The sequence below is a fragment of the Candidatus Arsenophonus phytopathogenicus genome, from assembly GCF_056113345.1.
Map to the genome: position 1 here is coordinate 115,344 of NZ_JBUIOB010000017.1, position 230,686 is coordinate 346,029.

The window sequence follows — 230,686 nt, forward strand, 5'->3', positions numbered from 1 at the left end:
CCTTCAATTGCTTCACGATCTAGTGAGCGATTAAATTTCATGCGCCCTACAGCGGAAAGATCATAACGTTCTTCAGAAAAGAATAAGTTCTCGAACAGATTTTCTGCCGCTTCGCGAGTAGGTGGCTCGCCTGGACGCATCATACGGTAAATTTCAACTAATGCACTTAAACGATCATTTGTTGGATCAGTACGCAATGTTTCTGAAATATATGCACCATGATCTAAGTCATTAGTAAATAAGGTCCCAATGGTTTTATGACCGCCTTGACTTAGACGTGCCAACATATCCAGAGAAAGCTCTGTATTAGCTATACAGATTAATTCGCCGGTACTTTCATCAATGTAATCTTTAGCTACCACTTTACCGGCAATATACTCAACAGGTACTTCAATACTGCTGATTTGGTCTTTTTCTAGCTGACGAATGTGACGTGCAGTAATACGGCGGCCCTTTTCAATATAGACTTTACCGTTGGCTTCAATATCAAAAGAAGCCGTTTCACCACGCAAACGTTCAGGTATTAACGTCATCAACAGTTTATTATCACTGATTTGAAAAATCGTTTTCTCAAAAAAGAGATTGAGGATTTCTTCGGTACCATAATCCATCGCACGTAGAATAATGGTCGCCGGTAATTTACGACGGCGATCAATACGAACGAAAAGATTATCTTTAGGATCAAATTCAAAATCTAACCATGAACCACGGTAAGGAATAATGCGTGCATTATATAATACCTTACCTGAAGAATGGGTTTTACCTTTATCACTATCAAAAAATACACCAGGGCTACGATGTAATTGAGAGACAATAACACGCTCTGTACCATTGATAATAAAAGTACCATTATCCGTCATGAGTGGGATTTCACCCATGTAAACTTCTTGCTCTTTTATATCCTTTACTGTGCCTTCTGGTGCTTCACGCTCGTAAATAACAAGGCGTAGTTTAACCCGTAAGGGAGCAGAATAAGTGACACCACGGATCTGACATTCTTTAACATCAAATACAGGTTCACCAAGACGATAGCTAACATATTGCAATTCAGCATTGCCACTGTAGCTTTGAATTGGAAATACAGAACGGAATGCTGCTTCCAGCCCATTCTTACCTTCTAAATCTTGCACGATAAATTTAGCGAACGAGTCAAGTTGGATAGATAAAAGATAAGGAACATCCAAAACTTGCGGACGTTTGCCAAAATCCTTACGAATACGTTTTTTCTCGGTATAGGAGTAAACCATAGGGTTCCTCAGCTTGCTGATCAGTGGCCCACTCTGTCCGTCCTAAAGGACAGCATCTGCAACACTATTTTTAGGAACGGAAACAGATTATTTTCCATAATACTTATTGCTATTACCCTTAAATCATTTCATTGCATTGTATAACTACCAAGCTTTAATTGTCAGAGTCATAAACGCAGTATATTAAGTTGTCAATAGCAAAAAGCATTGAAAGGATCACTCAGTAACTAAACAGTGTGAAATATTACTGATACCCTAATACACTTTATATCGCAAAAAGGCTGGTGACTAAAAAATCACCAGCCGTCAGCCTATAAAATTAGGCTGCCAACTTAAAGCAAAGCTTATTTAACTTCAACAGAAGCACCCACGTCTTCCAGCGATTTCTTCAATGTTTCAGATTCGTCTTTGCTTACTGCTTCTTTAATTGTTGCTGGCGCTGATTCTACCATTTCTTTGGCTTCTTTTAGTCCTAAGCCAGTTGCTGTACGAACAGCTTTAATAACCGCAACTTTGTTAGCACCAATAGCAGACAAGATAACATCAAATTCAGTTTTTTCTTCAACTGCTTCAGCTGCACCAGGTGCAGCAACCGCGACTGCTGCCGCAGCAGAAACGCCAAACTTCTCTTCCATCATAGTGATCAGTGCAACAACGTCCATTATAGACATCTCTGCAACTGCATCAAGAATTTGTTCTTTAGTTATTACAGACATAACAAGGGTTCCTAAAATTCAGAAATATTTTATACGTTAAAAAGCAACAACGGAAATAGCTTTAAGCAGCTTCTTTCTGATCGCGTAGTGCCGCCAGAGTTCGAACCAATTTACCTGCAGAGGCTTCTTTCATGGTTGACATCAGAAGCGCAATTGCTTCTTCGTAAGTTGGAAGAGTTGCCAAACGATCGATTTGATTCGCTGGCATAAACTCTCCTTCAAAGGCTGCGGCTTTAATCTCGAATGCTGGATTCGCTTTCGCGAATTCTTTAAACAAACGAGCTGCTGCGCCCGGATGTTCATTAGAAAAAGCAATCAAGGTTGGACCAATAAACGCTTCTTTAAGGCACTCATAAGCAGTACCTTCAACAACACGGCGCATCAACGTATTACGAACAACACGCAGATAAACACCAGCTTCGCGACCTGCTTTACGCAGTTCAGTCATTTTATCTACAGCTACACCACGAGAATCCGCGACAACTGCAGACAGCGCACCTTTGGCTACTTCGCTGACTTCAGCAACAATCGCTTGTTTGTCTTGAAGATTTAGTGCCATTAGCTTCTTGCTCCTGGATTAACCGGGTTACCCCGGGACTCACATCACTCAAAACATCCCATATGTTTGAGCGTTAAATACGGTGAGCAGAATCCAGAAATTAATCTTAGTGGCTCTGTCACCGTCTACGTAGGATATTAAGTAATCACTTACACCTACGGTCTTGGACGGGGCCTGGATAAGGCCAGGCACCAACCTAAATTCAGCGTTTGCTATTTTCTGTTTAAAATAGAAATAGCAAACATAAGGCGCCAAATTCTATACAAATTTAACACAAAAGTAAAGCTAAAAATGATACTCAAAAATTATGCTGGCGCAGATAATCCTGCTTGATCAACAGCAATTCCTGCTCCCATCGTGGTAGATAGGCTAATTTTCTTAATATAAACACCTTTAGCAGAAGAGGGTTTTGCTTTTTTCAACGCAACCAATAGTGCTTCAAGGTTTTCTTTTAATTTACTATCGTCAAAATCAACTTTACCAATAGTGGTATGAATGATACCGTTTTTATCATTACGATAACAGATCTGACCCGCTTTGGCATTTTGAACCGCTTCAGCGATATTAGGCGTTACTGTACCAACTTTAGGATTTGGCATTAAGCCACGAGGTCCTAAAATCTGACCTAACTGGCCAACAATGCGCATTGCATCTGGCGAAGCAATAACAACATCAAAGTCCATTTCACCCTTTTTAATTTTATCAGCCAGTTCTTCCATACCAACTAATTCAGCTCCAGCAGCTGTTGCCGCTTCAGCATTCGCTCCTTGAGTAAATACCGCAACACGAACAGAACGACCGGTACCATGCGGCAAAACAGTTGCCCCACGAACATTTTGATCAGATTTACGTGCATCAATACCAAGATTAACTGCAACGTCAACGCTTTCTACAAATTTAGCCGTCGCTAATTCTTTCAAGAGTGTAATTGCTTCAGTAATATCATATTGTTTAGTTGCATCAATCTTTTCACGGATATTGCGCATACGCTTGGTTAGTTTAGCCATTGATTAACCCTCCACCACCAAGCCCATGGAACGAGCAGTACCTTCAATTGAACGCATCATCGCTTCAATATCAGCCCCTGTCATATCCGCAGCTTTAGTTTCAGCAATTTCACGAATTTGTGCGCTGGTTACTTTACCAACTTTCTCTTTATTTGGTGTACCTGAACCTGATTTAACACCCGCTGCTTTTTTCAGTAATACCTCGGCAGGTGGTGTCTTGGTTATAAATGTAAATGAACGGTCTGAATAGACAGTAATTACAACTGGAATTGGCAAGCCTTTTTCTAAGCTATCTGTCTTAGCATTAAACGCTTTACAAAATTCGATGATATTCACACCTTGCTGACCCAAAGCTGGACCAACAGGAGGACTAGGATTAGCCATGCCTGCTGCAACTTGCAGCTTAACATAGGCTTGTACTTTCTTAGCCATGCATATTTCCTCTAATTGGGTAATGTCGCTTCAATTATGAAGCTCCCCTGTGTATATAATGACCTGTGCAATTTTCAGACCATAAAAAATAAAAGCGCGAAATTGTAGCTAAATTTCCCACCTTTAGCAAGTTGTCAAGTGTATTACACTTTTTCTACTTGACTAAAATCTAATTCTACCGGTGTTGCGCGACCGAAAATAGAAACCGATACTTTAAGACGGCTCTTTTCATAATCAACTTCTTCAACCACACCGTTGAAATCTGCAAATGGACCATCACTAACACGAACCATTTCTCCTGGCTCAAACAGTGTTTTGGGTTGCGGCTTATCCCCTACTTGCTGCAAGCGATTCATAATCGCATCAACTTCTTTATCGCTAATAGGAGCTGGGCGATCTGGTGTACCACCAATAAAACCCATAACACGTGGTACACTGCGCACTAAATGCCAGCTAGCATCATCCATAGTCATTTGAACTAAAACATATCCTGGAAAGAATTTTCGTTCACTTTTACGACGTTGGCCACTTCGAATTTCCATAACTTCTTCAGTTGGCACCATCACTTCACCAAACTTATCTTCCATATCATGCAACTTGATATGTTCACGCAATGACTGGGCAACTCTAGCTTCAAAACCAGAAAATGCTTGAATAACATACCAGCGTTTTTTAGGGGATTCAGACATCTTAGAACCTCAGGCCTGTAATAAATGAAACTAAACGCACCAGTATACCATCTAATCCCCAAAGAATTAGTGCCATAACGGCAGTAACTGCCGCAACAATTAATGTTGTCTGTAATGTTTCCTGGCGCGTTGGCCAAATGACTTTACGCATTTCAATACGAGCTTCGCGAGCAAATGCTAAAGTTGCTTTTCCTTTTGCTGTCCACAATGCAATGCCACCAGCAAGCGCGGCAATAGCAACAACTGCTATGACACGTAATGCAAGATTGTATTGTCGGAAATAATAATTACCAACAATAGCAATAACTAAAAGAATCGCGACTAATACCCATTTTACTACATCAAAACTACGTCCGCTTTCTTTAGCATCGCTATTCACACTCATAAATCAACCCGTTACTATGATATAATAAAAAGTCAATTTGCCTCGTAAAACAATTCAAATTTGACCGAAATAAAACATACCACTATTGTATCTCACTTTACGCCATAAACCAGTATGACATTCAACCATTGAGAGACATCCAATAATTCCTTAATCAGAGCCTATCTCACCAATAATTAAACTACCATATAAACTATTGATGAGATAGGTTCTTAAATTATCCAAGCTAGTATAAAAAAGGCACCAGATGATGCCCTTTTCACAATTATTGCTCTAAAGATTAAGCAATAATTTTAGCAACGACACCGGCACCGACTGTACGGCCACCTTCACGAATCGCAAAACGCAATCCTTCATCCATCGCGATTGGCGCTATCAACGTCACTTTCATGTTGATATTATCACCTGGCATTACCATCTCTACGCCTTCTGGCAACTCGATTGTGCCCGTTACATCCGTCGTTCTAAAATAAAACTGTGGACGGTAACCTTTAAAGAATGGCGTGTGGCGACCGCCCTCATCTTTGCTCAAAATATATACTTCTGATTCAAATTGAGTATGCGGATTGATTGAACCTGGTTTTGCTAATACTTGACCACGCTCTACATCTTCACGCTTGGTACCACGTAATAATACACCTACGTTCTCACCTGCACGACCTTCGTCCAGCAGTTTGCGGAACATTTCTACGCCCGTACACGTCGTTTTGGCCGTCTCTTTAATTCCAACGATTTCAACTTCTTCACCAACCTTAACTACACCACGCTCTACACGGCCTGTTACTACGGTTCCACGGCCTGAGATTGAAAATACGTCTTCGATTGGCAACAAGAACGGTTTATCTATCGCACGTTCTGGCGCTGGAATGTAGTCATCTAATACTTTCGCTAACTCTAGAATTTTCTCTTCCCACTCAGCAACGCCTTCCAGCGCCTTCAACGCTGAACCTTTGATTACCGGCGTGTCGTCTCCTGGGAAATCATACTGAGAAAGAAGCTCACGCACTTCCATTTCAACCAGTTCCAGCAACTCTTCATCATCAACCATATCACACTTGTTCAGGAAAACGATGATGTAAGGAACACCTACCTGGCGACCTAATAGGATATGTTCACGTGTTTGTGGCATTGGACCATCGGTTGCCGCAACCACTAAAATTGCGCCGTCCATTTGTGCCGCACCGGTGATCATGTTTTTTACATAATCTGCGTGGCCTGGACAATCAACGTGGGCATAATGGCGGATTGGCGTATCATATTCTACGTGAGAGGTAGAAATTGTGATACCGCGCGCTTTTTCTTCCGGTGCATTATCAATTTGATCAAATGCACGTGCACTACCGCCATAAGTTTTCGCTAATACGGTGGTGATTGCTGCAGTTAAAGTTGTTTTACCATGGTCAACGTGGCCGATTGTACCAACGTTAACGTGCGGGTTTTTACGTTCAAATTTTTCTTTAGACACGACTCTATTCCTTATAGAGTTCTCTCAAACAATAGGAGAGAACCAGATTAAATAGTTAAACCGAAAGCCAATTACTTAGCTTTACGAGCTTCAATAATTGCTTGAGCAACATTGGTTGGTGCTTCATTGTACTTCAAAAATTCCATTGAGTAAGAAGCACGACCTTGAGTTTGTGAACGCAGATCTGTGGCATAACCAAACATTTCTGATAATGGTGCTTGAGCACGAACTGTCTTACCAGTTGCTGTATCTTCCATACCTTCAATCATACCACGACGACGGTTCAGGTCACCAATTACGTCACCCATATAAGTCTTCAGGCGTTTCAACTTCAACTTTCATGATTGGCTCCAGTAAAACTGGACCTGCTTTCATGAAACCTTCTTTGAAAGCCATAGAACCTGCAATTTTGAATGCCATTTCCGAGGAATCAACCTCATGATAGGAACCATCATACAATGCCACTTTGACATCAACAATGGGGTAGCCCGCCAGAACACCATTTTTCATCTGTTCTTGAACGCCTTTATCCACCGCAGGTATGTACTCTTTAGGTACAACGCCACCAACGATTTCGTTGTGGAATTCATAACCAATTTCATGGCCTGCTTCCAAAGGTTCAACGCGTATCCATACATGACCAAATTGACCACGACCACCAGACTGACGAACAAACTTACCTTCCTGCTCAACAGGCTTACGAATAGTCTCACGGTATGCTACTTGTGGTTTACCAACGTTCGCTTCAACTTTAAATTCACGACGCATACGGTCAACCAATACTTCCAGATGCAACTCACCCATACCAGCAATAATTGTCTGACCAGATTCTTCATCTGTTGACACGCGGAAGGATGGATCTTCTTGAGCCAAACGACCTAAAGCAATACCCATTTTTTCTTGGTCGGCTTTAGTTTTAGGTTCAATAGCAACCGAGATAACAGGCTGTGGAAATTCCATACGCTCCAAAATAATCGGCGCATCCATAGCACATAGCGTATCACCGGTAGTCACATCTTTGAGGCCGATAGCGGCAGCAATGTCACCCGCTCGGACTTCTTTAATTTCTTCACGTTTATTAGCATGCATCTGAACGATACGGCCAAAACGCTCTTTTTTATCTTTAACTGGGTTAAGAACGGTATCCCCTGAATTAACTACACCAGAGTAAACCCGGAAGAAAGTCAAATTACCAACAAATGGATCAGTTGCAATTTTGAATGCCAATGCTGAAAAAGGCTCATCATCACTTGCATGGCGTTCTGCTGGTGTATTTTTACCATCGGTTAAAACACCATTAATTGCCGGAATATCAGTCGGTTCGGGTAAATATTCAATAACCGCATCCAACATTGCTTGCACACCTTTATTTTTAAAGGCTGAACCGCACGTAACCAAAATAATTTCATTATTCAATACGCGCTTACGCAATGCTTGTTTGATCTCTTCTTCAGACAGCTCTTCGCCACCAAAATATTTTTCCATCAATTCATCTGATGCTTCAGCCGCAGCTTCAATCAGCTTACCATGCCACTCTTCAGCTTGAGCTTGTAAGTTTGCTGGAATATCTTCATAAACGAAAGTGACGCCTTGATCACTATCATTCCACTGGATTGCTTTCATTTTAACTAAATCGATGACACCAGTGAATGACTCTTCAGCGCCAATAGGTAACTGAAGTGGAACTGGTATTGCTGCCAGACGTGACTCAATCTGTTCAACAACACGCAAGAAATTTGCACCCATACGATCCATTTTATTAACAAATGCGATACGGGGTACTTGATACTTATTTGCCTGACGCCAAACTGTTTCAGATTGTGGTTGAACACCACCAACTGCACAATAAACCATTACCGCACCATCAAGAACACGCATAGAACGTTCTACTTCAATAGTGAAGTCAACGTGTCCTGGGGTGTCAATGATGTTGATACGGTGTTCGTCAAACTGTTTACCCATACCAGACCAGAAAGCAGTAGTTGCAGCTGAAGTGATAGTAATACCACGCTCTTGCTCCTGCTCCATCCAGTCCATCGTTGCTGCGCCATCATGAACTTCACCAATTTTATGGCTCACGCCAGTATAAAATAGGATACGTTCAGTTGTTGTGGTCTTACCAGCATCAATATGGGCACTAATACCAATGTTGCGATAACGCGTAATGGGAGTTTTACGAGCCATTTTTTCCTCTCTCGTGACCGTTCAGTTCGTACAAGGGTAACACCATGCTACCCTTACGAAACATAACTAGCGAATGCTACCAACGATAGTGTGCAAACGCCTTGTTAGCTTCTGCCATACGATGAACATCTTCACGTTTTTTAACAGCAGTGCCTTTATTTTCAGCCGCATCAGATAATTCGTTTGCTAAGCGCAAAGCCATCGATTTATCACCGCGTTTACGAGCAGCTTCAACAATCCAACGCATTGCTAATGCATTACGACGGACAGGACGAACTTCAACAGGAACCTGGTAAGTTGAACCACCAACACGGCGTGATTTAACTTCCACTGTTGGACGAACATTGTCCAGAGCTATTTCAAAGGCTTCTAAATGATCTTTTCCAGCACGTTGAGCCAGGGCCTCAAGCGCACTATATACAATTGCTTCTGCAGTAGATTTTTTACCATCTACCATCAAAATATTAATAAATTTAGCCAATAATTCTGATCCAAACTTTGGATCTGGTAGAATTTTACGTTGACCAATTACACGACGACGTGGCATGGATATACTCCGTTTTTAAATTCAGGGTTGTCCAAAACTCTATGAGTTTATTTTGACATTAAAAAAATTAAATGTTTGGCCTTACTTAACGGAGAACCATTAAGCCTTCGGCCTCTTAGCGCCGTATTTAGAACGACCTTGTTTACGATCTTTTACACCAGAACAGTCCAGTGCACCGCGGACAGTGTGATAACGCACACCTGGTAAGTCTTTAACACGACCACCACGAATCAAGATTACTGAGTGTTCCTGCAAGTTATGGCCTTCACCACCAATGTAAGAAGACACTTCATAACCATTAGTTAAACGAACACGGCATACTTTACGCAATGCTGAGTTAGGTTTTTTAGGGGTAGTAGTATATACGCGAGTACATACACCACGTTTTTGCGGGCAAGCTTCCAGTGCAGGAACGTTGCTTTTCACAACTTTCGAGCTACGTGGTTTGCGAACCAGCTGATTAATTGTTGCCATTAAAAAAGCTCCTGGTTTTTGCTTCGTAAACACGGATATTTTCCTCGCTTATCGCCATGATAAAACACGAGGACGCGAAATTCTATTGCTGACAGAGGCAGGTGTCAAGAAATATACAAAGGATCATCCATTACCAAGCAAAATATTGTGGATGTTTTACCGTTAATTGCACAAAATCAACATAAGATATCTGACGGACATAAGATGACATATATGGCATTAATCCTCTTGCTTCTACATCATTTTGTAAAGCAAAAACTTGAATCCCTTTATCTTTTAATTGCATTAAAAAATTATTATCTTTATTACCCGATGAGATTTTATGTCCCAGCAAAACCCCATCCTGTAATAATAATACCTCATCCTGCTCCGTTAATAAGCTAATGAGTGAATCAAAGTCACTATAATAAGGGGAAGTAGAAATGGTATATAGCATGTTAGTCTTCTGTTTAACTAGAAAGTCAGAATTACATCATAATCTGCTAAGTTACGTCTAAGCCTGTCAGCAGGAATAACTGTTGCCGGTAGGATAAAGCTACTGTCAGCAGAGAATCCCCTTGCTTCAAGATCTTCCTGACAAATATAACAAGCATTAATATCATATAATGGCAGTAATTTATAGGCTGAAATGTAATCACGCGCCAGGAGTTTACTGGGATTTTGTTTGGCCAGTAATTGGCAAACACCATCAGAAATAAAGAAAACACCAATCTTTTCAGTTAATGCAGAAGTGGCGAGCAAAGCATCTAATCCTTCACGACCACTTGAAGTTCCATGAGGTATTTTCATAAATACAAATGCTATTTTTTTCATATTTATCTCAAAATTGAACTGTGCGATCACAGACAAGCACCGCCTCAGCCAAACTACCTAACCCGATCAATACAAAATCTTCATCCAGATTAGCACCGGGTAAGTGACTATTTTTGGCTTCAGTTTCATCAATAATACCCCGTCGCAATGCAGCAGCAACGCAGACATTCAATTGACATCCTGTCTGCTGTGCTAATGTTTTCCATCCTATAAGTAAATTAAATTCATCACTAGCTGGTGAAATTAATTGATTACCATTATAAACACCTTCTTGATAGAAAAAAACGGTTTTTAGTATATGTCCTTCCATAACCAAAGCATTCGCGAATTGCCAAGCATTAGTGGACTGCTGAGTTCCATAAGCAGGCTCTGTCACTAATAGGCAATAAGTCAAAGGCTTATTTAAAGTAAAAGCCCCCATTTATTTACTCACCACTTTTAAACTGCCGTATATAAAGATAAACAGTGTGCTTAGAAATATTCAAACGATCAGCAACCTGATTAATCGCATCTTTAATATCAAAAATCCCTTTTTCATATAAATTGAGCACGACTTGTCTGTTTTTCATATTATTTGGCACATTGCGATCAGCATTAACTTCTTCTATGGTAAATTCCAATGCCTGAGCAACAAGATCATCAACACAAGAGGCAAAATTAACGTTGGAAGCAACCTCATGGTTTTTTTCCGGCACAAATGTTTTGACTATCTCAGAAAATGGCATATCTAAATTCATATTAATACAGAGTAAACCAATAACTCGCCGTTTGGGATTACGGATAGCAATAGTGACTGATTTCATTAAAGCGCCACTTTTTGCGCGCGTAAAATAAGCTTTCGATACACTGGAATCAATATCGGTCATATCATGTAGCATACGTAAAGCTAAATCGGTAATTGGTGAACCAATCTTACGACCTGTATGTTCACCATTAGCTATTCTGACCGCTGAACATTTTAAATCTTCAAGTGAATGAAGAACAATTTCACAATGCCCACCAATTAACATAGCCAAACCGTCAACCATCGATTCATAAGATGTCAAAATCGCGTAATCAACACCATCAAACGGTTGATCATCCAGTAAATCATTATCACAGCTATCATTAGAATATAATAGGTTAGACATTCAGACTCCATCTTCTACATATTGACGAAACTTTATTAAACGATTATGTGAGTAAACACCGATCTTATTATTAATGTGCAATTTATTTAGCAATCATCAATACGCTAAACTTACGGTAAAAGAATCTAAGACGTTAAAACCACAAAGACCGATCGTCAAGGGATCTCGTGTCAGACCTTTGGCCTGCCTCACAGGACATAAACAAAAAAGTAACTTAATCATTAATTTAGACAAAAATCACAAAAAACCTGCTAATAATACTTTCAGCAAATTGAATAATATTAACATTTATAAAAATACTTTAAATTATATTCGATGTATTTATTGATAATGCGCAATTTCTATTACCGCATTTATATTGCCACTCATCATAAATTAATATAAATAAATCTCGACTATCCTTGATATATAAGAAAGTCAAAGGCAAAGTTTAACTCTGCCTCTTTTGCCTCTCAATTATTTCTTAACCGGTTTGATATCTAATAACTCAACATTAAAGATCAAAGTTGAATTTGCTGGAATTGCCGCTGCTGCAGATTTTCCGTAACATAATTCTGGTGGAATAATCAGTTGAATTTTGCCGCCTTTTTTCAATTGTTGCAAACCTTCGGTCCAACCAGGGATCACTGAATCAAGCGCAATTGTTAACGGTTCATTACGCTTATAAGAACTGTCAAATACTGAGCCATCAATTAAACGACCTTCGTAATTTACCACTACAGTATCTTTACCTGTTGGTTTTGCTCCTTGGCCTGGTTTTTCAATTTTATAAATTAATCCACTTTTTGTTTTTACTGCACTTTTCTCTTCTTTAAGATATTTAGCTCGATAATCATCACCCAATTTACCATTCTTTTTACTCTCTTCCTCCATTTTTAGCTGGGCTGCAGTTTGTATTTTTTTTTCAAGTGCTTTTAAGGTTGTTTCTATTTCTTTATCACCAAGTTTACTTTTATTAATAAACGCATCCTGTACGCCAGCTAAAAGCTGTTGCCTATCAAGATTAATACCGATAGATTTTTGCTGCATTAAAGAATTATCCATGTAACGACCCAGCGAAGCCCCTAATGCATAAGCGCTACGCTGATCTTCATTATCAAATTTCTTATTTGCATCAGCAGCGAATACTTGCGAGGTATTTAGCAACATAGACAAAGACGTAACTAAAAGAGTTGTTTTAAATAATGATTTCATTCAATTCTCCAATTATGTTTATTATTCCTAATCAGTCATAGTAAAGTGTGTTAGCTAATCAACTGCGAGATAATACAATAAGTTAAGGGGTTAAATATAGTTAAACCAGGCCAATAAAAAGAAATTACCAGGTAAATCATAATAGAAAAAACTTCTCTAAGGCTTTATCAGTAGGCATTATATCGAATATCCAATCTATGTATTTCACTCCCGACAGGAGGTTCAAGTGGATTTACTTAAAAAATATGAAGAAAGATTAGAAGACTTGGAAAGTAAATTATCTTTTCAAGAGATCAGCCATTGAAGCGCTTAATCAAGTGGTTGTCGAACAACAACTTGAAATTGTTAAATTAAAAGAACATATGCAACTGGTTACTGAACGATTAAAAGCCACACAATCATCACCATTAGCGCCAATTAATGAAGAAACTCCACCACCACACTATTAAGCAATCAAAAAATCAGCGAGCCTATTATTTCTCGCTGATTTATTTCAATCTAGGTGATTATTATGCCAACTTAATGACAACCACAACCACCATGTCCATGAGAACACCCTTTATCACCATTACAGCAACCACCCTCGTGACCATCCTCACTATGAACATGGCCGTGCGCTAATTCTTCTTCAGTAGCTTCCCGGATAGCGATAATTTTAACATTAAACTTTAAATTCTGACCAGCTAACATGTGATTACCATCAACGATAACCTCATCACCTTCAATACCGGTAATTTCTACCGGTACTGAGCCCATATCGGTATCAGCTAAGAAACGCATACCAACTTGTAACTCATCAACACCAACAAAAACATCTTTTGGTACACGTTGAACTAAATTCTCATCATATTGACCATAAGCGTCATCAGCTTGGATCTCAATATCGAAATGTTCACCAACACTGCGTCCTTCGAGTGCCTTTTCTAAACCTGAAATCAAAGAACCACGACCATGCAAATAATCAAGTGGCGCAGTGTCCAACGACTCATCAACTAATACATCATCTTCTTTTCTCACTTTATAAGCCAGGCTCACCACTAAATCTTTCGCTACTTTTTCCATTACATCTCCTACAACGTCGTGGATAAAAAATTTTCCGATTGTACAAAAAAAAAAGTACAGCTGTATTAAAACTTATAAAAAACATTATTTTTATTTCAAAGTAAAAATTTCTATTTGCAAATTTTTATCTTTGATATGACTATCAAATCCATCTACTGTCTGAGATTGCCTATAGTGACACTTTTTACATTCAAGGTAATCAAATGCATTTTTTTGCCAAAGCATCAGCGTATCTTGAGATTGGCACTTAGGACAAACAGCGCCAGCAATGAATCTTTTACGTATTACAGACATTCACTTTCTCGTTAATTAATCTTATGTTAATCCCAACTTTTTGGTTGTCCACGCTCTTGCGTTATTTCTATTTCAAACAATTCTTCAAGCTCTCTACGCGCTTCTTTGATTCGAGTCGCTTGGCCAATCTCACCCTCACCGGCTTTAGGCGAATTTTCTTTAAATATTTTAACATCTAGTCGACGAAAATGCTGTTTTGCTCGATGAGCCTGATGAGGATGTACACCTAGATTTATCAATGTCCTTTCACCCATCTCAAGCGCACTGACAAATGTCTCTCGACAAAAATCGGTCACACCATTTTCTCGTAATTGATGCGCTTCAAAACGTCCTCGTGCTCTTGCTATGATATGAAGATTGGGAAAATTAGCCTGACATAAATGAACTATCCCCATCACTTCTTCCGGATTATCGCTGGTAATAACAATCACGCTGGCTTTCGCCGCTCCGGCCGATCGCAGTAATTGCAAATCTTGCGCATCGCCATAATAAACTTTATAGCCATAGCGTCGCATCGTATAAATTGTACTGACATTTTGTTCTAATACCGTAATACGAATTTTATTGGCCATTAATAAACGACCAACAACTTGGCCAACACGTCCAAACCCTACCAAAATAACTTGTGGATCGGTATCCTCAACAAAAGGTTTTTCAATCGGCTCATTACGCACATTGTACCAATGAGTCAGTAATTTGCTGATTAGCTGCATCGTCGGTGGCGTTGTCATCATAGATAAAGTAACGATAACTAATAACAGCGACATTTGCTCGTTACTCATTACTTTCACATTAATAGCGGTCGAAAAGATAATAAATGCAAATTCACCAGCCTGACTCAATACGCCAGCAAACAGTAGGCGTGAAGAACGACGCACCCGCGCTAGCCAACCTAAAATATAGAGAATAGCAAATTTTAATATTACCAGGATCACAACACCGAAGACTATTTCTAATAAATGTGACCAAAGGATGGCTAAATTAAGCGACATGCCAACAGAAATAAAAAATAAACCGAGTAGCAAACCTTTAAAAGGTTCTATCGTGATCTCCAGCTCATGACGAAATTCAGTATCAGCCAGTAGTACACCCGCCATAAATGTGCCCAACGCCATAGAAAAGCCGAGTTTTTCCATAAAAAAAGCCGCACCTAATACGACAAGCAACGAAGCGGCAGTAAATATTTCATGAATACCGGACTTAGCAACCAGATGAAATAATGGCCGTAATAAATAGCGCCCTCCTACCCATAAACCAACAAAGGCAACCACTTTTAGTCCAATTCGATACCAATCGCTATCAGCCGTTCCACTGGCAAGAAATGGAATAAGTGCCAATATCGGGATCACTGCCATATCTTGAAAAAGTAAGACAGAAAAACCCAATCGCCCACTTTCTGTATTACTCATGTTCCTTTCATGCATAATCTGTAAGGCAATTGCCGTTGATGACATCGCTAAACCTAGCCCACCAACTAGTGCTGCTTGCCAAGAAAAATGAATAATAATCAGTAAACCGGTAAATAGTGCGGCTGTTATGATCACCTGAGCGGTGCCAACAACAAAAATTGAACGCCTTAATGTCCATAATTTAACTGGATTAAGTCCCAGTCCAATTAAAAACATCAAAAAAACCACACCTAATTCAGCGAAATGCATAATTTCATCAACATTTCGGATAAACCCCAGCACAAATGGCCCAATGACAATACCAGTTAATAAATATCCTAATACCGCCCCTAGCCGAATTTTTTGGGCAATAGGTACCATAATGACACCTGCCAGCAGGAATATCATAATAGAACGGAATGAACTAAATTCTTCCATAATTATAAACCTCCATGCTCCATGGGTGATTTTAGCCAATCACGATAGGCTTTTGCACACTCCTGCATGTCTTCAAGCGACTGCCTTCTTGCCATATAAATAATCACCGGTGATAACCATTGCATTTCACACATTAAAGCAATAAGTTCAAAAGGACGTAACAATTCAGTTAACGGAAAACGGTTATAACCACCATATTGATAAGCTTCCTGAGGCTCTCCGGTAGTAATAACCGAACGCCAATATTTGCCTTTAAGTTGTTTACTTTGTTCACAAACAAAATTTCGCGTTAGTACTCTATCAAACCACTCTTTCAAAAGAAATGGACAACTATAGGTATAAAACGGATGCTGAAAAATGATAATTTCATGCTGACAAAGCAACTTCCGTTCATAACTGGCATTAATAAAATAGTCCGGATAAGTGCCATATAAATCATGGATCACAACATTGTCTAAATCCTGAACATATTCAATGAGCATCTTATTCGCCACAGATTCAGTAGGTTCAGGATGTGCATAGATAATGAGAATCTTGGGTGGTAGCGACATAATTAGCTCCTCAAAAGTGTGCCAGAAGCACAATTTTTAGTTAACATACACACCAAAGGCCATTTATATTCTTTAAAATTATAAATGATTTAATATATTATCAAGATACGGTTTATATGATTGTATTTTCATAGCTACAAATGCGCTGTGGTATTCGGGTTTTACTAAATAGTGCGACAGCTTCTATCACACCAGGTAAAAAAGTGAGCTTAATTGGCAAAAATGGCTGTGGAAAATCGACCCTATTTTCGTTAATCAAAGGTGACATGCAACCTGAAGCAGGAAGCATTACTTTTCCAACAACTTGGGCTCTCGCTTGGGTCAATCAAGAAACACCTGCACTAAAAAAATCTGCCATTGAATATGTGATTGATAGCGATCACGAATACCGCAAATTAGAAAAACCACTACAACTAGCAAATGACAAAAATGATGGCCATGCTATTGCATTAATACATGGTCAACTGGATGCTATCAATGCTTGGAGTATTCGTGCTCGTGCTGCTAGTTTATTACATGGTTTAGGTTTTTCACCATTACAAATAGATGAACCTGTCAGCGCCTTTTCGGGCGGATGGCGGATGGCGGATGGCGGATGCGATTAAATCTGGCACAAGCTTTAATTTGTCGTTCTGATCTATTATTTCGATGAACCAACTAACCATTTAGATTTAGACGCGGTTATTTGGTTAGAAAAATAGCTTAAAAAATTATACTGGCACTCTGATCCTGATTTCCCATGATAGAGATTTTCTCGATCCTATCATTGACAAAGTGCTGCATATCGAACAAGAAAATTTATTCGAAGATACCGGTAATTATACTTCCTTTGAGCAACAAAGAGCGACTAAAACTGGCGCAACAACAAGCACTTTACGAAAACCAACAAGAAAAAGTTAACCATTTAAAAAAATATATTGATCGTTTTCGTTATAAAGCAACAAAAGCTAAACAGGCACAGAGCCGGATCAAAATGTTATAGCGTATGGAACTGGTTGCCTCTGCCCACATTGATAACCCATTTCACTTTTCGTTTCGAGCACCAGATTGTTTACCTAATCCCCTGCTTAAAATGGAAAAAGTTAGCCCTGGCTACGGCGATAAAGTCATCTTAAAATCAATTAAACTCAATCTGGTTCCCGGCTCAAGAATTGGTTTACTCGGCCGTAACGGAGCAGGTAAGTCAACCTTAATCAAGTTACTTGCTGGTGACCTATTACCCCAACAGGGGGAAATTTCCTTAGCGAAAGGCATTAAACTCGGTTATTTCGCACAACATCAATTAGATTATCTGCGCATGGATGAGTCGCCATTACAACATCTTTTCCGCCTTGCTACGCAAGAAACTGAACAACATTTGCGCGACTATCTTGGTGGCTTTAGCTTTAAAGGCGACAAAGTAAATGAGCCATGCATGCATTTTTCCGGCGGGGAAAAGCGAGGTTAGTATTAGCCTTGATTGTCTGACAACGACCCAATCTTCTGCTGCTCGATGAGCCAACTAACCATCTAGATTTGGATATGCGACAGGCATTAACAGAAGCATTGATTGTACTTGATGGCGCCTTAATTGTTGTGTCCCATGATCGCCATTTACTGCGCTCAACAACAGATGAATTTTATCGCATTCATCAAGGTCAGGTTGAACCTTTTGCGGGTGATCTGGACGACGATCAAAAATGGTTAACCGAACAGAATAAACAACAGCACCAACAAATTCGTCAGGAACAGTTACAAGATAAAATGCTATCAGCTAACTTAACTGCCCAAGATCGTAAAGAACAAAAACGACGTTAGGCAGAATTCCGCCAACGCACGCAGCCAATTAGAAAACAGTTATCAATGTTAGAACAAAAGATCACAAATCTATCTAATCAATTAGCTCAAATTGAACAAAAACTGGCTGATAGTGATATTTATAGCCACAATCGTAAATCTGAACTCAATAATTACCTAAAACAGCAAACTGAAACAAAATCGACATTAAAGGAAACCGAAACTGAGTGGCTAGCACAGCAAGAAACACTGGAAAATATGATAAAAGAGTTCGAATGTCAGCATAATTAGATTCAAGACAGATTTTTTTAACAATATAATAAAACTTAACTAAGCGAAGCTGGCATTAATGAGGCTACGCTTAGCCTCATCGTGCCGTCAGCCACTATTCATCTAATTTGTTGATCATTAAACGGGCATTTATGATTAATGAACGGGCTTTTACCTCCCGTTTTTGTAATAGCTCCAAGAATAACAAATCGGTCAACGTATTTTGGGCGGCACGAGAAGAAATTGACGAACTTCGCCATTCATTTTCACCAGCAATACTTTCCAATACATAATCAGCTAACTGCACTAATGGTGTCTGTTGTTTATTACCAACAATGGCAATCACTTTCGCTCCCTGCTACTTAGCTATTGCTGCCGCTTCACAAATATTTTTTCGCTTTCCACTAAATGAAATAGCAATCTGAATATCTTTTGCAGTAAGGGTTAGCGCTGTTGTTATTTGAACGTGGTGGTCTAAATCAACAAGAGTAGTAATACCTATTTTTTGCAATTTATAATAGAGATCTTTTGCCACTAATCCTGACCCACCAATGCCAACAATTTGTACTCTTTGGGCATGATTGACCAATGTGGCAACTTTGTTAAAAATCTGATAATTAATTCGCCGAGTTGTTTCGGTAACCGAATCAATTTTTTCTTGCGCCAATTTCTGTGCAATAACCATCAAACTATCGTTACTGGCAATCTGACTATGAATAACTTTATGTTATTGCTCAGTAAGTACTTGCTTACGTCCTAACTCTTCACTAATAGCCTGTTTTGAAGCCGGAAATCCCTTGACCCCAACTTTCTGGCTAAATTTAACAATTGCTGATTGACTGACACCTATTTGTTCCGCTATTTGTTGTGATGAAAGCAGTAATACCGCTTGTGGTTGTTCAAAAATAAAGGTTGCGATTTTCTGCTGATTTAACGCTAACTGAGGTAACAACCATAAAATAAGAATAGATCGCTTTGTGATCAATAACACATATAAAGAATAAATAATTCCTTAATATCTCCCCAAAATGACATATAGGAAACATTCGATGATATTAGATCTTAATAAAATGATAACAGAAAGCCGTAACCCAGCTAGTAACATTATCAACCTTAGAAATGTTGAAAATCATTAACCAGGAAGATAAAAAAGTGCCGATTGCTGTTGAGCAGACACTAACTGAAATTGCGCTTGTTATTGAAAAAGTTGCCTATGCTTTTCAACATAATGGTAGATTGTTTTACAGCGGTGCTGACACTTCAGGCCGTTTAGGCACTTTAGATGCAAGTGAGTGTCCACCAACATATGGCAGCCCTCGTGACATGGTAATCGGCCTAATTGCTGGTGGACACCAAGCAATTCTTCAAGCGGTAGAAAACGCTAAAGATAATCCGCAGTTTGGGGCTGATGATCTTAAAGCTTTTAATTTCAATCAAAAAGATGTTTTAGTTGGTATCGCCGCAAGTGGCCACACACCTTATGTAGTGGGCGCGATGAACTATGCTAAAACGACAGGCGCAACCGTTGCCTGCATTACTTGTAATCCTAACAGTGAAATGGTCAACATAGCAGATATCGCAATAATACCGATTGTCGGCCCTGAAGTAATTACTGGCTCCTCACGAATGAAAGCCGGCACGGCACAAAAATTAGTCCTTAATATGATCACTACAGGTGCTATGATACGGATTGGAAAAGTATACGGTAACCTGATGGTAGATGTAGAAGCAACCAATGCTAAACTTATTGAACGTCAAAAGCATATTGTCATGGCTGCGACAGAGTGTGATCGAACAACAGCAGAACAAGCCCTTATTGCATGTAATAACCATTGTAAAACTGCTATCGTTATGATCCTTATCGGCTTAAATGCCCAACAAGCTAAACAAACACTAGCTGACAATGATGGTTTTATTCGAGCCGCCTTAAAACAGCAAACTGGCTATCAATAATCGTTTTACAGGAAAAGTACCATGGCAAAAATAACTAATGAAATGTTAAGTCAGATACTGGTGGCTATTGGCGGCGCTAAAAATATTATTCAGCACGGCAACTGTATGACACGCTTACGCATAACGTTGCATGACATACAATTAGTTGACAAAAATCGTCTCAAACAAATTCCCGGTGTGTTAGGAATTATCGACAGTGATAAACAACTACAAATTGTATTAGGCCCAGGTAATACTCAAACTGCTAGCGACATGATGAAACAATTATTAGCAGACAGCTCTAAGACAGAAACAATATTACCCACTAATAATGATTTGCAAGAAATTGCCGCCGACAACAAAAAACAATTAAAAACGAAACAAACTAGTGGCGTTCATAAATTTTTATCCACTTTTGCCACTATCTTTACCCCACTCATACCGGGTTTTATTGCCGTTGGTTTATTACTTGGCTTTACAACATTGGTCAAACAAATATACTATCCAGCCGATCTGCCAACTGAGGCAACGCAACAGACTTTTCTTGTTCATTTAATACTTTATATCTCTGTCTTTAGCAAAGGCCTTTATGCTTTTCTAGGGATCTTGATTGGTTACAATACGCAAAAAGTTTTTGGTGGTTCAGGGATTAATGGTGCCATTATTGCGTCACTGTTTATTCTGGGCTACGATCCACACGCCACAACAGGCTTCTTCTCCAATATGAGTGCCTTTTTCAATTACACCATTGATCCTCAAGGTAATATTATTGGTATTCTACTTGCTTGTATTTGTGGTGCCTGGATTGAACGACAAATCAGAAAAATTATTCCCGCCAATTTAGATATGATACTGACTTCAGCAATCACATTGCTAATTGTTGGCGCCATTACTTACACGATTATTATGCCAATAGGTAGCTATTTATTTATTGGTATGTCTTGGCTATTTATTCACTTAAATGGCAATCCATTTGCTACCGCTATATTAGCTGATCTATTTTTGATCGCTGTTGTTTTTGGTGTACATCAAGGTTTTATTCCGGTTTATTTCGCTTTAATGGAAACACAAGGGTTTAATCCTCTTTTCCCGATCCTGGCTATGGCTGGTGGTGGTCAAATTGGTGCAACATTAGCGCTCTATATCAAAGCAGCCAAGAATTCTGGCTTACGTAATCAGATACGGGGGGCAATTATCCCGGGTTTATTAGGTATTGCTGAACCTTTAATCTATGGGGTAACTTTACCGCGCATTAAACCTTTTATAACCGCTTGTCTTGGCGGAGCCGCTGGTGGTTTTTTTATCGGATTAGTTGCCTGGTTGGGTCAACCAATTGGCCTCAACTCGGTTTTCGGCCCATCCGGATTAATTGCTATTCCACTGATGACATCTACAACCGGGATTCTTAGCGGTATACTTATCTATATTGCTGGCTTACTGATTTCCTATTTATTCGGTTTTATTTTTACCTATTTGTTCGCTAGTAAAAATGTCGATTTAAGTTAATGCAACCAAATAAAAGGGATACAAGCGAGTGTAAAAATACTCATTGTAATATTAAAAATAAACCAAGCATTACGCCCACGAAGCAGAATGCCGATTAAAGAACCAAAACCAACCCAGGCAAAACCTCCGATTAAATTGACAATCAACATAACAAAACTTATGATCAAAATCGAGTTAGCGTAGTTATCAGCAACACTATAACTACTAACCGCACCTAAGCCCATTATCCATGCTTTGGGATTCAGGAATTGTAATAAACTCCCTTGATACCATTTAATTGATTTAGCATTGGACTCTGTATTAAGTTGCATATGGTGGGATGTAGCGAGTTTCCAAGCAAGCCATAATAAATATAAAGTCCCAACGATTTTCATTATAATTTGTAGCACCGGCGAAAGCAGTAAAAGAACAGCAAGCCCAGCAGCAGAAATAAATAGAATACTCTGGATACCTAATATTACGCCGAACATTAAAGGTATTGAACGCCGCAAACCATACTGAGCACCTGATGACGTAAATAATAAATTATTTGGCCCAGGAGTAATCGCCACAATGAATAAAAAAGTAAATAACGCAAAAATCAGCCCATAACTCATTTAAGATCCTTTGATTAACTATTATTAATCTTTTTTTCATATTAAAAATAACAATATATTATCAGAATATATGTAGAATTAATTATTTAGATTTACAATTATGAGTAAAAATTTTCAACCAATAAATTGGGCTAAAAATCCTCATTTACAAACACTACTACCGCGTATTGTGAGGAAAAAGCCACAAATCAAACCGTTATGGCAACGCCTAGAATTACCTGATGGCGATTTTATTGATCTGGCTTGGAGTGAAGATCCTCAATCTGCGAAGCATAAACCTCGACTGGTCATTTTTCATGGCTTAGAAGGCAGTTTTAGAAGCCCATATGCTCATGGCATGTTAGAAGCGACTAAAAGACGAGGATGGCTTGGTGTAATTATGCATTTTCGTGGCTGTAGTGGAGAACCGAATCGACAAAAACGCATTTATCATTCCGGTGAAATTACCGATGCCCGCTACTTCCTCAAATGGCAGAAAACGATTTACGGTCAAGTACCAATTGCCGCGGTTGGCTACTCACTTGGTGGTAATATGTTAGCTTGCTATTTAGCAGAAACCGGACAATATGCTGATGTTAATGCAGCAGTCATTGTTTCCGCCCCTTTAATGTTAGAGCCTTGTTCAATTCGTTTAGAAAAAGGGATTTCACAATTCTATGAGCGTTATTTACTAAACGGCCTTAAACGTAATACAACACGCAAACTCATTCGCTACCCAGGTTCATTACCGCTTAATTTGCTACAACTAAAAAAGCTAAAACGGCTGCGTGATTTTGATAATGTCATCACGGCTATAATACACGGTTTTAAAGATGCAGCGGATTATTATCATCAATGTAGTGCTCTACCTCGGTTACCGAATATCCGTGTGCCAACACTAATTATTCATGCAAAAGATGATCCTTTTATGGCGCCTGAAGTTGTACCGGATATCAACCAATTACCAGCTAATATTGAGTATCAAATGACAGAACATGGTGGTCACGTTGGGTTTGTTAGTGGCACATTAAAACAGCCTAAAATGTGGCTTGAGCAACGCATACCTGATTGGTTAACCCCACATCTGGAGCCGTAATTTATGATCATTCGATGGCAACAGCTAGCAGCAGATACTTTAAATAATTTGATTGAAAGCTTTGTGTTACGAGAAGGAACGGATTATGGTAAAGATGAGAAAACGCTGGAAGAAAAAGTTGAGGATATTAAGCAACAATTACGATTAGGAAGTGTTGTGCTTGTCTGGTCTGGTCTGGTCTGGTCTGGTCTGGTCTGGTCTGGTCTGGTCTGGTCTGGTCTGGTCTGGTCTGGTCTGGTCTGAATTACATGAAACGATAAATATTTTGCCAAAAACACAATTACATTCTTAAATAACTGTATACATCGCTATATAAAAATAAATTTTACGTTATTGTAATTAATTTGTTAAAATATTGTGTTATCTGAATGCGTAATGGAAGCCACTTATTATGTCAGCTAATCATCCGATCATTCCAGTAACAGGCGCCAGCACCACCAGCCTTACATTTCAAAAAACCTTTACTCAGTTAAAGCTTTCGGCAGCAACCATTGAAGGTGATAGCTTTCATCGTTATACTCGCCCTGAAATGGATGTTGCTATTCTTAAAGCTAAAGAACAGAATCGTCATATTAGTTATTTTGGACCTGAATCCAATGATTTTGGTCTGCTTGAACAAAGTTTGATCGAGTATGGAGAAAAGGGATAGGAAAACGCCGGCGCTATTTGCACACCTACGATGAAGCCGTCCCTTACAATCTTCAACCTGGGACTTTTACACCATGGGAAGCATTACCTAAAAATACCAATATACTATTTTATGAAAGGTTACATGGTGGGGTTGTAACATCAAAATATAATGTGGCTAAACATGTAGATTTGTTAGTCGGTGTCGTGCCTATTGTTAATCTTGAATGAATCCAGAAACTAATTCGTGATACATAAGAACGGGGTCATTCAAGAGAAGCTGTGATGGATTCAGTTATCCGCTCAATGGGAGATTACATTAAATATATCACCCCACAATTTTCTCGCACCCATATCAACTTTCAACGTGTTCCAACCGTTGATACCTCTAACCCCTTTGCCGCTAAAGCGATTCCTTCACCAGATGAAAGTTTTATAGTGATCCGATTTAATGGTCTGACCCGGATCGATTTTCCCTATCTTTTATCCATGCTACACAATTCATTTATTTCTTCAATGAACACATTGGTTATTCCAGGTGGCAAACTAGGTTTAGCATTGGAGTTAATTATGACCCCATTAGTAAAAAAGCTTGTCACTAATAAAAAAATTATCCATAAAATAAGCTAACAACACAGCATTATATTTTTACTTATATCAATTTTTTATTCTTATAACCATTTTAAAGTTCAAACTATGCATAAAATTATCTTTTCCGTATATCATAATAATCGCGGTAATATTTTCTGGTAAATTATTTAATAACGTAATTATATTATAATGTTAATATTTATTTTTGCTATAATTTGATAACTTATGAAATAATATATTATTATTTCGGTTTAATTTTCAAATGTAATATTTACTTTGTCATACTTATTAATAAACACAATAAAACTAATCAACTTATTGCTAAAATATGGATTATTTGGTCTATACAACATGACTGAATCGAGACAGTAGAGACAGGATGCTTTTATTATGCTACAAAGCAAAAGCACATTTATAGTATGGTTAAGATCAATACCAAAAATTCCGAATCAATATACCCTATAGTTAATATTAACTTTTCCAAACTAAACAAGTTAGTATGCTATGTTAGAATTTTATAAGATAAGCCAGCCTTATCAAGATTGGTATTTTCATATTTAGGCTGCAATAACATTAGAGGATTAAGCGAATGGTTTTCGGCAAACCACACACAAACCCGACTCTTGAATGGTTTTTGTCACACTGCCATATTCACAAATATCCATCCAAAAGCACTCTTATTCATCAGGGCGAAAAAGCAGAAACACTTTATTATATTGTAAAAGGTTCTGTTGCTGTTTTGATTAAAGATGAAGAAGGAAAAGAGATGATCCTTTCCTATCTGAATCAGGGGGACTTTATTGGTGAACTTGGATTATTTGAGGAAGGGCAAGAGCGAACAGCTTGGGTTAGAGCTAAAAGCGCCTGTGAAGTCGCTGAAATCTCTTATAAAAAATTTCGCCAATTAATACAGATAAATCCAGATATTTTGATGCGATTATCAGCACAAATGGCTAAACGCTTACAAACAACTTCTGAAAAAGTCGGTAATCTAGCTTTTTTGGATGTTACAGGCCGTATTGCGCAAACATTATTAAATTTAGCAAAACAACCTGACGCGATGACGCATCCAGATGGAATGCAAATTAAAATAACTCGCCAAGAGATAGGTCAAATAGTAGGATGCTCACGTGAAACAGTGGGACGTATCCTAAAAATGCTAGAAGATCAAAATCTGATTTCTGCTCACGGTAAAACCATTGTCGTTTACGGTACACGTTAATATTCTATAAACCAGTACCTACTTTTATGTAGTGTATTGGTTTTACAAACTTATTTATTGTTATTAATATACAATTAAATTATGAATATATAATTACAATAGTAATAAAAAATCGAATAGCTGAATAATGATACAACTTTAATATGATATTTGAAATTAAAAATAACCGAACTATCTATCATAAAATTTACTAGATAGTCAGAGTATAATAATCAAACCTTATTAAGTTTATTTTCCAAAAACGATTTTAATACTACCGCATTATTATGATCTTCGTCTTTGTTAGAAAAAAGAAGTATCAAACAGTCCCATTTTACTTTAAGCAATAAATGTTGCCAACTATCAGGGATTATTTTCTAATTCTTCAAAATAAAGTCGCTTAAATTGAGTAAAATTTGCTGGATATTTATGAAACCATTTTCTTAAATCATTTGATGGAGCAACATTTTTATTCCATTCATCATAGCGAAGATCTTGTTTTTTTAATACCTCTTGGCCATATCCTATCAACCAATACCCGATAGCCATCATTACCGGTTTTATCCGCATAAATGCGTTTACAAATTATCATCTTTGTACCATTTTTTGATAATAAAAAATTTAACAAAAATTTCTTTTATTATGTTTAATAGTAGTCCTGTATCGATGATAAATACAAAAAACATATTTACTTTCTATATACTGCTTTTCACCTATTGAGATTTACATTTCAAGCAAAATAAAACTATTTTTCCAACGTTGATAGTTATACTTATCATTGAAATAAATAGCCAGACATGATCTAATTTGTAATAAATTAATACTTTAGAAAATTATTTAATAACTCATGTCCTTGCTCACTCAAGATGCTTTCTGGATGGAATTGGACGCCCTCAATAGGTAGTGTTTTATGCCGAATACCCATAATTTCATCAATATTTCCATCATGTAGCGTCCAGGCAGTAACTTCAAAGGTAGCGGGTAAAGTTCCAGCAACAATCACCAAAGAATGGTAACGAGTAACCTGTAATGGACGATTTAATCCTTTAAAAATACCTTGCTGGTTATGATGAATTGCAGATACCTTGCCATGCATTACTTCTCTCGCTTTGACAATTGAAGCACCAAAAGCCTGACCAATCGCCTGGTGACCAAGGCAAACCCCCAAAATTGGGATCTTACCGGCAAAATATGAAATTGTATTTAGTGAAACACCCGCCTCATTAGGTGTACATGGACCCGGTGAAATAACTAAATGTGTCGGCGCTAATGTTTCTATCTCCGAGATAGTTATTGCATCATTACGTTTAACTACAACATCAACTCCTAACTCACACAGATATTGATAAAGGTTATAGGTAAACGAATCATAGTTATCAATTATCAAAAGCATAACTAGCTATCCAAATGATTTTTATAGTAATAATTCCTTAATTATGAACTTTATTATTAAGGCAAATTGTACTGATTATTATACCATAACAATAACGTGAGCTATCATACCATAACCGTAGAAAAAAATGGCTTACAAAAATCAATCAAAATGTTTCGTTTTAATAAATAAACACAATAATTATAAATGAGAATAATGATAAAGGATTACTATAAACTATTATAAACTTCGTGATAATATTGACCATAAGGTTTTAAATTATTTGATGTTATTTCGATAAATTTCACCAATATATTTAGTTGCTTCATCAAATTTGTTATCAATAAGATAATTATCATAGACTTCATTATAACATTCTATATTTCTTGGATTTGCCATAATTCCAATATCCACTGCCATGTGATTAATAATTTCTCGTTGGATCTCAATATTTTTAATCGTCTCAGCACCTTCACTGGCTAAAAAATGAGAAACAAAATTTGATTTAGATTTTATATTTGGCTTTGCTGCATAAAAAATATGCCCAATTTCATGGGATAACGCTTGAATAGTCAAATTAGGATGATTCAATACTCGATTTGAAATAAATACAGTTTTCCGTCGTAAATCGGTAGCGGTTCCTTGCTCCCGTTGCGCTACAACTAATTTCCAACCATCAATTTCTAATGTTTCCAATGCCCGACTCAATGTAAGTGAACTTATAATAAGCGCTTGTGTTTTTTCAGAAAATCGAACCATTTTGCCCGGAATATATTCAATTTTCTCATCCAAAAAATAAGTAGACATAGGCGCCATATTCTGTAAGTCTGAAAATTGATTATTTTTATATTCTATTTTCGGCTCAACAATATTTTCTATTAATTTCTGACAACTAGGTAATAGCTTACTCAAACAATAATTCCTCATTAACAACAAGATAACGATATAAATTAATAAATTGATTGATGGAAATTTTGTTTTATTATAAAGTAAAGTCCTGCCATTAATAGCAAGATAAAGACAGGTAAATTATTTTAGTTTTCTTATTGTAATTAAATATCGGTAGGTATGTTAAATTTAATAGCAGAAAAATATTTCCTGCTATTAGATAACTTATTCAATACTGGCAGAAATAATTTTTATTTCTTGAGTTGGCACATTTTGGTAAGGACCAATATCTTTTGTTTTTACTTTCGAAATTTTGTCAACAACATCCATTCCTTTAATCACTTTACCAAAAACAGCATAACCAAAATCACGTTGGCCATGATCTAAGAATGCATTATCTGCTATGTTGATAAAAAATTGGCTAGTAGCACTATCCTTAGCTGTTGTACGCGCCATTGCAATGGTTCCACGTAAATTACGTAACCCATTATCAGCTTCATTTTTGATTGACGAGCGAATATTTAATTGAGGTTGCAAATCACTAATAAAACCACCACCTTGAATCATAAAACCTGGGATCACACGATGGAAAATAGTATTTTGATAGTAACCTGCTTTTACATACTGAATGAAATTCTCCGTTGTTATAGGAGCTGCTTTATTATTTAATTCAAATTCGATCTCACCTTCCGAAGTCACTAATTTAACGATAGTATCTCCTACTACAACAGCAAATGAAGAAATACTAACCATATACGCTACCAGTAGCGGCACAAAAAAACGTTTTAACATTCAAGTTCCTTTTAATTATATTTTAGATGAAAATGTAAGCTAAAATTTAGTACCGTCAGGTCATTATACTAAGTAAAAATACATAACTGGCCTAAATTGACCTAATTAAATAATAGGATCTATTCTGTCACATTCCATATTTTTTTTCTTATGTAAAAAATGTTATTTTTAATAAAATTCATTAACACATAATAATCTATCTTTCATGTAGCTATCACTATCTTAATTTATCCTCTTAAAGGTATAATTTCTCTAATTTAAGCCGAAATCAGCGAGAAACAATGATGACAAACAAAAATTATAATTATCACCAGACAAAATTTGTCACAAGCGCACCTGATATTCGCCATTTACCAAACGATCATGGTATAGAAATTGCCTTCGCTGGACGTTCTAACGCCGGTAAATCCAGTGCATTAAATGCACTTACCCAACAAAAAAATCTAGCCCGTACCAGTAAAACACCTGGCAGAACACAGCTAATCAATTTGTTCGAAGTTGCAGAGGGTATTAGGCTGGTTGATTTACCTGGCTACGGCTATGCAGAAGTCCCTAAATCGTTTAAACGCCAATGGCAACAAGCATTAAGTGAATATTTACAAAAAAGAACATGTTTAAAAGGATTGATAATATTAATGGACATTCGTCATCCATTAAAAGATATGGATATACAAATGATTGAATGGTCTGTAGCAATGAATATCCCGATATTGGTATTGCTAACCAAAGCAGACAAACTAGTACCCAATAAACAAAAAGCTCAAATCATAGCAGTACGTAATAGATTAAAAACAGTGGCGGGTAATATACAAGTTGAAACCTTTTCTTCATTGAAAAAAATAGGTATCGATAAATTACAACTTAAATTAGATGAATGGTTAATGGTTCAATGAGCACCATTCTGAGCATAATTAGTCTACATGATGGATAATTAGAGGGCTTTATCTATCACTACTGTCACATTTTCTTAAAAACAAATAAAAAAATGCTCCAGTCAATTATTTGACTAGAGCAGCTTAATAATTAGCTTATCTTATTACATAAAGTAATAGATTTTAAAAATAGAACATCTTACCTCTGTACCCTACGTCAATTACTTTACTTTATTTCGCGAATAAAAAAAGTTTTTTGTTATTTTTTTCGATTGAATTTAAGTCATAAAATAACTTTATGTAATAAAAACTAATTGCTTGATAACTTTGGCACATAATTAGCAAAAACTATATATTTTTAGTGATAAAGACTGCCTAGTTTACTAAAACAGTTTGGTCGATCATCCTAACAAAAGTAAGTTATTATCTACTACGTCATTTTGTCTCGAGTAAAATAAGTTAGTTTACTTAAAATTCTTATCGACAATTAGCATAAATGCCGCTTTTTCTTTTTAATGTGCTTCATCCCAATTATCACCAATACCAATATCAACTTTTAGTGGAACGGTTAATTGCATACTGTATTCCATTAACTGACGGATTTTTTGTTGTGACCGCTCAACAGCAGACGCTTTTACTTCAAAAACTAATTCATCGTGTACTTGCATCAACATATAGAGATCAGGCTTTACCGTTTCAATCCATTTATCTAATGTGATCATCGCTTTTTTTATAATATCTGCTGCCGTTCCTTGCATTGGTGCATTAATGGCTTCACGTTCAGATGCTTTACGTCGCATTGCATTGCGGGAATTAATATCGGGCAAATAGAGTCGGCGTCCTGCTAGCGTTTCGACATAATCATGCTCCGCAGCTTGCTTGCGGGTACGTTCCATATAACTTAAAACACCAGGATAGCGCTCAAAATAACGATCCATATAATGCTGTGCCTGGCCACGAGTAATTCCTAACTGACGGGACAGCCCAAAAGCGCTCATACCATAAATTAAACCAAAATTAATTGCTTTTGCGCTACGGCGCTGCTCACTATTCACATCGGTCAACAATACCCCAAAAACCTCTGCCGCTGTTGCTCTATGAATATCTTGTCCTTCGGCAAAAGCATCAAGCAATCCTTTATCCTGCGAAAGATGGGCCATAATACGCAATTCAATTTGCGAATAATCTGCGGCTACAATTTTATAACCTTCGCGAGCGATAAACGCTTGACGGATCCTTCGCCCTTCCTCAGTCCTAACTGGAATATTTTGTAAATTAGGATCACGGGAAGAGAGTCTACCAGTCGCTGTTACTGCCTGATGATAGGAAGTATGTACCCGTTTCGTTTTTGGATGGATCATCATGGGTAGTTTATCGGTATAAGTCGATTTCAATTTTGATAAGCTACGGTGTTGCAGAATAATTTTTGGTAGCTCATGACTAAAGGCCAGCTCTTCTAGAACTTCCTCATTAGTGGAAGGTGCCCCACTAGGGGTTTTCTTCACCACTGGCAGTTGAAGTTTTTCAAACAAAATAGCTTGTAATTGTTTAGGTGATGCCAAATTAAATTCTTGTTCAGCGATAGCATAAGCTTCTTTTTCAATTTCCATTAATCGGCTTGCTATCTCCTGAGATTGCTTAGCCAGCTTATTTGCATCGATAAGCACCCCAACCCGCTCCATACGGGCTAAAACCGGTACTAACGGCATTTCTATCTGTTGAAAAACTTCTTTTAATTTAGGCTCTGCCTCAAGTTGAGGCCAAAGCGTTTGGTGTAATAATAATGTGACGTCGGCATCTTCGGCTGCATAAGTTGACGCTTGCTCAAGTGCGATTTGATTGAATGTTAACTGATTTTTTCCTTTGCCGGCAATCTCTTCAAAAGTTATGGTTTTATGATTGAGATGCCGTTGCGCCAAACTATCCATATCATGACGACCAAGTCCGGCAACACTATTTAATATATAAGATTCCAGCATTGTATCAAAGGCCATATTCTTTAATTCAATATCATAATTGGCCATCACGCTGTAATCGAATTTTAAATTCTGACCAATCTTTTGAATATTTTGGTCAATTAATACCGGTTTTATCGCCGCTAACACCTCATCTAAAGGTAATTGTTGTGGCGCATCAAGATAATCATGCCCCAGCGGAAGATAAGCAGCTTTACCTTCTTCAATGGCAAAAGAGAGCCCAACCAAATTTATCGATAGTATATCAAGGCTGTCAGTTTCAGTATCAAAGGCAAAACGCTTTGCCGATTGCAATTTTTCAACCCATTGCATCAAATCAGCTTTGGTCAATATCGTTTGATAATGCTCTGTTGATAGTACGGCTGCAGGCTCTTTAGCTAAAGAAATATCGCTATTGTTATCTGAAATAGAGGTTGCAGATTTAGCTGTTTTTTTCGTTAGCCAACTACCATTTTGTAAATCAGCTAACCAACGCTTAAATTCGTAATGACTAAAAAGCGCATGTAACTTTTCAATATCAGGCGCCTGCATAACCAGTTCATCATAATCTGTAGTTAAATCAACATTAGTCTTAATTGTGGCTAATTTATAAGATAAAAAAGCAATGTCTTTATGTTGTGCCATTTTTTCTGCTAATGTTTTCGAGCCACGAAACCCTAACGGAGTAATTGCAGACAAATCATTATAAATCGTTGCCAGATCGCCAATTCCTTGCAATAAAGCTAATGCCGTTTTTTCTCCTACACCTGGTACACCAGGAATATTATCGGATGAATCTCCCATCAACGCGAGAAAATCAATCATCAACTCAGGTGGCACACCATATTTATCAACAACCTCTGTTGGCCCTAAGATAGTGTTTGTCATGGTATTAATGAGTGTTATATCAGCGGTCACTAATTGAGCCATGTCTTTATCTCCTGTACTGATTAGTACAGGCAATCCTTTCTTACTAGCCTGTAAAGCTAATGTCCCTATTACATCATCTGCTTCGACACCAGCAACAACCAATAAAGGAAGCCCCATGGCAGCAACCATTTCATGTAGCGGCGCTATCTGTTCACGCAAATCATCGGGCATTGGTGGTCGTTGAGATTTATATTGCTCAAATAATTCATCCCGAAAATTTTTTCCTTTAGCATCAAATACTACCGCAATATGACTCGGCTGATATTGCATAATTAAACTACGCAACATGTTAAGAACACCATACATAGCACCGGTTGGCTCCCCTGCACTGTTGGTTAATGGGGGAAAAGCATGATATGCACGGTAAAGGCAAAAGGAGCCATCAACTAGGATAAATGGGTTTTCTGCAATTTGAGCCATAGTCTTTTTCATCATCAAAATAATTAATAGTGATAGAATGCCACACTCATGCGAGAGAGACGAATTTTGCCTGAATTTATTTTCAATTTGTCACTTTTCCACCGCTTATAGCACTAGAACATCCTGTGGATAAACTTGTGTGTAAATCTTCTTATTATACTATATTCAATAGTTCAACAGATTTAGCTTAGAAAACAATATTAAATGATAATCAAGACGTTACGGATAAAAATAATATCGCGCGGCTATTTCTGTCGGTTAACATTTTTTTGTGGATATTACAGAATAATATGTCAAAAAATAGGAAAAATCCGCTGTTGTACCAATATGTTAAACCGTTGGTACAACATGGCGCTATTTAAAAAAAAAGTGGAAAAAAGGCTTACTTATTTACTAATTAAAAAGTTTACAACATCAGAATAAGCTTTAGCATAATTATTGACATCTTCAATCGTGATGCCATTGTTACGTATCATATATCTACCATTAACAAAAATAGCCGGCACACCACGTAATTGAAACTCTTCCACTGCTTGCTGTTGTTTTACAACCAACGATTTAACGACAAAACTATTTAGCGCTGCATCATATTCTTCACTTTTGACACCAGCTTTAATGAACACAGCTTTAATATCAGCAGGGGTATTTATCGATTCTGTCTTTTGGATCCCTTCAAACAACAATGGTGACACTTTATCTTCAACCTTCAACACCATTGCTACCGTCCAAGCTTTTGTTAATTCAGCGCCTAATGGCCCCAAAAAATCAACATGGTAGCGTTCCATTTTAATGTCTTTAGGTAAATTTTTTGCTACGGTTTGGGATACATGATAGATGGATTCAAATTGATAACAATGTGGACAGTAAAAAGAAAAAAACTCTACGACGCGAGGCGCATTTTGTACCGCTTTTTCTATTTTGATAAATTCAGTACCCTCCGCGTAATTAGCGGCAGAAACACCATAAGACAGTACTAACCCTATTAAAGCTAACCAAAATTTATTCATATTACTCATTCTCCAAAAATATTTTCCATTTATTAATATATTAAACCGGGTTGCAAAGGCTGCTCATTTAGCGCATTGATCTGTTCAGAAAAAAGTAACTGCTGTTTACGCCAAAAATCATATTCAATCATCCAAGGAAAAGCTCGCGGAAAAGCCGGATCTTCCCAACGCCGAACAATCCATGATAAATAATGAATCATTCTCATTGCTCGTAAAGGCTCAATCAGTGCAAACTGTTCATTATCAAAATGCGTATGCTCAGTATAAGCTTCTAATAATATTTCAAGTTGAATTCGTTGTTCCCGACGTTCGCCGTTTAAAAGCATCCATAAATCTTGTACTGCTGGGCCATTACGAGCATCATCAAAGTCGACAATAAAAGGGCCATCTCGCCACAAAATATTACCAGGATAACAATCACCCTGTAAGCGAAGATAACTATGCGGTTGCGACCAACGCTTTTTTACTTCAACAATAAGCTCATCAAGGACAAATAGAAAATTTTGTTTTAATTTACCGGGTAGTAAAGGAGTATTCGCTAAAATGTTACGAGGAGTAATTAAATATTCATCAATTCCAATAGTTGGCCTGGTAGAAAAATGGTGCTGATGTCCTATTTGATGAATGCGCCCAATTAATCGACCTACCTCTTCCAACTGTAACAAGTTATCAGTCTCATATTGCCGTCCCCCAACACTCGGAAAAACTACGTACAAAAAACCTCGATACTCCAATACAGTTTGCCCGGCGAAAAATAGAGGAGCAATAACCGATAAACCAGCTTCATACAAAGACAACATAAAATCGTGTTCTTCTTGGATCTGAGTCCGATTCCAACGCGTTGGTCGATAAAATTTCACAACGTAACGTTTATGCTGCTCATCTAGAAACTGGTAAACTCGATTTTCATAACTATTCAACTCGATTATCCCTGAATCAGGGTATAATCCAACTTCTATTAACGCATCATGAATTAAATCGGGGGTAATCGTTTTGAAATGAAAAGCACTTTGCTGTGTCACTTTATTATCTCTATCAGGTTAATCTTTAATGATGCCACGAGCGCGTAAAAGCGCTGTTTTGAAATCGTCTTCGTGATCTTTTTGCAAACCAGGTATCGCGGCTTCCGTTGGAGAGTTACGCATTTTTAAATGATAGATCAAAGTATCGTCAGTCAAATCGCATAAATTCCCTTTAAAACCAGCTTCATCAGCTAATTTTTGCAATAATTGCCCAAATTTAATTCTCGATATTCCTGCCATAAGGGTTGCAGCAGTTCAATAACTTCGTTTAACCGATGATATTTCATTTTTCAATACCTTACTAACAAATTATTTATACAAATTACCAAGGATTATCTACTAGAGAAAGCATTACTTTGTCAGTTAACATAAAAATTATTTTTTTATTAGTTACTATTATGTATTGAGTTAAAATATCAACTATCTAATAGATAAACATATTTATAATAAATCAACTTAACAAATTTAATTTTGATCATATCGCATTAGCAATAATGAATAAAAATCACGGTTTTAACATACATTATCTATATATAAAATAATTAACTCATTGTGATGTATTTTCTACACAATTTAGATATAACTAATTTTTAAATTCACATATTTGTTCTACTAATTAACACTCGCTCAAGAAGCCGTTTTTAATTCCTTTCATCACATTTTTATAAAGGTGGTTACCCATGATGCAACAGCATTTAAATGAAGCAACTTCAGATCGCAATAATGAAGGTATTCGCATTATTCTCTGTACAGCACCCGATGAAGCAACGGCAAAAAACATTACTAAGCAATTGCTTGCCGAAAAACTCGCTGCTTGCGTTACGATATTACCAAAAGCTATCTCATTTTATTGCGGGCAAGATGAGCTAGAACAACAAACTGAAATACAAATGTTCATCAAAACACATGTCACTTTACAAGAAAAAGTTTTTTCACACATTAAAACTCATCACCCTTATCAAGTTCCCGAGTTGTTAGCAATAGCAGTAACCGATGGCGATAGCAATTATTTGTCATGACTTAAAAAGTCTTTAAATTAAATAAATATCACCAAATTTTTAGCACAATATACTGATGAGAACGCATTAACTATCTATTGTGTTAAAAATAACCTATTTTGAGAAAATAAACCTTTTGTTACCAAAAAAACGCTAATAATAATTATCAGCGTTTTTCTTTAGTGCAACAAATATGATAAATCTATCATTAACGATATTACATACGAGAATTAAATATAAATTCTTTAATTAACTGTTGTTTCGTGTAAGACAATTGGGTTCGGTTCAAGTAATATTTACGTCAGGAAATTCTAACAAACGAGGTTTTACCTCCTGCAAATCTATACCCAACTGATAATTGTCACTTTAAAATGAGGGATCAAAAATGTTTGTTAGTTTTATGCATATTTGGCGTTTCATCAACGTTAGTAATAAGTTACAAAAGAACAGTGCGAGCCCTTCAGATATTTCCTCAAAATTTAAAATAAATTCACAAACATTATCAAATACCTCTATTCAATCATATTCAAAAAATAAACAAATTATTACTGAACAATTTAGCATTCATCCCTTTAAAATGTGGCCAAATTACTATTTAAATATGTCCTTCCGTAATCTTATTGTAAAAAAATTAACGCTGCGCCCTGCGCCACTAAATTTAATAAAAACTTAAAAATCAAAGCAAAAGATATTATTTTTTCATAAAAAAGGTTTCGCCATTTAAAAATAAAAAGGTTACTCCAATGGGAAAAACTATATCAAGCAAAGAGTTAGGTAGCTTGCACTCATTTTTAAAACATGAGAAAGATCCCTGGGGAATTAAAGACTTAAACTCAAGATATGTTTATGTTAATAACTTTAGTCATTTAGGGATAAAGCTCGATTTTAACATATAAGGTATGGCCAAAATTGTAGTCACTGGCATAATATTAGCAGGTGGGCAAGCTCGTCGAATGAATGGGTGCGATAAAGGGCTGATCCACATTGCAGGCAAATCACTTTACCAATATGCAATTGCAAAACTGTTGCCACAAGTTGATTATCTATTCATTAATGCCAATCGAAATATCACAAAATATCACAAAATATCACAAAATATCACAAAATATCACAAAATATCAACAAGCAGGATATCCTGTTATTGTTGATACCATAGTCGATTTTGCTGGCCCCCTAGCCGGCATGTTAGCAGTTCTTTATGCCGCTCAAACATCTTGGGTTGTCTTTGTACCTTGTGATGTGCCATTTCCCGATGACCTAGTGATGAAACTTTGGCAAGGTCGCAAAGAAAATGTCGGCAGTTATGTCGCACGCTGGCTTTAACCATCCAACTTTTGCATTACTTCATCGTTCTGTTATCCCAACACTAGAAGAAAATTTAATTAAGAAACAGCACAAATTGCTGTATTTTATGGAAAAAATTAACTCTTCAGCAGTAAATTTTGCCAGTTATGACAAAAATTTTGTTAATCTGAATACGTTGGCAGATTGCTATCAATGGGAGCAACAGCAAATAAATGACAAATAAAATGTTATTCCACTACTTGGAATAACAGCTTATAGTGGCACGGGAAAGACAACGCTATTAAAGAAAGTTATTCCTCTACTAACTAAAAAAATATTCAAGTCGGAATTATCAAACATACCCATCATGACATGGACATTGATAAGCCTAATAAAGATAGCTATCAATTACGCCAAGCAGGCGCTAAGCAAACATTAATTGCCTGTCAACAACGTTGGCGTTAATGACAGAGACATCAAATAATACCGCTCTTGATTTAGCTTATTTAGCCAATCAATTTGATCCCCAACAGACCGATTTAATTTTAGTTGAAGGATTTAAAGAAGAAAGTATCCCTAAAATTGCGCTATATCGAGCGACTTCCAATCGCCCTTTCTTGGATATCATGGTTCAACACGTGATAGCAGTCGCAAGTGATGACAAACAAGCTACCCAACTTCTGCAATTGGATATTAACTCTCCTGAACAGATAGCCGATTATATCGCTAATTGGTTAACAGACAAATGATAAAAATAAATAATAAAACAGACTATTTTATTAATAATAGATTTTTATTGTAAGTTCTGGATGAATTAAATAGGTACTATTGCGATAGGCAAGTAACAGTACCATCAATAAATTCAGCTATATTCTCAATCATCGAATAGCGTTAGTTTTCCGCCGATAATCCTTAACCAATAATCTAATCCACGGGTTAAAAATCTATCAATCAAAATAACCACTGACAAGACAGTGATTATTTCATAGTAACAAATTCTTCTGCCGCCGTTGGATGAATAGCCACGGTATTATCAAAATCTTGTTTAGTAGCTCCCATTTTTAATGCAACAGCAAAACCTTGCAAGATTTCATCCATACCAAAACCGATACCGTGAATACCGACAATTTTCTCTTCTTCACCAACACAAACCAACTTCATACAGCAGGGTTGACGATAAGCGGTTACCGCTGTGTACATTGAAACAAAAGACGATTGATATACTTTAATCTTATCACTGCCAAATTTTTCTTTTGCTTGTGGTTCAGTCAAACCAACGCTGCCTATTGGCGGATGACTAAATACTATTGTAGGTATATTGCTATAATCCAAATGCTCATCAGGTTTATTATTAAACAGACGTTCTGATAATCGACGGCCAGCCGCTACAGCAACTGGGGTCAATTCGACCGCTCCGGTGTTATCACCGACTGCATACACTCTTTCTATATTAGTGTTCTGGAATTTATCAACTTTAATATAACCTTTGCTATCCCGTTCTATACCAGCCAGATCAAGAGCTAAATTGTCTGTCATTGGCTCACGACCAATTGCCCATATTAATGTATCAACAGTTTGAGCTTGGCCATTTTCTAACTGTAAAGTTAAACTACCATCAAAGTTTTTAATCACAGCTTTAGGGATAGATTCAGTATGCAATGTTATACCTTCATTTTTCATGATCACTAGCAATGATTTAACCACCATAGGATCAAAATGACGCAAAGGAGCATGTTGGCGAACAAACAAATGGGTCCCACTACCCAAAGCATTCAATACGCCAGCCAATTCAACAGCGATGTAACCAGCACCAACAACTGCGACTCGTTTAGGTAAAGATGTTAATTGAAAAAAACCATCTGAATCGATCCCATATTCCGCGCCAGGAATATTAGGCCAAGCAGGTCTGCCACCGGTGGCAATTAGAATATGATCTGCGGTTAGCCTGCTGCCATTAACCTCAATGATATGAGCATCAATAAAACGCGCAACGCCATTAATTACCTTAACTTTGTTAGTGCTCAAACCAAGTTCATAAGACTGATGGATACGATTAATATAGCTTTGTCGGTTAGTGATCAGTTTCTGCCAATCAAATTGATTAATACTCGTATTAAAACCATAATCAGGCCCATAAGCTTGAATCGCTTCTGCAATTTGTGCGGCATACCACATAACCTTTTTGGGTACACAACCAACATTAACACAAGTTCCACCTAATGCTTTTGCTTCAATAAGCGCACATTTCTGACCATAAATAGCAGCACGATTTATTGAAGCAATTCCACCGCTACCACCACCAATAGCAATATAATTATAATGCTCATTCATCGTTAATTTATTCCATTTTATTAATTAAATTACAGTTTAACTAACATTCTTAGGGCTATTTATTAATAACCCGTTAAAAACCACCAAACTACAATGAGGAATAAAAAATCTATTCCGGCACAATCCACTCTACGCAGGTATGACCTATTCCTTCGGGCACTAAAACCTTATGTAACCATGGTAACAACGTACGCATCTGTTGTTCTAATTTCCAAGGTGGATTAATGATTATCATGCCCGAAGCCGTCATTCCTCGCTGATCGCTATCTGGACGTACTGCTAACTCAATCTTTAGTATTTTACGGATCCCACTATTTTGCAGTCCGTGCATCATTCGCTTAACTTGCTGTCGTAAAACTACCGGATACCAAATAGCGTAAATTCCAGTAGCAAACCGCTTATAACCTTCTAAAACAGCGTTAACCGCTGATTGATAATCTGATTTTAATTCGTATGGTGGATCAATCAAAATAATGCCTCGACGGCTTGATGGCGGGAGCTTAGATTTTAATTGTTGAAAACCATCTTGCCGTAAAACTTGTGCTCGTTTATCTTTGGCAAATTCTGATCTTAGTATGGAATAATCACTAGGGTGTAACTCCGTCAATAGCAGTTTATCCTGCTCGCGTAACAAAAACTTAGCCAATAATGGCGATCCTGGATAATAGTGAAGATCACCTTTGGCATTCAGTTTAGTCATTACTGTTAGGTAAGCAGCTAACTCTGTAGGCAAATCATCTCGTTGCCATAAACGCGCAATTTCCTCAAGATATTCTTCCGTCTTACCAGCATGCTTACCTGTTAGTTGATAGCGACCAGCTCCAGCATGAGTATCAAGATACAGAAAAGGCGTTTCTTTTTCCTTGAGAGACTCAATAATCAAACTTTGTACAATATGCTTTAATACATCTGCGTGATTACCAGCATGAAAACTGTGACGATAACTTAACATAAATTTATTACCATTTAATGTAAAAAACTGTTTTTGCGGGGGCTAAATATAGCCACTATTATACTTATATTACCGCACATTTTATCATAGTAATATTAAACTCTGATAATGACATAACATATTTATAGCATTATGCTAAATAGACTATTAACAATAAAAGGTGAATAGACGATGAGAAAAATATCATTATCCATATATTGTATTGCATTTATGCTTGGTAGTAACCTGGTATTTGCTAACCAACATATAAATTTGTGTGAAATAAAAAAAACAAACATTACAGACCCAAATCGAATATGCTAAAAAAGATAATAATCAAGATAAAATTGATGCGTTAAAAACGGCTTTAAAAAATTTAGAGAATAATTGTAGCTCTGAGTTTATATATCAAAAAAATAAAAATGAAGTTGAGAAAAAACGCTTAAAAGTTAGGGAACGTGAAGTTGACTTGCAAGAGGCACAAGCAAAAGGAGATAAGAATAAAATTAGTAAGCAGCAACAAAAACTGCAACAAGCCAAAATTGAACTGCACAAAGCAGAGGAAATATTAAAAGCAAGCAAGTAAATAAATCATCAGTAAATTAAACGGATTTAAATAAAAATAGGTCATGCTTAAAAATAATTTTGAGCAAATGATAGCCATGCAGCCTAAGGAGAGCAAAAAGGTGAAAAACACATTGAGCAAAAGCGTTGTTAGTGGTAAAAAAGCATTAACCTATTCAAAGAAGTGGGTTGATGTTATCTGTAATATTCCATTTATTGCCCATTTGATCCGCGCGGCAGAACGTTTTAATGACCGTATGGGCAACCAATTTGGGGCCGCTATTACCTATTTTTCTTTTCTCTCTTTGATCCCTGTCCTTATGTTTTCCTTTGCTGCAACTGGCTTTATATTAGCCTCCAATCCCGATTTACTGGAAAAATTGATCCGTGACATATCAAAAAGCATTAGTGATCCAACATTAGCCCAAACGCTGGAAAGAAGTATCGATACTGCTATTCGCCAACGTACAGCCGTCGGTTTGACCGGTTTAGCGATTGCACTTTATTCTGGTGTTAATTGGGTTAATAACCTTCGTCAAGCTATTTTGGCGCAATCTCGTGATATTTGGGAAAGAAACGAAGATGAGAAAGAATCCATTTTTTTTCGCTATCTTCGTGATTTTCTTTTTCTTATCGGCTTATTAATTGCCTTAGTTATCACCATTACATTAACTTCTATTGCCGGCTCGGCACAAGCAACACTGGTTAGTCTATTGCATCTTGATGCTATTGAATGGTTACGTCCAATTTGGACAATAGTTGGCTTAACCATCTCAATTATGGCAAATTATCTATTGTTCCTGTGGATTTTTTGGATCTTACCTCATCAACAATTTTGCCGTATTTCGTTACTGAAAGGAACATTAATTGCCGCTATTGGCTTTGAAATACTCAAATCTATTATGACTTGGGTATTGCCTAACCTAGCGAGCTCACCATCAGGTGCAGCATTTGGTTCAGTTATTAGTCTTATGGCTTTTTTCTACTTTTTTGCCCGTTTGACCCTTTTCTGTGCTGCCTGGATAGCCACAGATAAACCAGCGTAATAATAAAACTATTACTTAGTAATAGAAAGTTAGCAATGAAATCCAACAATTCTGCTATATAAATATTGCTGAAAAAAATAATCATCAGTAACTATTTGCTGCGTAACCCTATTTATTTAAGATGATAGGCTACCTGTTCATGATATCCAAATATCTTTATTACCATTGAGTTATGATTTTTTATCATGATTAATTAAAGCTGGTAACAGGTGAGCTGTCATTTACTTCCTGTTCCGTTGCGGACGCAGCCACTGCTGACCAAAGAGCCTGTTTAAACTTATTTCTAAGCTGTTCAATATCTAATCGCCTTTTATCCACTGGTTGAGATAAAATAAAGGTAGGCTCTTGCGCAACCAACCGTTTAGCATCTTCAGTCATTACAGCTAATGTTAATTTTGCCAGGAAAGCTTGCCTTAAACGTTGAAACTGTTCCGGGGCAATATCTATGACACCATTTTGTTGTGAAATCAGCCGCTGATTAATTAATATATCAGTACTTACTCTGGCATAAGCCGCAAACAGCTGATCTAATTGCTGCTGTTTTTCTTGTACTATTTGCTCAAATATGGCCTGAGAAATACCTTTATTGTTAATAGCAGATAACTCTGCTAACAAGCTTTCGGTTACACTCTTCACTTTTTCAGGCGCAGCCGATACTAATAATGCACAGCTCGCTCGCTGATATTGAATACGGCAATCCATATTCAATCCAACAAGTTTGCCATATTTTTTGTCAAAAGACTGTTTAATTGAACGAAAAATAGCCTCTCTGGCTAAATCATCAAGCCAATAACGCTTTAACATTTCAGAATCGTTAATCGTTCGCCAACCAAAATCCCAAGTCAACGATAAAAAATCTTTTGCTGGATCCAAGCTGGTTAAATTAATTATTTGTGGTGGAAGAACTGGTAGCGCCGACACAGTAACCGGCATAGAACGTTTTCCACTAAGTGCTGAAAAAATCTGATTAATATTTTCGGTCAATGAACGGTTATCAACATGGCCAGCGACATAAAGCGTCATTATGTCAGGTGTATACCATTGTTGAGCAAATTTGTTAATTTCTTCTAACTTAACCGGTGTAACTGGCATCACTCCCGGTTCATGACCAATTAAGGTTGATCCTTTTATTCTCGCTCGCCATAAAGGATCTTTTACATTAGCTGGATGTGTTACTACCATACGCTTTGGTAACGACGTTACCATCATTAATGATTTTTTATCAAATTGGCTACCCGCTGCCGAGCCTGCCAACCATTGCAGTGCCTCTTTCAGTAACTCAGGTCGATTGTTAGGTAAGCTTAGGTTATAAAGAGTTACGTCATAAGAGACAATCGCCGGAGGGATCGGTGCTGCTGGATCAATCGCATTGTGCCATAACTGTTGTAATTGCGAACTGCTTAAGGTTTTGCTGTGAAACAGTGCCATTTTGGGAATCAAATAGGTAAACCCTCTCTGACTTGCTGTTTCTACCATTGAACCCGTTTTGACAACTAACCGCAATTGGATCCTATCATTCGGCCGCTGTGGAGTTTGCAATAGTTGCCAGGAAAAACCATTATCTAATTTGCCCTGCTGCCAGGCAGGATCAGGTTGCAAAGTTTCTGCCGGCAGTTGGCTGGACAAAGCCATTAGTGCGCCACCAATAAAATACCGAATTTTTATGCCCTGCATGCAAACCTCTTGTTGTTAATTGTTGGATTTAACCGTCAAATGCCACATTTATTTTTAACGGAAAGTACCACCTCAGGGCTTAGACAGCCAATCTCTGGTTAAATCTCATAATATTTGGGATTGTTTTTAGATCTCTAAGATTACCATGTTAAGCTTAAAGTTCACCACTACGTTTTTTGACAGATTATTTGATATCTATCGAATTTTATTAACTACATTATGGTCAAAAATAGTTGTTTAATACAGATTACTGATATTATCACTTTAAATAATATAAAACATATTAATAATTAACTACGATTACAATCAATAAAGTTGTTAATTATTTTATTATATTACAAAAATAAATTTCAACAACAAAAACTGTCCATCAAATTTTCACTTTAGATATTAAGAAAATTTCAATTAGTTTAACAGTTAAGTTTATCATTCATCCCGTTAATTGCTAAATAAAAAAATAGCGCCTATCTTTAGTTGGCGCTATTACTAATAAATTATTTATTGGTAAACAACTAATTTATTTTTTTATTTACATCTTTCAATTAAAGTCAACTTTATTACTATTAATAAATTTTCAGGTTTCAACACGATTAAAGTTGAGTAATTCCCGCTACACGAATAACAGGTTTAATATTTTTATTTTCATCAATAATGCTAGGCTTTTAATTGCTGAGTATCAATTTTTAAACCCTGATTAGCAGCTATGCTACTTCTATATGTATCAGGTACTCCATTAAATCCTATCGTTACTACTCCATTTTTATCAATAGTATTATATATTAGTTTTTTTGCTTTCTGTATCACTCCACAATTACTCAAAAATTATCCCAGAACGTCTAATGAATGCATCAATAGGCAGTAAGCAGGTGAGCAATACTACCATCAGCAACAACATTGTTATTCTTTCTCCAGTAGATAGAATTAGCAAGGTAAATAAAACCACCTATTTCTGAAAATTTCTCATTATCTGGAAAAGTGAGTTTATTTACAAAGTGGTCAGTACTGATAATAACATTAGAATCTTTAAACCTTATCTCACTATTAACACTGTTAAATTTATCAACAACAAGCGTCATATCAGCGTTATTTACATTCAAAGATGCATCATCAAAGGCTAATTCTCTTGCCTTGAAATTCGATTGACTTAACTCCTCATTTTGCCAACAAGGTTAAATTCAGCACCTGGATAATTTAAAAAATCTTCTTTCACATCTATATTCACACTATTGGCATTTAATTTGCCTTAGTTAAAAACATTACCAGTAATATTCAGATTTAATTGATCAAAATTGAGTACTACATTGTTATAGATAGATAAATAATCACTATTTATAGTCACCTTCTTAGCTAGAATCGCTTTATTATCCCCATATTGCCCATTATGATCGCCTATATCTACGCTATAAGCATCTAATGTGATTGGCCCATACATATTCATTGGCTGGGTAGCATTTTTAATTTCAATCCGATCATCCAAATAATCATCTCTATAAATACGATCCGTTGCTGCTCCCCTACCCACTAGATCCGCTTTATTTCTTGATTGCAGAGTGAATTCAGATGCATTAGTAACTGAACAACCATCACATACAATACCGTATGGATTTACCAACATTAAATGTTCAACACCACCCATAACGAATAAATTCCCCTTAAGCAAACTTGGATTTGGAGAAGTAACTTCATTAATAATGATTTTGGCGTGTTGCTCACCTATGCCGATAGAAAGCGTAATATTTTTGTCTCGGAAATTGATTTTAACTTCAGAAATGTGTCCTTTGACAGGATCTATGTTATTTATTATTATCCCTTCTTCAGCAACATTAAATTTTTCAAAATAATTATGGGAAATACCTTTTTCATTCGGTTTTTCAATATCAATATATTCACCACCATATTTTTGTCCAACCTTTAAATCGGTTTTTCGCTGATTATCAACAATTATATTTTCACTGGCAGTAACATGGAAAGAAGAAAGGATGCAAGCGATACTTAAAGGGATAAAACTCAATTTTTTTTCATATAATACTTCCCTGTAATTAATAAATTAACACTTAGACTAAAGCGTTTTCATCTTAAATAAAAATTTAATTATTCGTCAAGCAAAATTACAATATAATCATCTATTATGATACATTTAATTACATTATTATATAATATCATGTTATTAAAAAAATAAAATTCGACAATAAAAATGCCACTATATTTTTTAATTTATATATTCAGCAATAGCTTAATAATGCCAAAGATAGTTATCTTCATATTAATTCTGGTAAATTAGATAATCACGGTGTTATTAATAGTAGTGGAATTATGAATATTTCTAGTATAAATGGCAATATTTTTAACCAAAAGGAATTAATTGCAAATAACCAAAATTACACATTTATTAACACTAATTTTGCAAATTTTGGCGTAATTAAAAGTAAAGGGTCTTTAGCCATCAATGGCCAAGATTCCGTAATTATCAATAAAGACAAGATAGTCGCTAACAATCAAGATTACCACTTATTATATTCACGCCTCATAAATAATAAAACTACTCAAGGTGATGACTCTGTTAAAATAACCGCACTAGATACAGCTATTGAAAATAATGATCAATTGATCGCTAAAAACCAAAAAATATCAGTTGGTAAATAGCCAATTTAAAAATAATGAGGAGGGAACGATAACTGCATATGATAGCAACAATATTGATAACTCTAATCGCGATGCTGCGGCTAAATTAGATATCTCTTTAATTAATAAAGCTAGCTTTGTTGATGAGGGACAAATCGCTATTGGCGCTCAAGAAAATGATAAGCCAACAGTTTTCCCAATTGGTAAGGCAACACGCTATTAATATGGTACTTTAAATATCATTAAAGACAACACAAGCCAACTTCCTGCTGCTTGGGAACAAGTTTTCACCGCACAATAAATTGCACCAAATCAGTAATCATAGCAAGTATGGTTACTGGTGATTACCTACAATAACAGGTCCCAATATAGATAATAGCAGAAATAAAAATAATTAATTATAAATAAAATCCCTTGAAGATTAATTCAAGGGATTTTTAATCGCTGAATAGATTATTGCAATAAAGAGATATCAGCTACCTGTAAAAATAAATCACGCAACTGACTTAGCAAGGTCAGACGATTGATCCTGACTATTTGATCGCTATCCATCACCATTACATTATCAAAGAAAGCATCGATAACCTCACGCAGTGAAGCTAATTCAGTTAATGCGCTTTGATATTGTCCGTCAGCCAATAATGGTGCCAGTTTATCTTGTAAAACAACCAGATGAGCCGCTAGGGTGACCTCTTCGGGCGCTTTTAACACTGTTGCGGCAACATTGTCATTCAATTTTTCATCTGACTTATTCAGAATATTGGCAACCCGTTTATTAGCCGCCGCCAATGCTTCTGCCGCTGGCAAAATCCGAAAATGGGTAACGGCTTTCACACGAGCATCAAAATCTGCCGGTTTAGTTGGCCGACGAGCTAAAACAGCCTGGATAGTATCAATGCGGTAACCTTGCTCTTGATACCAGACACGAAAACGCCCCAGCATAAACTCAACAACATCATCGACAACATTTTTATTGGTTAGCTTATTAGCATACAACTGGGCCGTCTGCTGTGTTAATGCTAATAAATCCAGATCGTAACCCTTTTCAACAATAATACGTAACACACCAAGGGCCGCACGACGTAAGGCAAAGGGATCTTTATCGCCCTTAGGCGGTTGGCCAATACCAAAAATACCTACCAGAGTGTCCATTTTATCGGCCAGCGCCAACGCAACCGCGATATGATTAGAAGGTAACTGATCACCAGCAAAACGGGGTTGATACTGCTCCTTGATTGCCACCGCCACATCTTCCGCTTCACCATCTCGACGGGCGTAATACATCCCCATAACACCTTGTGTGTCGGTAAATTCGAACACCATATTGGTCATCAAATCACATTTGGATAACAGACCGGCACGAGTAGCATGATTAACATCGGCACCAATTTTAGCTGCGATCCAACCGGCTAACACTTCTAAACGATCGGTTTTATCACGCAATGTACCAAGCTGTTTTTGGAATAAAACTGTTTCCAGTCGGGGTAAATATTCTTCTAAACGCTTTTTACAATCGGTTTTAAAGAAAAATTCAGCATCTGCCAAACGTGGACGGATCACCTTTTCATTACCAGCAATGATTTGCTGTGGCTCAGAAGATTCAATATTGGCAACAAAAATAAAATTAGCCATCAAATTACCAATCTGATCATAAACCGGGAAGTATTTTTGATCGCCTTTCATGGTATGAACTAACGCTTCCGCTGGTACAGACAAAAATTTCTGCTCAAATTTTGCGGTTAATACTACCGGCCACTCAACCAATGATGTTACTTCTTCGAGTAAACTATCGGACAATTCAACAGTACCGCCTAATTGCTGTGCTACCTTATTCGCCTCATGCTTGATTAAGGACTTACGCTCTTCATAATCAGCAATAACTTTACCACGTTCACGTAAGATCGCAGGGTATTGTTCCGCTGAGTCAATAGTTAGTTCAGCTTCTCCCATAAATCGATGGCCACGGATCACGCGATCGCTCTGAATACCCAATACTTCACCTTCGAGCAGCTGATCACCCAATAACATGATTAAGGTATGAACAGGCCGGACAAATTGTGTTGCCTTGTCTCCCCAGCGCATCAGTTTTGGGATCGGTAACTGATTCAATGCATTCGCTACCATATCAACAAGCAACTCTTTTGCGGCACGGCCTTTACTGATCGCACGATAAAATAACCACTCCCCCTTATCGGTGACCAAACGTCCTGTCTGCTCAACGGTGATGCCACAGCCACGAGCCCAACCTTCAGCGGCCTTCGTCGCTTTACCTGTCGCATCAAAAGCCTGACTAATTGCCGGGCCGCGCTTCTCAATTTCACGATCAGACTGATGTGCGGCCAAATCGGTGATTTTTAATGCTAAACGACGGGGAGAGGCATACCAAAGCACTTCACCATATTGCAGTTCAGCCTGTTCTAATTGACGTTTAAAATTTGCCGCAAATGATCCAGCTAATGAACGAAGAGCCTTCGGCGGTAACTCTTCTGTGCCGATTTCCACCAGGAAAGTCTGTTGCATAATGACAGCCTCTTAATTCTTATTTTTACAGATTGGAAAACCTAATTCTTCACGAGCAGCATAATAAGCTGCTGCAACCCCTTTGGTTAAGGTACGAATACGTAAAATATAACGCTGCCGTTCAGTGACTGAAATAGCTTTACATGCATCCAATAAATTAAAAGTATGGGCAGCTTTTAAAATTCGTTCATAAGCGGGTAAAGGCAGTGGCGTTTCTAGTGACAATAAATATTGTGCTTCTTTTTCATATTCTTCAAAACATTTGAAGAGAAAATCAACATTAGCATACTCAAAATTATAAGCCGACTGCTCAACTTCATTTTGATGATAAATATCACCATAGGTTGTTTTGCCTAACGGACCATCAGACCAGACTAGCTCATACACACTGTCAACCGCTTGAATATACATAGCCAAGCGCTCAAGGCCGTAGGTGATCTCGCCGGTAACCGGTTTACACTCCAAGCCTCCGAGTTGCTGAAAATAGGTAAACTGGGTGACTTCCATCCCATTTAGCCAAACCTCCCAACCAAGTCCCCAGGCTCCCAAAGTTGGATTTTCCCAGTTATCTTCAACAAAACGGATATCATGAACAGTGGGATCTACCCCTAAGGCTTTTAATGAACCAAGATATAACTCTTGAATATTATCCGGTGAAGGCTTAATAATGACTTGAAATTGATAATAGTGCTGAAGACGATTAGGATTTTCACCATAACGTCCATCAGTTGGCCGACGAGATGGTTGCACATAAGCAACAGCGATTGGCTCCGGGCCTAGTGCCCGCAAGCAAGTCATCGGATGGGACGTCCCTGCACCAACCTCCATATCCAATGGTTGAACAATGGTGCAGCCTTGACGCGCCCAGTAATCCTGTAATGTCAGGATCAATCCCTGAAAGGTTTTGGTATCAAACTTTTGCATGTTAGATTCGCGCGATAGATAGATTGTGATTTAAAAAAGTGGTTCAGTATACCCTTTGGCGAACAGATATGAAGCACTGATTACACATTGATGTTATTTTACATGAAAACAGCCTAATAAATCTTTAGTAATTTTAAGTTAGCTGATTGATTAGCCCCATCACTAGTTAATAACTAACATTGAAAATTAATTCAAAGGTTATCAGCAAAAAAGATATTTTCAATTTGGCTTACTGCAATACTTTTTCTGCCATATTCATATGACAGCGCAAGGTTATTTATAAAATAAAATCATGTCATGTCCGCTACAATTTCATTGCAATTTTAATAACAAAATTTGGCTCTAAATCATTAGTATTGATACAAATATAATAAAAATAGTCTTTACTACTATAAGATATGACGGTTTCACCAGGGAACACGGTGAAATTTCCCACAAAATGCATAAAATTTGTATCATTGCCGGCAATTTTATGACTGGCATTATTCAGACGTTAATTGATTAAGTTCATCATAACGTCCAAAACGAATAAACTATTTCACCATTTTTAAACTGTAAACAAAGGTTATTATTCGCTATTGTAGAATATAATATCTGTTGACTTACTTCATAGGATCATAAAATTGTTTAGCATTTCTTATATCCTCATTCCCGCTTTTATTAGAATCAAGCAGAGCCATTTCCTTATTGATAATATTGTGAAGTTTTTTTAGTTAGATAATTTTTAATCATGAAAAACTCTAATACATATCAACAAGATAATGTAATAAGATTGATATTAATATAAGAAACACTGTTTTTAAGTAAAAAATTAATTTTATCAGTTGGTTAATTTGAAAATCACATCCAAATTACAGCTTTGCAACTTTTAATACTTACTGCATGGAATAATAAAAACCGCCAATATAGCCAATTATTATACTCTGGCTGAGTCGTTAATTATTTAGTATTTCCTGGCATCGAAAGGAGCCTAAAAGTTAATGTTTATTTGGCTTTATTGCTAATAAATTCACACTATGTCTTATTGTTATTAATACTCAATAATGGCTCGTTCAGCTTAACTAACTCATTTTTCAAAAAACACTCACTTTCAAATATTATCATAATAAGATATGATATTTACTCATTTATTTTCTATTAAAATAATCAATATAACTTTTTGATATAACAAATTTTTGTTCATTAGCGTCGAATAAAATATTGCAGTAAAACGATTCAATATGAAACAATCCGTTAAATTAAAGTTGCAAAAACAGATGTAATTAACATGAAAATATTATTTTTAATGCTGACATTATTAACTCTAACCAGCTGCACTTCACAGCCACAATCAACATTGATTCAGCTTGACAAAAAAAATCGTGAGTTTAACCATTCAGCCCTGTTAAACATTAGTCATATTCAGCAGCTCAAGGCGTCTTCTAATAGTAGCCAGAAATGGCAATATTCGACATTTTTTCCTACCACAGCTGAACAAGCATCTCCTGTTTATTATTATGCACTCGCCAACGCCCATAAAATTATTATTTATACCGACAATGCTAATTTTTGGCTTACTGTTAAAAATAAACTGCAAGCACAAGGAGCAATGGCAGTTATTGAATGGCAATTTAAAAAAATGTTTTTAGCAAAACAGGCTCAAATTACGTTTATTAAAAACTAAAATAGCTAAAAATAAATTAAATAATCTTGATTAAAAATCATTGATTAATAATTCCCAAAGTAATATATTTTTATAACCTTTTGTTAATAAATTAAATTTATTGATTTCTTATATTAAAATATGTCTTTATGAAAAAGATAACTAACTAATTCAAGATTAACTTTAACACTCAAGTTACAAAAACAATTCTCTTTTAATAACGAATAAAATAAAAATAATCATAATAAAAAGGCATTAATAGACTCGTTTGAATAATTTATTGCCAAATTTATAAAACCTAGCATAAATTATAATTTTCCTCTTTTTTTTTAATTAATTAAAGTATCTTTTTTTAGCAATCAAAATGCATTGCCTATTTAATATTAGCGTCTATTTTGAAGAAAATTTATCGATATTATTGTCCTGGCAAGTAATAGCAATACTGATTAAAATCCCTATCATCAATTTATTAATATCCGATAATAGACCGATAGCTCACAATAGGAGTAATGAAAAAATGACGCCACGACGTTGCCATTGGGTCACTAGCGATGAGGAATATATTGCCTATCATGATCAAGAGTGGGGAAAAGCAGAAAAAAATAGTCAGAAATTATTCGAAATGCTTTGTCTTGAAGGTCAACAAGCCGGTCTCTCTTGGTATACTATTTTGAAAAAACGTGTTAGCTATCGTGGCTGTTTCTACCATTTTAATCCAACTAAAATTGCCAAAATGACGCAACAAGATGTTGATCGTTTAATGCAAGAACCCCGTATTGCGCGTAATCGCCTGAAAATTAATGCTATCATTACCAATGCTCAAGCTTACTTAGCCATGATCCAATCAGGTGAAGATTTTAGCCAATTTCTCTGGCAATTTGTCGATGGAAAAACACAAATCAACCATTGGCAACATCAGAGTGAAATACCTACTCATACCAATATTTCTGATCATCTTTCGGTTGCTTTAAAAAAAGTGGCTTTAAATTTGTTGGTAGCACCATCTGTTACGCCTTTATGCAAGCAATCGGTATGGTAAATGACCATTTGAGCGATTGTATTTGTCGACAGAAAAAAACGAGTAATAAAAATATCATTATGATAAATTTATAATCACAAAAATATAAAAGAATTATAATATCGTCTAACTAATTTGCTAATCCAGCCATTATTCTAGCGATAATAGCAGAATATTGTTGCCATTTATTTAATAGTCACCTGCAAAGCTGATAAAGAAAAATATGATACATTCACAATTTGGTAAAAAATTTTCCAGTTCATCCAATATCTCTCTGTTAATGAAAGATCTAAATGAAGGTTTACGCAAACCTGACGTTATTATGCTCGGTGGCGGTAATCCAGCACACATTCCTGAAATGGATCAATATTTTCAGCAATTATTGATAGAAATGGCTAAAAATGGTCAGCTCAATGAAGCATTATGCAACTACGATGGCCCACAAGGAAAAGATGCCTTACTGGAAGCATTAGCATATACGTTAAATGAGCAAGTAGGCTGGAATATTAGTGCTAAAAATATCGCATTGACTAATGGCAGTCAGAGCGCTTTTTTTTATCTATTTAATATCCTCGCAAGCTGTTGTGAACAAGGAATAAAACGTAAAGTTCTTTTTCCTTTAACACCAGAATATGTTGGTTATGCCGATACTGGGCTTGATGACGATATTTTTGTTGCTAATAAACCGCAAATTGACATCTTGCCTAATGGTCAATTTAAATATCGGATTAATTTTGAATCGTTAAAAATAACCGATGATATCGGTGTAATTTGCGTTTCCAGACCCACCAATCCGACTGGAAATGTCATTACCAATTAAGAAATTATGCAATTAGATGCTTTAGCCAAACAGCATGCTATTCCGCTTTTGATTGACAGTGTTTATGGTATTCCCTTTCCAGGTATTATTTTTTAATCAAGCAACACCTATCTGGAATGAAAATATTATTCTTATCTATGAGCCTATCCAAATTAGGATTACCTGGCTATCGCTGCGGTATTATTATTGCCAACGAATCGATTATCAACGCGATCAGTAACATGAATGGCATCATTAGCTTATCCCCAGATAGTATAGGCCCAACATTAATGTTAGCGATCCTTAAACGTAATGATCTATTCAAACTTTCACAAACAGTAATAAAACCTTTTTATCAACAACGCGTTACTGAAACGGTAAAAAATTATTCGCCGTTATATACCAGAAAGCGGCTGCCTGATCCATAAACCAGAAGGCGCGATATTTCTATGGCTTTAGTTTAAAGATTTACCAATTGACAGTCAAACACTTTACACACGTCTTAAAAAACGCGGTGTATTAATGGTGCCCGGCGATTATTTTTTCCCGGGACTTAATGAACACTGACCTCATTCGCATCAATGTATGCGAATGAACTATATTCTACCACTAGAAAAAATTGGACAAGGGATTGCGATTTTAGCTGATGAAATTGAAATTGCCTATCAATAGCATAAATTCAATAAACTTTATTAAATATATTGAGTAATAAAATTCTATATACATAAAAAAACCTCTTATCATATACAAGATAAGAGGTGATAAAATAATAACGAGGACTTTGAATTGTAAAATTAACGGGATCATATTCAAACATATTGCTAATGAAATGATCTATATCCCGAGCTCTTTAACACCGCAATTATTACAACATATTAAGTATTCTTTTAATTAAGCAATAAAGCGATATTTTCACCACTATACCAAACTATTGCTTGTTAATTTAATGAAAACTATAAAACCTAATCACTTTACGAATAATACAGCTATAACAATTGACAGAATAAAAGGTATTAAAGTTGACTATTGACTTGATACGGTTGCTATCTCATGTTCAAACCTGGAGAAATGCTTTAAAAAAGAGGTTGAACTAACCCCGTAGAAATAAAGAAATCGTTAATCAATAATTCTATTTAAACAAATAGCTCATTCCAACAGTAAATAAGAATTTTATGCGACCAATTTTCCATTAATTGTGCCATATTTAGGACATACGACAGAAAATAATTGTTAAAAAATTTTATTTCTATTAATAGACTGGTATTTTTAACATTAATGTTTATCATTAAAATTCATACTCGCTTGGAGAAGCTAGGCTTATACCCTTAATGAAACGATTAATCCTCGTTATTTGTAGCATTAGTTTAAATATGGTTGGCTGCCTGATATTGTTATGTGGCTGTTCAAGTATTATGACCCATGTCGGTCCCCATCAAAGTTACTATTCAGGCCCAAAGCTGATACCCGAATACTAAAAGATAGCGATACCGGCTGGGTGATAAAACCCCTTGCCATGATTGACTTACCTTTTTCTGCACTGCTCGACACTGTTTTACTACCCTATGATTATTTCCAGGCAGATATGATATTGCATCGCAACCGTCGCCCAAAAAACGTGTTCAAGATTGGAAAAACTATCAAACTACAGATATCACTTATCAAACCACCAGCAAATAAGCCACCTGAATAACATCATTTGCCGTCTATTTTTCAATCAATTCGGTGATTAATTGCAGTAATGCTTTGATATTGTTTATAAATATATGATATCGATTATTGTATTCAATAATCATAACTCAAATTTATTTTATTAAATTAATTATATTAAAAAAATATCATTATATTACTGTCAATTTTTCTGCTTATTTTCATAATTCATCTAATATATAAATTATGCCTACCATATAAATACAATCTTTTTAATTTTATTAATATTAGAGAAATAAAGTATGAGAAAAACACTATTAGTATTATTAACTACCAGTTTAATTCCTTCAACGTTGTTAGCAAATGAAAGCAAATCTGGTATGTACGTAACAGGTAAAATGGGGGCATCGATTATGCAAATGTCTGGACAATTTTACCCATTTAGCAGTTTCGCGACTAAAATTAGGGATAGAATAGAAGGAGAAACTCATAGAACTGCAGTATTTGGTATCGGCCTTGCTTTAGGTTATGATTTTTATGACAACTTTAATCTTCCGATCAGAACCGAACTAGATTTTACTAGTCGAAAAAACACTAAATATAGTTATTCAAAAGTTGATAGAAGCTCTCCTAATTCCACTAAAATTACAATTAACAATCAAATAGATTTAAATACATTAATGTTTAACGCTTATTATGACTTTAAAAATTCATCTGATTTAACTCCCTATCTCTCTGCCGGTCTGGGTTATGCTTATATAAGTCAAAAAACATCCCCACACATTCGACTCAAGACGATACAAGGTATCTTGTGGAAACGCTCTCATGCCACCAACAACTTCGCCTGAAGTGCTGGCGCAGGGATTAAGTACAGGGTTAATCAGATTTTTCATTTGATCTTAGTTACAAATATCTAGATGCCGGCCAGGCTGAAGTGTATAGTAATACCTCAAATTCTGGTATACAAAATTACTCAAAGACCAAGGTTAAAACCCATGATATTATGTTAAGCGCAACTTATCATTTTTGATATGAATAACGTTGGATGGTATTGGGGTATAATATAAAACTATAATCTTTATAGCAAATAAAGAAATTACCTGCTTTGATCAGCATTTGTGTTTATTGACAAACACTCTCAATATATCAGCCAGCAGACTAAAAATTAAGAAAGCGGGATACCCCAATCCAATGCACTATTTTGCTATAAAACGAATCGGTCATTAAACAGTAAAATATTATTCAATTGAAACTTAAAATTGCATCTATATAAATCAAACAATCCCAGTCGCCACAATAAAAATTTGCTGATAGCCAGCAATATTACGCAGATAAGCAACATAGCTGTCATCCGGGGAAATAACCACTGCATCACCTAATGGCGGCAAATCACTGCGATCAGTCAAACGAATCAGTTTGCCGCAAGGAATTTCACATAACATCACGCTATTATCACAAATAAACGCCACATACCGACCTTGGCTATCCCAGCTAAACGCTGACTGAATATGCCATGCAGACTTGCTAATTTGTTGCATTACCCCACGAACCGGAGAAACTAACCAAAACTGAACAATCCCCTTATCATCTTTCATTAAAAAACCAATTTTACTGCCATCAGGCGAAGATCGCAGCCAATGGCGCGGTTGATTAACCACCCCCGGGTATTTGCGTTCATGGGTATAGGTTAAGCGGCGTTGTTTAATCCCTTTTGGTGGTGAGGGCATAGCGGTTTCCGTACCCTGTATTGGATTAACTCCTGCAATGGCATACTTTTCAGCAGCTTCGGGCAAATCGACAATAAAAATTTCGGCCACTATTTTTCCATCTAGGGAACAGGTATCACCTATAAATGCAATCGCCCAACGTTGCTTTTCACCATTCGCTCTCTCATACCCATTTCGACCTATCCAACCCTCTTCATAAGCACGGCTGATTTCATTACTACCTGGTGTTGGTACAAGCGTTGTTTCACTAATCACAACACAATAATAATGGCCATTATATTCACGGTGATGTTTTTTCTGACCCGAAATGCCTACATTAATAACATGATAAGGGATGGCAATTGCAACATTACGCAAATCAAGCGCCGGATCACACTCATGCATCACGTGATCATTATAGGTAAAACTCAGCCTGCTATTATCTGAACTAAAAACATGGACATGCGTGCCTCCTCTCAATGCACCTGCTAAAAAAGCCGGCATAATACACATGGCCTCAATATTTTCTGCAATATTAGGGGCCATATCGTTGACAATCTCACCTCGACGATGATGAAAATCGTAATGCCAATTTTTATCGGGATTTTCCGGGCCATGAATAAAAGCATATCTGGGTGGATTTTCACTACTTACCGTAACAACACCAACATACGCGCCATTTTTCGCACCATAGATCTGTTTTTGTTGTTGCGTTTTAATATTAATTTTTTCTATCGTTAACCCAGCAAAAGAGGCACTATTTGGCCGTACATCAAAAACTAGTTGGCCGTACATCAAAAACTAGCCACTGGCTATCTGATGTCCATACGTTTATATTAGTCAATTGATGATTACGTTTACCCAAAGTAATCTGCTGTTCTTGATAAAACATTTTATTATCCGCACTCTTTTATGGTGAACGATAAAAAATAATATAATTCTGTGAGCATGACAAAAATATTAGTCAATACTTTATTTTTATAATACAACTTTAAACCTTAAGGGTTATCGTATCTAAAAATCATTATGTTACTTAGCATACTTTATATCATTGGTATTACAGCTGAAGCTATGACAAGTGCTTTAACTGCAGGTCGTCGTAAGATGGATGTTTTCGGTGTCATTATTATTGCATCAGCAACCGCAATTGGCGGCGGTTCTGTACGCGATATTTTATTAAGACACTATCCTCTTGGTTGGGTTAAACATCCTGAATATATTGTCATTGTTGCTTGTGCTGCAGTTATTACTATCTGGCTGGCGCCAATGATAAAACATTTACGACGTTTATTTTTAATTTTGGATGCGATTGGTCTTATTGTCTTTTCCATTATTGGCGCTCAAATAGCGCTCGATATGAATTACAGTTATATTATTGCCGCTATTGCAGCCGTCGTCACGGATGTTTTCGGTGGCGTGCTGTGCGATATGTTATGTAATACAATTCCGCTGGTTTTCCAAAAAGAGATATACGCTGGCATCTCCTTTGCTGCGGCATGGCTTTATATCGGATTAATACTACATACTCCACTACCTAAAGATATGGTTATTATCATCACCTTAATCGCTGGTTTAACCGCACGTCTACTTGCCATTCGTTATCGATTAGGATTACCAGTATTCAATTATGAACATAATGATTAAGATCTCCATATGTCTAATTAAATCAGTAACTTTTTACTTAAACTGATTATCATTGGTAAATCCATTTATATTAATTTGGCGCAAAATTTTTACCAGCTGTTTAACATCTTTATGCTCAATAAACTGCGCTAACTTTTTTTGTTGTTTACGAGATAAAATATCACTATTTATCTCTTTAGATGATAAATCATCCCAACAGGTTATTTTGCTAAAAATCTTTTCTGGTAGAGGAACTCCAAGCCCTTTTAACCAATTAGAAAAAGGCTGTTTTTGAGCTGATAAAAATTGTTGATAAATAGATTTTCCTTTAATGGCGTTAAACATTGCCACTTCATTGATTTGCTCCAGGGTTAAAGTAGCCCAATCTATTAAATTGGTTATTTTTACAGCTCTTATTAATACTAACCAGCCTTTCTCATTGATCCCTTGCATCTTAAGCTGTTTTGCCAACCAAACTAAGCGAGCAACAAATTGACTTTCGCATCTCATTGAATAATAGAAGCAGCTTAATGGATGATAATTTTTTGCTCTGGTACGGACAGCATTTTCTGCTGTTTAATTCGCCAAACAATTTTGTCAAATTTCGGGATCCCATGACCAGATAATGAAATTTATAACGTATCTCCAGGCAAAATTTTCATCCCTTGCCAACGGTTTAATGACCCCATACTAATATGCCGGATTTGTTTTCCATCAATTTCCACGGGTAAAACAACAATGACAGGATTAATTTTTCCGGTTCTGCTTATATTAAATTTAACGGTTTTAACTTGAGCAGCCTTATGTGGTGTCGGATATTTCCAGGCAACAGACCAGTTATTTATGCCCACTTGCCAATATTGGCCTAAAGTATAGGGGAGTTGTTTTAATACAATACCATCTGTTGCAAAAAGCATTGGTTGATTGTAATAATAGCGTTGCCATTGTGTAATTTGATCAACACTACTAACCAAATGAGAATAGCGTTTCGTTAACGGAAAACCCCAACTTTCTAATTGTTCAAATTGTGTTTGCATGTTCGATGGCCCATTAGGCCAACTCCAAATAAATATTCCAATTTGTTCCTCTTGTTCAACCAATAAATTCTTTCGCATTAACCAGCCAGCAACTTTATTGCGGGAATTGGTGCCACCCATAATGGCTTGTTGGTGACCAGGCTGATACCAAAACAGTTCACCTTGTAATATTAATTGAGAGGCATGATTTGGGATCTTTTTGGGAATTGCTGGCAGAAAATCAGCTTTTTTAGACCAATCAATCCCTTCGACACCATTACCCCGACTAATTAATGCAGCCAATTTACCCTTTCGATAAACCAATGTAACAGCCACACCATCGACTTTAGGTTGTAACCAAACTTCATGACGACCCGCTATCCATCTAGCGGCTTCATCAACGGTTATCTTTTTTAAGCCAGTATGAGCAACTGGACGAACTTTTCTTCCTTTAACGGGTAAAGAAAGCGAATGAGTTTTATCTATCGGCTGATGAAGGCAATTTGACCAATGTTTCCATAACGCATAAATTTGATCGTAAGTTTCATCATTAGCCAAGCTTTGGCCATTAATATAATATGCTTTATTCCATCTTTTTAATTTTGAATTAACTGCTTTAATTTCCCTGTTTAAAATTAATTTAGGCCAATCAGGACATTTCATGCTTTCCGCTATTGATGAGTTTATATTTAGCAAAATCAATAATAAAAAAAAGCTCTGACGACAGTAGACTGAAATTAAAATAAAAGATTCTCATAATAAACAGCATCCATGCATAATTTTAATCATCTATTTATTTCATTCACGAAAAATACTTTCAATATACAATTCCCATTATTGGGAAGTCGTAAATAGAAAATAATTATGAAGATATTTATTAATCATTTTTTCTCAAAGTACTTCGCAAAAATGGTAATTATTTTCAAAAATAATTCAGATCTTTCATTAAAAATGTTACTAAAGCTGTATGTTACTGATTGCATGTATATACTATTAAAGAGCTTTTGTACTTTTTAAAAAATTTTTATTAATTAATTAGCCTATTAATCAAGAAATCATCATGATCCAAGGAACGTTATATATCGTGTCTGCCCCAAGTGGTGCAGGCAAATCGAGTCTTATTCAGGCTTTATTAAAAGCTCAGCCTTTATATGACACACAAGTTTCTATTTCGCATACCACTAGAGCGATACGCCCTGGTGAAAAAAACGGTGAACATTACTATTTCATTACTGAAAGCAAATTTCAGCAAATGATTGAGCATAATGATTTTCTTGAATATGCCTGCGTTTTCGGCAATTATTATGGAACTTCCCGGGCAGTTATTGAAGAAATTATTAATAATGGTGTCGATGTATTTTTAGATATTGATTGGCAAGGCGCACAGCAAATTCGCCAAAAAATGCCTTCCGCTCGCACTATTTTTATCTTACCGCCTTCTAAAAATGAGTTACTACGCCGTTTACGTGGTCGCGGGCAAGATAGCGAAGAAACGATTAACCAGCGGATGGCACAAGCGGTCGCTGAAATAAAACATTATAACGAATATGATTACATTATTGTTAATGATGATTTCAATGCTGCATTGGGAGATTTACAATCTATTATTCGATCTAAGCGTCTACGTTTAGAACGTCAAATTCAGCGACATAATACTTTAATTAATAAATTATTGGCAGACTGAGTAAAGGTTCAGTATTATATCCGGTCATTTCTTTATCTTTGGAGTCATATTATGGCACGTGTAACAGTTCAAGATGCAGTAGAAAAAATTGGTAATCGTTTCGACTTGGTTTTAGTGGCGGCGCGTCGTGCGCGTCAATTACAAATTAATGGTAAAAATCCTTTAGTTAAAGAAGAAAACGATAAGGTCACTGTTATTTCACTGCGCGAAATAGAATCAGGGTTGATTAATGCTCAAATTCTTGATGTCCGCGAACGTCAAGAACAGCAGGAACAAGAGGCGGCAGAAATGCAAGCAGTGTCCGCTATTGCTGAAGGTCGTCGTTAACTGAAAAGGTAGGCCTACCTTGTACCTGTTTGAAAGCCTCAATCAAATCGTTCAGGACTATCTGCCAAAAGAGCATATATCGTTACTGAAACAAGCTTATCTTGTCGCCCGGGATGCACATAAAGGCCAAACCCGTTCAAGTGGTGAACCTTATATTACCCATCCAGTCGCGGTGGCATGCATTTTAGCGGAAATGCGTTTAGATCATGAAACATTAATGGCCGCATTATTACACGACATTATCGAGGATACCCCGACAACTTTTCAGGATATAAAACAGCTTTTTGGTAAAACCGTTGCTGGCCTGGTTGAAGGGGTATCAAAACTCGACAAACTCAATTTTCGTGACAAAAAAGAAGCTCAAGCAGAAAATTTTCGCAAAATGATTATGGCCATGGTGCAAGATATCCGTGTCATTTTAATCAAACTCGCCGATCGAACGCACAATATGCGTACTTTAGGTTCCCTTCGTGCTGATAAGCGCCGCCGGATCGCGAGAGAAACATTAGAAATTTATAGCCCGCTGGCACATCGTCTTGGTATTCATCATCTCAAAACTGAATTGGAAGAACTAGGCTTTGAAGCGCTCTATCCCAATCGCTATCGAGTTATTAAAGAGGTTGTAAAAGCCGCTCGTGGTAACCGAAAAGAGATGATACAAAAAATCTTGGCAGAAATTGAAGGTCGATTATTGGAAGCCAAGATCCCTTGCCGAGTATGTGGTCGAGAAAAACATCTCTATTCAATATATCGCAAAATGCACCTGAAAGAGCAACGCTTCCACTCAATTATGGATATTTATGCCTTTCGGATTATTGTTAAAAAGGTTGATACATGTTATCGCGTTCTTGGGCAAGTACATAGTTTATATAATCCTCGGCCAGGGCGAGTGAAAGATTATATTGCGATCCCAAAAGCAAATGGCTATCAATCTTTACATACATCAATGATTGGCCCACATGGCGTACCTATTGAAGTACAAATTCGTACCGAAGATATGGATCAAATGGCAGAAATGGGTGTCGCTGCTCACTGGGCATATAAAGAACAAGGAGAATCTAGCACAACCGCTCAAATTAGAGCACAACGCTGGATGCAAAGCCTATTAGAACTTCAACAAAGTGCAGGTAATTCTTTTGAATTCATCGAAAGTGTAAAATCAGATCTTTTTCCTGACGAAATCTATGTTTTTACCCCCGAAGGTAGAATTATCGAATTGCCTACTGGCGCAACCCCGGTTGATTTCGCCTATGCTGTTCATACCGATATAGGTCATGCTTGTGTTGGAGCCCGCGTAGATCGCCAACCTTATCCTTTGTCTCAATCGTTAAATACCGGGCAGACCATAGAAATTATTACCGCACCTGGCGCAAGGCCAAACGCAGCTTGGTTGAATTTCGTTGTTAGCTCCAAAGCCAGAGCAAAAATACGCCAATTACTTAAAAACCTTAAACGAGAAGATTCAATTAGTTTAGGCCGCCGTTTACTAAACCACGCTTTAGGCAATGGCAACAAATTGGGCGATATTCCGCAAGAGAATATCAATAAAGAATTAGTAAGAATGAAACTTCACTCAATTGATGATTTGCTCGCTGAAGTTGGCCTTGGCAATACCATGAGTGTCGTTGTAGCGCATAATTTGTTAGGTAATGCTAGTATAAATAACGTTATCACAGATAATAGTGATAGCCGTAGTAAACTACCAATCAAAGGAGCAGAAGGGGTATTAATTACCTTTGCTAAATGTTGTCGCCCTATCCCCGGTGATCCGATTGTTGCTCATATTAGCCCTGGTAAAGGTTTAGTCATACACCATGAGTCTTGCCGTAATATTCGAGGCTATCAAAAAGAGCCTGAGAAATTTATGCAAGTAGAGTGGGATGAGGGCGTTAATAACAACTTCATTGCTGAAATTAAAGTCGATATGATCAATCACCAAGGGGCATTAGCTAATTTAACAGCAGCAATTAATAGTGCAAATTCTAGTATTCAAAGTATGAATATCGAAGAGAAAGACGGGCGTGTCTACTGCGCATTTATTCGCTTAACCGCTAAGGATTGTATTCAATTAGCTAATATTATGAAAAAAATCCGTATCATGCCTGATGTCTTACGCATCAGCCGTAACCGAAACTAAGTTATGAATTCAAAACGTTATGCTCGCATTCGTCAAGTGATCGCCATGCGCCAACCTGATCTGACGGTTTGTCTTGAAAATGTCCATAAACCACATAATATTTCTGCCGTGATCCGTACCGCTGATGCGGTTGGAATACCACAAATTCATGCAATCTGGTGTAAAAATAGCAGCAAAAGCTTATCCGCAGCAGCAGCCGGCAGTAATCATTGGGTAAAAATAAAGACTCATGCCACTATTGAAAATGCAATATCTACCTGCAAAGCTGTGGGCATGCAAATCTTAGCCGCTTATCTTAACAACCAAGCGATCGATTTTCGTCAAATAGATTATACTCAACCTACTTGTATCATCTTGGGACAAGAGCGAGCGAGCATTTCCAAACAAGCTCTCGCACTGGCTGATCATAATATTCATATTCCGATGATGGGTATGGTACAGTCATTAAATGTCTCTGTGGCTTCTGCTTTAATTCTTTACGAAGCGCAACGGCAAAGACAAGATGCCAGTATGTATGACAGCCTTTTTAGTCAGCTACCAGAAGAAGAGCAACAGGAGTGGCTTTTTGAGGGCGGTTATCCGGTATTAGCCGCCGTTTCAAAACATAAAGGACTTCCCCGACCACTAATTAACGAACATGGCGAAATTGTTGCCAGTGATGCATGGTGGGCAGCTATGCAATCATCTAAAGTACCAGGTAAAAAACGCACTCTGGAGAACTAACCGTATGAGGGGGAAATTACTTGATGCTATCCCATTAACATCATTAAACGGTGTTGGTGAAACGCAAGCAGAAAAGCTCAATAAAATGGGACTTCGTACTATCCGAGATCTCCTCTTTCACCTACCTTTGCGTTATGAAGATCAAACTCAGCTTTATGCGATTAGTGAAGTTCAACCGGGCAGCTCTATGACTGTAAGCGGAGAAATATTACAAACTAAAATCGCATTTGGACGTAAGCGAATGATGACCAGCCACATTAGTGATGGATCAGGAGCATTGACCCTGCGGTTTTTTAACTTTTCTACCGCTATGAAGAATAGTCTGGCAGTCGGCAAATACGTCGTCGCTTATGGTGAAATCCGGCGAGGTAATTTAGGACCAGAAATTATTCATCCCGAATATAAAATAAAACCTAATGCCGATCATATTGAGTTACAAAATACATTAACACCCATTTATCCAACAACTGAAGGGATACGTCAGATAACTTTACGCAAACTTATTGCTCAAGCGCTAACGCTACTTGATGCTTGTGCGATCAATGAGTTGATCCCGACGCCATTTAATCAAGGATTGATAAGTTTACCACAAGCTATTCAAACACTTCATCGTCCACCGCCCGATATCCCTCTGGATCTACTGGAAAAGAGCAAGCATCCGGCGCAACGTAGATTAATATTTGAAGAGTTATTAGCCCATCAACTAAGTATGCTAACGGTTCGGAGTGAAACTCAACAATTTTCCGCCCAGCCATTACCAGCAGAAGAAAAATTAAAACATCAATTGCTGGCACGGTTACCTTATTCTCCCACCAAAGCCCAACAACGAGTTGTCAGTGAAATTGAAGCAGATCTGGCTAAAGCAAGCCCTATGATGCGTTTAGTGCAAGGCGATGTTGGTTCAGGTAAAACATTAGTAGCGCTCTTTGCCGCAATTCGTGCTATCGCACATGGTAAACAAGCAGCACTCATGGCACCTACCGAGTTATTAGCAGAACAGCATGCCAATACTTTTCGCCAATGGCTAGAACCACTTGGTATCCAAGTAGGTTGGTTATCAGGAAAACAGAAAGGAAAATCCAGACTGAGTCAACAAAAAGCGATTGCACAGGGCGAAGTCGCAATGATAATTGGTACTCATGCCATTTTTCAACAACAAGTCGAATTCAACGCCTTAGCATTAGTGATCATTGATGAACAACATCGCTTTGGTGTACATCAACGTCTGGCGCTATGGGAAAAAGGTCAGCAACACGGCATTTATCCTCATCAGCTAATCATGACAGCAACGCCAATCCCACGTACGCTCGCGATGACAGCTTATGCGGATCTGGATAATTCAATCATTGATGAACTACCTCCAGGCAGAACTCCTGTCACAACAGTTGCCATTCCTGACACCCGCCGCAATGAGGTTATTCAACGAGTAAAAAAGGCCTGCCAGATAGAAAAGCGACAAATTTATTGGGTATGTACATTAATTGATGACTCTGAAGTGCTTGAAGCACAAGCCGCTCAAGCGACACAAGAAGAACTCACGCGCCTATTGCCTGAATTAAATATTGGTTTAGTTCACGGACGGATGAAATCGGTAGAAAAACAAAAAGTGATGGCAGATTTTACTGCCAATAAACTACAACTATTAGTCGCAACGACAGTTATCGAAGTGGGTGTCGATGTGCCAAACGCCAGTTTGATGATTATTGAAAATCCGGAGCGTTTAGGGCTTGCTCAGTTACATCAATTAAGAGGCCGGGTTGGCAGGGGGAGCGTTGCCTCACATTGTGTTTTACTATATAAAACCCCACTCACTTACGCAACTAAATTACGTTTACAGGTACTTAGAGATAGTAATGATGGTTTTATCATTGCGCAAAAAGACTTGGAAATTCGTGGTCCAGGAGAGTTGTTAGGTACTCGTCAAACAGGAAATGCAGAATTCAAAGTGGCTGATTTAATGCGCGATCAAGACCTATTGCCTGAAATCAGAAATATCGCCCAATATTTGCAGCAACATTATCCCAATCATACCAATGCGCTGATTGAACGTTGGCTACCTGAACGTTCACAATATAGCAACCCTTGAGTTAATTAACGATTACTTGCTAAGGCAAAAACCGCTGAATATCAGCGGCTCAGTTATATTAATTACATTCCTACTATCCATTCATTATTGGCGTTGAAAAAATGGGGAGCCACAGATAAAATTTAATCACTAATGCATTAATAATATCGATAAAGAAAGCACCAACCATCGATACCACAAGAAAAGCCAAATGAGAAGAACCAAACCTTTCTGTTACAGCTTGCATATTAGCAATTGCTGTCGGCGTTGCCCCTAAGCCAAAACCACAATGACCGGCTGCGAGGACTACAGTATCATAATTTTTACCCATAACTGGAAAGGTAACAAAAATAGCATAAAAACCCATCACAATCGCTTGTATTATCAAAATGATGAGCATTGGTATGGCTAACGAAGCAAGTTCCCACAGTTTTAAACTCATTAATGCCATCGCCAAAAAAAGTGACAAACTAACATTACCTAAAACTGAAACTACGCAATCAAATACGCGGTAGAAACCAACCCATGATAAGCTATTACTTAAAATCACTCCGGTAAATAAAACACAAACAAAAGTAGGTAAAGTAAACTGATAACTGTCCAATAGCCATTGCGAAACCAATTTACCCACCACCATACAAATCGCAATCATGGCTAATGTTTCTATTAACACTAAAGAACTTATTACTCGCCATGTTTGTGGCTTTTCAAATGCCACAGGGGTTTCTTTATCATCCTCTGAATTTTGGCTCACTCCTGGTGTTTTCATATTACGAACCAAGAAGCGCGCTATCGGACCGCCAATCAATCCACCAAATACTAAACCAAATGTTGCACAAGCCATCGCAACTTCAGTTGCACTCTGAAAACCATAATATTCGGTAAAAATTTTACCCCAAGCACCACCGGTACCATGGCCTCCAGACAACGTAATGGAACCGGCCAATAATCCCATCAATGGATCGAGACCCAATAATTTTGACAAAGCAATACCAACTGTATTTTGCACCAACAGTAAGCCAACAACCACGAAGATAAAAATAAGTAGCGTTTTGCCACCCGCTTTCAGACTCAGCAAATTAGCATTGAGGCCAATTGTGGCGAAAAAGGCTAACATCATGGGCTCTTGCAAAGATAGGTCAAAACTTACCCCCCAATCTAAAGTTGTTTTCAATAACAGAAGAACTAGTGCAACAAGTAACCCACCGGCAACGGGCTCAGGAATAGTATATCTTTTTAGAATAGCAACCGATTGTACAAGTTTACGTCCAAGTAATAATACTAAGGTGGCAGCAACAAAGGTGCCATAGACATCAATATGATACATTTACGTACCTTATTTTATTGTTAGTTTTTATGAAAGAACAAATAAGATGTTGTGGAATGTTTTGTAACAACACAAAAAGCAGGCTCATTGATTAAAGCTAATTTTTTATTTGAACACAAGTAAAAAACCCAAAAATTTGATAAGACTGACAGTTTTTAAGAGTATTTTGACTTCTAATGCATAATGAAGTTGTTAAATAACATGCTGTTTTTTGTGGAAAGAAAACATCAACCCTAGACCAAGCTCACAAATTGTTATATTTATGGTGAAAATTGACGAAGTGTTCTATATTAAATTTATTCTATGAAATTTTATGAGAAACACTAATCAAAATATCAAATAATCTTGATGAAAACTATATTTTAGTAAAAAATAAGATAAATAATGAAAACAGATTATTTGAAGAAACCGAACATTATAAAAAAACAATTAATAATAGAAAATTAACAGAAATCGATTTAGATGAAAATAGAATTAATATCGATAAAATTTCTTATTTAACAAATAATAGTGTTTATAAAGAAAAGTTAGAGATAGCTCTCTTCTCGAACCAGGCTTTCAATAAGATGCTTTAATTAAATGTTTAAAAAATAATACCACTAATTTAACAGACATAAAAAACACCGCTGTGTATTTAAAATTAAAAAAGACAATCTATCTTCTCCAAGTAAGAGTAGCGGATGATAAAATATTACTTTTCGTATTGAATAATAAAAATGATTTTAATGAATACTAAGCAATTTTTATATATGTAAAATAGATTATATTTTCGGTTATTAAAGAGATTAACATATAATTAATTTTTGCTAAACAGAAAAAATATTGGCAGATATTAAAGTTTTTATGGTTTAAAATAATTTAACTAATGTAGCTTCATTTTGGTATTAAAAAATAAACAACTCTACTTAATTATCATAACGAAGATTATGGTACTGTAACCACTCTTGTGAGTTCTGTTGCATTAACACCAACAACTCTACCTTTGCTGATTTACTGTCTGGTGTTAATGCAACAAAATCCTTTTTTGTTGACAATATCAAAAATTTCATTAGCCAAATAATTTATTTTTATTTTAATATTAAGCCAAATAATTCATTACAGCATAAAGCAAGATTATTACTAAACAATTATGATAAAGAGGACATCCGGATGCGCTGGCTAAAAAACCTGATTCTTACGCTCCTTATACTGATTATATTTATTTATCTGATCATACAAACCCTGTGGGGAGCAAAACAGTTAAGTGACTTACTCAGTAAATATACCCAATATGATGTAAAAATAGGTGTGATAAGTCACCATCTCACTACGCCAGGCAAAATTGTATTGCAAGATGTTGCTATCCATAATAAACAAAATAGCTTTAAGCTAAATACCAAACAAATTACTTTTGAATTGCTCTGGCAAAAAATATTTTCAGGCTCATGGTTACATCGGTTGGTTGTTACTGAAGGTGAGTTAACGCTACCCTCTTCCCGCCAGATTTTTCCTTTTAGCAGCAAAATATTGCAACTTGAAAACATGAACGTTAGCTATCGAATCGGTAATATTGGCTTGCTGGCAAGCAATATAACGGGTGGAATAACCCCCTGGCAACCAACTGCTGATAACCCATTTGGGGAGGGAAATTTTCAATTCACTACCGAACAGTTTGAGATTAATAATATTCATTTAACAAGCCTGCTAGCAAAGGGAAGTTATAAAATCAATTCTCTTTTTATCGATGAGCTTACCGCTTACCTCAATAACGGGGTTATTAATGCCAAAGCTGTTCAATACACCGATCAAGCAATTACTTTAGCAAAACTGATGTTAACCAATACCGGGTGGCAATTTTCTTCATCACTCTCCCAATTGTTCAATAAGCTACGAGATATTAAAACATTGTCCATAAAAGAGCTGAATTTGACTAATACCCACTTCCAAGGAAAAGATTGGGCGATTGCCGGTTTATCAGGTAAAGTGGCTGATATAGTCGTTTCCGCTGGCAATTGGAACAGCCCTAGCAGTCAACTTAGTATAAATGTTGATGAATTAGTATATAAAAATCAACAAATTAATCAATTAATGGCTGATATGACATTTACCAATGATATTTTGCATTTTAACCGTCTTGCTGGTTATTATGACAAAGGCCTTTTTAACATTGAAGCAAACTGGCATACCAAACAGCAATCTATCAATATTATTAATGCTCAATTAGCAGGTATACGTTATCAATTAGCAGATGATTGGTTTAATTTTTTTAAAACACCCGTCGACAATTGTCTGAATTTATTACATATTACTAATTTTAAATTAACTAATTCCTTACTGATGGATATCAACGCCAATTTTCCCTTTGAATTGACTAATGTTAATGGTTACTTAACCAATATGGATTTGATCAAACAAAAAAAATGGGGATTATGGCAAGGAAAAGGCGCCTTTACGGCGAGCAGTGGTACCTTAAATAAAGTTATGTTACGACAACCCTATATACAAATTTCTCCCGATAGCGATCACTCTTTTGCGGTCGAGCTCAATACCAATATCGAAAATGGCTTAGTAAAATTCACCACTAATATTCAGCAGCAGGCCAATGATAATGCTTTTTCATTATCAGCCAATGGAATAAATGTTGATTTAGCAATATTAAATCAATGGGGATGGAAAAATTTACCCATACAGACATTAGCGGATTTCAATTTCACTCTGAAAGGCAACTTGTTGGCCAATCCAATCGCGCAAACATTGACCGGAGAACTATCCTATCAAACACTTAGCGGAGAAAAAAAGGCTTACTCTATGAGCAAAGGCGAAATAACAGCACAAAATGATAGTCAAATACCACTGACTACCGACAACGACAAAAAACCTTAGTTGCATCGATTAGCTGCCAATTTTGGCATCATGGCCAGGCTGTCAGATCATTTCTGTTTTTTGCCATCAGCTAATACCATGTAAGTACCGGTAAATAGTGAGGCGCGAGCGCTTTTATCACTACCAATATCGACATCTAACTCAATTACCGCTTGACATCCTCTAGCCAGTCGATCTAAAGCACCGCGTATATTACAAAGATCGACGACTGCATTTGGACGGCCAACAATCGGTTTATGGTAACGAATATGACCATCAACCAAAATAATATCACCACCCAGGTGTCTTTCCTGTAGTAATAACCATATTAACCCCCCTAGCCGGTTAAAGTGGCTAGTGAAAACTGACTACCAGCAAAAATGCTATGGTGAGGATTTTGATTTCTACCTTCAGACATACTGGTGATAAAACTCTGGCCGGTATACTGCACTATCTTTATTCCCATCTTTTCACTTAACGGAATTTTTTCGTGCCAAATTTTCTGTAATTAATTACACCAATCAGGTCTACGTAAAATTTTATCCAGGGTTTGCACCTTTTTTATCATCAAAAAATGCTTCACCGGTGTAAGAAGCTGGCTTGCAATAGGACCACGATTTTTAAATCCTAAACAACGAAAAAAAGGAACAGCCTCTTCACGGACACTAGAAACAATTCTTTTTACACCTTCCTGCCGTGCAACTGATTCCAATGCCATGGCAATCAGTTTTCCTAATCCTTTGCCTCGCATACTCGGTCGGATGAACAGATAAAAAACGGATAGCACCTTCATCATCTGCATTTATATACAAGCGACCAATGGCAAGTATTTGACCGGCTTCATTCACTATCATCTAATGATGCGCTGTGGAATCATAACCATCTTTTTCAGAGCCGGGTGGTTGATGGAAAGGTTTACGCAACATCTCCCAACGAAACTGATAATAATTTTTAAAATCGGCTTCTGTTTTTGGTACTCGTAGATGGTACATAAAATTCTCTCCTTTTAATAAATAATGGCAGAGTTTATAATTAAATCTGCAAGTAAAATGTTACTGGACCATTATTCGTTAAACTAACTTGCATATCAGCAGCAAACTGTCCTGTTTTTGCTTTTATTCCTCTCAATCGGCACTGCTCAATAAAATAGTGATATAGTCCATTAGCTTTATCGGCAGTTGCACTATTTGAAAAGCTAGGCCTCATTCCTTTTTTAGTATCAGCTGCTAAAGTAAATTGCGAAACAACCAGCAAACTGCCACCTACTTGCTGAATACTCAAATTCATTTTATCCTGCTCATCGTTAAAAATACGATAACCAATTATTTTTTTCACATAACCGTTGAACTTTTTGCTCATTATCCTCTTTTTCAATAGCCAAAAACACTAATAAACCTTCTGCAATTTGGCCAACACATTTTTGTTCAACTATCACATTAGCCTGAATCACACGTTGAATTAAGACAATCATACAAATCCTGTACTAAAAACAAAAATAACATTAAATTAAGTATTATTTCAGTCATATTGATAACTACTGTTTGGCAGGGATGCTGAAATCATAGTTAGCAAAATATTTTGCGACAGTATTTTTATCGCTAACATGCCAGCTTTTAATACCCAACTGTGCGGCAGCAGCAACATTTTCCTCGCTATCATCAAAAAAAATAGCGTTTTCAGCAGCAAATACCTCTGATTGTAAAACATATTTATAGATTGCCAGATCAGGTTTACGCATGCCGAGATCTTGGGATAAGTAGAGAAAATCTGAAGAAGCCGCGATTTCAGGATAATGACTAGGCCAATAATTTTGATGTAAACGATTTGTATTGGACAAAATAACCACACGATGGCCTTGCTCACGTAAACGGGTCATAATTTCGATTACATCATAACGCAATGAAATGAAAATAGCGTTCCATCCCAGTGCAAACTCTTCAAAACTTAATGATAAACCTAATTTTTCACTGGTAAATTCAGCAAATTCAAAATCAGAAATTTTATCACATTCATGTAGTTTCACTGTTTCATCTAGCTCAAAATTTTTCGCCAAACTGGCGGTAGGAATTTTACTTAATTCGCTCCAAACCTGTAGCGCTCGATTAAAGTCGATATTAATAATTACATTACCCATATCGAAAATATACAACATAAATTCTCTCCATAGTGACTGATATACCTTTACTATATCATTATTAAAAGGATCAAACAGAAGAAAATAATTTATTCAAATAAAATATAATTAATGCAATGAAAATAAATTTAAAACCAATCATAAATTATATTAAAAAAATATATATGTATGTTGATTCTCAAATTAGAAGATAATTTTTATTTCTGATAAAAATTAAAATACTTATCACCATTTGTGTTAGATAAATATATGCTAAAAATGACGATTATCAATTTAGTAGTTATTTAAAAACAATACGTTTAATTAATCTGTATAGTGGGGTTATAACGATGCTTTTTTGCTATTTGATTTATTACTCTATAGCCATAATAGCTAGTTTTACGGTTATCCATTATTGATTACATTAGGTATAATGTTATCGATAAAATTATTTTTGTTAACCAAAAAATTAAATCTTTATTTTATATATTATTTAAATGAAAATTTTATTATTGCTTTCGTTATTACTTAAATATTAAAATTGATAATTATATAAAAATTATCAATTGAAAAATTTATTAATTATTAAAGCAGCTAACTAACCAAATAGTTTTATTTAATAACAATTGTAATCGTACCAGATTTGACACCACATGAAGCAGAAATTATGTTATTAAATAAAGACATCGGCTCTGTTAGCGAAAGGCACATCGTCATTCTAAAAATAAATAAATATCTATCATGATACAAAGCACATTATTTAAACCGAAAAATAAAAAGTCTCAATTAAGATACACAACTAGACGAGAAAAAAAGATTAATCTATTCTGCCTTGGTGAGATTAAATAAATCTCATTTCTATTCCAGCCGCCAATTTTTTCTAATAAAAGTAGTATAGCATTTAGAACCGCAATAAAGACAACAAAACGTCGAGTGATTAACTATTTACTCACTTTATTACAAACCCTATGTAAGAAAGTTTCTACCGACATTGACGATAACATAAACTTTTCAAGAATGATTCATTATGGAAGAAATAAATCATTATCATATTCATAAAGTTGAAGATATGAATTTTCATCGAGAGCTAGATACATTTGATTTTACCGAACTGAGTCGGCCTGAAATAACTATCTTTGTTGCTCCTTCAGGGAGTCCTATTTATGATGATAACGGAAAAGAAACAGAAGTTACCTCAAAGCCAGGACATATATTTATCGGTGTTAAAGGTGAAAACCCCATCACTGGTAAATATGAAGCAATAAGCATTGGACTTAGTCCAGGTGAGGATTGGGGGACAACTAATGATAACCTTTCATTTAATGACCATCTTCGTTATAAAGAGACATCTACTCTCTCAATTACATCCGATACCCCAAATTTTCATACTGATGTTAAAAATCTTTTTACTGTTATTAATAATTATAAAACTGGTAAAACATCAATACCTGATTACGGCTTGCTTCGCAATAATTGTGGTCAATTTATTGAAAACTATGTACTAAAGCAAGCTAATATTACAGGAATAAATATACCTTTCACGCCTAATGGCACCAATAATCAGTTATTGCATATTGCCGATGATTACAAAACTCCATTAATTATCGATTTAAATGGTAATGGAGTACAAACGGTCGCTGATAGTTTCGGAGTCAGTTTTGATTTTGAAGGAAAAGGAAATAAAGCTCAAACTGGTTGGGTACATGCTGATGATGGATTATTGGTTTGGGATAAAAATAATGATGGAATTATCAATACAGGAGAAGAGCTATTTGGTGAAGATAGCCTTTTGGCCAATGGTACACAAGCAAAAAATGGTTTTTCAGCTTTATTTCTATTCGATGATAATTTGGATAGATCTATAGATAAAAAAAGACAGTTTATGGTATTAATTAAATTAATGGCAGGATAAAATACCGATGTAATAACTCAAAATAGTGAATTAACCTCATTGGGCTCAATCGAAATCAAGTCAATTGAACTAAATGTCAAACAAACTGATATTTCTGATGTGTTATTTCATCAAAATAACCCGAATAACCATACTAGTGATTTACAGCAAACACTCAATCAAATTATCGATGCGATAGCCAGTTTTTACCTTTCCACCAATAATGGTGCAGAATTAATGAGATTTCAACATCATGAATATAAAAATAGTGTCTTTCTTGTTCCTAATAATTTGGGCTAATAACAATGAAAGTTTTCCGTATATTGATAATGGGAGTGTTGATTATGTGCAATTCAGCATGGGGGCAAAACTACCCTATTATGCCTGTTATAAGAGATAAATTACTAAATGCTAATTATAGCGAATTAGAACTTCGTTATTCTCCTGAATTACCAACGTATTCACTTATCCCAAAACACAAGAAGAGGTGGCTGCTCTCTTTAAAAAGGCAGAAATAGAAAATGATGAATACAGTAATTATACCTTATTTTCTTTATTCTCTATTGGTTGTTTTGATTTACGTAACTCAAATCATACACCTAGTGCCAAGGAAGAATGCCGTTTAGCTAACTTTTTTTTAAAAAGAGCATTAGAAATAAACCCAAATAATGGATTAACACTATATTTTACTGGTTCTAACTATCGGGCCGGTTCTGGTGTTAAGCAAGATATGTCTAAAGCTGTTTATTATTATGAAAAAGCCTACAGTGTTGGTGGAAATAAAATTATTGCTGCTGGCAGTTCACTTGTTATTATTTACTTATATGGGATAAATGGATTCCCGCAAGATTTTAAAAAAACTAAATATTATCTAGAAATGATAGCGAAGGATAATCCAAAGGGCAAAAATCAGTATTACCTTAGGAACTTTGATTCACTTGTTTTTCTAGCAAAGGACTCTAAGAAAATAGATGAATGTAAACAAAAAGATAAAGACAGTTACGTATGGGTAAAAAATGTGTAAACGAATCGGAGAAAAGAATAGCTGAGTACATTGAAAAAAACCAAGCTACTCAATCTCAAAACTGGAAAGAAAACCCATCCAAAGATGCATCTGAGTAATAAGCGGATATATTGTAGTACATATCAAATTCATATCTTTAATATTTGCCCCCCACGGCAGTGGGGAAGGCAGAAATAATGACATTACACAGCCCTAAGAATGATTATATTCAACAACTCAACACTCATATTAAAAATAGTGTCTTTCTTGTTCCTAATAATTTTGGAGTAATAGCCATGAAAATTTTCCATACATTGTACATTGATGATGGGAGTGTTGATTATGTGCAATCCAGCATTGGGGCAAAAATACCCTATTGTGCCTGTTATAAGAAATAAATTATTAAATGCTAATTATAGCAAATTAGAATTTCGTTATTCTCCTAAATTACAACGTATTCAACTTATCCAAAAATACAATAAGAGCTGACTGCTGTTTTAAAAAAGAGAACAATAGAAAATGATGAATATAGTAATTATACCTTATTTTCTTTATTCTATATTGATTATTTTGATTTATGTAGTTCAAAATTTTTTCGACAAACGGGCGATAGGGATCTTACTTAATTCACTCCAAACCCGTAGCGCTCGATTAAAGTCGATATTAATAATTACATTACCCATATCGAAAATATACAGCATACATTCTCTCCATAGTGACTGATATAACTTTACTATATCATTATTAAAAAGATTCAAACAGAAGAAAAAATTATTTATCAAAATAGAAGTTTTTTATAATAAATAAAATTGAGCCCATAGGTAATAACATATTTAACGACTAGCTGTGACAAGTATTACAATTTTAATCTTTTTTTAGCTTGAATAAATTAAAATAATTATCAGCAAAACAAGAATAATATATTGAACAAAATAGATAACATTTTCAGATTATATCGAATTATTTATATCCAATCGGCCAATCTCATTTATCAATAAAATATTTGTTATAGACAAAACTATCTATCATTTAGTTGATTATAAATGGTATTTAATTGGTTTTTTGGTTAAATCTTACACTGCTTTTTATTCGTGACAGAAAAAAAGCATCTCAAATATTCAAACCACCTTAATTTAAAATTATTATTCTAAATTAATTAATTTTAATTAACTCTTATGATACTAAAGTAATAATTTTATTATTTTCAATATGAAATAATATAAATAAAAAACCATTTTAAAATAAAAACAAAACTCACAAAATATATTTTTTATATAAGTAAATTTAATTTAAAAAATAATTGTTTTTATTAAAATTTCATTTTTATTTTATATATATTCTTCAATCAGTTACACAACACTAATTATTTATAATTTTATTTAAGATTTTAAATTATGGAAAATAAAATTGAAGCACTTAATTCTTCATACAGTATTTTTGTTATGTCAGATCCACAAGCTTGGCGTTTAGCATTAGCTGATAATGATCCTAATGATGATAGAAGTAGATGGCATAGTAAATTAAATCCAGTTCGCAATAGTATTGTTTCACTGAATAATTCTCTTCATGTCCCATTTGGAATTATTAATGGTGATCTCACTGAATATGGACGTAGAAGTCAAAGAGAAAGTTATCGTGAATTTTTTTCGCCAAACGCATTAAATTTCGATGTTTACGTTGGATTAGGTAATCATGATTACCAAAACAATGTCGGTAGTTGTAGTGAATCCAGCAATTCTGATTACAGTATGAATGCCTGTGCAAGAGGAATGGTATTCGACATGCATTATCGAATAGAAGAATACCGTCAATTTTTCATACGACAGTAGTGAGTATTCGGGAAGTAAAGCATATTCATGGGATTATGGTGATATTCATTATGTACAGTTACAAAATTATCCAACTTATCACGTAGTGCTAAATCACCGGGCGGCGGTGACCATCAACGTAACCCAATCGATGGATTGGTTAGAATCTGATCTAAAAAGCGCCAAGCAAAGAGGCAAAACTATCGTATTAAATATTCATGATGGCACTGATCATTTTATCCATCAGAGTAGCACTGAAGAAAAAAATAGATTTAGACGTTTTATGAGTGATTATAATGTTAAAGCTGTTTTTGTTGGTCATACTCATCAAGTTGCACAAGAGAATCCTTATGGCAATCATGAACTCTTTGGCAATGTTAAGGTTTATAATAGCGGAGCATTATTTAAAGGTGACTTTCTGGTCGTTGATGTAAACGGGCGCAATTTAAAGGTCAAAGTTTATAATGGCTCATCTGGCACTGCTAAACATATAAAAACATTCTAATTAAATTAACCGTAACTTTATTTTAACATTTACTATTGAACAATTGATCGCAGCTGGTTAGACAAATAGTCTGATAACAGATGCCCAATTTTTACCAATATGTATAGAACAATAGTAGTAGTACTATTATCAGTGAAATAACAAATCACTTATGTTTTACATAAGTAGCTTGACTGACGGTTACTAAGCGATGACGATATTTTATTAGTGATCTACGATTTTAATCAGTATTAGCCAGTATCAATATGAAATATAAATGATACTGCCACACTGCACTGATTGAACATTTAAAGTATTTTCAACAGGTCGCTGACAGTAAATTTTGTCGTTATGCTAAATAATAATTGGATTTGAGCAATCAATAGATAAAAAAATAAAGGCGTTTAATACGCCTTTTATTTATATTAAATCAAACAATTTTTTGTTATTTAAACTTCTTTATTTCGATAGGCACGACGGCGATCGTTTTCGGTCAAATAACGTTTTCTTAAACGAATTGATTGTGGCGTAACTTCCACTAATTCATCATCATCGATAAATTCTAACGCCTGTTCTAATGTTTTTTTAATCGGCGGCGATAAAGTTGTCTCTTCATCTGTCCCTGAAGCACGCACGTTGGTCAATTTTTTACCCGTTAAACAGTTGACAGTTAGATCATTAGAACGAGAATGAACGCCAATAATTTGTCCTTCATACACTTCAGCACCATGACCAAGGAATAATTTACCGCGATCTTGCAAACTATAAAGTGCATAAGCTACCGCTTTACCTTGGCCATTTGAGATCATGACACCATTTTGGCGGCGACCGATTTCACCAGGACGAACATCATCATAGTGACTAAAGGTTGCATACAGCAAACCGGTCCCTGATGTCATGGTCATAAACTCAGTTCGAAAACCAATTAGTCCACGACTTGGAATAATATAATCAAGCCGTACCCGTCCTTTACTATCAGGCAACATATCGCGCAATTCACCTTTACGTTCACCTAATGCCATCATAACATCGCCTTGGTGCCGCTCTTCAATATCGAGTGTAACCTGTTCAAAAGGTTCCTGTTTACCACCTTCAAATTCACGGAAAATAACCTTTGGTCGAGAAACAGCTAATTCAAAACCTTCACGGCGCATGTTTTCAATCAATACCGAAAGGTGCAGCTCACCACGACCTGAAACACGGAAAGCGTCAGAATCTTCAGTCTCTTCCACACGTAATGCAACGTTATGCACTAACTCTTTTTTCAGGCGATCTAAAATTTGACGGGAAGTAACATATTTTCCTTCACGACCACAAAATGGTGAAGTATTAACACAAAAATACATACTTACCGTTGGCTCATCAACAGCCAGTGCTGGCAATGCCTCAATATTATTTGGATCACATAAGGTATCTGAGATATTTAATTCTCCCAGACCCGTTAAGGCAATAATATCACCAGCTTGGGCAATTTCAGAATCGATACGCTCTAATCCTAAATGCGTTAATACCTTACCCACTTTACCACTACGTGTTTTGCCATCACTGTCGATAATAGTGATGGTTTGATTTGGTTTGATTGCGCCACGCTTAATGCGACCAATACCAATAACACCCAAGTAATTGTTGTAATCAAGCTGAGATATTTGCATTTGGAAAGCACCCGCCAGATCAATCTGCGGCGGAGCAACATATTTTACAATTGCTTCATAGAGTGGCGTCATGTCTGCCGCCATATCATTGTAATCGATTCCAGCAATACCATTTAAGGCTGAGGCGTAAATGATAGGAAAATCCAGTTGCTCATCAGTCGCCCCTAAGTTGACAAACAGATCAAAAACCTGATCAACAACCCAATCAGGTCTTGCGCCTGGGCGATCGATTTTATTGACTACCACAATTGGCTTTAAACCATGAGCAAAGGCTTTTTGGGTAACGAAGCGGGTTTGCGGCATCGGACCGTCCATTGCATCAACCAATAGCAGCACACTATCAACCATTGACATAACCCGTTCGACTTCACCACCAAAATCAGCATGCCCTGGTGTATCAACAATATTAATTCGATAATCATGCCATTGGATGGCGGTATTTTTTGCCAAAATCGTGATGCCACGTTCTTTTTCCAAGTCATTGGAATCCATCACACGTTCATCGAGGTTATTACGTTCACCAAAGGTGCCAGATTGTTGTAATAATTTATCGACCAGTGTCGTTTTTCCATGATCGACGTGGGCGATGATGGCGATATTTCTTAAGCTATTGATAATTGATGACATATAATCTTATCTTTATGGTTTTAAAGGAGTAATATGGACATGTTAATGGACACAAATAAAAAATCACTTAATCCTAGCCAGTAATATTTAACCCATTTTATGAATTAACATCCTCCATGCCCTAAAGGACGTGGATTCCTACTACGCCCAGACCGAAGCCTGAATCATTTCGGGGGGTTCCTGCTGCTGACGGCATTACTGCGCCGTTCACTTCACAGGCTAACACGGCATGCCCTGCCGCTAAAATATTACGAGCGCCATTTACATCGGCATTCGCGGTATGTCCACATGCCAGACATTCGAATTTTCTTTGTGACTAGCGGTTTGCTTTTACGGTATGACCGCAGTATGCGCAATGTTGGCTGGTATATGCCGGAGGCACTGCTAATACCTGGCCACCGCGCCAAAGTTGTTTGTACTCCAGCTGACGGCGCATTTCATACCAGCCCTGATCCAGTATCGAGCGATTTAAACCTGACTTGGCTCTGACGTTGCGTCCGTGTTGTTGTTCTGTACCTTTTGCCGATTTAGACATGTTACTAACCTTCAAATCCTCAATGACGATCATTGCATGGTTTTTGCTGATGTTCGTTGTGACTTTATGAAGGTAGTCTTTGCGGATATTGGCAATATCGGAGTGCAGACGCTGGATTTTTCGCTTCTGTTTTTGCCAGTTGGCACTAAATTTGACTTTTCGGCTTAACTGACGCTGAAGTTTAGCCAACTTTTTTTGATTTTTTTTAAAACTGTTTACAGGCTCGAACAGTGTGCCATCTGACAAAGTCGCCAGTTTGGTGATACCGTCATCCAGACCCGCTATCGCGGTTGAATCGTGTTGTGGCTCTGGGGCTTCATATTCAGTCTGGATGCTCACATACCACTTATCGCATGACTGACTCACCGTGACACTCTTTACGATACCAATGACTTCACGACTGTTGCGATAGCGTATCCAACCCAGTTTGGGAAGAAAGATACGATTGTTTTCCTGATCCAACTTCACACCCTGCGGATAGCGGAAAGCATCATGCTGCCCCCGTTTTTTAAATCGCGGGACTTCAGCTCGTTTCTGGAACAAGTTTTTGTAGCCCCGCTCCAGATCTTTAAGAGATTGTTGAAGTGCTTGTGATGGCGCGTCTTTCAGCCAATCCACATCGGCTTTCCATTCAATGAGCCATGAGGTCATTCTGGTATAGGGAGTATACTTGTTTCCTGCCTCATAATTTTCATTCTGAAGTGCCAGTGCACGATTGAAAACAAAACGACAAGCCCCTGCGAAGCGTCGCATATCACGCTCTTGCTGACCATTTGGTCTTAACTGGAATTTAAAGGCTTGAAGTCGTTTCATTCTTACTATTATACTTTGGTCTATGAAAAAAGAAACTGATATTCGCCGTGGTAGACATTGTGTTTTCCTGATACACGTCCACTTGGTATTCGTTGCTAAATACCGCCGAAAAATATTTGATCAAGATGTCATCAAAAAGCTAAGGAGTTATTTTTCCAGCGTATGTAATGATTTTGATGTTGAGTTAGTTGAAATGGAGGGTAAGCGTGATCACGTGCATCTACTGATTAACTATCCGCCAAAATTATCTGTATCAAATTTAGTGAACAGTCTCAAAAGAGTATCCAGTCGGTTGCTTCGCCGTGACCGCCCCGATATTGCGAGTCGTTATTACTACAAAGGAGTGCTGTGGAGTCCGAGCTATTTTGCAGGCAGTTGCGGCGGAGCGCCTCTTTCAATCATCAAACAATATATTGAACAACAGGAGACACCTGACTGATCTTTAAAGCCCTTCGGGCTTTTCGCCTTATATCCCCGCCCTGAACCACGGGGCTTTACGGCATGTTGGGTAAGGATGAACGTACTGTCACTTTACGCTCTTTATCTTCGCTATTAGTGATGATTGAAGATCTATCGCGTTCTACCAACTCGCGAGAATCCATAACAGCACGCCAAAACGTTGCCAGATCAGCACATTGGCTGACATTGATTGCCATGCCAATCACCGCAATGGCTTCCTGGTCCGCTGAGGTTTCGTTTAACGTGGCTTGTTCAGTTACTGTCGATGCGATTGAAGGTGGTGACATAGATTCACCGGCTAAAAAAGAGCTTAGCTCATCAATACTCGCATGCTCAAACAGAGCATTAAGTTTGACAGTACTAGCGCAGGCCTAAATCAATGCTACATGGATTTTTATCAGTCGTAGCGATGTTAAGCCCATAGCAAAAAATTTGGTCTGCCCACTGTTATGCTTTCCACCAAGCTCTTTCACTATTAACTGGCTTAATAAATAGTGCCAGTCTGCTACCGAGCGCTGATTTGTTGCTTGCCGTTTATAATCGGCTGAGCACTAAGATTATCATCTGGCAACGGATACCATGACAGCCCGGCTAAACCAGCCCGGTCGATTTTGCCGCTCGGTGTCGTACTAAGTGCATCTACCACGCGGAATTCCATTTTTAAAGCACCTGCTGGCAAGCACTGCTGCAATCGCTGATATAACTCCGTCGTTGAAACTCGGGTATCTGCCGATTTAAGACGCAAATAGGCTACTAATTTCTCTTGCTGAACCGTCACCGCCACTGAATGGAAATAGCCACTTTCTAGCAGCAGTGTTTCCAACTGCCCGCATTCCACTCGGTAACCATTAATTTTGACTTGATAATCGCGTCTCTCAAGGTAATTAAGACGCCCCTGGTTATCATAATGACCTATGTCTCCGGTCAGATAAGCTAACTGATGTTGTCCGTTCAGTGAGAGCTGACAGAATTTCTGCTGATTAGCGCTGGGATTATTTTGATAGCTGTGCCATACGTGCATTCCAATGATCGCAATCTGCCCGATTTGTTGTTGATCGGCCAGCAGCTGGTTGGTTTCATCAACGATATACACGCCACAATTATCTGCCGGATAACCGACCGGCACAGCTGTTGGCCAGTTATCGTGCTCACCCTGCAAGGTATAGCTAGTGACGACGTGAGTTTCTGAAGTACCATACATATTAATAAGCCGGGAACCCGGTGATTTGCGAAATAGATCCTTAATGGCCTCAGTACAAAAAAGCATCTCTCCAGCACTGACTATTTCACAAAGACAGTCTGGCGCCATTTTCAACGCTTGGGCAGTCTCGGCTAAGGATTGCAAAACAATATCAATATAGGGAATATACAAACGCTCAACACGCTCAGTTTGTATAAATCGCAGTAAAGCCTGATGGTCACGACGAAAAGCGGGTGGACGTAATAACAATGTACCGCCGGTACATAAGCTTGTACAGATCTCCTGATGAGAAATATCAAAGGAGAGAGAGGTAAACTGTAAGGTACGTGCCGGTTTGTCCAGCCCAATACCATTTTGCCACTGAATAATATTCAACATTAGGCTGTGGCGTGCTGCCAATTCTTTAGGCAACCCGGTGGAGCCAGAAGTATATACCTTATACATCAAGGTATCTGCATTAATAGCCTTATCTGGGGGCAACGGCTGCCAATTAGTCACTTGCAGATAACCGTCAATCGGGATTAACGGCAACTCGGGTTGAGCGGTTAATAATGGCGAAGCGGCATTGGCGCGATCAACCATCACGGCATCGATTCCTGCCGTGGTTAAAATATGCGTAATTAGTTTATCTGGGTAGTTCACATCCAAACCGACAAAACAAATACCGCGACTGGCAATCGCTAAAATGGCAATAATTGCATGACGGTCAGCATGAGCGTAAATCGCTACCACGCTGCCATAAGACAATTTCCTCTGTTTACTAAGGAATATAATATTTCCATGCGCGCTACCTGTTCCATTAAGTCGGAATAGGTTAGCGTCATACCATTATTATCAACCAGTGCCAAAGCTTCGGGGGTCAGGTTCCTTTGATGATCGCGCCAGGCTCGCAACGTAGCAAACGGGAGCGTCTGCTGCTGCCCCTGATTAGCAATAACAGAGGGAGCGAATGAAGGGGAAGAGAGAAAATGAGTTGAAAGTGTGTTCATAACAGCTGGATCGCAGGTTAACTTTTGTAACAGACTGATCCACTGGCTGGCAAAAAAATGAGCCTCCTCACGACTGAACAACGCCGTCTGATATTCCAGAATCACTTCTGTTGCCATTCCCAGTGGTGTCAAACAGACCAAAAATGGAAATTTGGCGCTACCGATGTTTGGTACACTGCTTTTCATCTTTAGGCCTGGCAATTCAAGGCAACAAAAATCGGTATTCTCCATAACAAATACTAGGTCGAATAGCGTTTGTCCTGCCGCCTGCATAGTTGAAGCAAGTTCAGTTAAGTCTGCATAGTTCACCGTGTGATGACGGAAAATATTTTTCAGCTCTTGTCCCGAACGATCCAAGAAGCTAGCCAATGTATCATCGGGCAATATCTGCTCATGCCAAACCAGCGTATTAACTAACATACCAATGATGTTTTCACTACCTGGTAAAAAGCGACCGGCGTCAGGGAAACCAATGGTGACAGCACTCTGATTTTGCCATTGTCCCCAACTCCATCCCAACACTCTGAGCAACAATCCGGCAAACGTCATCCCTTGTTTTTTTGCCAGCACTTTAATGGCCTGGTCGTCTGTTGGTCGATCATCAGCTGCTGACGCTCACCAGCCATATCAGCAGCGGGAATTAAAACATAGCGTCGCCGTATCGCCAGTATCTCTGTCAGCCTTGCGCGCCAAAAATTTAGGCTCTTGCTTATAACTATCCTTTTGATAGTAAAAATTTAATGCTGCTGTATGGTGTAACAGTGAGTAATTTAGTGGCACAAACCCTGGTTGCTGGTTGTGCTGTAGCGCCGCATAACAGTGGCTCAGCTCTCGTAGTAAAATATTGATCGACTCACCATCAATCAGTGCATGGTGCATATTTAGCAACAGTACTCGCCGATCACTCTCTATCGTGAGTAAACAAGCACGCAGAGCACACTTTTGACCTATATCGAAAGGCTGTCTGAACCACTGTTTAGCCCAGCGGGACCAAGCAACATCGCTCACTTGTCGATGCTGAAGGCTAAAATCACTTTGCGGAACAACGCGTTGCATTAGCTGTTGCGAATTTATGTCAAACTCAAACAAGGTACGGAAAGCACCATGGCGTTGTACCAATATCCGTAGTGCCTGCTCAAGACTCTGCTCGTCCATCTGACCCTGAAATTCAAATTGAAAAGGCGTCGCATAAGCATAAAGACTGGGATCACGCTGCTGTAGAAACCACATGCGCAATTGTTCACTAGAGGCCAGATGACTAATATCGTTATCAAGCACAATGGTTGCTTGCGCAGCAACTGGCTGTAGCCTGGCTAATACCGCACTGACGGGGTTGGTATAAAGTAATTCAGCAGCTGTCACTGCCACCTGACCTTGTGGCGCCTTGCCAGGCTGATAACATTATCATAGCTGTCAGCGAATCACCGCCATTTTCCATTAAGGAAAGTTGCGGGTAAAAAATTATAGTGGCGCAACAGACATAGCAGTGCCGCCTCAGCATCGTTTTCACTAAACGGTTGTAACTCTTGTGACCGATTTTGCACAGCGTGTGATTGAAATAATGCCTGGCGATCAATTTTGCCATTTGGCGTCAAAGGCGAGCTGGTAGCCTGTGCACTTGATGGGGGATCATCCAGCCGGGCTCTCGTGACTTAAGAAAATCTATCAGTCGATCGACCACTACCACTGACAAATGCGATTAACTCAATGGAAACCTCATTTTCACGCGTCAGCACCGCTGCCGCCTCAACATCCGGTGCCAAGAGAATATGCTGTTCCAGCTCATTGATATCAAAACGAAAACCACGAACTTTTACCTGATTATCGATACGCGCCAACCACTCCTATTGACCCTGCTTATTCCAGCGTACTTTGTCACCGGTGCGATAACAACTAACAGATGGTACAGTAAAATGACCGTCGACAAACTTCTGCTGAGTGGTTTGTTCATCTGCGTAATAGCCTAGTGCCACGCCAGGACCAGAAAGATAAAGCTCACCACTTTCTCCCTCGCTAACGAGTTCCCCCTTCCGGTGTCAAAACCCAGCACTGAGTTTGTCCGATCCCTTGCCCGATCGGTAGCCGGTCACCTATGAAATTCTGCGGAACTGGCCAAGCAGTAGCAAAAGTGCTGCATTCCGTCGGTCCATAAACCTGGATCAGCTGAGGTGGATTTGGCATAAACTGACGGTAAAACTGACGAACCGCTTTCGGTCTTAATGCTTCTCCCCCTACTAATAAGTAGCTTATCGAGGCCAGCAAAGGGGCGGTACCGACGACTAAGGCGTGAAATAGTGCAGAGGTGATAAATAGCACATCGACTGGAGCAGCAGGTTTAAAATCACTGTCTGTTCCCTGATAACAGAGCATATCCGGCGTGATCATTACCGTATATGCCCCATTGGTTAATGCTGCCCAAAAATCGAAACTGAAAGCATCAAAAGCGGGAGTGGAAAGCGAGCCTATCCCTTGGCCAGGGGCAATAGTGACATAATCTGGCTGAAAAGCCATATGCAAGATCCCTTGGTGGCTAATTGCTACTGCTTTCGGTTTCCCGGTGGTGCCCGAGGTATAAAACAGGCAGGCACAAGTCTGCGGTGTTGAATGGTATCCCCAAAATGTAGAGATAGCACTAGCTTCAGGTAACTGACTGTAATCAACACAGCGTGTGGTCTGCGGTAAAGCACAATTTACAACAGTTGTTCTAAACGGGCTTGAGGTGTATCGAATTCAACACAAAGATAACTGGCTCCAAGCTTTACTATCGCCATATCGGCACCTTTTTGCAAATGCAGAACAATAATGTCACCAGGTTTTCCAACTAAAACAGCCAATTTGGCCGCCAATACGCTACTCTTGTCCTCCAGTTCGCGATAGCTCAAGCTTTGCTGTGCATCGACCCAAGCATCGGCTTCAGGCACCGTTTGAAACCAATGGTGAAAAGCAGCAAGTAAATTTTGCGGTTTTTCGGTGTTCATATGCATACTTCCTCAGCCATCTCGTGGCAATGTTCAGCCATGATATTTTCCACCATCGTCGCCACTTTTTGCACGTGAGGTGGATCCATCAACGACCAATGATTACCTGAGGTGGGCAGCGCAACTAATTGGGGCATCGCCCGACGCCATGCTGCGGCGCCACGTTCAATATCAAAAGTGTACTCTTTGTCGCGTACCTGAATTAACCAGGCACGGCCAGAAAAATGGGTAACCTCAGTTATACCAGTAAGTAATAGGCGGTGATGATTGTATAAGCGGTGATAACGATCAATATCTTCTTCACGAATATCTGGAAATATGCCATCAAAACGACATAATTTCTGTTTAAATTCGTCCAATCCCATTTGTGGGATACAGCGCACCATTTCGGGATAAGGCTAGCCTGTATCAAACATAATAATTTTGCTATGGTGAAAACCTCGTTGTTGAAGCTTACGCGCCATTAATAATACCATCAGCCCGCCTAATGACCAACCACATAGTATATGAGGCTGACTAAGCAAATGTTCAATTTGAGTCAGGTAATGGTCTGCCATTGCATCAAAACTGGGTAAAAATGATTCTCCCTCTTTTAAACTTTGCGCCTGAATACCATGTATGCCGAGGTCACGATTGAGAGCATTCGCCAGTTTTAGATAACAATAAGCGGTACCGCCACCAGCATGTATACAGATAAGATGGCGCTTGCCATCACGAAAGGTCATTAAATTGTCTGCCCGTACATTTTGCTGCTGGCTACCTCTGGTGCGTGTCCGTAGTAAAACCGCTAATTGCTCAATAGTAGTTGGATAACAAATTAATTCAGTCAGTGAAAGAATTTGGCCAATCTCTTTTCAACCAGATTTACCAGTCTTAATGCATCCAGCGATGAACCACCAAGTTCAAAAAAGTGGCTATGGGTATCAATCGTTACGTTAAGAAAAAGCTGCGAAAAAAGAGTATACAGCTTCATCTTAATATCATTACGAGGTGCAATAAATTTGTCATTGCGCGGTCGATAAATCACCCGCATAGCCTCTAGTGCCCGCAAATCAAATTTACCGTTCACCGTCAGTGGCATTTTTTCAATTTGCTGCAGATAACGTGGAACCATATATTCTGGCAATTTATCAGCTAGCTCTTTACGCACTTGGCTGCTATCCAACGGATTATTACTAATATAAAAACCATGTAGTTCCCGATGACCGGCTTCTCCAGGCGCTATTACCACCCCAAGAATGACACCCGGTACAGCTTCCAGTGCCAGGCGCACCTCTTTTAATTCAACACGATAGCCCCTGATTTTAACCTGATCATCACGCCGTCCGACAAAAATCAATCCCTCTTCGCTCCAATAACCGTAATCACCACTGCGATAAGATCTAACCTTTCCTTTCTTAGAACCGGGAAGGGTAATTTCAACAAACGCGTTTTCATCTAAATCTGGCCGATTATGGTAACCACGTGCTAATCCCTGACCGACAAAATAGAGTTCACCAATGGCGCCATCAGGAACATGTTGCTGCTGCGAATCAAGAATATAAACCTGCATGTTGTTGGAAACCCAGCCAAGAGGAACCGGGCCGTTGATTTGGCGATGTATCGCATAAGCAAAACTGTAAACACACGTTTCCGCCGGACCATAGATATTAAACAAATTTTTGACCCCAGCCTGCTGGGCAGAACGCACCGCTGTAGGGTTAACAACATCACCACCAAAAATCACCGTATCAACCGTTGAAAAAAGCGCGGCCTTAACAGACTGCATGTAGCTATCAAATAATCCTGTCGCTAAGAAAATATTATCTGGTTGATAATTAACAATCAGCTTCTGCATTCGCTGTGGATCAGCAATGGCTTTTCTTTCTGGGGTAATGACCGTCGCACCATGGATCCAAGCTGACCACAACTGCAGAGTTGCACAATCAAAAGTTTCATTCGCAGAATAGAGAACACGCTGTGAGACTGGCAGGTGTCGAGGCTGATATAAGGTACTCATCACTGACTGATGAGATAATGCCACACCTTTGGGGGTGCCTGTGGTACCGGAGGTAAAAATTAGGTGACTCAGATCTTCGACCGACCCTTTTGGCCTCTGGCTCAAGGGAGATATGGCATCAAACAAAGACGTTTGAGCTTCCTCCAGCAGAAGGGATATCTCTAATTGCGGTAATGCCAGAGCGAACATTTGGGGTTTGATCGACTAACAGTAAATCAGGCTGTACCACCCCCTTCATCACTGCTTTACGCTCCTCAGGTGCACTACGATCAATACAGTAATAAATCATTCCTGCATACTGCACCGCCAAAATAGCAAGCACCAACTGCGCCAGAGGTTCAATATGCAACATGACAATCATTTGGCGCGGATCAGTAAACATGGTATTTAAATGATTAGCGATATGGGTTGCAATCTGGTGAAGTTGGCCATAACTCCACTGTTGACCGGTCACATCATCAATAAGCGCAATATGGTCAGGTTGTTCTAACACATGAGTATAGAATTGTTGTGCCAAAGTATGGTCAGGCCAAGCGACGGCGGTAGCATTACGTTGATCTATCTTCGCTATCATAGCCGGCGTAAGCAGCGGTAAATCGATGATACGCTGATCAGAATTTACCAGCACCATCTCTAACGCTGTTTGATATTGCACCATAAAAACGTTAAATAGCCCATCCTGATTAATGGTTGGAGCGATATTTAAACGTAAATGGATTTCACTATTTTCTGCCTGCAATACAGTAGTTGTAGGTCATTACTACTTTCGATAAATTCATAATTTTCGCAGACGGTGACGCCATCACTGAAACGATAGCTGTGGTTTAATGCCACCGTTTCACCAAACATCAGATTGAACCTTTCTAATGAATGTTCTTTTTTCTATTTACGCAACGCATTAATGATATTTGCTAAAGGAATGTGTTTTGCCGCTTTCCAGCGTTTGCGTTGCAAAATGATTTGTTCAAATAAGTTAGACCAACTCAAATCTGCGGTAAAATGGTGACCTAAAATGACAGTGTTGACCCAACATCCACCTTCTTCGCCACAAGAGATCGGACGCATACTCACTGGCGAGAGCATGAAAATATCATTTTGACCCGATAAACGGTGAAGTAAGCCAACAAAAATTGCCTGTAAAATAATGTGCCGGGTTGCATTATGCTTATCCGCTAAAACCTGGATACTTTTCACAAGAGATTCAGGTAGCGATAACATTTTACTTTCTACCTTTTCATTCTTATGCGAACTGCGAGGTAGCATTAATTGACACGGTTGCCCAATTAAATCTTGTGCACGTTGTTCCGCCAGCGCCAATTCTGATTGAGTTAAACTATTTTCTGGCTGTTGATTGATGAAATAACATTCTGGCGATGCCCATTGCGGTAATGGTTGAGACTCTGTTAATAATTGATAAAAGCGCTGGACATTTAACATAAACTGACGAAATGAGGTGCCGCCAATAATTAGATGATAAATAACAAGATTTAATACATGATCCATCTGCTGATCGTTTTTACCCAGATAGCATAAGCACCATTTAAATAATGGTGTCACACCAGGGATCAGTTGGTAAAGGGTATTAAGATTATCTTGGCCAGACTGCTGCGGTGAATCGTGTTGTGAAAAATCATAATATTCACCTTGTGCCGGTACCTCAACATGGCATTTTTTTAATTCGTTTTGCCATAAAAACGTCCACTGAAAACTTGGTTGCTTTAGTGCATGGGACAGAGCCAACATAAAAATGTCACGATTAAGTTCACCTGTTAATTTTATTGAAAAAAGTGTATTGGAAATTTCAGCGTTATCAGATGATTTATCGGATAAATAAAATGCATTTTCCCACTTAGTCGCAATACATTGTTTCATGGTATATTTTTCCTTCTTTGTTGTGAGAAAGGGTAATTCCACTGCCTTAGTAGATTTTTATTGATAGTAAGCAGCAGCTGGTTATTACATTTGCTCAGCAGCAAAAAACTGCTATCAATCAGATGTATGATCAGTTAAGTGAACTTATTGCGTCGCAGGTACGGTAATGGTCAGCAAATCGAGACAATCTGGTATTTCAACACTTCTTTTGTATTTGCCCAGTCAACCGACGATATCAAGCTCCTTCAAACCTTGCTTGTGCAGGGAAGTGTTAGATGTTAGCGGTTTTTAGGTTGTCGCGTTACAACCTCTAAGAATTAAGAGTTTTCATTTTTATTACCCATTTTAAACGCGATCAGTAACCTGGAACAAAATGGCAGATATCGTCAGTATTTTTAAAAATATACATAGATATCATTAACCTACCATAACTAATGGTTTTAATACGTTATCTTCTTTATTGGTTTATTTTCGTGCGGGGTTTCACATTTTCCAATTTATTTAGAGTTTTATGACCAACTAAAACTGACCACCACATTAAATTGTTAACGGAAATAACTGACCTGAACCATTCAGAGTTAATACATCGTTATAGTTCTATCATATTAAGATAATTAAGTGTTATTTGCTTCGTTTCATTGATTTTCCGATAGATAAAATCGCGGTTAAACTTAATCAAAATTCCATTAGGGAGATATTGGTTTGTTTAGTAAATATTTAAGTGTTAGGTAACCTAAAACGGATGAAGCGGGAAAGAGGGATTAAAATTGACTACTTGATTATTTATTAATTATCAGGTTTTACACTTAAGCACAAATTGTCCTCGATTTATTGCCCACTAAGAAAAGAAAAATTTATGGTAGCAGTGGCTATCTGGATAAAAACCGATATCAGGATAAAAATAGCATTCTCTTTATCAGAAAGTCGGGGACCACAGGTGTCGAACCTGCCAAGGACCACTGGCGGCCCCATCTGGATTTGAAGTCCAACCACCCCAGCGGGGACGATGATCTTCCATGGAAAAATTGGCAATCATTATAATCTTATTTTCAGAAATTCTAAACCTAGGTATTTAAACAATCTGGTAAAAAAACAGATAAAATATTTGTCTTCATATTGAACTCAGCCGTTTGTAGCCATATCTTAATCACATCTCTTATTTAATATTTAATTGTACCTATCAAGTAGTATAATTAATCACAGGATGTTTTTATTATGACAAATCCTTTACTAACGAAATCTGTGTTACCTCATTTTTCAACCATTACACCGCAAGATGTTCTCCCTGCGATAAAAACCGTATTAGACAACTATCGGCAGACAATTGAGACCATAGTTAAAGAAAATAGCACCTTTAACTGGCACAATTTATGTCAACCATTAGAAGAAGCTAACAACAAACTCTCTCGAGCCTGGTCACCCGTAGGTCATCTCAATGCAGTAAAAAATAGCACCGAATTACGACAAGTATATGATACCTGTTTACCTATGCTATCAAAATTTAGTACCTGGATGGGACAACATACCGGTCTTTACCAAGCTTATAAATCGTTAAAAAATAGTGCTGAATTTGATACCCTCAATCAAGCACAACGTAAATCAATTGAAAATACGTTACGTGATTTTGAATTATCCGGAATTGGTTTACCAGCAGAAAAAAAGAAACGTTATGGTGAAATTGCTATTCGAATTGCCGAATTAAAAACTAAGTTTAGCAATAATGTGTTAGATGCAACGATGGGTTGGACGAAACTGATTAAAAATAGTGATCAGTTAACTGGCATACCGGAAAGTGCTCTTTTAGCAGCAAAAGCATTAGCTAAATCTAAAGGAGAAGAAGGCTGGTTATTCACGTTGGATATGCCAAACTATCTGCCAATTATGACTTATGCTGATAATCGTCAACTACGCCAAGAAATGCATCACGCCTATAATACCCGTGCTTCTGATCAGGGACCAAACGCTGGTAAATGGGATAATAGTGACATTATGGATGAAATTTTAGCCTTACGTTACGAATTAGCACAATTACTTGGTTTTAATAATTTTGCTGAAAAATCTTTAGCCACTAAAATGGCCGAATCACCCAAACAGGTTCTGGATTTTCTTACCGATCTTGCGCAACGAGCCTACCATCAAGGTGAAAAAGAGCTTGCGGAATTGACCCAGTTTGCTAAGGATCACTACGGAATTGAGAAACTTGAGCCCTGGGATCTGGGTTACTATAGTGAAAAACAAAAACAGCATAAATTTTCAATTGATAATGAACAACTACGTGCTTACTTTCCAGAACAACGGGTTATTAACGGTCTGTTCGAAGTCATTAACAGAATTTATGGTTTGACAGCAAAAGAGCGTCATGATGTGGAGATATGGCATCCCGATGTACGTTTCTTCGAATTATATAATGAATGCGGTGATTTATGCGGCAGCTTCTATTTAGATCTCTATGCCCGAGAACATAAACGTGGCGGTGCCTGGATGAATGATTGCGCGGGCAGATTAAAGCATATCAATGGCAGCTACCAAAAACCTGTGGCTTACCTAACCTGTAATTTTAACCAACCTGTTGGTGATAAACCCGCGCTGTTTACCCATGATGAAGTTATTACCTTATTTCATGAGTTTGGCCATGGTTTACACCACATGTTAACCCAAATTGATGTAGCGGATGTAGCTGGTATTAATGGGGTGCCGTGGGATGCTGTCGAACTACCCAGTCAATTTATGGAAAATTGGTGTTGGCAACCTGAAGCACTTACCTTCATTTCAGGTCATTATGAAACAGGTGAACCATTACCAAAATCAATGTTAGATAATATGTTAGCAGCCAAAAATTATCAGGCCGCAATGTTTATTCTTCGTCAATTAGAATTCGGTTTGTTTGATTTTCGCTTACATACTGAGTATTCTCCGCAAAAAGGCGGCCAAATTTTATCAACCTTACGATCGGTTAAACAACAGGTTGCTGTAGTGCCGTCACCCGAGTGGGGCCGTTTCCCTCATGCATTTAGCCATATTTTTGCCGATGGTTATGGTGCCGGTTACTATAGTTATTTATGGGCCGACGTTTTAGCTGCCGATGCATTTTCACGATTTACCGAGGAAGGTATTTTTAATCGCAGCACTGGGTTATCATTTCTTGATAATATTTTAAATCGTGGTGGTTCAGAGGAACCGATGGTACTGTTTGAACGTTTCCGCGAACGAAAACCTAAGCTGGATGCAATGTTACAAAGTTATGGTATTAATGTATAAATGGCAATTGATATTCAATTAATTTGTGACCCTGGCGCTTCTCAAAGTGCCTTATCGCTGATTGCCGATAAATGGCAACTTAAACACACGCCTACTGCATTAATAACATTAGTGCTAACACCCCAGTATTTACAATTAAAAAAATTAGACGAACCTAAATTAGGTGGCATTTATGTTGATTTTGTTTCAGGGGCAATGAGATACCGACGTAAATTTGGTGGTGGTCGAAATGAAGCTATTGCTAAAGCAGTTGGCATCAAAAAATCCTATTTACCCACGATTGTTGATGCTACTGCCGGTCTTGGCAGAGATGCTTTTGTCCTTGCTGCACTAGGCTGTGAAGTCCGGCTGTATGAACGTCATGCCGTAGTTGCGGCACTTCTTGATGACGGATTACAACGGGGTTACGCTGATGCTGAAATAGGAGGCTGGTTAAGACAGAGAATGACATTGCTACACGCTTCAAGCATCGATGCATTGACAACGCTGTCACCCGCACCAGATGTAGTTTATCTCGATCCGATGTATCCCCATCGACAAAAGAGTGCCTTAGTAAAAAAAGAAATGCGCGTTTTTCAATCGCTTGTTGGTAATGATGACGATGCTGACAGTCTTTTAATTCCGGCAATGACAATAGCTAAACGCCGGGTTGTGGTGAAACGACCCAATTATGCATCCCCCCTAGCAGCAATCTCTCCACAAGCGACAATCAAAACTAAAAATCATCGTTTTGATATTTATTCATTTTCAACTGATTTACTCCGTTAAATATTCTCAAAAATAATAAATAACCAAAAATGTTGATAAAAAAAAATATTATATCAATATTAACTCTTCTATAAAAATATCTCCTATTTATTGTTCTAAAAATACCATTTTTTAAAATAATATTCATATTATAAACATTAAAATAAACTTTAAATAACCTTAAAAAAATATAATTTAACAAATGTTATTGTTTAAATGGATATTGTTAATAATATTGGAGATAATTTTTGGATCATAAAATAAAACAACAGGATACATTTTATTATTATTTCAACACCAAAACCTCAAAACAAGAAATAACCCTAACAGAAAAAATAAAAGTTATTCTTAATTATAGAAATCCCTCCCTCAAAAAACAAAATAAAATAATTGAAGAGCTCCAACAGGCTGTAAATGATTTTAAACTTTTTGCTGATTTAAAAGATATTAAATCAAGCGAAAAGCCACTTGAAATATATATATATTCGATAATAACGAAGATTACCAACATTATGGTAAAGAAAAAGTTTTAGGAACCGAAGGTGGTAAATTTTATTCAGGAAATCCACCGACCATATATGTATATCAACAGGGGAATGTTTTTAATCTTAAACATGAATTTACCCATTATTTAACTAATATAAATATAGCTAATGAAGCTCACTTACCTACCATATTAAAAGAGGGTATCGCTGGATTATATTGAATATTTTTCCGATAATAAATTTAATGCCCAAGAAAATAGCATTAACCTAACTGAAGATGAAATAAAATAAAAAAATATATCTGAATTCTTAAAATTAAAACATTCAAATGACTTTCATGAAAATTCCAAGGTTTATAAAGTGGGTCTTGCTCTTACTATGTATTTAAAAGCAAAAAAACCTGAATTTTTAAAAAATCTTTTACATAATTAAAATCCAGAATAATATTTAGAGCTAATTAAAAATGAAAATTATAATTTTAAAAATTGGCTTAATGAAAATAATAGATGGTGAAGTTAAAAATTTAAATTATTATACCGATGATATAAAAAGTTTAGAAACAAAAGAATTTGTTGGTAAATTTTCTACTGTAGAATACACAGGTTATGGTAATTATATTCGTTGCTATAATGCAGCATCTAGAGACTATTTCTATATCAAAATAACCGGTAATTATCACTATTTAAAATTAATTGAAAATAGTAACAATGAAATTAAATTAGTGTTTACCAATGAAGATGGCACTAAATATTTTACCGATAGTTATGAATATCAACATAAACTCAAAATACAATCAAAAATTTTTTGCGGGAAAAATAACTGAAGAAAGAGTAAATGAAATAATTGATCAATTAACAGAAATTAACCCTAATGCGCTAACTAATATGAACTTAGACAATAAACCTTTAGGTACTATTTTCAATGTAAAAAAACTCGATAAGGGTATGGTCAGTGCATTATCTTTATATGATGGAGAAGAAAAAGTTAGCGAAACCGGTTTCTTCAAACAAATTGATGGCCAACAGCAAGAATCCTTTGTTTTTTCCAATGCGCTTCATAATCTCCATACAAGTTATGGTGGCAAGGTTTATTTGGCTGTTGAAAAAGAGGAGCAACAATATAAAGCTTCTTTGATAGATGGTAGAAAAGTTCATAAAGACCCATATTTTGATCAGCCACATTTACATAAAAATGAGTTACTAAGCCCAGTATCAATCATATTCAGCAAAAAGATCTGCCATCATCACAACTCAATGGTACCAAAATATACAATCATAAAGATTCCCCATTAGCCCAATATACAACTTCACAAGAACAACCGCCGTACACGATTAAAAAGGGTGAATTATTAGACAATAAAGGAAGTTCAAACATAGATGATGATGTATACGAAGCGGTGATTTATAAAGATGATAAAGTAATTTATAATTTCAAGACTACCGGATTTTATATTACTGAAGAAATAACCGACCAAAATAATAATATTATTGATGGCAGTGATTTATTTATTCATGATCATGGCAGAAATATTCGCTATCAATTACCAAAGGAAATAACATATCTAAAATTAATAAAAAAAGACGACGCCTATAAACTTGCAGTTTGTGACAAAGAGGGTACTGAATATACTGATATACCCGATGAATATAGACTTATCGATTCCATTTTTGCCCATCGATACGAAAAAAAAGATCACTCAAATAACCATCTTAATATTGGCTTAATAAACTTTGACAAATATCCAGAGGGTTCTCTTTTTCAACTTAAATACGATCCAAATGATTATCAAATTGTAAGAAATGAAAATAATGATATAGTAAGAATTTCTGATAGTTATAAATATTCTACTAAAGTAAAAATATTTTATAATGGCACTGACATTGGCATGTTATCTAATGATCACCATAATTTTCAAGGTCATATTTTCTTTTCCATTGATTATAACTACAGTTTCAAGGATTTTCTCGCCTCTTATTCTCCACAAGTTGATATTATTGAAGAGGTAATAGTGTTCGAACAAGGTTATGATGACATTGGCAATACAAATCACGAATATACCGACTATAAAAAACTCATTTAACAACAAATGACCATCAGCCAGTTAATAAAGGTCCTGACAATAAAATTACCACTGACATTCTTTATAAAAACAAATCTTTTAGCCATAACCCTTCCTATCAACCATTATCCGATAATAAATATAATGAAAATAATATTTATCATAGACAACATTCGGATATGGGCTATGCTGATTATCAGGTTGAAATTAATAAAAATATAGGGAGTGATAATGGAACAGTTATTTATGAAAACGCTATTTATCCATAGGAATAGATAATATAACCTAATAAAAACAGCGTCGTTTACTAATTTTAAAATTGTCATATTAATTTTAACCGGATTGGATAATGAAAAACATTTTCCAATATTTTAATTATTTACATAATGAATATTAGGATTGAATCTTATAAAAATAAAAATGGGAATAGCATGACAAATAATTCAAAAACTAAAAATAGCAATATATTAATTAATGAAATAAAAACATATAAAAAAGCGTTTTATAGTATTGGAATATTTACCGCTATCATTAATATACTGATGCTAGCCCCCCTCTATTTATATGTTACAAGTTTATGATCGTGTCTTGGCGTCAAATAATAAAATGACGTTATTAATGTTGACACTACTTGTTATTTGCATTTATTTATCGGCGTACTCGAATGGGTGCGTAATCTGATTGTTATACGTATTAGCACAGGCCTAGACCTATCAGTTAATCAATCGGTATTCAATACAGCTTATCAGCAAAGCTTAAAATATAATGATTCACAAGCCTGCCAAGCGTTAAGTGATCTCACAACACTACACCAATTCGTAACAGGGAACGCTTTATTTGCCTTATTTGATGCGCCTTGGTTTCTCTTTTTCCTCTGTGTCGTGTTTTTACTCCATCCATGGTTAGGCTATCTAGCCTTAGGTGGCGCAACTTTTATTTCCCTACTCGCCTGGCTGAATCAACGTTACACTCATAAACCACTGGCGCAAGCCAATCTAATGGCTCGCAAAGCCATTAATCAAGCCTCTAACCACTTGCGTAATACAGATGTAATCGAGGCAATGGGCATGTTGGGTAATATACGTCGCGGCTGGTTAGTCACTAATAATGAATTGACCGCAGGTATGATGATCGCCAGTTCTATTCTGGTGGGACGTGTACTCAGCCCGATCGACCAACTTATTGCTGTTAGCAAACAATATAATAATGCCAAACAGACTTATCTACGCTTAGATCAGTTATTCAAACAGCATCCCTCCCCCGTAAACAAGTGATGACTTTACCTGCGCCAACTGGCGAATTAAGCGTTGAAAATGTTCTCTACCGCCCTGATCCTGAATATCCACCGCTGTTATTTGATATCCAATTTTCACTCTCTGCCGGCCAAACATTGGCTATTATTGGTACATCTGGTGCAGGGAAATCGACATTAGCTCGGATACTTGTCGGCGCGCTTCCTCCTACCTTGGGATACATCCGGTTGGATGGTGCAAATATTCACCAAATCGATAGAGAAATTTTAGGGTCTCACATTGGTTATCTACCGCAAGATATACAATTATTCGATGGTACAATCGCAGAAAATATTGCTCGTTTTGCTGAAATTGACGTAGACAAAGTAATTACTGCCGCCAAAATTGCCCATGTGCATGACTTAATTCTGACTTTACCTAATGGATATGACACTCAATTAGGCGAGTACGGCCGTGGCTTATCTGGCGGATAAAAACAGCCATTAGCTTTGGCGCGAGCTATTTATGGCCTTCCCCGTTTAATTATTCTCGAGAACCTAACTCTAATCTTGATAGCGAAGGAGATAAAGCCCTGTGCCTTGCGATTGAAGAACTTAAAAAAACAACATTGCACCCTTATTATAATTACCCATCGCCCTTTTCTGCTCAGATATGTAGAGCATGTGCTAATTTTACAAGCCGGAATGTCACCACGTTTTGGAACACCACAAGCATTATTAAATGAACATAAAACGTCACAACTAACAACGTGATCCTTCAATATTTCAGTCTGTAAAAATAATAGCAATTAATGGAAAAAAATATGTCAGCACAAGGTAAATATCACAAATCATCTCCTATCTTAACAGACAAATTAATCAGTAATGAAAAACGAGCTGTATACTTAGGCTGGTCATTAGTGACTATTGGATTTGGTGGTTTTTTATTATGGTCAGCACTGGCTCCTTTAGATAAAGGGGTTCCTGTATCAGGTAATGTGATTGTGGCTGGCAATCATAAAACTATTCAACATCAATACGGCGGAATCATCGAACAACTATCCGTTAATAATGGTGAAAAAGTACACTCAATACCGTTGAAGTGCATGCAGAATACAATATAGAACTAAAACAATACCACGAACTGTTAGTAAGAGAAGCCCGCTTATTAACTGAACAGCAGGGCAAAAAACGGTTGATTTTCTCACCCCTTTGCAAGGTGAAATGAAGGAACATGATGTAAGCGAACTTATTCAACTAAATCAACAATTGCTGGAAAACCAATATCGAATTTTACAATTAGAGTTGACCAGTATTAAAGAAAAAATAACTGGATTAAACGCTACTTTATATGCCCAACAACAAAAAGCAAAGAGCCAAAAAACGCAGCTTACTATGTTATTGCAACAAGTTAGAAGGATTGAGAGAATTAGAAAAAAACGGCTACATTGCTCGTAATACATTACTAGAAACTGAAAATAAATATACCGAAGTTGATGGTAATTTAGCGCAAACACTTGGTGATATTAGTCGCATCCAACATCAAATATTAGAACAAAAACTGCTTAGCGAAAAACTCCAACAAGAATATCAAAAAGATGTTCATGCCCAACTAGCAGACACACAAACTAAGATTAATCATACCAACAGTCAGCTCGTTAAAGCAAAGTTCATGCTGAGTAATTCTCAAATACGTGCCCCGGTTGCTGGCACCATAATTGGTATGTCAATTTTTACTGAAGGCGGCGTAATCTGCCGGACAAATTATGATGGAGATTGTTCCCGATGATCAACCACTATTGGTTGATGCACGGGTTCCGCTACATTTGATTGATCAAGTGAAATTAGGTTTACCGGTAGAGTTACAATTTACTGCATTTAATCAAAGTACGACTCCTAAAGTGGAAGGCAACGTGACGATGATTTCTGCTGATAGGCTACTTAATGAACAGACTGGCTAGCCCTATTATTTATTACAGGTTCAAGTAAATGATGAAAATCGTCAACGCCTAAATCAGTTAACCATCAAACCAGGAATACCAGTAGAAGTTTTTATTCGTACTGGCGAACGGTCGCTACTAAATTACTTGTTTAAACCTTTAATTGATCGCCTACATATGAGTCTAAATGAAGATTAATATAACTATAGGTCAGCTGATAGGATAAATAATAATCGACAAATTTTTGCTAACAACATCGCCTGAAAAGGATAGCTGCAGGCGATGCTCAATAAGCAAAATAATATTCAGAATTTTACTAGCATTAAGCGATATAATTAGTTTTTAATTTGCCCTATCGCTATTGATTTATTACAGGATACCTTGTGCTAACATCGCATCGGCGACTTTAACAAAACCGGCAATATTAGCGCCTTTAACATAATTAGTCTGCTTATCTTCTCCACCATATTTCACACAATTCTGGTGAATATCTAACATAATATGTTTCAAACAGCTATTCACTTTTTCTGCTGTCCAACTCAAATGCGCCGCATTTTGTGCCATTTCCAAACCTGATGTTGCAACCCCTCCGGCATTAGCCGCTTTTCCCGGTCCAAACAGAGCCTCAATAAACGCTTCAGTAGCTTCAATTGTTGTCGGCATATTTGCCACCTTCAGCAACCACTTGAACACCATTTTTAATTAAAATTTTCGCATCTTCTATATCAAGTTCATTTTGAGTGGCGCAAAGTAAGGCAATATCAACTGGCACCGACCAGGTTTTTTTCCTTTAATATAAGTCAAACCAAACTCTTCTGCATATGACTCAACACGACCATATTGATTTTTAATTGCTTCCAATCGTTTAAGTTTTTCGGTTGTAAAGCCTGCTTCATCAACAACGGTTCCATTTGAATCGGAAGCGGTAACAACCTTAGCACCTAAAGACATACATTTCTCAATAGCATAAACATTTCCTGAACCAGAAACGGATACGCGTTTTCCTTCAAACGCTAAACCATGATGTTTTAACATCGCATCAGTAAAATAGACCAAACCATAACCGGTCGCTTCAGGTCGAATTAAGCTACCACCAAAAGACAAGCCTTTACCGGTAAAAACACAAGAAGTGTTGTTAGACAAGCTTCTTCATCATACCTGCCATAAAACCGACTCCACGCCCACCCACGCCAATATCTCCAGCAGGAACCAGTATAAGGACCTAAATGTCGGAAAAGCTCTGTTATCAATGCCTGACAAAAACGCATAACTTCTTCCTGAATTTTTCCTTTAGGATCAAAATCTTAGCCACCATTACCGCCACCCATAGGTAAAGTGGTTAACGCATTTTTAAAAGTTTGTTCAAAGCCGAGAAATTTTAAAATTGATAAATTAACTGAAGGATGAAAACTCATTCCACCTTTAAAAGGGCCAATTGCCAAATTAAATTGTACCGCCAGGCTCGATTAACTTGAACATTTCCCTTATCATCTACCCAACAAACACGAAACTCAATCACCCTTTCAGGCTCTACTATTCTTTGCAGTAATGCCTGTTCACAATATTGAGGATTATCGCGTAAAAACGGCGCCAAGGAAGTAAAAACTTCACGCACGGCTTGTAAGAATTCAGGTTGATGAGCATAACGTGATTGGATTGGTGTTAGGAATGTCTCTAAAGATAAACCATCTTTCATACAAAATTCCTTAGATTAAAAGATAAATTATGATATTTTCATACTTATTAACATTTATTTTGCAGAATGACCTGCTAGGTGTGAATTTACTTATTGATATATCAATAATTTATCTCTATTTTTAATGAGATTTTTTGTGTCTTAATCACATTTTCTGGCAAAATATAAGTCGATTTAATTTATCGAAAATTAATAAAAACACTTGAATAATCAAGTGTTTTTATTGAAAAAATTGATTTACCAATAAATATTATCAATCACTATCTTTTAATGGCACAATTAACATATCAACATGAACAGTATTAATCAGCTGGCGAGCCGAGGACATTAACTTACTCCAAAAATCTTGATGATGACCACAAACAACTAAATCTACCTTGTATTTCTTGATTGTATCAACCAAAACCTGCCCAAGATCACCTCGTCCACTCAATTCTTTTTCAAACTTATAATCAGCTTCTTTGGCTAATTTGGTCAATGCATGGTGAGTTTCCTTAGTGATACGCTGCTCCATATCACCAAGATTTACATCAATCAAGCCGGTATAAAGATCAGAATAATTTACATCAACATGAATTAAAGAAACTTTTGCATTATAAGGTTTTGCCATGGAGACAGCTTTATCGACTAAAACTTTACTTTCTGGGGATAAATCAACTGTAACAAGAATATGTTTGTAAGCCATATCTAGCTCCTTTCAAACGTAGCTCTTAAAAAAGAACACCTGTTTTTATGATAAATACTTAGCGGTCAAACCTGATAGTTTAATAAAAATTTTACCCATAAATTATGAAAAATAAATACCTTCAGAATAATTAGCATAGACCAAATTAGTTAAATTTTCCATAATTTAACATAAAAATCATAGTGTTGAAGATATCAATTATTTGTTAAAAAATATACATCATAAAAATTAAACTGATAAAAATAATCCCAATGGGTCATTTTGTTAAGTTGTTAGATTATTCTACAATTAAAATAAGCCGGCAACTGATAAGCAAATATCTTTTTTTGCACTTGCTAAAAACAATATCAGTGGCTAAATCTGTATTTTTTGAGGTCATTATCTTAATATGCATGTATGGTTTTGGGCATTATGTATACTTTGTATCATAAATATGATGCGATATTTTTACTCAATCCGAGTATTACTTTTTATTTTTGAGGGAATCTGATCCATTGCTCTATCAATCTGTTGATGGCAACGGATTCTTTACCGCCCATGGCCAATGGACTAAGCATATAAAACTAATCCGTTACATTAATACTCAACAATACACTAATCATCACGATCCCGAAGTTATTTTACGTTGTGAACTTATTCGCAAACAATTCATGTTAATTAGTGGATTAAGTATTATTGTTTTTATAAGTTTAATATGGAACATTTGGTGATATTAATGGACTCAAGTAATATTTAAATGATATAGATAATATATTATTCAATGAAAAAAATAGCGATGCCCAAATTAAGCATCACTATTTTTTGTTATATATAGTTTATCTGATATGTCTATATAAATTTTAATGATATCCAATAAAACAAACCAGAAAGTATAATAGAAATAGGTAATGTAAATAACCAAGCGAGTAATATATTTTTAATTGTTTTAGCTTGTACCCCACCACCATCAACAACCATTGTACCGGCTACCGCAGAAGATAAAACTTGTGTTGTTGATACAGGCATACCAGTATAACTTGCGACACCAATGGAAACTGCCGCAGTAACTTGAGCAGAAACACCTTGCGCATAAGTCATACCTTTTTTACCAATCTTTTCACCAATCGTTATAGCAACACGTTGCCAACCAATCATAGTACCGACAGAAAGCGCCAAAGCAACGGCAATAATAATCCACAGTGGCGCATACTCCACTGTATTAAGTAAATCGTTACTCAAGTTACGCAGAAAACGAGCATCCGAAGAGGACGTCTCTGGTAGTTTAGCTACATCTAATGATGTATCAGATAAACACATTAATAATCGGCGCATTTGATTACGTTGTTCAGGTTTTAGTGCTGAATAACTTTGAATATCCGTCAACATCAGTGATGTCTGTTTTAGCACAATAATAGGACGTGAATTATCACAATGGAATTTCTCATCTAAAGTTTCCAATTCCGACTCATGTTGTGACTTATTAACAATATGTTTTACCGCTGACTGATGCTCTTCATAATAATGTTGTAGATGCACTATCGCGTCATGGGTACGAGTTATATCATAACCACTGGCATTCATATTAAGCACAAACCCGGCAGGCGCCACACCAATTAACACCAGCATAATAAGACCAATACCCTTCTGACCATCATTAGCACCATGAGAAAAACTGACGCCAACGGCAGATAAAATCAATGCAGTACGTGTCCAAAAAGGGGGTTTTCTTTTACCATCTTTCTTCTCTCGCTCAGCCGGTGTTAAATGAATACGACGACGTTTTTTCGTACCGCTCCAATAACGGCATAAAAAGAAAATTAGCAATCCAGCTATAACAAAACCAATAGCAGGAGAAAGGATGAGGGAAAGAAAAATTTCAATCACTTTTGGGATGTTCAATGCATCCACTATAGAGGAGTCGGTCACTAATGCATTGGTTAAACCAACACCAATAATGGCGCCTATTAATGTATGTGAACTAGAAGCCGGTAACCCCAAATACCAGGTACCCAAATTCCAAATAATGGCCGCCAATAGCATGGAAAAAACCATTGCCAGGCCATGAGCAGAACTTACATTCAAGAGAAGATCTGTTGGCAACAAATGCACAATAGCATAAGCAACACTCAAGCCACCTAAAATAACGCCAAAAAAGTTAAAAACACCAGCCATAACAACCGCAAATTGAGCTCGTATTGCTCGAGTATAGATAACCGTTGCTACTGCATTTGCGGTATCATGGAAACCATTAATTGCTTCGTAAAATAGCACAAATAATAGCGCTAGTATTAATAACAGACCGGTGTAAAAATCCAAACCAGTAAATAAATGTAGCATAAACCTTAAGCCAATTTGTTGAATATGAACTCAATGCATTATCAGTGACAAACGTTAGCGGTGGAAGCAAAATCTACATCTTTTTTGACTTTAATTGACAAAAAAACAAATAAAACAAAAATATTCTTTACTTTCATTAAGTTAATAAAATAAAGAATCTGTAGATTTATAGTGCTTACTAACATTTGTCCACACAAATTTAAATCGTAATAAATATTTTACGCTATTTAATAAAAAACGCGCTATTTGTATTATTAATAAATATCTTTTCAGATAAAAGAGAAATTTTGTGGAAAAATTTGACGTAATAATTATAGGTGCAGGAGCGGCCGGTCTATTTTGTGCAGCCAATGCAGGCCAAAAAGGGTTAAAAGTACTGATATTGGATAATGGCAAAAAAGCGGGTAAAAAAATTTTAATGTCTGGTGGCGGACGATGCAACTTCACCAATCTTTATGTTGATCCTAATGCTTATATATCTACTAATCCCCATTTTTGTAAGTCAGCACTGGCTCGCTTTACTCAATGGGATTTTATTGAGTTAGTACAAAAACATCATATTCCTTATCATGAAAAAACATTAGGCCAACTTTTTTGTGACAATAGCGCACAAGATATTGTCGATTTACTATTAACTGAATGTAAAGTAGCTGGCGTTAGTTTACGCTTGCAAAGCGAAATCACTCAGATAAAAAAATAGATAATAAATTTTTAGTCCACGTTAATGAAAAAATTATTAGTTCAAACGCACTAATTGTTGCTAGCGGTGGCCTTTCAATGCCTAAATTGGGGGCAACTCCTTTTGGTTATCGTATAGCTGAGCAATTTGGCCATACCATCCAACCGACGCGAGCAGCTTTAGTGCCTTTCACATTACATAAGGAGCTGCTTGACGTTTTACACACACTTTCTGGCATTGCTATTCCAGTAAAAATCAGTTCACAAAATGCCATGACATTCCAAGAAAATCTTCTGTTTACACATAGAAGATTATCAGGTCCAGCTATTTTGCAAATCTCAAGTTACTGGCAACCTGGGGAGCATATAAGTATTAATTTATTTCCCAATATTAATCTTATCGATTGTTTAATCTATGAACAAACCATTCATCTTAATCTATCGTTAAAAAACTTATTAACAAAATATCTACTAAACGACTTATCGAGACATTACAAGTATTAAAAAAAATCCCAGATAACTCGTTAAAACAGCTTAATATGAAACAGATAAATACAATTGCGGAAATGCTACACAACTGGCAAATACAACCAAATAGCACAGAAGGTTATCGTACCGCAGAAGTCACTCTTGGAGGCGTTGATACAAATAGTATTTCCTCAAAAACGATGGAATCAGAAAAAGTAGCCGGACTCTACTTTATTGGTGAAGTGGTTGATGTTACTGGTTGGTTAGGCGGATATAACTTTCAATGGGCATGGAGTTCAGCTTGGGCGTGTGCTCAACACCTGACAAAATCATAACTATCTCGTTATAGTTAAATTCTTAATATTGTCAGCTAAAGTGATTTAGCCATTTGCTATCAACGATAAAACCAATTGTTTTGAAATTGTGAATTAACTATCATGTAAATATATTATCACAATGAATGATTTTTTTACATTTATATTAAAAAAATCACTTTACAAATGATAGTGATAACCATTATCATTAAAAGACTTTCAGATGAACCTTTCTGGGATCATATGAAAGGACGACAAGGACGACATTGCTCACATTGCTTCCAGTGTTTACTTATGCCAGCCTAGCGCTGGCACTTTTTTAACTTTTATCAATTTTTAACAAAATGTTTTAATAGACCTCACTTCTTGATTTATATCCTATCCGCTCTAATAGAACCGAAAGACGATAGAGAAAATTTAAGCAAAATTTTGCCGTTCCTTTTCAGTTCATGAATATTCACAACTAAATAAAAAGTGCACAGCTTTTATTATATTCTATGCACTTTTTATTTTACTATTGACAACTCTTATTGAAAATTACAGCTCAGGACCAGCTTTCACAAGTACCGCCCCAACTGGGGTATCAGTATATTTTTCAAAGTTATTAATAAATCGCTTAGCCAAATCTTTAGCTTTAACTTCCCATTGGCTGTTATCTGTATAAGTATGACGAGGATCCAGAATATTGTTATCAACTCCTGGCAAATTGGTGGGTACAGCTAAATTAAAAATGGGTAAATTTATGGTTTCTGCTTTATCTATATCCCCATTTAAGATCGCATCGATAATTGCACGAGTATCTTTGATCGAAATACGTTTAGCCGTTCCATTCCAACCGGTATTAACCAGATATGCTTTTGCACCAGCCGCTTTCATTCGCTTACCTAATACTTCAGCATATTGAGTAGGATGTAATGTCAGAAAAGCCGCGCCAAAACAGGCTGAAAAAGTTGGCGTTGGTTCAGTTATACCACGCTCAGTGCCCGCTAATTTAGCGGTAAAACCCGACAAAAAGTGGTACTCAGTTTGTTCAGGCGTCAAACAAGATACCGGCGGCAAAACACCAAATGCATCAGCTGTCAAAAAAATAACTTTTGTCACATGGCCTGCTTTTGAAATCGGTTTAACAATATTATTAATATGATAAATAGGATAAGAAACGCGGGTATTTTCTGTTTTGGGTCCATAATTAAAATCAACAGAGCCATCAGTCAAAACAGTGACATTTTCTAATAATGCATCGCGTTTGATCGCATGATAAATATCAGGCTCTGCCGCTTCAGACAAATGTATGGTCTTAGCATAACAACCACCTTCAAAATTAAACACACCATCATCATCCCATCCGTGTTCATCATCACCAATTAATTTACGTTTAGGATCGGTAGAAAGAGTTGTTTTTCCTGTGCCAGACAAACCAAAGAAGATAGCCACATCACCTTTTTCACCAACATTAGCGGAGCAATGCATTGACGCAATTCCTTTTAATGGCAGCAAATAATTCATGATCGAAAATAACCCTTTCTTCATTTCACCGCCATACCAAGTACCGCCAATCAGTTGCATACGCTCAGTCAAATTAAACGCCACAAAATTTTCTGAGTTTAAGCCTTGAGCCTGCCAGTTGGGATTAGTACATTTTGCGCCATTCATTACAACAAAATCTGGTTGAAAATCAATCAATTCTTGTTCGGTAGGTCGAATAAACATATTTTTGACAAAATGTGCCTGCCAGGCCACTTCGGTAATAAAACGCACTTTCAAACGGGTATCTGCATTTGCGCCGCAAAAAGCGTCAATGATAAATAAACGCTTACCTGACAATTGGTTAGTCACCAAATCTTTTAATGATTGCCAAACCGCTTCGGTCATCGGTTTGTTATCATTTTTTCCTTTACCTTGATCCGCCCACCAAACAGTATCCTTAGAAACGTTATCACGAACGATATACTTATCCTTTGGTGATCTACCAGTAAAAATACCGGTATCAACCGCTACTGCGCCTAAATTGGTTTCAATCCCACGTTCATAGCCTTTTAAAGAAGGTTTTGTTTCTTCTGCAAATAGTTGTTCATATCCTGGGTTATAAACGATTTCAGTTACTTGATGAATACCATATCTAGCCATCTCTTCTGGAGTAATCTTTTTTTTTGCACTCATTAATTTATGCTCCTAAATGAATATTAACCTTAATTAGGACATATCATAAATTTTTACTCGAAATTAACAGCGATAAAAATCAATAAATTTCATCTAAACTATTTTCTGAACTAAAAATGCGATTTAGAGCACAATCAACGCTACAGTAAAAAAATGTATTTATATCCTTTATTACGGTATAAAATAAGCACTATCCACTCAATGAATTTGCTGTTTTTTTAATTCGCTTCAATTCCTCTATATCTTATTTATTAAACAGATAGACAGCCCCACAAAATTCACATTCAATATCAATTTCACCACGTTCATGCAATATATGCTCAATATCTTCATAAGAAAGAGATAGCAAAATGTTTTCACAACGCTTTTTTGAACAACTGCAATGAAAGGCAACTAGCTGTGGATCATATAATGTCACATCTTCTTCATGATAAAGACGATGAAGAATTTCCTTTGTCTCTAAAGTAAATAGTTCCTCGCCCTTAATCGTAGCGGTTAATTGCACCAGATAATCAAATTGATGCTGACTTTCAATACCAGCAGAGGGCAATACCTGCAATAATATTCCACTAGCAGCAGGCTCACCATTTATTTCACCTGAATGAATAAACGTGTCTGCAACTGTTCTGATTGTTTAAAATAATCATCCAAACATTCCGCTATTGTATTACCTTCCAATGCAACAACACCTTGATAACGCTTACCATTTGTTGGTGATTATTTCCGTTTATTACCAACATTTTTACCGGGCCATCTCCCTGAATTTGTATGGTAATATCACCTTCAAATTTTAAAGTTGCTGTTAATAAACTAGTGGCAACTAACAATTCACCCAATAATAGATTAACTGCTGACGGATAATCGTGTTGATCGAGTATCTTTTTATAAGTTTCATTAACTGAAACTAGCTCACCACGAACAGCATCATCTTGAAACAAAAAACGGTGTAACTGGTCATGTTTAGACATATCTTCTCTCATTGCTAAAGTTGTCATCAAAATGACTCATTTAAATTTGTATGCTTAAATTTAATCAGGTTACGTCGTTCTTTCTTATCAGGACGACGTTCTGGGTTTGGCATGGTTAATGAATTAGTTTTACGCGCTAAAGCCAATCTTTCTCTATTAACAATACTGTCTTGTGTTTCACGATATAACGCTCTTGCTTCTGATGCGCCCCGTCGCTGATCGCTAATGGCCAATATTTCTATAGTTAACTCATCATTTCCTTGTCTTAATTTTATAATGGCATGCTTTTCAACGACTTTACTTGGTTTACTTCGCTGCCCATTATAGTGAACTTTGCCACCCTCAATCATTTTACGAGCAATTGCTCGAGTTTTATAAAAACGTGCAGCCCATAACCATTTATCTAAACGAATAATCAAATCCATATCTGACTGTGTTTTCATACTCTTTTCATTAGGTTAAATATTTTTTGCTGGTCAGTGGAAGAGACAATATTAAAACAATGCTCATAATATTGCCGAATACTTTTTAATCGCCACTTATTTATACGCTTACATGTAATAACCAGAATAAGATTTAATATAAAAGTTGCCATTAAAACCAAGTTTAATAGAAAAGCACTAATATAGCGTAAAAGTAACATAGAACTAGGTTTACTATGTAAAATAATATGACGCGTACCTTTTGCATCGACAAATAATTTAGTAATAATACCTTCTGCTTCAAAAGGAGTATGCATTAAAATATCTGACAATTTTTGCAGCTCTTGCCATTTTTGTAATGGAGAATAAGAATCAACAACAGGAGAGTGGAATGAAACTAAATCTACAAACGGTTTTCCTTCATCACTGATAAGTAATACACCTCTGGTCGGTGGTGTATTCAATAACGCCGCTGCTTTTTCTATTTCTCTATTAATATAAAAAGATGTCGTTTCATTAACCAATTTTTCCAAAGTTCTGCCCCACCTGGCCGCAATATCACATTGGTATCCTCTAATTTTCCATTTTTAGCTCTGGTGACAAGTACCGACCATTCATAGGTATCACTTAAATTAACTAACGCGCTCTTTAAACGAGAACACTCATTATTAAGTGAAGTGGGCATAATGAATTTGTTTTTAAGATGATATCAGCAAAATTATCAAGTAAATTCATACCAGACTTCATAATCTCTCGTCGGAGTTGCTGATTAACTTTACGATCAAAATTATTAAAATAAAGCTGCTGTTTAACCGTTGTTGAAAGAGAAAAGACTTTTTCAACTATATCAGATTCAGGTATAGGAGATGGGTTTATATTATTCCAGTAAATACCGGAACAATCAAAAGGAAGAAAATCAAACCTATTTCTTTTTTCTATAAAATCAATAGGTACATAGCACATACCCACACCTTTAGCTACAATATAGTCACCAATCTGTAACGGCATCACTTCCAATTCGGCATAATTTGTTGTCTGTAGATAATTTTCTCCATTAAACTAATGAAATATTATGTTTTTTTACCTTTATCAAACTCGTCAAATAAACACCATCGTTTAGGTTTACCTACCACACAACGAATATCCTGTTGATATCTCTTACGAAAAATATATGGCCGATAAAGAAGATAAACTCCAATAATAAAAGTTAGCCCGCCAAACAACATTAACCAAGGAAAAAAATAGTAATAGCGAATAACGAAAGTGCACAAACAATTAGCCCAACACAAATAACACCACCGCCCCACAAACTAAATGATCGATTAAGTTTATACTCTTCCAATGTCTCTTTTCTGACCTTAATAAACTTTACTAATTGCTGACCACTCTCTTGAATAATGGCATTAACTGGTGGAAATGTTATTTCTTTAGTTAAATGAAACTCTTTAAAATTTTGCTTAAAATCACCCAAGAAATGATTATTTACTGAGATAACAAGCGGTAAGGTATCCGTATCAACAACATCCATAACATCTTGAGTTTTTAAGTAAGGTTCTAATTGTCGGGGTAAATGAACTTCTTTATAATCAATAAAATAGCGCCATAAATTATCTTGATCGTTGATTAAAGAGAAGCGTGTTATTGCATTACAGCCAGTAGAAACCCATGCATTTCTTTTAGGAAAATCAAATAATTTTCTTATTGTAGCCTCTTTTGTCTTTATTAAGATTTGTTCAGAATTGGTATATTTAAGATAGTCACAAATTATCTGATATTCATCAGACGTAATTTTACGATAATTAGCTTGTATTAAGAAAGCTAATCTATGTATATCATTACTTTTTTTCCTTTCATAAACAAAAAGAAAATTAATATAAACAAGCAAATAATTAAAATAACCAATATAACAAAAGGTAAGCCCATTTCTTCCCCGATGTAACGAATAACGCCTGTGCAGAATAACAACCCTTTCAATAGCCCTAAATAAGGTAATCCCTATTCTAGTTTTCTGTTTTTAATATTAATAACAATTAGTTACGATTTTTCATTATTTATTTTAACAACATAGTCGTTCAATTAATAAGTAATATAATAAAAATATTACTAAAACTCTCTTATTATAATAATCACCTCTGGCTAAATTTATTGATATATTATCACTAAAAAGATAGATTGAATGACAATTGATTTCAGTAAAAAATCAAAAGATTATCTTCGCTCTTAATATAAAAAGTTATAATCTATTCAACAAATTTTGTCCGGGACACAGTATATGAAACAAATCAAAAAAACCCAAAATTTTGAATATAAAAAATATTGCTGAATCTAGACTTTTCGTATCCAATCTGTTGATCTTGAATTTAGTAATGGCGTTAAGCGTCTTTATGAACGAATGCAGCCAACAATAAATGAAGCCGTACTGATCGTTCCTATCATTAATGACGAATTAATTTTAATTCGTGAATATGCTGTTGGTATTGAAGAGTATGAACTAGGTTTTCTAAAGGAGCTATTGATAAAGGAGAAACTGCCATACAAGCTGCTATAAGAGAATTAAAAGAGGAAATTGGCTATGGCGCAAAACATGTTGAATTATTAGCAATAACTAACAATATCACCCGCCTATTTTTCCAACAAAATGAATATATTCATTGCACAAAATCTCTATGAAGAAAAACTGGAAAGCGATGAACAAGAGCCATTAGAACAAATTCGGTGGCCAATCGAAAATATGATGCAACTTATTGATGTTAAAGACTTTAACGAAGCAAGAAATATTAGTGCCCTATTTTATGCTCAACGTTATCTCAAAAACATTTGCTAATTTTAATTAAGTCCTAATATTGTGAAATGAAATAGGGTCTATCTAATAACCCTAATTTCAACGACAAAAATTAAAGAATATTTTTACTGTTCAAAAGAGTTCTTGGCTATTTCCATCTTCAGAAATAACGATTGTACCTACCTCTCGAATAGCCGCTGTTTTAGGTTCAGTTCCTTCAATAAAATATTCCAAATTTTTACTTACTGAATTATTCGTTGCTAATTTACCTGTTTTGCTATCAATAGTAATAGAAATAATTCCATCAGGAGGTTCTATGTCATTCTCACGAACTCCATCGAGAACAACTTTCATAAAATCATTCCAGATAGGTTGGGCACTTTTTGCTCCCGCTTCACCACCTGTAATAGTACGCCCTAAACTGCGTTTATTATCATCAAAACCTATCCAAGCTGTAGCAACAATATCGGGGCCATAACCAGAAAACCAAGCATCTTTAGAACTATTAGTCGTTCCTGTCTTTCCGCCAATATCTTTACGCTTAAAATCTCTCGCACGCCAGCCTGTCCCCATCCAACCTGGCTCTCCATAAATATTGGTCATCATTGCATTACTAATCAAAAAAGCTAGGGGTGTACTAATAACATGAGGAGCATATTTTTTTTGTTCAACCGTTATTGGAATTTCACTATTAATATCTACACTAGGTTTAAAATTCCTCATTGGCGTTGTAGATTTAACTATATCCTCAATAGATTCTGCATTTATTTCTTTAATTTTTGGCACATCATCATAAATAACAGGTATATCGTTACATTTTGGACAAGCGATTTTAGCTTTAGCTTCAAACACAACTTCACCTTGTAGCCCTTCAACGCGACTAATGAAATAAGGATCGATAAGGTAACCACCATTAGACATAACGGCATAACCTCGAACTATTTGCAGCGGCGTAAATGACGGAGCACCTAATGACAATGACTCGGTTCGATTAATATTTTCTTCAGGAAAACCAAACCGTTTTAGATAATCCGCCGCATAATCAACACCCATCGCGCGCATTGCGCGTACCATCACAACATTTTTAGACTGGCCTAATCCCTGACGCAAACTGATTGGACCAGAATATTTGGCGGGAGAATTTTTAGGTCGCCAATCTGAATCCGCTCCAGCATCCCAACGAGTAATCGGCATATCATTTAATAATGAAGCTAACGTTAATCCTTTATCTAATGCGGCAGTATAAAGAAAAGGTTTAATATTGGAGCCAACTTGACGTAACGATTGGGTTACTCGATTAAATTTACTTAATTCAAAATCAAACCCGCCAACCAACGAGACAATAGCGCCATCTAATGGATTAAGAGCAATAAAAGCTGAATTTGCTTCTGGTATTTGAGCTAACCACCAGCTATCTTCAACCTGTCGTATACGAATTAATTCTCCCACTTTAACAACTTCGTTAACCGTTTTAGGTGCTATGCCTTGACGCTCATCAGAAATATACTTACGTGCCCAAGAAACACCATTCATTGCCAACTCAACAGAAGCACCATTCGGCATTATCACTTCAGCTTTATTTTTATTTGTCGCAATAACCACTGCAGGAATTAATGGCCCATAAGTAGATATTTTTTTCAGCTGTTCAATAATTTGTTCATGAGTCCAAGGTGTTTGTAGCTGAGTCCAAAGAATTTTTTCTGCTCCTCGATAACCATGACGAATATCATAATTAATTAGGTTATTACGCAAAGCATTAACTGCTGCTATCTGATCTTTACCGATGACTGTGGTATAAACTTTATAACCATTTGTATAAGCATCCTCACCATAACGGTTATAGAGCTCTTGCCTAACCATTTCTGCCAGATAGGGAGCTGAAAACGAAATTTTTGGCGCGTGATAACTAGCAATAATGTTTTTACGCTTTGCTTCATTATATTGCTGTTGAGTAATATACCCCTCTTCTAACATACACAATAGTACGGTATTTCGACGATTTATCGCTCGTTCATGGGAGTAAAGGGGGTTAAAAGTAGAAGGTGCTTTTGGTAAACCTGCAATCATAGCAATTTCACTTAAACTTAATTCATTTACAGACTTACCAAAATAGACATAAGCCGCTGCGCCTACACCGTAAGCGCGATTTCCTAAATAAATTTTATTTAAATAAAGTCCCAGAATTTCATCTTTTGACAACAATTGCTCAATCCGGATAGCTAAAAATACCTCTTTAACTTTACGCATCAATGTTTTTTCTCGACTTAAGAAAAAATTTCTTGCTAACTGCTGCGTTATTGTACTTGCCCCTTGCGAAGCATGACCGGAAGCAGCCATCACCGATACAGCTCGAAAAATTCCTATAGGATCAAAACCATGATGTTCATAATATCGACTATCTTCCGTCGCAACAAAAGCTTTTATCATTAGCGGGGGAACTTGTTTTAATGACAATGGAAGACGCCGTTTCTCTCCAAATTGTGCGATCAACTCACCTTCTGCACTTAACACCTGCATAGGTACTTGCAATCGAACATCTTTTAATGTTGCTACATCAGGTAATTCTGATTCGACATATTTGTACAAACCAAAAATAAATCCTGCCCCCAAAAATAGACAGCAAACTATAAAAAAAAGAAAAAACTTTACGATCTTCACCTGAAATTCCCATTTACAATTTATTGGGTGGTTTATAAACATCGAATATTTAGCATAAATGTTTGAAATTACCTTGAATGTGGAATTTTATACATTAACAATAGGGAAATCGTCTATGTTTTTACAAAAATGGCAGATTGGCCTTGATATACATCATAATAAAATTCAACTTGTGGCTGCTACTCGACACAGGCATGGCTGGGAACTTCGCGAATGTTGGCAACATTCTTTACCAATCACTAAAACCCAAGATACTGAAACCCAAAATATTCGTATAACCACGCTAAAAAATATCCTGCAACAATGGTACAAAAAACTACCTAACAATTGTGATACAAGATTCTCTTTATCATCATTACAAATCCTAAAATCTCACTTCCTTTTACCTGAAAAAATCACACTAACAGAACCAGAACTTGGTTGGTTCGTCCACAGCAAAGCTGAAACGCTATTTCCTATCGGACATTCGTGAGCTTGTTTTGGATTATCGTATTTATCAAAAGCAAATTTACCTTTGTGCTACCAGACATAGTGATATTGCTTTTTTGTCTGAATTATTACATGAGGTTGGTTTTTCACTTTCGGTTATCGATATATTTCCTAATGCTCTTCGTTATTTAGCACATAAAGCCGCTATTCCTGATAACACCTGGCTTATTTATCGGCGACAACAAGAGTGGATATGTGCAGGCCCTTTATATCAATCAATACACTACCAAGCTGTTGAGATAACTGAAGTAGACTCTATAGAAAAATTGATACTATTACTACCTAAAGAAACTCAACAACAACCTAATACTATTTTTTACCTCGGTAACGATATAAAGCATCATCATTTCTCCACCTGGTCTCTGTTAGATTCTTTTCGATATTACCCTATCAAGTTACCAAAAAATTTTCATAATTTTGCAATCGCAGCAGGTTTAGCACTTCGTGAAAGAGACAAATGATGTATCAAGTTAATTTTTTGCCATGGCAGAAAAAACGCCTTAAACAACGTTATTATGGTTGGTTATCTCTCTTTTTTATCCAAATTTCAAGTTTGATATTAATTCTTTTTTTATATTTGATAGGCATAAACACATAAACAGCAATACCTTCATCAACAATATTTACTTGATAATGAAAAAATAGAAATTGCAGCTATTGAACAACAGCTTGCTAACATTGAGCAACAGCGACAACAACTTAAACAATTAACGCAACAACTTAATACGTCAATTCAAACCGCTAACCACAACAAACGCCAACTTTATTTACTACAACAAATTCCGCATATTTTCCCAACAGGCAGTTGGTTAGAGGCACTTTCAAGCCAAATAGATAATTTGGTAATTAAAGCAAATAGCCATGATTATCATGAAATTTTACAGTTCATGCGCCAATTAACCGAGGAAAAGATAGTAACTCAAATTCAATTACAAACAATACAACTGACCTCTCAGAATATTCAAAAAACCACATTAAATGCAAAGTGGCTATTTTCGGAGGAACAATATGATAAAAATAAAATATATGAATGGTTTTATAGACCATTATGGAAACAACTTATCCCACAATGGTTAACACTTTTTTGATTTTTCTCTTTTTCTTTATTTTTTATTGGTCAAAAAATTCTTTAATCATTAATGAATTGAATCAACAGTGGAAAAACAGCAGACAACATATCAACACATTAAAAACCCAACTCATAAAAAATATAACAAAAAACAAATTAAATACCTTGATAAACCAAAGGAAACAACAAATAACAGACTTACTAACTTCAATGCAGACTACCACCCATGCTTTTGAGCAATTTAAATTTCCACCAACTACTTCAGGTGAAAAACTTATCTACTGGCAACAACAAAATCAAAATAATCGTGTAGATTACTATTTCACAATTTTAGCAAGCTACTATCAATTAATAGCTTTTATCGAAAACTTACAAAAAAACACATCCACTACTACTTATTCATCAGCTAAAAATAACACCCAAAAAAATAATTTACATTGCGAATTCATTCTTTCATCCATGACAAAAAGCCTAACATAATGAATTTACTTACTTTAATATCAATTGTCTTATTAATAACATTATTTAGCGTTAATGTCATAGCCGCCAGAGAGCCATTTACACCGCCAAAAACAGAGGAAATCATTGAAAACAATGTTACCCCACAATATCGATAGCTGAAGAAAAGAGTGATATACATTATCTAAGTTATCCCCTGCAATATGTAGAAGCGGAATTACTAACATCTCAACTTTCACAAAATAATCCGCCTTTACTCTCAAAAAAAGGAAAAGTTTTTGCCGATAAACAGACCAATAACTTAATTTTTTGAGGATACACAGAGACATATTGAGCGTCTTCAATCGTGGCTAAAAAAATTGATATACCTCAACAACAAGTCCAAATCACGCCTATATTAACAATACAAGTCGAGAAGCTTTGTATGAGCTGGGTATCTTTTGGGAACTTAGTACAGATAAAATCAATCAAGTAGGGATCAATCGACTTAATATTCATCAACCAGCACCGTCTTCAATTCCACATATCGCATTTAATATTGCTAAAATTAAAAGTCACTCATTGTCACTGGAATTAAGTGCTTTAGAACAAGAAAATCAGCTATCTATCATTGCCAGCCCCAGATTAATGGCCTCTCATAATCAATCTGCCAGCATTAAACAAGGCACAGAAATCCCTTATGTCATTCAAAGTAATAAAAAAGTCAGATAAAATTTAAAGAAGCAATTTTAGGAATGAAAGTTACTCCTACTATTTTACGAGGAGGTTAAGTTCGTCTATCGCTAAAAATCAGTCAAAATAGCCCCAATACCACTCTACTAGCAAATACTTACCAACATATTGCAATTAATAAACAAGAAATATCAACCCAAGTTACTATTAATCATGGAGAAACACTTATTTTAGGTGGGATTTTTCAGCAGAAAAAAACAGTCAACAGCAAAAAATCCCCTACCTGGCAGACATTCCTTTTTTTGGTCATTTATTAACCAAAGATGGAAAACAAACTTACCATAGAGAATTAATCATATTTATAACACCACAATTAATTAATATTTAACAAAATATAGTAACTAATAATTATTTTTTATAATATAACTTCATCCTAAGCAGCACCCAAGAGAGCAAAATCATCCGATTATTGTGAATAGTGGATTATAAATTTGACGATAAGAAAAATTTAGCTTAAAAGGTTAGCTATTTAGCGAAATAAATATTGTTGTGCGCACACTCTATAATAAAACCTTTATATGTACGATTAGAGTTGCATTTTTAGCTAATCTATTGCGATAATTTTTATATCCAATTTAATATCATTCATAATTAGCAGCAAATAATACATTTTCCGTATAGATATCGACGTGGTTTTCAAATTGATTGATGTTAAACTTAGTGCGCAAACAAACTTAAAGACGAATACTTGAGCTTCGTATGTATATTACGTATTACGAGACATTCGGGATTTTAAACCTGTGAAGAAATACTGCTATCAGTTATGTTCCAAAAACAGGCCCTTCCGATATAATTCAGAAAAAACTGAATGTATTTGGGATTTTTTTGCTTTTATATGCAAGAAAAGATGTCAATACTCATGAGGTTTCAATTATAGGTCCCGTTGCTAATTTGATTGGCGGGGCGGGTTATCATTAACGAATAATCTTAGTAATACCAAAAACATGGCAGAGAAACGCAATATCTTTCTGGTTGGGCCTATGGGCGCCGGGAAAAGTACTATTGGTCGCCAGCTAGCGCAGCAACTTAGTATGGAGTTTTTTGATTCCGATCAAGAAATTGAACGACGTACTGGTGCTGATGTGAGTTGGGTATTTGATTTGGAAGGCGAAGAAGGTTTTCGGGAACGTGAAGAAAAAATTATCAATGAGCTTACAGAAAAACAAGGCATTGTTTTAGCAACAGGGGGGGGATCGGTAAAATCAAAAGAAACACGCAACCGTCTTTCTGCTCGTGGGGTAGTCGTTTATCTTGAAACTACGATTGAAAAACAAATGGCACGAACTCAACGCGATAAAAAAAGACCTTTATTGCAAGTAGATCAGCCTGCTCGTGAAGTATTAGAAAAACTCGCTCATGAACGTAATCCACTTTATGAAGAAATCGCAGACATTACTATTCATACCGACAATCAAAGTGCAAAAGTAGTTGCTAACCAAATCATTGGATTATTAGAAAATACTTAATTTCAATAAATCAATATGAATGACTGATTGACCATGCCATAAAGGTAAAATCAATATGGAAAAATTGACAGTTACACTCGGTGAACGGAGTTACCCTATTAGTATCGCTTTTGGTTTACTTAACTCACCTGATGCTTTTTTGCCGCTTAAAAGTGGCGAATACGCAATGATTGTAACGAACAAAACGCTACATTCCATTTATTCTGCAAGAGTAAAATCTACTCTTACAAAAATGGGCGTCAAAGTTGATGAGATCATTCTACCTGACGGAGAACAGTACAAATCATTAGCTACTCTTGATACTGTCTTCACTGCTTTATTGGAAAAAAATCATCCTCGAAGCACCACCCTTATTGCTCTTGGGGGCGGTGTTATTGGTGACTTGACAGGATTTGCTGCCGCCTGCTACCAAAGAGGCGTTCATTTTATCCAAGCACCAACCTCGCTTTTATCTCAAATTGACTCATCTGTTGGAGGAAAAACAGCAGTCAATCATCCATTAGGTAAAAACATGATTGGTGCTTTCTATCAGCCAATATCAGTTATTATTGATTTAGATAGTCTAAAAACATTACCAGTACGCCAGTTTTCTTCAGGCTTAGCTGAAATTATTAAATATGGCATTATTCTAGATTATGATTTTTTTTGTTGGTTAGAAAAAAACATTAATAAACTATTTGAATTAGATGAAAAAACAATAAGTTATTGCATACGACGTTGTTGTGAATTAAAAGCAAAAATCATTGCTATAGATGAAAAAGAAACCAATGGACAACGTGCATTATTGAACTTAGGACATACCTTTGGTCATGCCATTGAAACTGAATTAAACTATGGTTATTGGCTACACGGCGAGGCAGTTGCTGCAGGTATCGTGATGGCTGCAAAAACCGCAGAGTTAATTGGCCAATTTGATAATAATGATACTCAACGCATTTTAAACTTACTGAGGCAAGCAAATCTCCCTATTAAGGGACCAGCAAAAATGGCTGCTGAAGCCTATTTACCTCACATGATGAGAGATAAAAAAGTAGTTAATAATCAACTCAATCTGGTGCTACCCAAATCTATTGGCAACGCAGAATTATATACTAATATAAGCCATGAGATTGTTTTAAAAGCAATTAAACAATGCCTACATACAGATTAAACCGTGATTGAGATAGCAAGATAGCCATAGTGACACTATAATAAATATCCGTATTTTAGAATCAAATTGTACAAAAAATCATCTTTATCCATGATATGAGGTCATTCACCTTAAAGGGAGGGGAAATGGACGAGTTTAAACCAGAAAGAGATCCTCAAGATCAGAGTAAGTTCCGGCCAGACACTTCAGACAGGCCTGTATTACGTTCACGTCAGCAAGGATCTAAACACCATCTAGCTTCTCGTCAACATGTCATGATTGGTATCGCTGTTTTGGTTCTATTATTACTCATTATCGCGATTAGCTCAGCACTTAAAGCGCCAACAGATCATGAGAAACAAAATACCTCTACAACAATAAATGAACGTAACATTGATATTTCTAAATCAACATCACTATCAAATGAGTCCCCTTTATCCCAAGAACAAAACCAACCACAAAACGTAACCATGCCTTCAATTAGTGATACACCGACTGAAAGTTCCTTACCTCCAGCCAACCAAGGGCAAGGTAAACGTATTGAAATCCCTGGTGACGTTGTTGATGCTTTACGCCAGGGACAAACATTACCTAATGCAAAGCAACAACTCGTTGAAAATCCAACATCAACGCCATCATCAACAAAACTTCCCGCTACTACACCACCTAAAATCGTTGAACCAATTAAAACTAATCCTGAAACAAAAACAAAACCTATAGTTAGAACACATACAAATCAAAGTGGAGATTTATTATCGGCTCCAGCAAGTAATTACACACTACAATTAAGTAGTGCGAGCCGTTCTAACTCACTAGAAGCATTTGCTAAAAACAATCGCTTAACTAATTATAAAATCTATAAGACCATACGCAATGAACGACCATGGTATGTTCTTATCCTCGGTAATTACCGCTCAGTCAGTGAAGCAAAAAACGCAATTTCAACTTTGCCCGCTTCTATTCAGGAAAAAAAACCCTGGGTTAGAAAATTTCAGCAAGTTAAGCAAGATCAAAAATAAAGAATCATTAGGCGCAAATATGCTGTCCTAAACAGAGGTATATCAAAAACTCTGGAACATTTAGATAAAATATGGCGGCATGAAGAAAAAACGCGCTTTTTTAAAATGGGCTGGCGGTAAATATCTTCTGGTAGAAGAAATTAAAAAATATCTACCAGAAGGTGATTATCTGGTAGAGCCATTTGTCGGGGCAGGTTCAGTATTTTTGAATACCAACTATAATGCTTACATCCTAGCTGACATTAATAATGATCTCATCAATTTATATAATACTGTAAAATATCATACTGATACATTTGTGCAGCATTCACGTCAGCTTTTTAACAACGAGTTTAATACGCCTGAGCAATACTACCGTTTACGTACTGAATTCAACTTATGTAATAATCCTAGACGTCGTAGTGAACTATTTTTATATCTTAATCGTCATTGCTACAATGGTCTTTGTCGTTACAACTCAAAAGGGGAATTTAACGTTCCATTTGGGCGTTATAAAAAACCTTATTTTCCTGAAGATGAACTCTATTGGTTTGCAGAAAAAGCACAAAAAGCTATTTTTGTCTGCCAAACCTATCAAGAAACATTACTATCAGTAAACAAAAGTGCTGTTGTTTACTGTGATCCACCCTATACACCTCTTTCTAATACGGCTAATTTTACCGCATATCATACAAATAGTTTTGGCAATAAAGAACAATACAATCTGGCTCAAATTGCTTATCACTTATCATCAACTCGCGGAATACCCGTATTAATATCAAATCATGATACACCAGCGACTAGAGAATGGTATCATCACGCCAAGCTAAATGTTGTTAAAGTACGTAGAACAATTAGTCGTAATAGCCTTGCTCGTAGAAAAGTCGATGAACTTTTGGCATTTTATAATCCAACTTATAAAAAAAACGCAAAAGGTAAAAAAAAAATCGGAGACAATAATGAAAGACTTTCTGATTGCCCCCTCTATTTTATCCGCAAATTTTGCATGTTTAGGTGCAGATACAGGGAAAGTCATTAAAGCTGGAGCTGATATCATCCATTTTGACGTAATGGATAACCATTATGTTCCAAATTTAACTTTTGGCCCAATGGTATGTAAAGCATTGCGAGATTATGGTATTAAGGCACCCATTGATGTGCATTTGATGGTAAAACCAGTAGATCGACTGATTCCTGACTTTGCTAAAGCTGGTGCAACCTATATTACCTTTCACGTTGAAGCAAGTGAGCATATTGATCGCACATTACAATTAATTAAAGATAACGGTTGTAAAGCTGGTTTAGCTTTTAATCCTGCTACACCATTAAACTATTTAGATTACGTAATAGATAAATTGGATATGATCCTAATCATGTCGGTAAATCCTGGTTTTGGTGGACAATCTTTTATTCCACAAACCCTAAATAAATTGCGTCAAGTTCGTAAAATGATCGATGAAAACGGTTATAATATTCGCCTAGAAGTTGATGGCGGGATCAATGTTAATAATATTATTAATGTTGCAAATGCAGGTGCTGACACCTTTGTCGCAGGTTCTGCAATTTTTAATCAACCAGATTACAAAACTGTCATTGATGCTATGCGTAAAAAGTTAACTGAGGCAATTTAATGGCATTTAAAAAATTAACCATTGATTGTTATTTTTCTTTAATATTAGGGGGCGATGACGTAAAAGAGAAAAAACCCCATCCGGCTACACTGTATCTTACAATGGAAAAATTTGGTCTACATAACGATCAATTATTATTTATCGGTGATTCTCATAATGATATCTCAGCCGCTAAAGATGCAGATTATCCTTGTGTGGGTTTAACTTACGGATATAACTATGGTGAATCTATCGCATTAAGTAAACCAGATTATGTATTAGATAACTTTGCCGATCTAGTTCCTGCGTTAGGACTACCACCTTTGACAACTCTGGGATCATAACATGAATACACCCCCTATAAATTCAACTAATACCGACAAAAAGCCTATTGTATTCAGTGGGGCTCAACCGTCTGGGGAATTAACCATCGGCAACTATATTGGCGCATTACGCCAATGGGTTCACATGCAAGATAATTATGACTGTATTTATTGTATTGTTGATCAACATGCCATTACAGTTCGTCAAGACCCCAAAGAATTAAGAAAACGTACGCTTGATACATTAGCCTTATACCTAGCTTGTGGGATTGATACTAAAAAAAGTATTATTTTTGTTCAATCTCATGTTCCGCAACATACTCAACTTAGTTGGGCGCTTAACTGTTATACCTATTTTGGTGAATTAAGCCGCATGACACAATTTAAAGACAAATCAACCCGTCATGCTGAAAATATTAATGCTGGATTATTTGATTATCCAGTATTAATGACTGCCGATATTTTACTTTACCAGACAAACCAAGTCCCGGTTGGTATTGATCAAAAACAACATTTAGAATTAAGCCGCGATATTGCTCAACGTTTTAATTCGCTCTATGGTGAAATATTTATTGTACCCGATCCCTTTATTCTTGAAAAAGGAGCGCGGGTTATGTCTCTACAAGAACCACAAAAAAAGATGTCAAAATCAGATGATAACCGCAATAATGTAATAACTTTATTAGAAAACCCTAAATCAGCGGCTAAAAAAATAAAACGTGCCCTTACTGATTCTGACGAGCCACCGCAAATTTATTATGATACAGAAAACAAACCGGGTATTTCTAATCTGATAGATATCCTTTCTGGTGTAACAGGCACATCTACCTCTGAGATAGAAAAACAATTTACCGGAAAAATGTATGGCGATCTTAAAAACACCGTTGCTGAAGCTGTTTCAGATATGCTAATAAATATTCAAAGCCGTTTTGATGAATTTCGTAATAACGAAAAACTATTGAATGACATTATGTCTGAAGGTGCTAGCAAAGCAGAGGCTCGCGCTCAAGTAACCCTTAGTAAAGTTTATGACGCGATAGGTTTTATTAGTCCTATAAAAAAATAATGCCCTTCTCCCTCCTAAAACTCGAGGGAGATTGACATTAAGAATAAATTTAAAAATTAATAAAAATAAATAGTTAAAACAAATATCAATCTTTATTTTATTAATATATTTATTGAATGATATAGATAACAAAATACCATTTAGCGAAACAAAAAGTTTCTTTTATTTGTTTATATATAATTAATTAGAGGTAAAATTTTTTTATTACTATAATTTTAATTGGTCATTAAAAAATATTAGTAGGCCAGTAAATAATCTGGCACCACTAACATTGATAATAAACAAACAGATAAAGTCAATGCTATTTTACTTTTTCTGCAAAACGTTTTGCCGCTTCATCCCAATTAACAACTGACCAAAAGGCTTTAATATATTCAGGGCGACGATTTTCATATTTAAGATAATAAGCATGTTCCCAAACATCAAGCCCTAAAATAGGATAACCGGAAACACCAGAAATAGATTCCCCCATTAATGGGTTATCTTGATTAGCTGTCGAAACAACTACCAGCTTTCCATCCGATTTCAATACTAACCACGCCCAGCCGGAACCAAAACGAGTAGCTGCTGCTTTTTCAAAGATTTCTTTAAAATTCTCAACGCTAGCAAAATCATGTTCAATCGCAGTTTTCAACTCACCCTTTAGTTCCGTACCTATTTTCAAACCGTTCCAAAACATACTATGATTGGCATGCCCACCTGCATTATTGCGTAAAAAAGTACGCTTATCGGCAGGCACCTTATCTAAATTTTGAATTAAATCATCTATATCAAGTTTAGTAAGCTCAGGAAAATCTTTTAACGCATCATTAGTATTATTGACATATGTTTGGTGATGTTTGGTATGATGAATCTTCATTGTCCTTTCATCGAAATGTGGCTCTAGTGCCCCATATTCATAAGGCAGGGAAGGTAATGTATAGCTCATCCGCATTAACTCCTGTTACTTAAATATAAAATAATTGTTTCAATCAATCCTTATTTTACAAGGATTACCATAATAATGAAAACTATTATAAACAATATATTTTTTTAAGGTTTTTATTTCTCTATAAAAAAATCGATATATTAGCTCATTAGATTAAAATAAACTTTTTTCATAAAAACCATCAATTAAAACAATTTAAATAGAATAATTAATTAATTAATTAATTAATAACAAATATAAAATAAAACATCATCATTTACGTGATCACTTACACAAAAAAAAATTCTTTTTCATAGGTTTAGTTAACTGCTCTTTGACATATGATTAACACAAATGAGGAGAAGAAAATATGATATCAACGTTCAAGTACCCCATTCCTACTGAAATTGCCGCACATGCCTTAGTTAATAAAAAAACAGTACCAACAAGATTATCACTTGAAGATCCTGACGCTTTTTGGCGAGAAAAAGGTCAAATTGTTGACTGGATAAAACCCTATACCAAAGTAAAAAACACTTCATTTGATCCAGGGCACATTAACATCCAATGGTTTGAAGATGGTACCTTAAATTTAAGTGCTAACTATCTAGATCGCCATTTACAATTACGCGGTGATGAAACTGCAATCATTTGGGAAGGCAATGATCCATCACAGTCTTATCATATAACTTACCGCCAACTTTATCATGATGTCTGCCTATTTGCCAATGCATTAAAAAATTAGACATCAAAAAAGGGGATGTTGTTGCTATTTATATGCCGATGATACCTGAATCAGCCATCGCCATGTTAGCATGTACCCGCATTGGAGCTATTCACTCTGTTATCTTTGCTGGTTTTTCACCAGAAGCTATTGCAGGTCGCATTATTGACAGTAAAGCTAAACTGATAATTACCACAGATGAAGGGTTAAGAGCAAATCGTACTATACCACTGAAAAAAAATGTTGATGAAGCGTTAAAAAATCCGGCAATTGAAAGTATTAATAATGTTATTGTTTTTAGACAAACAGGTAATCAAATCGATTGGCAGGAAAAACGTGATCATTGGTGGCATGAAGTTATTAAAGGCCTCAACGCTGACTGTCCCGCTGAAGAAATGAATTCTGGTTCAACAGGCAAACCCAAAGGCGTCTTACACACTACTGGTGGCTATTTAGTTTATGTTTCTATCACTTTCAAATACGCATTTGACTACCAGGCAAAAGAAATTTATTGGTGCACTGCTGATATAGGCTGGGTAACAGACCATAGTTACTTAATTTATGGCCCACTATCCAATGGAGCCACCACGCTAATGTTTGAAGGTGTACCTAACTATCCAAGTATAAATCGCATGGGCCAAATAGTTGATAAGCATAAAGTAAATATTCTTTATACCGCACCAACCGCAATTCGTGCTTTGATGGCAGAAGGAGATAAAGCTATTGAAGCAACTCTCAGCGTAATTCTTTAAGGATTTTAGGCTCTGTCGGTGAATCTATTAATCCGGAAGCTTGGGAATGGTACTACAAAAAAATAGGTAATAGTCATTGCCCTATTATTGATACTTGGTGGCAAACAGAAACCGGTGGTTTTATGCTTCTTCCCTTACCGGGAGCAACTGAACTTAAACCGGGATCGGCAACACTACCTTTTTTTGGTGTTAAGCCCGCGCTTATTGATAATTTAGGTAATTTACTTGAGGGTATTGCTGAAGGCAATCTTGTCATCATGGATTCATGGCCAGGACAAGCTAGAACCATTTATGGTGACCATGAACGCTTTGAGCAAACTTATTTTTCACTATTTAAAGGTATGTATTTCAATGGAGATGGTTATTACTGGATAAGCGGTCGTGTTGACGACATTTTAAATGTTTCTGATCATCGTTTAGGTACGCCGAAATCGAATCTGCACTTGTAGCGTTCGCTAAAATTGCTGAGGCTGCCGTCGTTGATGTCCCACATAATATTAAAAGACAAGCTATTTATGCCTACATTACATTAAATCATGGTGAAGAATCTTCAGTAGAACTTTATAATGAAGTACGCAATTGGGTGCGTAAAGAAATTGGACCAATAGCAACACCAGATATTCTTCACTGGACTGATGCATTACCAAAAACACGCTCAGGTAAAATTATTCGACGTATTCTAAGAAAAATTGCCACTGGTGATATAAATAATCTTGGTGATACATCAACGTTAGCGGATCCTAGTGTTGTTGAAAAACTACTAGAAGAAAAGGATTCGATTAATATTTCTAGTTAGATTAGTTAATTACCTATAATAAATGTCAAAAATATTAATAAAGCTCGTCGATAAAATAGATATAATTCAACTATAAAATATATTATTCATTAAGTTAGATTTATTATTTACATATACAGAAAAGCCACTTTAATTAGGTGGCCTTAATATTTTAAGCTTAGCAGTTCCCTACTCTCACATGGGGAGACCCCACACTACCATCGGCGCTACGGCATTTCACTTCTGAGTTCGGCATGGGGTCAGGTGGGACCACCGCGCTATTGCCGCCAGACAAATTCTTTTTTATTTATCCCATCTTATTTCGCGCCTTCAGCGAAAATCCGACCAGATTCAATCTCAAAACAAGCTAAAATTCTCTCTCTCAAAACACCTTCGGTGTTGTCAGGTTAAGCCTCCCGGGTCATTAGTACTGATTAGCTCAACGTATCGCTACGCTTACACACCCAGCCTATCTACGTCCTCGTCTCGAACACCCCTTATAGGACATTACTGTCAGGGAAGACTCATCTTGAGGCAAGTTTCCCGCTTAGATGCTTTCAGCGGTTATCTCTTCCGCACTTAGCTACCAGGCGATGCCATTGGCATGACAACCTGTACACCAGTGGTGCGTCCACTCCGGTCCTCTCGTACTAGGAGCAGCCCCCCTCAACCTTCCTTCGCCCACGACAGATAGGGACCGAACTGTCTCACGACGTTCTAAACCCAGCTCGCGTACCACTTTAAATGGCGAACAGCCATACCCTTGGGACCTACTTCAGCCCCAGGATGTGATGAGCCGACATCGAGGTGCCAAACACCGCCGTCGATATGAACTCTTGGGCGGTATCAGCCTGTTATCCCCGGAGTACCTTTTATCCGTTGAGCGATGGCCCTTCCATTCAGAACCACCGGATCACTAAGACCTACTTTCGTACCTGCTCGCACCGTCACGCTCGCAGTCAAGCTGGCTTATGCCTTTGCACTAACCTCACGATGTCCGACCGTGATTAGCCAACCTTCGTGCTCCTCCGTTACGCTTTGGGAGGAGACCGCCCCAGTCAAACTACCCACCAGACACTGTCCTCAGCCCGGATTACGGGCCCAAGTTAGAACATCAAACATTAAAGGGTGGTATTTCAACGTTGGCTCCATGCAGACTGGCGTCCACACTTCAAAGCCTCCCACCTATCCTACACATCAAGGCTCAATGTTCAGTGTCAAGCTATAGTAAAGGTTCACGGGGTCTTTCCGTCTTGCCGCGGGTACACTGCATCTTCACAGCGAGTTCAATTTCACTGAGTCTCGGGTGGAGACAGCCTGGCCATCATTACGCCATTCGTGCAGGTCGGAACTTACCCGACAAGGAATTTCGCTACCTTAGGACCGTTATAGTTACGGCCGCCGTTTACTGGGGCTTCGATCAAGAGCTTCGCCTTACGGCTTACCCCATCAATTAACCTTCCAGCACCGGGCAGGCGTCACACCGTATACGTCCACTTTCGTGTTTGCACAGTGCTGTGTTTTTAATAAACAGTTGCAGCCAGCTAGTATCTTCGACTGGCTTCAGCTCCGGATGCAAGACCCTTCACCTAATGCCAGCGTGCCTTCTCCCGAAGTTACGGCACTATTTTGCCTAGTTCCTTCACCCGAGTTCTCTCAAGCGCCTGAGTATTCTCTACCTAACCACCTGTGTCGGTTTGGGGTACGATTAATGATTACCTATCGCTTAGAGGCTTTTCCTGGAAGCTGGGCATCAACTACTTCACCACCTTAGTGGCTCGTCATCACGTCTCAGTGTTATAGCAGTGCGGATTTGCCTGCACTACCCTCCTACTCGCTTAAACCGGGACAACCGTCGCCCGGATAGCCTAGCCTTCTCCGTCCCCCCTTCGCAGTAACCCTTAGTACGGGAATATTAACCCGTTTCCCATCGACTACGCTTTTCAGCCTCGCCTTAGGGGTCGACTTACCCTGCCCCGATTAACGTTGGACAGGAAACCTTGGTCTTTCGGCGAGCGGGTTTCTCACCCGCTTTATCGTTACTTATGTCAGCATTCGCACTTCTGATACCTCCAACAGACCTCTCAGTCCACCTTCTACGGCTTACAGAACGCTCCCCTACCCAACAACACCTAAATGTCGCTGCCGCAGCTTCGGTGCATGGTTTAGCCCCGTTACATCTTCCGCGCAGGCCGACTCGACCAGTGAGCTATTACGCTTTCTTTAAATGATGGCTGCTTCTAAGCCAACATCCTGGCTGTCTAAGCCTTCCCACTTCGTTTCCCACTTAACCATGACTTGGGGACCTTAGCTGGCGGTCTGGGTTGTTTCCCTCTTCACGACGGACGTTAGCACCCGCCGTGTGTCTCCCGTGATAACATTCTTCGGTATTCGTAGTTTGCGTCGGGTTGGTAAGTCGGGATGACCCCCTAGCCGAAACAGTGCTCTACCCCCGAAGATGAATTCACGAGGCGCTACCTAAATAGCTTTCGGGGAGAACCAGCTATCTCCCGGTTTGATTGGCCTTTCACCCCCAGCCACAAGTCATCCGCTAATTTTTCAACATTAGTCGGTTCGGTCCTCCAGTTAGTGTTACCCAACCTTCAACCTGCCCATGGCTAGATCACCGGGTTTCGGGTCTATACCCTGCAACTTAACGCCCAGTTAAGACTCGGTTTCCCTACGGCTCCCCTATGCGGTTAACCTTGCTACAGAATATAAGTCGCTGACCCATTATACAAAAGGTACGCAGTCACACCCTTTCGGGTGCTCCCACTGCTTGTACGTACACGGTTTCAGGTTCTATTTCACTCCCCTCGCCGGGGTTCTTTTCGCCTTTCCCTCACGGTACTAGTTCACTATCGGTCAGTCAGGAGTATTTAGCCTTGGAGGATGGTCCCCCCATATTCAGACAGGATAACACGTGTCCCGCCCTACTCTTCGAGCTCACAACACTTACCGTTTCAGATACGGGGCTATCACCCTTTATTGCCGGCCTTTCCAGACCCTTCTCCTGCAGTAAATATTGATGTTGACTCTGGGCTGCTCCCCGTTCGCTCGCCGCTACTGGGGGAATCTCGGTTGATTTCTTTTCCTCGGGGTACTGAGATGTTTCAGTTCCCCCGGTTCGCCTCGTTTGACTATAAATTCATCAAATGATAGTGCATTAATGCACTGGGTTTCCCCATTCGGACATCGCCGGCTAGTACGCTTCATATCAGCTTACCGACGCTTTTCGCAGATTAGCACGTCCTTCATCGCCTCTGACTGCCTAGGCATCCACCGTGTACGCTTCATTCGCTTAACCTCACAACCCGAAGGTGTCTCTTATCAAATAATACGGAAGCGCCATGGCTGCGCCGTGCGAAATTTTTTGTTGTGCGGTACTCGTCATGCTCACGTACTTATGTACACTGCGCTGACTGCGCACCTACGCCGCAAATTTCACCCTGCTCGCTCATGCCATTCGTCTGCCTATTTGAATAACACTTCAAATTGGAGTTTGAGAGTTCCCCACACTATTTTTTCAATAATGTGTGTTTCAATTTTCAGCTTGTTCCAGATTGTTAAAGAGCATTATTATTCGTAGCATACTGTTGCCAGCCTGCTCTGAATAACTTTTTTTCTATTTTTATCTTGCAATATGGTGGAGCTAAGCGGGATCGAACCGCTGACCTCCTGCGTGCAAAGCAGGCGCTCTCCCAGCTGAGCTACAGCCCCATTAAGATTGTCGTATCATTACACCTTACTGCTAACCTTGCCTTTCAGCCACTTCCATCAGCAATGTTGGTAGGCCTGAGTGGACTTGAACCACCGACCTCACCCTTATCAGGGGTGCGCTCTAACCACCTGAGCTACAGGCCTAATGATACTTTCTGCTCAATCTTCATCAGACAATCTGTGTGAACACTCACATTCCATCTATCTAGGTAAGGAGGTGATCCAACCGCAGGTTCCCCTACGGTTACCTTGTTACGACTTCACCCCAGTCATGAATCACAAAGTGGTAAGCGCCATCCAAAAGGTTAAGCTACCTACTTCTTTTGCAACCCACTCCCATGGTGTGACGGGCGGTGTGTACAAGGCCCGGGAACGTATTCACCGCGACATGCTGATCCGCGATTACTAGCGATTCCGACTTCATGGAGTCGAGTTGCAGACTCCAATCCGGACTTCGACGTACTTTCTGAGTTCCGCTCCCCATCGCTGGCTCGCCTCTCTCTGTATACGCCATTGTAGCACGTGTGTAGCCCTACTCGTAAGGGCCATGATGACTTGACGTCATCCCCACCTTCCTCCGGTTTATCACCGGCAGTCTCCTTTGAGTTCCCGACTCTACTCGCTGGCAACAAAGGATAAGGGTTGCGCTCGTTGCGGGACTTAACCCAACATTTCACAACACGAGCTGACGACAGCCATGCAGCACCTGTCTCAGCGCTCCCGAAGGCACTCCTCTATCTCTAAAGGATTCGCTGGATGTCAAGAGTAGGTAAGGTTCTTCGCGTTGCATCGAATTAAACCACATGCTCCACCGCTTGTGCGGGCCCCCGTCAATTCATTTGAGTTTTAACCTTGCGGCCGTACTCCCCAGGCGGTCGATTTAACGCGTTAGCTCCGGAGGCCACAGTTCATGACCACAACCTCCAAATCGACATCGTTTACAGCGTGGACTACCAGGGTATCTAATCCTGTTTGCTCCCCACGCTTTCGCACATGAGCGTCAGTCTTTGTCCAGGGGGCCGCCTTCGCCACCGGTATTCCTCCACATCTCTACGCATTTCACCGCTACACATGGAATTCTGCCCCCCTCTACAAGACTCTAGCTAACCAGTCTTGAATGCCATTCCCAGGTTAAGCCCGGGGATTTCACATCCAACTTAATTAACCGCCTGCGTGCCCTTTACGCCCAGTAATTCCGATTAACGCTCGCACCCTCCGTATTACCGCGGCTGCTGGCACGGAGTTAGCCGGTGCTTCTTCTGTCGCTAACGTCAATTGCTAAGGTTATTAACCTTAACACCTTCCTCACGACTGAAAGTACTTTACAACCCGAAGGCCTTCTTCATACACGCGGCATGGCTGCATCAGGCTTGCGCCCATTGTGCAATATTCCCCACTGCTGCCTCCCGTAGGAGTCTGGGCCGTGTCTCAGTCCCAGTGTGGCTGATCATCCTCTCAGACCAGCTAGAGATCGTCGCCTAGGTGAGCCCTTACCCCACCTACTAGCTAATCTCATATGGGTTCATCCGAAGGTGTGAGGCCAGAACGGTCCCCCACTTTGCTCCTTAGAGATTATGCGGTATTAGCCACCGTTTCCAGTGGTTATCCCCCCCCTTTGGCCAGATCCCCATACCTTACTCACCCGTCCGCCGCTCGCCGGCAAGGAAGCAAGCTTCCTCCCGCTGCCGCTCGACTTGCATGTGTTAGGCCTGCCACCAGCGTTCAATCTGAGCCATGATCAAACTCTTCAATTAAAAGCTTGATGCTCAAAGAATGTTTTACTGACCGTAACGCGCTTTTGTTCAACTCGCTTTGCCGATATTTGACCACCTTCGCCGCTGCCGACCAAAATAACGTTACTGCATATTAGTTCATATATGAATTAACTGTTTTGTCACTCTTCAAGACTTTAAAACCAAATATTTTTTGATGATGTCTTGCAAGTGCCCACACAGATTGTCTGATTAATTGTTAAAGAGCGTGCGACCTGGGCCGCGAGGTGGCGTGTATTACGCTTTTCACCTGTAAAGTCAAGTAGTTATTTCTACTCTTCTTTACCCTGCGTCAAGAAAATTCAATTCAATTGATTCGTTCTATACTGACTCAGTGGGGGCGCATTATAAGCAGTTTTACGCAGCTGGCAAGCAATAATTTGTAAACTTTAGTCGTTTACTCTTTTTTTCGACAAAAAGCAGAAAAAATAGCAATTTTTAATCAAATTTTTATTTAACCGCATTAAATTCACGCGCAAAGTATTCAACTTTTTGCCAATCAGTATATTCAACCTCTTTATTTGTATTCGTTTCTCCACCTGTTATTTTCATAATAAATTGGATAATAATACGATCTAACCATTTATATTGGGGATAACGTAGCGCTCCGGCAAACACATTAGTAATAGTTGGTTGCCACGGAATTTTAGCTAAAAATTTACGTACATAAACATTTGTTTCAGGCGTATCTTTGCCCTGTTTTCTGGCCGTTAAATTAACGCCAAAAAATGCACTTGGCATAGTATTCAACTCTTTTTGGTGATTTTGCACAAAACTCAACACTGCAGGATTAAAATGACCATAACGGATTGAAGCACCGACTAATACTTTTTGGTAGACAGAAAGATTAAAATTTTTATCCATATTTAAATCTCTAACATCACATTGCTTACCTTCTTTACGTAAATATTCAGTAATTTTAAGTATTATCTTTTTAGTCTGACCATTTTCACCAGAATAAAGTAGCAAATAGCTCATGTGTTACCTATAAAATTATATAAATGATTATTCCCGCCAAAAGGTTGGAGTGAAAAGAACAAGTAAAGTGAACACCTCCAATCGGCCAAATAGCATAGTGACTATTAGGATCCATTTTCCCGTTGGATTCATGGTAGTAAAGTTTTCAGCTACCGAGCCTAATCCTGGCCCTAAATTATTCAGTGTTGCCGCAACTGCGGCAAAAGCAGAAAACTCATCTACTCCGGTAGCAATTAACAATAATAAACTTATAATAAAAACCAATGCATAAGCAGAAAAAAACCCCCAAACAGCTTCAATAATACGTTCAGGCAATGCCCTAGAGCCTAATTTTATCGTGTAAACAGCATTTGGATGTACCAAGCGTTTTAACTCTCGTGAACCCTGCAAGAATAATAGTAAAATTCGAATAACTTTTAATCCACCTCCAGTTGATCCTGCACACCCACCGACAAAAGCAGCACAAAGTAACAATATCGGTAGAAAAAGCGGCCAATTTGCAAACCCATCGGTACTAAAACCGGCTGTTGTTGCCACAGAGACAACCTGAAAAAAGGCTTGATCAAATGTTTGTAATAGTAAGTCATAAACTGAATGATATAGAAGTACTAACGTACAAATGATTATCAAAACTATTTGAAAACCAATAAATACTCTAAATTCAGGATCACGACAGTAAATTGTCAGACTACGCCCAGATAAAACGGCAAAGTGAAGACCAAAATTACAGCCAGAAATCAGTAAAAAAATAGCAATAATGGTATTAATTGCAGGGCTATTAAAGTAGCCAATACTTTGGTCATGAGTAGAAAATCCACCAATAGCGACAGTAGAAAAACTATGGGAGATAGCATCAAAAACATCCATGCCAGCGCCCCATAATGCTATCGCACAGACTATAGTAAGCAAAACATAGATTAACCAAAGTGTCTTTGCCGTTTCTGCAATCCTTGGACGCATTTTATTGTCTTTAAGTGGGCCAGGCATTTCTGCCCGATAAAGCTGCATTCCACCTACGCCTAATAAAGGTAATATGGCTACCGCTAAAACAATAATTCCCATACCACCTAACCACTGTAGCATCTGTCGATAAAAGAGTATTGCTTTGGGTAAAGTGTCTAACCCAACCAATGTGGTTGCTCCAGTTGTTGTTAAACCGGAAAAAGATTCAAAAAAAGCATCGGTAACCGAAAGATGAGGCCGATCAGAAAAAACAAAAGGTAATGCTCCAACACTACCTAACACGGTCCAAAAAAGGGCGACTATCAGAAAACCTTCTTTAGGTTTTAGATCATGTCGATTATTTCTGTTTGGTATCCATAGTAACAATCCGATAATTAATGCCGCAACAAAGGTTTGGCTAAAGGCGCGTCCTGCTCCATCTCGATAAATCAATGCCACTATGCCTGGAATAATCATAGTGACAGAAAATAAGATAACAAGTAGCCCAACAATTCGGGTTATTGCTCGAAAATGCATGAGTGGTTCCTTGAGAATCTAGTCATAACATTAAGATTTAGGGGTTAAATTTAATGCGCCTCTACTTAAATTACGTAATTTATCCGCAAACTTTTGTTCAACATTGATAGGTAGTGAAATTTCTAATATCACATTTTCACTATATTCTCGCGCTAGGATCTGCCCTGCTGATTGTTGTATTAATTGCTCAATCATTTTTATATGCGCATATTCACAATGTATTAAATAATATTTTTGTAGCACTTTTTTCTGAGTGTTTAAGAGGTTAAGTGCATGTTGAACACTGTTACCATAAGCTCTAACCAAGCCCCCAGTTCCCAATTTAATACCGCCAAAATAACGCACCACAACGACAGTAATTTCACCAATATGGCTAGCTAATAACTGAGTGATCATCGGCTTACCTGCCGTTCCTGTTGGCTCACCATCATCGGAAAAGCCTAATTTTTGGCAATCATCAGGCCTACCAGCAACATAGGCCCAACAATGATGGCGAGCATCAGGGTATTTATGTTTGATAGTTTGGATAAAATTTTTTGCTTCAGCAATTCCATCAGTATGTTCCAAATAAGTAATAAAACGGCTTTTTTTAATCTCTTCGGTAACAACAACCGACTCTGCGGGTATCAAATAAGCATTCATTATTTTAAATGTAAATTACGTGTCATATTTTCAACTTTATTCTCATATATGATGATATTATCTTCGATACGAATACCACCATAGGGCATAAAGGACGCAATTTTAGACCAGTTAAAATATTTACTAAACGATCCTTCACGCCAAGGAGCTAGTAGTGTCTCGATGAAGTAGAGACCAGATTCAATAGTTAATACCATACCAGATTGTAAGATCCGAGTGCAACGTAAGAAAGGATAACATTCTGGTGCAGCCAAAGACGCTCCCGTTTCATCCTGCATCAATCCACCAACATCATGAACTTGTAATACCAAAAGATGGCCTAAACCATGCGGGAAAAATGGTGTTGTAAGCCCTTTTTCTATCATTGTCTCTACACTGATATTGCAAATAATGCCATGATCTAGCAATAAAGATGCAATATGTTGATGCTATTCAGTATAGCGAATACCGGTTTTAATTGTATCGATCAATATCTGCTGTTTACTATCCAAACCGTTAATCAAATTAGCAAATTCATCATTATTTTTAGCCGCATAAGTACGCGTAATATCTACTGCATAACCGTGATATTCAGCTCCCGCATCAATTAAAAAACTATACATTTTCTTTGGTGGCTGATATTTCAATTTAGTGTAGTGGAGTACTGAACAATTTTCATTGAGTGCAATAATATTACTGTATGGCACGTCGATATCTCGCTGACCTGTTGCCTGCAAGTAACTAACATTAATATCAAATTCACTCGCTCCCTGATAGAAAGCCTCACTAGCGGCATGATGACCAGCTATTGCCATTTTCTGTGCTTGCTGTAAGCAACTCAATTCATAATTGGTCTTATAAGCCCGATGAAAATGAAAATAATCTAATACCGATTTGCGATTAATATTAACCGCTGAAATACCTAATTCTTTAACTAGATCAATAGATTCACCAATATAACCAGTATGTTTTTTATCTAACTGAAATAACCATTTTTTAATATCATTAGCCTCCTTTAAATGGAACAACTCAAACTCTTTTAGCCAAAAGCTGTCCGGTAGAAGATCAATACTATGCCAATAATCAATTGAAGAATAAAACCACAGTTTAGGTTTGCTAACTCCATCAACTAATAACCAACAATGGGCAACTTGAGTAATAGGTAGCCAAGCTTTGAATGGATAAGTAAGACATTCAATTTATTATTTTTCAAAACATTCTGGGTACGTTGCTGTAATGTTTTAATATGTTCTTGATATTGACTAGCAAAATTTTCCATTTTTAGTTCACCTGTTATTTTTACCTCTAATATTCAGCAAAATATCAGATTAAATATTATCATTAATTTAATAAATGCTTTTCCCCAACTAAAGTGTCTAATTTTTATCAATAAAAACAAATAAGTAAGTATTAGCGCGGTTTTCAATAACCCATAGAATTTGTTGTGATCAGGCTGGCATATTTTGTATACTTAATTTGCATTTTTTTAACAAAAAAATCACACTGCTAACCCCTGATCGTACCAGATGAAATCATAGGAGAACAGTATGCTCTATCAAAGTAATACTATTCAGGTTGATTGGATAAAACCCGGTATCGTAAAATTGATACTTAACTCGCCAAATACCATTAATAAATTTGATTTAGAAACCGTTGATTCACTGGAAAACAAAAAGACCCTAAATCAATTAAAAGCGCTTATTCTGATTTCACAAAAACCCACTTTCATTGTTGGTGCAGATATTAAACAATTTCTCTCGCTATTTAATGCACCAAAGTCACAACTTCAACAATGACTTAATTTTACTAACAGCATCTTTAATCGTATCGAAGACCTACCCATTCCAACCGTAACCGCCATTAATGGTTACGCTTTGGGAGGAGGCTGTGAGTGCGCATTAGCAACAGATTACCGTATCCAGAAGTTAAATTGGGTATTATGCCTGGGTTTGGTGGTTCAGTACGGCTACCGCGCTTAATTGGTTTAGATAATGCACTACAAATGATCACCACAGGAAAAGATATCGATGCCGAAACCGCTTTAAAAAATGGTCTAATTGACGCGATTGTGGCCAAAGAACAGTTACTAAATTCAGCCTGGTACTATTCTGGTAGTATTGGAAAATGCGATTGGCAGCAGGTACGGCAATCTAAAACCCAACCTTTAAAACTGAATAAAATAGAACAAACGATGAGTTTTAATGTCGCAAAAGGTTTAGTCATGAAAGCGGCAGGCTCACATTACCCCGCACCATCGAAAGCGTTAGAAACTATCGAAAAAGCGGCCAATTGTGGACGTAAAGAAGCGTTATCATTGGAAACTGAAGCTTTCATTCCACTGACTGACACCCCTGCAGCGCATGCTTTAATTAGAGTTTTTCTCAATGATCAATATGTTAAAAATTTAGCTAAACAGAGAAGCCAATCCATTGAAGCCCCCATAAAAGCTGCCGTTGTTGGCGCTGGTATCATGGGTGGAGGTATTGCTTATCAATCAGCACGTAAGGGTATATCTATCATAATGAAAGATATTAATGAAAAATCTCTTCAGTTAGGTATGAAGCCGCTAAATTGCTAAATAATCAATTTGAACGTAAGCAAATTTCAGCGCTGGAATTGAAAATGCGCAAATTATTGTCGAAGTGGTGGTTGAAGATCCAAAGGTCAAAACGGTCGTTTTAGCCGAAACAGAAAAATTATTAAATAAAAATGCTCTATTAGCCTCCAATACTTCAACTATTCCCATCACAAAATTAGCTAGTGTTTTACAGCGGCCTGAAAATTTCTGTGGCATGCATTTTTTTAATCCTGTTCATCGAATGCCATTAGTGGAAATCATTAAGAGCGAAAAAACTAGCACCAAAACTATCGATATGATAACTGCCTACGCGAATAAAATGGGTAAAACAGCTATCGTCGTCAATGATTGTCCAGGTTTTTTTGTTAACCGTGTACTATTCGCTTATTTATCTGGCTTTAATTTACTATTACAAGATGGTGCTGATTTTTATCAAATCAATAAGATAATGGAAAAACAATTTGGCTGGCCGATGGGGCCGGCTTATTTGATTGATGTTATTGGTATTGATACCGTGCAACACGCCCAACAAGTTATGGCTGACAGTTTTCTAGAACGTATGGCAAAAATTGAGCAAGATGCTATTACTGTTCTATTTAATCATCAGCGTTTCGGCCAGAAAAATGGCGTTGGTTTTTATCAATACGTTACCGATAAAAAAGGAAAAATACAGAAACAACGCGATCCTAAAATTAAAGACTTACTAAGCAAAATTGGCGCTACTGGCAAACAATTTACTGAGCAAGATATTATCATGCGCATGATGATACCGATGATTAATGAAGTGGTTCGTTGTTTAGATGAACACATTATTGCTAGTCCTGCAGAAGCCGATATTGCCCTGGTATACGGTTTAGGTTTTCCGCCATTTCGAGGTGGTGCGGTCTGCTATCTTGATAATTTCGATATCCAAAATTTTATCGAAATGGCGGAAAAATATGCCTCTTTAGGCCCTTTATATGCCATTCCTGACAGTTTAAAAAACAAAGCAGAAAAACAAGCAAATTATTATCCAACGCCAGAACAAATCACCTTCAACAGCAAATAATAGGCTTAAGGTCGTGATCATGGAAAATGTTGTAATTATTGATAGCATACGCACCCCAATGGGGCGCTCGAAAGGTGGGGCTTTTCGCCAGGTCAGAGCAGAAGAGTTGTCCGCCCATTTAATGACGCAATTACTAAGCCGTAATCCTGCCCTCAATAACAATAAAAATGATATTGACGATATTGGGGGTGTGTACAACAAACCTTAGAGCAAGGATTTAATATTGCTCGTAATGCTGCGCTATTAACAGATATTCCCCATACTGTACCCGCCGTAAAGGTTAATCGGCTAAGCATTACATGATGCCGCCCGATTTATTATGTCAGGTGATGCCAATGTTGTGTTGGTCGGTGGTGTCGAACATATGGGACATGTTCCTATGACCCACAGCATCGATATCAATCGTAAACTTGCTATTCATATTTCTACCGCTTCAGCTACAATGGGATTAACTGCCGAGATACTCGCCAGACAAAATCAAATCAGTCGCACTGAACAAGATGAATTTGCTTTACGTTCTCATCAAAAGGCAGCTGGGGCAACTCATCATGGATGGTTTAATAATGAAATCGTAGCAACTGCCGGCCATGATATTGACGGCAATCTGGTTGCCATCAAGCAAGATGAGGTGATTCGATTTGATGCAAATTTAGCCAGCCTGACGGCTTTACCTCCGGTCTTTGATCCTATTTCAGGCTAAGTTACCGCCGGAAATTCATCGGCGCTATCAGATGGTGCAGCAGCCATACTTGTTACTAGTGAAAAATATGCTAAAACACAGGAATTAAGAGTAAGAGCTAAAATTCGATCTATGTCCGTTATTGGTTGCGATCCCGCCATTACGGGATATGGACCTGTTCCTGCAACCAAAATTGCATTACAACGGGCTAATTTAACTCTCCAAGATATAAATGTTTTTGAAATTAACGAAGCTTTTGCTGCACAAGCTCTGGCTTGTTTAAAAGATTTACAGCTTATCGATAAAATGGAAGAAAAAGTTAACCTGCATGGTGGCCCGATTGCCTTAGGTCACCCTTTAGGGTGCTCTGGTGCGCAGATCATCACTTCTTTACTAAATATTATGGAACGGAAAGATGCTCAGTTTGGTTTAGCTACTATGTGTATTGGTTTTGGACAAGGCATCGCTACACTTGTTGAGCGGATTAAATAACTAGTCTGCACTTTATGGTATGTTGTTGCTATTTGCCCGCCCAGAAGGCCGTTTTTTTTGTTTTGTTATTATATTTAGATAAATTCGAATGCATCACCATAAAGATATTCAGGGCTGATCCCTCTTTCACTACAAAAACGTTCCCTCGCGATTTTTGCCATTTCAAAACGCCCGGCAATGTAAATTTCATACTTTGTAAGAGAACCAAAGTCATCCAGTACAGCACTCAAAACCGTACCTGTCTGTCCTCGCCAATCTGATTCAGGTTGTTCAACAACAGGAATAATTTTTATGTTGCGATATTGCTCTAAAAGAGACTGCAATTCACCCAAATCATAAAGATGCTCTAATCTTCGTCCTCCCCAATAGAAGGTAATATCTCTGTCAGGGTTTTCTTCCAATGCAGCATATAAAATAGAGCGGGTATAAGAAAATCCTGTTCCCCCGGCAATAAGAATTATTGGTTTTTTACTTCCCTGGCGAAACCAAGCTTTACCATGAGGAATATCAATATTGATACTATTTTGCGCAAAAATACGCTCCATCACCGCCATAGCATAAAGATTAAACTCTGACGCACCGATATGAAGCTCAATTAGTTTTTTTTCTGAAGGAATTGAAGCCAAGGAAAATGGACGCTTATCACGCTCATCCATAATGACCATTAAATATTGACCGGCACGAAAGGAAAATTGACCATCAGGTAATAAGCGAACTCGATAGACCGTATCAGTGATAGATTCTATAGAAACTACCTTACAACTTAATGTCGACATTCACATCCTCTCATAATTTAAAAATATCTAATTCATGCCAAATGTCATCTATCCGTTTTTTTATTTTTTCTGTCATAACAATTGGACGACCCCACTCTCGTTGTGTTTCACCCGGCCATTTATTGGTTGCATCAAGTCCCATTTTTGAACCTAAACCTGAGATAGGTGACGCAAAATCAAGATAATCGATCGGGGTATTTTCCATCATAACGGTATCTCGTGCTGGATCCATTCTGGTTGTTATTGCCCAGATAACATCATTCCAGTCACGTGCATTAATATCTTCATCACAGACAATGACAAATTTTGTATACATAAATTGCCGTAAATAAGACCAAACCCCCATCATAACGCGCTTAGCATGCCCAGCATATTGTTTCTTTATTGTTACCACGGCAAGCCGATAAGAACAGCCCTCAGGAGGTAAATAAAAATCAACAATTTCTGGAAACTGTTTATGTAATATAGAGACTAAAACCTCATTTAGTGCAGCACCCAAAACGGCGGGCTCATCAGGGGGCCGGCCGGTGTAAGTTGAATGATAAATAGCATCACTACGTTGAGTAATATGCGTAACGGTAAATACCGGAAATTTATCAACTTCATTATAATAACCAGTGTGATCACCATAAGGCCCTTCCGGTGCAAATTCTTCAGGATCAATATAGCCTTCCAGAATAATTTCTGCACCCGCCGGTACCTCAAGCTCATTAGATATACATTTTACAACCGTTGAACGGTGCCCGCGTAATAATCCCGCAAATGCATATTCGGAAAGCGTATCCGGAATAGGTGTCACCGCGGCTAGAATAGTAGCAGGATCAGCCCCTAAAGCTACTGCGACAGGAAAAGGTTTAGCGGGATATTTATTACACCATTCTTGAAAATCCAATGCCCCACCCCGGTGAGATAACCAACGCATAATCAACTTATTTTTAGTTAATAGTTGTTGCCGATAGATACCTAGATTTTGCCGTGTCTTATGAGGCCCTCGAGTAACCGTCAATCCCCATGTTATAAGTGGTGCGACATCTTCTGGCCAACAATGCATTATGGGAATACGAAATAGATCAACATCGTCACCTTGCCAAATCTGTTCTTGACAGGTTGCCGACTTTAACCTTTTGGTTGGCATATTAAGAACTTGCTTAAATTTTGGTAACTTGTCGATTAAATCAGCGAATCCCTTAGGTGGATCCGGTTCTTTAAGAAACGCCAATAATTTGCCAACTTCATGCAATGCTTGGATATTTTCTTGCCCCATCCCCATCGCAACGCGTTCAACGGTCCCAAACAAATTACACAGAACTGGTATAGAAAAACCTTTAGGGTTTTCAAATAACAGTGCAGGCCCACCGGCCCGCAGAGTTCTATCTGCTATTTCTGTCATTTCTAAATAAGGATCGACTTCATAGCTGATACGCTTCAGTTCTTTTTTTTGTTCTAATAATGATATGAAATCTCTCAGATCACGGTATTTCATTATATATTTTCTACTTTTTAATTTGCTGGAGCTTCATTATAAATTGTTCCATGCAGGTTACCAATAAAGGTTCAATCTGTTCAGATTAGTGAATATTTTGAATTAATTACAATGCAATTAAATACATTGATAAGGAACCCATTTTTTTAATATTTTTGTATCAAATTGCTCTGGAAAATGTTGGTTATACTGAAAAATCTTAAATCCTTCATTTTTGCCACTAAAATAATGTAGTTCATTATCTTTAATCTGTAAGCCACTACCTTCACGTAAGGCAATAACAATTTCATGGGGATTGATCACACAAAACTCAGCAATACGATCATCTCGTGTTTCTCCCATATGCCCACTAATATGACTATCAATATAGTGCGGATTAATTTGTATTGGAAATAGCCCCAAGGAAGGCATTACAACTACATTAGTTACAGGCATATCATTGGTGGTTCTTATACTAGGAGTGGCGACATTGCATCCTGCACTCCAGCCAATATAGGGAATATTACGTTCAAAAACAGCACGCTGAATAGCTACGATCAATCCATTTTCATGCAGGCATTTATTTAGCCACCAAGTATTTCCTCCACTAACTAAAATACACTCCACTGACTCAATCGCCTCTACAGGCGACTCAAAGTGTTCAATCGAAACCACTTCAATACCTAATGATTGACTAAGCTCAGCAGCACGTTGATTATGATCACCGCGTAAGACAGCATAAGGGACTAATACCGCTTTGCGGATCTGACGACGTTGAAACATCTCTTTTAAACGTGATGTTGCATAATTTAGCCATTGAGAATTCGTAGTTAATCGACCATTGCTAAGAAGAAAAATATCCATCTATCCCTACCTTTTATTAGATCATCATATAAAACTATATTAATTGAATCATAAAGAATTAATCATGCTGGTTCTGGCGACATATCTTAATAATTTACAATTTGATATAATGATAAAGTGTAATTTTATTTTTGAGCCATAGCATGGAAAATTGGTATCTTCTTTACTGTAAACGCGGGCAAATAGAGCGAGCAATAGAAAATCTAAAAAGATAGCATGTTATCTGCTTAACGCCAGAAACTAAAATACAAAAAATGGTGCGAGGCAAACGCATCACAATTACTGAAGTATTATTTCCAAACTACCTTTTCGTTAAATTTAATCCTGAAGAAATCCATACCACAACGATACGTTCAACTAGAGGGGTTAGCCATTTTATTCGATTTGGCCTCTATCCTGTGATCGTACCAAATAATATTATTAATGAACTAAAATCCGCATCTAAACAAGAAATCGTGGCACCAAAGACGCCAGTATCAGGTGATACTATCATCATTACTGAAGGTATTTTTGAAGGCCTAAAAGCAATTTATTCAGAACCTGATGGTGAAAATCGTTCAGTTATTCTTCTTAATATCCTTAATCAAAATGTAGCTAAGCTAATAGATAATAAACAATTTAAGAAAAGTGATTGATTGTAATTAAAAAAAATAGCGTTTTATTCTATTATTTCATTCGAATTTTTATCATCTGCTGCTTTGCGGCCCTTACCAACATAAAATCGTGACAACAACAAGCCCAATTCAAATAATAAATACATTGGTACCGCCAATAGGGTCTGAGAAAACACATCTGGTGGCGTCAAAAACATACCTACAATAAAAGCACCCACAATAATATAAGGACGCTTACGTTTTAAAGAATCGGGCGTCGTAACGCCTGTCCAGCAAAGTAGAATAATAGCAACTGGAACTTCAAACGCCGCACCAAAAGCCATAAAAAGTGTCATGACAAAGCTGAGATATTTACTAATATCAGGAATGAAATTCACACTTTCTGGTGTGGTTTTTACAAAAAAACCAAATGCTAAAGGAAAAACAACAAAATAGGCAAAAAGCATCCCCAGGTAAAAAAGTACACTACTGGAGACCAGTAAAGGCAACATTAAGCGCCGCTCATGCTTATAAAGGGCAGGAGCGATAAAAGCCCATAACTGATATAAGATCACTGGAATAGAAATAAATACCGCCACCATAAACGTCAGTTTAATCGGGGCAAAAAAAGTTGATGCCACATCAGTCGCACTCATGCGAGAACCGACGGGGAGCTGTTCAATCAAGGGTGCAGCAACCAAATGATAGATATCATTGGAAAAATAGACCAGAGCTAGAAAAACCACTGCAACAGTAAGTAAGCTATAAAGAATGCGTCTACGTAATTCAATCAAATGGCTAATAAGTGGTTGAGGATCATCAATAGACATAGACTAATTTTCACCGTTAGTTTGATCAGAGCGCTTTTTTACTTTCTCTGGTGGAGATTTGAGCGTATTTTTACTTTTAGTAGAACTATCTGACGCGGTTACCAACTGATCAGTCTGTGCTGGCTGAGATTGTTTATTGGTTGTTATCGGTATTTCTTCATCTATTTTAGCGGCGCTATTTTCATCAAGATCGCTAGTGAATGCTTTTACTTTAGCCAATTCTTCTTCGATACGACTGTTCGATGATTGATAATTTTTCTTTAATAGCTCAGTAGATTCTCTCAATTCTTCCATCGATTGTTTAAGTTCCGGTGAAAGGGTCTGTAATTGTGCTTTTTCTTCTGCCTTCCTCAAGGTTTCCTGCAATTCCTGCAATTTTAACTCTTGTGAGAGTTCATGCTGAACATTAGCAGCCAATGAACGCAACGCACGTATCCAACCGGCAACCGTTTTGACGGCTATCGGCAAACGCTCCGGACCAAGAATCGCTAGGCCGATAATCATAACCAATAACAGTTCACTAAAACCAATATCAAGCACGGTTTATACCTACTCTTTATTTTTTTTACTTTCAGCCGTTTCTTTTGTCTGACTTGTTGTTGTTTTCTCAGTAATATTTTTGGGTTCAAAATCAGCATCAGTATGCTGTTTTTCTGCTTCGTTAGTATCATCAGTTTTACTGTGATCATCACTCATCGCTTTTTTGAAGTTTTTCAATGACTCCCCCAAATCTGAGCCGAGTGAGCGTAACTTCTTAGTACCAAAAATTAAAACAACCAGTAAAGCAATAATAAGAAGCTGACCGGGACTACCAAATGTAGCCATAGCAATTGTTGTTCCCATTGATATATACCTCTACGAAATTAGGTTCAACTATGTATAACCATATTATATACAACTAACTTTATCTAAGAAACATGCAGAGCCTAAGATAAATGTGTTTAAAGACGAACTTTAGCCAATTTTACCTGTTCGATACCATCCTATAGCCCATGAAATTATACCGAAAGATATAAACCCAATAGCAGCAATTTTTGAATCGAAAATCTGCAATAAAGTACCACATAACAAGCAAGTTGCTCCAATTCCTAGTAAATATTGGCCTTGTCTTTGCTTTACTTGTCGCCCTTGTAGCTGGACTGTGAATTTATCGATACTATCTTGTAAATATTTATGCTGCTTAAGCGCTCCGTAAATAAGATCGGGAATTTCTGGCATTTTTTCTGCCCAATAAGGTGCTTTTTCCTTAAACGCACTAATAATCGCGACTAAACCCATTTGTCGATGTAGCCAATCTTCAAGAAAAGGTTTAGCTGTTTTCCACAAATCTAGTTGCGGATAAAGCTGCCTTCCCAATCCTTCAATATAGAGCAAAGTCTTTTGCAGTAATACTAGCTGAGGCTGAACCTCCATATTAAAACGACGGGCGGTATTGAATAAATTGAATAAAACATGACCAAAAGAAATTTCAGCTAGCGGTTTCTCAAAAATTGGCTCACAAACGGTTCGAATGGCAAATTCAAAATCTTCTACATTAGTATCTGGTGGTACCCATCCCGAATCAACATGTAATTCAGCTACCTTACGGTAATTTCGATTAAAAAAAGCGATAAAATTTTCTGCCAAATAACGTTTATCTTCTTTATTTAGCGAACCGACGATACCACAATCAATACCAATATATTGCGGATCTTCAGGATGTTCTCGACTAATAAAAATATTACCAGGATGCATATCAGCATGAAAAAAGCTATCGCGAAAAACTTGGGTAAAAAAGACTTTTACTCCGCGTTCAGCTAATAACTTCATATTAATTCCCTGTTTCTGTAACGCGTTAATATCAGAAACTGGAATACCATAAATACGCTCCATAACCATCACATTTTCCCGACAGTAGTCTGAATAGACTTCAGGAATATAAAGCATGGAGCTATTTTCAAAATTACGCCTTAATTGGAGAGTATTCGCCGCCTCACGCAACAAATTTAATTCATCAATTAATGTTTTTTCATACTCTCGAACAACTTCTCGTGGACGTAAACGTCGTCCATCCGGGAAAAGAGGGAGCCAATTAGCCAGCCGATACATCAAGCCTATATCGGCTTTAATAACCGGCAATATACCTGGGCGAATAACCTTAATTACAATTTGTTTATTATTTTGTTTTAATTTTGCAGTATGTACTTGAGCAATCGATGCCGAGGCTAAGGGCACCTCATCAAAATCATCAAACCAGGTTTCAAGTGAACCACCTAATGACTGTTCTATATGTCGGCGAGCCAATCGGCCATCAAAACTAGCCACTTTATCTTGTAATAACGCTAACTGATCAGAAATTATCGTTGGAAAAAGATCGCGACGAGTAGATAACATCTGACCAAACTTAATCCAAACCGGGCCTAAATCTTGTAGAGCTAAACGTAAACGTTCACCAAGGGATTTGTCTTTATGCTTATTTGATAACAAAAAAAAACAACGGCGTCCAATCCTTAAGGGTAAAGTAAATTTAATTTTGGGAATGAGTTCATCTAAACCATAATTTAGAAATACTCGAACGATAAAATAGAGACGTTTAATTTCTCCTGGTCTCATATTTTTCCTCCAATTTAGCTAAACGTTGTTCCAGTGCTGAAATATCTGCCGCCACCTTCTCAACCTTATCAGCAAAACTTAGAACTTCCAATGTATTAGGAGACATTCGCCATTCTTCCACCAATACATTTTTAAACTGTTTTTTTTGTTGCTTTAGCAACCCATTTATTCCAACTATACCTTTTTTAACCCAACAACTCACCCCTTCGGCAACAACATCACCGACATAAGGAGCAAGATAATGAGCAGGATCCCATTCAGTCGCATCTAGTAATGCAGACCAATGCTGCACAACTTGCATATCACCCTCTATAACAACCCTACCGTCGTTGATCAGAGTCGAAAGTTGCTGTTTATCTTTAAGATGCCTCAAGGTCACTAACGCGGTTTTTATCACGCAATCTGCCGGTGTTGGCCACTGGTTTACTACATCAACTCGTTGCTCAGAGAATATAAATATCAATGGTTGAGATAATTCTTTTAAATCAATCGCCAACACTTTGCCAACCAACCTTACTCTGGCTGATTTCAACGCCACTTCCTGATAAAAAAATCTATTCAACATAAGCTGTAAAAAGGAAGCAATTCCGTCATGTAATAGCGGGATTTTTGAATAGCTTTTGGTTGACGGGGTATCCATCTTAAAATTTGAACCCTCTGTGTAGGGCCACAATTCCACCGCTCATATTGGTATAAAAAACTTGTTCAAAACCGACTAACTCCATCATTGCTTTTAAAGTGTCCTGATCCGGATGCATGCGAATAGATTCAGCCAGATAGCGATAGCTATCAGCATCTTTGACTATCATTTGACCAACTCGGGGTAAAATATGAAAAGAGTAGACATCATAAGCTTTAGTTAATGCTGAAAAAATCGGTTTTGAAAATTCTAATACTAATAAACGACCACCAGGTTTTAACACCCTAAACGTTGATTTAAGCGCTTTATCTTTATCAGTAACGTTGCGCAGGCCAAAAGAAATACTTATACAATCGAAGTAGTTATCAGGAAAAGGTAGTTCTTCAGCATTAGCCTGAACATAATTAACATTACCAACAATACCTCGATCGCGGAGCTTTTCGCGCGCCATTTTCAGCATAGAATCGTTGATATCAGCCAGAATAACCTCACCTTTTTCGCCAACTATTTTGGCAAATTTAGCGGTCAAGTCTCCAGTGCCACCAGCGAGATCTAAAATATGTTGCCCACGGCGAGCACCACTGGCTTCTATCGTAAAACGTTTCCAGATTCGATGGATCCCTAATGACATCAGATCGTTCATAAGATCATATTTGGCAGCCACCGAATGAAAAACAGCAGCAACCAAATCCGCCTTCTCATCCTTGGCTACTTTGCGAAAGCCAAAATCAGTGCTTTCTTTAATTGGATCTACCATAATTTGCGCTCATTTAATCATTAAAATAATCGAAATTGTAATCATGTTTATTGTAAGATCTTATTTACGATCTAACGATTCTTCTTAATTATGATTTAGCAGTCTGTTTGCTAAATTCAATATCAATCGGGCGTTTAACTTCTATTCCTAATTCTTTTAAACTTTCCGCCTGGCTAATCAAATTACCTTTTCCTTCCGCTAATTTTTTGATCGCCGATTGATAATTCACCTGTGCTTTGTTCAAGCTCTGACCTAACACCTGTATATCATCGACAAATAACCGCATTTTGTCATACATTCTAGCAGCACGCTCGGCAATTACTTGTGCATTTTGACTCTGTCGTTCATAACGCCACAAATTATTAATTGTACGAACTGCCACCAATAAAGTTGAAGGACAAACGAGTAAAATATTATTCGTCAAACCTTCGTCAATAAGTTCAGGCGCTTCGCGTAAAGCAATCAAATAAGCCGGTTCGAGTGGAATAAACATTAATACATAATCCAGCGATCTTAACCCATTTAATTGATGATAATCTTTTCGGCCAAGTTCTTTTATATGATTGCGTACTGAATTAACATGCCCTCGTAATGCCGTTGCCCGCTGTTGCTCATCTTCGCTATTAAAATAGTGCTCATAAGCTGTCAATGACATTTTGGCGTCAATAACAACATCTTTACCTTGTGGTAGACGAATAATCACATCAGGTTGATAACGACTATTGGAGGTATTAATACTGACTTGAGTTTCAAATTCATGCCCCTGCCTTAGCCCAGAAGCTTCCAATATGCGAGAGAGAATTGTCTCACCCCAATTTCCCTGAATTTTATTATCTCCTTTTAACGCTTTAGTCAGATTAATCGTTTCTTTTGCCATTTCTGCATTTAATTGCTGAAGTTGACGAATTTCATGAGCTAGAGTATGGCGCTCACGCGCTTCCTGACTAAAACTGTCATGTACCTGACGGCGAAAACCGTCTAGTTGTTCGCGGAAAGGAGTTAATAGTGCAATTAAACTTTGACGGTTCTGCTCAGAAGCTCGACGTTCATTTTGTTCAAAAATACGATTGGCTAAATTCTCAAATTGAACATTTAACCGCTGCTCACTATTGAGTAACAGCCTCTGTTTCTCTTCAAAAGCCAGCCGTGTCTCTTCAAGCCGAGTCATGACTTCACGTAGTTCAACTTCTTGATTACGATTAATTTCCCTTTGTGACCTTAATTCTTGGTCACGGTGCTCACACTCAATTTTCCAATATTCAAGATGGGTAATTTTTTCCTCATAGCTAGCTTGGATACTGTAAAAATCTCGCAATTCAGATTCTTTTTTATTCATTTTTTGCACGATAATTAGCCAAATTAAACTACCACCAAAGAGTGTGCCGGTAAGAAAGCCAATAATTGCATATAATAACTGAATATCCACCTTGGTTTCCTTAAAATAGTCTTTATTTTATAAAGTAACTTAGTGGTATACTGTATAAATGTCCAGAATAAATTTTGCTTATTTTGGTCAACAAATAGCACCAGGATGAAATTTAACGGCTATTTTACCCCATCCACCGAGCAAGCCAAGATAAACCAAATGCCCCTGGCGCTAAAATAGCAAATGCCCAGACCATAGCAGAAAGTAAATTAGCGAGTTGAAAATAATGTTTAGGCATAGCACAGATGCCCGCTACCAAGGGAATTACCGCCCTTAAGGGACCAAAAAAACGGCCGATAAAAACACTCCATACTCCCCAACGTTCAAAAAAAAGATGACCTTGATCGAGCACTTCAGGACGACGAGAAATTGGCCACATATGGCGTACGCTGTTCTTATAATGAAAACCAAACCAATAAGATAACCACTCGCCCAAAAAAGCACCACAGGCAGCAGCTAACCATATTGGTAAAAAAGTGAGCCCATTATCACCAATTAATGCGCCTAAACCAAGCAAAATCACTGTCGCGGGGAGTAATAATGAAATGAAGGCTAACGATTCACCAAAAGCTAATATAAAAACAATAAAGATAGCTAATATTTGATGGTCACGAGCAAATTCGGTAATAACATTAATAATCTCTGACAATGTCAATTTATTATTCCTATTTCAGTTAAACATTCGTTATTATGCAGCCAATAATGTAAATTATTGTCAGATTAAAATATAATAATGCGGCAAATTTAACTTACAAAATATTAAATCTAAGTTATTTTATTCTATGCTATTATCCGGCTATTAACATTCATTAGTTTACTAAAAAATACCAAATAACAAAAATTATCCGTTAATTTATCAAAATAAAAATTACTGAATACATTCGATAAAAAATAAAACGAGAATCACTTAATACAAATAAAAACAGCGATTAAATAAAAAAAGATATAAAATAAATTTATCTCTATTTTCATAAAAATAACAATTAGTTATACTCGTTTTATCGAAAAATTAGCCAAACCTGCAGCACTTATTAATTTAATAACCGGCGAACAGCATCAACCACGATCCCTAAAACATTCCCTTCTGTTTGGCGTAATAATGTTTTATCTGGTGTTTCTTGTTGTGTACGGTTAACAATCACGCCAGCTATCATACTTGCTGATAATCCCTGGCTTGCACACATAGTAAGTAAGGTGGCCGATTCCATTTCATAATTAATCACTCCCATCTTTTGCCACTCTTCCATCGATCCGCGAAAACGACGAACAACGCGCCCACTATAGGTATCATAACGTTCCTGACCAGGATAAAAAAGTATCCGAAGGCGCAGTAATACCAACATGGGTTGTGCTCCCTGCTGCTTTAGCTGCATCATAAAGCGCATTGGTACAATTAAAATCAGCTACCGCAGGATATTCTAAAGGCGCAAAATGTAAGCTAGCACCATCTAGACGTACTGCGCCAGTAGTAATAAGTACATCACCGACATTGATATTTTTTTGAATTGCCCAGTAGTACCGATACGAAGAAAAGTACGTATGCCTAATTGTGCTAATTCTTCAACGGCAATAGAAGTCGAGGGGCCACCAATACCGGTTGAACAAATAATAATCGATTTACCATTAAGTTCAGCACTCCATTAGGTAAATTCACGTAACGAAGCCAGATATACCGGGTTATCCATTAATTTGGCAATTTTTTCTACCCGATTTGGATCGCCAGGCACAATAGCAAGCGTTGCACCTTGTAAGTCATTTTTAGTTAATCCCAAGTGAAAAACATCAGACATAATTACACCATACTGTATTTTTAATTTATTTAATCCATTAATTTAATAATAAAATGATAACCTTTTAATGATAGGGATCATTTAAAACAATAATGAAAAGCTGCTTTTACACAAAAATATGATCAAATTATTTATGCTAGCTTGATCATATCGTATTTTTAATAAATAAAAATCACTTATTTAATTAAAAGGATCCGGTAAATCTTTTAAGGCTTTTATTGTATTTTTAACTTATCACTCACTATTATTAACGTATGACTAGCAAAGATTTTAATAATTTCTAAACTTGTTGAATTTAAAGATTGGAAGATACCAATCGTTTAACCAATTTTGATGTTGCAAGGGGGTTACCATGGGATTTTTAGATCAACTTACCGATATGGTTGGTGGTGAAAAATTTAATCAATATAAAAATATTTTAAGCTGGATTGAAACACAAGGTGGCATTCGGGGCTTAATTAATAAATTTGAGCAACAAGGATTTGGTGGAATTATTCAATCCTGGATAGGCTCAGGGGAGAACTTACCCGTAAGTATGGAGCAAATTAGCTCAATATTTGGTACAAGTAATATTTCTGCCTTAGCCAGTAAAGTCGGTTTAAATTCAGAAAAAACGTCTTACTTAATAGCAGAGCATTTGCCTAAATTAGTTAATACAACAACCCCAGATGGTAAAATACCGGAAAAATTAGATTTAACGTCGATTGGTCTTAAACTACTAAAAGATAAATTTTTTGGTAGTTAATCATTATTGCCCATCCCTGTTACGATGGGCAAATTTCGTTTAATTAGCGGCGACCATTTCCGTCACTCTGGATCCAATCGTTGGCGTTCAATATATCTTGCTTAAAGTTGATCGATAGAGCCAATGCCGATGTACCCAAAGAGATAACAACAGTAGACTGCTACCTAAAATAAAGCTAAGCCAATCGGGATGCTGTTGCCAGACAACAAAATTGACCAATAGTCCGGCTGGTACCAACATATTATTCATAATCGCCAACGTACCAGCATCTACCTGCGTCGCGCCATAATTCCACATAAAGTAGCCAATACCAGAAGCGCCCACTCCCAACCAAATTAAAACACCCCACTGTATTTTTGTGGTGGGTAATTTACTAACATCACCAAATATCATCCAACCGAATAGTGCTATAGTACAGGCTCCGATATAGAACCAAGAAAAGGCTTGCTGCTGTGGAATTGGATAAATTTCCATCATTCTTTTGTAACCAACTTGGCCAATCGCAAAGGAAATATTCGCCAATTGCACATAAAGTAAACCTAGCCAAAAAGATCCGCTCAAATGATCATAACGAATGATAGCCGCTCCAATCACTGCCAGCATTGCACTCAACAAATATCCCCAGCGTAGATGCTGCCTTTCCAATAAATCATAAAATAACGTTATATAAAGCGGGGTTAACACTGTAAAGAGTAAAAATTCAACGACGCTAAGATAGTTATATGCCTGAAAAACAAATAGATACATGATGCCTAACTGAAAAGCACCGACTAGCATATAAAGTAAAATAATTTTCAACGACAATCCACGCCAACGTAGAAAAGGTAAAAAAACCATTGTCGCCAGAGCAACCCGGACTAACACAGCAAACCAACTATCAACTTGGCCTGCTAAATATTCGCCGATTAAACTAAAAGACGCAGCCCACAGCAGCGTCGTAATAACTAACAATCCCATGGTCTGTCTCTTAGTAGATTAATGCTCTTTATCAATCAACAAAGCTTCCATCAAATCAAGATCTAATAATAGTGTTCGCATGGTTTCATTACTGATCTCTTTCGTTGCACGTAAGTGATATAACTCTGCCCGCTCGGCTCGTAACGCCGTTAAACGAAAACGACGCTCTAAATCTTCTATTAACAAATTATGCTCCATTTCATCCTGAACGGCGGTTCTACGACGCAGATAACCAGTAACACGGGAAGCAACTTCATTAATAACGTCAGGATCTAGCGCTTCTTGAGCATCGGCCGAAAGGCACTCTTCCATTTTATTTAAGCTCACAATAGCCACTTCCGCCATCGCCGCTTTTGCCATTCGCATCTCATTAATATCTGCCAGTTTGTCACCCACTTTAAAGTTATGCAATAAAAGCGGCAAAGCAAGCACGCCAATAAAAATCGATAGCATAATAACCCCAGCGGCAATAAAAACTAACTGATAGCGAGCAGGGAAAGGAGTACCATCGGTAAGAAATAGCGGTATGGAAAGGACACCTGCCAAAGTGATTGCTCCACGTACTCCGGCAAATGACGCTAACCACAATTCACGATAAGTATAAGAAGCAAATTGTAACGGCCGTTTTTTTAATAACAACCGACTAAATCGCTTCATCAACCATAACCAACTAAACCTTAACAATAATAAAGCGGTATAAATAATGAAAACGGCGACAAATAGCATCCAAGTTTCAACACTAGGATCAAGCTCAGCTTGAATAACAGAGGTTTCCCAGATACCTGGTAACTGTAAGCCAAGCATGATAAAAACTAAGCCATTAAAAACAAACTCCAGCATCGACCAAACATTATCCGATCTTAACCGCATGGCTAGTGGTGCATTGCGAATGACCCCAGCTTTACTGATGGTTATGCCCGAAGCAACAGCCGATAAAATACCAGAAAAACCAATATGTTCAGCAATAAGATATGAGGCAAAAGGTAATAATAACATTAAGATCAACTGGGTTGCCGGATCATCACCACTCCAGCGACTCATAATGCGCAGTGATTTGCTATAAATCCAAGTCACTGCAATGCCTATCAATAAACCACCGACAGCAACTTTAAAAAATTCAAGGGTGACACCAGATACAGTAAAGATCATAGTTCCCATAGCAATGGCAACAGCAAATTTTAGTGCCACCAAGCCGGAGGCATCATTCATCAGTGCTTCACCCTCTAACACACTCATCATCCGCTTCGGTATTCGACCTCGACCGACAATTGAGGAGAGAGCCACCGCATCAGTAGGGGAAAGAACTGCCGCCAATGCAAAAGCCGCAATAAGCGGGATACCTGGTAACAGCCAATAGATCACGTAACCTATTCCAACTACCGTTACCAATACTAAGCCTAAAACTAGGATAAAAATTTCACGTCCATTTTGAAAAAATTCACATGTTGGAGTTTTCCAACCATCAACAAATAATAGCGGCGGGATCAACAGAACCAGAAAAAGCTCTGGATCAAAATCAACATGTAAACCAAAATGCGGCCACGCTAACAATGCTCCTATCGCAATTTGCATAATAGGCAACGGTATACGAAACGGAATAACTTTTGTAATAACGCCAGATACTGAAACCACCAAAATCAAAATGAGGATGGTAAAAAATATTTCCATATTATCCTTACTTATAAGTCTGAGTTATAAGTCGAGCAAAGTATTATGCTTAACAGATATTGATATAAAATAAGACTGTGCTAGAGAAAAAATGAACTAACCGTCGTAAAACTACTATATTTCGCCATATTCTATCCTTAACAACAAACTATCAGTGACAATATTTTTGACTTTAAGATTAATCGTATCAGTTAACTTTATATTCCATTTTACGTTGGAATTAACATCAACGTCTATAAACTTAAATAGCTAAGCCACTAATGTAAAAAGCGACTAATATTATTGCGATCAGAACGGTACCAATATTTAATTTACGTCACTCTCCGGCACAAATGCGGCCAATCACTAAGCCAGTAAAACCAAGCATGATACCAGTGACAATATTACAGGTTAAGACAATGAATACTGCACACAGTAAACCGGAAACGGCATCAATGAAGTCATTAAAATCCAGTTGAGCAACATTACTCAGCATTAACAAACCAAAAGACATCAATGCTGGGGCCGTTGCATAAGACGGTACTAAATAAGATAAAGGGGACAAAAATAAAATTACCAAAAACAACAAGCCAACCACTACCGCAGTTAATCCTGTTTTGCCACCCGCAGCCGTACCCGCTGCCGATTCAATATAAACTACTGCTGGTGAAGCGCCAATGACACCGACAAAAATACTGCTAACTGAATCTGCGGTTAACGCTTTACCACCATCAATAATTTGACCATTTTTGTCCAACAGTTGAGCTTGACCGGCTACTGCACGGATTGTTCCTGTGGCATCAAAAATAGCTGGCATAACCAAGGCAAATAAACTGGGTAAAACAACTGGCTGTAATGCGCCAACAATATCCATACTAAACAATAACGATAAACCGTCTTCACCCAGGGTTGGTAATTTAAAGAAACCTTGGTATTTCACTTGCGGATCGAAAATTAAGCCAATAATAGAAATCACAATAATCACCATTAATACCCCACCTGGAGTTTTTCTTCTTTCCAAACCAAAAATAACCGCCAAACCAATCAGTGACATGATCACAGGAAAAGAAGTAAATTGTCCAAGCGCAACCGGCAAATCGGCCTGCTCATTTTTTACCACCAAACCAATGCCATTGGCGGCTATCAAAAGCAAAAACAGCCCGATACCAATTCCTGTCCCCTGAGCAATCCCTTTTGGCATACTGCGTAGAATAAAACTACGTACACCAGTAATGGAAATAAAAGTAAATAAACATCCCATTAAAAAAACGGCACCTAAAGCAACAGGAATGCTCACCTGCTGACTAAGAACCAGACTAAATGCGGTTAATGAAATAGCACAACCGATAACCATCGGTAAATTAGCCCATAACCCCATCAATAATGAGCCAAATCCTGCTACCAGGCAGGTTGCAATAAAAACTGTTGTGGGTGGGAAACCGGCTTGACCTAACATACCAGGTACCACAATAACAGAGTAAACCATGGCCAAAAATGTGGTGACCTGCAATAATCTCGCGACGAATTGTTGAGCCTCGTTACTGTATTTAAAAAAATGATTTAATTTGCAATTCAAAGGAGTTTGCCTAGCAGACATGTTGATCCTCTGTTTAGAAATTCAAGATAACTTTCAACTATGAAAGAAAAAAAGAGATTTTAGAGACGCAATTATCTGGTGATCCTAAGGAAATAATCAAGCATTTTTCACCACAAAGATAATTAGCGCCATTTTATTGTTATGAAAAACCAGGCAATTTTTCTGTTTATTTTTTATGATAAGGCAACAAAAAGTAGCACCCTATTGTAGATAAGATAATGATATTATTTTGTCAGGCAAAAAAATTTTATTGAATGAAATCAACATTGAGTAATTAAAAATATTATTTATCAATATAAAATGTGCTATATCAGGCTTCTATCCCAGCATACTTTTTTTTCTGCTGTTTAAAGATAAACACCAGTCTATGCCTTCTACATTGTGAAGTGATGGTGTAGTCGACAAACGGACTATCAAAATGTGCTGTACATCAATCCATCATCAGCGTCATTTGGTGATCACTGTAATGAACTTGGTATTGTTGACCATTCCTTAAATAAAGCAAAACTGAACATTTGGGGAGAAATTTACAAAGCATATTTTTTATTTACATTTTTATTATTTTTAATCTTACAAAAAATAATTATAGTAATTTCATTGTCAATTATATGCATTTTTATAAATCCAACTGAAAGACTCCAAATAGGATTAATTATATATGCTTACTCCACCCGTCAGTTCCTCCACGACAAACACCAATTACTTTACAAATTTACCCACTACATCTGCCAGTAGAAATTTGACAGCAGAAGATCTTCTTATTAAAAGTTTAGGTGGGATTGATAATGTAGAAAACAGAAGGTGGGCACAAGAATTACTCGCCAGATATGACTTTCCGCCAAACAGTTTTCATAGCCCATTGGAGTTTGCTAGGCATTACATTGAATGGGACCAAATACCACTATGGGCGGAGCGATATGAAATACCACCCATTGAAACTCGCGTTTTAGATAAAGCCGGAAATTATCATACCTTATGTTATTTTGCTAATCACACTATCAACGCAGGCTGTGACGGTGAAGTTTATCAAGACCATGATGAAAATTATGTGATAAAAAAATATTATGAAAAATATGACTGTCAACGTGACAGTCATATCGTTAGTATTAGTGGAAGTGGAAGTGGAAGTGGAAGTGGAAGTGGAAGTGGAAGTGGAAGTGGAAGTGGAAGTGATATTAAATCAATTGAAAAATCGATCGTATTTTTTTGTCATTACTATGGTGAAAACACCGCCAAAATTTATCACGATGATGAGCAGAATTTATTTGTCAGGATGAAAAAAATTGCCGGGAAACCATTAAGTCAGGTTGATTCATTTCCAGCAGAAGCAATTGAAAAATTTAATCGTATGTTAACTGAGCTGACAGAAAAAAATATTTTTCACTCAGATTTACAAAAAAATAACATTTTGTGGGATAGCGAAACAGGAAAATTCAACCCCATTGATTTTGGTAATGATCCTCGTAATCTATCCAAACTAAGTCAAGAAGATCTTTCTGATGCACTGCAAAATTATGCAAAAGATTGTATTGAATTTATCATGCAAAAAATTGAACCGCCGCCCCCTGGGCCAAATTTATTTTGGCCATGATAGTTAACATTTGATTTAAAATATTATCAACCTGTTATTAACATTCTCCTCGTCCTAGCAGGACGAGAATATTTATTATAATCAGAATATAACTTATGCAACCAACACGCCATAGGTTTATTCACCAATAAACTGGCTGTTTCATATTATGATTTTTTTTAAAATTTAATTAAATGTAAAATATTTATTTTTATTTCCGACACGAGTAAAGTCCGCCAATTTTAAACCAACAATGTTATTAACATTTATGCTAATATATTTATCGATGATCATTATATTATGCGAACCATTTGAGTATATTATAAACATAAGTCATTGCTGGTCTTAATGACAACGGTATTTATTTAATTAACTAATCTAATTTCATGGAAATAATAAATAACAACCCTTTATCCAAAACAGATATAAAAACGCTATTCGGTTTCTTACTGTTTATGTTAATTTACCTGCTGCCAGGTATCTTTGGACATAATCCTTGGAAGCAAGATGAAAATTATAGTTTTGGTATTATACAAACTATGTATGAAACAGGTAATTGGCTGATACCCACTAATGCCGGCCAACCTTTTATGGAAAAACCCCCACTCTACTATTGGGTTGCAACCACTGCTGTCCACCTGTTTTCCTCTTGGTTACCCATGCATGATGCAGCCAGAACGGCCACGCTATTTTTTTCTGCTTTGAGTTTATCTTTTTTTGTTTTGTTAGCTCGCCGTTTCTTCTCCGCTGACAGCTTCTCTGATTATCGTATCTGGATAGCATTGGCATTATTTGCTTCAGCGCCGGGTATATTACGTCATAGCCACGATATGTTTACCGATACTGCTTTGATAGCAGGCACTATTATTGGTTTATATGGCTTATTAGGTTTGATTAAGCAGGAAAAAAATCTCTTTTCCACCTTTTGGTTAAGCGCCGGTACCGTTATTACCATGCTATCAAAAGGAGTTTTTATCCCTGGCTTAATTTGGATCTGTTTAATTTTAGCGCCGATTTGTTTAAAAGCTTGTCGCAATAAACACTATTATTCTCTAGCTATTATTGCTGGCTTGCTGTCTTTAATTTTAATTTTACCCTGGCCAATTTTACTTTTTCGTGATAGCCCTGAGTTGTTTAAAGTTTGGTTTTGGGATAATAATATTGGCCGTTTTTTGGGTTTTTCAGTTGAACAATTAGGTGCAAAAGCAAAAGCCTTCCGTATCCCTGAAGCAATACTTCTTTTTGCCTTACCATCAGGTATCTTAGCTGTTATTTTTATTTTGAAACAACCAATAAAAAATCTAACAGCCAATAGGCTTTTTTTACCAGCCTGTTTTGTATTGCTAGGCGTTATTTTGTTACAAATCTCAGCCTCTGGCCGCGCGTTATATTTATTACCTTTTATCGCACCGATGGCATTATTAGCGACCCACTGTTTTTGTCTATTACCATCGCTGTTATATAAAATTGGTTATTACTTCAGCCAAATTTTGTTTTCCCTACTCATCCCTCTCTTATGGATTGGCTACGGGTTATCTTTTTCGACTAAACACCACCAATTGCTGCCAATTTTTAGCCAATGGTTGCCAAGTGGCTATCAGCCGCACTTTTCTTGGATGGCCTTTTTATTTGCGTTAACCATTACGTTGATCTGGTTGTTTAAAAAATGTTTTCTGGCCGACCAGCTGGCTTTAAAAGCGACTCAAATATGGTGTCTGGGACTCACTGTTATCTGGGGATTAGTCTTTACACTTTTTATCGGCTGGATAGATTACGCCAAAGGTTATCAAAATGTGTTTGCCGATCTAAAACAACATATTGCCAGCGAATTTCTCCCTACCGACTGTATGGTCTCCCATGAAGTGGGGGAATCAGAAGCGCCAATGCTTTACTACTACACCGGAATTTTACATCAATCACAATATCACTATGAAACACCGCCTAATTGCCGGTGGCTGCTCGATCTTTCAAAAGAGGTCAGAGAACCGCCCCCTGGTATGGAAATATTCTGGATCGGCCATCGCCCTGATGAAACAAAAGAGAATTTGGTGCTATATAAGAAGATCGATCGTTGATTAGCCAGTGTTATGGTTATGATGGAGAACCGCTATTATCAAATAGCGTTTTTAGGTTGTTGTTGCGTCACACAATGAATACCACCACCGCCAATAGCGATGGTATCAATATTAACAGGAACAATTTTATGGTTGGGAAAACAGTCCGTTAATATTTCTACCGCGGCGCTATCAGCGTTTTGATCGCCAAATTCCGGAATTATCATTGCCTGATGACAAAGATAATAATTAACATAACTGGCAGCAAATTCAGGATAGCGCTGACGGTCAACTCTGACATTTTGCGGCGTATTTAATGTGGTTATATTTTTAATTTTATTCATCGCTATTAAGCTGTTTTGATGCTCTCTGGTAACGCGATAATCAAAAGAATAAGTATCGTTTTCCAGACTAATAATACTGTTGTAATTAATAAAACGAGCATAAAAATCGATATGGCCATCGGTAATATCATAACCTTTAATACCTTTTAACCAGATAATATCCGTCAATCCTAAATAGGTTTTTAACTGATATTCTATTTGCTGTCGCGTACAATTAGGATTACGATCACTATTTAAGATCGCACTTTCGGTAAATATTCCTACTCCTGAGCCATTAACTTCAATGCTGCCACCTTTAAGGTTAATATTTGCTTTAATTAATTGGCTTTCTGTGTAGTTCGCCATAATTGTGGCAACATGACGATAAAAATGATACCGCTGTTTATTGCCCCAACCATTAAAATTAAAATCGATAGCCACCAGCTGCCCTGAGCTTTTATCCAACACAAAATTAGCGCCACTATCCCTGATCCAGATATCATTAAGTGGTGCTTTAATATAGTTCACCGAGCTGCCAAGTAAATTCCAGGCAACAGGATAATTTTCAGGCGTAACCAATAAATTAACCAGTTCAAATTCTGCAATTGCTAATGCAATATCGGCTAAATTCTGCTGTAAGCTGGCAATTAATTTTTTTGGCCAAATAGTTGTAGACATGCCAAATGGCATCCAAGTGCAAGTATGTACATGCGATTCGTGCGGGAAATAATACATTCTTCACGCTATCCTATTAAAATAGTTTAACAAACAAGTAACTAGCTAAAATAAATCGCTATTTAACGTTAACCGGTGAAAAGCGCTTTATTTCTGGCTTTAAAATAGATAGAGTAATCGGTCTAAAAATTATTGTCTACTTATTTGGAGATCAATATGACTGAACAAACGGAAAAACAGCGCGCTAAGAAAAAACAGATCATTGCGGCAGCTATCCGCTGTTTTGTTGAAAAAGGCTTTCATGCCACTTCAACGGCGGAAATATGTCAAGCCGCTGGAATGAGTCCCGGAAATTTATTTCATTACTATCCAACTAAAAATGCCATTATTGAAGCTATTGCCTTACAAGATCAGGCCAATTTTGCCACACTACTACAAATCGAACAGGTCACCGATTCGACCATCGAAACTGTTATCACGATTATGACCAGACTGATACAACTTTATAATGAACCAACTTATGCCCGACTAAGCCTGGAAATTATTGCGGAAGCCAGTAGAAACCAGGCAATTAACAACACTTTTATTAAAAATGAAAAAATTGTCAGACAACGACTGGTTGATATTCTAAAGCATGGCGTCAGTAATGGCCAAATTGATCCAGAATTACCGATTGAAAATACTGCTTCCTGGCTGATGACCATCGCTGACGGTGCAATTGGTCGTGATCTTATGGAGCCAGAGTTCCATTTAGCTGATCGTTTAGGATCATTTATTTATATAATCAAAAAAATATTGATACCAATTAAATAGCGATTAATACCATAATTGTTATGTTGATAAAACCTAATAAGATATTCGCAAGCGAGGAGATGGCTTCGGTGATATATGGAGTTTAGATGGATAAATTGTTACTTAATTTAATAGGCTTTTGTAAATAAAAGGCTGCTTAAAATGTCTACCGATTAACAACAAATCGCGAATGCTAATAACTCAACTCCGTTGCATCCAATTACTTTAATTTGTCAGATTTTGGTAACTTTTGTTGCAGTGGTTCACAATAATGACCACTCATATCTTATAGCGCACTTGCAAATTTTTTATTTTATCAAACAGACAGATCAATTTTCCCAGGCACATCAGCAGGGGGTAAAACGGGGCTGTAAGCCCCCGTTCATCATTAATACTGCATGAAATATTGTTGGATTTTGTTTGGATCTTTCGTTTGTGTCAGCGCTAGCATAAGTAACACGCGGGATTTATAGGGGCTTAGCGTTGCGGAAGCAACGAAGCCGTATTTGTCATCATTAATTTTGCCATTACCAACGCCCGCACTGACAATGCCCTGATAGCCGTTGGCAATAAAGGTCTTGGCAGGAATGTCAGATGCATTAGCGTAATTGTAGACAATACCCACCTCTGGCAGTTGGGTTAGCTTGCTAACGTCGAACGATGTTTGGGTAGTGTGCTTTTGCACAGGCGTGCAGGTATAAATGACTTTGCTGTCGGCGATAGCCCCTAAAGCACCATAATGGATCGACTGAAACGCTTCCAAATTCTCCGAGTTCATCTTCGTCACATCCCGAGCATCAAGGATCTTATTATTCATCACAAGCAATACACCTCGCCCGGCGCTAGCCGGTGATGCTGCCGTCAGAATTGCACCATACAAATTTGCCGGTGCGTCAGAGCTAAGCTAAGTAACCGGACGCATTGCCCCTGTCAGCACAACAGGTTTCTCACACTTCACCCTCAGGTTTAGAAAATAGGCAGTTTCTTCAATGGCATCAGTACCGTGAGTAATAACAAAACCATCAGTATCCTGACACTGCGTGTTTATTTTATTCGCCAGCTTGAGCCATACAGAGGTATCCATATCTTGCGAACAGACATTAACCACCTGTTCGCCTTTAACATTGGCAACCTGCTTTATTTGTGGCACCAGTTCCAAGCGTTTATCGACTTTGATTGTTCCTTGAGTGTAACTGGCTTTGACCGGAGAATATCCGCTGCCTGCGATAGTCCCGCCGGTTGCCAGGACAGTAATATTGGGTAATGCCTGCGCTGCATAAGAGAAAGAAACGCCGATGGTCAGCGCCAAAAAGCTCATTTTCATTTTTACTTTCATTTTATGTACTCCTTAAACAACGAAATTGCCAGCGCATCATACAAGGATGCAAGCACAAGGAATGCCTTTTGAGATCAAATAATTAAGTGAAAAACGAGGAGAAACAACGGTTCTGTCACATTAAAAGAATTTGTTTAATAAAATAAAAGTTTGGATAGGGGGATGTAGAAACGCTGTGACTTTAATGCCCTTAAAATTGTGATGAAAAATCATTCATCACCAATCAACTCCTTGATAGAAAATAGCAAAAAGCCTCGCAAAAGCGAGGCTAATAATTTTTTTAACTTCACACTTGGCGGTAGTGACTCACCGATTCTTTTAACTTCACACTTATCATAAACGTGGCTGATAACCAAAAAGTTTTCAAGTGGGTATTACATTTATAAATAAAGGAGAACCCCTAATCACGGGGCTTACAGATTGAAATTTAACAAATAACTCTATGTATTTTTTAAAACGGAATATCATCATCGAAATCGATGGGTGGCTCAGCTGGTGTAGCTGGAGAAGTTTTACCGGAACGGGCAGCAGGCGCTGGCGCGTTACCACTAAAATGTTGAGTTGGTTGTGGCTGTTGTGGTTGCCCCCAACCACCCCCTGGATTACTTTGTGGCATACCTTCTTGTGAGCCACCACGCGCACCTAACATTTGCATGGTACCACCAATATTCACCACCACTTCGGTAGAGTAGCGATCCTGGCCATTTTGATCTTGCCATTTACGAGTTTGTAGTGAGCCTTCTATATAAACTTGTGAACCTTTACGCAAATATTCACCTGCCACTTCCGCCAGCTTGCCAAAGATCACAACGCGGTGCCATTCTGTTTTTTCCCGCATTTCACCATTTTGCTTATCACGCCAACTTTCAGAGGTTGCCAGAGTAAGATTCGCAACCGCACCACCATTTGGCATATAACGAATTTCAGGATCTTGTCCCAAGTTGCCGATAAGTATGACTTTGTTAATGCTTCTGCTGGCCATTCTCTACTCCTGATGAATTAATTTTTAATATTGCTAGTTTAACATGCTAACACGTTATTGAATATGCAAACCAAACCGTTGCCATTACGCTTTGCGAAACGCCTTAGAAAATTATACTGCAATATTGCTAAATTTTTTCAAGTTTGGCTATTAAATTGCAGAATATGACTCCCTATACTATACTGTATATTCATTCAGACAAAATTGTGTAATAATAAAAGTTTTATTTATTGTTTGAATATGTTCTCATCCGGGATGTAGTATATGGATAACATTGAAGTCAGAGGTGCGAGCACCCATAATTTAAAAAATATCAATTTAATTATTCCTCGCGATAAGTTAATTGTTATTACTGGGTTATCAGGTTCAGGAAAATCTTCTCTGGCATTTGATACCCTGTATGCAGAAGGTCAGCGCCGTTATGTTGAGTCACTGTCTGCCTATGCTCGGCAGTTTTTATCCTTAATGGAAAAACCGGATGTTGATCATATTGAAGGGCTGTCACCAGCCATTTCAATTGAACAGAAATCCACTTCACACAATCCACGTTCAACGGTAGGTACCATTACCGAAATCCATGATTATTTACGTTTGTTGTTTGCCCGTGTCGGCGAACCCCGCTGTCCAGATCACGATATTCCGTTAGCCTCCCAGACCGTTAGTCAGATGGTTGATAATGTCCTGGCTCTGCCGGAAGGTAAGCGACTAATGTTGCTAGCACCGGTAGTTAAAGAACGTAAAGGTGAACATATCAAGCTACTGGATAATCTGGCAGCCCAAGGTTATATTCGCGCCCGCATTGATGGTGAAGTATGCGATCTATCCGATCCACCTAAATTAGAACTACATAAAAAGCATACCATTGAAGTGGTGGTTGATCGTTTTAAAGTTCGTGCTGACCTGGCACAACGACTAGCTGAATCGTTTGAAACCACGCTTGAGTTATCAGGTGGTACTACAGTTATCGCTGATATGGATGACAACCAGGCAACCGAATTAGTTTTCTCCGCTAATTTTGCCTGCCCTGTCTGCGGTTATAGCATGAGCGAATTCAGAACCGCGCCTGTTTTCTTTTAACAATCCAGCAGGTGCCTGTAGTTCCTGTGATGGGCTCGGAGTACAACAATTTTTCGACCCAGAACGCGTGATCCAAAATGAGGAAATTTCTTTAGCTGGCGGGGCAATTCGTGGTTGGGAGCGCCGTAATTTTTATTATTTCCAGATGCTACAGTCGTTAGCTAAACACTATAAATTTGATGTTGAAGCCACGTTTAGTTCGTTAGAACCATCGATCAAGCAAATGATCTTATATGGTTCCGACAAAGAAGCGATTGAATTTAAATATCAAAACGATCGCGGCGATGTTACTGTCAGATGCCATCCTTTTGAAGGGGTGATCCATAATATGGAGCGTCGCTATAAAGAAACCGAGTCGATGGCGGTGCGCGAGGCGTTGGCAAAATATATCAATAATCGGCCATGTATTGCTTGCCATGGCACCCGCTTACGGCAAGAAGCCCGTTATGTATTTATTGAAAATACCAGCCTGCCTGAAATTTCCGATTTTAGTATCGGCCATGCGATGACATTTTTCCAAACATTGCAGCTCAGTGGGCAACGGGCACAAATTGCGAAAAAAATTCTGAAAGAAATTAACGATCGGTTAAAATTTTTGGTCAATGTGGGATTAAATTACCTGTCTCTTTCCCGCTCAGCTGAAACATTATCCGGTGGCGAAGCACAGCGCATTCGGCTGGCAAGCCAAATCGGTGCCGGTTTAGTTGGTGTCATGTATGTATTGGATGAGCCATCAATTGGTTTACATCAACGAGATAATGACCGGCTGTTACAGACCCTGTTGCATTTACGTAATTTAGGCAATACGGTTATAGTGGTGGAACATGATGAAGATGCGATCCGTGCTGCCGATCACATTATCGATATCGGCCCAGGCGCCGGCATACATGGAGGACGCATTGTTGCTCAAGGCAACCTGGACGATATTATTAGCAATCCAGATTCATTAACCGGTAAATACCTTAGCGGTGAACGCAAAATCGCCATCCCGCCCAAACGAGTAGCTATCGATGCAGAAAAAACCCTGAAACTGATTGGTGCACAAGGTAATAATCTAAAAAATGTCACGCTGGAGTTGCCTATTGGCTTATTTACCTGTATTACCGGCGTTTCCGGCTCAGGTAAATCAACTCTAATTAATGATACGTTATTTCCTATTGCTCAGCGTCAATTAAATAAAGCTACTAATGCCACTCCAGCATCTTACACCGATATCGAAGGTTTACAATATTTCGATAAAGTGATTGATATTGACCAAAGCCCGATTGGCAGAACGCCACGTTCCAATCCAGCCACCTACACTGGCGTATTTACGCCAGTACGTGAATTATTTGCCGGCGTACCCGAGTCTCGTGCGCGGGGTTATACACCAGGAAGGTTTAGTTTTAATGTCAAAGGCGGTCGCTGCGAAGCCTGCCAGGGTGATGGCGTGATCAAAGTTGAGATGCATTTTCTGCCCGATGTCTATGTTCCCTGTGATCACTGTAAGGGCAAACGCTATAATCGTGAAACGTTAGAGATCAGATATAAAGGTAAAAATATTCACGAAGTATTAGAAATGACCATTGAAGAAGCACGTGAATATTTTGCTGTGGTTCCAGCGTTAGCGCGTAAATTGCAAACATTGATCGACGTTGGGCTTTCCTATATTCGTTTAGGTCAATCCGCAACAACCTTATCGGGTGGTGAAGCACAACGGGTTAAGTTATCTCGCGAACTTTCCAAACGCAGTACCGGCCAAATGCTCTATATTTTGGATGAACCGACTACCGGTTTACATTTTGCTGATATTCAACAACTGTTGCATGTATTACATCAACTCCGTGATCAGGGCAATACTATTGTGATTATTGAACACAATTTAGATGTGATTAAGACCGCCGACTGGATCGTTGATCTGGGACCTGAAGGCGGTAGTGGTGGTGGTGAGATTTTATTTGCCGGTACACCCGAGCAGATAGTCAAATGTAAGCAATCACATACTGCTCAATTTTTAAAACCGATCCTAAAACGCGGTTACTAATCAGCAGTAATTTCCGCTATCAAAATTGAAAAATAGCCCGGCGTAGCTGCCGGGAAAAATATTTGATAATAAGAAATTCTTTTTTATGCTAGTTCCATGCTCATAATCGGTTTGGCTGCTGTTTTTGATGGCATAAATGCAAAAATTCTCCATCTATTCTATTATTAACAAAAAGTTAACGATAAGAACGAATTTTCAGCAAGAATAATCTTAGGCTGATTCTTTCTTCTTCACCTTATTTTTTTATCCACAGTTTCAAGTGTTAAATATAAACAGCGTCTTACTGCACAATTTTAGCAAACGCTATTATTACCGTGTTGCACTATCGCTAATTAAGTTGCTATTAGACTCTGTTAAAACAAAAATTACCTTGTTAAGTAATTGCGGTTTCTGGTCAAAAAATTAATAAATACTTTAGTTAACACCCACCAAAAGAGAGTGAAAAATGAACAATTTTGAAAAGCATGATTTAACTAATTTGGTTGGCAAACATCTCATATATACTTATGAAAACGGTTGGCAGCATGAAATTTACATAAAAAATGACAGCACCCTTAGATTATCGGGTCTATAGCGGCTCGGCAGTAACCGATGCGTGAAAGATCAATCTGCCTATATCGTACAGATCGGATAAAATATTTATAAAGCATCCTGGACAGAACCGACTGGCACGAGTATTAGTGTCATTTTAAATATTTTAATCCTATTGTTGCACTGTACCGCATTCTTTCCACGCTGGGTAATGGATGATCCACAAAAAACGGCATGTTTTCAAAATAACCATATAAATGAAATGGAAGCTTATCGTGCAGCTGGCCCAACCTATCCTATCGAAATAATGGATGAATTTGCCACTATTACTGCTGTAGATGATTGTGGCTTAAATAATGACAGCGTAATTTCCGATGCCACTAATGAACTAACAAAATAGCGCTATTAAACATTTCAATACGCCATTTACCGACTGATATGACAAAATATAATATTGATATTTAAAGTTCATCAATATGATAAATATCTTGTTAGCAAATGGCGATAATGAATTTAATAAAGAAAAATTATTAATCAATTAATGACCCGAATTAAAACAGTAATACATAAATAACGTGCCGCCTTTTTTGCTTATAGCTCCAGCGCGATAAAATTATTAAATTTTTGTTATTTTTTATCAATCAGTTCTATACTATCAGTTCACTAATTTTTAAGGAAAAAGTCAGCTTTTACTTTTTATACCGCCTTCCTTATTACACTGGATGCGAAAATGGTGAATGGGGTTGCAAATAATCATTAAGGAGTAACTGCCATGCTTAACATACTCTGCTCTATCTGTAGAGGGTAAGTATAAAATACTTTCACTGGTGATTTAAATTACAACTGTTTTTTCAGCGACTCAGAACCTGTTAAGAAGATGAAATAATGGTGTTGGTTATAGTTTGATTTCTACAAATCATACGAAAAAATTAAGGTACTGGGTCAATTAACCCAATAAATATTCTAACCAAAATAAAATTTACGAGAGCTATCAATTATGTTTGATAACCTTTTTTACCCCGATAATGAAAAAAGAGCGGTCAGACTGACAGAACTTGTCGCTGATAATTCCACTCCAGTCGGTAATATTTCACAGCTACATACTAAATACGAAATAGCAATAAATAACGCCAATGAGGCGATACGCAAGGCTTACAAGGTTGTTGGAACACCAATAAAATTTCATGATATCGATTTTGTTGCCGAGTCAAAAACGCACAAAATTTTAATTAGTGTCGCTGATGTTATTACGCCGATGCTTACATATGGCTTCGCTAACAAAGCATTATCGCTCGCAGCAAAATCATATCTTCTACAAACAAGGTCGTATCGGGGAAGGCGCCTTTATTAAACTGGTTGGTCTACCAAAATGGTTTAAGCTAGGCACTGTATTAGGTGGGATCGCAGCGGTTGTCTTGGTCTAAGGGATCCTGGATTCAGTCACTGGGGCGGTGCAACGGAAAAATTTGCAAGACAAAATTAAAGAGTCGATTGATTCCAGATTCCAATTAAAAAAAGCTGAACTGACGAATGACATTGTTATCAATAAATTGAATGTTGTTACTACATCAGTTTCAGTTGTCTTAGACTCCTTAGGATCCGATGTATCTAAAGAGCAGATCGACAAAATCATTAGTAATTCCATAAAACGAAACCAAGTTGAACTCGATGAAATCGACACTTTGACCAAAACCACCCTGGCTAAACTCGATAAATCCAGAGGCTCTTGGACCGATGAAGGCTAATTGGCTTAATCTGTATTAAATAGATGTTATTGAATAACAAACCTAATCGCACCATTTTATTGACTGAAACTGCAGTTCAGTTGATTGTCACGCTTATTGCGTTAACGAAAACCAAAGGTGCTCGAGATGTAATTTTGATAAAATTTAAGCTGCTATTGCCACTAACATAATAGCAAAAATTAACGCTTTTAAATTAAAAACGGCCAATTGAATGAGGTGAAAATGAGTTTTTGGAGTGATTTTGCTGATGGCTTTACCAGTGCTTACACAAAATATCTTCCTGGCTTATTTACTGGCTGATACCTATTTCCCAGATAACCCGGTTAGAGAAGCCAGAGCGCATGAAATAGCGGTAGATTGCCAAACCTATGCCAGTAAAAATGCACTATTGATTAAGGAGATCCAAAACAATGTTGTTGAGTTAAATAATCATCTTAAAGAATTGTACCAAAAAGAAATAAACGACGAAGAAATTAAATTTGAGAAATTCTCCTTTGACACATTAAATTTTGAGATACCAAAAATGCTCGCCCCTATCATTACCGCAAATATTGTTTCAGAGTCGATAACTGTTGGTGCAACAAGTGATTTAGTTTCTACAGGAGAAATAGGCGCAACGGCAATGGTTGAATTAGTTGGATTATCTGCCTCCTTCGAAATTGCTTCTATGGCAGCATCTGGCGGAGCTACTATCGGGGTTGTACTTGCTATCGGCTCTGTCGTTGGAAAGATTAAACGAGATAAATTGGCTATTCATGACGGCTATCAATCTCGATACAAACTTGCGAAAGCAGCCAATATCAATCATTCAATTTCTTCAATCGATAAAAGTAATCAATGCCAGTATTTCAGAATTAAAGGAGATCAAGGTACCTTTTGCCGCAATAGAAGAACGCATTTCTGTATTAATAGAAAAACAATTAAACAACATTAACGAAAATAGTCAATCATCGACAATAGTTGAACTACAAAATTTGGATGTAAACCGAGGCTCTTGGACAGACGAGGACGGATCTATTTAAATACCAAAATAATGTCTGTACAGATCTAGCAGCCTGTCACCTTAAGGAAAATTAAACTACCTGCATTAGTCGCTAGATAGACCTACTGCAATTAATTACTCTTTTCCTTTTGTTACACTATTTGTGACTATCACTTTTTTGCTATCACGGTTACCGGCCAAAAGGTCAGGTATGATCACTAGCAGGGTTATATCACCTTCAGTGATACTTTTTCGCAAAAATTTCAAATCTATTCCATTAAGATAATTCACTATTGCTGCCGCATTTGGATCTTTTAGCTTTTCATCTTTTATGTGTAATGGATGGGTATCACTGGCTTCGTTAATATACCCTGTAATAAGCTTTTCCCTAGTCAGGCAAAATACACTGCCACCGGTACAATTTTCTACTAGTTCTTAGCTATTCTTATACTAATATCAATGGACTCTTGAATAACTGAACGACAATCCCCTTCGGTTGCTTTACCAGCCGCTAAATCTTTCTCTAATTGCTGAAATTCTTTAATCGTAAGAGTAATTATTCTGCACCGCTATCCCCCCTATATCTGCACCACTATAGGTACTTTCTGCGGTTCATAAGGTAAGGGCTCCAACTAGGCCACTTATCACTCGGCTGATTAATGGGTATTAAGGTGTCTTAATGTCAAGAGTAAATGATGCATCAGGTGCTTTGTCTGCCGGTATAAAGGAAAGATATTGGTCCTGATCGATAGAATAACGGATACAAACGTCATCCTAATCATTATCTTGATAAGTATAATCTGGCAGGTATCCAATGCTACAGCTGAGGTAAGGATCCGTACAGTAAAGTATACATCTAGCGCATTTTATAAACCTACCCAGACAAATTTTTCACCCAGTTTTTGATTAATAACGGTAATATGCTTCCTGTGCAAATAATTATCATTGACTAATAGATTACTTTTAATATAGCGATGGTTACTGGCAGAAAGACGACCAAACATCAGAGGGGAAGCTAATGTGTAGGCCGTTTTCTCCAATTGAACAAATTGCGTAAACACAGCATCGATTTCACCAAACCAGCGCTGTTTTCCATTAATCTGATAATTAGGTTTTAGATTTTTGTTGACACTTGTATTCAGGCCACCGCCACTTGCCCTGACAACATACGCTTTAACCTTGTTACAATCCGGCGTTATTCGTTGTTCCATGATTATTGCTTTAGTTAATCACTTGTTTAGCTTTCAGGAACAGGTCACTGGTTTGCGTTGAGATAGTCGCCGCGCTATTTTCAAACCTTTTACTTAAAGTTCACCCTGAGCATTTTTTTGTAGTCAGAGATTATTATAAGCTGTAATTTTAGCGCTTTCACCTTGATTACTGATAACATTACTAAATAGATGAATATAATGTTTAGCCGTTACTTTACCTTGATTAATCAGGCTATCGCTTTCAAGTAATAGCTTTTGCTGAGATAAAATTTCACTGGTTGCCGGAATTATAATGGCTGGCGCTTTGGCGATTAAATGCCTGTTAGTGGTAATATGACCTAGCGTCAGTTCCCCTTTAGCAGAAACAAATAAATCACTTTCGCTGGTTTTAATATTATCCAGCTTAACTTCACTGTCTGGTTCGGTAGCAATGATTTTAATGCGATTAGCATAAATCCCACCAGGCTCTGTAATGTTAACCGCAAATTGGGGTTTTAGGCCCGGGCTAGTTATTTGAGAAACTATTCCAGTCTGATAGTCAATCGCATTCATGCCTAGCAGCAAGCTAATATTTTTGCTCAGAATACTGGCATTGATAGTAACAGTACGGCTGATCATTTCAGTATACTGTTGGCTACCACTATAGAGCCCTTTATTACGGATGGTAATATCACCTTTTTTCACCCTTAAATGAGCGAATTCGCCTCGTTAATTCAGTGTCGGCCGGCCGCTAGTTAAGGTTAATCCACCAATATTGCTGAAACGACAACCATCACAACTGATGCCATTAGGATTAGCGATGATCACATCCGCTTTCTTGCCTGCAATTTCCAACTTGCCATTTAGTTGGGAAGAAGATGAACCTGTTACTTCATTAATAATCAAAGTGGCCGTCTGTTCACCAAGCTGCCCATTTTTAGCCAGCTGTCCGGCTAGTTCACTTTTCGCTGGTTGGCTAGCATTGTTCAGCATGCACCTTGTGGCGGTACATTAAATTGCTGATATAGATTATGAGAAATACCCACCCGATTAGGTGCCGCTATATTGATGACAGCAATTTGATTTTTAACCGTTAGTTGAGTTTTTTCATCCGCTGGTTGGACAGTGGAACTGAAAACCGGTAACAGAGGATAACTGGCGATGAAATAAATTATGTTTCTGCTATAGCGAATCTTTTTATTTTTCATAGCATTACCTATATTTTATTTTTACATAAATATGTGGATGAAAGTTACCTCTTCAAAATAGAAAAGAAAAATTTAATAGGCAATATATAATAATCAATAATTTAATTAGCTATCAAAATATTAATAATTATTTTTTATTTGTAATTCAATATGTTAAATTTAATTAATACTATTTTATTTTTACTCCTAAAATTAAATCTGATTTTAATATTTTTATATTTAATAAATTAAAGCCAGTGATTAAATAATCACTGGCTTTAATAGAATTATTGATTGTAATTAAATTCAGTTAACGACTTACTGCTGCAAAACCCTGAGCAATACGTTGAACATTATGTTCATTAACACCCGCCATACAAATACGCCCAGTACTAACCAGATATATGGCAAATTCCTCACGTAGACGCTCAACCTGTTCTGCGCTAAAACCAGTGTAACTAAACATACCATGCTGCTTTAATAGGTGATCAAAGTTTTTTTCAGGTAACGCATTTCCCAAATTGCTAACGAGCATTTTCCGCATGGCAAAGATGCGCCGACGCATCGATTCTACCTCACTTAACCATTCAGCGCGTAATGTGTCATTTGTCAAAACATGTTCAACAATTTTTGCCTCATTTGATGGTGGGCTCGAGTAGAGACGACGCACACCCGCCTTTAGTTGGCTAAATACCCGCTCACACTCCGGTTGATTTTGACAAATAATCGATAGGCCGCCAACCCGATCACCATACAGACCAAAAATCTTGGAAAATGAATTACTGACAAATACCAGTAATCCGGCCTGAGCCATAGTGCGAATAGCATAAACATCCTCATCCATACTTTTAAATCCTTGATAAGCCATATCAAGAAAGGGAATAAGGCGCCGCTCTTTAGCCACTTTGGTTATTTGATCCAACTGTTGCGGTGTTAAATCAGAACCGGTTGGATTATGACAACATCGATGCATTAAGATAATGCTTTTTTCTGGCAGCTGTTTGAATGTTGCCAGCATTTCAGCAAATTTTATCCCTTTAGTCTCGGCATCAAAATAGGGGTAATAATGGACGTTAATTCCTGATCCCATGAAGATAGAAACATGATTTTCCCAAGTAGGATCACTACACCAAATCTCTGACTCAGGGAAATAACGATGTAAAAAATCGGATCCCAGCTTTAACGCCCCTGAGCCACTAATAGTCTGTACTGTTGCAATTCGTTGTTCTTTAATTAGTGGGCTGTCAGCGCCAAAAAGCAGGAAATTGATTAAGCTTGGTTTTCGCTTTACCGACAGTTCCAAGTTGGGGAGTATTACCCTTGGCGTCATAATAAAGGCCAATGCTAAGGTTAATTTTATTTTCACGCGGATCTTTATTAAATTCATCCATCAACGATAGGATAGGATCACCGGCAAAAGCATCAACATTCTTAAACACTTAAAATTCTCCCCACTATCATCATATCTATTTTTCTATTAAATAACCGACAACAAATTTATTTGTCCAGGTATTCCATTGCAACCCGTGAGGTTAGCTTGGTCAGTAATTCATAATCATTGACACCAGTATATGCCGCCACTTCTTCAACAGGCAATGGATCTCCCCATATAATTGCTTCATCGCCGACCTTATCGTTGGTTTCAATTCCTAAATCGACTGAAATCATATCCATGGAGACTCTACCTACAATAGGCACTTTGCGCCCATTTATTAATACTGGTGTGCCTGACGGGGCATTAAGGGGATAACCATCGCCATAGCCAATTGCCACTACACCAAGATTGGTATCCTGCTCACTAACCCAAACTCCACCATAACCGACCGGCTCTCCGGCTTTATGTTGACGAATAGCAATTAGATTAGATTTGAGGGTCATCGCTGGCAGGAGACCAAAATCTTTGCCTTGTTTACCTTCTTGTGGTGAAGCGCCATACATCATGATGCCAGGACGCACCCAATCAAAATGTGATGTCTGCCATAGTAGAATACCGGCAGATGCCGCGATCGATTTTTCTCCTGGTTTATCTTTTATAAAAGCATTAAAACAAGCCAATTGCTGCTCTGTCGCTGCGGGTAAACCAGGCTCATCAGCACGACTAAAATGACTCATAATATTGATAGGTTTTTGAATATTTTGACATGCCATCAAGCGCGTATAAGATATTTTCGCCTCTACAGGTCTGAACCCCAAACGGTGCATACCGGTATCAAGTTTCATCCAAACTTTTATCGGCTTTTCTAATTTAATCTGTTCTAATGTTTCAAGTTGTTCAATACTCTGTACAACAACATCAATCTCATGCCTGGTGATAATAGGTAATTCAGCTAGCTCAAAAAAACCTTCTAATAATAAGATGGGGTTGTTGATACCATTTTCACGTAATGCGATTGCTTCGCTAATACGAGCAACACCAAAGCTATCAGCCAGATCTTTAACTGTGTGCGCTGTTTCTAGTAAACCATGCCCATAAGCATTAGCTTTAACGACAGCAATTATGCGGCTATGAGGCGCAATTTCCCGAACTCGTTGTAAATTGTGACGCAGAGCGCGGCGGTGAATGACAGCGGTTGCCGCTTTCATTTTACTCTCCGTATTAACGTATTAAAATTAAATAGATAGATTATTCGTCGTGGTAGATTGGCCCAGCATAGTTATCAAAACGTGACCATTGTCCATTGAAAGTCAGACGTACTGTTCCAATCGGGCCATTACGCTGCTTACCGATAATAATTTCTGCTACCCCTTTAAGATCTGAATTATCGTTATAAACCTCATCTCGATAAATAAACATAATTAAATCGGCATCCTGCTCGATGGAGCCGGATTCCCGTAAATCTGAATTGACCGGTTTTTTATCCGCTCGTTGTTCCAGGCTACGATTAAGTTGTGACAATGCGATCACAGGCACTTGTAACTCTTTTGCCAATGATTTAAGCGAACGGGAAATTTCGGCAATCTCAAGTGTACGATTATCAGACAGGAAAGGAACTCGCATAAGCTGAAGATAATCGATCATAATTAGACTTAAACCACCATGTTCACGGTAAACCCGGCGAGCACGTGAACGAACTTCTGTCGGCGTTAACCCAGCAGAGTCATCAATATACATATTGCGTTTTTCCATCAACAACCCCATGGTACTGGAAATACGCGCCCAATCTTCGTCATCAAGTTGGCCAGTTCGAATACGAGTTTGATCAACACGCGATAAAGAAGCTAACATACGCATCATGATTTGATTAGCCGGCATTTCCAAACTAAAAATCAAAACCGGTTTTTCTTCTATCATGGCCGCATGTTCACATAAATTCATCGCAAAAGTGGTTTTACCCATAGAAGGACGAGCTGCTACGATAATCAGATCAGAGTTTTGTAATCCTGCCGTTTTTCGATCCAGATCCTGGTAACCGGTAGAGACACCGGTTACGCCATCATGAGGCTTCTGATATAACTGTTCAATTTTTTCCACCGTATCAGACAGGATCTCTTCAATCCCTTTCGGACCGTCATCTTTATTAGCACGAGTTTCTGCAATTTGAAAAACACGTGATTCAGCTAAATCCAGTAACTCTTCGCTGCTGCGACCTTGAGGATCATAACCCGCATCAGCAATCTCATTTGCCACCGCAATCATGTCACGAACAACAGCACGTTCGCGCACAATATCTGCATAAGCGTTAATGTTGGCAGCACTTGGGGTATTTTTGGCTAATTCTGCTAAATAGGCAAAACCACCGACGCTATCCAATTCGCCTTGCTGCTCTAACGATTCAGATAAAGTAATTAAATCAATTGGTCTACTCTGTTCAAGCAGACGTTGCATTTCAGCAAAAATTGTGCGGTGTGGTCGGCTAAAAAAATCTGCGTTGGTCACGCGTTCTGAGACATGATCCCAACGCTCGTTATCCAACATTAATCCACCCAGTACCGATTGCTCAGCTTCTAAGGAGTGAGGTGGCATTTTTAGCCCATCTATTTGACGATCTTTCTGACCAATAAATACGGTTTCTGCGGAATACTTCTTCGCCATAGCACTTTCTTTACCCATTAATCAATAGAGTCGCTCATTAGTATATGCTATTTACTGCTATTTCGTGACAATTTGATCATTTAATGTGAGATAAAACCTCAACGATTCTTCACTGTTATCTTTTACAGAAAATCTGAAAATGTTGCAATGTTCCTCAATCAAATCATAGCAAAATATTGGCAATAAATCTGAACTTTCCGAAAAATATTGCAATCATTGCTAATAAGCGACTAGTTAAACATAACCATTAACCAACTGCACTTTCAGATTGTTTTATTCGCGAATATTTATATAGTTTATTAATTCTTTAATAAGGAAACCTTTTAATTAAACGGAGTTTAATTGCTATGAATAGTTATCAAGAGATCAATACATTTATTAATCATGTTTATGGCGAAAACCGCTTTTCTAATGATGAATTTCAAACTATTTTTCATTATGCCAATCATAAATTTAACACTCTTCTGACACAATTTGATAAAAATTAGGAATTAGCCGATTTTCAGCAATCAATTAGTCATACTGTACAATTGATGCAAAACAGTCTGGAAAAAATTGGCCAAAACGGGGACATAAAATGCGAACAAAAAAATAAAATAAAAGTCGCTTTTATTAGTCAAATGCTCTATTTATTCGCTAATTTTGATCGCGCTTTTAGTTCTCTTTAATTAAACGCGCCCCAGGTATTGCATAGATAAAATACCTGGGTTAGTCAATTATTTACCGGTAATAAACTCAAGTGCTTGCTTAACCACGGTTACATCGGCGCCTTTTTTATGGGCATTTTCACTCAAATGACGGCGCCACTGGCGAGCGCCCGGAATAGCTTGAAATATTCCCAACATATGACGAGTAATATGACCTAAATAAGTTCCCTGTTTCAACTCTCGCTCAATATAAGGATACATTGCTTGTACTGCGACAATCGGATCAATAACTAGGTTACTTTGGTCAAAAAATTCAACATCAACCTGAGTTAATAATGCAGGATTTTGATAAGCTTCTCGCGCTATCATAACACCATCAAGATGGTGTAAATGCTGTTTAGCCTGATTAATGCTTTTGATACCTCCATTAACCACAATGGTTAACTGAGGAAAATCTTTTTTCAATTGATAAACGCGTGAATAGTCTAAAGGTGGTATTTCCCTATTCTGTTTTGGACTTAACCCCGATAGCCAAGCTTTACGAGCATGAATGATAAATAAACCACATTGACTCTCTGCCACAATTTTATCAATAAAATCGGTTAAAAAAGCATAACTATCGTCATCATCAACGCCAATACGGGTTTTTACTGTTATCGGGATCGTAGTAGCATCCTGCATTGCTTTTATACAATCCGCTACTAGTGCACCTTCACGCATCAAACATACACCAAAACGGCCATTTTGGACCCGATCTGAAGGACAGCCAATATTTAAATTAACCTCATCATAACCACTTTGCTGAGCCATTTTTGCACAATCGGCCAAGGCCGCAGGCTCATTACCACCCAACTGCAAAGCAACTGGATGTTCCTCTTCACTACAAGCCAGATAATCACCTTTACCATAAATAAGCGCACCAGTTGTCACCATTTCTGTATAAAGTAACGCTTCTTTAGTCAATAAACGGTGAAAATAACGGCAATGGCGATCTGTCCAATCAAGCATCGGTGCCACGCTAAAACGGTGGTGATTAAAATTGCCTGTCGATGCCATTAATTCGTTGCCCGGCGTTAATTCTGCATTAGTTGTGTTATCGTGCATTTTTCGGTTTTTTGGTGTATTTTTTCTTTATTAGCAACCCATTTAGTCCCCCAGGAATTTGGGGTGCCATAAAAATAAAGTAAATCATGATGGCTCATTATACCATAGAAAAACGTCAATGTTCAGATGGCACCTATCGCTACAGATGTACAGTTGGGATAAAAGAAAAAGGGAAATATATCTTTAGAGAAAATAGGATTTTTGCTAAACACGCACATGCAAAAACGTGGGGCACTAAAAGAGTCCTTGAGCTAGAACAAAATGGTGCCCCAAATCCGAATAGTATAAAAACTTTAACTTTTGGTGAACTTATATTCAAATATATGAATGACAAAAATCTTGGTGGAGTGGCTGGACATACTAAAAGATATGTACTTAATATGCTTTTAGACTCAGATATTTCAAGATTATCCCTTAACGAACTGTCCACCAATCTTATTGATCATTGTAGACATAGAAACGCTACAGGCGCTTCTCCTTCAACAGCCAATCATGATATTAGCTATATTGCGTCGGTTTTGAAATCAGCTAAGCCGATTTATGGAATAGATTACTCTTCAAATCCTGCTTATGAAGCAAAACCATTATTACTGCAAATGGGATTAATAGGTAGTAAATCTAAACGATGCACTAGGCGACCTGTAGAATATGAATTGAATAAACTGAAAGTTTGATTGCAAAAGAGAAGCGAGCAACGAGAAAGTAAAATACCTTTTGTAGATCTCCTTGATTTTTTGATATTATCTTGTATGAGAATTGGAGAGATATGTAAAATATTGTGGACTGATGTTGATGAAGAAAGTCGTTCAGTTGTTGTTCGTGATAGAAAAGATCCTCGAAAAAAATCGGGAAATCATATGATTGTTCCGTTGCTTGGCGAAGCATGGAATATTTTACAAAAACAACCAAAAACAGCTGAGCGCATCTTTCCATATAACTCACGTTCAGTAACAGCCGGATTTCAAAAAGTTAGAAATGTATTAGGTATTAAAGATCTACGTTATCATGATCTACGAAGAGAAGGAGCAAGTCGATTATTTGAAGCTGGCTTTAGTATTGAAGAAGTCGCTCAGGTTACAGGACACAGATCTCTTAGCGTTTTATGGCAAGTTTATACCGAACTTTATCCCAAATCTTTACATGAAAAATACAATATGCTAGTAAATAAAAAAAGAAGAAAAATAATGTAAGTGAGTAACGTTAATTTCTTTCTTATCACTGTCCTATCTTTGCCATAACGCTAAGAACAAAACCGCAATCTTACACATAACCCTCTACCCGCAACCAACAACTAATAGTTAACAACTTCCTCCAACGCTGCTAATATGATGCCCCTGTGATAGGGCTGTTTTGTTATTATAAAGATTGAAATATATGAAAAAGATAAAAAATAATCTTAACTATATAATTTTTTTATTAATATTTTTAGTATCGATACCTTTGAATATTTTTGTTTTTGAAGAAGATTCCAGAGTCCCACATGTATCTACTTTTACTATCCTCTTAATAACCTTTGTATTAATTATTAGTAATAACAAAATAAAAAAGCTCATAGGGTTATTTCTTCTATTTTTAATAAATTTTAAAATTGTATATGCGTTATACTCTAATGGAAATGTAACAACTGCTGTCCTACGTTCAATTCTTGAAACAAATACTCATGAAACGCTCTCTATGATCAGTGCTTTATTTTTGAAGTTGATTTTACCTTCATTTATCATCACTGCTACTTCATTTTATTTCATCCATAACATCAAGAAAAATGTAAAAAACACATCTCTATTTTTGTACTCGATATTATTCTCTACAATAATTTCTATTATCCTGATTGCTTTAGATATAAAAAATGATCAAAGGTTAATTTCTCATATTAAAATAGATAAATTAGAACTTGGCGTTTTTTTTCAACATAAAATACCTTTGGTATTTGGTGATGTTGTTTATTTGATAATATCAGCAAATGATGATAAGTATTTAAATACCGCAGAAATTGAGAAATTTAATTATTCAATTATTTCTAAGAGAAGAAAATAATAATAAAAATATAATACTAATCATGGGTGAGTCTTCTTTATTTTCACGTTACAGCGCGTACGGTTATCATTTAAATACAACACCACATATGAAAAAAATATTTTCTACAGAGAACAGTTGCATAATTAATAATGCACATTCTAGCGCTCCAGTAACTAGAGATTCAATTCCTATGACTTTAGCATTCCATACGCCCGAAAGTGCTAAAAACTTGTCAGAAAATAAGTCCATTATCGAAATGGCTAGAGCTAATGGATACAAAACTTATTGGTTAGGTTCTCAAGAACTACAAGGTATTTATAGCTCTAAATATGGTTTTATTGCTGGAAATGCCATTATATCAAGTTAACTAATTATAAAGATAATCAATTACCTGGCAATTTAGCAAAAGTGCTATCAGACAGTGCTCCAAAGCGATTTATCGTTATTCATCTCTATGGTAATCATATGCCATATAATAACTATGATGAAATTGATAAAAAAGCGTTACCAAAAGCCGAAAAATATGATTTAACTATTCATTATACTGACCGAGTCGTTAATAATATAATCAATGTTCTTAACGAAAAGAATATTGATTATAATTTAATTTATACATCGGATCACGGTGAGAAAGTAAATGTTGGTCATGGATCATTAAAAGGCAAAGAACAATATTTAATTCCTTTTATGTATAAATCTACTAACCCTATCTACGATTGTCAGTTTATCGAATCTTTTCGTAATAAAAATGGATATCTTAGTGGATTGATGAATAAGTATATTTTATCAGAACTTCTTGGTTATGAAATTGATAAAAATATTCTTAAAAAAGAAAGAGAGTATGACAGAATATTAAATGCTAATGAAAAGCCAATGCTGTACGTAGAAATCTCTGAATAAGGATAACAAAATTAACCCGCCTTTTGTGACAGGTTTCATATAAAATCCAATTATTTTATAACACTGGATTTTTTAGGCCATTCAATATCTGGTGCAGCCGATGTGTCTATACGATTAAGTTGCACACGATACTTTTTCCATTCTTTAAGTTTCACCTTTTCCTCTTCAGTCGCCATATCTAAATCAATCGCATCCTGCAAAGGGATAATCTCCATGTTTGCGTTATTCATTAATAATGATTTATTTTGCTCAGATTGTTGAATTAATTATTTTTTTGTTAATTGATAACGTTCAATTTTACCATTGATGTATAACCTTTCTTCATGCTTTTTATTGATAAACCGGCGCTTTTCTGGCATAATGGCCTCGCTGAAATTGAAAGAAAAAGGGGAAATTCGGCGTTTCCCTTCTTCTTGAAATGCATAATTAAACTCAAAGTTCGATATGATATTTGCAAGCTTCATTGTTTTTTAACTTTGGAGCTTCTTTTTTTGGCAATCTCAAATGCTCCAACATGTCTATCAGCTTGCGTATCTCTTCGCCTGATATATTTGTAATAACAACCTCCTGAGACTGCGAATCAGGCACATTTATCACATGCCTAGGCAAGCCGTATTCTGAGACCACCTGACAAGCTAGTTTAAATATTCTGGTTTTATCCCGACTCGCTGTTGAAGGGTGTATCCCTAGTGATTTGGCAAACCCGTTATTACCGCCTTCTGATGCCATCTTCTGGTAGAAGTAAGATTTCAAATGCTCAGGTTTGTAGGTGATTTTGATAGTATTTGAATATTCCATGATTATAATCCTTAAGTAATAAAATTCCCTACCTCGATATTCCTATGAGGTTTGTGAAAAAATAATAGATAGAGTGAGATTGTGAGTGATTAAGTGGGTTTTTCCGCTTCAGCCATTTAGCAGAGTGCTATCCGGTCGTCCGATGGTATACCGCATCGTTCGGTGATTATGGTTATGAATTTAATTTTTTATAAATCTTTGTGGGTAAAGAATTTGTATTTCGCTTATCTTTCCTTCATAGAATCGTGAGAGTTTCTCAGCTAATTCTAAAGACGCAGATTGAGTTCCCCTTTCTAATCGACTCAAGTTTCCTGCATCACAATTTATAGCGGTTACAACTTGAACAATTGTTAATTCATTTTCAATTCTAATTTTTCGTAGTGGTGTCTGCATAAAGATCTCCTTAAATGCGTTATGCGCATAATAATTCAACTTTCAAATATGTGCAAGACGCTTTGTGTAAAACGCAAAAAGAATATTTAATTATTATATGAGTGTAGGTACTAGAATTAGAAAACTTAGAAAAAAGAAAGGTATGACCATTCTTCAATTGGCTACAGCTATTAATAGCGATGTGGGCAATATCTCTCGTCTTGAAAGAAACAAGCAAGGATATAGTGAAAATACTCTTTTAAAAATTGCTTCAGCATTAGGAGTACAAATAGCTGATCTATTTTTAGATAGTAATGAAGCTAGTAATTCTCTACACAAAAGCAATCGAAAGTATAGTAATCTTAAAGAAGATCAAATCGAATTACTTGAACTATATGATAGCCTTCCAGAAGAAGCTAAACGTTTTATCAAAGAAATGAGAGATAGAAAAACTCACTACGATATAATTTTTAATGAGATGCTAAAAAAACGTGGTATCAGAGCTCCCTAAATTAATCTTTTTATCTCTATGGCCTATTTATAATTCCTCATTTTTTAACATTTAAATAAAAAAACCTACTGGCTCCCCTCCCACCTTATGTCGGTGAGAGTACCCTTTGGAGGTAAAGATGGTAAAAATTCTATTGAATTTAATAATGCGTTTTACGCATTTTCTTTTTACGCATATTATTTGTGTATCAAAGGCAAATAGCCAGCGATTGAAAAAAGTGAACGGCGCACTCTAACCCACAGGCGGACGGCGTATCTCTCAAGAGACAATGTACCGAAGTGGCAGAACCCATTTTTCATTACAAACACGATTATTTATTCATCTAATTTGTTAAGGAAAAATTTTATGAAAAAAACATCTGCTATATGCCCTGTATGTTCTAAACGGTTTAACCCCAACAAATCTTACGAGCATATTAAGGAATTCCACCCAAAAACAAGTGACTATCAGTTAACTATCATTCGTGATGTGCCCCGTAAGCGTTATGGTCAGAATAAGCCAGTGAAACATAAAAATGCAGCTTTACTGCCTCACACATCAATCTTTGCAGTATCACGGACAAAAGCGGCAAAATTAAAAGTTGCCTGACAATTTGATAGTCTTTGCAGCAATCTTATCCTACACTTAATTCCATCAGTTTCAGATAATAGTTATCCCTCCCGATGGGCTGGGAATTTGAAAATCTCCCAATTTCAGGGAGGCCAGGTTGTTAAAGAACGGTGTTACTCAGATAGTATTTCGCTTATCAGCAGGGATAACATCTGTTGGGTTTGGATAAAGATCAGTGTTTAATTCATGTGAAGTAACCTTCCAATTACCTAAGTAACAGAGTTTTATCACTCTATTACTTGGTACCTGATTATTTATGATCCAATTTGCTACTGATTGAACCGATTTTAAATTGAACTTACGTGCAACCATTGACATTGATCCAACAGCTTTAACGGCTTTATCAGTAATGTTTTTATATTGATCAGCCATTTCATTGATTCTCCTTTTAAGTCAACAAAAAAATACTATATAAAGTAGACATTATCAACTACTTAAAATAGAAATGACCAAAATACTTTTATCAAATAAACTTCTACCTATGGTAGATAAAAATATAAAACACTTAGATTTCGCAGATAGACTTAATCAATTGATGAAGCATAAAGATATAACCATCAAAGAATTAAGTCAGATCAGTGGTGTCACTTATGAAATGGCTCGACGTTATACTCTTGGGTCTGCTAAGCCACGTGATGAAAAAATGATAAAAATTGCTAATTTATTGGACGTGTCCGCGGCATGGCTTGATTACGGAATTGAAAGCGAAGTTACAAAAATAGTTGGTATGCCAGAATCTCAAAAACTAACACTAGAACAAGCTGAAATGCTGAGAATATTTAGTTCGTTCCCTGAAAAAGAACGTAAAGAATGGCTTGAAACTATGAAGAAACAGAAAATGGAAGCTGATGAATTTATAAAACGCTGGACAAAAGAGCAAATTAATAAAGGTTAGTCTTTTGTAGCATTTAATACTTAACTTTATTATTGATAATACAGATTTAAAAATAGACAAATTATCCCTCCTTCACTCCCAATCTTACTAGCTTTTAACCTTAAATAGCTTAACTACTTTCTTTATTTTTTGAATAAATCCTATTTAATCGTTATTACTACTTTTAGGTTTGCTATTTTAAGTAGTAAATCAACCTCATCAACTCACTGCAACAGGCAAAACGCCAAGACAATACCACGAGTTATCTTAAGCCTAGCCAGACGTTGCCAAGTAGCCAGCCTGAGGCGTATGAACATGAAGGCAAGTTACGACAATTAAGCAGTACCGTTCTTTAAGACTATTACGCTGAAAAAGCGAACAACCTACAACAGTACAAAATACAGTCGATAAGTTAAAAACCAACACCAGGGAACTACCAATATAACTGTAAATATAAACCGGATACCTCCGGCACACACCACTAAAACTTATTTAGGAGGTAATATGTGTAACTATCATGGTTATACCGTCGTCGACATGAGCGTAGAAGAGCCAGGCAAGCAGCTTATAAATATAACAAAGCGCTTAATATGGCATTGAAAGCGGCTTTAAACCCATCTAAGCAATCGAATCAACAAACAACTCCAAGCAAAAAACGCCCTGTTCTTTCACTAAAAAGAAAAATGATGAGTCGTGTTGAAATAGCAATATCAATTCGTCCGACTAAAGTTTATGACTCGTTTGATAATTGCTGTCTACCTGTAGTAGCTTTGTACACTTCTAGACGGTTTAACAATAAACCTAAATCAAACTTTGGAGTCACTGCTAACTGTTAAGACTAGCAATATAAATATCATGAAATTTATTGATTTTATTCAACTAACCCTCAATCGAATCAAAATGAAAATCTCGTTTTAAAGGAGAAGTATCTTGGATAACATTACATTCACTTACAATGCAGAACCGGCGTTGGCTGCGGGTAAAAGCGGATTTATTACGGAATCTGGCGCTTATATTGTTACGATTCAGGAAGCAAAATATGTCACCAGCAGCGGCCGCGCTGAATCGATTGAATTTTCGGTTGAGGCGGATGATGGCAAGAAAGCAAACTATCTCAACGTCTATTGTAAGAAAAAAGACGGCTCGCCAAATCAATATGGTATCAACATGATCCACGCCATTATGGGTTGTGCTGATGTCGGTCAATTAACAACGAAAATGATTAATGTCCATACACTCATAGCCCCAGAGCTTACCAATAAGCGTATTGGATTAGTACTACAAAAAACACTAAAGACAAAAACGAACGGACAAGATACTTACAGTTTCGACATTCTCTTGCCTTTCGTTGCGCAAACTCGTCAGACACTAGAAGAAAAATTAAAAGGATTTCCCCCTGAAATCATCGATAAAAAGTTTGCCAGACTACAGGATAAAGACCAACGCAAGAACTCCCCAGTAACCTACCATCAACAATATCAATCAGAATATCCTGGTGATGATGTGTTTTTTAGTGAATAAACCCTAAATCACATTTCGGAGTAACCGCTAATGCTTGATAATGACGAAAAAGATCGCAAAGAATGCAAATGGTCATGGATTGACTCAGATTATTTTTGGGAAGCATCTTGTGGTTTTTTTTATATTGATGGATGATGGTCCGAAAGAAAACGATATGAACTACTGTCCAGGATGCGGAGGTAGATTAATTGTCAAAAACGCCTTCGCCTTATTCTAAGGTCTGGGTGTATGACGGCAAGGAATTAAAACGCAGAAGATGATGGAACATGAATATCATCACTACCAAGATAATCCATCAAATAATTGGAATCACAGCTATGACAAATAGAGGTAGAAAATATCTTTTCATTATAATTAGTCTTGCCTCCCGTTGGTTGAAGTATCGATATTACTCTATTTTGGTAGCAGTGTGCACAAAGATAGTGAAGATCGATCTCATCACTAGCAGAAAGCTTAGACCGATATACTATCGACCCCGCGGAGTCTTATGCATTTCATAATTAGCAGACTGGCTCGTAAACATCTTGATTTTAGCATTTTCATCTTCAGCTTCATTGTGATTTGTGATTTGTGATTTGTTTCTCTGAATGATAAAGGCTAACAAGCTCTGAATTAATCATCTGTAAATCTGTAATTTTTTCTCTGAGTTCTCCAACCTCTTGATTAATTATCACTGTAGGGGTGAGATTATTTTAGCTTATTTTTCTCTGTAGGGGTACAAGAGAAACCAGCTTGCCTTACGTGGTTAAAAGCAGGCAATGAATATATTTAAATTAAGTTAAGAAGCACCCCGCTGTAGCACTTTTTAAGGTGAACAAAATGATTAAATACATCAACATTTTTATCCGATTATTATTCCTCATCTTTGTTATCCCAATCATTTTATACCTTAGCGCCATTCGATATTTAAATGAAAATATTGATATTGGGGAAAGTAAAGCTGAGGACATAATTTCATCAATCCAAAAGTTTTTAGATAAATATTTCCCTACAAAGTCTGAATGAATCGGTAGGATATAATGTCAAAGAAAGAACTTTTTTATGCTATTTCTCTCGATAGAGGTACAATAGAAACCACTTCCGCCTGGTAGCTAAATAATCAGGCAATCAAATCAATTTAAGGATGTGTGAATGCGGCTCTGCGCTCGTGGGACAGTCAACACTATAAATTATCTTTCAATAGCTAATTATAGTTTTATTGCACTTACCCGTCCGTGATGACTGTAAGCGGACACCGAGAGGAACTCGGCACACATCCTAACACTCTTCAGCAAATATCAATATGGACATGAAATCAACAAGGAGTAAACATCATGAAACTGGACAGTCCACGCATTGTAACGGCAAAGCATCCCAACATGAGAAATCTGGTTGGCGTAACTAATGGCAGTCGTGATTTAAGCGACTCAATATACTTAAGCAGTATTCATATATGGAATGATGACGACGACAGAGAAACACGCACTTTCAAAGAAATTATACAGTGCTTAACAAAAAAAAACGATCGTCTAAAAAAAACAGAATCGAAAGCTGATGAAAATATATCGTGAAATTGGCGGGCTGTGCAGAATTTGAACCTGCAACCAATCAACTATAGGTGCTCAGGAAAGTTAACACCTATAACCAAAGTTAACCGCCCCATAATTTAGGGATGATTTCTTTAAACAGTAAACCAAGAATACCCGCCAATAAAAACCATTGCAGAAGGTCAAATTTTTGTTCCAGTCTGTCAAAACGCTTTTCTGAAAAATCGAGTCGCTTATCTATCTGAGCAATCTCAGCCGATAAGTCTTTACGGACTTCTGCAATTTGAGTCTCAATTTTCTCGAAGCGAGCATCAACTTTATCAAATCTGGCATCTATTTCTTTACGAGTATCGCCTAAATCTCTTTTAGTTGCTACATCAACCGCTTCATGTGATTCACGAACAGCCAGAGAAATAGCTTTAGCCTGATCTTTAGGTAAACCAGCGCTTTCAAGCGTTTCAACAAATTTTAGTGTATCAAATGCAACCGGACCCATAGGGAATCCTCCTTTTGGGTAAGTATAACGGGTTTAGGCTGCAATCTGCAAAATCTTTCATCAATTAACTTTGAGGAATTTCTACATGCAAAATTTAATCAACATCGAAACAAAAAATATCAATGATGAATTAATCCAAACGGTGAATACTCTTGATTTACATGCGTTTTTGAAAATCGGTAAAGATTTTACCACATGGATAAAAGATAGAATAAAGCAATATGGATTTGTTGAAAATCAGGACTACATAATTGTAGAAAATTTGAGCCCCCAAAATCGGGGAGTCCAAAATCTCGCCAACGTCCGATGAGCGACTACCATATTTCCCTCGATATGGCGAAAGAACTTTCAATGGTTGAACGCAACGAGAAAGGGAAACAGGCAAGACAGTATTTCATTGAATGTGAACGACGAATTTTACAACCTCAACTTCAAACATTACTACCGACAAAAAAAGAACTCGCTCTCATGGTCATTCGTTCTGAGGAAGAGAAAAAAAAGTTATTACTGGAAAATAAAAGCCTGTCAACGGAAGTTGATTGCCTTAAAAATCTCTTCAAAGAAGGTATGACCCCTACCCAATTTAGCAAAATGCTTAACGGGGTAAACAGTCAGCAAATAAATCATTTTCTGGCAGAGCGCAAATGGCTCTACAACGAAAGTCAATCAGGTATACGTTGGCGTGTTGCTTCTTATGCACGGGATAAATATTTAACCGAAAAACAAAACGAAATAAGCCCTCATGGTGCTGACAGATTCATCAGTTATCAACCTGTCCTACTCAAAAAGGGGGCTCAACGTCTCTATGATTTGTATCTGGATTACAAGCTGCCCATGAAGTTGACGTGGAATGGATCACATACTCATGACAAATCCATTCAGGGTATTTATCTGAAACACTAATTACTTTCGTCTGTTCAATCTTCACAATTAACCAAGAGATAACAATATGAACCAGCTTAAACAGAGGAGCTTCGCTACGTCTTAAATAGTGACAGCTTTGTAAAAAAAATTCCATAAAAATCATCCCCACCTTGCTAATCATCGCGTTGACAAGCCTCGTTTTACTGTTAGCAAGATAGGAATAATTCATGAACTTATTTGAATTGACTCAGTTGCTCAAGGAACAAAGAAAAAGCAATGAGCTTAAGGAACATAACAAATATGAACATCAACGTGAAGTGCTTGGACAAAAAAACGTTCCTGTCAGCTGGCAGGATTTCAGGGGAGACTTCACATGAAAATGCCACGATTGACTGACGAGAGAAGATGTCAGTCGAAAGAGGAAGCTATTGCCTATGCAATGCAACAAATAGAGTTTATTAAACAAGGTGAAGAGCCCTTATCTCCATCGATGAAAGAAAAACGCCAAGCGATGGAAATGTATGTCAAAGAAGTAAAAGAGCTTCAACAATTTATTAGCAGCCTACAGCCTACAGCCTACAGCCTACAGCCTACAACCTACAACCTACAACCTACAACCTACAACCTACAACCTACAACAGAAATAATAACACAAAAATACAATCCTACAGAAGACACTAGTGATAGAGGGTATGACAAAGGCCGGTACATGGGAGATTAGATATGGGAACAGCAACATTAATCCTAGGAGAATCAGGGACAGGTAAAAGTACTAGCTTGAGAAATCTTGATATAAGCAAAACGCTAATTGTTCAATGCATAAACAAACCTCTGCCATTTCCAGCAAAAGAATGGAAATTAAGAGCTGGTGATAACCCTGATGGCAATGTATATCGAACCGACCAAACTGATAAAATCGTAGCAGTCCTAAAAAGAGCCCCGCATGAAATTATTGTTATTGATGACTATCAGGCTGTGATGGTTAACGAACTTATGGCAAAGTGCAACGAAAGAGGATATGACAAATTTACTTCTATTGGTAAGAATGCCTGGGATGTGTTTAGAGCTGCCGGTGAAGGTTCGGATAGTCGCCGTGTTTATATTTTATCTCACACTCAAACCGATGATTTTGGCAGTGTACGAATGAAAACAATCGGTAAACTGGTTGACTCAACGCTCGTGCCAGAAGGATATTTTACTATCGTTTTGCGAACACATGTATCAAACGGCTCTTACTCTTTCTCAACTCAACCAAATGGCAGTGATTGCTGCAAAAGCCCCATGGGAATGTTTGATTCTCAACTCATAGAAAATGACCTAAACGAGATAGATAAGGTGATCTGTAATTATTATGGAATTGAAACAGTTAATGTGGAGGATAAAGCAGTATGAGCAACAATATTATTTTTTACTTACAATGAAGAGTCGGCAATATCATCATGCCAGGGTGGTTATATTAATGAAACAGGCGCTTATGTTATCACGATAACTGAGGCTAAATTAACAAGAAGTGAAGAAGGTGCAGAGTTTATTGAGTTTTCGGGCAAAAGTGATAACGGGAAAAAAGTTAATTATTTAAATATATGCTACAAGAAAAATGATGGCTCAGTAAATACATTTGGTAACAATATGGTTAATGCAATCATGGGTTGCTGCGGAATAAAACAATCAACTGTTATCTATCAAGGTAGTAATGCTTTTTCACCAGAGTTCAATAATAAAAAAGTTGGATTAGTCTTACAGAAAATTTTAAAGACGAAAAAAACGGGTGAAGACACCTATTCTCTTGACATAAAAATGCCATTTTACCCTACTACATGGCAAACCATTTTAGAAAAAGTGGAAAATAAAGAGGCTATGGCAGTCAAAAAACTTCTTTCAACATTAAAAGATAAAGATGAAAGAAAAAACATTAACTCAAATAGTAATCAACCCCCGTTTTGGGGAGAGAAAAGAAAGCAACAGCATGATCAAAATAACATCCCTCAATCAGATTTTGAGGAGGATGATATTCCTTTCTAGATATATTCATTCGAGGTAACTATCATGTGGATTTTAATCCTGGCCATGTACGCCAGCCCTTATGCATCGAGTAACTTTGCAAGTGTCCATACTCAGGAATTTAACACTGAAAATATGTGCCAAACTGTCGCTAAACAGTTTGAGCAGGAATTTGAAACTTTCAAGGATATCAACGCCAAAGCGATTTGCGTTAAGAAATAAACTAATTTCATCGAGGTTCAATTATGAAACTTAATATCATCAAATTATTAATCACGACATTATTGTTTATTAGTGCGGCATTCGCCTTCTAATTAATAGTGGGATATATTGCCCATGCTAATACAACACCACCGGCAATATCCCCCTGATCAATATCGCTTAACAAACATCCATATTCATTCATCAATTAAATATTGAGGGATAACTGTATGCAGAATTTAATCAATAGCAATATTCAAATGACTTCATTAGAAGTTGCGGAACTAGTTAATAAACGTCACGACAATGTAAAACGGACTATCGAAACGCTAATTAGCCGAGGGGTAATTACTTCCCCTCAAATTGAGGATGGGATTAAATCAGCTAATGGAGTGACACCTAAGCTATACATTTTCAAAGGCGAACAAGAAAAGCGAGACAGTATCATTGTCGTTGCTCAGTTATCTCCTGAATTTACCGCCAGATTAGTTGACAGATGGAAAGAATTAGAAGAAGCAAAACCTAATTTACCTCATCTTTCAAAAATGGAAATGATAGCTGCCATCGCAACTAATGCTGTATTGAATGAAAAGCGCCTAATGGCTGTAGAACAAAAGATAGAGCAGATGGAGCAAGGTTCTATTCCATCTGGCTACCAAGGATATAGTTATCTCAAATCAACGTATGATTTAAGTGATGGAAAATGTAGACAACTGGTTATTGGATGGGAAGTTGAAAATAAAAAAGTTCCTCATGTTATTCCTAATGGTCAAGTTTCCCAAATGTCCATCGTTCACGAAGAGTCATTTAAACATGCGATCGATGACATGATGGATGAAGCTGAACAACGCGGAAGTCAATGGTATCACCCCAAAATGGGTAGATTTTCTATTACAGGATGGAAAGATAAATAATGACTAATTTTATACCTAAACCACAAGGAATTTTAAATGATAAACAAGAATGTATTAGTTACGGTGATGCTATCAATATGCTTGATACTGGCGAGTTTGATAAAGACTTAAAGTCAGGATTTATACTCATAGGCGTTATTTCAGAAGGATGTATACTTGAACACTTTTCTCCTACTGTAGACCAGCGTGTAAGTATGTGGCGCTGGATGGTAGCTGCCTGCTTCATTAACGAACAACTAGAAAAGTACGGCACAGTTGAGGTTAAAAATGAAGATGGCGGTGTGGGTATTGCCGCTATTTATGTAAACAAAGCCTCATCAATGGCTGTTTATCCTTCTGCTGAAAGAATAGCTTTATCTAACCATGTTGAACGAATAGCTATTGAAAATTATGGCAGAGAAAAAGGTCTGAAAATGGCTATCATGATGTATCACGATTTCATCTCTATCTCATCTGAAAATGGAACGAAGCTTTCTGATATAGGTCGTGAGAGAATGAATATGCTTCAAGATGATTTTTTAAACATGCTAAAAGATAAAAATATGCCGTCAACTACAACAGTTCACTAGAAAGTTACCATCAAAAAAAAATGCCAGCTCAAAGCTGGCCAACACCAGGGAAAAATGAATTTGACCACAAAAAAAACGTGAAAAGAATAAAAATTACCATCTGCAATAAGCATAGAAGAAAAATAAAGAATTAACCTTAAATTTACAAAAATTTATATTTTTAATATCAAATAGTTATCATTAACATTACCATTCTCATTAACAACGGAGAGCCCACCATGTGGATTTTAATCTTGGCCATGTACGCCAGCCCTTATGCATCAAGTAACTTTTCAAGTGTTCATACTCAAGAATTTGACACAAACAATATGTGTCAATTCGCCGCTAAACAGTTTGAACAGAAATTTGAAACTTTCAAGGATATCAAAGCCAAAGCCATTTGCGTCAAGAAGTAAGCTAATTTTACAAAGGTTCGACTATGAAACTTAACATCATCAAATTATTAAGCACGACATTATTGTTTATCAGCGCCGCGTTCGCCTTCGAATTGATAGTTGGTCACATTGCGCACGCTGATGCCGTCATTGACCCACAAATCAGGTTTAAACGTGGTGAATTAGGCAATATTCATTTAGGCGGGCAAGAGCTATTGGTTATTGGCATTATGATAGCGCCTGCTCTTATGGTTTATTTGGGGGTATTTTTCGATACCTTGAAGAAATAGTCTAAAGCAAATAGCCATTATCCCACCTGAGTTTACCTAATCAAATTAGCAATATCAGAAATACTAGGCAAAGAGGTTATAAATGACTCAGATGAACAAAACACGAGAAAAATTTGAGCTGTTGAGCAATGCAGTACCTGAAAATAGTTTGTATTTTTGAATAGAAGTGGAATAAATATGAATACTTTATTTTTATTAATGGCAGAATATGAAAGTTCTCAAGTACCAATATCAATAGTTGCCGAAAAGTTTTTAAATCTTACCGCTGCCTATGCAGACAAAAAAGCTAGTCTAGGTGAGTTACCATTTCCCACGTATAGGAATGTTAGTCAAAAAGCCCCTAGAATGGTAGATATAAGAGATCTTGCTGAATGGATTGATAAGCAACGTGAGCTAGCCAAAAAAAGTAGATCAAATAAACAAAATTTAGCACCCCTAAAGTTTATAACCAATTGATTTTTATTAATAACTGTTCCAATCAAGCCTCGGTGCCACGCTAAAACGGTGGTGATTAAAATTGCCTGTCGATGCCGTTAATTCTGTGTTAGTTGTGTTATCGTGCATTTTTCGGTTTTTTTGGTGTATTTTTACTTTATCAGGACACCTCATTTTTAGTGTCCCCATATACTGCTACGGTAGAGTTATTAAATAATGGCTTATTATAATATAGATAAAAGAATAAAAGCAAACGGAACATTAAGATATCGTTGCATGGTATCTATAAAAGAAAAAGAATGCTATTTTTAAAAATCCGTTTGAATCAAATGTTGTATTCGTATTAGTTAAGATTTCAAACCATTTTAACCACGTTTTAGCGTCTCCATTTTTTGCTCTATATTTTAATTTTTGCATTTTGATATGAACAAACGATTTGGCATCTATAGTCAGTTCGACCAAAATTTATCCCTGGCCCTACAATACCAGGTCCATCAGGAATGCCGGTTTTGTAACCGAATGCAATAGAGGATATAAAGCAGTTTTGAAAGGTAAATTTGCCATGATCTCATCCTTACTTAGATAATGAACCTTTGCCACATAGGAAATCAGCCCATCGAAGTGACATCAGCAAAACTGATAACCTCAAAGGATCATTACCTAAATAACGGGTTCGATGTTTAAATGAATTGAGCGCATGTGGTACGCTTGATCTATCCAGAAATTCCAGATATTGAGTTATGCATTGAATGTAACTAGTTGAATTAATTACGATATCGGAATTCCGATATCGAAAACTGTCACCTTCAATGATGTGGGTGACATTAATTAATAAATTGATTTATTTACTAATTTTTATATGAATGTTTTTATTTTGATTCTGATGTTAAAGGTAATATTTCATCTCCAAAAAGCCACTTGTCAACCACGCATCCATCAGACGCTTTATAACAAAGTAAATACTGACGATCAGAGTTAACATATTCAGCACGGCCTTTGATGTGTCCTTCTTCATCACTAACCAATATTTTAACAAGCTGATTTAATTAAAATTTAAACATATTTAATATTCCTGTTTTTGTTTATAAATCTCCTCAACCCTCTCGCTCAATCCCAAATACTGCGCCTCTAAGGTTTCGATCTGACGTCTGAGACGGAGATAATTTCGCCGAGCGTCAAGCGCCAATTCGGTGGGTCTTGCATCATCCACGCTGGAGGTGGAGGCGGTAATACTGTCGGCCTTTGCACACACCGCTTTGACATACAACCGCTTAGTACCATTGTGCAGATCGTCAGTAAGCTTACTGATTTCAGCTTTGGCATGATTAAGTTCCTGTGTCCGTTTAGTGTCCAGTTGATGCAGTAATTTTACTTCTTTTAAATAGCTGTTTTTGAGTTCTGTTTGCTTATCAAGTTCATCCACCAGCTGGTTATATTGATATTTAAGTTAGGCATAGTAGTTATATAAAACCACAAGCGACGTAGAAGCCAATATGGCGATAAAAAATGGCAAAGTATTTAATTTCATATATTGCCTGCACATATGGCTGATTCAATATCCCGACGCGTCATCAGTCCCTGCCACTTTTCATTGCCGACATAAACCCATTTCATCGCTTCACATGGCCCCATCCAGATCACCGATATTAAGCTTTTTGAGTAACGTGGAACGCTGAAAATTGCCGATCCCAACGTTATAAACAAAAGAGTAAATAGCGACCTGGGTTAGGTTATTAATTTTGACCTTAATCAGTGGATCGACCTGTTTTTTAACTCTCTGTAAGTTACTATTAAGCCATTGTTCACACTCTTCTTGGCTATAGATGGTGTTGGGTTTTATATCCTTTCCCGTATGGCCATAGCATACCGAAAGCACACCACCGCCATCAAAATAAGGCGCTAATCTTAGCCCTTCAAAATGCATTATCATGGTAGAAGCGAGTAACATCACTCCGCCACCTGTCGCCACTATAATCTTTTTAGGTATCTTCACCATAATGATATTCCTTCAATTTATATTCCTTGTGCTTGTAATACCAATTAACTAAAAAAGTGTCTATCGTGCAGACAATACCGACAATAGCCACCCACTGTTCAAGAGTAAAAAAACTTAAAATAGTGATCAGGATGCTCCATAGATAGGCTATTGGGCTGGAGTATTTTTCAGGCGCGCATATCCACCCCTAAGGAGTGTGTCCATGTGTTTAGTACAATAAGTTAAAAGTTATACGCTAAGCCAATAGCTTAACAGGTGGAGTTATCTTAACGTATTAGTTTTCAAAAACAGGAATAACGATATCGAATAAAAGAAATAGAGATGAAAAACAATGATAAAAATTACAAAACTAAAAACCACACTCCAGAAGAGTAAAGTTTAGTATTATTACTTTTTTATTACTAATTTTATTAACCATTAAGTACTACAACATTTGTTGCTGTATTTCCTTTCAAGCCTTGAGAAGGCGTATAACTAACTTCCTGTCCTTCATAAAGAACTTGAACCACTATCTTTGATTTCTGAATAGTGTACAAACACTTCTTTACTACCATCCTTTGGGGTAATAAAACCAAATCCTCTATTACCATCAAACCATTTAACTAAACCGTGAATGATATTTGACATTATGAATCCTTATAATTGTTTATTTATGGTTTTAGTAAAAGTAGATTTGAATAATTATTGTAGTTAAATTAAAAGGAATCCATAGAATAGAAATGTATCGATAATATTGTTACCCTCTGAATTAATTTAAATTTTTTTAATAAGAGATAATTCCAGACCAGGACTACATTAAGGCATACTTTTTAAAATTAAACAACATTTATTTAATTAAACGTTTAGTATTGGCTATATATAAGGCTAAAATCATCACTAAAATTGATACTGAATAAACCAATACGCTTATTGGTTGTTTATGTTCGACGATAATTAATCTAATAACTGCAGTAATACCTATATAAATAAAGTATTGAAGTGGAAAATGGTAAACTGATTGAAAGTATTTGATTATTAAAGCAATAAACTCAAAATAAAGAAAATAAGTAATTATCCCTTCAAGTAGAAGATAAGGCGGCAATGATTCTGAATTTTTAAATAATAATGTAGCTAAGACGATAGTTTCTTTAACTAGAAAAATAATTAATATTATTGCAATTATTAACAAGCTAAAACTGATTATCCATTGCAATAAACGTGCTATTAATTTTGATTGAGATAAGCCAGACAAATAAACCTCCATACAAATTTAGCTATCATGCCAGCTTATTTCTCCACTAAAAACAAGTTTTGTTAAAGGAGTATATAATATTTATACACAATTATAGCGACATGAAATAATATTTTAACACTAAGCATATTAATTTATTTCCCTTTTAATATTTCCGTAATTTTAAATTCTAAACTTTACTATCATAAGAAAACTAAAGACAAACTACTTACAATATTATTAATATATATAAATTAATAAAATTATTTAGTATAAAACATGGCTTTTCACATAAAATAAGCCAATATACTAAATTCCTTTCAAATATCACCTATTTTGCTCACTTTTGCAAGCTAAATCAAATCCCTTATCTTTTTACTCTTGTTTTATATGTTTCCAAGCGAATTTCTATCTAACTCTCAAACAAGGAAGAAAACGATGAAAAAACCAGAAATTAAAAAACCCCACTCTAAACAAGTGAGGCTAAGCACTATCTATCCAGATTTTTCAATGAGATGGCTAATTTATTCCGACAGTTTTTTAATCAGCTCATCTTTGTGAATAATCACATAACCAGATCGGAGACCAATTTCAAATAGCGTATCGAGAGAAGAAACATACTCATTGTCATGTACAACTCGTGCACTATCCACTTTACCATTAGGAAGCAAGGTCAGCAGGATCTTATTAGCTGTTCCAGTTACAGAAATAGAATTATGTAACTGAGCTTCTATACGGTTGAACTCAGAAATATATGCCTCTTTGAAGGCAGCTGCTTTTTTGCCGGTGAAACCCATTACCAAGAACACAAACCCGTCTTTGGTCATGTGGTAAATTTTAGATTCACGAGCTGCTCCATTACCAATGTCTATTTTTTGAACATGGGCTGAAAAATTAGCTGATGTAAATTCAGGCGAACATTCTAGTGATTCTATTTTTTGAATAACATTTTTGTGTAATTTACCAAAGCAGTTTGCGACATCTTGAGATGTGGTGATAGCTTTGCCATTCAGAAGTGTAACTTTTGGATTTGTAGTAATGCTAATAGACAATTTTGAAATGGTCATTTTCATGTTCCTATAATTGTTGATTTACCCTAGTTGATAGGGTGGTCGGGTACTTCAACACCGTATAGGACGGCCAACAGTTTTTCCCAAAAGGTATTGTATATACTGTTCGCTACCCGACCATAACAAATTTCGGATATAAAAAATCCGCTTGATTCAGTCGCGGTATCTGCCTATGGTGTGTTGAGCACCTGATTTAAAATATAACTTATGACATCATTCTCGTCTAGCGTTATCATCACATCCTTTAATAACAAAAAACCTCAAAAATGAGGCTAAATACAATTCTGGCAAGATATCAATTTAGCCTTAAATATCCCCCATTTTGTTGACTGTTGCAAGATGTAGAAATAATTTTTTTGTTATTTTTTCATATTATTATACACATTTAGCCATCTGACATAATGCTTCTCTATCCAACATCCTACAGATTGAAATCATCTTTAACCAAAAATAGTTATAATTCTTTTTCCAGTTGTCCCTCTTAATCCCCATTAACCTAGCAAGATCAGGCTGACTATATCTCTGATTAGCTGAATCGACAAAACTTTCTGCGCATTGTTGAGCACATAGCTAGACCAATATTTTTAATCTTTCTTTGACCTTTTTAGTTATTTTTATATCTGCAGTCTGATAAATAAATTTTCTCCACAGATAAGAGCATATATTCACTTGATGTTGAAAATTCATTTCATGGCAATAGCAATACAGTACCCAAGAGCGTTGATGATCTGCTAATCGTCTGATTGCTCTTCTCCGATCACAAAAAAAGATACGCCAAAGGGTGAATCAGTGGTGTCTCTCTACCTGAACGATCCTCTAATTTAACGTCACGGTTTTTTAATCTTGAATGCCATTTCGTTTCCGTCGCACTAGTATGCATGAATGCTTCTAATTGTCCTTTTGTGGCAGGAAAATAATAAAAAGCTTCCTTAACCATGTTCCTTAAATAACTTAAATCATACTCTCTCATAAACTGTTCCTTAACTCAATGCTCCAAGCCCCAATGACTCATCAAGAAAACCAAATAGCAGCGCTAACTGGACTACCATGTTTTACTTCCCATGTCTTAGTATCGTGATGCAATTCACTGTGATGTCCCCTACATAGTGGAATACTAAATAAATCATGGGCTTTGACGCCTATACCACCATAGCCATAACCGATAATATGATGGGCATCATCCGCTGGTTTCTGGCAAACACAATATGGACGCGACTTAACCCACTGCAGATATTTTTGATTTTCCCAGCGTTTCAATTTCTGAATTTTCATTAAGCTCGCTGGTGGGTTAGTATCAATGAGTAGATTTAGTACCTGTTTATCTATTTCACCTATCTTTGCATCACTTAATTCGGATGGCGCCGGCATAAGTAACATCCGACCACTGAAATATGGCAACAGGTTGTTACCCGGTTTAAACATCACAATACCAAGCGCCTGAACTGGGATTGTGGTAAGTAAAAATCCGGTGCTCATGCTACAATACCCTCCCATTTTTGGACTAACCTCATTCGTCATCAAATATTCCCCTTGCCTGTTCGGTCTTTATCACCAACTTCAACAGCTGATATTTCTGTTCAAAACCGGAAAATGTTAACTCTCTATCTTGCCAAAATCCTCTCAGCTCACGGATCAACAAATAGCGACACAATCGACGAATCACACATAGCAACGGCAACACTTCCAGCCCATAAATTCGTTTTACAGCTAAGCACATGTTTCCTCCTTCGCGACCTGCTCCGCCGCTTTTGCCCAAATTCCTCGCCATACGGCCTGTGCGGAAAATTCAGTCATTCGCTTGATCCCTGATTTGCCAGCTAATTGGGCTGCAATTTCTTCAAGTCGATTTTTAGGCTTTGAACTACTACAGATCAATCGTCGAAACGCTTCATCACAGGCAACGGTATCGACACTCACCGCTACCTCACCGGGTTTTAGCCAGCGGCCATCAACACAGACGGGTCGTCCGGCTTCTTGCCATTTTTTGGCCTTGTCAAAATACTCAATGCAATTCTCAGGGCTAAACAACGTTTTTGGCCGTAAGTAATCTCGCATCCGTGGGTCTTTCGACCATTTAGCTACCAAGTAATCAGTGACTAAAATCAGATCATCAGCGATATAATCCTCCGCCAAACGCCCGCGGATATAACCCATGGCAGTTTTCCCTTCACGGTAGCTTGAGTAGGTCACTCGATTGAAATGATTTAAAACCTGCAAGGCTGGATTTGTGTCGTCGGGTTCGTCATGAACCTGACAAGAGATATCTGTTGTACTCTCTGTAAGAGAACGGGTCATTTTCACTCTGTCGATCAGGACAATTTGACCCTGTCGATGAGGTCATTTTGGCCTGTTCGATCGGGTCATTTTGACCTATTCGAATTTTACTCGGCTTCCGCGGTTTTTTAGGCTGTTTTTCATCTAGTTCAAAATGGAGTACTTCGTGGTCATAATTGATGGCGTAATAATTTGTTCTATCGTGATTACGCTTATTAAGCTTCTCAATGTACAAGACGCCGATTTTTTTAATGACGTGAACGCTCTCTTTAACGTTTTCTCTGAAAAATACGGGAATTGTTCTAACCATTTTTCGAAAGTATTATAAATCCAGCGACGACCATCATGCTTAATGCCTGAGTCCGTTTCTGTCAGCCAATACTGAACTTGTTGAAACACTAGTGACTCATTCAGGCCAATACGCGCGGCAAGTTCAGGGATCACAATCTGAGGCCGAGTTTTTAACAGCAATAAACTCATTTATCACCTCGCTTTTGACTGTTTATTGTTAGCAATGATGACATTATTGACATCATAACAATAGTGATGATTATAATTGTCATCAATATAGAGATCTGGTATATGCCGTCTGAGGATGAATACACTTATTGTTAAAGTGATGTCTGAACAATCGGCCTGGGGGGAAAATGACGGCTGACTTCAAAAAAACGCTGTCGGGAAAACAGATAGCCGAACCTTTCGTACATATTTTTCCAAGCATTGAACAGCTCACAAAAGTGATGTTGCAACCAAATCGGTTGAATATCATCAATGCTATGGCGGGAGCGGAACCAATATCGATAAGAGAGCTGGCTCGCCGCTTAAATCGTGACTTTAGAGCTGTCCACCGTGATGTACAAATGATGCTTGAATCAGATATTATTGCACGTGATGGCGATAAAATTGTGTTCCCTTTTAAAGCTATACATTTTGATTTTACTATCGAAAACAAAGCCGCCTGAGCAACTATATCACTACTCCACTTTGTGTCAGTTCTATCAGCCCGAATTAATGGGCTGATAGCATAAGTCGGTTTATTCGCTATCAAATCATACGCCATAACTGCACAGTTAAATAACCTTGCCATCATGACGTCACCTCAATACGTTTATAATCCTGATGGAATTTTCTTATCGGTGAAAAACATTGCGAACCATCATCGCGGGTGAATAGTATCCAACCTTTTGTCGAGTCATAGCCAGTAAACTTCACAACACGGCCGTTTTTATCGCGAAAATATTGGCCAAAAAGCTTCTGTTTTTGATACAAATGATTGACATGATCAATCGCCCACTTTGCAAATCGTTGACTAACTGGTATCCAACGATCCACCAGCCTGACTTCATAGCAATAAAACCAGTTTTTAGCTGCAATTGGCCAACAACGTAGTTGCGAAATACCGTGATTTTTAGTTAAACTAGTCATGCGTTAAATACTCCACACTAGTGTTTTTGACGCACGAAGCCTCAGAGTGCAATTCTGAGGCTTCACCCTTTTTAGATTTGGAAAACAGCATGATAATTGCCCTGATTTCTGCATCACGAGCAGCAAGGTGCTTACGGTGATACTTCAATATCTCCTGCGCTTCATAATCGGTAATAACCCCATTCTGTAATGAGTTATTGATAATTTGCTCGACATAACCGCCATGCGCCGCTGTGCGAATACTTTTAGTAAATAACTCAACCTGATCTAATTCATCTAGTTTTGGCGTTTCCATCAGCAGGCAATCTCTGCGTAACGCGTAATATTCGGCTAGATAATTTGTTCCGGACAAATCCTCAATCGCTTCCAGTTCATCAACTTCAAAAAATCGACAGCCGTTTTTCTCGTATAAATTGTTATTGAACGTCTCAGGCGACCATACCCAATGCGCCCGCCATCGCCGACCTGCCGCCTGGCATTGATTTACACATCTTTTTCACTACTTCTTTTAATGATGCTTTACTCATGACTACCTGCCCGAACTTTAATTAGTAGTTAATTAACTCGCTGTTTTCGTGTATTTTTGTCTCAAGGTTTTTAGATGGATTTAGTCAATACTCCTGGTGGTTTATAGGAGGTTGAATTGTGAAAAAGCGATAGTTAAATTTATTTTGGTGGAAATAAATCATCTAAAGTACAATTGGCGCCGAAATGCTTTAGTGGTTTCACTATGTTCCGGCAGTCATCAAGTTTTGGTTTTCTTTTGTTTAATTCATAGTTAGCTATTCTTGTTTGCTTCCAACCAATAGATGCTGCTAAGACAGATTGAGAAATTCCTAACTTTTTTCTCTCGTTTGCAATATTGTTCATTATCTCCTCCTTATACTATTAAACACAAAATGTGTTAAAAATTGTATTATGAATAACGTACATGTAAGAATTGGAAACTATGAGCTAGGCGATAGAAAAATCAGTGTTGATGACGCAATTAGAATAGGGCCTGCATTAGGAATTTCAGCTGCAGATTTGCTTTTTGGCAATGATGATCCATTAGATAAACGCACAAACAAAGAAAATTTCTTATCTAAAATAGAAGAAAATCTATTAGAAATGTTCAATGAATTGCCACAAAAAGAAAAAGACAATTTTATAAAGGCAATTAATACGCGTAAAAACGAACTCGATCAGCTTTATGAAGAAATGAAAGCTGTTAAAGAAAAACATCTAAAAGAGCATCGTGATGTGAGTGGGGTAAGGTGAGCTAAAACAATATGCTTTAGGTAAAATAATATAATTATAACATTTTATATAGATTATAAGCTGTTTACCCTGATTTATAATAATTTTAAATAGTACTGGTTATGGCTAAAATGTCTTAATTATACTAACTAAGATAAAAACTCTATCTAGTACAAAAAAGGTTCAATGAATAAATTATGAATGGTAATAACCATCTTGAAGTAATTGAATTAATAAAAATTATGAATACAGGAATGACAGAACCAATTCTATGCAAATGTAACGATGGAAATCTATATGTAGTTAAAAGTACTGCTTCTGTACCAAGAGTTCAATTAATCCATGAGTTGGTAGCAGCAAAACTAGCTAAAAGTATAGGTCTTCCCATTCCAGACTTTGCTATAGCTTACGTGTCAAAAGATATAATTGATTTTCTACCTCCCAACTTTAAAGGAAAATTAGCAACGGGTATGCCTTTGCTTCCTTTTACATTGAAGAGACATCTCCTATCAAATTCAATGAAGCTCATAGTGTCATAGATCGACAAAAACAAAAATATATATATTTCTTTGATAGAATAATTAATAACTCTGACAGATGCTTATCATTGCGAGGCGACAATGTAAATATTATTTATAACCACCAAAAACAAAGCTATTATATTATAGACTACAACCTTGCATTTGATCCCAGTTGTGATGCTAATGCGTTCAGTGAACACGTGTTTTCACCCAAAAATAGAGATTGGGTATATGATATGTGTGATGAACTAACAAATACCCAGATAGCCGATACGTTAAATAGTCAATGTGCTACTGCTATTGCGGAATTACCTGAAGATTGGATTAATGATCAAGCACATGTCATTGAAAACATTATAGCATTACTATGTAAAGGTAGTGAGAAAGATTTTCGGAGAGAGATATTATGACTACGCCAATGCTATATAGCATTATAAGGTTTGCTCCTTACGTGGAAACTGAAGAGGTTGCCAACGTTGGTGTAGTTATTTGTACACCGAAAGAAGGTCAATTAATCTTCAAATTAACTCAAAAAAATGATGCAAAAATCAAGAGTTTTTTCAAAGATTTAACTCTTTTCAACGCAATCAAACCTACGATTGAGAAGGAATTGAAAATTGCATCAAAAATAGCAAATAATTTAATCTACCCAGAAAAAGTTCGTGATTTTTTCTTCACTTTTACTGAGCCTAGAGAATCATTACTTTTTTATAGCTCTGCAAGGTTATTAATGGCGCTCGATAGTCACGTTGAACTAGATAGATTATATAACCAGTTTGTAAGACAGCCAGTTTACTCAGAAAAAAGAAAAGAGGATACTTTAGTAATTGAGTTAAGAAAACGTTTTCAATCATATAGTGAACTAAAAAATATCTTTAAGAATGAAGAAATTGGTGGTGAATTAACTAAATTCAGAATGCCTTTTGTAGCAAAGGCAGATGAAAAAATATTATGTGCCGTAAAACCACTTGCCTTTACTCAAAATGAACCAAGTAAAATGTTAGAACATTGTGATAGTTGGGTATCTCGCATAAAAAGAGCAGTTCGTGAAAATGTATTAAGTAATAAAAATGTATTATTCCCAATTTATCATTCAAATAATTTAAAAAAAGCAGAACAAAAAGCTATTGATGAAATAAAATATACATTAGATAAAAATAAGATATTTCATTTAAACTCAGATGATGAACATTCCATTATTGATTTTGCAAAAAAATCATTAACAATATCGTAGCAAAACCCTCCTCGGCGAGGGTTTTTTATTACCCTCTTCTCCATTCTTTCCATTCCCCTAAAAAATTTAAAATAAATAATTCTTTTTAAATCATAATGTTGAGTTTAATTAAAGACCACAATACGTGTTTGACAACTAAAAACACATTATGTAATTAATAATTATAGAACTACAACAAAGTTAGTTTCAATATGTGTGATACGACTAGCGTCGTGGCAGTCAAACATCTCTTATGTGTTGTTGGGAATCGCCCGTAATGACTGTAAATCGAACACCGATTAGCGATCGGCACACATCACTAAACCTGATTTAACTAGTGATTAAAAATAGTGGAAAGGCGGATTTATGAATAAACAAAAAATACTGACATCGCTTCATATGGATACCAGTATTGTCGAAGAAAAACTCAAAAAATTATTTGATGCCCTTCCCAAAATATCCCCGACGATATCTGCTGCATGATCAGAGGTTTAGTTGACAATATCTTCCTCAAAAATAGTCCGGCTACAGTGAATGCAAGTGATGCCCTCAATGTCATCTTCACTCCAGATTTCGACGAAGGGTTTTACAATCAGGTCATGGCCGCAGCCAGGGCACTTAAATCTGATATTACACATTCTTAAATATCCTTCTTCTTTGTTGTTTGGGACTCCAAGGATACCACCGAGCCTGAAGTGGCAAAAAGACGGGCATCAAATAATTTTGATGTCGTTATGTAATATGCTCTTTAACAATACGAAACCCATGTGATTAAGCGCTGAAAAATGAAGAATTAAAGTGAAAATTGATGATACCACTAAACAAAAACCAGAAGGGCAGCAAACGCTACCTTATGGCGAAAAACCTTTTATTTATGCTGTATTAAAAAAGTAGGAGCTTTTTTATGTCTCAATTAGATGGAACAGCCATTTCACAAATTCAAAATCTAACAATCGCTGGTATTCATTTAGATCCGATTAAAACAACAGATTGCCCGGTTATTGTTGTGCCCAAAAACCATGAAATCAGATCACTTGAGGCGCTTAATTTAACCCGTTATCGCTTTCGTGGTGTGATGAAGACTATCAGCATTCTTGATTTTGTTAATTATAGCACGGGATATGCGCAAACTGCTAGTGTCCGTTGCTTTATTGATGCAGAGACAATGACAGCAAAAACAATTTTTAATGTTGGTACACTCGATGAACCCGGTCATGCTGATAATCAGGCGCTTGTCAGTCTTAAAAAAACCTCTCCATTTAAATCTCTGCTAAAAATAGATGGTGAGAGACAAAGGCAAAAACAACTTGCTGAGTGGCTGGAAGACTGGCGAGATTATCTCACCGCCTTTGATGCTGAAGAAGATGCGTTAGATATCAAAAAAGCGATTAGCGCTGTTCGCCTCATCACTATTGAAGCAACCCACTCGTCTGATCATGAAGATACCGATTTTAGCACTAAGCGTTCTGTGCTTGAAAACGTCGAAGCGAAAAGCAAAGACGTGATGGCCGCTTATTTTGAATTTACTTGTGTGCCATACGACGAATTAAGTAAACGTCGAATAAAACTACGCTACAGCATTCTGACCGGTGGTGAAGCTCCTGTCTTTGTCCGGCTCATTGTTCAACTTGAAAACCTTGAAGAAAAAATAGCGCAAGAATTCAGTGACTTGTTATCAACCTATTTTATTGATTCAAAAATAGAAACCTTTATTGGCTCTTTTTCCGCAAGTTAAAGTTGTTTAATAGAGTGGTCTAATTGTCAACTATTTTGAATTTCGAACAATTAAAAAAACCTGACCTCATTTAAGGTCAGATAGCCAAATTAGCCAAACACCAGGGAAAAATGTTGTTAACAAACACACAACATAGGCAACATAACACAACATGATTAAATAACAAGCAAAATTTACACTAATTATGATGGAAATTATTAATAATAACTTATATCGCAACTTATACTAACAAGCATTTTAATTATATCGATGTGACCGAGGAGGACATTACTCTCGGGGATATCGCCCAAGGTCTTTCAAATGAATGTCGCTTTGCTGGCCAAATCTCGCATTTTTATTCTGTTGCGCAGCATGCCGTTTATGTGAGTTATCTGGTGCAACAAGAATATGCCCTTGAGGCGTTGCTGCATGATGCTAATGAAGATTACTGCAAAGATTTACCTACCCCACTTAAAGCGTTATTGCCAGAATATAAAAAAATCGAAAAACGGATTGATGGCGTTATCCGTAAAAAATTTAATTTGTCCGCTGAAATAAGTGACATCGTTAATTATGCCGATCTTGTTATGCTCGCCACTGAACGTCAGTTCTTTGCTTTGGATTGTGATAATAAATGGCCTGTCCTGGAAGGAATACCAGAAACCGATCTGATAGCCATCTGTCTTGTTCCGCCCGCAAAAGCAAAAAAACTTTTTATTGAAAGATACAAGGAATTGACGGGTAAGGAAATTCATTATGATGCAGAAATTAAACTCAGAGATATTTCACCCTATTATGCGTATGGACGTATTTATCACGATACTGAAGGCCGGTTTAAAGATGGCTATCTTATACATACAGCGCCTGTTTTAAACTATTCCACTTACCAGTCTGATGGTTTTGTTAAAACACTAAATTCTGTTTATCGCATTATTATATGAAATACAAAAAAACTAACTGAACAAGAAATTAAAGTAAAACAATAAATATATAAATAAAAAAACTAATTAAATAATTATTAAAAAATAACTTTCAAATACACATGGAATTAACTCTTAGTGGAGGATTTATGTAATTAAATAATGGGGGGAAAGTTATGAGTCGGCATTATATTGATAATAAATTTAAATACCACCAAACAACTGTTCACTGTTTATAAAAAGGAATGTTCGCCCTTTACAGAGGAGAATTAATTAAAGTCATTAAATTAGCAAAAAAGAAATTAACCAACAAAGGCTTTATATATGAATTTGATATAGAAGGAGGAAATGGGAAATTAATTGAAAAATGTGAAAAAGAAACAAAACAAGTCAATTATTTTGGCATTGAATTAACTGTTGATGCTGACATTAATTTTTTAGCTACTGATGATTATGGTTTTGTTTATGGCTATATTTTTAAACCCAGATATTCTCGTGTAACCAAAGTATGGGCGTCTAAAGGTGTATATGTGCCAGGTCCTGTAGCAAAAGTTGATCTTGGCGATAAAGACTGGAAAAAAACGCGGGTCGAGGTGTAGATGAAATTCAAACATCTTATGCTCGATCTGGAAACAATGAGCACCCAGCCTAATACAGCAATTATTGCTATCGCTGCTGTACCCTTTGAACCTTCAACGGGTGAAGTTTGTGAAGGTCTGTTTTATGAAATCGTTGACTTGCGTAATCAGGCGTTATTTGACCTCCATATTAGTGGCGACACTGTCCTCTGGTGGTTTCACAGTCTGATAATGCACGCCATAAAATAACTCAAGCTAAAACTGAATCATTACCTGATGTATTGACTAAACTAAATCGCTTTGTTGCACTTGAATGTTGTGAACATGTTCAAGTCTGGGGTAACGGCTGTTGTTTTGACAATGTCATTTTGAGGACTGCTTTTGAGAATTGCGAAATAAAACCCTTCTGGCATTTTCGTCACGATCGCGATGTTAGAACGATGGTTGAACTTGGTCGACAAGCAGGTATTGATCCTAAAAATGATTTTCCTTTCTCCGGGGTTGCGCATAACGCGCTTGATGATGCACTTCATCAGATTAACTATGTGTCAGCTATCCACCAGCATTTAATTAAAGCTATTCCATATCAGTTAGGAAAGTAACATGAATACCCTATTTTTATGAAAGTTCACAGATTCCTCTGAATGTTGTCGCTGAAAAGTTTCTTAATCTATCACCTACTTATGCCGACGAGAAAGCAATTAATTCATTTAAAATAACTTCATTTTTTGTCCATTCTATTTTAGATATTTTATGATTTTCTGCCTATCAAAGATAAAAATATTTTATAAAATACAGATAAAAAACAAATCATAATAATGTCTGGATTTTATGGCTTAATTTATTAAATTAAAATCAATAAGGTCCAGGTAAGCCTGCTTTACGTGCGTTGGTTGGATCACATAAACTTAAATCTACAAGAGGATTAGCTTGGCTTGCGATACAGTATTGGGTGAAAGAGCTGCCGCACAGTCAGCACCATTTGCGATACATTTTAATAATTTGTTGTTGCAATTGCTGCTGAGAAACTTTTCGATTGCTATAATCATAATGCCGCCAGAAATAAGCACCTGATACTTCTACGTCATCAATGGCTATATTGGCTTTTTTGAGCAGGTTATACTGTTTTTCAGTCAGTTTCTCTCGCTGCCAATCAAAATTACCTTTAATGATATGGACTGCATGCTGCACATTTTCTTTCCAGCCCTTACCAAAACCTACTCCAGTCCAATTATTAATAACTCCCATCTTTTACCCAAAGTTCATCTTGCTGAAGATTTCCACTTCCAGGACCATCAATAATAATCCATTCTGCAAATTCACGACCTAAATTATTTGATGCCAACATCGAGACTAATTCACCTTGCCAATACTGCTTATTTGAATCCTCAAATTTAGTAACTCCTGTACCACAAAAATAGACCGTTAATATTGTCATAAAAACCTCGATAAAATTAATTAATAATTTTTATTTTTAATCTCAATAATTATTTGATCATGCTTTGCTATCCAAAAAATGGATAAACAACGGGTTTAACCGGACCGGTTATTTTTGTCATACCGATGATGAGATAATTATCAAGAAAAACCGACAAGAGAACTTTTTCTTAACCGTTCACTATATTGATATAATAATTTATCAGCAGATGGGCACTAATTTAATCACTTAATCGAGGAAATTATTTTTCAAATATAGCCAAATGTACCTAGTAGTAAAAAATTATAATAAGATTTTTATTATTAATTAATATTATCTTTTTTATGATGTAAAAATAACATTTTCCAAATTTAGTAATAAAATAAATAATATTTTCTAAATAGTTTATTAATTTATTTTATTCTGATTATATTTCCAATTTTCCATGCCGATTTTTTGCATAAAACACCACTAACAACAATATATAAATAAATTAAACTCACTTATTATCCATGCAAATTTTACTTATGATTAGCGGAATTCAGTACTAAATTAATCAGGGCATGAATAAATATCCACGCCCCGTATTAAATATGCCATGACAAAATAAATATTTGGCTATAATAAATAACTTTAAAATTAATGTGCCAGTTTTAGCCCAATAATCCCAGAAAAAATTAGCCCCAGGCTTAATAAGCGGAATAAACTGGCTGATTCACCAAGAAAAATAATCCCAATTATCGCCGTGCCAACTGCACCAATACCTGTCCAAACCGCATATGCAGTACCCGTCGGCAATGTTTTCATTGCATAAGCTAATAACACTAGACTAAACAACATGGCAACTAAAGTAATAATACTGGGGGTTAATCTGGTAAATCCTTGGGTATATTTCAATCCTATTGCCCAAACGATTTCAAGTAAACCGGCTATTAATAAAATTAACCAGGCCATCATTCCTCCTAACAACTAGGGTCGTCCCCAACAAAATGATATTTCTCAGGTCCTCCTGAGCAACAGAATCAAACTGAAAAATTATACTAGGCAATATAATAACTGCAACACTATGTATATTTACTTAATTACCATTGAAGATTAGTTTAGTTAAAAAAATTAGACGTTCCATTTCTGTTACTACACTCCCTGATAATGTCATAAAAATTAGCCAACTTGCTGAGTTCTATCGCATTCAGGATAATAAATTATTCATACTTACCTAACAGGGTAATGGCAACGGTACTTTTGGCAGTTTGTTACTGTTGCTACATTCTGTAGATATCTATCTTAGTCAGGAATAATAATCGGTCTGACTAGCCGTTGATACTGATTGAATAGTATATATTTTTTCATAGCGAGTTAATGATCATAATCTAACGTGATGGCTTAAAGCAGGTTAAAATGAGCCTGTCACATTGAGGATGGTGGAGACAAATGAATATTAGACTAATAAAGCTAACAAGCGTTACTGAGGATAGTTGTATATTTTTATACCGCCAGCCGTCAGGCTTTATCCTGCATATTTACCATAAGGTTATCAAAAAGTAACGATATTGAATTTATACCGAAATGCGATTGGCAGCAAAAAAATAGGCCTGTACTAAACGCTACTGAAGGGCTCTAAAGACAAGCCAGCAGCAGCGTATGTACAAGCAATTATCAGGAAAAGAAAAACTAATTTATACTATATAAATTAGTGCGCTAAAATATAGCTCACGCTTTTTTATCGGAAATTGGTTTACCTTGTTCAGCAGCTAACATAGCCAACGCTTGCATTTGTGCTGGTGTTTGAACCATTTGTCGATCACGTGTGGTACGCATCTCTCTAACAATACTTTTTAAACTTAGATTACTTTCTGGGTTTATTAATTCCCTTGTGGCAAGTAGTTGACCAGTACGCCCAACGCCAGCTCGACAATGTATTACTGGTAATAATTTATTTTTATCCCCTATCGCCCTGCTTCCCTTTTTATCATACATATCATTTTTTTTATTGATAACGGCATTAACAGGCTCAGCTAATTCTTTTAATCCTTTATTACCAGAGGAAGTTCGATCCGGACAATTAGGAACATGAATAACAGGTATGGTAACTTTAGCATCTTGACCTTTACCGGTGACTTGTAATAAGTATTGATGATAATCCAATCCGTCAGCTAATTTACCCTCACCGTTACCTTTTGCAGTGACTAAAACATCACCATATTGATTGCTTTTTCTAAAATATTCGGGCAATTTCTCGCCAAATTCTGGATTAATATATTTTTCTGATGCCAATACAACCAGCGCAGGTGTCCGATTAGCCACCAACATCTAAAAATAATCTTCCATTGATTTTGGTTTTGGTTTTGGTTTTGGTTTTGGTTTTGGATATTGGCAAGCAATAGCCACATTCTTACCAGCAATTTGTACCCGATTGGCGGGTAGAGGCTGACCATTCGGGGCTGTCACAGCCGTTGCTTTTGCGGTCCAGATATTGCCAAATCGTTGATTCTCAACTTTCTCAATATATTGTGATTTGTCTATGTTGGTATTGCTAAATTCGTCTGTTAATTTTTTTAAATAAATTTTCAGCTAACTTAGCGGTTTGCTGTTGGTCTTCTGCTGACATTCTACGTGGCGGTAATGGCGGTGCGGGTAATAACTTACCATCCGGCGCTTTAACTAAAGTTGACTCAGCCAACAAAAGCTTATTATTTCGTTGGTTACTGAGAAGGATACCATCATCGCCAATTATGCTTGCCGCACTCGATACTTCACCAGCAACCGCTTTTTCTGATGGTATATTCAGGGTTTCTGTCGCACCTAACTTTGGCTTAGGAGGAAGCTGCGGTGGGTTGGTTAACTTTTTTTCCGCCACAATAGGTTTTGCTGGAATTTCCGGTGGCGTTACATCAACCTCAAAATTCATACCAGCATGACGCCGCGTTTGATTACTGTCTAGATTCGTTTCAGTATCAAAATGGGGGGTTGTGCCGTAACAAAATGGACGACGATTCGCTATTCTTGATAATATTACGCCCTTGATACTCAGTTTTTTGCGTCCCATTTTGGCCGCCAGATGCCTCATCTGAGGCATAATTGGTATTAGGCATTACATTATTATAAATCGGTAAAATATTAGGCATCATAAAACCCCTTATTTTTAAGTTAATCTATGACTTTTCAGCTACACATTGTTCTGATTTTTCAAGCAATAATTCAAAAGTATCAATAATTTCATATGTGTTGATCTCATATAAAGGCAATTTCACCCATAATATAAGATGTTGTTCTTCATTAAGTGCGGCAATTGGTTGCCAACGTAGCTGGGTCAAATTATTAAAATGCAATAAAGATAAGAGAGTAATATTTTTTTGCGTTAACTCATTTAAATGACCTAAATCAGTAAAAATATACCAATCAAACTGATCAATTAACCCCAAATAAAAGTCAAATTTGTTATCAATAGTTAAACTGAAAGTTTCCTGTTTAGATGTTTTTTCTATTGGTTCAAGACCAATATGATTAAAAAGTAATGATATTTTTTGGTGGAAAATAGCAAATTGATGCACTAAACAATACTCTTATTAAAAAATAACTTCTGTGCTTGCTGCACAAATGGGCTATTTGCCTGGAATGCTGTGGATATTAGCGGGAGTTGTTTTTGCTGGTGCAGCGCAGGATCTGATGGTGCTGTTTGTATCTGTTCGCCGTGATGGACGTTCACTTGGTGAATTGGTAAAACCGTAATGGGAAATATCGCAGGGATCGCGCTCCTTATTGCTTGCTTTATGATTATGGTGATTATTCTTGCTGTTTTGGCCATGATTGTCGTAAAAGCCTTAACGCATAGCCCTTGGGGAACTTACACGGTATCCTTTACCATCCCGCTAGCCATTTTTATGGGGGTGTACATCCGTTATATTCGCCCTGGCCAAATTGGTGAAATTTCAATTATTGGTTTTACTTTCTTAATCTTTGCTATCGTTTCAGGTGAATGGGTTAGCAAAAATGAAAGTTGGGCCTATTATTTCGATTTCGATGGTATTCAGCTAACCTGGCTACTGATCATTTATGGCTTTATCGCCGCAGTGCTGCCTGTCTGGTTACTATTGGCGCCACGAGATTCTCTATCAACTTTCTTAAAAATTGGTACGATTATCGGACTGGCTATCAGCATTATCATTAGTCGTCCTACGTTACAAATGCCAGCACTGACCCAATTTATTGATGATAGCGGACCAGTATGGTCTGGAGAACTATTTCCTTTCCTCTTTATTACCATCGCCTGTGGTGCCGTTTCGGGCTTTCATGCTTTGATTGCATCAGGTACAACACCAAAAATGTTAGCAAATGAAAATCAGGCCTGTTTGATTGGTTACGGTGGCATGCTAATGGAGTCGTTTGTCGCTATCATGGCATTAATTGCGGCTTGCATCATCGATCCAGCGGTCTATTTTGCAATGAATAGCCCAATGTCAATGTTAGCGCCGATTGGAACCTCTGACGTGGTGGCTTCCGCGGCGCAAATAATCAGTAGCTGGGGATTGCATATTACAGCAGAAAACCTAATCAACATTGCTAACGAAGTTAGAGAACAATCTATTATTTCAAGAGCCGGTGGGGCACCAACCCTGGCTGTTGGAATGGCTTATCTACTACATAGTGCATTTAGCGGCTTACTCAATGTATCGTTCTGGTACCATTTCGCGATCTTGTTCGAAGCGTTATTCATTTTAACCGCTGTCGATGCTGGAACAAAAGCTGCACGCTTTATGTTGCAAGATTTATCAGGTGTTATATCACCACCGCTAAAAAGAACCGATTCATTACTTGCCAATGTTATTGCCACAATACTTTGTGTGTTAGCGTGGGGATATTTTCTTTATCAAGGTATAGTAGATCCATTAGGCGGTATCAATACATTATGGCCACTGTTCGGTATTGCTAATCAGATGCTAGCAAGTATGGCGTTAATGCTCTGCACCGTCGTTTTATTCAAAATGAAACTACATATTTATGCTTGGGTAACCCTATTACCTACCAGTTGGCTGATCATTTGTACGATGACAGCGGCTTGGGAGAAAGTATTTAGTAAAAATAGTAGTATCGGTTTTTTGGCCATTGCCAACAAATTTCAGTCGCTGATTAACAGCGGTAATATTCCGCCACAATATAGCCAATCTCAGTTAGTCCAATTAGTTTTTAATAATCGTGTCGATGCAGGATTGGCCAGTTTTTTATGATCACGGTGGTGATTTTAGCATTGTTTTCAATCAGAACGATTTTAACCGCGCTCAAATCAGCCACCCCGACCAACCGTGAAACACCCTACTTAGCAATAGCGGCAAATGATGAGAACATTATTGTGAATCCACAGTGAATTATTAATACCTAAGTCCTAAATCACTAATGGCTAATAGCAAACAGATAAATCAATAACTAAGATAATAGAAAATATTGCGGAAACAATAATAGCCTGAAAATTTCAGGCTATTATTAGCAATAAAAAATAATGCTCTATCACTCCATGCATTGTTAACAAACAACCTTCAACTAAAAGCGATAGATTAACTAAATATTATTTCACCCGAGAAACATATTCACCAGAGCGGGTATCAACTTTAATTACCTCACCAATTTGAACGAATAGCGGAACTTTTACCACCGCACCGGTACTTAATGTTGCCGGTTTTCCGCCCGTACCTGCGGTATCCCCCTTTAAACCCGGATCGGTATCAACCACTGCCAGTTCAACAAAATTCGGTGGAGTGATAGTAATAGGCTGTCCATTCCATAATGTAACAATGCAATCAGCTTGATCGATTAACCATTTTGCATTATCACCGACCGCTTTTTCATCAGCAGCTAGTTGCTCAAAAGTCTCATTATTCATAAAATGCCAAAACTCACCATCACTGTATAGATAGGTCAAGTTCAGATCCATAACATCAGCACTTTCGACAGAATCAGTTGACTTAAATGTTTTTTCTAATAACTTATTAGAAATTAATTTACGGATCCGTACGCGAGCAAACACTTGCCCTTTGCCTGGTTTGACAAATTCGCTTTCCACAATTGCACAAGGCTCGCCATCTAACATGATTTTAAGACCTGAGCGAAATTCATTGTTACTATAGGTAGCCATAGAAATCCTCTAAATTTTTTAAGTAAAAATGGCATAGCCAAAAAATGTTTAATATTGTAACTCAAAAAAGCCCTGCCAGAGAAGTCTGGCTACAACAACTTGCAGAAGCTGTCACTGATCCTGACGAATTGCTACGATTACTGTCACTACAAAATGATCCGGAATTGCGTGCTGGAAGTGCTGCTCGTGCTTTATTTCCGCTGCACGTACCTCACCCTTTTATTGCAAAAATGCGGATCGGTGATGCTAATGATCCCCTTTTACGGCAAGTTATTACGCTAAAATCTGAATTTAATCTTACGCCAACATTTTCGACTGACCCGCTAAATGAGCAAAATAGTCCAATTTCAGGATTATTACATAAATATCAGGATCGCGTCCTACTATTAGTGAAAGGAGGTTGTGCCGTTAATTGCCGCTACTGCTTCCGGCGTCACTTTCCGTATGAAGAAAACAAAGGCAACAAACAAAATTGGCAGACTGCATTAAATTATATTCAACGCCATACTGAGCTTAATGAAGTTATCTTTTCAGGCGGCGATCCTTTGATGGCAAAAGATCATGAGTTAGATTGGCTGATGTCACAGTTAGAAACTATCCCTCATATCAAACGGCTTAGGATCCATAGCCGATTACCGGTAGTTATTCCTGCTCGCATTACCACAACACTTTGCCAACGTTTCAATATTTCTCGATTACAGATTATTATGGTGACTCATATCAATCATGCCAACGAAATTGACAGTGAGTTTAGTCGCGCGATGGAACAGCTAAAACAGGTAAGTGTTACCTTATTAAATCAAAGTGTACTTTTGCGCGGTGTGAATGATAATGCTGACTGTCTCGCTAAATTAAGTAATAAACTGTTTGAAAACGGCATACTACCTTATTATTTACATCTATTAGATAAAGTCCAAGGTGCCGCCCATTTTATGATAACGGATGAAGAGGCTCGCATCATAATGAAAGAACTGCTTACCCGTATCTCAGGCTATCTGGTACCGAGATTAACCAGAGAAATAGGTGGAAAATTGAGTAAAACACCGATTGACTTACAATTACAATAACGATTTAGCTACATGATAAAACGCATGATCCTATATTATTCAGGATCATGCTTAGCATGCGTTATGGACACTTATAAACTTGTCCTATCATTTTACTGTCAGTAGGAATAAAACTCGAGAGTAACGTTTCCGTTGGGCTATTAGCGCCATAAATAACATTGCCTCCCATCTCAGCAGCTTTATTGCGTAAATCATTTGCTGCGCCACGCAGTGAACTAGACTCATTATGTACGCCACTAAGCCAATTACTTTGGGTGCCGGTAACCGACCCTAAATGCCGACATTCATTTCCAGGCTGGGCATTAACGAAACGAACTTTTTCACCCGCGGTGGTAATTTTATTGGTTGTTGAACAGCCAGCCAAGACAAATAGTGTGGCACCAAGCAATACTTTAATTCGCATGTTGTTCCTCATTTACTTTTAGCTATATATTAATATCAACGCTTACATTACCGAATTTTTTTGCCAAATTAAGCTTATTATCAATAACAACATAATATCCAGCAAAATAGTTTGGCCATCAATCTTTTATACCAGCGTGTTAACAACATTTTACCCTATTCTAGTAAATATACTCGGTTAAATCATATTATCGCAAAATTAAATCATCTTATGTGAAAAAGTAGACTTAAAGCCAATAACCAGCCACTAGCAAACCCTTAATGAAATCAAATTGCAAACAGATAAAAATTTGATAATAAAAAACCCCGAGTCAAAAGTTAAACTCAGGGTTCTTCTCGTGATAAGGATAACGATGTTAGGATTTTAATACCTTACATCATACCACCCATACCACCCATACCACCCATACCAGCAGCACCTAGATCAGCTTTATCTTCTTTTGGTAAATCAGTTACCATAGCTTCAGTTGTGATCATAAGACCGGCGATTGAGGAAGCAAATTGTAAAGCGGAACGAGTAACCTTAGTTGGATCCAAGATACCCATGTCAAGCATGTCTCCATACTCTTCAGTTAAAGCGTTATAACCGTAGTTGCCTTTACCTTGCTTAACATTGTTAACAACTACAGCTGATTCTTCACCCGCATTCTCAACAATTTGGCGCATTGGTGATTCCATCGCACGAAGGGCGATATCAATACCAACTTTTTGATCTTCGTTGTCACCTTTCAACTTATCTAATGCAGCTGCAACACGAACCAGAGCAACACCGCCGCCAGCAACAATACCTTCCTCTACGGCTGCACGAGTTGCATGCAACGCATCATCGACACGGGCACGTTTCTCTTTCATTTCAACTTCAGTCGCAGCGCCTACTTTAATCACCGCAACACCGCCTGATAACTTGGCAATACGCTCTTGCAATTTTTCACGATCATAATCGGAGGTTGCTTTATCACGTTGTTGCTTAATTTGTTCGATACGGCTTTTAATCGTGCTTTTCTCACCGGTACCATCAATAATAGTGGTGGTATCTTTGTTAATAACGATACGCTTCGCTTGACCTAAATTTTCTAGCGTTGCTTTCTCCAACTCCATACCGATCTCTTCAGAGATAACAGCACCTTTGGTTAGAATAGCAATATCCTGCAACATGGCTTTACGGCGATCACCAAAACCAGGGGCTTTTACCGCAGCAACTTTTACAATACCACGTAAGTTGTTTACTACCAATGTTGCCAGGGCTTCACCTTCAACATCTTCAGCAATAATCAACAGAGGTTTACCTGCTTTAGCAACAGCTTCTAATACAGGTAACAATTCACGGATATTAGAAACTTTCTTATCTACTAATAGGATATAGGGATTTTCTAATTCAGCAGACCCCATATCTGGCTTATTAATAAAATAAGGAGACAAATAACCGCGATCAAATTGCATACCTTCAACAGTAGCTAGTTCGTCTTCTAAACCGGAACCTTCTTCAACGGTAATAACGCCTTCTTTACCAACTGCTTTCATTGCTTTAGCAATTAATTCAGCCGACGGTTTTATCAGAGTTAGCCGAAATCGTACCGACTTGTTCAATCTCTTTATTATCAGCACACGGTTTAGATAATTTTTTCAATTCTTCAACTGCCGCAGAAACCGCTTTATCAATACCGCGTTTTAAATCCATTGGGTTCATGCCGGCAGCAACCGCTTTTAAACCTTCGCTAACAATCGATTGAGCAAGTACTGTTGCTGTGGTTGTGCCATCACCCGCTGCATCATTCGCCTTAGATGCAACTTCTTTTACCATCTGGGCACCCATATTTTCGAATTTATCTTCTAATTCGATTTCACGCGCAACAGACACACCATCTTTAGTAATTGAAGGTGCTCCGAAAGATTTATCCAGAATTACATTACGGCCTTTCGGACCTAAAGTAATTTTAACTGCATCAGCAAGAATACTCACTCCACGAAGCATTTTTGCACGGGCGTCAATCCCAAATTTTACGTCTTTAGCCGCCATTGTTTCTTTCCTTTAAATTCATTCATTCATTCATTCTGAAGATCTAAGCGAGAAATTATTTTTCAACAATTGCCAGAATATCGCTTTCTGACATAATCAATACTTCGTCGTTATCAATCTTTTCTGTCTTCACGACATAGCCGTCGTTAAAAATAACAGTATCTCCAACTTTCACATCTAACGGTTTATTTTCACCATTTTCTAAAATGCGACCGTTACCAACAGCTAGCACTTTGCCTCGAGTTGACTTACCAGCAGCAGAGCCCGTCAAAACAATGCCGCCAGCAGATTTAGCTTCAACTTCTTCGCGCTTGATGATAACCCGATCATGCAATGGACGTATCTTCATTAATAGATCTCCTATAAATAAAATCCATATAAGGTAAATAAGAATGATACTAGCATGTTTTATTAAACCAGTACCCTGTTTGAAGAAATGGGGTCAATTAAAATCAGTTCAAGGGGAGTATACAAAAATTTTTCATTTTTTTTTCTACTTAAAAACAAAATCGTTAGTATTATTTATAATCATGATCTTCTTTTTTAGAAAATTTGTCTTCATGTTTAATGCTGTTTGATGGAGAATCAGATTTTCTATCAAATTCGCCTTCATAGGTATGCCCTTTTGAAGAACGGTTAAAATTATCGTTAGCTGCCCCAGCAGAATAAAAATGAATATGCGGCATAAGCTTTACGACTATCAGTTTTTGGATCGGAGAAAATAGTAGTAACAAACCTAAAAAATCCGTAAAAAAACCGGGTATGATTAACAGAATACCTGCAATCACTAAGGCCACATTCTTAATCATCTCCTCGGCCGGATTTTCACCGTCAGCTAATTTTTGACGTATTAACAATAAGTTCTTAATTCCCTGACTTTTTACTAAAGAAATTCCAAGGCATGAAGTTAAAACGACCAATATTAAAGTGGTTAATACACCTATGCTCTCAGCAACTCTAACAAAAATAACTGCTTCGATATAAATTAACAGACATAAAAGTATGAATGGAAACCAACGCATACAATTCTCCTAATATTTGCTAATAAAACCCTAGTCTCTTGACTTAGCAAGATAAATTGTCTCAAAAAAATGAATATCACAATATTTGCTTTATAAGCCGATAATACCTATATGATGCAAATCTATCATACATTTTTCAATGATAAAAAATTTTAATATTTTTAATGGGTTATGTGAATGTGATCACACATATCATATTTAATTCACTAAGATGCATATATAGTATTCCATATTTATTACAATACCACTATTTTGGAATATATATCACGGTTATAATTAAAATCTTAGTTATTAATTTCAAATCTGACGTTAATATAATCCATTTTTACTATTACATTACATATTCAGTTAGTAAATCGCTATTTAATTTTAAGAAGGTTTGTATGTCTAAAAGTATCCGTTCTGAAGAAGACCTATTAGGTAAACGAGATGTACCTGCTGAAGCCTATTATGGTATTCATACATTGCGTGCGATCGAGAATTTCTATATTAGCGACCGAACTATTAATCATGTACCCGAATTTATTCGTGGAATGGTAATGGTAAAAAAAGCAGCGGCAATGGCAAATAAAGAACTAAAAACCATTCCACAAAAACAAGCAGATTCGATTATTAATGCCTGTGACCAAATTTTAGATAAAGGCAAGTGCATGGATCAGTTTCCAGTAGATGTCTTTCAAGGGGGAGCCGGTACATCATTAAATATGAATACTAACGAAGTCCTGGCTAACATTGGTCTTGAATTAATGGGACATAAAAAAGGTGAATACCAATATTTAGATCCCAATGACCATTTAAATAAGAGTCAATCAACTAATGATGCCTATCCAACCGGCTTTCGAATCGCGGTTTATAACTCTATTACTAACCTAATTAAATCAATTACCCTACTTCAAGAAGGTTTTGAACAAAAAGCCAACCAATTTAAAGATATTCTTAAAATAGGTCGCACCCAATTACAAGATGCGGTTCCTATGACAGTAGGGCAAGAATTTCATGCATTTGCTACATTATTAAAAGAAGAAATAAAAAATTTACACCGCACTAGTGAATTATTACTTGAAGTCAATCTTGGTGCAACCGCAATCGGAACCCGAGTCAATACCGCTGCCGGTTATCAAGAATTGGTGGTAAAAAAATTAGCTGAAGTAACAGGATTGCCCTGCATTCCGGCAGAAGATTTAATTGAAGCAACTTCCGACTGTGGTGCTTATATTACAGTACATTCAGGATTAAAACGCTTAGCCGTTAAACTATCAAAAATCTGTAATGATCTTCGCCTACTATCTTCCGGCCCTCGTGCTGGTTTAAAAGAAATCAATCTACCCAAACTACAAGCGGGTTCATCTATTATGCCTGCTAAAGTCAATCCTGTTATCCCTGAAGTGGTTAATCAAGCATGCTTCAAAGTTATTGGCAACGATACTTGTGTTACTATCGCAGCGGAAGCAGGACAATTGCAATTAAATGTGATGGAGCCGGCAATCGGCCAGGCAATTTTTGAATCTATTTCATTAATGAATAATTCTTGCCGTAATTTACTGGAAAAATGTATTAACGGTATTACCGTCAATAAAGAAATATGCGAAAAATATGTTTTTAATTCGATTGGCATTGTCACTTATCTTAATCCATTTATCGGTCATCATAATGGCGATATCGTCGGTAAAATATGCGCTGAAACAGGTAAAGATGTTAGAGAAGTAGTATTAGAGCGAGGTTTACTAACAGAAGAACAATTAGACGATATTTTCTCTGTTGAAAATCTAAAAAATCCTCAGTATAAAGCGAAACGCTTTGATGACTAAATTAGCATGTTAACAATAAAAAATTAATTCGTCTTAATTTTTAAGGCACGCTTCTTTGCAGAGAGCGTGCCTTTTACTTTATGCATATACAAAAAACAAACAAAATATTATCAATTACTTTAAGGAGTAAACATTATGTTAGCCGTAGAATTTATTATTGTTCTGCTGGCCATCTTTCTGGGAGCACGACTAGGAAGTATCGGTATAGGCTTTGCTGGCGGTCTTAGCGTCTTGATGCTGGCAATTTTAGGCGTTAAACCAGGAACAATACCCTATGATGTTATTTCCATTATTATGGCTGTTATCGCCGCTATCTCGGCCATGCAAATTGCCGGTGGATTAGATTATTTGATTGATCAAACAGAAAAATTCTTCGTAAAAATCCTAAATACATTACCATCTTAGCGCCGATCGTTACCTATTTTCTGACTTTATTTGCAGGTACAGGTAATATTTCATTGGCAACTTTACCGGTTATTGCAGAAGTTGCTAAAGAAAATGGTATTAAACCCTGCCCGCCCTTATCAACAGCTGTTGTTGCGGCACAAATCGGCATCACTGCATCACCGATTTCAGCTGCTGTGGTCTATATTGCTTCGGTTATGGAAAATCCTGCCATGGTTAGTAAACCCATTAGCTATATTAGCTTACTAGCGATTCTCTTACCGGCAACTTTTTTAGCTATTTTACTTATGTCATTCATTATTTCTTGGTGCTTTGATTCTAAACTGGCTGATGATCGCATTTATCAACAACGTTTAGCCGCCGGATTAATTGAATTAAGAGGTTGTCAGTCTAAAAAATTAAAGCTGGCGCGAAAAAGTCAGTGTTATTTTTTCTACTAGGTGTCATATGTGTGGTTATTTATGCCATGATTAATAGCCCAAGTCTTGGTCTAATTGAAACACCACTAATGAATACGACCAATGCAATTTTGATTATTATGTTAAGTGTAGCGACCTTAATTACACTAAGTTGCCATGTTAAAACCGATGCCATCTTAAATTCTAGTACCTTTAAAGCAGGTATGAGTGCCTGTATCTGTATTTTAGGCGTAGCATGGTTAGGCGATACTTTTGTCCAGGCTAATATTGAGTGGATAAAAGCCACTGCCGGCCAGCTTATTCATAATCATTTATGGATGCTAGCGGTGATATTTTTCATCTGTTCTGAACTACTCTACTCTCAGGCTGCAACGGCTAAGGCGCTAATGCCCATGGCTCTTGCTTTAAACGTCAGTCCATTAACCGCGATTGCCTCTTTTTCTGCGGTTTCGGGTCTCTTCGTTTTACCAACCTATCCAACATTAGTTGCCGCTGTTCAAATGAATGATACCCGTACGACTTGCATTGGTCGCTTTGTGTTTAATCATCCATTTTTTATTCCTGGCTCTATTGGTGTTTGCCTATCTGTCCTTTTCGGTTTTTTGTTTGGTAGCATCATCCTTTAATGTTAGAAAAATCTGATTCAAGGACCTAAAGTCCTTGAATTTTTATCGTAACAATCAATATTCTTTAAACAAATTAGCCACTAAAACTTTTCCAATCGATAAACAGTAGGTTATAGTTCAATAATTATCTTATTTTAAACTTAACAGCTATTTTTAAATCTATTATGCAGAGACGTGTTTATGTTTTAGGCTTATCAGTAATACTGTGTGGGACATTCCTTTTATCAACCGCAGCATATGCCATTTTTGAAAAAAGAGGAATGAATCAATTGCTCTCTGCTGATCAAGCCTTCGTGTTTGATTTTGAACAAAAAGACAACAAATTGATAGTGAACTGGCAAATACAGCCCGGCTATTATCTCTATCAAAAACAGATAAAATTCCTTCCCAATCATGCCAAGCTCGGTAAATATCAATTACCAAAAGGAAAATATCATGAAGATGAATTTTTTGGTAAAACAGTTGTTTATTTTAATAATTTAGTTATTAATATTCCTATTATCCGTGCCACAGACCAAGCCAATATTGAAGTGAAATATCAAGGGTGTGCAGTTGCCGGCTACTGTTATCCACCAGAAACAAAAATTATTCCACTTAGCTCCGTCATTGCCACCAAAAAATCGTTAGCCACCAGTAAATTTGTTCAACCAAACGCTAACTCGTCAGCGAAAAAAGCGACTAGCGGAAAAACAGAGCAACCTTTTTCACCTTTATGGGCATTGCTATTCGGTATTGGTGTTGCATTTACTCCTTGCGTCTTACCGATGTACCCTTTAATTTCAGGTATTATATTAGGTAAGCAAAGACCCAAAAGTTTAATAAAAATTTTTTGGTTAGCTTTTAGTTATATTCAAGGAATGGCTCTCACTTATACCCTGTTGGGGCTAATTGTTGCAGCGGCCGGTTTATCATTTCAAGCCGCACTTCAGCACCCCTATGTTTTGATCATAATTTCCGTTCTGTTTATTCTGCTGGCATTTTCGATGTTTGGTTTTTATAACCTACAGCTACCATCTTCACTGCAAACAAAACTGATTAATTGGAGCGACCACCAAAAAGCAGGATCTTATTTTGGTGTATTTATTATGGGCGCACTGGCCGGAATTATCTGTTCTCCCTGTACCACAGCGCCACTCAGTGCTATTTTGCTTTATATTGCCCAAAGCGGAAATCTGTTAATCGGAGGTCTAACACTTTACCTATATGCATTAGGTATGGGGCTGCCACTTATTGGCATAATATTATTTGGCCATCGACTACTTCCTCGTAGCGGCCCTTGGATGCAATATGTTAAAGAAGCGTTTGGCTTTGTGATCTTAGCGTTACCCATTTTCTTACTCGAGCGGATTTTTGGCGAGATCTGGAGTCTTAGATTAAGCAGTTTATTGATAACTGCATTTTGTATATGGGTGTTCATTCTATTACTTAAGAAACATAACGGCTGGGCGCGGATTGGACAGATCTTATTTTTACTATTAGCTATCATAGCAGCCCAGCCGCTACAAAATGGAATTTGGCAAATACCAGCCATATCAAAACCACAAGGCCATATGGATTTAAAATTTAAACAGGTAAAAAATTGGCAAGAAATCAAACAAGCAATAAACAATAATACTAGCAAAATAGTTATGCTTGATTTTTATGCTGATTGGTGTGTCACCTGTAGGGAGTTTGAAAAATATACCTTTAGTGATCCCAAGGTCAAAAATAAACTGGATAATATGTTATTACTGCAAGCCAATGTGACAGAAAATAATGCTGAACAAAAATCTCTTTTACAATATCTCGATGTCTATGGATTACCCACTATTATTTTCTATGATGATAAAGGCATCGAATTACCTAATTCACGGGTTTATGGTTTTATGAATAGCAAAATGTTCTATCAGCATTTAGAACAAATTACACAACGGCAAGGGAAATAAACATGCAACGTGAGCAAGTACTGAAGTCTGTACTACAACTGTTAGAACAACATGGCCTTGGCTGTAATATTGAAATATTACTTAACAAACTTAAAGTAGAATTCAATAAATCTCGTCAATTTTGGCCAAATAATGAAGTGTTGCTTTATGATTGTTTACGTCACCATAGTCAACAAATTGAGACCTAGCAGCGGCAGATACAACGCAATGACCAACTTTCACCGGAAGAAAAACTATTAGCCCGTTATAACCAGTTAGCTCAAAAAGTCAGCGATAATCGCTTTCCAGGCTGCCTATTTATTGCTGCATGCAGCATTTTTCCAGATCCAGAGCATCCAATTCATCAACTGAGTGAACAGCAAAAAAATTTGTCATTTAATTTTAGTCTTGAGCTGCTAAGGCAACTAGATGTAGACGACAGCGAGCAAGTTGCTAAGCAAATGGAGTTAATTTTAGAAGGTTGCCTAAGCAAATTAGTGGTTAAGCGAAATATTGAAGATGTTTTGCTCGCCAAATTACTAGCAGAAGATATCTTAACTATTGCTAAATGTAGAAAGAATGATGCATTAAATTAAAAAAATAATTTACAAAAAAGATAGTCATTATCTCGTGGTTCAAAAAAACAGCAAATAAGCATGATTTCGCGTTTTTTACCGGAAATACATTGACGAGTTGTGTGGAATAGGGTTTAATGCGCGGCGTTGCCCGGATAGCTCAGTCGGTAGAGCAGAGGATTGAAAATCCTCGTGTCGGTGGTTCGATTCCGCCTCCGGGCACCACTTCTGCTTTTTATCATCGCAACTAGCTAAAAAACTACCTACCACTGCTACCAATATCCAAGCTTTATATTCATGATATATCCTTAACGATCCACTCTAGTAACTACCTGATTGCCGTCACGGATTTCAACTTTATGCAAGGGTCGGACGCTAATTTTAGTGATCCCTAGTTCTGTCAGTGTCTTAAGCTATTGTGCATCAACTTTTGCATCGCAAGCCCGTAACTGAGTAACTGATTTCAGATAGGATATCAATCATGCCATCTTTATTGCTATCTTCACGGCCCAATGCGTCAAACCATCGTTAAATATTTTTTCGCCAGCCGCGTCATTAGCACCTTTAAACACGAAACTATTGTGCTGTAATAAATTCGGACATTTTGCTAAAGCAATACATTGAGCTTATATGCAACATCTTGATATGAAATAAAAATTAAGCCTGAAATAGACTGGTAGCGTTAAAATGATGAGATTAATTCAGCCGTTGAGAAGGCTATTGAGTACCTCAGGCCACTGAAGCATTGGTAATGTCAACTAAACGCCTATATGACTAGTGTAAAAAGCACCGAGAACAAAGTATAGCCAATGGCCTTTTGAATATTTCAAGTTTGTCTATCACTGTATGTAATAAGCATAACGGAACATTTTTAGGTAGCCTGGCAATGTATTTTCTTAATAGTTCGACATAAAAATACTGCCCCATTGCAGGCACTCTTTTCACTCGCCATTATCAAGCAATGCCTCTTTTAATAACCTAAACCATATCCATAAGGATAGAGGATGTGGTCTAAATCGGGTGTTTTGATATCAACCGGCAATTTACCTGTCGGTGAATTCATTAAGCGCTTATCGGGGTGAGAAATAGGGTTCTTAGTCCGCTACCGATGTTAGCTTCTAAATTATTTCTATTATTATCAGTCGCATCAAAACCGGTAATACCATAAATGGCAATATTGGCTTTCACGCCTTGCAAATAAGCAATATCATAAGGATTGTTGGTCGATATGATCAGATAGCATTACGATTGGCAACATTGAGTATCCGCTGGGCATTAATGGGCGTTTTTTTTAGATTATAGGTGGCTAGAATAATAAGATCTGTATGTTGAATTTCTGCAGTTAATTGATTTTCCGATCTATCATCCGCCATCATTGTAACTACATCATCTTGGGTAGTAATAGCAATATTTAACTCATTCGCTATCGTCTGTAAATGCTTTTTAATTAATTGATTACGGGCTTTTTCATCTGAAAAAATAACAATTTTATTATCATTTTTTAATTGAAACGGCAGTAGGTTACTGTTTTTTATTAGTGTGATCGCATTGTCAGCCACCATATTCTCAATATCTTTATCTATTTTTGCTGCAACAATTTGTTGCGCTTGCTGGGCAGACTTATCTTCTGCTGAAATTCTATTTTTTAACTTGCTAAGTACGACCCGATAAGCTGATTCGTCAATCCGACGTTTTAATTCAGCATCGTTTTCCGCTTCAGTTTTTAGATAATGATAGAGCTGTTCTAGTTTAGTAATATCCTCAATATCGCTAATTTTTAATGGCATTAAAATAATGTCATTGCCGGCCAATATTGCCTGTTTAACGGCCCAGCAACTATCAAAGTTACTGGCAATAGCCCCCATATCCATCGCATCGGTGATCACTAAACCGCGAAAATTAAGGTTATTACGTAATAACCCCAGTCAAGATTGGCTTAGAAAGCATTGCTGGCACACCGGTTAGTCGATTATCTATGGTAGTCAGTTGATGATTATCTAATGCAGGCATCACGATATGGGCTGTGATGATTGCATCTGCATTTCGCATGGTATGCATGAATGGCAGTAACTCAAATTTGCGCCATTGTTGCTGATTAATATTAATTGTTGGCAAGGATAAATGGCTATCAGCAGTCACGTTTCCATGACCGGGAAAATGTTTAATTGCTGTTAAAACACTATATCGATGAATTCCTTGAATATAACTGTTGGCCATTTCAGCCACCAGCTGTGGCCTGTCTGAATAAGAACGTACACCAATGATAGGATTAGCTTGGTTATTATTGATATCAACTACTCGCGCAAAATTAAAATTAAAACCTAAATGGGTAAGTTCATACCCATGGATCATACCAACCAATTCAGTCAGCTGTTTAGAACGCGTTGCACCTAATACCATATTACCCGGCATCTCAGTACCATCACGCAATCGCGTGACATAGCCACCTTCCTGGTCAACGCTAATAAATAATGGTAAGTTGTTGCGAGCCTGTTGCAGCGCATTAATCAGGTTTACGGTTTGTGA

196 protein-coding genes, 3 tRNA genes, 3 rRNA genes and 55 pseudogenes (2 of these 257 only partly in view) are annotated in these 230,686 nt (G+C 37.1%); 114 read left to right on the forward strand and 143 right to left on the reverse strand.

Annotation, left to right across the window (positions count from 1 at the left end; translation table 11 throughout):
• The 16 genes and pseudogenes from rpoB to fkpA all read right to left on the reverse strand — a co-directional run.
• A protein-coding gene (rpoB, locus tag AC01GB_RS03845) for a DNA-directed RNA polymerase subunit beta (protein WP_474450567.1) crosses the window boundary here: on the reverse strand, window positions 1-1,247 show its beginning. It extends 2,782 nt beyond the left edge of the window; the window shows 1,247 of its 4,029 coding nt (coding positions 1-1,247); its start codon is at window positions 1,245-1,247; the stop codon falls past the left edge of the window.
• A 344-nt stretch (window positions 1,248-1,591) separates the two neighbouring features.
• Window positions 1,592-1,963 (reverse strand): 50S ribosomal protein L7/L12, encoded by a 372-nt coding sequence (gene rplL / locus AC01GB_RS03850; RefSeq protein WP_474450568.1) that lies wholly within the window; start codon window positions 1,961-1,963, stop codon window positions 1,592-1,594.
• Window positions 1,964-2,024: 61 nt separating this feature from the next.
• Window positions 2,025-2,522: a 50S ribosomal protein L10 gene (gene rplJ, locus AC01GB_RS03855; RefSeq protein WP_474450571.1), complete on the reverse strand. Its 498-nt coding sequence runs from the start codon at window positions 2,520-2,522 to the stop codon at window positions 2,025-2,027.
• Window positions 2,523-2,827: 305 nt separating this feature from the next.
• Window positions 2,828-3,529 carry a 50S ribosomal protein L1 gene (gene rplA, locus AC01GB_RS03860; protein WP_474450573.1) on the reverse strand — a complete coding sequence of 234 codons (702 nt, stop codon included), beginning with the start codon at window positions 3,527-3,529 and terminating at the stop codon, window positions 2,828-2,830.
• A gap of 3 nt (window positions 3,530-3,532) precedes the next feature.
• Window positions 3,533-3,961: a 50S ribosomal protein L11 gene (gene rplK, locus AC01GB_RS03865; RefSeq protein WP_474450576.1), complete on the reverse strand. Its 429-nt coding sequence runs from the start codon at window positions 3,959-3,961 to the stop codon at window positions 3,533-3,535.
• Between the two features lie 143 nt (window positions 3,962-4,104).
• Entirely contained in the window at window positions 4,105-4,650 is a 546-nt protein-coding gene (gene nusG / locus AC01GB_RS03870) for a transcription termination/antitermination protein NusG (protein WP_474450579.1), read from the reverse strand.
• 1 nt (window position 4,651) lies between these two features.
• Entirely contained in the window at window positions 4,652-5,035 is a 384-nt protein-coding gene (gene secE, locus AC01GB_RS03875) for a preprotein translocase subunit SecE (RefSeq protein ID WP_474450581.1), read from the reverse strand.
• Between the two features lie 280 nt (window positions 5,036-5,315).
• On the reverse strand, window positions 5,316-6,500 hold the full coding sequence (tuf, locus tag AC01GB_RS03880; RefSeq protein ID WP_474450583.1) for an elongation factor Tu: 1,185 nt from the start codon (window positions 6,498-6,500) through the stop codon (window positions 5,316-5,318).
• A gap of 71 nt (window positions 6,501-6,571) precedes the next feature.
• Window positions 6,572-8,684: pseudogene (gene fusA / locus AC01GB_RS03885) on the reverse strand (elongation factor G).
• 76 nt (window positions 8,685-8,760) lie between these two features.
• The gene (gene rpsG / locus AC01GB_RS03890) at window positions 8,761-9,231 is read right to left on the reverse strand and encodes a 30S ribosomal protein S7 (RefSeq protein ID WP_026822991.1); all 471 of its coding nucleotides are present in this window, start codon (window positions 9,229-9,231) and stop codon (window positions 8,761-8,763) included.
• A 99-nt stretch (window positions 9,232-9,330) separates the two neighbouring features.
• Window positions 9,331-9,705 carry a 30S ribosomal protein S12 gene (rpsL, locus tag AC01GB_RS03895; protein ID WP_119711948.1) on the reverse strand — a complete coding sequence of 125 codons (375 nt, stop codon included), beginning with the start codon at window positions 9,703-9,705 and terminating at the stop codon, window positions 9,331-9,333.
• A gap of 130 nt (window positions 9,706-9,835) precedes the next feature.
• Window positions 9,836-10,141, reverse strand: coding sequence for a sulfurtransferase complex subunit TusB (tusB, locus tag AC01GB_RS03900; RefSeq protein ID WP_310510197.1), 306 nt, complete (start codon window positions 10,139-10,141; stop codon window positions 9,836-9,838).
• 17 nt (window positions 10,142-10,158) lie between these two features.
• Entirely contained in the window at window positions 10,159-10,518 is a 360-nt protein-coding gene (gene tusC, locus AC01GB_RS03905) for a sulfurtransferase complex subunit TusC (RefSeq protein WP_474450585.1), read from the reverse strand.
• A 7-nt stretch (window positions 10,519-10,525) separates the two neighbouring features.
• Window positions 10,526-10,939, reverse strand: coding sequence for a sulfurtransferase complex subunit TusD (tusD, locus tag AC01GB_RS03910; protein WP_474450587.1), 414 nt, complete (start codon window positions 10,937-10,939; stop codon window positions 10,526-10,528).
• Between the two features lie 4 nt (window positions 10,940-10,943).
• Window positions 10,944-11,648 carry a helix-turn-helix transcriptional regulator gene (locus tag AC01GB_RS03915; protein WP_032116377.1) on the reverse strand — a complete coding sequence of 235 codons (705 nt, stop codon included), beginning with the start codon at window positions 11,646-11,648 and terminating at the stop codon, window positions 10,944-10,946.
• A gap of 456 nt (window positions 11,649-12,104) precedes the next feature.
• Window positions 12,105-12,842, reverse strand: a complete 738-nt coding sequence (fkpA, locus tag AC01GB_RS03920) for an FKBP-type peptidyl-prolyl cis-trans isomerase (RefSeq protein ID WP_474450589.1) — start codon at window positions 12,840-12,842, stop codon at window positions 12,105-12,107.
• A 226-nt stretch (window positions 12,843-13,068) separates the two neighbouring features.
• Between fkpA and AC01GB_RS03925 the strand changes: the two are divergent.
• Window positions 13,069-13,291 (forward strand): annotated as a pseudogene (locus AC01GB_RS03925) (SlyX family protein).
• A gap of 70 nt (window positions 13,292-13,361) precedes the next feature.
• Here the strand turns inward: AC01GB_RS03925 and slyD are convergent.
• The 4 genes from slyD to kefG all read right to left on the reverse strand — a co-directional run bounded on the left by slyD (window position 13,362) and on the right by kefG (window position 16,575).
• Window positions 13,362-13,904: a peptidylprolyl isomerase gene (gene slyD / locus AC01GB_RS03930; RefSeq protein ID WP_474450591.1), complete on the reverse strand. Its 543-nt coding sequence runs from the start codon at window positions 13,902-13,904 to the stop codon at window positions 13,362-13,364.
• 90 nt (window positions 13,905-13,994) lie between these two features.
• On the reverse strand, window positions 13,995-14,198 hold the full coding sequence (locus tag AC01GB_RS03935) for a YheV family putative zinc ribbon protein (protein WP_474450593.1): 204 nt from the start codon (window positions 14,196-14,198) through the stop codon (window positions 13,995-13,997).
• 26 nt (window positions 14,199-14,224) lie between these two features.
• Entirely contained in the window at window positions 14,225-16,024 is a 1,800-nt protein-coding gene (kefB, locus tag AC01GB_RS03940; protein ID WP_474450595.1) for a glutathione-regulated potassium-efflux system protein KefB, read from the reverse strand.
• Between the two features lie 2 nt (window positions 16,025-16,026).
• The gene (gene kefG, locus AC01GB_RS03945; protein WP_474450597.1) at window positions 16,027-16,575 is read right to left on the reverse strand and encodes a glutathione-regulated potassium-efflux system ancillary protein KefG; all 549 of its coding nucleotides are present in this window, start codon (window positions 16,573-16,575) and stop codon (window positions 16,027-16,029) included.
• 140 nt (window positions 16,576-16,715) lie between these two features.
• On the opposite strand from kefG, the pseudogene AC01GB_RS03950 reads away from it, so the two are divergent.
• Window positions 16,716-18,642: pseudogene (locus tag AC01GB_RS03950) on the forward strand (ABC transporter ATP-binding protein).
• Between the two features lie 94 nt (window positions 18,643-18,736).
• Here the strand turns inward: AC01GB_RS03950 and AC01GB_RS03955 are convergent.
• Window positions 18,737-19,612: pseudogene (locus tag AC01GB_RS03955) on the reverse strand (SIS domain-containing protein).
• Window positions 19,613-19,670: 58 nt separating this feature from the next.
• Here AC01GB_RS03955 and murQ point away from each other — a divergent pair.
• Window positions 19,671-20,574, forward strand: a pseudogene (gene murQ, locus AC01GB_RS03960) (N-acetylmuramic acid 6-phosphate etherase).
• Window positions 20,575-20,595: 21 nt separating this feature from the next.
• Entirely contained in the window at window positions 20,596-22,059 is a 1,464-nt protein-coding gene (gene murP, locus AC01GB_RS03965) for a PTS N-acetylmuramic acid transporter subunit IIBC (RefSeq protein WP_474450599.1), read from the forward strand.
• On the opposite strand, the gene AC01GB_RS03970 is transcribed toward murP, so the two are convergent.
• Window positions 22,056-22,655 (reverse strand): LysE family translocator, encoded by a 600-nt coding sequence (locus tag AC01GB_RS03970; protein WP_474450601.1) that lies wholly within the window; start codon window positions 22,653-22,655, stop codon window positions 22,056-22,058. The two genes, murP and AC01GB_RS03970, sit on opposite strands and share 4 nt — an antisense overlap.
• Window positions 22,656-22,755: 100 nt before the next feature.
• Here AC01GB_RS03970 and AC01GB_RS03975 point away from each other — a divergent pair, with 100 nt between their 5' ends.
• The 4 genes and pseudogenes from AC01GB_RS03975 to crp all read left to right on the forward strand — a co-directional run bounded on the left by AC01GB_RS03975 (window position 22,756) and on the right by crp (window position 26,170).
• Window positions 22,756-23,730 (forward strand): hydrolase, encoded by a 975-nt coding sequence (locus tag AC01GB_RS03975; protein WP_474450604.1) that lies wholly within the window; start codon window positions 22,756-22,758, stop codon window positions 23,728-23,730.
• A gap of 3 nt (window positions 23,731-23,733) precedes the next feature.
• Window positions 23,734-23,973 carry a YheU family protein gene (locus AC01GB_RS03980; RefSeq protein WP_474450606.1) on the forward strand — a complete coding sequence of 80 codons (240 nt, stop codon included), beginning with the start codon at window positions 23,734-23,736 and terminating at the stop codon, window positions 23,971-23,973.
• A 148-nt stretch (window positions 23,974-24,121) separates the two neighbouring features.
• Window positions 24,122-24,987: pseudogene (locus AC01GB_RS03985) on the forward strand (phosphoribulokinase).
• Between the two features lie 550 nt (window positions 24,988-25,537).
• Window positions 25,538-26,170 carry a cAMP-activated global transcriptional regulator CRP gene (crp, locus tag AC01GB_RS03990; protein ID WP_474450607.1) on the forward strand — a complete coding sequence of 211 codons (633 nt, stop codon included), beginning with the start codon at window positions 25,538-25,540 and terminating at the stop codon, window positions 26,168-26,170.
• A 212-nt stretch (window positions 26,171-26,382) separates the two neighbouring features.
• Here crp and AC01GB_RS03995 read toward each other — a convergent pair.
• The 4 genes and pseudogenes from AC01GB_RS03995 to AC01GB_RS04010 form a co-directional block, all read right to left on the reverse strand.
• Window positions 26,383-26,741, reverse strand: a pseudogene (locus AC01GB_RS03995) (DUF488 domain-containing protein).
• Between the two features lie 225 nt (window positions 26,742-26,966).
• Window positions 26,967-27,542 (reverse strand): aminodeoxychorismate synthase component II, encoded by a 576-nt coding sequence (locus tag AC01GB_RS04000; RefSeq protein WP_474450610.1) that lies wholly within the window; start codon window positions 27,540-27,542, stop codon window positions 26,967-26,969.
• A 258-nt stretch (window positions 27,543-27,800) separates the two neighbouring features.
• On the reverse strand, window positions 27,801-28,433 hold the full coding sequence (locus AC01GB_RS04005; RefSeq protein ID WP_474450612.1) for a hypothetical protein: 633 nt from the start codon (window positions 28,431-28,433) through the stop codon (window positions 27,801-27,803).
• Window positions 28,434-28,634: 201 nt separating this feature from the next.
• The gene (locus AC01GB_RS04010; RefSeq protein ID WP_474450613.1) at window positions 28,635-29,201 is read right to left on the reverse strand and encodes a peptidylprolyl isomerase; all 567 of its coding nucleotides are present in this window, start codon (window positions 29,199-29,201) and stop codon (window positions 28,635-28,637) included.
• A 284-nt stretch (window positions 29,202-29,485) separates the two neighbouring features.
• On the opposite strand from AC01GB_RS04010, the gene yihA reads away from it, so the two are divergent.
• On the forward strand, window positions 29,486-30,094 hold the full coding sequence (gene yihA, locus AC01GB_RS04015) for a ribosome biogenesis GTP-binding protein YihA/YsxC (RefSeq protein WP_474452318.1): 609 nt from the start codon (window positions 29,486-29,488) through the stop codon (window positions 30,092-30,094).
• Window positions 30,095-30,585: 491 nt separating this feature from the next.
• On the opposite strand, the gene polA is transcribed toward yihA, so the two are convergent.
• The 4 genes and pseudogenes from polA to AC01GB_RS04035 form a co-directional block, all read right to left on the reverse strand.
• Entirely contained in the window at window positions 30,586-33,378 is a 2,793-nt protein-coding gene (gene polA / locus AC01GB_RS04020; protein ID WP_474450615.1) for a DNA polymerase I, read from the reverse strand.
• 386 nt (window positions 33,379-33,764) lie between these two features.
• The gene (dsbA, locus tag AC01GB_RS04025) at window positions 33,765-34,385 is read right to left on the reverse strand and encodes a thiol:disulfide interchange protein DsbA (RefSeq protein WP_474450617.1); all 621 of its coding nucleotides are present in this window, start codon (window positions 34,383-34,385) and stop codon (window positions 33,765-33,767) included.
• Between the two features lie 32 nt (window positions 34,386-34,417).
• Window positions 34,418-35,407 carry a serine/threonine protein kinase gene (locus tag AC01GB_RS04030; protein WP_474450619.1) on the reverse strand — a complete coding sequence of 330 codons (990 nt, stop codon included), beginning with the start codon at window positions 35,405-35,407 and terminating at the stop codon, window positions 34,418-34,420.
• An 18-nt stretch (window positions 35,408-35,425) separates the two neighbouring features.
• A pseudogene (locus AC01GB_RS04035) lies at window positions 35,426-35,694 on the reverse strand (YihD family protein).
• Window positions 35,695-36,087: 393 nt separating this feature from the next.
• Here AC01GB_RS04035 and cutA point away from each other — a divergent pair.
• The 4 genes and pseudogenes from cutA (at window position 36,088) to mobB (ending at window position 38,438) form a co-directional block, all read left to right on the forward strand.
• On the forward strand, window positions 36,088-36,426 hold the full coding sequence (cutA, locus tag AC01GB_RS04040) for a divalent cation tolerance protein CutA (RefSeq protein WP_474450621.1): 339 nt from the start codon (window positions 36,088-36,090) through the stop codon (window positions 36,424-36,426).
• A gap of 379 nt (window positions 36,427-36,805) precedes the next feature.
• On the forward strand, window positions 36,806-37,078 hold the full coding sequence (locus AC01GB_RS04045; RefSeq protein WP_474452319.1) for a helix-turn-helix domain-containing protein: 273 nt from the start codon (window positions 36,806-36,808) through the stop codon (window positions 37,076-37,078).
• A 226-nt stretch (window positions 37,079-37,304) separates the two neighbouring features.
• Window positions 37,305-37,933, forward strand: a pseudogene (gene mobA / locus AC01GB_RS04050) (molybdenum cofactor guanylyltransferase MobA).
• A 6-nt stretch (window positions 37,934-37,939) separates the two neighbouring features.
• Window positions 37,940-38,438, forward strand: a pseudogene (gene mobB / locus AC01GB_RS04055) (molybdopterin-guanine dinucleotide biosynthesis protein MobB).
• A gap of 229 nt (window positions 38,439-38,667) precedes the next feature.
• On the opposite strand, the gene gorA reads toward mobB, so the two are convergent.
• Window positions 38,668-40,020 (reverse strand): glutathione-disulfide reductase, encoded by a 1,353-nt coding sequence (gene gorA / locus AC01GB_RS04060; protein WP_474450623.1) that lies wholly within the window; start codon window positions 40,018-40,020, stop codon window positions 38,668-38,670.
• Window positions 40,021-40,129: 109 nt separating this feature from the next.
• On the reverse strand, window positions 40,130-40,972 hold the full coding sequence (locus tag AC01GB_RS04065) for a 23S rRNA (adenine(2030)-N(6))-methyltransferase RlmJ (protein ID WP_474450625.1): 843 nt from the start codon (window positions 40,970-40,972) through the stop codon (window positions 40,130-40,132).
• A 277-nt stretch (window positions 40,973-41,249) separates the two neighbouring features.
• Between AC01GB_RS04065 and AC01GB_RS04070 the strand changes: the two are divergent.
• Window positions 41,250-41,537 (forward strand): annotated as a pseudogene (locus AC01GB_RS04070) (DUF1090 family protein); the annotation flags it as partial.
• Between the two features lie 76 nt (window positions 41,538-41,613).
• The gene (yhjD, locus tag AC01GB_RS04075) at window positions 41,614-42,561 is read left to right on the forward strand and encodes an inner membrane protein YhjD (RefSeq protein WP_474452320.1); all 948 of its coding nucleotides are present in this window, start codon (window positions 41,614-41,616) and stop codon (window positions 42,559-42,561) included.
• 189 nt (window positions 42,562-42,750) lie between these two features.
• On the opposite strand, the gene AC01GB_RS04080 is transcribed toward yhjD, so the two are convergent.
• From AC01GB_RS04080 to AC01GB_RS04095, 4 genes are all read right to left on the reverse strand, one after another.
• On the reverse strand, window positions 42,751-44,235 hold the full coding sequence (locus tag AC01GB_RS04080) for an insulinase family protein (protein WP_474450627.1): 1,485 nt from the start codon (window positions 44,233-44,235) through the stop codon (window positions 42,751-42,753).
• Between the two features lie 654 nt (window positions 44,236-44,889).
• A complete protein-coding gene (locus AC01GB_RS04085; RefSeq protein WP_474450629.1) occupies window positions 44,890-45,054 on the reverse strand; it encodes a hypothetical protein in 165 nt (54 codons plus the stop codon).
• A gap of 29 nt (window positions 45,055-45,083) precedes the next feature.
• On the reverse strand, window positions 45,084-45,332 hold the full coding sequence (locus tag AC01GB_RS04090; RefSeq protein ID WP_474450631.1) for a hypothetical protein: 249 nt from the start codon (window positions 45,330-45,332) through the stop codon (window positions 45,084-45,086).
• 146 nt (window positions 45,333-45,478) lie between these two features.
• The gene (locus AC01GB_RS04095; protein ID WP_474450633.1) at window positions 45,479-46,246 is read right to left on the reverse strand and encodes a two-partner secretion domain-containing protein; all 768 of its coding nucleotides are present in this window, start codon (window positions 46,244-46,246) and stop codon (window positions 45,479-45,481) included.
• Window positions 46,247-46,548: 302 nt separating this feature from the next.
• On the opposite strand from AC01GB_RS04095, the gene AC01GB_RS04100 reads away from it, so the two are divergent.
• A complete protein-coding gene (locus AC01GB_RS04100; protein ID WP_474450635.1) occupies window positions 46,549-46,878 on the forward strand; it encodes a hypothetical protein in 330 nt (109 codons plus the stop codon).
• Entirely contained in the window at window positions 46,868-47,080 is a 213-nt protein-coding gene (locus tag AC01GB_RS04105) for a hypothetical protein (RefSeq protein ID WP_474450638.1), read from the forward strand. Before AC01GB_RS04100 ends, AC01GB_RS04105 begins: the two co-directional genes overlap by 11 nt.
• A gap of 230 nt (window positions 47,081-47,310) precedes the next feature.
• Here the strand turns inward: AC01GB_RS04105 and glyS are convergent, their stop codons facing one another.
• Window positions 47,311-49,380, reverse strand: coding sequence for a glycine--tRNA ligase subunit beta (glyS, locus tag AC01GB_RS04110; RefSeq protein ID WP_474452321.1), 2,070 nt, complete (start codon window positions 49,378-49,380; stop codon window positions 47,311-47,313).
• 9 nt (window positions 49,381-49,389) lie between these two features.
• A complete protein-coding gene (glyQ, locus tag AC01GB_RS04115) occupies window positions 49,390-50,301 on the reverse strand; it encodes a glycine--tRNA ligase subunit alpha (RefSeq protein ID WP_474450640.1) in 912 nt (303 codons plus the stop codon).
• 1,267 nt (window positions 50,302-51,568) lie between these two features.
• On the opposite strand from glyQ, the gene AC01GB_RS04120 reads away from it, so the two are divergent.
• From AC01GB_RS04120 to AC01GB_RS04140, 5 genes and pseudogenes are all read left to right on the forward strand, one after another.
• The gene (locus tag AC01GB_RS04120; protein WP_474450642.1) at window positions 51,569-51,964 is read left to right on the forward strand and encodes a hypothetical protein; all 396 of its coding nucleotides are present in this window, start codon (window positions 51,569-51,571) and stop codon (window positions 51,962-51,964) included.
• Between the two features lie 496 nt (window positions 51,965-52,460).
• Window positions 52,461-53,056, forward strand: a pseudogene (locus AC01GB_RS04125) (DNA-3-methyladenine glycosylase I).
• A gap of 128 nt (window positions 53,057-53,184) precedes the next feature.
• Window positions 53,185-54,432, forward strand: a pseudogene (locus AC01GB_RS04130) (valine--pyruvate transaminase).
• Window positions 54,433-55,153: 721 nt separating this feature from the next.
• Complete coding sequence (locus tag AC01GB_RS04135) at window positions 55,154-55,450, forward strand: YceK/YidQ family lipoprotein (RefSeq protein WP_474450645.1); 297 nt, start codon at window positions 55,154-55,156, stop codon at window positions 55,448-55,450.
• Between the two features lie 259 nt (window positions 55,451-55,709).
• Window positions 55,710-56,255: an outer membrane protein gene (locus AC01GB_RS04140; RefSeq protein ID WP_474450648.1), complete on the forward strand. Its 546-nt coding sequence runs from the start codon at window positions 55,710-55,712 to the stop codon at window positions 56,253-56,255.
• A gap of 426 nt (window positions 56,256-56,681) precedes the next feature.
• Here the strand turns inward: AC01GB_RS04140 and AC01GB_RS04145 are convergent.
• Window positions 56,682-58,005, reverse strand: a pseudogene (locus tag AC01GB_RS04145) (YidR family protein).
• A 134-nt stretch (window positions 58,006-58,139) separates the two neighbouring features.
• On the opposite strand from AC01GB_RS04145, the gene AC01GB_RS04150 reads away from it, so the two are divergent.
• Window positions 58,140-58,757 carry a trimeric intracellular cation channel family protein gene (locus AC01GB_RS04150; protein WP_474450651.1) on the forward strand — a complete coding sequence of 206 codons (618 nt, stop codon included), beginning with the start codon at window positions 58,140-58,142 and terminating at the stop codon, window positions 58,755-58,757.
• A 33-nt stretch (window positions 58,758-58,790) separates the two neighbouring features.
• Here AC01GB_RS04150 and AC01GB_RS04155 read toward each other — a convergent pair whose 3' ends face one another.
• Together AC01GB_RS04155 and AC01GB_RS04160 are read right to left on the reverse strand one after the other, a co-directional pair.
• Entirely contained in the window at window positions 58,791-59,207 is a 417-nt protein-coding gene (locus AC01GB_RS04155) for a hypothetical protein (protein ID WP_474450653.1), read from the reverse strand.
• Window positions 59,208-59,368: 161 nt separating this feature from the next.
• Window positions 59,369-60,415 carry a hypothetical protein gene (locus AC01GB_RS04160; RefSeq protein ID WP_474450655.1) on the reverse strand — a complete coding sequence of 349 codons (1,047 nt, stop codon included), beginning with the start codon at window positions 60,413-60,415 and terminating at the stop codon, window positions 59,369-59,371.
• 397 nt (window positions 60,416-60,812) lie between these two features.
• Here AC01GB_RS04160 and gmk point away from each other — a divergent pair, with 397 nt between their 5' ends.
• The 5 genes from gmk to recG are packed head-to-tail and all read left to right on the forward strand — an operon-like array spanning window position 60,813 to window position 66,709.
• Entirely contained in the window at window positions 60,813-61,436 is a 624-nt protein-coding gene (gene gmk / locus AC01GB_RS04165) for a guanylate kinase (protein ID WP_474450657.1), read from the forward strand.
• 51 nt (window positions 61,437-61,487) lie between these two features.
• The gene (gene rpoZ, locus AC01GB_RS04170; RefSeq protein WP_032116050.1) at window positions 61,488-61,763 is read left to right on the forward strand and encodes a DNA-directed RNA polymerase subunit omega; all 276 of its coding nucleotides are present in this window, start codon (window positions 61,488-61,490) and stop codon (window positions 61,761-61,763) included.
• A gap of 19 nt (window positions 61,764-61,782) precedes the next feature.
• Window positions 61,783-63,900 carry a bifunctional GTP diphosphokinase/guanosine-3',5'-bis pyrophosphate 3'-pyrophosphohydrolase gene (gene spoT / locus AC01GB_RS04175; protein ID WP_474450660.1) on the forward strand — a complete coding sequence of 706 codons (2,118 nt, stop codon included), beginning with the start codon at window positions 61,783-61,785 and terminating at the stop codon, window positions 63,898-63,900.
• 3 nt (window positions 63,901-63,903) lie between these two features.
• Window positions 63,904-64,623 (forward strand): tRNA (guanosine(18)-2'-O)-methyltransferase TrmH, encoded by a 720-nt coding sequence (gene trmH / locus AC01GB_RS04180; RefSeq protein ID WP_474450662.1) that lies wholly within the window; start codon window positions 63,904-63,906, stop codon window positions 64,621-64,623.
• A gap of 4 nt (window positions 64,624-64,627) precedes the next feature.
• On the forward strand, window positions 64,628-66,709 hold the full coding sequence (gene recG / locus AC01GB_RS04185; RefSeq protein ID WP_474450665.1) for an ATP-dependent DNA helicase RecG: 2,082 nt from the start codon (window positions 64,628-64,630) through the stop codon (window positions 66,707-66,709).
• A gap of 73 nt (window positions 66,710-66,782) precedes the next feature.
• Here recG and gltS read toward each other — a convergent pair whose 3' ends face one another.
• Window positions 66,783-68,015, reverse strand: coding sequence for a sodium/glutamate symporter (gltS, locus tag AC01GB_RS04190; RefSeq protein WP_474450667.1), 1,233 nt, complete (start codon window positions 68,013-68,015; stop codon window positions 66,783-66,785).
• A gap of 905 nt (window positions 68,016-68,920) precedes the next feature.
• The gene (locus tag AC01GB_RS04195) at window positions 68,921-69,049 is read right to left on the reverse strand and encodes a hypothetical protein (protein ID WP_474450670.1); all 129 of its coding nucleotides are present in this window, start codon (window positions 69,047-69,049) and stop codon (window positions 68,921-68,923) included.
• Window positions 69,050-69,164: 115 nt separating this feature from the next.
• On the opposite strand from AC01GB_RS04195, the gene AC01GB_RS04200 reads away from it, so the two are divergent.
• Entirely contained in the window at window positions 69,165-70,877 is a 1,713-nt protein-coding gene (locus AC01GB_RS04200; RefSeq protein ID WP_474450672.1) for a hypothetical protein, read from the forward strand.
• Between the two features lie 47 nt (window positions 70,878-70,924).
• Here AC01GB_RS04200 and fabY read toward each other — a convergent pair.
• From fabY to yihX, 3 genes and pseudogenes are all read right to left on the reverse strand, one after another.
• Window positions 70,925-71,848: pseudogene (gene fabY / locus AC01GB_RS04205) on the reverse strand (fatty acid biosynthesis protein FabY).
• 40 nt (window positions 71,849-71,888) lie between these two features.
• Window positions 71,889-72,327 (reverse strand): annotated as a pseudogene (gene dtd, locus AC01GB_RS04210) (D-aminoacyl-tRNA deacylase).
• A 63-nt stretch (window positions 72,328-72,390) separates the two neighbouring features.
• Window positions 72,391-73,008 carry a glucose-1-phosphatase gene (gene yihX, locus AC01GB_RS04215; protein WP_474450674.1) on the reverse strand — a complete coding sequence of 206 codons (618 nt, stop codon included), beginning with the start codon at window positions 73,006-73,008 and terminating at the stop codon, window positions 72,391-72,393.
• A 988-nt stretch (window positions 73,009-73,996) separates the two neighbouring features.
• On the opposite strand from yihX, the gene AC01GB_RS04220 reads away from it, so the two are divergent.
• From AC01GB_RS04220 to AC01GB_RS04235, 4 genes are all read left to right on the forward strand, one after another.
• The gene (locus tag AC01GB_RS04220; protein ID WP_474450676.1) at window positions 73,997-74,881 is read left to right on the forward strand and encodes a hypothetical protein; all 885 of its coding nucleotides are present in this window, start codon (window positions 73,997-73,999) and stop codon (window positions 74,879-74,881) included.
• Between the two features lie 39 nt (window positions 74,882-74,920).
• Window positions 74,921-75,160 (forward strand): hypothetical protein, encoded by a 240-nt coding sequence (locus AC01GB_RS04225; RefSeq protein WP_474450678.1) that lies wholly within the window; start codon window positions 74,921-74,923, stop codon window positions 75,158-75,160.
• Window positions 75,161-75,347: 187 nt separating this feature from the next.
• Complete coding sequence (locus tag AC01GB_RS04230; protein WP_474450679.1) at window positions 75,348-75,884, forward strand: tetratricopeptide repeat protein; 537 nt, start codon at window positions 75,348-75,350, stop codon at window positions 75,882-75,884.
• Window positions 75,885-76,060: 176 nt separating this feature from the next.
• A complete protein-coding gene (locus AC01GB_RS04235; protein ID WP_474450681.1) occupies window positions 76,061-76,261 on the forward strand; it encodes a hypothetical protein in 201 nt (66 codons plus the stop codon).
• A 189-nt stretch (window positions 76,262-76,450) separates the two neighbouring features.
• On the opposite strand, the pseudogene AC01GB_RS04240 reads toward AC01GB_RS04235, so the two are convergent.
• Window positions 76,451-76,564 (reverse strand): annotated as a pseudogene (locus AC01GB_RS04240) (glucose-1-phosphatase); the annotation flags it as partial.
• 693 nt (window positions 76,565-77,257) lie between these two features.
• Here AC01GB_RS04240 and AC01GB_RS04245 point away from each other — a divergent pair.
• Both AC01GB_RS04245 and AC01GB_RS04250 read left to right on the forward strand, forming a co-directional pair.
• Window positions 77,258-77,692 carry a hypothetical protein gene (locus AC01GB_RS04245; RefSeq protein ID WP_474450683.1) on the forward strand — a complete coding sequence of 145 codons (435 nt, stop codon included), beginning with the start codon at window positions 77,258-77,260 and terminating at the stop codon, window positions 77,690-77,692.
• A 130-nt stretch (window positions 77,693-77,822) separates the two neighbouring features.
• Window positions 77,823-78,176: a hypothetical protein gene (locus AC01GB_RS04250; protein ID WP_474450684.1), complete on the forward strand. Its 354-nt coding sequence runs from the start codon at window positions 77,823-77,825 to the stop codon at window positions 78,174-78,176.
• A 428-nt stretch (window positions 78,177-78,604) separates the two neighbouring features.
• Here AC01GB_RS04250 and typA read toward each other — a convergent pair whose 3' ends face one another.
• On the reverse strand, window positions 78,605-80,434 hold the full coding sequence (gene typA / locus AC01GB_RS04255; RefSeq protein WP_474450686.1) for a translational GTPase TypA: 1,830 nt from the start codon (window positions 80,432-80,434) through the stop codon (window positions 78,605-78,607).
• A 141-nt stretch (window positions 80,435-80,575) separates the two neighbouring features.
• Window positions 80,576-81,782, reverse strand: a pseudogene (locus AC01GB_RS04260) (RNA-guided endonuclease InsQ/TnpB family protein).
• A 22-nt stretch (window positions 81,783-81,804) separates the two neighbouring features.
• Here AC01GB_RS04260 and tnpA point away from each other — a divergent pair.
• Window positions 81,805-82,221 carry an IS200/IS605 family transposase gene (tnpA, locus tag AC01GB_RS04265; RefSeq protein ID WP_474450688.1) on the forward strand — a complete coding sequence of 139 codons (417 nt, stop codon included), beginning with the start codon at window positions 81,805-81,807 and terminating at the stop codon, window positions 82,219-82,221.
• A 55-nt stretch (window positions 82,222-82,276) separates the two neighbouring features.
• On the opposite strand, the gene AC01GB_RS04270 is transcribed toward tnpA, so the two are convergent.
• From AC01GB_RS04270 to AC01GB_RS04330, 13 genes and pseudogenes are all read right to left on the reverse strand, one after another.
• Window positions 82,277-82,528: a hypothetical protein gene (locus tag AC01GB_RS04270; RefSeq protein WP_474450690.1), complete on the reverse strand. Its 252-nt coding sequence runs from the start codon at window positions 82,526-82,528 to the stop codon at window positions 82,277-82,279.
• Window positions 82,529-82,746: 218 nt separating this feature from the next.
• Window positions 82,747-84,189, reverse strand: a complete 1,443-nt coding sequence (locus tag AC01GB_RS04275) for an AMP-binding protein (RefSeq protein ID WP_474450691.1) — start codon at window positions 84,187-84,189, stop codon at window positions 82,747-82,749.
• Window positions 84,168-85,799 (reverse strand): annotated as a pseudogene (locus tag AC01GB_RS04280) (condensation domain-containing protein). Before AC01GB_RS04280 ends, AC01GB_RS04275 begins: the two are co-directional and overlap by 22 nt.
• Window positions 85,800-85,852: 53 nt before the next feature.
• The gene (locus AC01GB_RS04285; protein WP_474450693.1) at window positions 85,853-86,026 is read right to left on the reverse strand and encodes a hypothetical protein; all 174 of its coding nucleotides are present in this window, start codon (window positions 86,024-86,026) and stop codon (window positions 85,853-85,855) included.
• Between the two features lie 57 nt (window positions 86,027-86,083).
• On the reverse strand, window positions 86,084-86,269 hold the full coding sequence (locus AC01GB_RS04290) for a hypothetical protein (protein WP_474450695.1): 186 nt from the start codon (window positions 86,267-86,269) through the stop codon (window positions 86,084-86,086).
• 6 nt (window positions 86,270-86,275) lie between these two features.
• A complete protein-coding gene (locus AC01GB_RS04295) occupies window positions 86,276-86,404 on the reverse strand; it encodes a hypothetical protein (RefSeq protein WP_474450696.1) in 129 nt (42 codons plus the stop codon).
• 40 nt (window positions 86,405-86,444) lie between these two features.
• A complete protein-coding gene (locus AC01GB_RS04300) occupies window positions 86,445-87,161 on the reverse strand; it encodes an AMP-binding protein (RefSeq protein ID WP_474452322.1) in 717 nt (238 codons plus the stop codon).
• The gene (locus AC01GB_RS04305; protein WP_474450697.1) at window positions 87,122-87,415 is read right to left on the reverse strand and encodes an AMP-binding protein; all 294 of its coding nucleotides are present in this window, start codon (window positions 87,413-87,415) and stop codon (window positions 87,122-87,124) included. The genes AC01GB_RS04300 and AC01GB_RS04305 overlap by 40 nt, the downstream gene beginning before the upstream one ends.
• Complete coding sequence (locus AC01GB_RS04310; protein ID WP_474450699.1) at window positions 87,406-87,795, reverse strand: hypothetical protein; 390 nt, start codon at window positions 87,793-87,795, stop codon at window positions 87,406-87,408. The genes AC01GB_RS04305 and AC01GB_RS04310 overlap by 10 nt, the downstream gene beginning before the upstream one ends.
• Window positions 87,796-87,807: 12 nt before the next feature.
• A complete protein-coding gene (locus tag AC01GB_RS04315; protein ID WP_474450700.1) occupies window positions 87,808-88,134 on the reverse strand; it encodes a thioesterase domain-containing protein in 327 nt (108 codons plus the stop codon).
• 101 nt (window positions 88,135-88,235) lie between these two features.
• Window positions 88,236-89,534, reverse strand: a complete 1,299-nt coding sequence (locus AC01GB_RS04320) for a non-ribosomal peptide synthetase (protein WP_474450701.1) — start codon at window positions 89,532-89,534, stop codon at window positions 88,236-88,238.
• Window positions 89,527-90,147, reverse strand: a complete 621-nt coding sequence (locus tag AC01GB_RS04325; RefSeq protein ID WP_474450703.1) for an AMP-binding protein — start codon at window positions 90,145-90,147, stop codon at window positions 89,527-89,529. Before AC01GB_RS04325 ends, AC01GB_RS04320 begins: the two co-directional genes overlap by 8 nt.
• Window positions 90,148-90,290: 143 nt before the next feature.
• The gene (locus tag AC01GB_RS04330; protein ID WP_474450704.1) at window positions 90,291-91,280 is read right to left on the reverse strand and encodes a condensation domain-containing protein; all 990 of its coding nucleotides are present in this window, start codon (window positions 91,278-91,280) and stop codon (window positions 90,291-90,293) included.
• A gap of 1,215 nt (window positions 91,281-92,495) precedes the next feature.
• Between AC01GB_RS04330 and prlC the strand changes: the two genes are divergently transcribed.
• The 12 genes and pseudogenes from prlC to AC01GB_RS04390 all read left to right on the forward strand — a co-directional run bounded on the left by prlC (window position 92,496) and on the right by AC01GB_RS04390 (window position 101,198).
• On the forward strand, window positions 92,496-94,538 hold the full coding sequence (gene prlC / locus AC01GB_RS04335; protein ID WP_474450706.1) for an oligopeptidase A: 2,043 nt from the start codon (window positions 92,496-92,498) through the stop codon (window positions 94,536-94,538).
• Complete coding sequence (gene rsmJ, locus AC01GB_RS04340; RefSeq protein WP_474450707.1) at window positions 94,539-95,306, forward strand: 16S rRNA (guanine(1516)-N(2))-methyltransferase RsmJ; 768 nt, start codon at window positions 94,539-94,541, stop codon at window positions 95,304-95,306.
• A gap of 227 nt (window positions 95,307-95,533) precedes the next feature.
• Window positions 95,534-95,818 (forward strand): hypothetical protein, encoded by a 285-nt coding sequence (locus AC01GB_RS04345; RefSeq protein WP_474450708.1) that lies wholly within the window; start codon window positions 95,534-95,536, stop codon window positions 95,816-95,818.
• A 415-nt stretch (window positions 95,819-96,233) separates the two neighbouring features.
• Window positions 96,234-96,593 (forward strand): hypothetical protein, encoded by a 360-nt coding sequence (locus tag AC01GB_RS04350; protein WP_474450709.1) that lies wholly within the window; start codon window positions 96,234-96,236, stop codon window positions 96,591-96,593.
• Complete coding sequence (locus tag AC01GB_RS04355) at window positions 96,535-97,062, forward strand: hypothetical protein (RefSeq protein WP_474450710.1); 528 nt, start codon at window positions 96,535-96,537, stop codon at window positions 97,060-97,062. Before AC01GB_RS04350 ends, AC01GB_RS04355 begins: the two co-directional genes overlap by 59 nt.
• A 104-nt stretch (window positions 97,063-97,166) precedes the next feature.
• Complete coding sequence (locus tag AC01GB_RS04360) at window positions 97,167-97,850, forward strand: hypothetical protein (RefSeq protein WP_474450712.1); 684 nt, start codon at window positions 97,167-97,169, stop codon at window positions 97,848-97,850.
• Between the two features lie 647 nt (window positions 97,851-98,497).
• Window positions 98,498-99,103, forward strand: coding sequence for a type I secretion system permease/ATPase (locus AC01GB_RS04365; protein WP_474450713.1), 606 nt, complete (start codon window positions 98,498-98,500; stop codon window positions 99,101-99,103).
• Window positions 99,103-99,555, forward strand: a complete 453-nt coding sequence (locus AC01GB_RS04370; protein ID WP_474450714.1) for an ATP-binding cassette domain-containing protein — start codon at window positions 99,103-99,105, stop codon at window positions 99,553-99,555. Before AC01GB_RS04365 ends, AC01GB_RS04370 begins: the two co-directional genes overlap by 1 nt.
• A 329-nt stretch (window positions 99,556-99,884) precedes the next feature.
• A complete protein-coding gene (locus tag AC01GB_RS04375) occupies window positions 99,885-100,184 on the forward strand; it encodes a hypothetical protein (RefSeq protein WP_474450716.1) in 300 nt (99 codons plus the stop codon).
• A 100-nt stretch (window positions 100,185-100,284) separates the two neighbouring features.
• Entirely contained in the window at window positions 100,285-100,518 is a 234-nt protein-coding gene (locus AC01GB_RS04380; RefSeq protein ID WP_474450718.1) for a hypothetical protein, read from the forward strand.
• Window positions 100,481-100,849, forward strand: a complete 369-nt coding sequence (locus AC01GB_RS04385; RefSeq protein WP_474450720.1) for a hypothetical protein — start codon at window positions 100,481-100,483, stop codon at window positions 100,847-100,849. Before AC01GB_RS04380 ends, AC01GB_RS04385 begins: the two co-directional genes overlap by 38 nt.
• A pseudogene (locus AC01GB_RS04390) lies at window positions 100,830-101,198 on the forward strand (beta-barrel domain-containing protein). Before AC01GB_RS04385 ends, AC01GB_RS04390 begins: the two are co-directional and overlap by 20 nt.
• A 171-nt stretch (window positions 101,199-101,369) precedes the next feature.
• Here the strand turns inward: AC01GB_RS04390 and gdhA are convergent.
• Both gdhA and uspA read right to left on the reverse strand, forming a co-directional pair.
• Window positions 101,370-102,696: pseudogene (gene gdhA, locus AC01GB_RS04395) on the reverse strand (NADP-specific glutamate dehydrogenase).
• 253 nt (window positions 102,697-102,949) lie between these two features.
• The gene (uspA, locus tag AC01GB_RS04400; RefSeq protein ID WP_474450721.1) at window positions 102,950-103,381 is read right to left on the reverse strand and encodes a universal stress protein UspA; all 432 of its coding nucleotides are present in this window, start codon (window positions 103,379-103,381) and stop codon (window positions 102,950-102,952) included.
• 388 nt (window positions 103,382-103,769) lie between these two features.
• On the opposite strand from uspA, the pseudogene uspB reads away from it, so the two are divergent.
• Window positions 103,770-104,091, forward strand: a pseudogene (gene uspB / locus AC01GB_RS04405) (universal stress protein UspB).
• Window positions 104,092-104,209: 118 nt separating this feature from the next.
• Here uspB and pitA read toward each other — a convergent pair.
• Complete coding sequence (gene pitA / locus AC01GB_RS04410; RefSeq protein WP_474450723.1) at window positions 104,210-105,697, reverse strand: inorganic phosphate transporter PitA; 1,488 nt, start codon at window positions 105,695-105,697, stop codon at window positions 104,210-104,212.
• Window positions 105,698-106,047: 350 nt separating this feature from the next.
• Here pitA and AC01GB_RS04415 point away from each other — a divergent pair.
• A pseudogene (locus AC01GB_RS04415) lies at window positions 106,048-107,178 on the forward strand (NAD(P)/FAD-dependent oxidoreductase).
• Between the two features lie 516 nt (window positions 107,179-107,694).
• Here the strand turns inward: AC01GB_RS04415 and pckA are convergent.
• From pckA to AC01GB_RS04445, 6 genes and pseudogenes are all read right to left on the reverse strand, one after another.
• Window positions 107,695-109,317 (reverse strand): phosphoenolpyruvate carboxykinase (ATP), encoded by a 1,623-nt coding sequence (gene pckA, locus AC01GB_RS04420; protein ID WP_474450725.1) that lies wholly within the window; start codon window positions 109,315-109,317, stop codon window positions 107,695-107,697.
• A gap of 244 nt (window positions 109,318-109,561) precedes the next feature.
• Window positions 109,562-110,285, reverse strand: a pseudogene (gene hslO / locus AC01GB_RS04425) (Hsp33 family molecular chaperone HslO).
• 26 nt (window positions 110,286-110,311) lie between these two features.
• On the reverse strand, window positions 110,312-110,728 hold the full coding sequence (gene hslR, locus AC01GB_RS04430) for a ribosome-associated heat shock protein Hsp15 (protein WP_474450727.1): 417 nt from the start codon (window positions 110,726-110,728) through the stop codon (window positions 110,312-110,314).
• Window positions 110,725-111,392, reverse strand: a pseudogene (locus tag AC01GB_RS04435) (IgaA/UmoB family intracellular growth attenuator). Before AC01GB_RS04435 ends, hslR begins: the two are co-directional and overlap by 4 nt.
• Window positions 111,356-111,751, reverse strand: a pseudogene (locus tag AC01GB_RS04440) (IgaA/UmoB family intracellular growth attenuator); the annotation flags it as partial. The pseudogenes AC01GB_RS04440 and AC01GB_RS04435, both read right to left, overlap by 37 nt.
• Window positions 111,752-111,777: 26 nt before the next feature.
• Window positions 111,778-112,592: pseudogene (locus AC01GB_RS04445) on the reverse strand (IgaA/UmoB family intracellular growth attenuator).
• A gap of 412 nt (window positions 112,593-113,004) precedes the next feature.
• On the opposite strand from AC01GB_RS04445, the pseudogene nudE reads away from it, so the two are divergent.
• A pseudogene (gene nudE / locus AC01GB_RS04450) lies at window positions 113,005-113,531 on the forward strand (ADP compounds hydrolase NudE).
• Between the two features lie 90 nt (window positions 113,532-113,621).
• On the opposite strand, the gene mrcA reads toward nudE, so the two are convergent.
• The gene (mrcA, locus tag AC01GB_RS04455) at window positions 113,622-116,147 is read right to left on the reverse strand and encodes a peptidoglycan glycosyltransferase/peptidoglycan DD-transpeptidase MrcA (RefSeq protein WP_474450729.1); all 2,526 of its coding nucleotides are present in this window, start codon (window positions 116,145-116,147) and stop codon (window positions 113,622-113,624) included.
• Between the two features lie 115 nt (window positions 116,148-116,262).
• Here mrcA and AC01GB_RS04460 point away from each other — a divergent pair, with 115 nt between their 5' ends.
• From AC01GB_RS04460 to trpS, 13 genes and pseudogenes are all read left to right on the forward strand, one after another.
• Window positions 116,263-116,619 (forward strand): hypothetical protein, encoded by a 357-nt coding sequence (locus tag AC01GB_RS04460; RefSeq protein ID WP_474450731.1) that lies wholly within the window; start codon window positions 116,263-116,265, stop codon window positions 116,617-116,619.
• Between the two features lie 7 nt (window positions 116,620-116,626).
• Window positions 116,627-117,097 carry a hypothetical protein gene (locus AC01GB_RS04465; RefSeq protein ID WP_474450733.1) on the forward strand — a complete coding sequence of 157 codons (471 nt, stop codon included), beginning with the start codon at window positions 116,627-116,629 and terminating at the stop codon, window positions 117,095-117,097.
• A gap of 318 nt (window positions 117,098-117,415) precedes the next feature.
• Entirely contained in the window at window positions 117,416-117,724 is a 309-nt protein-coding gene (locus AC01GB_RS04470; protein ID WP_474452323.1) for a PilN domain-containing protein, read from the forward strand.
• Window positions 117,685-118,185 carry a hypothetical protein gene (locus tag AC01GB_RS04475; protein ID WP_474450735.1) on the forward strand — a complete coding sequence of 167 codons (501 nt, stop codon included), beginning with the start codon at window positions 117,685-117,687 and terminating at the stop codon, window positions 118,183-118,185. The genes AC01GB_RS04470 and AC01GB_RS04475 overlap by 40 nt, the downstream gene beginning before the upstream one ends.
• A 399-nt stretch (window positions 118,186-118,584) precedes the next feature.
• A complete protein-coding gene (locus tag AC01GB_RS04480; RefSeq protein ID WP_474450737.1) occupies window positions 118,585-118,875 on the forward strand; it encodes a hypothetical protein in 291 nt (96 codons plus the stop codon).
• 71 nt (window positions 118,876-118,946) lie between these two features.
• Window positions 118,947-119,224, forward strand: a pseudogene (locus AC01GB_RS04485) (transporter); the annotation flags it as partial.
• A gap of 616 nt (window positions 119,225-119,840) precedes the next feature.
• Complete coding sequence (aroK, locus tag AC01GB_RS04490) at window positions 119,841-120,362, forward strand: shikimate kinase AroK (RefSeq protein ID WP_474450738.1); 522 nt, start codon at window positions 119,841-119,843, stop codon at window positions 120,360-120,362.
• A gap of 55 nt (window positions 120,363-120,417) precedes the next feature.
• Window positions 120,418-121,512, forward strand: a complete 1,095-nt coding sequence (gene aroB / locus AC01GB_RS04495; RefSeq protein ID WP_474450740.1) for a 3-dehydroquinate synthase — start codon at window positions 120,418-120,420, stop codon at window positions 121,510-121,512.
• 125 nt (window positions 121,513-121,637) lie between these two features.
• The gene (locus AC01GB_RS04500; RefSeq protein WP_474450741.1) at window positions 121,638-122,510 is read left to right on the forward strand and encodes an SPOR domain-containing protein; all 873 of its coding nucleotides are present in this window, start codon (window positions 121,638-121,640) and stop codon (window positions 122,508-122,510) included.
• 79 nt (window positions 122,511-122,589) lie between these two features.
• A complete protein-coding gene (gene dam, locus AC01GB_RS04505; RefSeq protein WP_474450743.1) occupies window positions 122,590-123,528 on the forward strand; it encodes an adenine-specific DNA-methyltransferase in 939 nt (312 codons plus the stop codon).
• Complete coding sequence (gene rpe, locus AC01GB_RS04510; protein ID WP_474450744.1) at window positions 123,449-124,120, forward strand: ribulose-phosphate 3-epimerase; 672 nt, start codon at window positions 123,449-123,451, stop codon at window positions 124,118-124,120. The genes dam and rpe overlap by 80 nt, the downstream gene beginning before the upstream one ends.
• Window positions 124,121-124,128: 8 nt before the next feature.
• Window positions 124,129-124,443 (forward strand): annotated as a pseudogene (locus tag AC01GB_RS04515) (HAD-IA family hydrolase); the annotation flags it as partial.
• A gap of 1 nt (window position 124,444) precedes the next feature.
• A complete protein-coding gene (gene trpS / locus AC01GB_RS04520) occupies window positions 124,445-125,488 on the forward strand; it encodes a tryptophan--tRNA ligase (protein WP_474450745.1) in 1,044 nt (347 codons plus the stop codon).
• A gap of 301 nt (window positions 125,489-125,789) precedes the next feature.
• Here trpS and sodA read toward each other — a convergent pair whose 3' ends face one another.
• Window positions 125,790-126,416: a superoxide dismutase [Mn] gene (sodA, locus tag AC01GB_RS04525; protein WP_474450746.1), complete on the reverse strand. Its 627-nt coding sequence runs from the start codon at window positions 126,414-126,416 to the stop codon at window positions 125,790-125,792.
• A 349-nt stretch (window positions 126,417-126,765) separates the two neighbouring features.
• Here sodA and acs point away from each other — a divergent pair.
• A pseudogene (gene acs, locus AC01GB_RS04530) lies at window positions 126,766-128,667 on the forward strand (acetate--CoA ligase).
• A 155-nt stretch (window positions 128,668-128,822) separates the two neighbouring features.
• Here the strand turns inward: acs and rrf are convergent.
• The 9 genes and pseudogenes from rrf to pepQ form a co-directional block, all read right to left on the reverse strand.
• A 5S ribosomal RNA gene (rrf, locus tag AC01GB_RS04535) occupies window positions 128,823-128,938 on the reverse strand.
• Between the two features lie 111 nt (window positions 128,939-129,049).
• Window positions 129,050-131,953, reverse strand: a 23S ribosomal RNA gene (locus AC01GB_RS04540).
• 337 nt (window positions 131,954-132,290) lie between these two features.
• A tRNA-Ala gene (locus AC01GB_RS04545) sits at window positions 132,291-132,366 on the reverse strand.
• Between the two features lie 67 nt (window positions 132,367-132,433).
• A tRNA-Ile gene (locus AC01GB_RS04550) sits at window positions 132,434-132,510 on the reverse strand.
• 66 nt (window positions 132,511-132,576) lie between these two features.
• Window positions 132,577-134,120 (reverse strand): 16S ribosomal RNA (locus AC01GB_RS04555).
• The 16S, 23S and 5S rRNA genes sit together here with 2 tRNA genes alongside, the layout of an rRNA operon.
• 468 nt (window positions 134,121-134,588) lie before the next feature.
• Window positions 134,589-135,116: a menaquinone-dependent protoporphyrinogen IX dehydrogenase gene (gene hemG, locus AC01GB_RS04560; protein WP_474450748.1), complete on the reverse strand. Its 528-nt coding sequence runs from the start codon at window positions 135,114-135,116 to the stop codon at window positions 134,589-134,591.
• 27 nt (window positions 135,117-135,143) lie between these two features.
• Window positions 135,144-136,595 carry a Trk system potassium transporter TrkH gene (trkH, locus tag AC01GB_RS04565; protein WP_474450749.1) on the reverse strand — a complete coding sequence of 484 codons (1,452 nt, stop codon included), beginning with the start codon at window positions 136,593-136,595 and terminating at the stop codon, window positions 135,144-135,146.
• 30 nt (window positions 136,596-136,625) lie between these two features.
• Window positions 136,626-137,237 carry an IMPACT family protein gene (locus tag AC01GB_RS04570; protein ID WP_474450750.1) on the reverse strand — a complete coding sequence of 204 codons (612 nt, stop codon included), beginning with the start codon at window positions 137,235-137,237 and terminating at the stop codon, window positions 136,626-136,628.
• Window positions 137,237-138,495, reverse strand: a pseudogene (gene pepQ / locus AC01GB_RS04575) (Xaa-Pro dipeptidase). The gene AC01GB_RS04570 and the pseudogene pepQ overlap by 1 nt, the downstream one beginning before the upstream one ends.
• Window positions 138,496-138,763: 268 nt before the next feature.
• Here pepQ and fadB point away from each other — a divergent pair.
• Window positions 138,764-140,842, forward strand: a pseudogene (gene fadB / locus AC01GB_RS04580) (fatty acid oxidation complex subunit alpha FadB).
• Window positions 140,843-140,861: 19 nt separating this feature from the next.
• Window positions 140,862-142,013 (forward strand): annotated as a pseudogene (gene fadA, locus AC01GB_RS04585) (acetyl-CoA C-acyltransferase FadA).
• 74 nt (window positions 142,014-142,087) lie between these two features.
• On the opposite strand, the gene fre reads toward fadA, so the two are convergent.
• The 3 genes from fre to pepE all read right to left on the reverse strand — a co-directional run bounded on the left by fre (window position 142,088) and on the right by pepE (window position 145,115).
• A complete protein-coding gene (gene fre, locus AC01GB_RS04590) occupies window positions 142,088-142,789 on the reverse strand; it encodes an NAD(P)H-flavin reductase (RefSeq protein ID WP_474450751.1) in 702 nt (233 codons plus the stop codon).
• A 10-nt stretch (window positions 142,790-142,799) separates the two neighbouring features.
• On the reverse strand, window positions 142,800-144,272 hold the full coding sequence (ubiD, locus tag AC01GB_RS04595) for a 4-hydroxy-3-polyprenylbenzoate decarboxylase (RefSeq protein WP_474450752.1): 1,473 nt from the start codon (window positions 144,270-144,272) through the stop codon (window positions 142,800-142,802).
• A 117-nt stretch (window positions 144,273-144,389) separates the two neighbouring features.
• Window positions 144,390-145,115 carry a dipeptidase PepE gene (gene pepE / locus AC01GB_RS04600; protein WP_474450753.1) on the reverse strand — a complete coding sequence of 242 codons (726 nt, stop codon included), beginning with the start codon at window positions 145,113-145,115 and terminating at the stop codon, window positions 144,390-144,392.
• 143 nt (window positions 145,116-145,258) lie between these two features.
• Between pepE and rfaH the strand changes: the two are divergent.
• Window positions 145,259-145,750: pseudogene (gene rfaH, locus AC01GB_RS04605) on the forward strand (transcription/translation regulatory transformer protein RfaH).
• Window positions 145,751-145,773: 23 nt separating this feature from the next.
• Here rfaH and tatC read toward each other — a convergent pair.
• From tatC to udp, 9 genes and pseudogenes are all read right to left on the reverse strand, one after another.
• Entirely contained in the window at window positions 145,774-146,538 is a 765-nt protein-coding gene (gene tatC / locus AC01GB_RS04610; RefSeq protein ID WP_474450755.1) for a Sec-independent protein translocase subunit TatC, read from the reverse strand.
• A gap of 3 nt (window positions 146,539-146,541) precedes the next feature.
• Window positions 146,542-147,078, reverse strand: a complete 537-nt coding sequence (tatB, locus tag AC01GB_RS04615; protein WP_474450757.1) for a Sec-independent protein translocase protein TatB — start codon at window positions 147,076-147,078, stop codon at window positions 146,542-146,544.
• A gap of 9 nt (window positions 147,079-147,087) precedes the next feature.
• Window positions 147,088-147,381 (reverse strand): twin-arginine translocase TatA/TatE family subunit, encoded by a 294-nt coding sequence (gene tatA, locus AC01GB_RS04620; protein ID WP_474450759.1) that lies wholly within the window; start codon window positions 147,379-147,381, stop codon window positions 147,088-147,090.
• Window positions 147,382-147,492: 111 nt separating this feature from the next.
• Window positions 147,493-149,130 carry a ubiquinone biosynthesis regulatory protein kinase UbiB gene (gene ubiB / locus AC01GB_RS04625; protein WP_474450761.1) on the reverse strand — a complete coding sequence of 546 codons (1,638 nt, stop codon included), beginning with the start codon at window positions 149,128-149,130 and terminating at the stop codon, window positions 147,493-147,495.
• Entirely contained in the window at window positions 149,111-149,770 is a 660-nt protein-coding gene (locus AC01GB_RS04630; protein ID WP_474450763.1) for a ubiquinone biosynthesis accessory factor UbiJ, read from the reverse strand. Before AC01GB_RS04630 ends, ubiB begins: the two co-directional genes overlap by 20 nt.
• Window position 149,771: 1 nt before the next feature.
• Window positions 149,772-150,527, reverse strand: coding sequence for a bifunctional demethylmenaquinone methyltransferase/2-methoxy-6-polyprenyl-1,4-benzoquinol methylase UbiE (gene ubiE / locus AC01GB_RS04635; protein WP_474450765.1), 756 nt, complete (start codon window positions 150,525-150,527; stop codon window positions 149,772-149,774).
• A gap of 88 nt (window positions 150,528-150,615) precedes the next feature.
• On the reverse strand, window positions 150,616-151,953 hold the full coding sequence (gene rmuC, locus AC01GB_RS04640; protein WP_474450766.1) for a DNA recombination protein RmuC: 1,338 nt from the start codon (window positions 151,951-151,953) through the stop codon (window positions 150,616-150,618).
• A gap of 124 nt (window positions 151,954-152,077) precedes the next feature.
• Window positions 152,078-152,608 carry a DedA family protein gene (locus AC01GB_RS04645; protein ID WP_474450768.1) on the reverse strand — a complete coding sequence of 177 codons (531 nt, stop codon included), beginning with the start codon at window positions 152,606-152,608 and terminating at the stop codon, window positions 152,078-152,080.
• Window positions 152,609-152,984: 376 nt separating this feature from the next.
• A pseudogene (gene udp / locus AC01GB_RS04650) lies at window positions 152,985-153,743 on the reverse strand (uridine phosphorylase).
• Window positions 153,744-154,095: 352 nt separating this feature from the next.
• Between udp and AC01GB_RS04655 the strand changes: the two are divergent.
• On the forward strand, window positions 154,096-154,488 hold the full coding sequence (locus tag AC01GB_RS04655) for a YidB family protein (protein ID WP_474450770.1): 393 nt from the start codon (window positions 154,096-154,098) through the stop codon (window positions 154,486-154,488).
• Between the two features lie 87 nt (window positions 154,489-154,575).
• Here the strand turns inward: AC01GB_RS04655 and AC01GB_RS04660 are convergent, their stop codons facing one another.
• The 3 genes and pseudogenes from AC01GB_RS04660 to AC01GB_RS04670 form a co-directional block, all read right to left on the reverse strand.
• Entirely contained in the window at window positions 154,576-155,445 is an 870-nt protein-coding gene (locus AC01GB_RS04660; RefSeq protein ID WP_474450772.1) for a carboxylate/amino acid/amine transporter, read from the reverse strand.
• 18 nt (window positions 155,446-155,463) lie between these two features.
• Window positions 155,464-157,113, reverse strand: a complete 1,650-nt coding sequence (locus AC01GB_RS04665; RefSeq protein WP_474450773.1) for a Na+/H+ antiporter — start codon at window positions 157,111-157,113, stop codon at window positions 155,464-155,466.
• Window positions 157,114-157,354: 241 nt separating this feature from the next.
• Window positions 157,355-158,689: pseudogene (locus AC01GB_RS04670) on the reverse strand (NCS2 family permease).
• A gap of 658 nt (window positions 158,690-159,347) precedes the next feature.
• Here AC01GB_RS04670 and AC01GB_RS04675 point away from each other — a divergent pair.
• On the forward strand, window positions 159,348-160,280 hold the full coding sequence (locus AC01GB_RS04675) for an OspG family effector kinase (protein ID WP_474450774.1): 933 nt from the start codon (window positions 159,348-159,350) through the stop codon (window positions 160,278-160,280).
• Between the two features lie 434 nt (window positions 160,281-160,714).
• The gene (locus tag AC01GB_RS04680) at window positions 160,715-162,334 is read left to right on the forward strand and encodes an ArnT family glycosyltransferase (protein WP_474450775.1); all 1,620 of its coding nucleotides are present in this window, start codon (window positions 160,715-160,717) and stop codon (window positions 162,332-162,334) included.
• Between the two features lie 38 nt (window positions 162,335-162,372).
• Here the strand turns inward: AC01GB_RS04680 and AC01GB_RS04685 are convergent, their stop codons facing one another.
• Window positions 162,373-163,371: an agmatine deiminase family protein gene (locus AC01GB_RS04685; protein ID WP_474450777.1), complete on the reverse strand. Its 999-nt coding sequence runs from the start codon at window positions 163,369-163,371 to the stop codon at window positions 162,373-162,375.
• A gap of 156 nt (window positions 163,372-163,527) precedes the next feature.
• On the opposite strand from AC01GB_RS04685, the gene AC01GB_RS04690 reads away from it, so the two are divergent.
• The gene (locus AC01GB_RS04690) at window positions 163,528-164,124 is read left to right on the forward strand and encodes a TetR/AcrR family transcriptional regulator (protein WP_474450779.1); all 597 of its coding nucleotides are present in this window, start codon (window positions 163,528-163,530) and stop codon (window positions 164,122-164,124) included.
• Between the two features lie 367 nt (window positions 164,125-164,491).
• On the opposite strand, the pseudogene AC01GB_RS04695 reads toward AC01GB_RS04690, so the two are convergent.
• Both AC01GB_RS04695 and AC01GB_RS04700 read right to left on the reverse strand, forming a co-directional pair.
• Window positions 164,492-165,439 (reverse strand): annotated as a pseudogene (locus AC01GB_RS04695) (type II asparaginase).
• Window positions 165,440-165,890: 451 nt separating this feature from the next.
• Window positions 165,891-166,421 carry a single-stranded DNA-binding protein gene (locus AC01GB_RS04700; protein WP_474450782.1) on the reverse strand — a complete coding sequence of 177 codons (531 nt, stop codon included), beginning with the start codon at window positions 166,419-166,421 and terminating at the stop codon, window positions 165,891-165,893.
• Window positions 166,422-166,685: 264 nt separating this feature from the next.
• On the opposite strand from AC01GB_RS04700, the pseudogene uvrA reads away from it, so the two are divergent.
• The 5 genes and pseudogenes from uvrA (at window position 166,686) to AC01GB_RS04725 (ending at window position 172,731) form a co-directional block, all read left to right on the forward strand.
• Window positions 166,686-169,521 (forward strand): annotated as a pseudogene (gene uvrA / locus AC01GB_RS04705) (excinuclease ABC subunit UvrA).
• A 445-nt stretch (window positions 169,522-169,966) separates the two neighbouring features.
• Window positions 169,967-170,452, forward strand: a pseudogene (locus tag AC01GB_RS04710) (phenolic acid decarboxylase).
• A gap of 597 nt (window positions 170,453-171,049) precedes the next feature.
• On the forward strand, window positions 171,050-171,403 hold the full coding sequence (locus AC01GB_RS04715) for a hypothetical protein (protein WP_474450784.1): 354 nt from the start codon (window positions 171,050-171,052) through the stop codon (window positions 171,401-171,403).
• A gap of 115 nt (window positions 171,404-171,518) precedes the next feature.
• Window positions 171,519-171,797, forward strand: coding sequence for a hypothetical protein (locus AC01GB_RS04720; protein ID WP_474450785.1), 279 nt, complete (start codon window positions 171,519-171,521; stop codon window positions 171,795-171,797).
• Between the two features lie 247 nt (window positions 171,798-172,044).
• Window positions 172,045-172,731, forward strand: a complete 687-nt coding sequence (locus tag AC01GB_RS04725) for a hypothetical protein (RefSeq protein ID WP_474450787.1) — start codon at window positions 172,045-172,047, stop codon at window positions 172,729-172,731.
• 183 nt (window positions 172,732-172,914) lie between these two features.
• On the opposite strand, the gene AC01GB_RS04730 is transcribed toward AC01GB_RS04725, so the two are convergent.
• The 9 genes and pseudogenes from AC01GB_RS04730 to dusA all read right to left on the reverse strand — a co-directional run bounded on the left by AC01GB_RS04730 (window position 172,915) and on the right by dusA (window position 180,940).
• On the reverse strand, window positions 172,915-173,046 hold the full coding sequence (locus tag AC01GB_RS04730; RefSeq protein ID WP_474450788.1) for a hypothetical protein: 132 nt from the start codon (window positions 173,044-173,046) through the stop codon (window positions 172,915-172,917).
• A 599-nt stretch (window positions 173,047-173,645) separates the two neighbouring features.
• Complete coding sequence (locus AC01GB_RS04735) at window positions 173,646-173,990, reverse strand: hypothetical protein (protein WP_474450790.1); 345 nt, start codon at window positions 173,988-173,990, stop codon at window positions 173,646-173,648.
• Between the two features lie 123 nt (window positions 173,991-174,113).
• Window positions 174,114-174,674: a hypothetical protein gene (locus tag AC01GB_RS04740; RefSeq protein ID WP_474450792.1), complete on the reverse strand. Its 561-nt coding sequence runs from the start codon at window positions 174,672-174,674 to the stop codon at window positions 174,114-174,116.
• 24 nt (window positions 174,675-174,698) lie between these two features.
• Window positions 174,699-174,962 (reverse strand): two-partner secretion domain-containing protein, encoded by a 264-nt coding sequence (locus AC01GB_RS04745; protein WP_474450794.1) that lies wholly within the window; start codon window positions 174,960-174,962, stop codon window positions 174,699-174,701.
• Complete coding sequence (locus tag AC01GB_RS04750; protein ID WP_474450795.1) at window positions 174,956-175,177, reverse strand: hypothetical protein; 222 nt, start codon at window positions 175,175-175,177, stop codon at window positions 174,956-174,958. Before AC01GB_RS04750 ends, AC01GB_RS04745 begins: the two co-directional genes overlap by 7 nt.
• Before the next feature lie 289 nt (window positions 175,178-175,466).
• Window positions 175,467-176,595: pseudogene (locus AC01GB_RS04755) on the reverse strand (amino acid aminotransferase).
• Between the two features lie 58 nt (window positions 176,596-176,653).
• Complete coding sequence (gene alr, locus AC01GB_RS04760; RefSeq protein WP_474450797.1) at window positions 176,654-177,739, reverse strand: alanine racemase; 1,086 nt, start codon at window positions 177,737-177,739, stop codon at window positions 176,654-176,656.
• 40 nt (window positions 177,740-177,779) lie between these two features.
• On the reverse strand, window positions 177,780-179,189 hold the full coding sequence (gene dnaB, locus AC01GB_RS04765) for a replicative DNA helicase (protein WP_474452324.1): 1,410 nt from the start codon (window positions 179,187-179,189) through the stop codon (window positions 177,780-177,782).
• A gap of 716 nt (window positions 179,190-179,905) precedes the next feature.
• Window positions 179,906-180,940, reverse strand: coding sequence for a tRNA dihydrouridine(20/20a) synthase DusA (dusA, locus tag AC01GB_RS04770; protein ID WP_474450799.1), 1,035 nt, complete (start codon window positions 180,938-180,940; stop codon window positions 179,906-179,908).
• 89 nt (window positions 180,941-181,029) lie between these two features.
• Here dusA and AC01GB_RS04775 point away from each other — a divergent pair.
• From AC01GB_RS04775 to AC01GB_RS04790, 4 genes and pseudogenes are all read left to right on the forward strand, one after another.
• Window positions 181,030-182,130, forward strand: a pseudogene (locus AC01GB_RS04775) (tyrosine-type recombinase/integrase).
• 184 nt (window positions 182,131-182,314) lie between these two features.
• Complete coding sequence (locus tag AC01GB_RS04780; protein ID WP_474450800.1) at window positions 182,315-182,974, forward strand: hypothetical protein; 660 nt, start codon at window positions 182,315-182,317, stop codon at window positions 182,972-182,974.
• A complete protein-coding gene (locus AC01GB_RS04785; protein ID WP_474450801.1) occupies window positions 182,931-183,323 on the forward strand; it encodes a sulfatase-like hydrolase/transferase in 393 nt (130 codons plus the stop codon). The genes AC01GB_RS04780 and AC01GB_RS04785 overlap by 44 nt, the downstream gene beginning before the upstream one ends.
• A gap of 41 nt (window positions 183,324-183,364) precedes the next feature.
• Window positions 183,365-183,856 (forward strand): sulfatase-like hydrolase/transferase, encoded by a 492-nt coding sequence (locus AC01GB_RS04790; protein ID WP_474450803.1) that lies wholly within the window; start codon window positions 183,365-183,367, stop codon window positions 183,854-183,856.
• Window positions 183,857-183,906: 50 nt separating this feature from the next.
• Here AC01GB_RS04790 and AC01GB_RS04795 read toward each other — a convergent pair.
• The 3 genes and pseudogenes from AC01GB_RS04795 to AC01GB_RS04805 form a co-directional block, all read right to left on the reverse strand.
• Window positions 183,907-184,122: pseudogene (locus AC01GB_RS04795) on the reverse strand (tail fiber assembly protein); the annotation flags it as partial.
• A 166-nt stretch (window positions 184,123-184,288) separates the two neighbouring features.
• Complete coding sequence (locus tag AC01GB_RS04800) at window positions 184,289-184,654, reverse strand: hypothetical protein (RefSeq protein WP_474450805.1); 366 nt, start codon at window positions 184,652-184,654, stop codon at window positions 184,289-184,291.
• Between the two features lie 180 nt (window positions 184,655-184,834).
• Complete coding sequence (locus tag AC01GB_RS04805; protein WP_474450806.1) at window positions 184,835-185,047, reverse strand: helix-turn-helix domain-containing protein; 213 nt, start codon at window positions 185,045-185,047, stop codon at window positions 184,835-184,837.
• A 97-nt stretch (window positions 185,048-185,144) separates the two neighbouring features.
• Here AC01GB_RS04805 and AC01GB_RS04810 point away from each other — a divergent pair, with 97 nt between their 5' ends.
• Complete coding sequence (locus AC01GB_RS04810; RefSeq protein ID WP_474450807.1) at window positions 185,145-185,537, forward strand: helix-turn-helix domain-containing protein; 393 nt, start codon at window positions 185,145-185,147, stop codon at window positions 185,535-185,537.
• Between the two features lie 345 nt (window positions 185,538-185,882).
• The gene (locus tag AC01GB_RS04815; RefSeq protein WP_474450808.1) at window positions 185,883-186,125 is read left to right on the forward strand and encodes a hypothetical protein; all 243 of its coding nucleotides are present in this window, start codon (window positions 185,883-185,885) and stop codon (window positions 186,123-186,125) included.
• 138 nt (window positions 186,126-186,263) lie between these two features.
• On the opposite strand, the gene AC01GB_RS04820 is transcribed toward AC01GB_RS04815, so the two are convergent.
• A complete protein-coding gene (locus tag AC01GB_RS04820) occupies window positions 186,264-186,518 on the reverse strand; it encodes a YdaS family helix-turn-helix protein (RefSeq protein WP_474450810.1) in 255 nt (84 codons plus the stop codon).
• Between the two features lie 109 nt (window positions 186,519-186,627).
• Here AC01GB_RS04820 and AC01GB_RS04825 point away from each other — a divergent pair, with 109 nt between their 5' ends.
• The 4 genes from AC01GB_RS04825 (at window position 186,628) to AC01GB_RS04840 (ending at window position 190,091) form a co-directional block, all read left to right on the forward strand.
• Entirely contained in the window at window positions 186,628-187,041 is a 414-nt protein-coding gene (locus AC01GB_RS04825) for a helix-turn-helix domain-containing protein (RefSeq protein ID WP_474450811.1), read from the forward strand.
• A gap of 569 nt (window positions 187,042-187,610) precedes the next feature.
• Window positions 187,611-187,856: a hypothetical protein gene (locus AC01GB_RS04830; protein ID WP_474450812.1), complete on the forward strand. Its 246-nt coding sequence runs from the start codon at window positions 187,611-187,613 to the stop codon at window positions 187,854-187,856.
• Window positions 187,857-187,950: 94 nt separating this feature from the next.
• Window positions 187,951-188,541 carry a DUF669 domain-containing protein gene (locus AC01GB_RS04835; protein WP_474450813.1) on the forward strand — a complete coding sequence of 197 codons (591 nt, stop codon included), beginning with the start codon at window positions 187,951-187,953 and terminating at the stop codon, window positions 188,539-188,541.
• Between the two features lie 1,313 nt (window positions 188,542-189,854).
• Entirely contained in the window at window positions 189,855-190,091 is a 237-nt protein-coding gene (locus AC01GB_RS04840) for a hypothetical protein (RefSeq protein ID WP_474450814.1), read from the forward strand.
• A 79-nt stretch (window positions 190,092-190,170) separates the two neighbouring features.
• Here the strand turns inward: AC01GB_RS04840 and AC01GB_RS04845 are convergent, their stop codons facing one another.
• Window positions 190,171-190,563 carry a CCDC90 family protein gene (locus AC01GB_RS04845; RefSeq protein WP_474450815.1) on the reverse strand — a complete coding sequence of 131 codons (393 nt, stop codon included), beginning with the start codon at window positions 190,561-190,563 and terminating at the stop codon, window positions 190,171-190,173.
• 85 nt (window positions 190,564-190,648) lie between these two features.
• Between AC01GB_RS04845 and AC01GB_RS04850 the strand changes: the two genes are divergently transcribed.
• The 12 genes from AC01GB_RS04850 (at window position 190,649) to AC01GB_RS04905 (ending at window position 196,232) form a co-directional block, all read left to right on the forward strand.
• Window positions 190,649-190,873 (forward strand): antA/AntB antirepressor family protein, encoded by a 225-nt coding sequence (locus tag AC01GB_RS04850; protein WP_474450816.1) that lies wholly within the window; start codon window positions 190,649-190,651, stop codon window positions 190,871-190,873.
• Complete coding sequence (locus tag AC01GB_RS04855; protein WP_474450817.1) at window positions 190,870-191,466, forward strand: phage antirepressor KilAC domain-containing protein; 597 nt, start codon at window positions 190,870-190,872, stop codon at window positions 191,464-191,466. The genes AC01GB_RS04850 and AC01GB_RS04855 overlap by 4 nt, the downstream gene beginning before the upstream one ends.
• Before the next feature lie 188 nt (window positions 191,467-191,654).
• The gene (locus AC01GB_RS04860; RefSeq protein ID WP_310509881.1) at window positions 191,655-191,804 is read left to right on the forward strand and encodes a hypothetical protein; all 150 of its coding nucleotides are present in this window, start codon (window positions 191,655-191,657) and stop codon (window positions 191,802-191,804) included.
• A complete protein-coding gene (locus AC01GB_RS04865; protein WP_474450818.1) occupies window positions 191,801-192,148 on the forward strand; it encodes a hypothetical protein in 348 nt (115 codons plus the stop codon). The genes AC01GB_RS04860 and AC01GB_RS04865 overlap by 4 nt, the downstream gene beginning before the upstream one ends.
• A gap of 2 nt (window positions 192,149-192,150) precedes the next feature.
• The gene (locus AC01GB_RS04870; protein ID WP_474450820.1) at window positions 192,151-192,819 is read left to right on the forward strand and encodes an ATP-binding protein; all 669 of its coding nucleotides are present in this window, start codon (window positions 192,151-192,153) and stop codon (window positions 192,817-192,819) included.
• A gap of 237 nt (window positions 192,820-193,056) precedes the next feature.
• Entirely contained in the window at window positions 193,057-193,449 is a 393-nt protein-coding gene (locus AC01GB_RS04875) for a hypothetical protein (protein ID WP_474450821.1), read from the forward strand.
• 24 nt (window positions 193,450-193,473) lie between these two features.
• A complete protein-coding gene (locus tag AC01GB_RS04880) occupies window positions 193,474-193,650 on the forward strand; it encodes a hypothetical protein (protein WP_474450822.1) in 177 nt (58 codons plus the stop codon).
• Window positions 193,651-193,859: 209 nt separating this feature from the next.
• Window positions 193,860-194,543, forward strand: coding sequence for a Rha family transcriptional regulator (locus tag AC01GB_RS04885; RefSeq protein ID WP_474450823.1), 684 nt, complete (start codon window positions 193,860-193,862; stop codon window positions 194,541-194,543).
• Entirely contained in the window at window positions 194,543-195,112 is a 570-nt protein-coding gene (locus AC01GB_RS04890; protein ID WP_474450825.1) for a hypothetical protein, read from the forward strand. The genes AC01GB_RS04885 and AC01GB_RS04890 overlap by 1 nt, the downstream gene beginning before the upstream one ends.
• A 218-nt stretch (window positions 195,113-195,330) precedes the next feature.
• Window positions 195,331-195,507 (forward strand): hypothetical protein, encoded by a 177-nt coding sequence (locus AC01GB_RS04895; protein ID WP_474450826.1) that lies wholly within the window; start codon window positions 195,331-195,333, stop codon window positions 195,505-195,507.
• Window positions 195,508-195,530: 23 nt separating this feature from the next.
• The gene (locus AC01GB_RS04900) at window positions 195,531-195,776 is read left to right on the forward strand and encodes a hypothetical protein (RefSeq protein ID WP_474450828.1); all 246 of its coding nucleotides are present in this window, start codon (window positions 195,531-195,533) and stop codon (window positions 195,774-195,776) included.
• Window positions 195,777-195,953: 177 nt separating this feature from the next.
• Complete coding sequence (locus tag AC01GB_RS04905; protein ID WP_474450829.1) at window positions 195,954-196,232, forward strand: pyocin activator PrtN family protein; 279 nt, start codon at window positions 195,954-195,956, stop codon at window positions 196,230-196,232.
• A gap of 1,042 nt (window positions 196,233-197,274) precedes the next feature.
• Here AC01GB_RS04905 and AC01GB_RS04910 read toward each other — a convergent pair.
• The 12 genes and pseudogenes from AC01GB_RS04910 to AC01GB_RS04965 form a co-directional block, all read right to left on the reverse strand.
• Complete coding sequence (locus tag AC01GB_RS04910; RefSeq protein WP_474450830.1) at window positions 197,275-197,634, reverse strand: lysis system i-spanin subunit Rz; 360 nt, start codon at window positions 197,632-197,634, stop codon at window positions 197,275-197,277.
• A 195-nt stretch (window positions 197,635-197,829) separates the two neighbouring features.
• A complete protein-coding gene (locus tag AC01GB_RS04915; RefSeq protein WP_474450831.1) occupies window positions 197,830-198,207 on the reverse strand; it encodes a lysozyme in 378 nt (125 codons plus the stop codon).
• A complete protein-coding gene (locus AC01GB_RS04920; RefSeq protein ID WP_474452325.1) occupies window positions 198,191-198,388 on the reverse strand; it encodes a phage holin family protein in 198 nt (65 codons plus the stop codon). The genes AC01GB_RS04915 and AC01GB_RS04920 overlap by 17 nt, the downstream gene beginning before the upstream one ends.
• Before the next feature lie 229 nt (window positions 198,389-198,617).
• Window positions 198,618-198,834, reverse strand: a pseudogene (locus AC01GB_RS04925) (cold-shock protein).
• A 199-nt stretch (window positions 198,835-199,033) separates the two neighbouring features.
• Window positions 199,034-199,438 (reverse strand): phosphate-starvation-inducible protein PsiE, encoded by a 405-nt coding sequence (gene psiE / locus AC01GB_RS04930; RefSeq protein WP_474450832.1) that lies wholly within the window; start codon window positions 199,436-199,438, stop codon window positions 199,034-199,036.
• Window positions 199,439-200,135: 697 nt separating this feature from the next.
• Window positions 200,136-200,484, reverse strand: a pseudogene (locus AC01GB_RS04935) (Rha family transcriptional regulator); the annotation flags it as partial.
• Window positions 200,485-200,862: 378 nt separating this feature from the next.
• Window positions 200,863-201,258 (reverse strand): annotated as a pseudogene (locus AC01GB_RS04940) (bacteriophage antitermination protein Q).
• Window positions 201,245-201,457, reverse strand: coding sequence for a hypothetical protein (locus tag AC01GB_RS04945; RefSeq protein WP_474450833.1), 213 nt, complete (start codon window positions 201,455-201,457; stop codon window positions 201,245-201,247). Before AC01GB_RS04945 ends, AC01GB_RS04940 begins: the two are co-directional and overlap by 14 nt.
• Before the next feature lie 41 nt (window positions 201,458-201,498).
• A complete protein-coding gene (locus AC01GB_RS04950; protein ID WP_474450834.1) occupies window positions 201,499-202,005 on the reverse strand; it encodes a DUF968 domain-containing protein in 507 nt (168 codons plus the stop codon).
• The gene (locus tag AC01GB_RS04955) at window positions 201,995-202,204 is read right to left on the reverse strand and encodes a hypothetical protein (RefSeq protein ID WP_474450835.1); all 210 of its coding nucleotides are present in this window, start codon (window positions 202,202-202,204) and stop codon (window positions 201,995-201,997) included. The genes AC01GB_RS04950 and AC01GB_RS04955 overlap by 11 nt, the downstream gene beginning before the upstream one ends.
• Window positions 202,195-202,782, reverse strand: coding sequence for a conserved phage C-terminal domain-containing protein (locus AC01GB_RS04960; protein ID WP_474450836.1), 588 nt, complete (start codon window positions 202,780-202,782; stop codon window positions 202,195-202,197). The genes AC01GB_RS04955 and AC01GB_RS04960 overlap by 10 nt, the downstream gene beginning before the upstream one ends.
• Before the next feature lie 123 nt (window positions 202,783-202,905).
• Window positions 202,906-203,241, reverse strand: a complete 336-nt coding sequence (locus tag AC01GB_RS04965) for a hypothetical protein (protein WP_474450837.1) — start codon at window positions 203,239-203,241, stop codon at window positions 202,906-202,908.
• A gap of 167 nt (window positions 203,242-203,408) precedes the next feature.
• Here AC01GB_RS04965 and AC01GB_RS04970 point away from each other — a divergent pair, with 167 nt between their 5' ends.
• Window positions 203,409-203,723 carry an HVO_A0114 family putative DNA-binding protein gene (locus tag AC01GB_RS04970; RefSeq protein WP_474450838.1) on the forward strand — a complete coding sequence of 105 codons (315 nt, stop codon included), beginning with the start codon at window positions 203,409-203,411 and terminating at the stop codon, window positions 203,721-203,723.
• Window positions 203,724-203,847: 124 nt separating this feature from the next.
• Here AC01GB_RS04970 and AC01GB_RS04975 read toward each other — a convergent pair whose 3' ends face one another.
• From AC01GB_RS04975 to AC01GB_RS04985, 3 genes and pseudogenes are all read right to left on the reverse strand, one after another.
• Complete coding sequence (locus AC01GB_RS04975; protein ID WP_474450839.1) at window positions 203,848-204,186, reverse strand: DUF4222 domain-containing protein; 339 nt, start codon at window positions 204,184-204,186, stop codon at window positions 203,848-203,850.
• A pseudogene (locus tag AC01GB_RS04980) lies at window positions 204,179-204,713 on the reverse strand (YmfL family putative regulatory protein). The gene AC01GB_RS04975 and the pseudogene AC01GB_RS04980 overlap by 8 nt, the downstream one beginning before the upstream one ends.
• Window positions 204,714-204,852: 139 nt before the next feature.
• On the reverse strand, window positions 204,853-205,056 hold the full coding sequence (locus tag AC01GB_RS04985) for a helix-turn-helix transcriptional regulator (protein ID WP_474450840.1): 204 nt from the start codon (window positions 205,054-205,056) through the stop codon (window positions 204,853-204,855).
• 48 nt (window positions 205,057-205,104) lie between these two features.
• Between AC01GB_RS04985 and AC01GB_RS04990 the strand changes: the two genes are divergently transcribed.
• The 3 genes and pseudogenes from AC01GB_RS04990 to AC01GB_RS05000 all read left to right on the forward strand — a co-directional run bounded on the left by AC01GB_RS04990 (window position 205,105) and on the right by AC01GB_RS05000 (window position 207,180).
• Entirely contained in the window at window positions 205,105-205,446 is a 342-nt protein-coding gene (locus AC01GB_RS04990; RefSeq protein ID WP_474450841.1) for a hypothetical protein, read from the forward strand.
• 233 nt (window positions 205,447-205,679) lie between these two features.
• Window positions 205,680-206,356: pseudogene (locus tag AC01GB_RS04995) on the forward strand (HipA family kinase).
• Window positions 206,353-207,180: a DUF3037 domain-containing protein gene (locus tag AC01GB_RS05000; protein WP_474450843.1), complete on the forward strand. Its 828-nt coding sequence runs from the start codon at window positions 206,353-206,355 to the stop codon at window positions 207,178-207,180. The pseudogene AC01GB_RS04995 and the gene AC01GB_RS05000 overlap by 4 nt, the downstream one beginning before the upstream one ends.
• A 470-nt stretch (window positions 207,181-207,650) precedes the next feature.
• Here AC01GB_RS05000 and AC01GB_RS05005 read toward each other — a convergent pair whose 3' ends face one another.
• Entirely contained in the window at window positions 207,651-207,797 is a 147-nt protein-coding gene (locus AC01GB_RS05005) for an ECs_2282 family putative zinc-binding protein (protein ID WP_474450845.1), read from the reverse strand.
• A 266-nt stretch (window positions 207,798-208,063) separates the two neighbouring features.
• Here AC01GB_RS05005 and AC01GB_RS05010 point away from each other — a divergent pair, with 266 nt between their 5' ends.
• From AC01GB_RS05010 to AC01GB_RS05025, 4 genes and pseudogenes are all read left to right on the forward strand, one after another.
• A complete protein-coding gene (locus tag AC01GB_RS05010; protein ID WP_474450846.1) occupies window positions 208,064-208,894 on the forward strand; it encodes a YfdQ family protein in 831 nt (276 codons plus the stop codon).
• 203 nt (window positions 208,895-209,097) lie between these two features.
• Window positions 209,098-209,613 (forward strand): annotated as a pseudogene (locus AC01GB_RS05015) (hypothetical protein); the annotation flags it as partial.
• 425 nt (window positions 209,614-210,038) lie between these two features.
• Window positions 210,039-210,392 (forward strand): hypothetical protein, encoded by a 354-nt coding sequence (locus AC01GB_RS05020; RefSeq protein WP_474450847.1) that lies wholly within the window; start codon window positions 210,039-210,041, stop codon window positions 210,390-210,392.
• Window positions 210,393-210,428: 36 nt separating this feature from the next.
• Window positions 210,429-210,973: pseudogene (locus AC01GB_RS05025) on the forward strand (3'-5' exonuclease).
• A gap of 370 nt (window positions 210,974-211,343) precedes the next feature.
• Here the strand turns inward: AC01GB_RS05025 and AC01GB_RS05030 are convergent.
• The 7 genes from AC01GB_RS05030 to AC01GB_RS05060 all read right to left on the reverse strand — a co-directional run bounded on the left by AC01GB_RS05030 (window position 211,344) and on the right by AC01GB_RS05060 (window position 215,339).
• Window positions 211,344-211,619, reverse strand: coding sequence for a hypothetical protein (locus AC01GB_RS05030; protein ID WP_474450848.1), 276 nt, complete (start codon window positions 211,617-211,619; stop codon window positions 211,344-211,346).
• Window positions 211,606-211,809, reverse strand: coding sequence for a hypothetical protein (locus AC01GB_RS05035; protein ID WP_474450849.1), 204 nt, complete (start codon window positions 211,807-211,809; stop codon window positions 211,606-211,608). Before AC01GB_RS05035 ends, AC01GB_RS05030 begins: the two co-directional genes overlap by 14 nt.
• A 618-nt stretch (window positions 211,810-212,427) precedes the next feature.
• Window positions 212,428-212,742: a quaternary ammonium compound efflux SMR transporter SugE gene (gene sugE, locus AC01GB_RS05040; RefSeq protein WP_474452326.1), complete on the reverse strand. Its 315-nt coding sequence runs from the start codon at window positions 212,740-212,742 to the stop codon at window positions 212,428-212,430.
• 756 nt (window positions 212,743-213,498) lie between these two features.
• Window positions 213,499-214,098 carry a protein-tyrosine phosphatase family protein gene (locus tag AC01GB_RS05045; RefSeq protein WP_474450850.1) on the reverse strand — a complete coding sequence of 200 codons (600 nt, stop codon included), beginning with the start codon at window positions 214,096-214,098 and terminating at the stop codon, window positions 213,499-213,501.
• Window positions 214,099-214,236, reverse strand: a complete 138-nt coding sequence (locus AC01GB_RS05050) for a hypothetical protein (RefSeq protein WP_474450852.1) — start codon at window positions 214,234-214,236, stop codon at window positions 214,099-214,101.
• An 85-nt stretch (window positions 214,237-214,321) separates the two neighbouring features.
• A complete protein-coding gene (locus AC01GB_RS05055) occupies window positions 214,322-214,834 on the reverse strand; it encodes a hypothetical protein (protein WP_474450854.1) in 513 nt (170 codons plus the stop codon).
• Between the two features lie 106 nt (window positions 214,835-214,940).
• Window positions 214,941-215,339 carry a CesT family type III secretion system chaperone gene (locus tag AC01GB_RS05060; RefSeq protein ID WP_474450855.1) on the reverse strand — a complete coding sequence of 133 codons (399 nt, stop codon included), beginning with the start codon at window positions 215,337-215,339 and terminating at the stop codon, window positions 214,941-214,943.
• 31 nt (window positions 215,340-215,370) lie between these two features.
• Here AC01GB_RS05060 and AC01GB_RS05065 point away from each other — a divergent pair.
• Window positions 215,371-217,150, forward strand: a pseudogene (locus tag AC01GB_RS05065) (carbon starvation CstA family protein); the annotation flags it as partial.
• A gap of 198 nt (window positions 217,151-217,348) precedes the next feature.
• On the opposite strand, the gene efp reads toward AC01GB_RS05065, so the two are convergent.
• Window positions 217,349-217,915, reverse strand: a complete 567-nt coding sequence (gene efp / locus AC01GB_RS05070; RefSeq protein WP_474450857.1) for an elongation factor P — start codon at window positions 217,913-217,915, stop codon at window positions 217,349-217,351.
• Window positions 217,916-217,959: 44 nt separating this feature from the next.
• On the opposite strand from efp, the gene epmB reads away from it, so the two are divergent.
• The gene (gene epmB / locus AC01GB_RS05075) at window positions 217,960-218,982 is read left to right on the forward strand and encodes an EF-P beta-lysylation protein EpmB (RefSeq protein WP_474450858.1); all 1,023 of its coding nucleotides are present in this window, start codon (window positions 217,960-217,962) and stop codon (window positions 218,980-218,982) included.
• 61 nt (window positions 218,983-219,043) lie between these two features.
• Here the strand turns inward: epmB and AC01GB_RS05080 are convergent, their stop codons facing one another.
• The 4 genes and pseudogenes from AC01GB_RS05080 to AC01GB_RS05095 all read right to left on the reverse strand — a co-directional run bounded on the left by AC01GB_RS05080 (window position 219,044) and on the right by AC01GB_RS05095 (window position 222,423).
• On the reverse strand, window positions 219,044-219,385 hold the full coding sequence (locus tag AC01GB_RS05080; protein ID WP_474450859.1) for a DUF4156 domain-containing protein: 342 nt from the start codon (window positions 219,383-219,385) through the stop codon (window positions 219,044-219,046).
• Window positions 219,386-219,756: 371 nt separating this feature from the next.
• Window positions 219,757-221,401 (reverse strand): annotated as a pseudogene (gene groL, locus AC01GB_RS05085) (chaperonin GroEL).
• 55 nt (window positions 221,402-221,456) lie between these two features.
• Window positions 221,457-221,750: a co-chaperone GroES gene (locus AC01GB_RS05090; protein ID WP_474450860.1), complete on the reverse strand. Its 294-nt coding sequence runs from the start codon at window positions 221,748-221,750 to the stop codon at window positions 221,457-221,459.
• A gap of 169 nt (window positions 221,751-221,919) precedes the next feature.
• Window positions 221,920-222,423, reverse strand: coding sequence for an FxsA family protein (locus AC01GB_RS05095; RefSeq protein ID WP_474450861.1), 504 nt, complete (start codon window positions 222,421-222,423; stop codon window positions 221,920-221,922).
• A 383-nt stretch (window positions 222,424-222,806) separates the two neighbouring features.
• Between AC01GB_RS05095 and aspA the strand changes: the two genes are divergently transcribed.
• The 5 genes and pseudogenes from aspA to AC01GB_RS05120 all read left to right on the forward strand — a co-directional run bounded on the left by aspA (window position 222,807) and on the right by AC01GB_RS05120 (window position 228,385).
• Entirely contained in the window at window positions 222,807-224,231 is a 1,425-nt protein-coding gene (gene aspA, locus AC01GB_RS05100) for an aspartate ammonia-lyase (RefSeq protein WP_474450862.1), read from the forward strand.
• A gap of 135 nt (window positions 224,232-224,366) precedes the next feature.
• Window positions 224,367-225,681, forward strand: a pseudogene (locus tag AC01GB_RS05105) (anaerobic C4-dicarboxylate transporter).
• A 164-nt stretch (window positions 225,682-225,845) separates the two neighbouring features.
• Window positions 225,846-227,606, forward strand: coding sequence for a protein-disulfide reductase DsbD (locus tag AC01GB_RS05110; protein ID WP_474450863.1), 1,761 nt, complete (start codon window positions 225,846-225,848; stop codon window positions 227,604-227,606).
• 2 nt (window positions 227,607-227,608) lie between these two features.
• Window positions 227,609-228,181: pseudogene (gene dicD / locus AC01GB_RS05115) on the forward strand (division control transcriptional repressor DicD).
• Between the two features lie 128 nt (window positions 228,182-228,309).
• A tRNA-Phe gene (locus AC01GB_RS05120) sits at window positions 228,310-228,385 on the forward strand.
• A 745-nt stretch (window positions 228,386-229,130) separates the two neighbouring features.
• Here AC01GB_RS05120 and AC01GB_RS05125 read toward each other — a convergent pair.
• Window positions 229,131-230,686, reverse strand: a pseudogene (locus AC01GB_RS05125) (glycoside hydrolase family 3 protein); it runs 283 nt beyond the window's last position.

Excerpts from the sequence above, each read along its gene's own strand:
- rplL (WP_474450568.1), bottom strand. The coding sequence starts at position 1,963 with ATGTCTGTAATAACTAAAGAACAAATTCTTGATGCAGTTGCAGAGATG.
- rplJ (WP_474450571.1), bottom strand. The coding sequence starts at position 2,522 with ATGGCACTAAATCTTCAAGACAAACAAGCGATTGTTGCTGAAGTCAGC.
- rplA (WP_474450573.1), bottom strand. The coding sequence starts at position 3,529 with ATGGCTAAACTAACCAAGCGTATGCGCAATATCCGTGAAAAGATTGAT.
- rplK (WP_474450576.1), bottom strand. The coding sequence starts at position 3,961 with ATGGCTAAGAAAGTACAAGCCTATGTTAAGCTGCAAGTTGCAGCAGGC.
- nusG (WP_474450579.1), bottom strand. The coding sequence starts at position 4,650 with ATGTCTGAATCCCCTAAAAAACGCTGGTATGTTATTCAAGCATTTTCT.
- secE (WP_474450581.1), bottom strand. The coding sequence starts at position 5,035 with ATGAGTGTGAATAGCGATGCTAAAGAAAGCGGACGTAGTTTTGATGTA.
- rpsG (WP_026822991.1), bottom strand. The coding sequence starts at position 9,231 with ATGCCACGTCGTCGTGTAATTGGTCAACGTAAAATTCTACCAGATCCA.
- rpsL (WP_119711948.1), bottom strand. The coding sequence starts at position 9,705 with ATGGCAACAATTAATCAGCTGGTTCGCAAACCACGTAGCTCGAAAGTT.
- tusB (WP_310510197.1), bottom strand. The coding sequence starts at position 10,141 with ATGCTATATACCATTTCTACTTCCCCTTATTATAGTGACTTTGATTCA.
- tusC (WP_474450585.1), bottom strand. The coding sequence starts at position 10,518 with ATGAAAAAAATAGCATTTGTATTTATGAAAATACCTCATGGAACTTCA.
- tusD (WP_474450587.1), bottom strand. The coding sequence starts at position 10,939 with ATGGGGGCTTTTACTTTAAATAAGCCTTTGACTTATTGCCTATTAGTG.
- AC01GB_RS03915 (WP_032116377.1), bottom strand. The coding sequence starts at position 11,648 with ATGTCTAACCTATTATATTCTAATGATAGCTGTGATAATGATTTACTG.
- fkpA (WP_474450589.1), bottom strand. The coding sequence starts at position 12,842 with ATGAAATCATTATTTAAAACAACTCTTTTAGTTACGTCTTTGTCTATG.
- slyD (WP_474450591.1), bottom strand. The coding sequence starts at position 13,904 with ATGGAAAAAGTAGCGAAAGATTTAGTGGTGAGCCTGGCTTATAAAGTG.
- AC01GB_RS03935 (WP_474450593.1), bottom strand. The coding sequence starts at position 14,198 with ATGTCTGTAATACGTAAAAGATTCATTGCTGGCGCTGTTTGTCCTAAG.
- kefB (WP_474450595.1), bottom strand. The coding sequence starts at position 16,024 with ATGGAAGAATTTAGTTCATTCCGTTCTATTATGATATTCCTGCTGGCA.
- kefG (WP_474450597.1), bottom strand. The coding sequence starts at position 16,575 with ATGTCGCTACCACCCAAGATTCTCATTATCTATGCACATCCTGAACCT.
- murP (WP_474450599.1), top strand. The coding sequence starts at position 20,596 with ATGGCAAAAATAACTAATGAAATGTTAAGTCAGATACTGGTGGCTATT.
- AC01GB_RS03970 (WP_474450601.1), bottom strand. The coding sequence starts at position 22,655 with ATGAGTTATGGGCTGATTTTTGCGTTATTTACTTTTTTATTCATTGTG.
- AC01GB_RS03975 (WP_474450604.1), top strand. The coding sequence starts at position 22,756 with ATGAGTAAAAATTTTCAACCAATAAATTGGGCTAAAAATCCTCATTTA.
- AC01GB_RS03980 (WP_474450606.1), top strand. The coding sequence starts at position 23,734 with ATGATCATTCGATGGCAACAGCTAGCAGCAGATACTTTAAATAATTTG.
- crp (WP_474450607.1), top strand. The coding sequence starts at position 25,538 with ATGGTTTTCGGCAAACCACACACAAACCCGACTCTTGAATGGTTTTTG.
- AC01GB_RS04000 (WP_474450610.1), bottom strand. The coding sequence starts at position 27,542 with ATGCTTTTGATAATTGATAACTATGATTCGTTTACCTATAACCTTTAT.
- AC01GB_RS04010 (WP_474450613.1), bottom strand. The coding sequence starts at position 29,201 with ATGTTAAAACGTTTTTTTGTGCCGCTACTGGTAGCGTATATGGTTAGT.
- yihA (WP_474452318.1), top strand. The coding sequence starts at position 29,486 with ATGACAAACAAAAATTATAATTATCACCAGACAAAATTTGTCACAAGC.
- polA (WP_474450615.1), bottom strand. The coding sequence starts at position 33,378 with ATGGCTCAAATTGCAGAAAACCCATTTATCCTAGTTGATGGCTCCTTT.
- dsbA (WP_474450617.1), bottom strand. The coding sequence starts at position 34,385 with ATGAATAAATTTTGGTTAGCTTTAATAGGGTTAGTACTGTCTTATGGT.
- cutA (WP_474450621.1), top strand. The coding sequence starts at position 36,088 with ATGATGCAACAGCATTTAAATGAAGCAACTTCAGATCGCAATAATGAA.
- AC01GB_RS04045 (WP_474452319.1), top strand. The coding sequence starts at position 36,806 with ATGCATATTTGGCGTTTCATCAACGTTAGTAATAAGTTACAAAAGAAC.
- gorA (WP_474450623.1), bottom strand. The coding sequence starts at position 40,020 with ATGAATGAGCATTATAATTATATTGCTATTGGTGGTGGTAGCGGTGGA.
- AC01GB_RS04065 (WP_474450625.1), bottom strand. The coding sequence starts at position 40,972 with ATGTTAAGTTATCGTCACAGTTTTCATGCTGGTAATCACGCAGATGTA.
- yhjD (WP_474452320.1), top strand. The coding sequence starts at position 41,614 with ATGCAGCCTAAGGAGAGCAAAAAGGTGAAAAACACATTGAGCAAAAGC.
- AC01GB_RS04080 (WP_474450627.1), bottom strand. The coding sequence starts at position 44,235 with ATGCAGGGCATAAAAATTCGGTATTTTATTGGTGGCGCACTAATGGCT.
- AC01GB_RS04100 (WP_474450635.1), top strand. The coding sequence starts at position 46,549 with ATGAATATTTCTAGTATAAATGGCAATATTTTTAACCAAAAGGAATTA.
- glyQ (WP_474450640.1), bottom strand. The coding sequence starts at position 50,301 with ATGCAAAAGTTTGATACCAAAACCTTTCAGGGATTGATCCTGACATTA.
- AC01GB_RS04120 (WP_474450642.1), top strand. The coding sequence starts at position 51,569 with ATGAAAATATTATTTTTAATGCTGACATTATTAACTCTAACCAGCTGC.
- AC01GB_RS04135 (WP_474450645.1), top strand. The coding sequence starts at position 55,154 with ATGTGGCTGTTCAAGTATTATGACCCATGTCGGTCCCCATCAAAGTTA.
- AC01GB_RS04140 (WP_474450648.1), top strand. The coding sequence starts at position 55,710 with ATGAGAAAAACACTATTAGTATTATTAACTACCAGTTTAATTCCTTCA.
- AC01GB_RS04150 (WP_474450651.1), top strand. The coding sequence starts at position 58,140 with ATGTTACTTAGCATACTTTATATCATTGGTATTACAGCTGAAGCTATG.
- AC01GB_RS04160 (WP_474450655.1), bottom strand. The coding sequence starts at position 60,415 with ATGAAATGTCCTGATTGGCCTAAATTAATTTTAAACAGGGAAATTAAA.
- gmk (WP_474450657.1), top strand. The coding sequence starts at position 60,813 with ATGATCCAAGGAACGTTATATATCGTGTCTGCCCCAAGTGGTGCAGGC.
- rpoZ (WP_032116050.1), top strand. The coding sequence starts at position 61,488 with ATGGCACGTGTAACAGTTCAAGATGCAGTAGAAAAAATTGGTAATCGT.
- trmH (WP_474450662.1), top strand. The coding sequence starts at position 63,904 with ATGAATTCAAAACGTTATGCTCGCATTCGTCAAGTGATCGCCATGCGC.
- recG (WP_474450665.1), top strand. The coding sequence starts at position 64,628 with ATGAGGGGGAAATTACTTGATGCTATCCCATTAACATCATTAAACGGT.
- gltS (WP_474450667.1), bottom strand. The coding sequence starts at position 68,015 with ATGTATCATATTGATGTCTATGGCACCTTTGTTGCTGCCACCTTAGTA.
- AC01GB_RS04200 (WP_474450672.1), top strand. The coding sequence starts at position 69,165 with ATGCGCTGGCTAAAAAACCTGATTCTTACGCTCCTTATACTGATTATA.
- yihX (WP_474450674.1), bottom strand. The coding sequence starts at position 73,008 with ATGTTGTATATTTTCGATATGGGTAATGTAATTATTAATATCGACTTT.
- AC01GB_RS04220 (WP_474450676.1), top strand. The coding sequence starts at position 73,997 with ATGGAAGAAATAAATCATTATCATATTCATAAAGTTGAAGATATGAAT.
- AC01GB_RS04235 (WP_474450681.1), top strand. The coding sequence starts at position 76,061 with ATGACATTACACAGCCCTAAGAATGATTATATTCAACAACTCAACACT.
- AC01GB_RS04245 (WP_474450683.1), top strand. The coding sequence starts at position 77,258 with ATGGAAAATAAAATTGAAGCACTTAATTCTTCATACAGTATTTTTGTT.
- AC01GB_RS04250 (WP_474450684.1), top strand. The coding sequence starts at position 77,823 with ATGGATTGGTTAGAATCTGATCTAAAAAGCGCCAAGCAAAGAGGCAAA.
- typA (WP_474450686.1), bottom strand. The coding sequence starts at position 80,434 with ATGTCATCAATTATCAATAGCTTAAGAAATATCGCCATCATCGCCCAC.
- tnpA (WP_474450688.1), top strand. The coding sequence starts at position 81,805 with ATGAAAAAAGAAACTGATATTCGCCGTGGTAGACATTGTGTTTTCCTG.
- AC01GB_RS04270 (WP_474450690.1), bottom strand. The coding sequence starts at position 82,528 with ATGTCACCACCTTCAATCGCATCGACAGTAACTGAACAAGCCACGTTA.
- AC01GB_RS04305 (WP_474450697.1), bottom strand. The coding sequence starts at position 87,415 with ATGCATATGAACACCGAAAAACCGCAAAATTTACTTGCTGCTTTTCAC.
- AC01GB_RS04310 (WP_474450699.1), bottom strand. The coding sequence starts at position 87,795 with ATGGTGCGCTGTATCCCACAAATGGGATTGGACGAATTTAAACAGAAA.
- AC01GB_RS04315 (WP_474450700.1), bottom strand. The coding sequence starts at position 88,134 with ATGACCTTTCGTGATGGCAAGCGCCATCTTATCTGTATACATGCTGGT.
- AC01GB_RS04330 (WP_474450704.1), bottom strand. The coding sequence starts at position 91,280 with ATGAAACAATGTATTGCGACTAAGTGGGAAAATGCATTTTATTTATCC.
- prlC (WP_474450706.1), top strand. The coding sequence starts at position 92,496 with ATGACAAATCCTTTACTAACGAAATCTGTGTTACCTCATTTTTCAACC.
- rsmJ (WP_474450707.1), top strand. The coding sequence starts at position 94,539 with ATGGCAATTGATATTCAATTAATTTGTGACCCTGGCGCTTCTCAAAGT.
- AC01GB_RS04350 (WP_474450709.1), top strand. The coding sequence starts at position 96,234 with ATGAAAATTATAATTTTAAAAATTGGCTTAATGAAAATAATAGATGGT.
- AC01GB_RS04355 (WP_474450710.1), top strand. The coding sequence starts at position 96,535 with ATGAATATCAACATAAACTCAAAATACAATCAAAAATTTTTTGCGGGA.
- AC01GB_RS04370 (WP_474450714.1), top strand. The coding sequence starts at position 99,103 with ATGACTTTACCTGCGCCAACTGGCGAATTAAGCGTTGAAAATGTTCTC.
- AC01GB_RS04375 (WP_474450716.1), top strand. The coding sequence starts at position 99,885 with ATGTCAGCACAAGGTAAATATCACAAATCATCTCCTATCTTAACAGAC.
- AC01GB_RS04380 (WP_474450718.1), top strand. The coding sequence starts at position 100,285 with ATGAAGGAACATGATGTAAGCGAACTTATTCAACTAAATCAACAATTG.
- uspA (WP_474450721.1), bottom strand. The coding sequence starts at position 103,381 with ATGGCTTACAAACATATTCTTGTTACAGTTGATTTATCCCCAGAAAGT.
- pitA (WP_474450723.1), bottom strand. The coding sequence starts at position 105,697 with ATGCTACATTTATTTACTGGTTTGGATTTTTACACCGGTCTGTTATTA.
- pckA (WP_474450725.1), bottom strand. The coding sequence starts at position 109,317 with ATGAGTGCAAAAAAAAAGATTACTCCAGAAGAGATGGCTAGATATGGT.
- hslR (WP_474450727.1), bottom strand. The coding sequence starts at position 110,728 with ATGAAAACACAGTCAGATATGGATTTGATTATTCGTTTAGATAAATGG.
- AC01GB_RS04460 (WP_474450731.1), top strand. The coding sequence starts at position 116,263 with ATGTTTTTACAAAAATGGCAGATTGGCCTTGATATACATCATAATAAA.
- AC01GB_RS04475 (WP_474450735.1), top strand. The coding sequence starts at position 117,685 with ATGGAAACAACTTATCCCACAATGGTTAACACTTTTTTGATTTTTCTC.
- aroK (WP_474450738.1), top strand. The coding sequence starts at position 119,841 with ATGGCAGAGAAACGCAATATCTTTCTGGTTGGGCCTATGGGCGCCGGG.
- aroB (WP_474450740.1), top strand. The coding sequence starts at position 120,418 with ATGGAAAAATTGACAGTTACACTCGGTGAACGGAGTTACCCTATTAGT.
- AC01GB_RS04500 (WP_474450741.1), top strand. The coding sequence starts at position 121,638 with ATGGACGAGTTTAAACCAGAAAGAGATCCTCAAGATCAGAGTAAGTTC.
- dam (WP_474450743.1), top strand. The coding sequence starts at position 122,590 with ATGAAGAAAAAACGCGCTTTTTTAAAATGGGCTGGCGGTAAATATCTT.
- rpe (WP_474450744.1), top strand. The coding sequence starts at position 123,449 with ATGAAAGACTTTCTGATTGCCCCCTCTATTTTATCCGCAAATTTTGCA.
- trpS (WP_474450745.1), top strand. The coding sequence starts at position 124,445 with ATGAATACACCCCCTATAAATTCAACTAATACCGACAAAAAGCCTATT.
- sodA (WP_474450746.1), bottom strand. The coding sequence starts at position 126,416 with ATGAGCTATACATTACCTTCCCTGCCTTATGAATATGGGGCACTAGAG.
- hemG (WP_474450748.1), bottom strand. The coding sequence starts at position 135,116 with ATGAGCTATTTGCTACTTTATTCTGGTGAAAATGGTCAGACTAAAAAG.
- trkH (WP_474450749.1), bottom strand. The coding sequence starts at position 136,595 with ATGCATTTTCGAGCAATAACCCGAATTGTTGGGCTACTTGTTATCTTA.
- AC01GB_RS04570 (WP_474450750.1), bottom strand. The coding sequence starts at position 137,237 with ATGAATGCTTATTTGATACCCGCAGAGTCGGTTGTTGTTACCGAAGAG.
- fre (WP_474450751.1), bottom strand. The coding sequence starts at position 142,789 with ATGTCGACATTAAGTTGTAAGGTAGTTTCTATAGAATCTATCACTGAT.
- ubiD (WP_474450752.1), bottom strand. The coding sequence starts at position 144,272 with ATGAAATACCGTGATCTGAGAGATTTCATATCATTATTAGAACAAAAA.
- pepE (WP_474450753.1), bottom strand. The coding sequence starts at position 145,115 with ATGGATATTTTTCTTCTTAGCAATGGTCGATTAACTACGAATTCTCAA.
- tatC (WP_474450755.1), bottom strand. The coding sequence starts at position 146,538 with ATGTCTATTGATGATCCTCAACCACTTATTAGCCATTTGATTGAATTA.
- tatA (WP_474450759.1), bottom strand. The coding sequence starts at position 147,381 with ATGGGAACAACAATTGCTATGGCTACATTTGGTAGTCCCGGTCAGCTT.
- ubiB (WP_474450761.1), bottom strand. The coding sequence starts at position 149,130 with ATGAGACCAGGAGAAATTAAACGTCTCTATTTTATCGTTCGAGTATTT.
- AC01GB_RS04630 (WP_474450763.1), bottom strand. The coding sequence starts at position 149,770 with ATGGATACCCCGTCAACCAAAAGCTATTCAAAAATCCCGCTATTACAT.
- ubiE (WP_474450765.1), bottom strand. The coding sequence starts at position 150,527 with ATGGTAGATCCAATTAAAGAAAGCACTGATTTTGGCTTTCGCAAAGTA.
- AC01GB_RS04655 (WP_474450770.1), top strand. The coding sequence starts at position 154,096 with ATGGGATTTTTAGATCAACTTACCGATATGGTTGGTGGTGAAAAATTT.
- AC01GB_RS04660 (WP_474450772.1), bottom strand. The coding sequence starts at position 155,445 with ATGGGATTGTTAGTTATTACGACGCTGCTGTGGGCTGCGTCTTTTAGT.
- AC01GB_RS04665 (WP_474450773.1), bottom strand. The coding sequence starts at position 157,113 with ATGGAAATATTTTTTACCATCCTCATTTTGATTTTGGTGGTTTCAGTA.
- AC01GB_RS04675 (WP_474450774.1), top strand. The coding sequence starts at position 159,348 with ATGCTTACTCCACCCGTCAGTTCCTCCACGACAAACACCAATTACTTT.
- AC01GB_RS04680 (WP_474450775.1), top strand. The coding sequence starts at position 160,715 with ATGTTAATTTACCTGCTGCCAGGTATCTTTGGACATAATCCTTGGAAG.
- AC01GB_RS04685 (WP_474450777.1), bottom strand. The coding sequence starts at position 163,371 with ATGTATTATTTCCCGCACGAATCGCATGTACATACTTGCACTTGGATG.
- AC01GB_RS04690 (WP_474450779.1), top strand. The coding sequence starts at position 163,528 with ATGACTGAACAAACGGAAAAACAGCGCGCTAAGAAAAAACAGATCATT.
- AC01GB_RS04700 (WP_474450782.1), bottom strand. The coding sequence starts at position 166,421 with ATGGCCAGCAGAAGCATTAACAAAGTCATACTTATCGGCAACTTGGGA.
- AC01GB_RS04715 (WP_474450784.1), top strand. The coding sequence starts at position 171,050 with ATGTTTGATAACCTTTTTTACCCCGATAATGAAAAAAGAGCGGTCAGA.
- AC01GB_RS04725 (WP_474450787.1), top strand. The coding sequence starts at position 172,045 with ATGGCTTTACCAGTGCTTACACAAAATATCTTCCTGGCTTATTTACTG.
- AC01GB_RS04735 (WP_474450790.1), bottom strand. The coding sequence starts at position 173,990 with ATGGAACAACGAATAACGCCGGATTGTAACAAGGTTAAAGCGTATGTT.
- AC01GB_RS04745 (WP_474450794.1), bottom strand. The coding sequence starts at position 174,962 with ATGCTGAACAATGCTAGCCAACCAGCGAAAAGTGAACTAGCCGGACAG.
- AC01GB_RS04750 (WP_474450795.1), bottom strand. The coding sequence starts at position 175,177 with ATGAAAAATAAAAAGATTCGCTATAGCAGAAACATAATTTATTTCATC.
- alr (WP_474450797.1), bottom strand. The coding sequence starts at position 177,739 with ATGAAAGCGGCAACCGCTGTCATTCACCGCCGCGCTCTGCGTCACAAT.
- dnaB (WP_474452324.1), bottom strand. The coding sequence starts at position 179,189 with ATGGCGAAGAAGTATTCCGCAGAAACCGTATTTATTGGTCAGAAAGAT.
- dusA (WP_474450799.1), bottom strand. The coding sequence starts at position 180,940 with ATGCACGATAACACAACTAATGCAGAATTAACGCCGGGCAACGAATTA.
- AC01GB_RS04780 (WP_474450800.1), top strand. The coding sequence starts at position 182,315 with ATGAAAAAGATAAAAAATAATCTTAACTATATAATTTTTTTATTAATA.
- AC01GB_RS04800 (WP_474450805.1), bottom strand. The coding sequence starts at position 184,654 with ATGGAATATTCAAATACTATCAAAATCACCTACAAACCTGAGCATTTG.
- AC01GB_RS04805 (WP_474450806.1), bottom strand. The coding sequence starts at position 185,047 with ATGCAGACACCACTACGAAAAATTAGAATTGAAAATGAATTAACAATT.
- AC01GB_RS04810 (WP_474450807.1), top strand. The coding sequence starts at position 185,145 with ATGAGTGTAGGTACTAGAATTAGAAAACTTAGAAAAAAGAAAGGTATG.
- AC01GB_RS04815 (WP_474450808.1), top strand. The coding sequence starts at position 185,883 with ATGAAAAAAACATCTGCTATATGCCCTGTATGTTCTAAACGGTTTAAC.
- AC01GB_RS04820 (WP_474450810.1), bottom strand. The coding sequence starts at position 186,518 with ATGGCTGATCAATATAAAAACATTACTGATAAAGCCGTTAAAGCTGTT.
- AC01GB_RS04825 (WP_474450811.1), top strand. The coding sequence starts at position 186,628 with ATGGTAGATAAAAATATAAAACACTTAGATTTCGCAGATAGACTTAAT.
- AC01GB_RS04830 (WP_474450812.1), top strand. The coding sequence starts at position 187,611 with ATGGCATTGAAAGCGGCTTTAAACCCATCTAAGCAATCGAATCAACAA.
- AC01GB_RS04840 (WP_474450814.1), top strand. The coding sequence starts at position 189,855 with ATGAAACTGGACAGTCCACGCATTGTAACGGCAAAGCATCCCAACATG.
- AC01GB_RS04845 (WP_474450815.1), bottom strand. The coding sequence starts at position 190,563 with ATGGGTCCGGTTGCATTTGATACACTAAAATTTGTTGAAACGCTTGAA.
- AC01GB_RS04850 (WP_474450816.1), top strand. The coding sequence starts at position 190,649 with ATGCAAAATTTAATCAACATCGAAACAAAAAATATCAATGATGAATTA.
- AC01GB_RS04855 (WP_474450817.1), top strand. The coding sequence starts at position 190,870 with ATGAGCGACTACCATATTTCCCTCGATATGGCGAAAGAACTTTCAATG.
- AC01GB_RS04860 (WP_310509881.1), top strand. The coding sequence starts at position 191,655 with ATGAACTTATTTGAATTGACTCAGTTGCTCAAGGAACAAAGAAAAAGC.
- AC01GB_RS04865 (WP_474450818.1), top strand. The coding sequence starts at position 191,801 with ATGAAAATGCCACGATTGACTGACGAGAGAAGATGTCAGTCGAAAGAG.
- AC01GB_RS04870 (WP_474450820.1), top strand. The coding sequence starts at position 192,151 with ATGGGAACAGCAACATTAATCCTAGGAGAATCAGGGACAGGTAAAAGT.
- AC01GB_RS04875 (WP_474450821.1), top strand. The coding sequence starts at position 193,057 with ATGGTTAATGCAATCATGGGTTGCTGCGGAATAAAACAATCAACTGTT.
- AC01GB_RS04880 (WP_474450822.1), top strand. The coding sequence starts at position 193,474 with ATGTGGATTTTAATCCTGGCCATGTACGCCAGCCCTTATGCATCGAGT.
- AC01GB_RS04885 (WP_474450823.1), top strand. The coding sequence starts at position 193,860 with ATGCAGAATTTAATCAATAGCAATATTCAAATGACTTCATTAGAAGTT.
- AC01GB_RS04890 (WP_474450825.1), top strand. The coding sequence starts at position 194,543 with ATGACTAATTTTATACCTAAACCACAAGGAATTTTAAATGATAAACAA.
- AC01GB_RS04895 (WP_474450826.1), top strand. The coding sequence starts at position 195,331 with ATGTGGATTTTAATCTTGGCCATGTACGCCAGCCCTTATGCATCAAGT.
- AC01GB_RS04900 (WP_474450828.1), top strand. The coding sequence starts at position 195,531 with ATGAAACTTAACATCATCAAATTATTAAGCACGACATTATTGTTTATC.
- AC01GB_RS04905 (WP_474450829.1), top strand. The coding sequence starts at position 195,954 with ATGAATACTTTATTTTTATTAATGGCAGAATATGAAAGTTCTCAAGTA.
- AC01GB_RS04915 (WP_474450831.1), bottom strand. The coding sequence starts at position 198,207 with ATGGTGAAGATACCTAAAAAGATTATAGTGGCGACAGGTGGCGGAGTG.
- AC01GB_RS04945 (WP_474450833.1), bottom strand. The coding sequence starts at position 201,457 with ATGAGAGAGTATGATTTAAGTTATTTAAGGAACATGGTTAAGGAAGCT.
- AC01GB_RS04950 (WP_474450834.1), bottom strand. The coding sequence starts at position 202,005 with ATGACGAATGAGGTTAGTCCAAAAATGGGAGGGTATTGTAGCATGAGC.
- AC01GB_RS04955 (WP_474450835.1), bottom strand. The coding sequence starts at position 202,204 with ATGTGCTTAGCTGTAAAACGAATTTATGGGCTGGAAGTGTTGCCGTTG.
- AC01GB_RS04960 (WP_474450836.1), bottom strand. The coding sequence starts at position 202,782 with ATGACCCGTTCTCTTACAGAGAGTACAACAGATATCTCTTGTCAGGTT.
- AC01GB_RS04965 (WP_474450837.1), bottom strand. The coding sequence starts at position 203,241 with ATGAGTTTATTGCTGTTAAAAACTCGGCCTCAGATTGTGATCCCTGAA.
- AC01GB_RS04970 (WP_474450838.1), top strand. The coding sequence starts at position 203,409 with ATGACGGCTGACTTCAAAAAAACGCTGTCGGGAAAACAGATAGCCGAA.
- AC01GB_RS04975 (WP_474450839.1), bottom strand. The coding sequence starts at position 204,186 with ATGACTAGTTTAACTAAAAATCACGGTATTTCGCAACTACGTTGTTGG.
- AC01GB_RS04985 (WP_474450840.1), bottom strand. The coding sequence starts at position 205,056 with ATGAACAATATTGCAAACGAGAGAAAAAAGTTAGGAATTTCTCAATCT.
- AC01GB_RS04990 (WP_474450841.1), top strand. The coding sequence starts at position 205,105 with ATGAATAACGTACATGTAAGAATTGGAAACTATGAGCTAGGCGATAGA.
- AC01GB_RS05000 (WP_474450843.1), top strand. The coding sequence starts at position 206,353 with ATGACTACGCCAATGCTATATAGCATTATAAGGTTTGCTCCTTACGTG.
- AC01GB_RS05005 (WP_474450845.1), bottom strand. The coding sequence starts at position 207,797 with ATGTGTAATATCAGATTTAAGTGCCCTGGCTGCGGCCATGACCTGATT.
- AC01GB_RS05010 (WP_474450846.1), top strand. The coding sequence starts at position 208,064 with ATGTCTCAATTAGATGGAACAGCCATTTCACAAATTCAAAATCTAACA.
- AC01GB_RS05020 (WP_474450847.1), top strand. The coding sequence starts at position 210,039 with ATGTTCGCCCTTTACAGAGGAGAATTAATTAAAGTCATTAAATTAGCA.
- AC01GB_RS05030 (WP_474450848.1), bottom strand. The coding sequence starts at position 211,619 with ATGGGAGTTATTAATAATTGGACTGGAGTAGGTTTTGGTAAGGGCTGG.
- AC01GB_RS05035 (WP_474450849.1), bottom strand. The coding sequence starts at position 211,809 with ATGACAATATTAACGGTCTATTTTTGTGGTACAGGAGTTACTAAATTT.
- sugE (WP_474452326.1), bottom strand. The coding sequence starts at position 212,742 with ATGGCCTGGTTAATTTTATTAATAGCCGGTTTACTTGAAATCGTTTGG.
- AC01GB_RS05045 (WP_474450850.1), bottom strand. The coding sequence starts at position 214,098 with ATGTTGGTGGCTAATCGGACACCTGCGCTGGTTGTATTGGCATCAGAA.
- AC01GB_RS05055 (WP_474450854.1), bottom strand. The coding sequence starts at position 214,834 with ATGGGACGCAAAAAACTGAGTATCAAGGGCGTAATATTATCAAGAATA.
- efp (WP_474450857.1), bottom strand. The coding sequence starts at position 217,915 with ATGGCTACCTATAGTAACAATGAATTTCGCTCAGGTCTTAAAATCATG.
- epmB (WP_474450858.1), top strand. The coding sequence starts at position 217,960 with ATGTTTAATATTGTAACTCAAAAAAGCCCTGCCAGAGAAGTCTGGCTA.
- AC01GB_RS05080 (WP_474450859.1), bottom strand. The coding sequence starts at position 219,385 with ATGCGAATTAAAGTATTGCTTGGTGCCACACTATTTGTCTTGGCTGGC.
- AC01GB_RS05090 (WP_474450860.1), bottom strand. The coding sequence starts at position 221,750 with ATGAAGATACGTCCATTGCATGATCGGGTTATCATCAAGCGCGAAGAA.
- AC01GB_RS05095 (WP_474450861.1), bottom strand. The coding sequence starts at position 222,423 with ATGCGTTGGTTTCCATTCATACTTTTATGTCTGTTAATTTATATCGAA.
- aspA (WP_474450862.1), top strand. The coding sequence starts at position 222,807 with ATGTCTAAAAGTATCCGTTCTGAAGAAGACCTATTAGGTAAACGAGAT.
- AC01GB_RS05110 (WP_474450863.1), top strand. The coding sequence starts at position 225,846 with ATGCAGAGACGTGTTTATGTTTTAGGCTTATCAGTAATACTGTGTGGG.